The organism is Streptomyces sp. NPDC001393, from assembly GCF_053597455.1.
In genome coordinates, this window is record NZ_JBSFIH010000004.1 from 52,996 (window position 1) to 281,680 (window position 228,685).

The 228,685-nt window shown below is 70.9% G+C and carries 204 protein-coding genes, 1 tRNA gene, 1 pseudogene and 2 riboswitches (1 of these 208 cut by a window edge); of the genes and pseudogenes, 150 read left to right on the forward strand and 56 right to left on the reverse strand.

The window, feature by feature from the left end; genetic code table 11:
• The first annotated feature begins 25 nt into the window (after positions 1-25).
• The 11 genes from nusG (at position 26) to tuf (ending at position 16,864) form a co-directional block, all read left to right on the forward strand.
• Positions 26-877 (forward strand): transcription termination/antitermination protein NusG, encoded by an 852-nt coding sequence (gene nusG, locus ACWC2T_RS07020; RefSeq protein WP_450669410.1) that lies wholly within the window; start codon positions 26-28, stop codon positions 875-877.
• A 183-nt stretch (positions 878-1,060) separates the two neighbouring features.
• Positions 1,061-1,495 (forward strand): 50S ribosomal protein L11, encoded by a 435-nt coding sequence (rplK, locus tag ACWC2T_RS07025; protein WP_030345386.1) that lies wholly within the window; start codon positions 1,061-1,063, stop codon positions 1,493-1,495.
• A gap of 103 nt (positions 1,496-1,598) precedes the next feature.
• Positions 1,599-2,324, forward strand: coding sequence for a 50S ribosomal protein L1 (gene rplA / locus ACWC2T_RS07030; protein ID WP_388759411.1), 726 nt, complete (start codon positions 1,599-1,601; stop codon positions 2,322-2,324).
• A 431-nt stretch (positions 2,325-2,755) separates the two neighbouring features.
• Complete coding sequence (rplJ, locus tag ACWC2T_RS07035; RefSeq protein ID WP_208899324.1) at positions 2,756-3,286, forward strand: 50S ribosomal protein L10; 531 nt, start codon at positions 2,756-2,758, stop codon at positions 3,284-3,286.
• 111 nt (positions 3,287-3,397) lie between these two features.
• Positions 3,398-3,781, forward strand: a complete 384-nt coding sequence (gene rplL / locus ACWC2T_RS07040; RefSeq protein ID WP_450669411.1) for a 50S ribosomal protein L7/L12 — start codon at positions 3,398-3,400, stop codon at positions 3,779-3,781.
• 578 nt (positions 3,782-4,359) lie between these two features.
• On the forward strand, positions 4,360-7,845 hold the full coding sequence (gene rpoB / locus ACWC2T_RS07045; RefSeq protein WP_351214411.1) for a DNA-directed RNA polymerase subunit beta: 3,486 nt from the start codon (positions 4,360-4,362) through the stop codon (positions 7,843-7,845).
• A gap of 100 nt (positions 7,846-7,945) precedes the next feature.
• The gene (locus ACWC2T_RS07050; protein WP_450669412.1) at positions 7,946-11,845 is read left to right on the forward strand and encodes a DNA-directed RNA polymerase subunit beta'; all 3,900 of its coding nucleotides are present in this window, start codon (positions 7,946-7,948) and stop codon (positions 11,843-11,845) included.
• A 658-nt stretch (positions 11,846-12,503) separates the two neighbouring features.
• Entirely contained in the window at positions 12,504-12,875 is a 372-nt protein-coding gene (rpsL, locus tag ACWC2T_RS07055; RefSeq protein WP_003948652.1) for a 30S ribosomal protein S12, read from the forward strand.
• Positions 12,876-12,877: 2 nt separating this feature from the next.
• Complete coding sequence (rpsG, locus tag ACWC2T_RS07060; RefSeq protein WP_055706461.1) at positions 12,878-13,348, forward strand: 30S ribosomal protein S7; 471 nt, start codon at positions 12,878-12,880, stop codon at positions 13,346-13,348.
• A gap of 39 nt (positions 13,349-13,387) precedes the next feature.
• Complete coding sequence (fusA, locus tag ACWC2T_RS07065) at positions 13,388-15,514, forward strand: elongation factor G (RefSeq protein ID WP_450669413.1); 2,127 nt, start codon at positions 13,388-13,390, stop codon at positions 15,512-15,514.
• Between the two features lie 156 nt (positions 15,515-15,670).
• Positions 15,671-16,864 carry an elongation factor Tu gene (gene tuf, locus ACWC2T_RS07070; protein WP_362129702.1) on the forward strand — a complete coding sequence of 398 codons (1,194 nt, stop codon included), beginning with the start codon at positions 15,671-15,673 and terminating at the stop codon, positions 16,862-16,864.
• 166 nt (positions 16,865-17,030) lie between these two features.
• On the opposite strand, the gene ACWC2T_RS07075 is transcribed toward tuf, so the two are convergent.
• Complete coding sequence (locus ACWC2T_RS07075; RefSeq protein WP_450669414.1) at positions 17,031-19,076, reverse strand: glycosyltransferase family 4 protein; 2,046 nt, start codon at positions 19,074-19,076, stop codon at positions 17,031-17,033.
• A gap of 463 nt (positions 19,077-19,539) precedes the next feature.
• Between ACWC2T_RS07075 and ACWC2T_RS07080 the strand changes: the two genes are divergently transcribed.
• On the forward strand, positions 19,540-20,745 hold the full coding sequence (locus ACWC2T_RS07080; RefSeq protein ID WP_450669415.1) for a hypothetical protein: 1,206 nt from the start codon (positions 19,540-19,542) through the stop codon (positions 20,743-20,745).
• Positions 20,746-20,757: 12 nt separating this feature from the next.
• Here the strand turns inward: ACWC2T_RS07080 and ACWC2T_RS07085 are convergent, their stop codons facing one another.
• Entirely contained in the window at positions 20,758-21,993 is a 1,236-nt protein-coding gene (locus ACWC2T_RS07085) for an MFS transporter (protein ID WP_450669416.1), read from the reverse strand.
• 518 nt (positions 21,994-22,511) lie between these two features.
• Here ACWC2T_RS07085 and rpsJ point away from each other — a divergent pair.
• From rpsJ to truA, 31 genes are all read left to right on the forward strand, one after another.
• The gene (gene rpsJ, locus ACWC2T_RS07090) at positions 22,512-22,820 is read left to right on the forward strand and encodes a 30S ribosomal protein S10 (RefSeq protein WP_003948644.1); all 309 of its coding nucleotides are present in this window, start codon (positions 22,512-22,514) and stop codon (positions 22,818-22,820) included.
• A 16-nt stretch (positions 22,821-22,836) separates the two neighbouring features.
• Positions 22,837-23,481, forward strand: coding sequence for a 50S ribosomal protein L3 (rplC, locus tag ACWC2T_RS07095; RefSeq protein ID WP_014674369.1), 645 nt, complete (start codon positions 22,837-22,839; stop codon positions 23,479-23,481).
• Positions 23,482-23,489: 8 nt separating this feature from the next.
• Positions 23,490-24,140 carry a 50S ribosomal protein L4 gene (gene rplD, locus ACWC2T_RS07100; RefSeq protein WP_450669417.1) on the forward strand — a complete coding sequence of 217 codons (651 nt, stop codon included), beginning with the start codon at positions 23,490-23,492 and terminating at the stop codon, positions 24,138-24,140.
• A complete protein-coding gene (rplW, locus tag ACWC2T_RS07105) occupies positions 24,140-24,559 on the forward strand; it encodes a 50S ribosomal protein L23 (protein ID WP_055706469.1) in 420 nt (139 codons plus the stop codon). Before rplD ends, rplW begins: the two co-directional genes overlap by 1 nt.
• A 40-nt stretch (positions 24,560-24,599) precedes the next feature.
• Positions 24,600-25,436, forward strand: coding sequence for a 50S ribosomal protein L2 (rplB, locus tag ACWC2T_RS07110; RefSeq protein ID WP_030601203.1), 837 nt, complete (start codon positions 24,600-24,602; stop codon positions 25,434-25,436).
• A gap of 12 nt (positions 25,437-25,448) precedes the next feature.
• Positions 25,449-25,730 carry a 30S ribosomal protein S19 gene (gene rpsS, locus ACWC2T_RS07115; protein ID WP_009190133.1) on the forward strand — a complete coding sequence of 94 codons (282 nt, stop codon included), beginning with the start codon at positions 25,449-25,451 and terminating at the stop codon, positions 25,728-25,730.
• Between the two features lie 45 nt (positions 25,731-25,775).
• Complete coding sequence (gene rplV / locus ACWC2T_RS07120; protein ID WP_351143382.1) at positions 25,776-26,123, forward strand: 50S ribosomal protein L22; 348 nt, start codon at positions 25,776-25,778, stop codon at positions 26,121-26,123.
• On the forward strand, positions 26,123-26,941 hold the full coding sequence (rpsC, locus tag ACWC2T_RS07125; protein ID WP_055706471.1) for a 30S ribosomal protein S3: 819 nt from the start codon (positions 26,123-26,125) through the stop codon (positions 26,939-26,941). The genes rplV and rpsC overlap by 1 nt, the downstream gene beginning before the upstream one ends.
• 5 nt (positions 26,942-26,946) lie before the next feature.
• Positions 26,947-27,366, forward strand: coding sequence for a 50S ribosomal protein L16 (gene rplP, locus ACWC2T_RS07130; RefSeq protein WP_009190136.1), 420 nt, complete (start codon positions 26,947-26,949; stop codon positions 27,364-27,366).
• The gene (gene rpmC / locus ACWC2T_RS07135; RefSeq protein WP_007494763.1) at positions 27,366-27,590 is read left to right on the forward strand and encodes a 50S ribosomal protein L29; all 225 of its coding nucleotides are present in this window, start codon (positions 27,366-27,368) and stop codon (positions 27,588-27,590) included. Before rplP ends, rpmC begins: the two co-directional genes overlap by 1 nt.
• The gene (gene rpsQ, locus ACWC2T_RS07140; protein ID WP_055706472.1) at positions 27,590-27,877 is read left to right on the forward strand and encodes a 30S ribosomal protein S17; all 288 of its coding nucleotides are present in this window, start codon (positions 27,590-27,592) and stop codon (positions 27,875-27,877) included. The genes rpmC and rpsQ overlap by 1 nt, the downstream gene beginning before the upstream one ends.
• 100 nt (positions 27,878-27,977) lie before the next feature.
• Positions 27,978-28,346, forward strand: a complete 369-nt coding sequence (rplN, locus tag ACWC2T_RS07145; RefSeq protein WP_003998823.1) for a 50S ribosomal protein L14 — start codon at positions 27,978-27,980, stop codon at positions 28,344-28,346.
• Between the two features lie 2 nt (positions 28,347-28,348).
• The gene (rplX, locus tag ACWC2T_RS07150) at positions 28,349-28,672 is read left to right on the forward strand and encodes a 50S ribosomal protein L24 (protein ID WP_055706473.1); all 324 of its coding nucleotides are present in this window, start codon (positions 28,349-28,351) and stop codon (positions 28,670-28,672) included.
• Positions 28,672-29,229, forward strand: a complete 558-nt coding sequence (gene rplE, locus ACWC2T_RS07155) for a 50S ribosomal protein L5 (protein WP_014674377.1) — start codon at positions 28,672-28,674, stop codon at positions 29,227-29,229. Before rplX ends, rplE begins: the two co-directional genes overlap by 1 nt.
• Before the next feature lie 5 nt (positions 29,230-29,234).
• The gene (locus ACWC2T_RS07160) at positions 29,235-29,420 is read left to right on the forward strand and encodes a type Z 30S ribosomal protein S14 (RefSeq protein ID WP_003948630.1); all 186 of its coding nucleotides are present in this window, start codon (positions 29,235-29,237) and stop codon (positions 29,418-29,420) included.
• A 213-nt stretch (positions 29,421-29,633) separates the two neighbouring features.
• Positions 29,634-30,032, forward strand: coding sequence for a 30S ribosomal protein S8 (gene rpsH / locus ACWC2T_RS07165; protein WP_055706474.1), 399 nt, complete (start codon positions 29,634-29,636; stop codon positions 30,030-30,032).
• Between the two features lie 24 nt (positions 30,033-30,056).
• Positions 30,057-30,596, forward strand: a complete 540-nt coding sequence (rplF, locus tag ACWC2T_RS07170) for a 50S ribosomal protein L6 (protein WP_450669418.1) — start codon at positions 30,057-30,059, stop codon at positions 30,594-30,596.
• A 3-nt stretch (positions 30,597-30,599) separates the two neighbouring features.
• On the forward strand, positions 30,600-30,983 hold the full coding sequence (rplR, locus tag ACWC2T_RS07175) for a 50S ribosomal protein L18 (protein ID WP_030641198.1): 384 nt from the start codon (positions 30,600-30,602) through the stop codon (positions 30,981-30,983).
• A 43-nt stretch (positions 30,984-31,026) separates the two neighbouring features.
• Positions 31,027-31,632 carry a 30S ribosomal protein S5 gene (rpsE, locus tag ACWC2T_RS07180; RefSeq protein ID WP_009190144.1) on the forward strand — a complete coding sequence of 202 codons (606 nt, stop codon included), beginning with the start codon at positions 31,027-31,029 and terminating at the stop codon, positions 31,630-31,632.
• A gap of 2 nt (positions 31,633-31,634) precedes the next feature.
• Positions 31,635-31,817 (forward strand): 50S ribosomal protein L30, encoded by a 183-nt coding sequence (rpmD, locus tag ACWC2T_RS07185; protein ID WP_003998814.1) that lies wholly within the window; start codon positions 31,635-31,637, stop codon positions 31,815-31,817.
• 2 nt (positions 31,818-31,819) lie between these two features.
• Positions 31,820-32,275, forward strand: a complete 456-nt coding sequence (rplO, locus tag ACWC2T_RS07190; RefSeq protein ID WP_030745257.1) for a 50S ribosomal protein L15 — start codon at positions 31,820-31,822, stop codon at positions 32,273-32,275.
• A 243-nt stretch (positions 32,276-32,518) separates the two neighbouring features.
• Positions 32,519-33,832 carry a preprotein translocase subunit SecY gene (gene secY, locus ACWC2T_RS07195; protein WP_450669419.1) on the forward strand — a complete coding sequence of 438 codons (1,314 nt, stop codon included), beginning with the start codon at positions 32,519-32,521 and terminating at the stop codon, positions 33,830-33,832.
• Complete coding sequence (locus tag ACWC2T_RS07200) at positions 33,832-34,494, forward strand: adenylate kinase (RefSeq protein WP_450669420.1); 663 nt, start codon at positions 33,832-33,834, stop codon at positions 34,492-34,494. Before secY ends, ACWC2T_RS07200 begins: the two co-directional genes overlap by 1 nt.
• A 104-nt stretch (positions 34,495-34,598) precedes the next feature.
• On the forward strand, positions 34,599-35,435 hold the full coding sequence (gene map, locus ACWC2T_RS07205; RefSeq protein WP_450669421.1) for a type I methionyl aminopeptidase: 837 nt from the start codon (positions 34,599-34,601) through the stop codon (positions 35,433-35,435).
• Between the two features lie 259 nt (positions 35,436-35,694).
• Positions 35,695-35,916 (forward strand): translation initiation factor IF-1, encoded by a 222-nt coding sequence (gene infA / locus ACWC2T_RS07210; protein WP_003948620.1) that lies wholly within the window; start codon positions 35,695-35,697, stop codon positions 35,914-35,916.
• Positions 35,917-35,975: 59 nt separating this feature from the next.
• Positions 35,976-36,089, forward strand: a complete 114-nt coding sequence (rpmJ, locus tag ACWC2T_RS07215; protein WP_003998809.1) for a 50S ribosomal protein L36 — start codon at positions 35,976-35,978, stop codon at positions 36,087-36,089.
• 191 nt (positions 36,090-36,280) lie between these two features.
• Positions 36,281-36,661, forward strand: a complete 381-nt coding sequence (gene rpsM / locus ACWC2T_RS07220) for a 30S ribosomal protein S13 (RefSeq protein ID WP_009300593.1) — start codon at positions 36,281-36,283, stop codon at positions 36,659-36,661.
• Between the two features lie 65 nt (positions 36,662-36,726).
• Entirely contained in the window at positions 36,727-37,131 is a 405-nt protein-coding gene (rpsK, locus tag ACWC2T_RS07225) for a 30S ribosomal protein S11 (RefSeq protein ID WP_003956432.1), read from the forward strand.
• Between the two features lie 150 nt (positions 37,132-37,281).
• Positions 37,282-38,304 carry a DNA-directed RNA polymerase subunit alpha gene (locus tag ACWC2T_RS07230; RefSeq protein ID WP_003966937.1) on the forward strand — a complete coding sequence of 341 codons (1,023 nt, stop codon included), beginning with the start codon at positions 37,282-37,284 and terminating at the stop codon, positions 38,302-38,304.
• An 85-nt stretch (positions 38,305-38,389) separates the two neighbouring features.
• The gene (rplQ, locus tag ACWC2T_RS07235; RefSeq protein ID WP_069779206.1) at positions 38,390-38,884 is read left to right on the forward strand and encodes a 50S ribosomal protein L17; all 495 of its coding nucleotides are present in this window, start codon (positions 38,390-38,392) and stop codon (positions 38,882-38,884) included.
• Positions 38,885-38,957: 73 nt separating this feature from the next.
• On the forward strand, positions 38,958-39,809 hold the full coding sequence (truA, locus tag ACWC2T_RS07240) for a tRNA pseudouridine(38-40) synthase TruA (protein ID WP_450669422.1): 852 nt from the start codon (positions 38,958-38,960) through the stop codon (positions 39,807-39,809).
• Between the two features lie 225 nt (positions 39,810-40,034).
• Here truA and ACWC2T_RS07245 read toward each other — a convergent pair whose 3' ends face one another.
• Positions 40,035-40,913 (reverse strand): hypothetical protein, encoded by an 879-nt coding sequence (locus tag ACWC2T_RS07245; protein ID WP_450669423.1) that lies wholly within the window; start codon positions 40,911-40,913, stop codon positions 40,035-40,037.
• Positions 40,914-41,169: 256 nt separating this feature from the next.
• Between ACWC2T_RS07245 and rplM the strand changes: the two genes are divergently transcribed.
• The 4 genes from rplM to ACWC2T_RS07265 all read left to right on the forward strand — a co-directional run bounded on the left by rplM (position 41,170) and on the right by ACWC2T_RS07265 (position 44,384).
• Entirely contained in the window at positions 41,170-41,613 is a 444-nt protein-coding gene (gene rplM / locus ACWC2T_RS07250; protein WP_014674395.1) for a 50S ribosomal protein L13, read from the forward strand.
• A gap of 42 nt (positions 41,614-41,655) precedes the next feature.
• Entirely contained in the window at positions 41,656-42,171 is a 516-nt protein-coding gene (gene rpsI / locus ACWC2T_RS07255; RefSeq protein WP_158923790.1) for a 30S ribosomal protein S9, read from the forward strand.
• A gap of 138 nt (positions 42,172-42,309) precedes the next feature.
• Entirely contained in the window at positions 42,310-43,668 is a 1,359-nt protein-coding gene (gene glmM, locus ACWC2T_RS07260; RefSeq protein WP_450669424.1) for a phosphoglucosamine mutase, read from the forward strand.
• Between the two features lie 197 nt (positions 43,669-43,865).
• Positions 43,866-44,384 (forward strand): hypothetical protein, encoded by a 519-nt coding sequence (locus ACWC2T_RS07265; protein WP_450669425.1) that lies wholly within the window; start codon positions 43,866-43,868, stop codon positions 44,382-44,384.
• Positions 44,385-44,496: 112 nt separating this feature from the next.
• Here the strand turns inward: ACWC2T_RS07265 and coaA are convergent, their stop codons facing one another.
• Positions 44,497-45,465, reverse strand: coding sequence for a type I pantothenate kinase (gene coaA / locus ACWC2T_RS07270; RefSeq protein WP_450669594.1), 969 nt, complete (start codon positions 45,463-45,465; stop codon positions 44,497-44,499).
• Positions 45,466-45,642: 177 nt separating this feature from the next.
• Here coaA and glmS point away from each other — a divergent pair, with 177 nt between their 5' ends.
• Positions 45,643-47,490, forward strand: coding sequence for a glutamine--fructose-6-phosphate transaminase (isomerizing) (gene glmS, locus ACWC2T_RS07275; protein ID WP_450669426.1), 1,848 nt, complete (start codon positions 45,643-45,645; stop codon positions 47,488-47,490).
• Between the two features lie 39 nt (positions 47,491-47,529).
• Here glmS and ACWC2T_RS07280 read toward each other — a convergent pair whose 3' ends face one another.
• Positions 47,530-48,309 (reverse strand): SDR family NAD(P)-dependent oxidoreductase, encoded by a 780-nt coding sequence (locus tag ACWC2T_RS07280; protein WP_450669427.1) that lies wholly within the window; start codon positions 48,307-48,309, stop codon positions 47,530-47,532.
• Between the two features lie 92 nt (positions 48,310-48,401).
• Here ACWC2T_RS07280 and ACWC2T_RS07285 point away from each other — a divergent pair, with 92 nt between their 5' ends.
• The 6 genes from ACWC2T_RS07285 (at position 48,402) to tsaE (ending at position 54,439) form a co-directional block, all read left to right on the forward strand.
• Positions 48,402-48,773 (forward strand): holo-ACP synthase, encoded by a 372-nt coding sequence (locus ACWC2T_RS07285; protein WP_450669428.1) that lies wholly within the window; start codon positions 48,402-48,404, stop codon positions 48,771-48,773.
• Positions 48,774-48,825: 52 nt separating this feature from the next.
• Positions 48,826-50,259 (forward strand): NAD(P)H-hydrate dehydratase, encoded by a 1,434-nt coding sequence (locus ACWC2T_RS07290; protein WP_450669429.1) that lies wholly within the window; start codon positions 48,826-48,828, stop codon positions 50,257-50,259.
• A 100-nt stretch (positions 50,260-50,359) separates the two neighbouring features.
• Positions 50,360-51,262, forward strand: coding sequence for a L,D-transpeptidase (locus ACWC2T_RS07295; RefSeq protein ID WP_450669430.1), 903 nt, complete (start codon positions 50,360-50,362; stop codon positions 51,260-51,262).
• Positions 51,263-51,325: 63 nt separating this feature from the next.
• Positions 51,326-52,489, forward strand: coding sequence for an alanine racemase (alr, locus tag ACWC2T_RS07300; RefSeq protein WP_450669431.1), 1,164 nt, complete (start codon positions 51,326-51,328; stop codon positions 52,487-52,489).
• Positions 52,490-52,671: 182 nt separating this feature from the next.
• Positions 52,672-53,931 carry an alpha/beta fold hydrolase gene (locus ACWC2T_RS07305; protein WP_450669432.1) on the forward strand — a complete coding sequence of 420 codons (1,260 nt, stop codon included), beginning with the start codon at positions 52,672-52,674 and terminating at the stop codon, positions 53,929-53,931.
• Positions 53,897-54,439, forward strand: coding sequence for a tRNA (adenosine(37)-N6)-threonylcarbamoyltransferase complex ATPase subunit type 1 TsaE (gene tsaE / locus ACWC2T_RS07310; RefSeq protein ID WP_450669433.1), 543 nt, complete (start codon positions 53,897-53,899; stop codon positions 54,437-54,439). The genes ACWC2T_RS07305 and tsaE overlap by 35 nt, the downstream gene beginning before the upstream one ends.
• A 331-nt stretch (positions 54,440-54,770) precedes the next feature.
• Here tsaE and ACWC2T_RS07315 read toward each other — a convergent pair whose 3' ends face one another.
• Positions 54,771-55,319 (reverse strand): hypothetical protein, encoded by a 549-nt coding sequence (locus tag ACWC2T_RS07315; RefSeq protein WP_450669434.1) that lies wholly within the window; start codon positions 55,317-55,319, stop codon positions 54,771-54,773.
• Between the two features lie 135 nt (positions 55,320-55,454).
• Between ACWC2T_RS07315 and tsaB the strand changes: the two genes are divergently transcribed.
• From tsaB to ACWC2T_RS07340, 5 genes are all read left to right on the forward strand, one after another.
• Positions 55,455-56,111, forward strand: a complete 657-nt coding sequence (gene tsaB / locus ACWC2T_RS07320; RefSeq protein ID WP_450669435.1) for a tRNA (adenosine(37)-N6)-threonylcarbamoyltransferase complex dimerization subunit type 1 TsaB — start codon at positions 55,455-55,457, stop codon at positions 56,109-56,111.
• A 17-nt stretch (positions 56,112-56,128) separates the two neighbouring features.
• A complete protein-coding gene (gene rimI / locus ACWC2T_RS07325; RefSeq protein WP_450669595.1) occupies positions 56,129-56,602 on the forward strand; it encodes a ribosomal protein S18-alanine N-acetyltransferase in 474 nt (157 codons plus the stop codon).
• Positions 56,595-57,683, forward strand: coding sequence for a tRNA (adenosine(37)-N6)-threonylcarbamoyltransferase complex transferase subunit TsaD (tsaD, locus tag ACWC2T_RS07330; RefSeq protein ID WP_450669436.1), 1,089 nt, complete (start codon positions 56,595-56,597; stop codon positions 57,681-57,683). The genes rimI and tsaD overlap by 8 nt, the downstream gene beginning before the upstream one ends.
• Positions 57,680-57,937: a hypothetical protein gene (locus ACWC2T_RS07335; RefSeq protein ID WP_450669437.1), complete on the forward strand. Its 258-nt coding sequence runs from the start codon at positions 57,680-57,682 to the stop codon at positions 57,935-57,937. The genes tsaD and ACWC2T_RS07335 overlap by 4 nt, the downstream gene beginning before the upstream one ends.
• Positions 57,938-58,023: 86 nt before the next feature.
• Positions 58,024-58,096: transfer RNA gene (locus ACWC2T_RS07340), tRNA-Arg, on the forward strand.
• 45 nt (positions 58,097-58,141) lie between these two features.
• Here ACWC2T_RS07340 and ACWC2T_RS07345 read toward each other — a convergent pair.
• Both ACWC2T_RS07345 and ACWC2T_RS07350 read right to left on the reverse strand, forming a co-directional pair.
• Positions 58,142-59,011 (reverse strand): COG4705 family protein, encoded by an 870-nt coding sequence (locus ACWC2T_RS07345; RefSeq protein ID WP_450669438.1) that lies wholly within the window; start codon positions 59,009-59,011, stop codon positions 58,142-58,144.
• Positions 59,012-59,164: 153 nt separating this feature from the next.
• Positions 59,165-61,345, reverse strand: a complete 2,181-nt coding sequence (locus ACWC2T_RS07350; RefSeq protein WP_450669439.1) for a beta-xylosidase/alpha-l-arabinosidase — start codon at positions 61,343-61,345, stop codon at positions 59,165-59,167.
• Between the two features lie 154 nt (positions 61,346-61,499).
• On the opposite strand from ACWC2T_RS07350, the gene ACWC2T_RS07355 reads away from it, so the two are divergent.
• The 5 genes and pseudogenes from ACWC2T_RS07355 to ACWC2T_RS07375 all read left to right on the forward strand — a co-directional run bounded on the left by ACWC2T_RS07355 (position 61,500) and on the right by ACWC2T_RS07375 (position 66,452).
• Entirely contained in the window at positions 61,500-62,543 is a 1,044-nt protein-coding gene (locus tag ACWC2T_RS07355) for a LacI family DNA-binding transcriptional regulator (protein ID WP_450669440.1), read from the forward strand.
• Between the two features lie 102 nt (positions 62,544-62,645).
• A pseudogene (locus tag ACWC2T_RS07360) lies at positions 62,646-63,478 on the forward strand (endo-1,4-beta-xylanase); the annotation flags it as partial.
• Between the two features lie 94 nt (positions 63,479-63,572).
• On the forward strand, positions 63,573-64,616 hold the full coding sequence (locus ACWC2T_RS07365) for an LCP family protein (protein ID WP_450669596.1): 1,044 nt from the start codon (positions 63,573-63,575) through the stop codon (positions 64,614-64,616).
• A gap of 150 nt (positions 64,617-64,766) precedes the next feature.
• Positions 64,767-65,123, forward strand: coding sequence for a YciI family protein (locus tag ACWC2T_RS07370; RefSeq protein WP_351210458.1), 357 nt, complete (start codon positions 64,767-64,769; stop codon positions 65,121-65,123).
• A 45-nt stretch (positions 65,124-65,168) separates the two neighbouring features.
• Complete coding sequence (locus tag ACWC2T_RS07375; RefSeq protein WP_450669441.1) at positions 65,169-66,452, forward strand: RNA polymerase sigma factor; 1,284 nt, start codon at positions 65,169-65,171, stop codon at positions 66,450-66,452.
• Here ACWC2T_RS07375 and ACWC2T_RS07380 read toward each other — a convergent pair.
• Positions 66,446-67,669: a class I SAM-dependent methyltransferase gene (locus ACWC2T_RS07380; RefSeq protein ID WP_450669442.1), complete on the reverse strand. Its 1,224-nt coding sequence runs from the start codon at positions 67,667-67,669 to the stop codon at positions 66,446-66,448. The genes ACWC2T_RS07375 and ACWC2T_RS07380 overlap by 7 nt on opposite strands.
• A 91-nt stretch (positions 67,670-67,760) precedes the next feature.
• On the opposite strand from ACWC2T_RS07380, the gene ACWC2T_RS07385 reads away from it, so the two are divergent.
• From ACWC2T_RS07385 to groL, 4 genes are all read left to right on the forward strand, one after another.
• Entirely contained in the window at positions 67,761-68,675 is a 915-nt protein-coding gene (locus tag ACWC2T_RS07385) for a polysaccharide deacetylase family protein (protein WP_450669443.1), read from the forward strand.
• On the forward strand, positions 68,672-69,544 hold the full coding sequence (locus tag ACWC2T_RS07390; RefSeq protein ID WP_450669444.1) for a polysaccharide deacetylase family protein: 873 nt from the start codon (positions 68,672-68,674) through the stop codon (positions 69,542-69,544). Before ACWC2T_RS07385 ends, ACWC2T_RS07390 begins: the two co-directional genes overlap by 4 nt.
• 526 nt (positions 69,545-70,070) lie before the next feature.
• The gene (gene groES / locus ACWC2T_RS07395; protein WP_039652762.1) at positions 70,071-70,379 is read left to right on the forward strand and encodes a co-chaperone GroES; all 309 of its coding nucleotides are present in this window, start codon (positions 70,071-70,073) and stop codon (positions 70,377-70,379) included.
• A 115-nt stretch (positions 70,380-70,494) separates the two neighbouring features.
• On the forward strand, positions 70,495-72,120 hold the full coding sequence (gene groL, locus ACWC2T_RS07400) for a chaperonin GroEL (RefSeq protein WP_450669445.1): 1,626 nt from the start codon (positions 70,495-70,497) through the stop codon (positions 72,118-72,120).
• A gap of 135 nt (positions 72,121-72,255) precedes the next feature.
• On the opposite strand, the gene ACWC2T_RS07405 is transcribed toward groL, so the two are convergent.
• The 3 genes from ACWC2T_RS07405 to ACWC2T_RS07415 all read right to left on the reverse strand — a co-directional run bounded on the left by ACWC2T_RS07405 (position 72,256) and on the right by ACWC2T_RS07415 (position 74,694).
• On the reverse strand, positions 72,256-72,963 hold the full coding sequence (locus tag ACWC2T_RS07405) for an ester cyclase (protein WP_450669446.1): 708 nt from the start codon (positions 72,961-72,963) through the stop codon (positions 72,256-72,258).
• Between the two features lie 77 nt (positions 72,964-73,040).
• The gene (locus tag ACWC2T_RS07410; protein ID WP_450669447.1) at positions 73,041-73,814 is read right to left on the reverse strand and encodes an SDR family NAD(P)-dependent oxidoreductase; all 774 of its coding nucleotides are present in this window, start codon (positions 73,812-73,814) and stop codon (positions 73,041-73,043) included.
• Positions 73,815-74,025: 211 nt separating this feature from the next.
• Positions 74,026-74,694 (reverse strand): MOSC domain-containing protein, encoded by a 669-nt coding sequence (locus ACWC2T_RS07415; RefSeq protein WP_450669448.1) that lies wholly within the window; start codon positions 74,692-74,694, stop codon positions 74,026-74,028.
• A gap of 80 nt (positions 74,695-74,774) precedes the next feature.
• On the opposite strand from ACWC2T_RS07415, the gene ACWC2T_RS07420 reads away from it, so the two are divergent.
• Positions 74,775-75,674: a LysR family transcriptional regulator gene (locus tag ACWC2T_RS07420; RefSeq protein WP_450669449.1), complete on the forward strand. Its 900-nt coding sequence runs from the start codon at positions 74,775-74,777 to the stop codon at positions 75,672-75,674.
• 136 nt (positions 75,675-75,810) lie between these two features.
• Here the strand turns inward: ACWC2T_RS07420 and ACWC2T_RS07425 are convergent, their stop codons facing one another.
• Positions 75,811-76,140 (reverse strand): WhiB family transcriptional regulator, encoded by a 330-nt coding sequence (locus ACWC2T_RS07425; protein WP_450669450.1) that lies wholly within the window; start codon positions 76,138-76,140, stop codon positions 75,811-75,813.
• Positions 76,141-76,520: 380 nt separating this feature from the next.
• Here ACWC2T_RS07425 and ACWC2T_RS07430 point away from each other — a divergent pair, with 380 nt between their 5' ends.
• From ACWC2T_RS07430 to ACWC2T_RS07445, 4 genes are all read left to right on the forward strand, one after another.
• Positions 76,521-77,132: a response regulator transcription factor gene (locus ACWC2T_RS07430; RefSeq protein ID WP_003948568.1), complete on the forward strand. Its 612-nt coding sequence runs from the start codon at positions 76,521-76,523 to the stop codon at positions 77,130-77,132.
• Positions 77,133-77,878: 746 nt separating this feature from the next.
• The gene (locus ACWC2T_RS07435) at positions 77,879-78,466 is read left to right on the forward strand and encodes a sigma-70 family RNA polymerase sigma factor (RefSeq protein ID WP_030641278.1); all 588 of its coding nucleotides are present in this window, start codon (positions 77,879-77,881) and stop codon (positions 78,464-78,466) included.
• Positions 78,467-78,630: 164 nt separating this feature from the next.
• Entirely contained in the window at positions 78,631-80,136 is a 1,506-nt protein-coding gene (gene guaB / locus ACWC2T_RS07440; protein WP_450669451.1) for an IMP dehydrogenase, read from the forward strand.
• A 145-nt stretch (positions 80,137-80,281) separates the two neighbouring features.
• Positions 80,282-81,406: a GuaB3 family IMP dehydrogenase-related protein gene (locus ACWC2T_RS07445; RefSeq protein WP_351210481.1), complete on the forward strand. Its 1,125-nt coding sequence runs from the start codon at positions 80,282-80,284 to the stop codon at positions 81,404-81,406.
• Between the two features lie 65 nt (positions 81,407-81,471).
• Here the strand turns inward: ACWC2T_RS07445 and ACWC2T_RS07450 are convergent, their stop codons facing one another.
• Entirely contained in the window at positions 81,472-82,044 is a 573-nt protein-coding gene (locus ACWC2T_RS07450) for a hypothetical protein (protein ID WP_450669452.1), read from the reverse strand.
• 134 nt (positions 82,045-82,178) lie between these two features.
• Complete coding sequence (locus tag ACWC2T_RS07455; protein ID WP_450669453.1) at positions 82,179-83,387, reverse strand: nucleotide sugar dehydrogenase; 1,209 nt, start codon at positions 83,385-83,387, stop codon at positions 82,179-82,181.
• 277 nt (positions 83,388-83,664) lie between these two features.
• Between ACWC2T_RS07455 and ACWC2T_RS07460 the strand changes: the two genes are divergently transcribed.
• From ACWC2T_RS07460 to ACWC2T_RS07500, 9 genes are all read left to right on the forward strand, one after another.
• Positions 83,665-85,374, forward strand: a complete 1,710-nt coding sequence (locus ACWC2T_RS07460; RefSeq protein WP_450669454.1) for a glycerol-3-phosphate dehydrogenase/oxidase — start codon at positions 83,665-83,667, stop codon at positions 85,372-85,374.
• A 284-nt stretch (positions 85,375-85,658) separates the two neighbouring features.
• Entirely contained in the window at positions 85,659-87,767 is a 2,109-nt protein-coding gene (locus ACWC2T_RS07465) for a serine/threonine-protein kinase (protein ID WP_450669455.1), read from the forward strand.
• 163 nt (positions 87,768-87,930) lie between these two features.
• Positions 87,931-90,972 (forward strand): protein kinase, encoded by a 3,042-nt coding sequence (locus ACWC2T_RS07470; protein WP_450669456.1) that lies wholly within the window; start codon positions 87,931-87,933, stop codon positions 90,970-90,972.
• 149 nt (positions 90,973-91,121) lie between these two features.
• A complete protein-coding gene (locus ACWC2T_RS07475; RefSeq protein ID WP_450669457.1) occupies positions 91,122-92,939 on the forward strand; it encodes a protein kinase domain-containing protein in 1,818 nt (605 codons plus the stop codon).
• 86 nt (positions 92,940-93,025) lie between these two features.
• Positions 93,026-94,828 (forward strand): protein kinase domain-containing protein, encoded by a 1,803-nt coding sequence (locus tag ACWC2T_RS07480; RefSeq protein WP_450669458.1) that lies wholly within the window; start codon positions 93,026-93,028, stop codon positions 94,826-94,828.
• A gap of 53 nt (positions 94,829-94,881) precedes the next feature.
• Entirely contained in the window at positions 94,882-96,531 is a 1,650-nt protein-coding gene (locus tag ACWC2T_RS07485) for a serine/threonine-protein kinase (RefSeq protein ID WP_450669459.1), read from the forward strand.
• 288 nt (positions 96,532-96,819) lie between these two features.
• Positions 96,820-97,710, forward strand: coding sequence for a serine/threonine-protein kinase (locus ACWC2T_RS07490; protein WP_450669460.1), 891 nt, complete (start codon positions 96,820-96,822; stop codon positions 97,708-97,710).
• 136 nt (positions 97,711-97,846) lie between these two features.
• Complete coding sequence (locus tag ACWC2T_RS07495; protein ID WP_450669461.1) at positions 97,847-99,460, forward strand: succinic semialdehyde dehydrogenase; 1,614 nt, start codon at positions 97,847-97,849, stop codon at positions 99,458-99,460.
• Between the two features lie 67 nt (positions 99,461-99,527).
• Positions 99,528-101,333 (forward strand): GMC family oxidoreductase N-terminal domain-containing protein, encoded by a 1,806-nt coding sequence (locus ACWC2T_RS07500; RefSeq protein WP_450669462.1) that lies wholly within the window; start codon positions 99,528-99,530, stop codon positions 101,331-101,333.
• 107 nt (positions 101,334-101,440) lie between these two features.
• Here the strand turns inward: ACWC2T_RS07500 and ACWC2T_RS07505 are convergent, their stop codons facing one another.
• The gene (locus tag ACWC2T_RS07505; protein WP_450669463.1) at positions 101,441-102,478 is read right to left on the reverse strand and encodes an LAETG motif-containing sortase-dependent surface protein; all 1,038 of its coding nucleotides are present in this window, start codon (positions 102,476-102,478) and stop codon (positions 101,441-101,443) included.
• A 689-nt stretch (positions 102,479-103,167) separates the two neighbouring features.
• Positions 103,168-103,446, reverse strand: coding sequence for a chorismate mutase (locus tag ACWC2T_RS07510; RefSeq protein ID WP_450669464.1), 279 nt, complete (start codon positions 103,444-103,446; stop codon positions 103,168-103,170).
• Positions 103,447-103,726: 280 nt separating this feature from the next.
• Between ACWC2T_RS07510 and guaA the strand changes: the two genes are divergently transcribed.
• Positions 103,727-105,307, forward strand: a complete 1,581-nt coding sequence (gene guaA, locus ACWC2T_RS07515; protein ID WP_450669465.1) for a glutamine-hydrolyzing GMP synthase — start codon at positions 103,727-103,729, stop codon at positions 105,305-105,307.
• A gap of 21 nt (positions 105,308-105,328) precedes the next feature.
• Here the strand turns inward: guaA and ACWC2T_RS07520 are convergent, their stop codons facing one another.
• Entirely contained in the window at positions 105,329-105,793 is a 465-nt protein-coding gene (locus ACWC2T_RS07520) for a pyridoxamine 5'-phosphate oxidase family protein (RefSeq protein WP_450669597.1), read from the reverse strand.
• Between the two features lie 149 nt (positions 105,794-105,942).
• On the opposite strand from ACWC2T_RS07520, the gene ACWC2T_RS07525 reads away from it, so the two are divergent.
• Complete coding sequence (locus tag ACWC2T_RS07525) at positions 105,943-106,737, forward strand: class II aldolase/adducin family protein (RefSeq protein ID WP_450669466.1); 795 nt, start codon at positions 105,943-105,945, stop codon at positions 106,735-106,737.
• Positions 106,738-106,793: 56 nt separating this feature from the next.
• Here ACWC2T_RS07525 and ACWC2T_RS07530 read toward each other — a convergent pair whose 3' ends face one another.
• Positions 106,794-107,681: a DUF4429 domain-containing protein gene (locus ACWC2T_RS07530; protein WP_450669467.1), complete on the reverse strand. Its 888-nt coding sequence runs from the start codon at positions 107,679-107,681 to the stop codon at positions 106,794-106,796.
• Between the two features lie 190 nt (positions 107,682-107,871).
• Between ACWC2T_RS07530 and ACWC2T_RS07535 the strand changes: the two genes are divergently transcribed.
• From ACWC2T_RS07535 to ACWC2T_RS07545, 3 genes are all read left to right on the forward strand, one after another.
• Positions 107,872-109,146, forward strand: coding sequence for a hypothetical protein (locus ACWC2T_RS07535; RefSeq protein ID WP_450669468.1), 1,275 nt, complete (start codon positions 107,872-107,874; stop codon positions 109,144-109,146).
• 22 nt (positions 109,147-109,168) lie between these two features.
• Positions 109,169-109,648, forward strand: a complete 480-nt coding sequence (locus tag ACWC2T_RS07540) for a hypothetical protein (protein WP_450669469.1) — start codon at positions 109,169-109,171, stop codon at positions 109,646-109,648.
• Positions 109,649-109,794: 146 nt separating this feature from the next.
• Complete coding sequence (locus ACWC2T_RS07545; RefSeq protein WP_450669470.1) at positions 109,795-110,325, forward strand: DoxX family membrane protein; 531 nt, start codon at positions 109,795-109,797, stop codon at positions 110,323-110,325.
• A gap of 90 nt (positions 110,326-110,415) precedes the next feature.
• Here the strand turns inward: ACWC2T_RS07545 and ACWC2T_RS07550 are convergent, their stop codons facing one another.
• Together ACWC2T_RS07550 and ACWC2T_RS07555 are read right to left on the reverse strand one after the other, a co-directional pair.
• A complete protein-coding gene (locus ACWC2T_RS07550; RefSeq protein ID WP_450669471.1) occupies positions 110,416-110,625 on the reverse strand; it encodes a hypothetical protein in 210 nt (69 codons plus the stop codon).
• On the reverse strand, positions 110,612-112,066 hold the full coding sequence (locus ACWC2T_RS07555; RefSeq protein ID WP_450669472.1) for a PspC domain-containing protein: 1,455 nt from the start codon (positions 112,064-112,066) through the stop codon (positions 110,612-110,614). The genes ACWC2T_RS07550 and ACWC2T_RS07555 overlap by 14 nt, the downstream gene beginning before the upstream one ends.
• A 175-nt stretch (positions 112,067-112,241) precedes the next feature.
• Here ACWC2T_RS07555 and ACWC2T_RS07560 point away from each other — a divergent pair, with 175 nt between their 5' ends.
• From ACWC2T_RS07560 to ACWC2T_RS07585, 6 genes are all read left to right on the forward strand, one after another.
• Complete coding sequence (locus ACWC2T_RS07560) at positions 112,242-113,567, forward strand: ATP-binding protein (protein WP_450669473.1); 1,326 nt, start codon at positions 112,242-112,244, stop codon at positions 113,565-113,567.
• Positions 113,564-114,307, forward strand: coding sequence for a LuxR C-terminal-related transcriptional regulator (locus tag ACWC2T_RS07565; protein ID WP_450669474.1), 744 nt, complete (start codon positions 113,564-113,566; stop codon positions 114,305-114,307). Before ACWC2T_RS07560 ends, ACWC2T_RS07565 begins: the two co-directional genes overlap by 4 nt.
• A 62-nt stretch (positions 114,308-114,369) precedes the next feature.
• Entirely contained in the window at positions 114,370-115,629 is a 1,260-nt protein-coding gene (locus tag ACWC2T_RS07570) for an AAA family ATPase (protein ID WP_450669475.1), read from the forward strand.
• A complete protein-coding gene (locus tag ACWC2T_RS07575; protein WP_450669476.1) occupies positions 115,629-116,342 on the forward strand; it encodes an RloB family protein in 714 nt (237 codons plus the stop codon). The genes ACWC2T_RS07570 and ACWC2T_RS07575 overlap by 1 nt, the downstream gene beginning before the upstream one ends.
• A gap of 160 nt (positions 116,343-116,502) precedes the next feature.
• The gene (locus tag ACWC2T_RS07580) at positions 116,503-119,262 is read left to right on the forward strand and encodes an N-6 DNA methylase (RefSeq protein ID WP_450669477.1); all 2,760 of its coding nucleotides are present in this window, start codon (positions 116,503-116,505) and stop codon (positions 119,260-119,262) included.
• A complete protein-coding gene (locus tag ACWC2T_RS07585) occupies positions 119,252-120,502 on the forward strand; it encodes a restriction endonuclease subunit S (RefSeq protein WP_450669478.1) in 1,251 nt (416 codons plus the stop codon). The genes ACWC2T_RS07580 and ACWC2T_RS07585 overlap by 11 nt, the downstream gene beginning before the upstream one ends.
• On the opposite strand, the gene ACWC2T_RS07590 is transcribed toward ACWC2T_RS07585, so the two are convergent.
• A complete protein-coding gene (locus tag ACWC2T_RS07590) occupies positions 120,486-120,923 on the reverse strand; it encodes an ATP-binding protein (RefSeq protein ID WP_450669479.1) in 438 nt (145 codons plus the stop codon). The genes ACWC2T_RS07585 and ACWC2T_RS07590 overlap by 17 nt on opposite strands.
• Positions 120,924-121,054: 131 nt before the next feature.
• On the opposite strand from ACWC2T_RS07590, the gene ACWC2T_RS07595 reads away from it, so the two are divergent.
• The 5 genes from ACWC2T_RS07595 to ACWC2T_RS07615 all read left to right on the forward strand — a co-directional run bounded on the left by ACWC2T_RS07595 (position 121,055) and on the right by ACWC2T_RS07615 (position 127,964).
• Positions 121,055-121,873 carry a helix-turn-helix domain-containing protein gene (locus ACWC2T_RS07595; RefSeq protein ID WP_450669480.1) on the forward strand — a complete coding sequence of 273 codons (819 nt, stop codon included), beginning with the start codon at positions 121,055-121,057 and terminating at the stop codon, positions 121,871-121,873.
• Complete coding sequence (locus tag ACWC2T_RS07600) at positions 121,870-122,118, forward strand: DUF397 domain-containing protein (protein WP_450669481.1); 249 nt, start codon at positions 121,870-121,872, stop codon at positions 122,116-122,118. Before ACWC2T_RS07595 ends, ACWC2T_RS07600 begins: the two co-directional genes overlap by 4 nt.
• A 218-nt stretch (positions 122,119-122,336) precedes the next feature.
• Entirely contained in the window at positions 122,337-123,383 is a 1,047-nt protein-coding gene (locus tag ACWC2T_RS07605) for a MarR family transcriptional regulator (RefSeq protein ID WP_450669482.1), read from the forward strand.
• A gap of 115 nt (positions 123,384-123,498) precedes the next feature.
• Positions 123,499-127,164, forward strand: a complete 3,666-nt coding sequence (locus tag ACWC2T_RS07610; RefSeq protein ID WP_450669483.1) for a type I restriction endonuclease subunit R — start codon at positions 123,499-123,501, stop codon at positions 127,162-127,164.
• A 5-nt stretch (positions 127,165-127,169) separates the two neighbouring features.
• The gene (locus ACWC2T_RS07615; RefSeq protein ID WP_450669484.1) at positions 127,170-127,964 is read left to right on the forward strand and encodes a M48 family metallopeptidase; all 795 of its coding nucleotides are present in this window, start codon (positions 127,170-127,172) and stop codon (positions 127,962-127,964) included.
• A 27-nt stretch (positions 127,965-127,991) separates the two neighbouring features.
• Here the strand turns inward: ACWC2T_RS07615 and ACWC2T_RS07620 are convergent, their stop codons facing one another.
• Complete coding sequence (locus tag ACWC2T_RS07620) at positions 127,992-129,056, reverse strand: NlpC/P60 family protein (protein WP_450669598.1); 1,065 nt, start codon at positions 129,054-129,056, stop codon at positions 127,992-127,994.
• A 429-nt stretch (positions 129,057-129,485) separates the two neighbouring features.
• Between ACWC2T_RS07620 and ACWC2T_RS07625 the strand changes: the two genes are divergently transcribed.
• Complete coding sequence (locus ACWC2T_RS07625) at positions 129,486-129,839, forward strand: hypothetical protein (RefSeq protein WP_450669485.1); 354 nt, start codon at positions 129,486-129,488, stop codon at positions 129,837-129,839.
• 369 nt (positions 129,840-130,208) lie between these two features.
• On the opposite strand, the gene ACWC2T_RS07630 is transcribed toward ACWC2T_RS07625, so the two are convergent.
• Positions 130,209-131,384 (reverse strand): NlpC/P60 family protein, encoded by a 1,176-nt coding sequence (locus ACWC2T_RS07630; RefSeq protein WP_450669486.1) that lies wholly within the window; start codon positions 131,382-131,384, stop codon positions 130,209-130,211.
• Between the two features lie 7 nt (positions 131,385-131,391).
• Positions 131,392-131,561, reverse strand: a riboswitch (cyclic di-AMP (ydaO/yuaA leader).
• A 211-nt stretch (positions 131,562-131,772) separates the two neighbouring features.
• On the opposite strand from ACWC2T_RS07630, the gene pcrA reads away from it, so the two are divergent.
• Complete coding sequence (gene pcrA / locus ACWC2T_RS07635) at positions 131,773-134,265, forward strand: DNA helicase PcrA (protein ID WP_450669487.1); 2,493 nt, start codon at positions 131,773-131,775, stop codon at positions 134,263-134,265.
• A gap of 42 nt (positions 134,266-134,307) precedes the next feature.
• Here pcrA and ACWC2T_RS07640 read toward each other — a convergent pair whose 3' ends face one another.
• Both ACWC2T_RS07640 and ACWC2T_RS07645 read right to left on the reverse strand, forming a co-directional pair.
• Positions 134,308-135,819: a M23 family metallopeptidase gene (locus ACWC2T_RS07640; RefSeq protein WP_450669488.1), complete on the reverse strand. Its 1,512-nt coding sequence runs from the start codon at positions 135,817-135,819 to the stop codon at positions 134,308-134,310.
• 244 nt (positions 135,820-136,063) lie between these two features.
• Positions 136,064-136,915, reverse strand: coding sequence for an esterase/lipase family protein (locus ACWC2T_RS07645; RefSeq protein ID WP_450669489.1), 852 nt, complete (start codon positions 136,913-136,915; stop codon positions 136,064-136,066).
• A gap of 224 nt (positions 136,916-137,139) precedes the next feature.
• Here ACWC2T_RS07645 and ACWC2T_RS07650 point away from each other — a divergent pair, with 224 nt between their 5' ends.
• Positions 137,140-137,562 carry a cobalamin B12-binding domain-containing protein gene (locus tag ACWC2T_RS07650; RefSeq protein ID WP_450669599.1) on the forward strand — a complete coding sequence of 141 codons (423 nt, stop codon included), beginning with the start codon at positions 137,140-137,142 and terminating at the stop codon, positions 137,560-137,562.
• Here ACWC2T_RS07650 and ACWC2T_RS07655 read toward each other — a convergent pair.
• Positions 137,538-139,238, reverse strand: coding sequence for a DUF5691 domain-containing protein (locus ACWC2T_RS07655; protein ID WP_450669490.1), 1,701 nt, complete (start codon positions 139,236-139,238; stop codon positions 137,538-137,540). The two genes, ACWC2T_RS07650 and ACWC2T_RS07655, sit on opposite strands and share 25 nt — an antisense overlap.
• Before the next feature lie 295 nt (positions 139,239-139,533).
• The gene (locus tag ACWC2T_RS07660) at positions 139,534-140,889 is read right to left on the reverse strand and encodes an SWIM zinc finger family protein (RefSeq protein WP_450669491.1); all 1,356 of its coding nucleotides are present in this window, start codon (positions 140,887-140,889) and stop codon (positions 139,534-139,536) included.
• Positions 140,890-141,030: 141 nt separating this feature from the next.
• On the opposite strand from ACWC2T_RS07660, the gene ACWC2T_RS07665 reads away from it, so the two are divergent.
• From ACWC2T_RS07665 to sucD, 7 genes are all read left to right on the forward strand, one after another.
• Complete coding sequence (locus ACWC2T_RS07665) at positions 141,031-142,188, forward strand: ATP-binding protein (protein WP_450669492.1); 1,158 nt, start codon at positions 141,031-141,033, stop codon at positions 142,186-142,188.
• On the forward strand, positions 142,185-144,869 hold the full coding sequence (locus tag ACWC2T_RS07670; RefSeq protein WP_450669493.1) for a DUF5682 family protein: 2,685 nt from the start codon (positions 142,185-142,187) through the stop codon (positions 144,867-144,869). Before ACWC2T_RS07665 ends, ACWC2T_RS07670 begins: the two co-directional genes overlap by 4 nt.
• Positions 144,866-146,044, forward strand: a complete 1,179-nt coding sequence (locus ACWC2T_RS07675; RefSeq protein ID WP_450669494.1) for a vWA domain-containing protein — start codon at positions 144,866-144,868, stop codon at positions 146,042-146,044. The genes ACWC2T_RS07670 and ACWC2T_RS07675 overlap by 4 nt, the downstream gene beginning before the upstream one ends.
• A 130-nt stretch (positions 146,045-146,174) precedes the next feature.
• A complete protein-coding gene (locus tag ACWC2T_RS07680) occupies positions 146,175-147,053 on the forward strand; it encodes a hypothetical protein (RefSeq protein WP_450669495.1) in 879 nt (292 codons plus the stop codon).
• Positions 147,054-147,276: 223 nt separating this feature from the next.
• Complete coding sequence (locus ACWC2T_RS07685; protein ID WP_450669496.1) at positions 147,277-149,745, forward strand: beta strand repeat-containing protein; 2,469 nt, start codon at positions 147,277-147,279, stop codon at positions 149,743-149,745.
• 426 nt (positions 149,746-150,171) lie between these two features.
• Positions 150,172-151,350 carry an ADP-forming succinate--CoA ligase subunit beta gene (sucC, locus tag ACWC2T_RS07690; RefSeq protein ID WP_450669497.1) on the forward strand — a complete coding sequence of 393 codons (1,179 nt, stop codon included), beginning with the start codon at positions 150,172-150,174 and terminating at the stop codon, positions 151,348-151,350.
• A gap of 28 nt (positions 151,351-151,378) precedes the next feature.
• The gene (gene sucD, locus ACWC2T_RS07695; RefSeq protein ID WP_351210561.1) at positions 151,379-152,263 is read left to right on the forward strand and encodes a succinate--CoA ligase subunit alpha; all 885 of its coding nucleotides are present in this window, start codon (positions 151,379-151,381) and stop codon (positions 152,261-152,263) included.
• A gap of 107 nt (positions 152,264-152,370) precedes the next feature.
• Here the strand turns inward: sucD and ACWC2T_RS07700 are convergent, their stop codons facing one another.
• Positions 152,371-153,240, reverse strand: a complete 870-nt coding sequence (locus tag ACWC2T_RS07700) for an RNA polymerase sigma factor (protein ID WP_450669498.1) — start codon at positions 153,238-153,240, stop codon at positions 152,371-152,373.
• Between the two features lie 114 nt (positions 153,241-153,354).
• Between ACWC2T_RS07700 and ACWC2T_RS07705 the strand changes: the two genes are divergently transcribed.
• The gene (locus ACWC2T_RS07705) at positions 153,355-155,382 is read left to right on the forward strand and encodes a cell division protein PerM (RefSeq protein ID WP_450669499.1); all 2,028 of its coding nucleotides are present in this window, start codon (positions 153,355-153,357) and stop codon (positions 155,380-155,382) included.
• 45 nt (positions 155,383-155,427) lie between these two features.
• Here ACWC2T_RS07705 and ACWC2T_RS07710 read toward each other — a convergent pair whose 3' ends face one another.
• Entirely contained in the window at positions 155,428-156,261 is an 834-nt protein-coding gene (locus tag ACWC2T_RS07710; RefSeq protein WP_450669500.1) for a hypothetical protein, read from the reverse strand.
• Between the two features lie 315 nt (positions 156,262-156,576).
• Here ACWC2T_RS07710 and purN point away from each other — a divergent pair, with 315 nt between their 5' ends.
• Together purN and purH are read left to right on the forward strand one after the other, a co-directional pair.
• A complete protein-coding gene (gene purN, locus ACWC2T_RS07715; RefSeq protein ID WP_450669501.1) occupies positions 156,577-157,215 on the forward strand; it encodes a phosphoribosylglycinamide formyltransferase in 639 nt (212 codons plus the stop codon).
• Complete coding sequence (gene purH, locus ACWC2T_RS07720) at positions 157,212-158,792, forward strand: bifunctional phosphoribosylaminoimidazolecarboxamide formyltransferase/IMP cyclohydrolase (protein WP_450669502.1); 1,581 nt, start codon at positions 157,212-157,214, stop codon at positions 158,790-158,792. Before purN ends, purH begins: the two co-directional genes overlap by 4 nt.
• Before the next feature lie 87 nt (positions 158,793-158,879).
• On the opposite strand, the gene ACWC2T_RS07725 is transcribed toward purH, so the two are convergent.
• The 4 genes from ACWC2T_RS07725 to ACWC2T_RS07740 all read right to left on the reverse strand — a co-directional run bounded on the left by ACWC2T_RS07725 (position 158,880) and on the right by ACWC2T_RS07740 (position 162,485).
• The gene (locus tag ACWC2T_RS07725) at positions 158,880-159,350 is read right to left on the reverse strand and encodes a hypothetical protein (RefSeq protein ID WP_351210573.1); all 471 of its coding nucleotides are present in this window, start codon (positions 159,348-159,350) and stop codon (positions 158,880-158,882) included.
• Between the two features lie 82 nt (positions 159,351-159,432).
• On the reverse strand, positions 159,433-160,965 hold the full coding sequence (locus ACWC2T_RS07730; protein WP_450669503.1) for a protein kinase domain-containing protein: 1,533 nt from the start codon (positions 160,963-160,965) through the stop codon (positions 159,433-159,435).
• Positions 160,962-161,711, reverse strand: coding sequence for an FHA domain-containing protein (locus ACWC2T_RS07735; RefSeq protein ID WP_450669504.1), 750 nt, complete (start codon positions 161,709-161,711; stop codon positions 160,962-160,964). The genes ACWC2T_RS07730 and ACWC2T_RS07735 overlap by 4 nt, the downstream gene beginning before the upstream one ends.
• A 153-nt stretch (positions 161,712-161,864) precedes the next feature.
• Positions 161,865-162,485 carry a hypothetical protein gene (locus tag ACWC2T_RS07740; RefSeq protein ID WP_450669505.1) on the reverse strand — a complete coding sequence of 207 codons (621 nt, stop codon included), beginning with the start codon at positions 162,483-162,485 and terminating at the stop codon, positions 161,865-161,867.
• Between the two features lie 283 nt (positions 162,486-162,768).
• Between ACWC2T_RS07740 and ACWC2T_RS07745 the strand changes: the two genes are divergently transcribed.
• The 4 genes from ACWC2T_RS07745 to ACWC2T_RS07760 all read left to right on the forward strand — a co-directional run bounded on the left by ACWC2T_RS07745 (position 162,769) and on the right by ACWC2T_RS07760 (position 167,577).
• Positions 162,769-163,623 carry a bifunctional methylenetetrahydrofolate dehydrogenase/methenyltetrahydrofolate cyclohydrolase gene (locus tag ACWC2T_RS07745; protein ID WP_450669506.1) on the forward strand — a complete coding sequence of 285 codons (855 nt, stop codon included), beginning with the start codon at positions 162,769-162,771 and terminating at the stop codon, positions 163,621-163,623.
• Positions 163,613-164,107, forward strand: a complete 495-nt coding sequence (locus ACWC2T_RS07750; RefSeq protein WP_450669507.1) for a DUF3017 domain-containing protein — start codon at positions 163,613-163,615, stop codon at positions 164,105-164,107. The genes ACWC2T_RS07745 and ACWC2T_RS07750 overlap by 11 nt, the downstream gene beginning before the upstream one ends.
• Positions 164,108-164,381: 274 nt before the next feature.
• Positions 164,382-166,016 carry a DUF2690 domain-containing protein gene (locus ACWC2T_RS07755; RefSeq protein WP_450669508.1) on the forward strand — a complete coding sequence of 545 codons (1,635 nt, stop codon included), beginning with the start codon at positions 164,382-164,384 and terminating at the stop codon, positions 166,014-166,016.
• Positions 166,017-166,587: 571 nt separating this feature from the next.
• Entirely contained in the window at positions 166,588-167,577 is a 990-nt protein-coding gene (locus ACWC2T_RS07760) for a malate dehydrogenase (protein WP_208899197.1), read from the forward strand.
• Here the strand turns inward: ACWC2T_RS07760 and ACWC2T_RS07765 are convergent.
• Positions 167,574-169,055, reverse strand: coding sequence for an MFS transporter (locus ACWC2T_RS07765; RefSeq protein ID WP_450669509.1), 1,482 nt, complete (start codon positions 169,053-169,055; stop codon positions 167,574-167,576). The two genes, ACWC2T_RS07760 and ACWC2T_RS07765, sit on opposite strands and share 4 nt — an antisense overlap.
• A 102-nt stretch (positions 169,056-169,157) precedes the next feature.
• Between ACWC2T_RS07765 and ACWC2T_RS07770 the strand changes: the two genes are divergently transcribed.
• Positions 169,158-170,093, forward strand: coding sequence for a LysR family transcriptional regulator (locus tag ACWC2T_RS07770; RefSeq protein ID WP_450669510.1), 936 nt, complete (start codon positions 169,158-169,160; stop codon positions 170,091-170,093).
• 135 nt (positions 170,094-170,228) lie between these two features.
• Here the strand turns inward: ACWC2T_RS07770 and ACWC2T_RS07775 are convergent, their stop codons facing one another.
• Positions 170,229-170,840, reverse strand: a complete 612-nt coding sequence (locus tag ACWC2T_RS07775) for a DUF2637 domain-containing protein (RefSeq protein WP_450669511.1) — start codon at positions 170,838-170,840, stop codon at positions 170,229-170,231.
• 458 nt (positions 170,841-171,298) lie between these two features.
• Between ACWC2T_RS07775 and ACWC2T_RS07780 the strand changes: the two genes are divergently transcribed.
• Genes ACWC2T_RS07780 through ACWC2T_RS07800 form a run of 5 tightly spaced genes read left to right on the forward strand, consistent with a single transcriptional unit; the run spans position 171,299 to position 178,384 of the window.
• Entirely contained in the window at positions 171,299-172,819 is a 1,521-nt protein-coding gene (locus tag ACWC2T_RS07780) for an aldehyde dehydrogenase family protein (RefSeq protein WP_450669512.1), read from the forward strand.
• 46 nt (positions 172,820-172,865) lie between these two features.
• On the forward strand, positions 172,866-174,398 hold the full coding sequence (locus tag ACWC2T_RS07785; protein WP_450669513.1) for a GMC family oxidoreductase: 1,533 nt from the start codon (positions 172,866-172,868) through the stop codon (positions 174,396-174,398).
• Positions 174,395-175,495, forward strand: a complete 1,101-nt coding sequence (locus tag ACWC2T_RS07790; protein ID WP_450669514.1) for a quaternary amine ABC transporter ATP-binding protein — start codon at positions 174,395-174,397, stop codon at positions 175,493-175,495. The genes ACWC2T_RS07785 and ACWC2T_RS07790 overlap by 4 nt, the downstream gene beginning before the upstream one ends.
• Positions 175,495-177,423: an ABC transporter permease gene (locus ACWC2T_RS07795; RefSeq protein WP_450669515.1), complete on the forward strand. Its 1,929-nt coding sequence runs from the start codon at positions 175,495-175,497 to the stop codon at positions 177,421-177,423. The genes ACWC2T_RS07790 and ACWC2T_RS07795 overlap by 1 nt, the downstream gene beginning before the upstream one ends.
• Before the next feature lies 1 nt (position 177,424).
• Positions 177,425-178,384, forward strand: a complete 960-nt coding sequence (locus ACWC2T_RS07800) for an ABC transporter substrate-binding protein (RefSeq protein ID WP_450669516.1) — start codon at positions 177,425-177,427, stop codon at positions 178,382-178,384.
• A gap of 6 nt (positions 178,385-178,390) precedes the next feature.
• On the opposite strand, the gene ACWC2T_RS07805 is transcribed toward ACWC2T_RS07800, so the two are convergent.
• Together ACWC2T_RS07805 and ACWC2T_RS07810 are read right to left on the reverse strand one after the other, a co-directional pair.
• Complete coding sequence (locus ACWC2T_RS07805) at positions 178,391-179,143, reverse strand: isocitrate lyase/PEP mutase family protein (RefSeq protein ID WP_450669517.1); 753 nt, start codon at positions 179,141-179,143, stop codon at positions 178,391-178,393.
• The gene (locus ACWC2T_RS07810; protein WP_450669518.1) at positions 179,140-179,649 is read right to left on the reverse strand and encodes a carboxymuconolactone decarboxylase family protein; all 510 of its coding nucleotides are present in this window, start codon (positions 179,647-179,649) and stop codon (positions 179,140-179,142) included. Before ACWC2T_RS07810 ends, ACWC2T_RS07805 begins: the two co-directional genes overlap by 4 nt.
• 47 nt (positions 179,650-179,696) lie before the next feature.
• Between ACWC2T_RS07810 and pdxR the strand changes: the two genes are divergently transcribed.
• Positions 179,697-181,091, forward strand: a complete 1,395-nt coding sequence (pdxR, locus tag ACWC2T_RS07815) for a MocR-like pyridoxine biosynthesis transcription factor PdxR (RefSeq protein ID WP_450669519.1) — start codon at positions 179,697-179,699, stop codon at positions 181,089-181,091.
• Between the two features lie 93 nt (positions 181,092-181,184).
• Here pdxR and ACWC2T_RS07820 read toward each other — a convergent pair whose 3' ends face one another.
• On the reverse strand, positions 181,185-182,012 hold the full coding sequence (locus tag ACWC2T_RS07820; RefSeq protein WP_450669600.1) for a DMT family transporter: 828 nt from the start codon (positions 182,010-182,012) through the stop codon (positions 181,185-181,187).
• 119 nt (positions 182,013-182,131) lie between these two features.
• Here ACWC2T_RS07820 and ACWC2T_RS07825 point away from each other — a divergent pair, with 119 nt between their 5' ends.
• Together ACWC2T_RS07825 and ACWC2T_RS07830 are read left to right on the forward strand one after the other, a co-directional pair.
• Positions 182,132-182,476 carry a hypothetical protein gene (locus ACWC2T_RS07825; RefSeq protein ID WP_450669520.1) on the forward strand — a complete coding sequence of 115 codons (345 nt, stop codon included), beginning with the start codon at positions 182,132-182,134 and terminating at the stop codon, positions 182,474-182,476.
• 13 nt (positions 182,477-182,489) lie between these two features.
• Positions 182,490-183,674: a glutathionylspermidine synthase family protein gene (locus ACWC2T_RS07830; protein ID WP_450669521.1), complete on the forward strand. Its 1,185-nt coding sequence runs from the start codon at positions 182,490-182,492 to the stop codon at positions 183,672-183,674.
• A 7-nt stretch (positions 183,675-183,681) separates the two neighbouring features.
• Here ACWC2T_RS07830 and rocD read toward each other — a convergent pair whose 3' ends face one another.
• The gene (gene rocD / locus ACWC2T_RS07835; protein WP_450669522.1) at positions 183,682-184,887 is read right to left on the reverse strand and encodes an ornithine--oxo-acid transaminase; all 1,206 of its coding nucleotides are present in this window, start codon (positions 184,885-184,887) and stop codon (positions 183,682-183,684) included.
• A gap of 92 nt (positions 184,888-184,979) precedes the next feature.
• Positions 184,980-185,068: riboswitch (ZMP/ZTP riboswitch) on the forward strand.
• A 30-nt stretch (positions 185,069-185,098) separates the two neighbouring features.
• Between rocD and ACWC2T_RS07840 the strand changes: the two genes are divergently transcribed.
• From ACWC2T_RS07840 to ACWC2T_RS07850, 3 genes are all read left to right on the forward strand, one after another.
• Positions 185,099-186,550 carry a glycine hydroxymethyltransferase gene (locus ACWC2T_RS07840; RefSeq protein ID WP_450669523.1) on the forward strand — a complete coding sequence of 484 codons (1,452 nt, stop codon included), beginning with the start codon at positions 185,099-185,101 and terminating at the stop codon, positions 186,548-186,550.
• Between the two features lie 67 nt (positions 186,551-186,617).
• Complete coding sequence (gene trpS, locus ACWC2T_RS07845) at positions 186,618-187,631, forward strand: tryptophan--tRNA ligase (RefSeq protein WP_450669524.1); 1,014 nt, start codon at positions 186,618-186,620, stop codon at positions 187,629-187,631.
• Positions 187,632-187,814: 183 nt separating this feature from the next.
• On the forward strand, positions 187,815-188,396 hold the full coding sequence (locus ACWC2T_RS07850) for a 2'-5' RNA ligase family protein (RefSeq protein ID WP_450669525.1): 582 nt from the start codon (positions 187,815-187,817) through the stop codon (positions 188,394-188,396).
• 11 nt (positions 188,397-188,407) lie between these two features.
• Here ACWC2T_RS07850 and ACWC2T_RS07855 read toward each other — a convergent pair whose 3' ends face one another.
• Positions 188,408-189,142 (reverse strand): decaprenylphospho-beta-D-erythro-pentofuranosid-2-ulose 2-reductase, encoded by a 735-nt coding sequence (locus ACWC2T_RS07855; protein ID WP_450669601.1) that lies wholly within the window; start codon positions 189,140-189,142, stop codon positions 188,408-188,410.
• Between the two features lie 128 nt (positions 189,143-189,270).
• Here ACWC2T_RS07855 and ACWC2T_RS07860 point away from each other — a divergent pair, with 128 nt between their 5' ends.
• Positions 189,271-190,191 carry a YihY/virulence factor BrkB family protein gene (locus ACWC2T_RS07860; protein WP_450669526.1) on the forward strand — a complete coding sequence of 307 codons (921 nt, stop codon included), beginning with the start codon at positions 189,271-189,273 and terminating at the stop codon, positions 190,189-190,191.
• Here the strand turns inward: ACWC2T_RS07860 and ACWC2T_RS07865 are convergent.
• Entirely contained in the window at positions 190,139-191,362 is a 1,224-nt protein-coding gene (locus ACWC2T_RS07865) for a D-alanyl-D-alanine carboxypeptidase family protein (RefSeq protein WP_450669527.1), read from the reverse strand. The genes ACWC2T_RS07860 and ACWC2T_RS07865 overlap by 53 nt on opposite strands.
• A gap of 91 nt (positions 191,363-191,453) precedes the next feature.
• On the opposite strand from ACWC2T_RS07865, the gene ACWC2T_RS07870 reads away from it, so the two are divergent.
• Positions 191,454-191,693, forward strand: coding sequence for an SCO4848 family membrane protein (locus ACWC2T_RS07870; RefSeq protein ID WP_061920469.1), 240 nt, complete (start codon positions 191,454-191,456; stop codon positions 191,691-191,693).
• Between the two features lie 252 nt (positions 191,694-191,945).
• A complete protein-coding gene (locus ACWC2T_RS07875) occupies positions 191,946-193,490 on the forward strand; it encodes an ABC transporter substrate-binding protein (RefSeq protein WP_450669528.1) in 1,545 nt (514 codons plus the stop codon).
• On the opposite strand, the gene ACWC2T_RS07880 is transcribed toward ACWC2T_RS07875, so the two are convergent.
• The 7 genes from ACWC2T_RS07880 to ACWC2T_RS07910 form a co-directional block, all read right to left on the reverse strand.
• A complete protein-coding gene (locus ACWC2T_RS07880; RefSeq protein ID WP_450669529.1) occupies positions 193,491-194,279 on the reverse strand; it encodes a TetR family transcriptional regulator in 789 nt (262 codons plus the stop codon). It abuts the gene before it with no gap.
• A gap of 23 nt (positions 194,280-194,302) precedes the next feature.
• Positions 194,303-194,713, reverse strand: coding sequence for a VOC family protein (locus ACWC2T_RS07885; RefSeq protein ID WP_450669530.1), 411 nt, complete (start codon positions 194,711-194,713; stop codon positions 194,303-194,305).
• 124 nt (positions 194,714-194,837) lie between these two features.
• On the reverse strand, positions 194,838-195,617 hold the full coding sequence (locus tag ACWC2T_RS07890; protein WP_388759175.1) for a succinate dehydrogenase iron-sulfur subunit: 780 nt from the start codon (positions 195,615-195,617) through the stop codon (positions 194,838-194,840).
• Positions 195,617-197,371 carry a succinate dehydrogenase flavoprotein subunit gene (sdhA, locus tag ACWC2T_RS07895; protein WP_450669531.1) on the reverse strand — a complete coding sequence of 585 codons (1,755 nt, stop codon included), beginning with the start codon at positions 197,369-197,371 and terminating at the stop codon, positions 195,617-195,619. The genes ACWC2T_RS07890 and sdhA overlap by 1 nt, the downstream gene beginning before the upstream one ends.
• Positions 197,372-197,482: 111 nt before the next feature.
• Entirely contained in the window at positions 197,483-197,965 is a 483-nt protein-coding gene (locus ACWC2T_RS07900) for a succinate dehydrogenase hydrophobic membrane anchor subunit (protein ID WP_450669532.1), read from the reverse strand.
• A gap of 5 nt (positions 197,966-197,970) precedes the next feature.
• The gene (gene sdhC, locus ACWC2T_RS07905; RefSeq protein WP_450669533.1) at positions 197,971-198,351 is read right to left on the reverse strand and encodes a succinate dehydrogenase, cytochrome b556 subunit; all 381 of its coding nucleotides are present in this window, start codon (positions 198,349-198,351) and stop codon (positions 197,971-197,973) included.
• Positions 198,352-198,542: 191 nt separating this feature from the next.
• Positions 198,543-199,097 (reverse strand): 2-oxo-4-hydroxy-4-carboxy-5-ureidoimidazoline decarboxylase, encoded by a 555-nt coding sequence (locus ACWC2T_RS07910; protein ID WP_450669602.1) that lies wholly within the window; start codon positions 199,095-199,097, stop codon positions 198,543-198,545.
• A 172-nt stretch (positions 199,098-199,269) separates the two neighbouring features.
• Here ACWC2T_RS07910 and ACWC2T_RS07915 point away from each other — a divergent pair, with 172 nt between their 5' ends.
• The 7 genes from ACWC2T_RS07915 to ACWC2T_RS07945 all read left to right on the forward strand — a co-directional run bounded on the left by ACWC2T_RS07915 (position 199,270) and on the right by ACWC2T_RS07945 (position 205,810).
• Entirely contained in the window at positions 199,270-200,931 is a 1,662-nt protein-coding gene (locus tag ACWC2T_RS07915) for a beta-N-acetylhexosaminidase (RefSeq protein WP_450669534.1), read from the forward strand.
• A gap of 125 nt (positions 200,932-201,056) precedes the next feature.
• Positions 201,057-201,755, forward strand: a complete 699-nt coding sequence (locus ACWC2T_RS07920; RefSeq protein WP_450669535.1) for a DUF4328 domain-containing protein — start codon at positions 201,057-201,059, stop codon at positions 201,753-201,755.
• A gap of 92 nt (positions 201,756-201,847) precedes the next feature.
• On the forward strand, positions 201,848-202,417 hold the full coding sequence (locus tag ACWC2T_RS07925; protein ID WP_450669536.1) for a hypothetical protein: 570 nt from the start codon (positions 201,848-201,850) through the stop codon (positions 202,415-202,417).
• A 255-nt stretch (positions 202,418-202,672) separates the two neighbouring features.
• Positions 202,673-203,059 carry a hypothetical protein gene (locus tag ACWC2T_RS07930; protein WP_351210650.1) on the forward strand — a complete coding sequence of 129 codons (387 nt, stop codon included), beginning with the start codon at positions 202,673-202,675 and terminating at the stop codon, positions 203,057-203,059.
• 123 nt (positions 203,060-203,182) lie between these two features.
• Positions 203,183-203,758 carry an RNA polymerase sigma factor gene (locus tag ACWC2T_RS07935; RefSeq protein WP_450669537.1) on the forward strand — a complete coding sequence of 192 codons (576 nt, stop codon included), beginning with the start codon at positions 203,183-203,185 and terminating at the stop codon, positions 203,756-203,758.
• 280 nt (positions 203,759-204,038) lie between these two features.
• Positions 204,039-204,701 carry an RNA polymerase sigma factor gene (locus tag ACWC2T_RS07940; RefSeq protein WP_351210654.1) on the forward strand — a complete coding sequence of 221 codons (663 nt, stop codon included), beginning with the start codon at positions 204,039-204,041 and terminating at the stop codon, positions 204,699-204,701.
• Positions 204,701-205,810, forward strand: a complete 1,110-nt coding sequence (locus ACWC2T_RS07945; protein WP_450669538.1) for a hypothetical protein — start codon at positions 204,701-204,703, stop codon at positions 205,808-205,810. Before ACWC2T_RS07940 ends, ACWC2T_RS07945 begins: the two co-directional genes overlap by 1 nt.
• A gap of 210 nt (positions 205,811-206,020) precedes the next feature.
• On the opposite strand, the gene ACWC2T_RS07950 is transcribed toward ACWC2T_RS07945, so the two are convergent.
• A complete protein-coding gene (locus ACWC2T_RS07950; RefSeq protein WP_450669539.1) occupies positions 206,021-206,884 on the reverse strand; it encodes a L,D-transpeptidase family protein in 864 nt (287 codons plus the stop codon).
• 79 nt (positions 206,885-206,963) lie between these two features.
• Between ACWC2T_RS07950 and ACWC2T_RS07955 the strand changes: the two genes are divergently transcribed.
• Together ACWC2T_RS07955 and ACWC2T_RS07960 are read left to right on the forward strand one after the other, a co-directional pair.
• Entirely contained in the window at positions 206,964-208,544 is a 1,581-nt protein-coding gene (locus tag ACWC2T_RS07955; RefSeq protein ID WP_450669540.1) for an acyl-CoA mutase large subunit family protein, read from the forward strand.
• 90 nt (positions 208,545-208,634) lie between these two features.
• A complete protein-coding gene (locus ACWC2T_RS07960; RefSeq protein ID WP_450669541.1) occupies positions 208,635-209,216 on the forward strand; it encodes a Uma2 family endonuclease in 582 nt (193 codons plus the stop codon).
• A gap of 13 nt (positions 209,217-209,229) precedes the next feature.
• Here ACWC2T_RS07960 and ACWC2T_RS07965 read toward each other — a convergent pair whose 3' ends face one another.
• Positions 209,230-210,600, reverse strand: coding sequence for an FAD-dependent oxidoreductase (locus tag ACWC2T_RS07965; protein ID WP_450669542.1), 1,371 nt, complete (start codon positions 210,598-210,600; stop codon positions 209,230-209,232).
• Between the two features lie 71 nt (positions 210,601-210,671).
• Here ACWC2T_RS07965 and ACWC2T_RS07970 point away from each other — a divergent pair, with 71 nt between their 5' ends.
• Positions 210,672-211,322: a TetR/AcrR family transcriptional regulator C-terminal domain-containing protein gene (locus ACWC2T_RS07970; RefSeq protein WP_450669543.1), complete on the forward strand. Its 651-nt coding sequence runs from the start codon at positions 210,672-210,674 to the stop codon at positions 211,320-211,322.
• 4 nt (positions 211,323-211,326) lie between these two features.
• On the opposite strand, the gene ACWC2T_RS07975 is transcribed toward ACWC2T_RS07970, so the two are convergent.
• From ACWC2T_RS07975 to ACWC2T_RS07990, 4 genes are all read right to left on the reverse strand, one after another.
• Positions 211,327-212,259 carry a class I SAM-dependent methyltransferase gene (locus ACWC2T_RS07975; protein WP_450669544.1) on the reverse strand — a complete coding sequence of 311 codons (933 nt, stop codon included), beginning with the start codon at positions 212,257-212,259 and terminating at the stop codon, positions 211,327-211,329.
• A 27-nt stretch (positions 212,260-212,286) separates the two neighbouring features.
• Entirely contained in the window at positions 212,287-213,441 is a 1,155-nt protein-coding gene (locus tag ACWC2T_RS07980; RefSeq protein ID WP_450669545.1) for an acyltransferase family protein, read from the reverse strand.
• 81 nt (positions 213,442-213,522) lie between these two features.
• Positions 213,523-214,857, reverse strand: a complete 1,335-nt coding sequence (locus tag ACWC2T_RS07985; RefSeq protein ID WP_450669546.1) for an alpha-2,8-polysialyltransferase family protein — start codon at positions 214,855-214,857, stop codon at positions 213,523-213,525.
• Complete coding sequence (locus ACWC2T_RS07990) at positions 214,854-215,831, reverse strand: glycosyltransferase family 2 protein (protein WP_450669547.1); 978 nt, start codon at positions 215,829-215,831, stop codon at positions 214,854-214,856. Before ACWC2T_RS07990 ends, ACWC2T_RS07985 begins: the two co-directional genes overlap by 4 nt.
• Before the next feature lie 198 nt (positions 215,832-216,029).
• Between ACWC2T_RS07990 and ACWC2T_RS07995 the strand changes: the two genes are divergently transcribed.
• From ACWC2T_RS07995 to ACWC2T_RS08010, 4 genes are read left to right on the forward strand one after another with little or no spacing between them, the layout of a single operon-like run.
• Positions 216,030-217,367: a DUF6716 putative glycosyltransferase gene (locus ACWC2T_RS07995; RefSeq protein ID WP_450669548.1), complete on the forward strand. Its 1,338-nt coding sequence runs from the start codon at positions 216,030-216,032 to the stop codon at positions 217,365-217,367.
• 17 nt (positions 217,368-217,384) lie between these two features.
• Positions 217,385-218,866: a cytidylyltransferase domain-containing protein gene (locus ACWC2T_RS08000; protein WP_450669549.1), complete on the forward strand. Its 1,482-nt coding sequence runs from the start codon at positions 217,385-217,387 to the stop codon at positions 218,864-218,866.
• A gap of 13 nt (positions 218,867-218,879) precedes the next feature.
• Entirely contained in the window at positions 218,880-219,818 is a 939-nt protein-coding gene (locus tag ACWC2T_RS08005; RefSeq protein WP_450669550.1) for an N-acetylneuraminate synthase family protein, read from the forward strand.
• A 46-nt stretch (positions 219,819-219,864) separates the two neighbouring features.
• Positions 219,865-221,007 (forward strand): hypothetical protein, encoded by a 1,143-nt coding sequence (locus ACWC2T_RS08010; RefSeq protein WP_450669551.1) that lies wholly within the window; start codon positions 219,865-219,867, stop codon positions 221,005-221,007.
• 265 nt (positions 221,008-221,272) lie between these two features.
• On the opposite strand, the gene ACWC2T_RS08015 is transcribed toward ACWC2T_RS08010, so the two are convergent.
• On the reverse strand, positions 221,273-221,500 hold the full coding sequence (locus ACWC2T_RS08015) for a hypothetical protein (RefSeq protein WP_450669552.1): 228 nt from the start codon (positions 221,498-221,500) through the stop codon (positions 221,273-221,275).
• A 233-nt stretch (positions 221,501-221,733) separates the two neighbouring features.
• On the opposite strand from ACWC2T_RS08015, the gene ACWC2T_RS08020 reads away from it, so the two are divergent.
• From ACWC2T_RS08020 to ACWC2T_RS08045, 6 genes are all read left to right on the forward strand, one after another.
• Complete coding sequence (locus ACWC2T_RS08020) at positions 221,734-222,969, forward strand: amidohydrolase (protein WP_450669553.1); 1,236 nt, start codon at positions 221,734-221,736, stop codon at positions 222,967-222,969.
• A gap of 310 nt (positions 222,970-223,279) precedes the next feature.
• A complete protein-coding gene (locus ACWC2T_RS08025; protein WP_450669554.1) occupies positions 223,280-224,344 on the forward strand; it encodes a BMP family lipoprotein in 1,065 nt (354 codons plus the stop codon).
• A gap of 208 nt (positions 224,345-224,552) precedes the next feature.
• Positions 224,553-226,079, forward strand: a complete 1,527-nt coding sequence (locus tag ACWC2T_RS08030; protein WP_450669603.1) for an ABC transporter ATP-binding protein — start codon at positions 224,553-224,555, stop codon at positions 226,077-226,079.
• Complete coding sequence (locus ACWC2T_RS08035) at positions 226,076-227,203, forward strand: ABC transporter permease (protein ID WP_450669555.1); 1,128 nt, start codon at positions 226,076-226,078, stop codon at positions 227,201-227,203. The genes ACWC2T_RS08030 and ACWC2T_RS08035 overlap by 4 nt, the downstream gene beginning before the upstream one ends.
• Positions 227,203-228,489, forward strand: coding sequence for an ABC transporter permease (locus ACWC2T_RS08040; protein WP_450669556.1), 1,287 nt, complete (start codon positions 227,203-227,205; stop codon positions 228,487-228,489). The genes ACWC2T_RS08035 and ACWC2T_RS08040 overlap by 1 nt, the downstream gene beginning before the upstream one ends.
• On the forward strand, positions 228,486-228,685 hold the start of the coding sequence (locus tag ACWC2T_RS08045; RefSeq protein ID WP_450669557.1) for a cytidine deaminase. It continues 205 nt past the right edge of the window; only the first 200 of its 405 coding nucleotides appear in the window; its start codon is at positions 228,486-228,488; the stop codon falls past the right edge of the window. Before ACWC2T_RS08040 ends, ACWC2T_RS08045 begins: the two co-directional genes overlap by 4 nt.

Below are 228,685 nucleotides of genomic sequence, written 5' to 3' on the forward strand. Positions count from 1 at the left end.
ATGTATCCAGGAAGAAGCAGCCATCGTGTCTGACCCGAACCTGAACGACGACGCCATCGAGCCTCGCGGGACCGCTGCCGAGATGGTGGACGACGAGCTCGACATCGTCGAGGGCGCGGACGAGCAGGACGAGTTCGAGGCTGCCGAGGCCGAGGCGGGGGAGCCGGCCGAAGAGGCTGCCCTGAACGTCGAGGACGAGGACGAGGCCGCAGAGGCTGCCGCCGAGACCGAGGAGGCCGAGGAGGAGCCGGCCGCGCCCGTCGACCCCGTCGAGGCCCTGCGCGAGGAACTGCGCTCTCTGCCCGGCGAGTGGTACGTCATCCACACCTACGCCGGCTACGAGAACCGCGTGAAGACCAACCTGGAGCAGCGCGCCGTCTCGCTGAACGTCGAGGACTACATCTTCCAGGCCGAGGTGCCGCAGGAAGAGGTCGTCCAGATCAAGAACGGCGACCGCAAGACGATCAAGCAGAACAAGCTGCCCGGTTACGTCCTGGTCCGCATGGACCTGACCAACGAGTCCTGGGGCGTCGTCCGCAACACCCCGGGTGTCACCGGCTTCGTCGGCAACGCCTACGACCCGTACCCGCTGACCCTGGACGAGATCGTCAAGATGCTCGCTCCGGAGGCCGAGGAGAAGGCCGCCCGTGAGGCCGCCGAGGCCGAGGGCAAGCCCGCCCCGCAGCGCAAGGTCGAGGTCCAGGTGCTGGACTTCGAGGTCGGCGACTCGGTCACCGTCACCGACGGCCCGTTCGCCACGCTGCAGGCGACCATCAACGAGATCAACCCCGACTCGAAGAAGGTCAAGGGCCTGGTGGAGATCTTCGGCCGCGAAACGCCGGTCGAGCTGTCCTTCGACCAGATCCAGAAGAACTGATCCAGAAGTACTAGTCCATTTCTGGACGTCGCTCTTCCGCGCAGGTCAGGCGGGCTGCCTCAGCCGGTCTGACCTGCTCGGTTTTTGGCCGCGCATCTATACCCGTTATCGTTGTGCGGTATGCCTGCGTCAGGATCGCGATCTTGCGCAGGCATGGACCCGAATGAAAGGACCCGGAGAGCTATGCCTCCCAAGAAGAAGAAGGTCACGGGGCTCATCAAGCTCCAGATCCAGGCCGGTGCCGCCAACCCGGCTCCGCCGGTCGGCCCCGCGCTGGGTCAGCACGGTGTCAACATCATGGAGTTCTGCAAGGCCTACAACGCCGCGACCGAGTCGCAGCGCGGTTGGGTCATCCCGGTGGAGATCACGGTCTACGAGGACCGCTCCTTCACCTTCATCACCAAGACGCCGCCGGCCGCGAAGATGATCCTCAAGGCCGCGGGCATCGAGAAGGGCTCCGGCGAGCCGCACAAGACCAAGGTCGCCAAGATCACCGAGGCGCAGGTCCGCGAGATCGCCCAGACCAAGATGCCCGACCTGAACGCGAACGACCTGGACGCCGCGGCGAAGATCATCGCCGGCACCGCGCGCTCCATGGGCGTCACGGTCGAGGGCTGACCTCAACCCCCCTCAGCAGTCATGCGGCCGTGGTCGGTCGCACGTGGCAGGGCCTGCTCGGCCCAGGGACCACGACTCCTTTCAGAACACACAGGAGCAAGTTGTGAGCAAGCGCAGCAAGGCTCTCCGCGCTGCGGACGCCAAGGTCGACCGGGAGAAGCTGTACGCCCCGCTCGAGGCCGTCCGTCTCGCCAAGGAGACCTCCACGACCAAGTTCGACGCCACCGTCGAGGTCGCCTTCCGTCTGGGTGTCGACCCGCGCAAGGCCGACCAGATGGTCCGTGGCACCGTGAACCTTCCGCACGGCACCGGTAAGACCGCCCGGGTCCTGGTCTTCGCGACCGGCGACCGTGCCGAGGCCGCGCGTGCCGCGGGCGCCGACATCGTCGGTGCCGACGAGCTGATCGACGAGGTCGCGAAGGGCCGTCTGGACTTCGACGCCGTCGTCGCCACCCCGGACCTCATGGGCAAGGTCGGCCGCCTCGGCCGCGTCCTCGGCCCGCGTGGTCTGATGCCGAACCCGAAGACCGGCACCGTCACCCCCGACACCGCCAAGGCCGTCACCGACATCAAGGGCGGCAAGATCGAGTTCCGCGTCGACAAGCACTCGAACCTGCACTTCATCATCGGCAAGTCGTCCTTCGACGACGCCAAGCTGGTGGAGAACTACGGCGCCGCGCTGGAGGAGATCCTCCGTCTGAAGCCGTCCGCCGCCAAGGGTCGCTACATCAAGAAGGCCGCCATCACCACCACGATGGGCCCCGGCATCCCGGTCGACCCGAACCGCACCCGCAACCTCCTCGTCGAGGAGGACCCGGCCGCCGTCTGAGCTCTCCGCTCACCCCGGTAGCCGCGTCAGGTACGCGTGAGTGAGGGCGGGCCCCGCAACCCTGTGGTTGCGGGGCCCGCCCTTTCTGCACACCGCCGAGACACCACCGAGCAGGCTCCTGAGCACACCACGGGACCGTGGCGTCGTAGAGCCCGATTTGCTCTGTGGCACACCGGTCCCGTACTCTCCTACCGAAGCCAAAGACCGCTGGTCGTTGCCGTGCGCTCGAACGAGGGCGCGGTGGCCGAAGGATCCGCTGAAAAGTGGGCGACCCGCGCAGGTGACAGTGGAAGAACTCCCGGAGTGCGCGCGCCGAGCGCGTGTGCGGCCGGTCGAGTCCGCCCCGAGCGCCTGCGCCGGGGCGTTTCGTTTTCCCCAGTCCTCCTTCGGGTCCGCGCGGTCCGAATCACCCGGAAGGAGGCCGAGGCTCTATGGCGAGGCCCGACAAGGCTGCCGCGGTTGCCGAGCTGACGGACAAGTTCCGCAGCTCCAACGCCGCCGTGCTGACCGAGTACCGCGGTCTCACCGTGGCGCAGCTCAAGACGCTGCGCCGGTCGCTCGGTGAGAACGCCCAGTACGCCGTGGTGAAGAACACGCTGACCAAGATTGCGGCCAAGGAGGCCGGGATCACGCTGGAGGACCAGCTCTTCGCTGGCCCGACGGCCGTCGCCTTCGTCACCGGTGACCCGGTGGAGTCGGCGAAGGGTCTGCGTGACTTCGCCAAGGACAACCCCAATCTCGTCATCAAGGGCGGTGTCCTGGAGGGCAAGGCCCTCTCCGCCGACGAGATCAAGAAGCTTGCGGACCTCGAGTCCCGCGAGGTTCTGCTCGCCAAGCTGGCGGGCGCCATGAAGGGCAAGCAGTCCCAGGCTGCCGCGCTCTTCCAGGCGCTCCCGTCGAAGCTCGTCCGCACCGTGGACGCGCTGCGCGCCAAGCAGGCCGAGCAGGGCGGTGCCGAGTAATTCGGCTCGCATCATGACCGCCGCCGCCAGGCAGCGGTCGTAGCGGGCCGAACGTACGCCCGCCAGTCATGTACATCCGGCACCAGCCGATTTAGTGGAAGGAAAGCCATCATGGCTCTCACCCAGGACGAACTGCTCGCCGAGTTCGAGGGCATGACCCTGATCCAGCTCGCCGAGTTCGTGAAGGCGTTCGAGGAGAAGTTCGACGTCACCGCCGCCGCCCCCGTCGCGGTCGCCGCCGCTGGCGTCCCGGGTGCCCCGGCCGCCGAGGCCGTCGAGGAGAAGGACGAGTTCGACGTCATCCTCACCGGCGCCGGCGACAAGAAGATCCAGGTCATCAAGGTCGTGCGTGAGCTGACCTCCCTGGGTCTGAAGGAGGCCAAGGACCTCGTCGACGGCACCCCGAAGCCGGTCCTCGAGAAGGTCAACAAGGAGGCCGCCGACAAGGCCGCCGAGGCCCTCAAGGGCGCCGGCGCGTCCGTCGAGGTCAAGTAAGACCTTCGCGACCGCAGAAACGGCCTCCTAGGGCGGCGACCGTAAAGACGTCCCCCCTGGGGCTGTAACGCGAACGCACCGAAGGGCGATCATCCATCCGGGTGGTCGCCCTTCGGCGTTCCCCGGTGTCCGGCCCGGGCTGCCTTGCACCTGTGTTCGTGAGGGGTAAGGTGATCTTCGTCCTGTCTCAGGAGGGCGGGGTTCCGGCTGGAGGCCCTTGACGAACCGCACGCAGCGCGCAATTCTCAGGACGCGTCGTCACAAGGATCCGAATCCGAGGCATGGATCGACGACGAAGAGGGCAGTATCAACGTGCGTTGAGGGCGGCATGCCGAGGGCGTTGACAAGAGCGGTGAGTACAGCGAGGGTCCCGACAAACCCGCACTGGACATCAGTGTGCCAAGTGGCTACACTGACCCTTTGCGCTGCCTGTTAGCTGTCCCCTGCCCGTCACCAGGGGTCTGCCCTCACTCGAGCACTGACGACAAAAGCCACCTTGACCTGGGGTTTCTGTCTCTGTGTACGGGAGAGGGGCCGGCACGCGCGTAGTGAGTCCGAGCCCTCGGAAGGACCCCCTCTTGGCCGCCTCGCGCAATGCCTCGACCGCGAATATGAACAACGGCGCCAGCACCGCCCCGCTGCGCATCTCCTTTGCAAAGATCAAGGAGCCTCTCGAGGTTCCGAACCTGCTCGCGCTGCAGACCGAGAGCTTCGACTGGCTGCTCGGCAACACCGCCTGGCAGAGTCGGGTCGAGGAGGCTCTGGAGAACGGTCAGGACGTCCCCACCAAGTCCGGTCTGGAGGAGATCTTCGAGGAGATCTCCCCGATCGAGGACTTCTCCGGGTCGATGTCCCTGACGTTCCGGGACCACCGCTTCGAGCCGCCGAAGAACTCCATCGACGAGTGCAAGGAGCGCGACTTCACGTACGCCGCCCCGCTCTTCGTCACCGCGGAGTTCACCAACAACGAGACCGGTGAGATCAAGTCCCAGACGGTCTTCATGGGCGACTTCCCGCTCATGACGAACAAGGGCACCTTCGTCATCAACGGCACCGAGCGTGTCGTGGTGTCCCAGCTGGTCCGTTCCCCCGGTGTCTACTTCGACTCCACCATCGACAAGACGTCCGACAAGGACATCTTCTCCGCCAAGATCATCCCGTCCCGGGGCGCCTGGCTGGAGATGGAGATCGACAAGCGCGACATGGTCGGTGTCCGTATCGACCGCAAGCGCAAGCAGTCGGTCACCGTGCTGCTGAAGGCGCTCGGCTGGACGACCGAGCAGATCCTCGAGGAGTTCGGCGAGTACGAGTCCATGCGCGCCACCCTGGAGAAGGACCACACCCAGGGCCAGGACGACGCGCTGCTCGACATCTACCGCAAGCTGCGCCCGGGCGAGCCCCCCACGCGTGAGGCCGCGCAGACGCTGCTGGAGAACCTGTACTTCAACCCCAAGCGCTACGACCTCGCCAAGGTCGGCCGCTACAAGGTCAACAAGAAGCTCGGTGCGGACGAGCCGCTGGACGCCGGCGTGCTCACCACCGAGGACGTCATCGCCACCATCAAGTACCTGGTGAAGCTGCACGCCGGCGAGACCGAGACGGTGACCGAGTCCGGTCGCACGATCATGGTCGAGACCGACGACATCGACCACTTCGGCAACCGCCGTATCCGCAGCGTCGGTGAGCTGATCCAGAACCAGGTCCGTACGGGTCTCGCCCGTATGGAGCGTGTCGTGCGCGAGCGCATGACCACGCAGGACGTCGAGGCGATCACGCCGCAGACCCTGATCAACATCCGCCCGGTCGTGGCGTCGATCAAGGAGTTCTTCGGCACCTCGCAGCTGTCCCAGTTCATGGACCAGAACAACCCGCTGTCGGGGCTGACGCACAAGCGTCGTCTGAACGCCCTCGGCCCGGGTGGTCTCTCCCGTGAGCGGGCCGGCTTCGAGGTCCGTGACGTGCACCCCTCGCACTACGGCCGCATGTGCCCGATCGAGACGCCGGAAGGCCCGAACATCGGTCTGATCGGCTCGCTCGCCTCCTACGGCCGGGTCAACGCGTTCGGTTTCATCGAGACGCCGTACCGCAAGGTCGTCGACGGCCAGGTCAGCGACGAGGTCGACTACCTGACGGCCGACGAGGAGGACCGCTTCGTCATCGCGCAGGCCAACGCGCCGCTGAACGACGAGATGCGGTTCGCCGAGGCCCGCGTGCTGGTCCGCCGCCGTGGCGGCGAGGTCGACTACGTCGGCCCCGAGGACGTGGACTACATGGACGTCTCGCCGCGCCAGATGGTGTCGGTCGCGACCGCCATGATCCCCTTCCTCGAGCACGACGACGCCAACCGTGCCCTCATGGGCGCGAACATGATGCGTCAGGCCGTGCCGCTGATTAAGTCCGAGGCCCCGCTCGTCGGCACCGGCATGGAGTACCGCTCCGCGGTCGACGCCGGCGACGTGGTCAAGGCCGAGAAGGACGGTGTGGTCCAGGAGGTCTCCGCGGACTACATCACCACCGCCAACGACGACGGCACGTACATCACGTACCGCCTGGCCAAGTTCTCCCGGTCCAACCAGGGCACCTCGGTCAACCAGAAGGTCATCGTCAACGAGGGCGACCGCGTCGTCACCGGCCAGGTGCTGGCCGACGGCCCGGCCACCCAGAACGGCGAGATGGCCCTCGGCAAGAACCTGCTCGTGGCGTTCATGCCGTGGGAGGGTCACAACTACGAGGACGCGATCATCCTGTCGCAGCGCCTCGTACAGGACGACGTCCTCTCCTCGATCCACATCGAGGAGCACGAGGTCGACGCCCGTGACACCAAGCTCGGCCCCGAGGAGATCACCCGGGACATCCCGAACGTCTCCGAGGAGGTCCTCGCCGACCTCGACGAGCGCGGCATCATCCGCATCGGTGCCGAGGTCATCGCCGGTGACATCCTCGTCGGCAAGGTCACCCCGAAGGGTGAGACCGAGCTGACCCCCGAGGAGCGCCTGCTGCGCGCGATCTTCGGTGAGAAGGCCCGTGAGGTCCGTGACACCTCGCTGAAGGTGCCGCACGGCGAGACCGGCAAGGTCATCGGCGTGCGCGTCTTCGACCGCGAGGAGGGCGACGAGCTGCCGCCGGGCGTGAACCAGCTGGTCCGCGTCTACGTCGCGCAGAAGCGCAAGATCACCGACGGTGACAAGCTCGCCGGCCGGCACGGCAACAAGGGTGTCATCTCCAAGATCCTGCCGATCGAGGACATGCCGTTCCTGGAGGACGGCACCCCGGTCGACATCATCCTCAACCCGCTGGGTGTGCCGTCCCGAATGAACCCGGGACAGGTCCTGGAGATCCACCTCGGCTGGCTCGCCAGCCGCGGCTGGGACGTCTCCGGCCTCGCGGACGAGTGGGCCCAGCGCCTGCAGGCCATCGGCGCCGACCAGGTCGCCCCGCGCACCAACGTCGCGACCCCGGTCTTCGACGGTGCCCGCGAGGACGAGCTGGCGGGTCTGCTGCAGCACACCATCCCGAACCGCGACGGCGAGCGCATGGTCCTCCCGTCCGGCAAGGCGCGGCTGTTCGACGGCCGTAGCGGTGAGCCGTTCCCGGACCCGATCTCGGTCGGCTACATGTACATCCTGAAGCTGCACCACCTGGTCGACGACAAGCTGCACGCCCGCTCGACCGGTCCGTACTCGATGATCACCCAGCAGCCGCTGGGTGGTAAGGCCCAGTTCGGTGGCCAGCGCTTCGGTGAGATGGAGGTGTGGGCCCTCGAGGCCTACGGCGCCGCGTACGCCCTCCAGGAGCTGCTGACCATCAAGTCCGACGACGTCACCGGCCGCGTGAAGGTCTACGAGGCCATCGTCAAGGGCGAGAACATCCCCGAGCCCGGCATCCCCGAGTCCTTCAAGGTGCTCATCAAGGAGATGCAGTCGCTCTGCCTGAACGTGGAGGTGCTGTCCAGCGACGGTATGTCCATCGAGATGCGTGACACCGACGAGGACGTCTTCCGCGCTGCGGAGGAGCTCGGCATCGACCTGTCCCGGCGCGAGCCGAGCAGCGTCGAAGAGGTCTGACGGGAGTCCGGCAGGGGCCTCACCACCGTGAGGCCCCCGCCGACCCCCAGGCCCCCGTTTCAGACCACAGACTTACGACCCTGAGAGGGATTGACGCATAGTGCTCGACGTCAACTTCTTCGACGAGCTCCGGATCGGCCTGGCCACCGCTGACGACATCCGGCAGTGGAGCCACGGCGAGGTCAAGAAGCCCGAGACCATCAACTACCGCACCCTCAAGCCCGAGAAGGACGGCCTCTTCTGCGAGAAGATCTTCGGCCCCACCCGGGACTGGGAGTGCTACTGCGGCAAGTACAAGCGCGTCCGCTTCAAGGGCATCATCTGCGAGCGCTGTGGCGTCGAGGTCACGCGCGCCAAGGTGCGCCGTGAGCGGATGGGCCACATCGAGCTGGCCGCGCCCGTCACGCACATCTGGTACTTCAAGGGTGTCCCCTCGCGCCTCGGCTACCTGCTGGACCTGGCGCCGAAGGACCTCGAGAAGGTCATCTACTTCGCCGCGTACATGATCACGTACGTCGACGAGGAGCGCCGTACCCGCGACCTGCCCTCCCTGGAGGCGCACGTCTCGGTCGAGCGCCAGCAGATCGAGAACCGCCGCGACGCCGACCTGGAGGCCCGCGCCAAGAAGCTCGAGGCCGACCTGGCCGAGCTGGAGGCCGAGGGTGCCAAGGCCGACGTGCGCCGCAAGGTGCGCGAGGGTGCCGAGCGCGAGATGAAGCAGCTGCGCGACCGCGCGCAGCGCGAGATCGACCGCCTCGACGAGGTGTGGAACCGGTTCAAGAACCTCAAGGTCCAGGACCTGGAGGGCGACGAGCTGCTCTACCGCGAGCTGCGGGACCGCTTCGGCACGTACTTCGACGGCTCGATGGGTGCCGCGGCGCTGCAGAAGCGCCTGGAGTCCTTCGACCTCGAGGAGGAGGCCGAGAAGCTCCGCGAGATCATCCGCACCGGCAAGGGCCAGAAGAAGACCCGTGCCCTGAAGCGCCTGAAGGTCGTCTCCGCGTTCCTGCAGACGTCCAACAGCCCCAAGGGCATGGTCCTGGACTGCGTCCCGGTCATCCCGCCGGACCTGCGTCCGATGGTGCAGCTGGACGGTGGCCGCTTCGCGACCTCCGACCTGAACGACCTGTACCGCCGTGTCATCAACCGCAACAACCGTCTGAAGAGGCTCCTGGACCTCGGTGCCCCGGAGATCATCGTCAACAACGAGAAGCGCATGCTTCAGGAGGCCGTTGACGCCCTCTTCGACAACGGCCGTCGCGGCCGTCCGGTGACCGGTCCCGGCAACCGCCCGCTGAAGTCCCTCAGCGACATGCTGAAGGGCAAGCAGGGCCGCTTCCGTCAGAACCTGCTCGGCAAGCGTGTCGACTACTCGGCGCGTTCCGTGATCGTCGTCGGTCCGCAGCTGAAGCTGCACCAGTGCGGTCTGCCGAAGGCGATGGCGCTGGAGCTGTTCAAGCCGTTCGTGATGAAGCGCCTGGTCGACCTGAACCACGCGCAGAACATCAAGAGCGCCAAGCGCATGGTGGAGCGCGGCCGCACGGTCGTGTACGACGTCCTCGAAGAGGTCATCGCCGAGCACCCGGTCCTGCTGAACCGTGCTCCCACCCTGCACCGCCTCGGCATCCAGGCCTTCGAGCCGCAGCTGGTCGAGGGCAAGGCCATCCAGATCCACCCGCTCGTGTGCACCGCGTTCAACGCGGACTTCGACGGTGACCAGATGGCCGTGCACCTGCCGCTGTCCGCGGAGGCGCAGGCCGAGGCCCGCATCCTGATGCTGTCCTCGAACAACATCCTCAAGCCGGCCGACGGCCGTCCGGTGACGATGCCGACCCAGGACATGGTCCTCGGTCTGTTCTTCCTCACCACCGACGGCGAGATGCGTGACGTCAAGGGCGAGGGCCGCTCGTTCGCGTCCGTGGCCGAGGCGATCATGGCGTTCGACGCCGGCGAGCTCTCGCTGCAGTCGCGCGTGGACATCCGCTTCCCGGTGGGCACCATCCCGCCGCGCGGCTGGACCCCGCCGGCCCGCGAGGAGGGCGAGCCGGAGTGGCAGCAGGGTGACAGCTTCCGCCTGAACACCACGCTGGGCCGCGCGCTCTTCAACGAGCTGCTGCCCGAGGACTACCCGTTCGTCGACTACGAGGTCGGCAAGAAGCAGCTCTCCGAGATCGTCAACGACCTCGCCGAGCGCTACCCGAAGGTCATCGTGGCGGCGACGCTCGACAACCTGAAGGCGTCCGGCTTCTACTGGGCCACCCGTTCCGGCGTCACCGTCGCCATCTCCGACGTCGTCGTTCCCGAGGCGAAGAAGGAGATCGTCCGCGGCTACGAGGCGCAGGACGAGAAGGTCCAGAAGCAGTACGAGCGCGGTCTGATCACCAAGGACGAGCGCACGCAGGAGCTCATCGCGATCTGGACCAAGGCGACCAACGAGGTCGCCGAGGCGATGAACGAGAACTTCCCGAAGACCAACCCGATCTTCATGATGGTGAACTCGGGTGCACGAGGCAACATGATGCAGATGCGTCAGATTGCCGGTATGCGTGGTCTGGTGTCGAACGCGAAGAACGAGACGATCCCGCGTCCGATCAAGGCGAGCTTCCGCGAGGGCCTCTCCGTGCTGGAGTACTTCATCTCCACGCACGGTGCCCGTAAGGGTCTGGCGGACACCGCCCTGCGTACCGCCGACTCGGGTTACCTGACCCGTCGTCTGGTGGACGTCTCGCAGGACGTCATCATCCGCGAGGAGGACTGCGGCACCGAGCGTGGCCTCAAGCTCCACATCGCGGAGGTCGGCGCGGACGGCGTGCTGCGCAAGGCGGACAACGTCGAGACGTCCGTGTACGCGCGCTGCCTCGCCGAGGACATCGTGGTCGACGGCAAGGTGCTGGCCCCGGCCGGTACCGACCTCGGCGACGTGCTCATCGACGAGCTGGTCAAGAACGGTGTCGCGGAGGTCAAGACCCGCTCGGTCCTGACCTGCGAGTCCGCTGTCGGCACCTGCGCGATGTGCTACGGCCGTTCGCTGGCCACCGGCAAGCTGGTCGACATCGGCGAGGCGGTCGGCATCATCGCCGCCCAGTCCATCGGTGAGCCCGGTACCCAGCTGACGATGCGTACCTTCCACACCGGTGGTGTGGCCGGTGACGACATCACCCAGGGTCTGCCGCGTGTCGTCGAGCTCTTCGAGGCCCGTACCCCGAAGGGTGTCGCCCCGATCTCCGAGGCGAGCGGCCGTGTCCGCATCGAGGAGACCGAGAAGACCAAGAAGATCGTCGTCACCCCGGACGACGGCAGCGACGAGACGGCGTACCCGATCTCCAAGCGTGCCAAGGTCCTGGTCAGCGAGGGCGAGCACGTCGAGGTGGGCCAGCAGCTCACCGTGGGTGCCACCAACCCGCACGACGTGCTGCGCATCCTGGGCCAGCGTGCCGTCCAGGTCCACCTGGTCGGCGAGGTCCAGAAGGTCTACAACTCGCAGGGTGTGTCGATCCACGACAAGCACATCGAGATCATCATCCGGCAGATGCTCCGCCGTGTGACGATCATCGAGTCCGGCGACGCCGAGCTGCTGCCCGGCGAGCTGGTCGAGCGCTCGAAGTTCGAGACCGAGAACCGTCGTGTGGTCCAGGAGGGCGGTCACCCGGCCTCCGGTCGTCCGCAGCTGATGGGTATCACCAAGGCCTCGCTGGCGACGGAGTCCTGGCTGTCGGCCGCCTCCTTCCAGGAGACGACCCGAGTCCTGACGGACGCGGCGATCAACGCCAAGTCCGACAGCCTCATCGGCCTCAAGGAGAACGTCATCATCGGTAAGCTCATCCCGGCCGGTACGGGCCTGTCCCGCTACCGCAACATCCGGGTCGAGCCGACCGAGGAGGCCAAGGCCGCGATGTACTCGGCCGTCGGCTACGACGACATCGACTACTCGCCGTTCGGCACCGGCTCCGGCCAGGCCGTTCCGCTGGAGGACTACGACTACGGTCCGTACAACCAGTAAGCGAGCAGCTTGACGGGCGGTCACCCCTCGGGGTGGCCGCCCGTCGGCGTTTCACCGTTCGTGCTCCAGCCGGGCCTGGAGATGGTGCAGTCGGGTGTCGACGTCCGGATGAGAGTCCAGCAGCCGGGCGAGCAGGGATTCCCTGCCGGGCCCGGCTGCCGAGCACCGTGTCGACCCGCGTGGCGAGCCGCAGCAGGAGGCGCCGGGCGAGCCGGCCGGGCAGCGCGTACCAGAAGGCCGGCAGTGTGGCCCAGGCGTGCCCCAGCGGCGGTGAGCGGGGTGACGCGGTCCTCCTGCTCCAGCCGGGCGATCGGCGACAATCAGCCGCGTGGCCGAACCGGAAGCCTCGGCGGCCCGGATCGTCAAATCGAAGATCACGTAGCATACCCGGGCTTGACATCACTCGCCGTCCGAGGCGGGCGGGCCCCATTTGTTTTGACCACAGCCAATGAGGTAGGTACGCTCAGACCTTGTGCCTGGGGTGTGCCCTGGCTCTCGTGCGTGCCTTCAAACCGCATGGCGAGCCATGAGCGGCCACCGTAATCTGTGCTCTTTTCGCCTTGCGGCGGGAGTCCGCCGGATTCGACACACCCGACCGCGTGGGTCGGCGACGTTCCAGGTTAGCTGTACCCATCGGCACACAGAAACCGGAGAAGTAGTGCCTACGATCCAGCAGCTGGTCCGCAAGGGCCGGCAGGACAAGGTCGAGAAGAACAAGACGCCCGCACTCGAGGGTTCCCCTCAGCGTCGCGGCGTCTGCACGCGTGTGTTCACGACCACCCCGAAGAAGCCGAACTCGGCCCTCCGCAAGGTCGCGCGTGTGCGTCTGACCAGCGGCATCGAGGTCACCGCTTACATTCCGGGTGAGGGACACAACCTGCAGGAGCACTCCATCGTGCTCGTGCGCGGCGGCCGTGTGAAGGACCTGCCGGGTGTTCGCTACAAGATCATCCGCGGTTCCCTCGACACCCAGGGTGTCAAGAACCGCAAGCAGGCTCGCAGCCGTTACGGCGCCAAGAAGGAGAAGTAAGAATGCCTCGTAAGGGCCCCGCCCCGAAGCGCCCGGTCATCATCGACCCGGTCTACGGTTCTCCTCTGGTGACCTCCCTGATCAACAAGGTGCTGCTGAACGGCAAGCGCTCGACTGCCGAGCGGATCGTTTACGGCGCCATGGAGGGCCTGCGCGAGAAGACCGGCAACGACCCGGTCGTCACCCTCAAGCGCGCTCTCGAGAACATCAAGCCGACCCTCGAGGTCAAGTCCCGCCGTGTCGGTGGCGCCACCTACCAGGTCCCGGTCGAGGTCAAGCCCGGCCGTGCCAACACCCTGGCGCTGCGCTGGCTGGTCGGTTACTCCCGCGCCCGTCGCGAGAAGACCATGACCGAGCGTCTCCTCAACGAGCTTCTCGACGCCTCCAACGGCCTCGGTGCGGCCGTGAAGAAGCGCGAGGACACCCACAAGATGGCCGAGTCCAACAAGGCCTTCGCGCACTACCGCTGGTAGTCGCTACCCACATCGAGACCGAGAGAAGACTGAAGCCTTATGGCTACCACTTCACTTGACCTGGCCAAGGTGCGCAACATCGGCATCATGGCCCACATCGACGCGGGCAAGACGACCACCACCGAGCGGATCCTGTTCTACACCGGTGTGTCTTACAAGATCGGTGAGGTCCACGACGGCGCTGCCACCATGGACTGGATGGAGCAGGAGCAGGAGCGTGGCATCACGATCACCTCTGCTGCCACCACCTGCCACTGGCCGCTGGAGAACGTCGACCACACCATCAACATCATCGACACCCCGGGCCACGTCGACTTCACCGTCGAGGTGGAGCGCTCCCTGCGCGTCCTCGACGGTGCCGTGACGGTGTTCGACGGCGTCGCCGGCGTTGAGCCGCAGTCCGAGACGGTGTGGCGTCAGGCGGACCGCTACGGCGTTCCGCGTATCTGCTTCGTCAACAAGCTCGACCGCACGGGCGCCGAGTTCCACCGCTGCGTGGACATGATCTCGGACCGCCTGGGCGCGCAGCCGATCGTCATGCAGCTCCCGATCGGTGCCGAGGCCGACTTCAAGGGCGTCGTGGACCTGGTCCGCATGAAGGCGCTCGTGTGGTCCGCCGAGGCCACCAAGGGCGAGATGTACGACGTCGTCGACATCCCGGCCACGCACACCGAGGCGGCCGAGGAATGGCGCGGCAAGCTCCTGGAGGCCGTCGCCGAGAACGACGAGCAGCTGATGGAGCTGTACCTGGAGGGCGAGGAGCCCACCGAGGAGCAGCTCTACGCGGCGATCCGTCGTATCACCATCGCGTCCGGCAAGGGCAAGGGCACCACCGTCACCCCGGTGTTCTGTGGCACCGCGTTCAAGAACAAGGGCGTGCAGCCCCTGCTCGACGCGGTCGTGCGCTACCTGCCTTCCCCGGTTGACATCGAGGCCATCGAGGGCCACGCGGTCAACAACCCGGAGGAGGTCGTCAAGCGCAAGCCGTCCGAGGACGAGCCGCTGTCCGCGCTGGCGTTCAAGATCATGAGCGACCCGCACCTCGGCAAGCTCACCTTCGTCCGGGTCTACTCGGGCCGCCTGGAGTCCGGCACGCAGGTGCTGAACTCCGTCAAGGGCAAGAAGGAGCGCATCGGCAAGATCTACCGCATGCACGCCAACAAGCGTGAGGAGATCGAGTCGGTGGGCGCCGGCGACATCGTCGCCGTCATGGGCCTGAAGCAGACCACCACCGGTGAGACGCTGTCCGACGACAAGAACCCGGTCATCCTGGAGTCCATGGACTTCCCGGCGCCGGTCATCCAGGTCGCCATCGAGCCCAAGTCGAAGGGCGACCAGGAGAAGCTGGGCGTCGCGATCCAGCGCCTGGCCGAGGAGGACCCGTCCTTCCAGGTCCACTCGGACGAGGAGACCGGCCAGACCATCATCGGTGGTATGGGCGAGCTGCACCTCGAGGTGCTGGTCGACCGTATGCGCCGTGAGTTCAAGGTCGAGGCCAACGTCGGCAAGCCGCAGGTGGCGTACCGCGAGACGATCCGCAAGGCCGTCGAGCGCGTCGACTACACCCACAAGAAGCAGACCGGTGGTACCGGTCAGTTCGCGAAGGTGCAGATCGGCATCGAGCCGCTCGAGGGTGGCGACACCTCGTACGAGTTCGTGAACAAGGTGACCGGTGGCCGTATCCCGAAGGAGTACATCCCTTCGGTGGACGCCGGTGCGCAGGAGGCCATGCAGTTCGGCATCCTCGCCGGTTACGAGATGACCGGCGTGCGCGTCATCCTCCACGACGGTGCCTACCACGAGGTCGACTCCTCCGAGCTCGCCTTCAAGATCGCCGGTTCGCAGGCCTTCAAGGAGGCCGCGCGCAAGGCCAGCCCCGTGCTGCTCGAGCCGATGATGGCCGTCGAGGTCACCACGCCCGAGGACTACATGGGTGAGGTCATCGGCGACATCAACTCCCGCCGTGGCCAGATCCAGGCCATGGAGGAGCGGGCCGGTGCCCGCGTCGTGAAGGGCCTCGTGCCCCTTTCGGAGATGTTCGGTTACGTCGGCGACCTGCGCAGCAAGACGTCCGGCCGCGCCAGCTACTCCATGCAGTTCGACTCCTACGCCGAGGTTCCGCGGAACGTCGCCGAGGAGATCATCGCGAAGGCCAAGGGCGAGTAACGCACCGCGTTCACACGCCGTAGGCTTGACTCCGGAGCCTCAAGGGGCAAACAGCCGTAAACCCGGATGTTTGCCCCCGGTTCCGGGCCTTTACAGCAAAGATCACCTGGCGCCGATGAAGTAAGGCGTACAGAACCACTCCACAGGAGGACCCCAGTGGCGAAGGCGAAGTTCGAGCGGACTAAGCCGCACGTCAACATCGGCACCATCGGTCACATCGACCACGGTAAGACGACCCTCACGGCCGCCATTACCAAGGTGCTGCACGACGCGTACCCGGACCTGAACGAGGCCACCCCGTTCGACAACATCGACAAGGCGCCCGAGGAGCGCCAGCGCGGTATCACCATCTCCATCGCGCACGTCGAGTACCAGACCGAGGCGCGTCACTACGCCCACGTCGACTGCCCGGGTCACGCGGACTACATCAAGAACATGATCACCGGTGCCGCCCAGATGGACGGCGCGATCCTGGTGGTCGCCGCGACCGACGGCCCGATGCCGCAGACCAAGGAGCACGTGCTCCTGGCCCGCCAGGTCGGCGTTCCGTACATCGTCGTCGCCCTGAACAAGGCCGACATGGTGGACGACGAGGAGATCCTGGAGCTCGTCGAGCTCGAGGTCCGTGAGCTCCTCACCGAGTACGAGTTCCCCGGCGACGACGTTCCGGTCGTCAAGGTCTCCGCTCTCAAGGCCCTCGAGGGCGAGAAGGAGTGGGTGGACTCCGTCCTCAACCTGATGAACGCCGTCGACGAGTCGATCCCGCAGCCGGAGCGCGACGTCGACAAGCCGTTCCTCATGCCGATCGAGGACGTCTTCACCATCACCGGTCGCGGTACGGTCGTCACCGGCCGTATCGAGCGTGGTGTCCTCAAGGTCAACGAGACCGTCGACATCATCGGCATCAAGCCGGAGAAGACCTCCACCACGGTCACCGGCATCGAGATGTTCCGCAAGCTGCTCGACGAGGGCCAGGCCGGTGAGAACGTCGGTCTGCTCCTCCGTGGCATCAAGCGCGAGGACGTCGAGCGCGGCCAGGTCATCATCAAGCCGGGTTCGGTCACGCCGCACACCGACTTCGAGGCCCAGGCCTACATCCTGTCCAAGGACGAGGGTGGCCGCCACACGCCGTTCTTCAACAACTACCGTCCGCAGTTCTACTTCCGTACGACGGACGTGACCGGCGTGGTGACCCTCCCCGAGGGCACCGAGATGGTCATGCCGGGTGACAACACCGAGATGACGGTGCAGCTCATCCAGCCCGTCGCCATGGAAGAGGGCCTGAAGTTCGCCATCCGCGAGGGTGGCCGCACGGTGGGCGCCGGCCAGGTCACCAAGATCGTCAAGTAAGTTCCGCTTGCTTGAGGGTCACCTGACCTGAAGGTCTTCCGACCTACGGGGAGGCCCGTACGACTCCGGTCGTACGGGCCTCTTCGCGTTCTCCGGCAGTTCATACGGGGCCGGGTACTCGGTGACGGTCTCGGGGTGCACCGGCTGACGTTCCGGATGGTGGCCGCTACGGCAGGTCGACGGCGTTGACGGACAGGTCGTTGTCGACCGTGTAGTACGGCCGTACGCGGGCGCGTCCGCGCGGGGTGTCCTCGAACACCGTGACGGGGTACACGTACACCTTCTTGCGGTCCTTGACGTCGCCGAACCAGCCGCCGACGCGCACCGGTTCGGCCCGGTCGGCGACGCGGACCGACAGGTCCCACAGGTCCTGCTCGTCGTGGTGGTGCCGGGCGACGTCCGCGCAGCTGACGCGGGCGTGCAGCAGCCCGTCCCCGTCGCGGTGCCAGGACGGCTCCAGGACCGGGGCGTCGGCGCGGCCGCGGTGCCGCAACTCGACACCCTCGGCGTCGGCGTCGGTCCCGAACAGGCGCACCGTCACGCCGATCTCGCCGCCGTCGATGCCGATGTCCTGCACCTCGGCGTGCACGTCGGCCTCACGGGTGCTCAGCGCGACGAACCCGTCCACGGTCGTGTACGGCAGCAGGGCCCGCACCGGGGAGAGCCGCGGCTCGGGCCGGAAGTCCATCAGGCCCCGCAGGTCGAGCAGCGAGCTGCGCAGCCGCTTGCGCGGCCCCTTCGCCGGAGCGAGCCACAGGTCCCACACCGCGTTCCCCAGGGGCAGCGTGCGCTCGACGGGCGCCGAGAGCCGGCCGCTGTCGTCTCGGACGAGCGGCACGCGCAGGGTCGTACGGTCCTCGCCGCCACGCCTGATCAGCAGCAGCTCGCCCTCGTCGACCGGCGCGGTGGGCGCCGGCAGCACGCGCAGCGAGCCGTCCGCGTCGGCATGGACGGACCCGCTCATCGGAGCCGGCGCCGACGACGCGGACGGCTGCGACGCCGCCGCCGGCGTCTCGGCCGCCCGGCCGGCGCGGGTGCCCAGCAGACGGCTCCACAGCGAGGTGCGGACGGGCGCGGCGGTGGAGCGGCCGGCGCCGAGCTCACGGAACAACTCCTCGTAGCGCACGGCGATCGCGGCGGGGTCGAACCGCTCGGCGTTGCGGCGAGCGGCGGCACCCATCGCGGCCCGCGCGCTGTCGTCGTCGATCAACCACAGCAGGCCCTCGGCGATGGAGTCGACGTCTCCCGGCCTGACCAGCAGGCCGTCCTCGCCGTCACGGATGATCTCGCGCGGGCCGAGCGGGCAGTCGGTGCTCACGACCGGGACTCCGCAGCGCATCGCTTCCACGATGGTCATGCCGAAGGACTCGCTGTCCGAGGTCACCGCGGCGATCGAACCCTTGACCCACTCGGCCTCGATCGGCGAGGCGAGTCCCATGAGATGGACCTGGTCGTACAGACCGAGGTCATTGATCAGGGAGCGCAGCTTCCCGCGCTGGCCGCCGTCGCCGTAGATCCGCAGGCGCCAGTCGGGGTGCTTGGCGGCGACCTTCGCGAAGGCCTGCACGAGCAGGTCGTACCGCTTGATGACCGCGAGCCGCCCCGCGGCGACGACCGTCTTGGCGGCGGGGTCGGCCGGGGAGACCGACGGCGCGGGGACGCTGTTGGGTATGGAGACGATCGGCAGCCCCGGAATGGCCATGTCGCTGCGGTAGTTGGCCGCATCGGCCTCGGACACCGTGACGAACCCGTTCAGGCGCGCATAGGCCTTCTTCAGCTCCGGGCGCAGGGCCTGCGGGTGCGAGGCGAGCGTGATGTGTTCCTGGCCGATGCGCAGTGTCCGGTCGCCGCCGAAGCGCGCGACGTACACGTTCAGTCCGGGGCGCGTCCCGATGAGCACATCCGGGCTGTTCCGGCGGAAGTACGCGGCGGCCCGCTCGTCCGTCACCGTGCTGTACTGGTGGTAACGGGCCTCGGCGGCGGGGAAGACCCGGGCCGGTGTGGACCGGTCCTTCTCGGGCACCTCACGCGTGTCGATGAGGCTGGTCAGCCTGATCCGCGGGTCCACGGCGAACAGCGGTGTGTCGGTGTTCCGGAACACCGACACGATCTCCACCTCGTGGCGTTCGGCCAGGGCCGAGGCGAGATTGATCGTCGTCCGGTTTGTCCCACCCAGGCCATACACATTGTGGATGAGGAACGAGATCTTCACGCCAGTTCTCCTGCTTTGTGGCACGGGTGGGAGCCGCCGGCTCGTCGGGTACAGACCGACCGCAGGGCGGCCAAAGATTATTCACACACTTTCCACACCGTTTACAAGGAGTTGGAACTCACGAGAGGCGCGCAGAGGTGCCGGCGGCGCGGTCCTGGCAGACGATCCTGGAAGATGCAGTGCATCGCCTCGTGGGACGAGCTGACCATGGACTGGGGTTCCTTTCACCTGTGTCTTGCCGGGAAGGTCACCTCGACGAGTACGAGCCCCCGGCCCGATTCGCCCTCCCCCGCAGGGAGTTGGATCCGGGGCAGACGGCCACCGCGCATGTGCGCATGCTCTGACCTCGTCGTACCGGTTCCATCACGGATTGCGCACAATCCGGCGCACCTTCTGTGCACGGCCTGTGCCGGAGAAGAACACTGCCCCCGGCATGTGATCTTGTACGAGGGAAAGCGAACCCGTGAGCACCGTCCCACCCCCGGACCACTCCGACGAGTCCTCCATACCCGACGAGCAGTGGGAGGCGTTCCTGCGCGAGGCCGTGGAGGACGGCGGCAGGAACGCGCCGAAGGAGCCGTCCGCGCGGGCCCGGATGGTGACGAGTCGGCTGCGGGCGGTGGAAGGCCAGGGGAGCGGCCGAAGGCGCTGGTGGCGGCGGAAGCGGGCGCAGGCGCCACAGCCGTCGATGCCACCGGGATGGCGCACCGGTCCGGCCTGGCGGGAGATGAACGGGCGGAGCAGCCGGCGCCGTACCGTGGGCTCGGTGATCGGCGTGTTGCTGGCCGCGGCGCTCACCGTCGTAGCCGTACGGCCGTCGCTGCTGCTGGACCGGCTTCCCGGGCGCGGCCACGACTCGGCCGGCTCGGCCGCGCAGCTGCCTGCCGAGACGGCGCTGCCGTCCGGTGCCCCGGGCGGGGTCGACCAGGCCGGACTGCCCACCCGCAAGGACCCGTTCCGTGGCTCGCCGGCCCAGCGGTGGTCCGACGGGGCGGCCGCCATCGAGGTGCCGGCCGCGAAAGCCGCGGGCGGGATGAGCCAGGAGGACGTGGCCCTCGCCCTGCGCCGCACCAAGGAGTTCCTGGTCGGCACCAACCTGGACCCGGCCGTGCTGCGCGGCGGTCGGCCCGACGCGGCGCTGGCCCTGCTCGACCCGCACCAGCCCCACACACTGTCCGACCTGCGGCGCTCGCTGCGCACCCCGGACCGCGACCACGACCCCCTGCGACTGGTGACCCGCTTCGACCCGTCGCAGGTGGCCCTCGCCGGGGACGTGGTCAAGGTGCGCGGCCATATGACGTTCTCCGCCGGTGCCGCGGGCGAGGTGCGGGTGCACGCGGACTACACCTTCGTCTACCCGCTGGTGCGGGCCGGAGGAAAGGGTGACGGCGACGTCGTGGCGCGGACGATCATCCGCCGCGACCTGACCATGGTCCTGCTCGACCCGCACAAGTGGATCGCGACCGAGGGCAAGCTCGCCGTCCGGTCGTCCGACAGCCACTTCTACAACAGCGAGTGCGGCGTCTACGACGGCTACTACCACCCGATCTTCCCGGACGCCGCCCCCACCGGCGCCCCTGCCACGGGCCCCGCCGCAGACCCCTACGACCGCAGCAAGTCCCTGGCGGACGACCGTCACAAGGGCTGCGGCACGGTCACCCGCACCTGAGGCACGCCCTCGTCACCTGTGCCGCCGAAGGCTGACGGCCCACACCAGCAGGCCCAGCCCCAGCAGCGCCGCCCCCGTCGCCGGGACGGCATCCCACCCGCCGAAGCGGTACGCGGTGACGCCGAGGGCCGAGCCCGCGGCGCCGCCGAGGTAGTACGACGTCATGTAGACCGACGCGATCCGGGCCCGCGGGTGGTCCGGGAGGTCGTAGACCACGCTCATGTTGAGCAGGTGGACGGCATGGACGACGGCGTCCATCACCAGGGCCCCCGCCACCAGCCAGGCCAGGCTGCGGCCGCCCGGCCACGTCGCCGCGAACGCGATCACGCCCAGCACGAGCAGCACACCGGTGGCCAGGCGCTGGTGGCCGGTGTCGACGAGCCGGCCGGTCGCCTTGGCAGCGATCGCGCCCGCCGCGCCGACCAGCGCGAACAGCCCGATCGAGGACGGACCCCAGCCGTAGTGCGGGCCGGCCAGGAGGAACGCCGAGGTCACCCAGAAGACGCTGAACGCCGCGAAGCAGCAGGCCCCGATCAGTGAGCGACGACGCAGCACCGGTTCCTCGGCGACCAGGCGGAGCGTGGCGGCGAGCTGGGCGCCGTAGCCGAGGGACACGTCCGGCGGGGAAAGGGGCAGCAGCCGTACGAGAAGCAGGGCCACTGCCGCCAGTGTCCCGGCCGCGACCAGGAACACCGCCCGCCAGCCGAACGCCCCGCCGAGCAGCCCGGCCGCCGTACGGGAGAACAGGATGCCGAGCAGGACGCCGGTGAGCAGGGTGCCCATCGCCCGGCCGCGCTGCTCGGCGGGCACGACCGAGGCGGCGTAGGGGATGAGGATCTGCACGACGACCGCCCCGGCGCCCACGGCCAACCCTGCGGCGAGGAGTACCCACAGCGCAGGGGCCGCCCCCGACAGGAGCATTCCGGCGCCGGCGGTACCGAGCAGGATCCCGACCAGGCGGCGGCGCGCGACGATGTCGCCGAGCGGCACGATCAGCAGCAGGCCCAGGGTGTAACCGGCCTGGGTGGTGGTCACCAGCGGTCCGGTCGCGGACGGGGAGGCGCCGTACGAGGCAGCAATCCGGGGGAGCAGGGGCTGGCAGTAGTAGAGACAGGCGGCGATCAGGCCGCAGGCCGTTGCGAGGAGGCCGATCAGACGGGGGTGCGGCGGGGGAGGTGGCGTGGTGCGGGCCGTCGGCTCGGGCGATTGGTCGAGGTCTGTCTTCTCGGTCGGGGCGGGAACCGTCATGACAGGGACGCTATGCGGCTCCCGGACCCGCCCCAAGATCCAATGCCGTCCGTCGTGAGAGGCCCAATTCGGCGCTGCCCCTCTGACACGCGCCCACCGTTTGACTCACGTCACCCCCGGGGTATTCTCTCCGGCCCGATTGGCCAGCCCCCCGCCCCTTATGGCAGACTGTCGGAGTTGCTCGGTCGAGTGTTGATGCTGCGCGCCTCCCGCCGGGAGGACCGGAAGCGAGTCCCACAGTACTCGTCGTCCTAACTGCCCACGGGCAGCACTGGGGCGGACGTACGGGAATCTTCCGGGAAGCGTGGGCGCGGCACCGGCCAGGCGCCCGGTGGGCCCGAGGTCCCCGGTCCGCGGTTCCGGAAGGGCCGTCGTAATCCCCGCAGGGATGTTCGAACAAGGGACATCTGTGTCAGCGGGAGCGCGACACGCCCGACCGCGTGGGTCGGAGAAACGACGGCAGCAGAAGGAATCCGCCGGGTGTCAGAGCGTAAGAGAGACAGGACTACTGAGTAGCCATGGCGGGACAGAAGATCCGCATCCGGCTCAAGGCCTACGACCACGAGGTCATCGACTCCTCGGCGAAGAAGATCGTCGAGACGGTGACCCGCACTGGTGCGTCGGTCGCGGGCCCGGTGCCGCTGCCCACTGAGAAGAACGTGTACTGCGTCATCAAGTCGCCGCACAAGTACAAGGACTCGCGCGAGCACTTCGAGATGCGCACGCACAAGCGCCTGATCGACATTCTCGACCCGACCCCCAAGACCGTTGACTCTCTGATGCGACTCGACCTGCCGGCCGGTGTCGACATCGAGATCAAGCTCTGAGGCTGGTGGGCTGAGAATGGCTAAGCAGATCAAGGGCATCCTGGGCGAGAAGCTCGGCATGACGCAGGTGTGGGACGAGAACAACCGCGTTGTTCCGGTCACCGTCGTCAAGGCCGGCCCCAACGTCGTCACCCAGGTCCGTACGAACGACGTCGACGGCTACGAGTCGGTCCAGATCGCCTTCGGCGAGATCGACCCGCGCAAGGTGAACAAGCCCCTCAAGGGCCACTTCGCCAAGGCCGACGTCACCCCCCGTCGCCACCTCGTCGAGATCCGGACGGCCGACGCCTCCGAGTACACCCTCGGCCAGGAGATCACCGCCGAGGTGTTCGAGGCCGGTGTGAAGGTCGACGTGACCGGCAAGAGCAAGGGCAAGGGCTTCGCCGGTGTCATGAAGCGCCACAACTTCCGTGGCCTCGGCGCCGGACACGGCACCCAGCGCAAGCACCGCTCGCCCGGTTCCATCGGTGGCTGCGCCACCCCGGGCCGCGTGTTCAAGGGCCTCCGCATGGCGGGTCGCATGGGCAACGAGCGGGTCACCACCCAGAACCTGACCGTCCACGCCGTTGACGCGGAGAAGGGTCTGCTGCTCATCAAGGGCGCGGTTCCCGGTCCGAACGGCGGCCTCGTCCTGGTCCGCACCGCGGCCAAGGGGGCCTGAGGTAACCGATGAGCACTGTTGACATCCTTTCGCCGGCGGGCGAGAAGGCCGGTTCCGTCGAGCTCCCCGCGGAGATCTTCGACGCCAAGGTCAGCGTTCCGCTGATCCACCAGGTCGTCGTCGCGCAGCTGGCCGCTGCCCGCCAGGGCACGCACAAGACCAAGACCCGCGGTGAAGTCCGTGGTGGTGGCAAGAAGCCGTACCGCCAGAAGGGCACCGGTCGCGCCCGTCAGGGTTCGACCCGCGCGCCGCAGTTCGCCGGTGGTGGCGTCGTGCACGGTCCCGTGCCGCGCGACTACTCGCAGCGGACCCCGAAGAAGATGAAGGCCGCCGCCCTGCGCGGTGCCCTCACCGACCGGGCGCGTCACAACCGCATCCACGTCGTCTCCGGCGTGGTCGAGGGTGCGATCTCCACCAAGGCCGCCAAGAGCCTGTTCGGCAAGATCTCGGAGCGCAAGAACCTGCTCCTGGTCGCCGAGCGCTCCGACGAGGCCGCGTGGCTGTCCGCCCGCAACCTGCCCCAGGTCCACATCCTGGAGCCGGGCCAGCTGAACACGTACGACGTTCTCGTCTCGGACGACGTGGTCTTCACCCAGGCCGCTTTCGAGTCCTTCGTCGCCGGCCCGAAGGCCAACGACACCGAAGGGAGCGAGGTCTGATGGCCATCCGTCACCCCGCTATCGCCTCGAAGGCCGCCAAGGCCGCCAAGGCCGCGCGCGTCGCCAAGGCGCGCCGTCACGCCGCCGAGGGCAAGAACACCGTCGAGACCCCGCTGAGCAAGTCCTTCACGGACCCCCGTGACGTGCTGCTCAAGCCGGTTGTCTCCGAGAAGAGCTACGCGCTCCTCGACGAGAACAAGTACACGTTCGTCGTCGCCCCGGGCGCCAACAAGACCCAGATCAAGCAGGCCGTCCAGGCGGTCTTCGACGTCAAGGTCACCGGGGTCAACACGATCAACCGCCAGGGCAAGCGCAAGCGGACCCGCACCGGTTTCGGCCAGCGTGCCGCGACCAAGCGCGCGATCGTGACCCTCGCCGAGGGCGACCGTATCGACATCTTCGGCGGTCCGACCGCCTAAGGGCGGTCCGGATCGTCCGATATCGGACGAGGACTGAGAAATGGGAATCCGCAAGTACAAGCCGACTACGCCGGGCCGTCGTGGCGCCAGCGTTGCCGACTTCGTCGAGGTCACGCGGTCCACGCCGGAGAAGTCGCTGGTCCGCCCCCTGCACAGCAAGGGCGGCCGTAACAACGCCGGTCGTGTGACCGTTCGCCACCAGGGTGGCGGACACAAGCGCGCCTACCGAGTGATCGACTTCCGTCGTCACGACAAGGACGGCGTGCCGGCGAAGGTCGCGCACATCGAGTACGACCCCAACCGCACCGCGCGCATCGCGCTGCTGCACTACGCCGACGGCGAGAAGCGCTACATCCTCGCCCCGCGCAACCTGCAGCAGGGCGACACCGTGGAGAACGGTCCCGGGGCCGACATCAAGCCGGGCAACAACCTGGCCCTCCGCAACATCCCGGTCGGTACCACGATCCACGCGATCGAGCTCCGTCCCGGTGGCGGTGCCAAGTTCGCCCGCTCCGCCGGTGCCTCCGTGCAGCTGCTCGCGAAGGAGGGCGCCTACGCCCACCTGCGCATGCCGTCCGGCGAGATCCGCCTGGTCGACGTCCGCTGCCGCGCCACCGTCGGCGAGGTCGGCAACGCCGAGCAGAGCAACATCAACTGGGGTAAGGCCGGCCGTAAGCGGTGGCTGGGCGTCCGCCCGACCGTCCGTGGTGTCGTGATGAACCCGGTTGACCACCCGCACGGTGGTGGTGAGGGCCGGACCTCCGGTGGTCGCCACCCTGTGTCCCCGTGGGGCAAGAAGGAAGGCCGTACTCGTTCGCCCAAGAAGGCGTCGAACAAGTACATCGTCCGCCGCCGCAAGACGAACAAGAAGCGCTAAGGACGGGTTGAGATGCCTCGTAGCTTGAAGAAGGGACCCTTCGTCGACGACCACCTGATCAAGAAGGTGGACGTCCAGAACGAAGCCGGTACCAAGAACGTCATCAAGACCTGGTCCCGTCGCTCGATGATCGTCCCGGCCATGCTCGGCCACACGATCGCGGTGCACAACGGCAAGACCCACATCCCGGTGTTCGTCACCGAGTCGATGGTCGGCCACAAGCTCGGCGAGTTCTCGCCGACCCGCACCTTCCGGGGCCACGTCAAGGAAGACCGGAAGTCGAAGCGCCGCTAGTAGCGGATCGCATTCAGACACGTAAGTAACTCTGAAGGGACAACCATGGAAGCCAGGGCCCAGGCGCGGTACATCCGCGTCACGCCCATGAAGGCCCGCCGTGTGGTGGACCTCATCCGTGGCATGGACGCCACGGAGGCCCAGGCTGTTCTGCGATTCGCTCCGCAGGCAGCCTCGGTACCGGTCGGCAAGGTGCTCGACAGCGCCATTGCCAACGCCGCGCACAACTACGACCACACCGATGTCGACAGCCTCTTCGTTTCCGAGGCCTTCGTCGACGAGGGCCCGACCCTGAAGCGGTTCCGTCCGCGTGCCCAGGGCCGTGCCTACCGGATCCGCAAGCGGACCAGCCACATCACCGTGGTCGTCAGCAGCAAGGAAGGAACCCGGTAATGGGCCAGAAGGTTAACCCGCATGGGTTCCGGCTCGGTGTCACCACGGACTTCAAGTCCCGGTGGTACGCCGACAAGCTGTACAAGGACTACGTCAAGGAAGACGTCGCCATCCGTCGGATGATGACGTCCGGCATGGAGCGCGCCGGCATCTCCAAGGTCGAGATCGAGCGCACCCGTGACCGCGTGCGTGTGGACATCCACACCGCTCGTCCGGGCATCGTCATCGGCCGCCGTGGCGCCGAGGCCGACCGCATCCGCGGCGACCTCGAGAAGCTCACGGGCAAGCAGGTCCAGCTGAACATCCTCGAGGTCAAGAACCCCGAGACCGACGCTCAGCTGGTGGCCCAGGCCGTCGCCGAGCAGCTCTCCTCCCGCGTCTCCTTCCGTCGGGCCATGCGCAAGAGCATGCAGTCCGCCATGAAGGCCGGCGCCAAGGGCATCAAGATCCAGTGCGGTGGCCGCCTCGGCGGCGCCGAGATGTCCCGCTCGGAGTTCTACCGCGAGGGCCGCGTGCCCCTGCACACGCTCCGCGCGAACGTGGACTACGGCTTCTTCGAGGCCAAGACGACCTTCGGCCGCATCGGTGTGAAGGTCTGGATCTACAAGGGCGACGTCAAGAACATCGCCGAGGTCCGCGCCGAGAACGCTGCCGCCCGTGCGGGTAACCGCCCGGCCCGCGGTGGCGCCGACCGCCCGGCCCGTGGTGGCCGCGGTGGCGAGCGGCGCGGTCGCAAGCCGCAGCAGGCTGCCGGCGCCGAGGCCCCCAAGGCCGAGGCTCCCGCTGCTCCGGCTGAGAGCACCGGAACGGAGGCCTGACCGACATGCTGATCCCCCGTAGGGTCAAGCACCGCAAGCAGCACCACCCGAAGCGCAACGGTATGTCCAAGGGTGGCACGCAGGTTGCGTTCGGCGAGTACGGCATCCAGGCGCTGACCCCGGCCTACGTCACGAACCGCCAGATCGAGGCGGCTCGTATCGCGATGACCCGTCACATCAAGCGTGGCGGCAAGGTCTGGATCAACATCTACCCGGACCGTCCCCTCACCAAGAAGCCTGCCGAGACCCGCATGGGTTCCGGTAAGGGTTCTCCGGAGTGGTGGATCGCGAACGTCAAGCCCGGACGCGTGATGTTCGAGCTGTCGTACCCCAACGAGAAGATCGCCCGTGAGGCGCTGACCCGTGCGGCCCACAAGCTGCCGATGAAGTGCCGGATCGTCAAGCGCGAGGCAGGTGAAGCGTGATGTCGGCCGGTACCAAGGCGTCCGAGCTGCGCGAGCTGGGCAACGAGGAGCTTCTGGCGAAGCTCCGCGAGGCCAAGGAAGAGCTGTTCAACCTCCGCTTCCAGGCGGCGACGGGTCAGCTCGAGAACCACGGCCGTCTCAAGGCGGTCCGCAAGGACATCGCCCGGATCTACACCCTCATGCGTGAGCGTGAGCTCGGCATCGAGACGGTGGAGAACGCCTGATGAGCGAGAAGAACGTGACTGAGCAGAACACTGAGGCGCGCGGTTTCCGCAAGACCCGTGAGGGCCTCGTCGTCAGCGACAAGATGGACAAGACCGTCGTCGTCGCCGTCGAGGACCGCGTCAAGCACGCGCTGTACGGCAAGGTCATCCGCCGTACCAACAAGCTCAAGGCGCACGACGAGCAGAACGCCGCGGGTGTCGGCGACCGCGTCCTCCTGATGGAGACCCGGCCGCTGTCCGCGACGAAGCGCTGGCGCGTCGTCGAGATCCTCGAGAAGGCCAAGTAATTCTCCTGCGGGGCGCCCCTCGCAGGACAGTTCCGCCAGGCTCCGGTGGCCGCTCGGTTGAGCGGCCCCCGGGGAACCGGCAGACATTCAGGAGATAGACGTGATCCAGCAGGAGTCGCGACTGCGCGTCGCCGACAACACTGGTGCGAAGGAGATCCTTTGCATCCGTGTGCTCGGTGGCTCCGGTCGCCGCTACGCGGGCATCGGTGACGTCATCGTCGCCACCGTCAAGGACGCGATCCCCGGTGGCAACGTGAAGAAGGGTGACGTCGTCAAGGCGGTCATCGTTCGCACCGTCAAGGAGCGCCGCCGTCCGGACGGCTCGTACATCCGCTTCGACGAGAACGCCGCCGTCATTCTGAAGAACGACGGCGACCCTCGCGGCACCCGCATCTTCGGCCCGGTCGGCCGTGAGCTGCGCGAGAAGAAGTTCATGAAGATCATCTCGCTCGCGCCGGAGGTGCTGTAAGCATGAAGATCAAGAAGGGCGACCTGGTCCAGGTCATCACCGGTAAGGACAAGGGCAAGCAGGGCAAGGTCATTGCCGCTTACCCGCGCGAGGAGCGCGTCCTGGTCGAGGGTGTCAACCGGGTCAAGAAGCACACCAAGGCCGGTCCGACCGCTCGCGGTTCCCAGGCCGGCGGCATCGTGACCACCGAGGCCCCGATCCACGTGTCCAACGTTCAGCTGGTCGTGGAGAAGGACGGTCAGAAGGTCGTCACGCGTGTCGGTTACCGCTTCGACGAAGAGGGCAACAAGATCCGCGTTGCCAAGCGGACGGGTGAGGACATCTGATGGCTACCACCACCACTCCGCGTCTCAAGACGAAGTACCGCGAGGAGATCGCGGGCAAGCTGCGTGACGAGTTCAAGTACGAGAACGTCATGCAGGTTCCCGGCCTCGTCAAGATCGTGGTCAACATGGGTGTGGGCGACGCCGCCCGCGACTCCAAGCTGATCGAGGGCGCCATCCGCGACCTCACCACGATCACCGGTCAGAAGCCGGCCGTCACCAAGGCCCGCAAGTCCATCGCGCAGTTCAAGCTGCGTGAGGGCCAGCCGATCGGTGCCCACGTCACGCTCCGTGGCGACCGCATGTGGGAGTTCCTGGACCGCACCCTGTCGCTCGCGCTGCCGCGCATCCGCGACTTCCGCGGCCTGTCCCCCAAGCAGTTCGACGGCCGTGGCAACTACACCTTCGGTCTCACGGAGCAGGTCATGTTCCACGAGATCGACCAGGACAAGATCGACCGCGTCCGGGGTATGGACATCACCGTGGTGACCACGGCGACCAACGACGAAGAGGGCCGTGCCCTTCTCCGTCACCTCGGCTTCCCGTTCAAGGAGGCGTGAGCGAGATGGCGAAGAAGGCTCTCATCGCGAAGGCTGCTCGCAAGCCCAAGTTCGGTGTGCGTGGCTACACCCGCTGCCAGCGCTGCGGCCGTCCGCACTCCGTGTACCGCAAGTTCGGCCTCTGCCGCGTGTGCCTTCGTGAGATGGCTCACCGTGGCGAGCTGCCGGGCGTGACCAAGAGCTCCTGGTAGTCCCGGTAATTCGGGATCACCAAGGCTCTCGGTAAGTAGATAGGGCGGTCGGACGCCCAGCCCGCATGCCTTAGGCTTGTGGGGTTGGGCGTCTGTCGCCGCCCGTACGACTTACTACGCCGTAGGTCCACCGCGCCGCACCCGTCCCGTCTCGGATCGGGGAGAGGGATGGCGCACCAGGAAACCCCGGCGAGAGAGGCCGAAGGCCAATTCATGACCATGACTGATCCGATCGCAGACATGCTGACCCGTCTGCGGAACGCGAACTCGGCGTACCACGACTCGGTGTCGATGCCGCACTCCAAGATCAAGTCGCACATCGCGGAGATCCTCCAGCAGGAGGGCTTCATCACGGGCTGGCGCGTCGAGGACGCCGAGGTCGGCAAGAACCTCGTCCTCGAGCTGAAGTTCGGCCCGAACCGTGAGCGCTCCATCGCGGGCATCAAGCGGATCTCCAAGCCCGGTCTCCGGGTGTACGCGAAGTCCACCAACCTGCCGAAGGTGCTCGGCGGCCTCGGCGTGGCGATCATCTCCACGTCGCACGGGCTCCTCACCGACAAGCAGGCCGGCAAGAAGGGCGTGGGTGGGGAAGTCCTCGCCTACGTCTGGTAGCAGAAGGGAACGGAGGAAACAGCTATGTCGCGCATCGGCAAGCTCCCCATCGCGGTTCCCGCCGGCGTGGACGTCACCATCGACGGCCGTACGGTCTCGGTCAAGGGCCCCAAGGGCACGCTGACCCACACCGTTGCGGCTCCGATCGACATCGCTAAGGGCGAGGACGGCACCCTGCAGGTGACCCGCCCGAACGACGAGCGTCAGAGCAAGGCCCTGCACGGCCTCTCCCGCACGCTGGTGGCGAACATGATCACCGGCGTGACCCAGGGTTACGTGAAGAAGCTCGAGATCAGCGGTGTCGGTTACCGAGTGACCGCCAAGGGTTCGAACCTGGAGTTCGCTCTCGGTTACAGCCACCCGATCGTGGTCGAGGCCCCCGAGGGCATCACCTTCAAGGTGGAGACCCCGACCCGCTTCCAGGTCGAGGGCATCGACAAGCAGAAGGTCGGCGAGGTTGCGGCCAACATCCGCAAGCTGCGCAAGCCCGACCCGTACAAGGCCAAGGGCGTCAAGTACGAGGGCGAAGTCATCCGCCGCAAGGTCGGAAAGGCGGGTAAGTAAGCCATGGCATACGGGCAGAAGATCCTCAAGGGCGACGCCTACAAGCGCGCCGCGATCAAGCGCCGTCACATCCGGATCCGCAAGCGGATCGCCGGTACGGCGGAGCGCCCCCGTCTGGTCGTGACCCGCTCCAACCGTCACATCGTGGCGCAGGTGATCGACGACCTGAAGGGCCACACCCTGGCGTCGGCGTCCACCCTGGACGCGTCGATCCGCGGTGGCGAGGCCGACAAGTCCGCGCAGGCCAAGCAGGTCGGCGCCCTGGTCGCCGAGCGTGCCAAGGCCGCCGGTGTCGAGGCCGTCGTGTTCGACCGTGGTGGTAACCAGTACGCCGGCCGCATCGCGGCTCTGGCGGACGCCGCCCGCGAGGCCGGGCTCAAGTTCTGAGCCACGGTTCCGTAGCTAGCGGAAACAGAGAGAGGTAATTCCAATGGCTGGACCCCAGCGCCGCGGTGGCGGTGCCGGTGGCGGCGAGCGGCGGGACCGGAAGGGCCGTGACGGCGGCGCTGCTGCCGCCGAGAAGACCGCGTACGTTGAGCGCGTCGTCGCGATCAACCGCGTCGCCAAGGTTGTGAAGGGTGGTCGTCGCTTCAGCTTCACCGCGCTGGTCGTGGTGGGCGACGGTGACGGCACCGTGGGTGTCGGTTACGGCAAGGCCAAGGAGGTGCCGGCCGCCATCGCCAAGGGCGTTGAGGAGGCCAAGAAGCACTTCTTCAAGGTCCCCCGGATCCAGGGCACCATCCCGCACCCGATCCAGGGTGAGAAGGCTGCCGGCGTCGTGCTGCTCAAGCCCGCGTCCCCCGGTACCGGTGTTATCGCCGGTGGTCCGGTGCGTGCCGTGCTCGAGTGCGCCGGTATCCACGACGTGCTGTCGAAGTCGCTCGGCTCCGACAACGCGATCAACATCGTGCACGCGACCGTGGAGGCCCTGAAGGGTCTGCAGCGTCCCGAGGAGATCGCGGCCCGCCGTGGTCTGCCGCTCGAGGACGTCGCTCCCGCGGCTCTCCTGCGTGCGCGTGCCGGGGCGGGTGCGTAATCATGGCGCAGCTCAAGATCACGCAGGTCAAGTCCTACATCGGCAGCAAGCAGAACCACCGTGACACCCTTCGGTCGCTTGGTCTCAAGGGGATCAACACCGTGGTCGTCAAGGAGGACCGCCCCGAGTTCCGCGGCATGGTGCACACCGTCCGCCACCTCGTGACGGTCGAGGAGGTCGACTGATCATGGCGGAGCAGAACCCGCTCAAGATCCACAACCTCCGTCCCGCCCCGGGCGCCAAGACCGCCAAGACCCGTGTCGGTCGTGGTGAGGCGTCGAAGGGTAAGACGGCCGGTCGTGGTACCAAGGGCACCAAGGCCCGCTACCAGGTTCCGGAGCGCTTCGAGGGTGGCCAGATGCCGCTGCACATGCGCCTCCCGAAGCTGAAGGGCTTCAAGAACCCGTTCAAGACCGAGTACCAGGTCGTGAACCTCGACAAGCTGGCTGCGCTGTACCCGGAGGGTGGCGAGGTCACCGTCGAGGGTCTCGTCGCCAAGGGTGCCGTTCGCAAGAACAGCCTCGTCAAGGTCCTCGGCCAGGGCGAGGTCTCCGTGGCGCTGCAGGTGACGGTCGACGCCGTCTCCGGCTCCGCCAAGGAGAAGATCACCGCCGCCGGCGGTACGGTCACCGAGCTGGTCTGAGCCCCTCAGGTCCCTCGATGACATGAACGATCCCGACCGGGGATACCCACAAAAGGGGTATCCCCGGTCGGTCGTTCCTAGGGCGGTGCTCTCGCAGGTAAGGTGGCCAGCACTGCCTACTTTCAATGGATGCTTCCCATGGGGCACCCTGAGCGGCAGTTGACCGTTAGTAATTCGTCTGTATCCGTCGAACCTCAAGACCGTCACCCTTGACGCAGTTGCGCGGGGGTCGCAGGAGGCACCGTGCTCACCGCGTTCGCCCGGGCGTTCAGGACGCCCGACCTGCGCAAGAAGCTGCTCTTCACGCTGGGCATCATCGTGGTCTACCGGGTCGGTACCCACATTCCGATCCCCGGCGTCAACTACAAGGCCGTCCAGCAGTGTGTGACCGAGGCACAGGGCAACCAGGGCCTCTTCGGCCTCGTGAACATGTTCAGCGGCGGTGCGCTGCTGCAGATCACGGTCTTCGCGCTCGGCATCATGCCCTACATCACGGCCAGCATCATCCTTCAGCTGCTGACCGTGGTCATCCCGCGCCTGGAAGCCCTCAAGAAGGAGGGCCAGGCCGGTACGGCGAAGATCACGCAGTACACCCGCTACCTGACGGTGGCCCTCGCCATCCTGCAGGGCACCGGCCTGGTCGCCACCGCCCGCACCGGCCGGCTGTTCAACGGCTGCTCGGTCGCCACGAGCATCGTCCCGGACCAGGCGATCTTCACGACGATCACGATGGTCGTCTGCATGACCGCCGGTACGGCCGTCGTCATGTGGCTCGGTGAGCTGATCACCGACCGCGGCATCGGCAACGGCATGTCGATCCTGATGTTCATCTCGATCGCCGCGACGTTCCCGTCGGCGCTGTGGGCCATCAAGAAGCAGGGCACCCTGGCCGGTGGCTGGATCGAGTTCGGCACCGTCATCCTGGTCGGCCTGGTCATGGTCGCGCTCGTGGTCTTCGTCGAGCAGGCCCAGCGCCGCATCCCGGTGCAGTACGCCAAGCGCATGATCGGCCGCCGTTCCTACGGCGGTACGTCCACGTACATCCCGCTCAAGGTGAACCAGGCGGGTGTGATTCCCGTCATCTTCGCCTCCTCGCTGCTCTACATCCCGGCACTCGTGGCGCAGTTCGCGGGGGGCAAGTCGGGCTGGAAGACCTGGGTCGAGCAGAACCTGACCAAGGGCGACCACCCGATTTACATCACGGCGTACTTTTTGCTCATCGTGTTCTTCGCGTTCTTCTATGTGGCGATCTCCTTCAACCCCGAGGAAGTCGCCGACAACATGAAGAAGTATGGTGGCTTCATCCCGGGCATCCGGGCTGGCCGACCGACCGCTGAGTACCTCAGCTACGTGCTCAACCGGATCACCTGGCCGGGTTCGCTGTATCTGGGTCTGATCGCTCTCGTGCCGACAATGGCGTTGGTGGGCTTTGGGGCAAGCCAGAACTTCCCCTTCGGCGGGACCAGCATCCTGATCATCGTGGGTGTCGGTCTCGAGACGGTGAAGCAGATCGAGAGCCAGCTCCAGCAGCGCAATTACGAAGGGTTCCTCCGCTGATGCGTATCGTCCTCGTCGGGCCGCCGGGTGCCGGTAAGGGAACGCAAGCCGTCCGCCTCGCCGAGAAGCTGTCGATCCCGCACATCTCCACGGGCGACCTGTTCCGGGCCAACATCAGCCAGCAGACCGAGCTGGGCAAGCTCGCGAAGTCCTACATGGACGCCGGCAACCTCGTCCCGGACGAGGTGACCATCGCCATGGCCAAGGACCGCATGGAGCAGCCGGACGCCGAGAAGGGCTTCCTGCTGGACGGCTTCCCGCGCAACGTGTCGCAGGCCGAGGCGCTGGACGAGCTCCTGAAGACCGAGGGCATCAAACTGGACGCCGTCCTGGACCTGGAGGTCCCGGAGGACGAGGTCGTCAAGCGGATCGCCGGCCGGCGCATCTGCCGCAACGACTCCTCGCACGTCTTCCACGTGACCTACAGCCGGCCGAAGAAGGAAGGCGTCTGCGACGTCTGCGGCGGCGAGCTGTACCAGCGCGACGACGACTCCGAGGACACCGTCCGCAAGCGGCTCGAGGTCTACCACACGCAGACCGAGCCGATCATCGACTACTACAAGGCGCAGGGCCTGGTCGTGACGATCTCCTCCCTGGGCCCCGTGGACGAGATCACGCAGCGGGCGCTGGAAGCGCTCAAGCGCGAGAGGGCCGAGAGCTGACGAGCCCGGCTCCTTAGGCCGCGGCGCCCTTCCCGGGGCGCCGCGGCCGTACTGTTGTACAGATACCCCAGTCGATGTGAGTGACGGAGAGCGCAGGCCCCCCCATGGTGCAGATCAAGACGCCCGAGCAGATCGCGAAGATGCGTGCGGCGGGTCTGGTCGTCGCCGCCATCCACGCGGCCACCCGCGAGGCCGCGGTGCCCGGCGCCTCCACCAAGGACCTGGACGAGGTCGCCCGCAAGGTCCTCGCCGAGCACGGCGCCAAGTCGAACTTCCTGGGCTACGGCGGCTTCCCCGCGACCATCTGCACCTCCGTGAACGACGTGGTCGTCCACGGCATCCCCTCCGACGACGTCGTCCTCAAGGACGGCGACATCATCTCCATCGACTGCGGCGCGATCGTCGACGGCTGGCACGGCGACGCGGCCTACACGGCCTTCGTGGGCTCCGGTCACTCCCCGGAGCTGATCGAGCTCTCCCGGGTGACGGAGGAGTCGATGTGGGCCGGCATCGCGGCCATGAAGCAGGGCGCCCGGCTGGTCGACATCTCCCGGGCGATCGAGACGTACATCCGCCGCCAGCCCAAGCCCGGCGGCGGTCGCTACGGCATCATCGAGGACTACGGCGGCCACGGCATCGGCACCGAGATGCACATGGACCCGCATCTGCTGAACTACGTCGACCGGCGCCGCGGCAAGGGCCCCAAGCTGGTGCCCGGCTTCTGCCTCGCGATCGAGCCGATGGTCTCCCTGGGCACCCCGAAGACCGAGGTCCTCTCGGACGACTGGACGGTCATCACCACGGACGGCACCTGGTCCTCCCACTGGGAGCACTCGGTCGCCCTGACCGCGGACGGCCCCCTGGTCCTCACCGCGCCGGACGCAGGCAAGGCGAAGCTCGCCGAGTACGGCATCACGGCGGCGCCGGACCCGCTCGGATGACGACCGGGCCTGCCCACGACCGCCGGTCGGAGGCCGGCGTCAGGGAATGGGGCGCAGGCAAGGCGAAGCTCGCCGAGTACGGCATCACGGCCGCTCCCGATCCGCTCGGTTAGTGATCTCCCGGGTGGGGCAGACTGTCTCGATTCGCCTTTCCCGGTGGGCCGACGTAGACTGACTCGTCGGCTCTCGTGCACCCTCATGCCTGCGTGCTTGCGAGTGGGCGAAAGCCGGTCAAGGTAGTCGATTCGAAGGGCGAAGCGTGGCCAAGAAGCAAGGTGCCATCGAGATCGAGGGCACTGTCGTCGAGTCTCTTCCTAACGCGATGTTCAAGGTCGAGCTCCAGAACGGCCACCAGGTCCTGGCACACATCAGCGGCAAGATGCGTATGCACTACATCCGCATCCTCCCTGACGACCGGGTCGTGGTGGAGTTGTCTCCGTACGACCTGACGCGTGGCCGGATCGTCTACCGATACAAGTAGATCTTGCCCGCATCCCGCTCACGCGGGGTGGTGGCACTGACCCGGAGAACCTCAATCCAATGAAGGTCAAGCCGAGCGTCAAGAAGATCTGCGACAAGTGCAGGGTGATCCGCCGTCACGGTCGGGTCATGGTCATCTGCGAGAACCCGCGCCACAAGCAGCGCCAGGGCTGACGCACGACCACAACCCTCTGCACCTCTATCGCAGAGATTCGCGCGACGCGAGCTGAATATGTTCATACGCAGAACCCGAGCCCACCAGCTCGACACCCCCGGTTCGGAGGCCGGGGACCCGGTTCGTACCTCGTACGGCGGCCGGGAGCCGGTTCTGCGGAAGACCTCCGAAGATCACCAGGAGCCATTGAATGGCACGCGTTTCCGGTGTTGACATCCCGCGCGAAAAGCGCGTGGAGGTCGCCCTGACCTACGTGTTCGGCATCGGCCGGACCCTCTCGAAGGAGACGCTGGCTGCGACCGGCGTCGACCCGAACACCCGCGTTCGCGACCTCTCCGAGGAGCAGCTCGTCGCGATTCGTGAGTACGTCGACAACAACATCAAGACCGAGGGTGACCTCCGTCGCGAGATCCAGGCCGACATCCGCCGCAAGGTCGAGATCGGCTGCTACCAGGGTCTGCGTCACCGTCGCGGTCTGCCCGTCCGCGGTCAGCGCACCAGCACCAACGCCCGCACCCGCAAGGGCCCGCGTCGCGCCATCGCCGGCAAGAAGAAGCCGGGCAAGAAGTAGTCCGCAGCGGACACCTGTCCACGGTCTTCGCTGTAGGACCGACCACCTCCCGTAGGAGTTAGTAGATGCCCCCCAAGGGACGTCAGGGCGCTGCCAAGAAGGTGCGCCGCAAGGAAAAGAAGAACGTCGCTCACGGCCACGCGCACATCAAGAGCACGTTCAACAACACGATCGTCTCCATCACGGACCCGTCCGGCAACGTGATCTCCTGGGCCTCCGCCGGCCACGTCGGCTTCAAGGGCTCCCGGAAGTCCACGCCGTTCGCCGCGCAGATGGCCGCCGAGTCGGCCGCCCGCCGCGCCCAGGAGCACGGCATGCGCAAGGTCGACGTGTTCGTCAAGGGCCCGGGCTCCGGTCGTGAGACCGCGATCCGCTCCCTGCAGGCCACGGGCCTCGAGGTCGGCTCCATCCAGGACGTCACCCCGACCCCGCACAACGGCTGCCGTCCGCCGAAGCGCCGCCGCGTCTGACGCACGGCCTTCGTCTGGCTCAGGGTTCGGGCGGTACGGCTCCTTTCGGTCGTACCGCCCGTACCCTTGCAGTACCCGCGCTTTTCACGGGCGCGGTTTCCGTCGGACGTCAAATAGCGGGCGTCCACGAATGAAGGATCTGATCCACACATGCTGATCGCTCAGCGACCCTCGTTGACCGAAGAGGTCGTCGACGAGTTCCGCTCCCGGTTCGTGATCGAGCCGCTGGAGCCGGGCTTCGGCTACACCCTCGGCAACTCCCTCCGCCGCACCCTCCTGTCGTCGATCCCCGGCGCTGCTGTCACCAGCATCCGCATCGACGGCGTCCTGCACGAGTTCACCACCGTGCCGGGCGTCAAGGAGGACGTCACCGACCTGATCCTCAACATCAAGCAGCTGGTCGTCTCCTCGGAGCACGACGAGCCGGTCGTGATGTACCTGCGCAAGCAGGGCCCGGGTCTGGTCACCGCCGCCGACATCGCGCCCCCGGCCGGTGTCGAGGTGCACAACCCCGACCTCGTCCTCGCCACGCTCAACGGCAAGGGCAAGCTGGAGATGGAGCTGACGGTCGAGCGCGGCCGCGGCTACGTCTCCGCCGTGCAGAACAAGCAGGTGGGCCAGGAGATCGGCCGTATCCCGGTCGACTCCATCTACTCGCCGGTGCTCAAGGTCACGTACAAGGTCGAGGCCACGCGTGTCGAGCAGCGCACCGACTTCGACAAGCTGATCGTCGACGTCGAGACCAAGCAGGCGATGCGTCCCCGTGACGCCATGGCCTCCGCCGGTAAGACGCTGGTCGAGCTGTTCGGTCTCGCCCGCGAGCTGAACATCGACGCCGAGGGCATCGACATGGGCCCGTCCCCCACGGACGCCGCCCTGGCCGCCGACCTCGCGCTGCCGATCGAGGAGCTGGAGCTCACGGTCCGCTCCTACAACTGCCTCAAGCGCGAGGGCATCCACTCCGTGGGTGAGCTCGTCGCCCGCTCCGAGGCCGACCTGCTGGACATCCGCAACTTCGGTGCGAAGTCCATCGACGAGGTCAAGGCGAAGCTGGCCGGCATGGGCCTGGCCCTGAAGGACAGCCCGCCCGGATTCGACCCCACGGCCGCTGCCGACGCCTTCGGCGCCGACGACGACGCGGACGCGGGTTTCGTGGAGACCGAGCAGTACTGATCGGTCGCAGCCGGTGAGCATCCGCTCATCGGGTTCCTGACCCCGGTACCTGACACGGCCGGGGCAGACACACAGGAGAAGAACAATGCCGAAGCCCACCAAGGGTGCCCGTCTGGGCGGCAGCGCCGCGCACGAGAAGCTGCTCCTCGCGAACCTGGCGAAGAGCCTCTTCGAGCACGGCCGTATCACCACCACCGAGGCGAAGGCCCGCCGCCTGCGCCCGTACGCCGAGCGTCTGATCACCAAGGCGAAGAAGGGCGACCTTCACAACCGCCGTCAGGTGCTCCAGGTCATCACGGACAAGAGCGTCGTCCACACGCTCTTCACCGAGATCGGCCCGCGTTACGAGAACCGTCCGGGTGGCTACACCCGCATCACCAAGATCGGTAACCGCCGTGGCGACAACGCGCCCATGGCCGTCATCGAGCTGGTCGAGGCGCTGACGGTGCAGCAGAAGGCCGTGGGTGAGGCCGAGGCCGCCACCAAGCGTGCGGTCAAGGAGGCCGACGAGGCCAAGGCTGCGGAGACCACCGAGGCTCCGGCCGAGGAGGCCGCTGCCGAGGAGTCGACGGAGGCCTGAGGCTCTGCCTTGAGCTGAGCGGGTCCGCCCTTCACGGGCGGGCCCGCTTTTGCGTACCTGAGAGGATCTAAGGGTGAGTGAAGTACAGCCCGGTTACGTCCGTGTCCGCCTCGACCTCTCCTACGACGGCACCGACTTCCACGGCTGGGCCAAGCAGGCCGGTGGCAGGCGGACCGTGCAGGGGGAGATCGAGGACGCGCTGCGGACCGTCACCCGGTCCAGGGAGACGTACGAGCTGACCGTGGCCGGACGTACCGACGCCGGGGTGCATGCGCGGGGGCAGGTGGCGCACGTGGACCTGCCCGAGGGGGTCTGGCGGGAGCACCACGAGAAGCTGCTCAAGCGGCTCGCGGGGCGCCTGCCCAAGGACGTACGGGTGTGGGCCCTCCGGGACGCTCCCAGCGGCTTCGACGCCCGGTTCTCGGCGATCTGGCGGCGCTATGCCTACCGGGTGACGGACAACCCCGGGGGAGTGGACCCCCTGCTGCGGGGCCACGTCCTGTGGCACGACTGGCCCCTCGACGTGGACGCCATGAACGAGGCCGCCCGGGCGCTGCTCGGCGAGCACGACTTCGCCGCGTACTGCAAGAAGCGGGAAGGCGCCACGACCATCCGGACCCTTCAGGAGCTGAGCCTCGTGCGCGGGGCGGACGGGATCATCACGGCCACCGTGCGCGCCGACGCGTTCTGCCACAACATGGTGCGCTCGCTGATCGGCGCGCTGCTGTTCGTCGGCGACGGGCACCGCGGGCCCGAGTGGCCCGGGAAGGTGCTGGCCGCGGGGGTGCGGGACTCCGCCGTGCATGTCGTACGGCCGCACGGGCTGACCCTGGAGGAGGTCGGCTACCCCGCCGACGAGCTGCTGGCCGCACGCAGCAGGGAGGCGCGCAACAAGCGCTCGCTCCCGTCGGCGGGGTGCTGCTGAGCCCAGGGCCTGCCCGGCGGATCCAGTCGCGGACGCGGGGGCTGGCACGCCCATCTGCGGCGTTGTCGTCGGTTGCCGACTCCCCCACGCTCGGCTTCGCTCGCGCGGGGGGACCCCCATCGCGTCGACGCCCTGCTCCGCCTTGCAGCTGGACGCACCAGCCCCCGCTCACCTGCGCTTATGAGGCGCCGTCGCTTTCCCGCGACCTGATCCGCCGGACAGGCCCTACCGGTTCGCCGCCGCGGACGCCTGGGTCTGGCCGCGGCGGTAGATCTGGTTGAAGGTGAACTGCTGCAGGTCGTTGCCGGCGGAGAAGACCTTCGTGTCCTTGTTGGTGACGTTCTTGCCGTTGAGGAAGCCGCCGGTGGTGAAGTAGGCGTAGCGGCCGACGGAATTCGTGGTCGTCAGGCAGACCGCGGCGTCGCAGAAGTTCTTGACGCCCTTGCCGGGCAGGGAGCGCACCATGGCGTGCTTGGCGGCCTGCTGCCTGACCTTCGTGGCGGTCGCCTGGTCGTCGAAGACGGCGACGCCGACGGTGATCGCGATGCCGCCGTTGCTGTAGGTCACCCGGATCAGGCGGGTGCAGTGGTTCGCGCTGAGGATCTTCGGCAGGTTGGCGTCGGCGGCGGAGGCGCAGTTCGTGGTGTCGGCCGTGGCGCCCTTCTTGTACACGGTGTCACCCATGGTCAGCTGGGTGCCCGGGAAGAGGGTGTCGGCGCTGAGCGGGGCGGTGTCCTTCTTGGCGCTGGATATGAAGTCCTTCGGGTCCAGCGGCGGCGGGGCGCTGGTCGACGCGAAGGACGGTGTGGCCGAGCCGCTGGGCACGGAGGCGCTCGCGGGCAGGTTCGTGGGCGTGCCGTGGGCGTCGTTGCCGCTGTTCGCGGAGACGACGGCCATGGCGACGGCCGTGCCGACCGCGACGGTGGCGACCGCGCCGGCGCCGATGAACAGCAGTTTGCGGCGCTTGTTGCGGGTCTCCGAGGCCTCGGCGAGCGCCGCCCAGTCCGGGGTCCCGTCGTCACCCCCGCTGTTCCAGGAGGACTGCTGGGAATGCCGTTTCCAGGGATCCCACTGAGACTGGGGTCCCCCCTGCCCGTAACTCATGGGGCGCATCTTAGACGGGGGAGAAGGGTGAGCACGCCGGTCGCTCGTTTTGACCCTCACCGACGACCCCGGTATTCTGCTTGTTCGTTGTGTATTGGCTTGCTCATTCTCACGGGACGGGCCCTTACACCGGTCCACCGGGCCGATGACCAGCGACCCCACTACGCGGTATGCGTCGCCGCCGTGCGGTCCAGGCTGTCGTGATCGTTTCGGTGACCTGTTCAGGACCATTCACTCGAAGCGAAGGCTACGAACCGTGCGTACGTACAGCCCCAAGCCCGGCGATGTGACGCGCCAGTGGCACGTCATCGACGCTCAGGACGTTGTCCTGGGCCGTCTCGCCACCACCGCAGCGACCCTTCTCAGGGGCAAGCACAAGCCGATCTACGCGCCGCACGTCGACGCTGGTGACTTCGTCATCATCATCAACGCCGACAAGGTGCACCTCTCCGGCAACAAGCGGACCCAGAAGATGGCGTACCGCCACTCCGGCTACCCGGGTGGTCTGCGCTCCGTCCGCTACGACGAGCTCCTCGACAAGAACCCCGAGAAGGCCATCGAGAAGGCCGTCAAGGGCATGCTCCCCAAGAACTCCCTGGGCCGTCAGATGCTCTCGAAGCTGAAGGTCTACAAGGGTGACCAGCACCCGCACGCTGCCCAGCAGCCGGTGCCGTTCGAGATCACCCAGGTCGCGCAGTAAGTCCGGCCACCCCCTAAGACTGAAGAGAATCTGAGGAGAATCGTGGCCGAGACCACTGCCGAGCAGCCGATCGAAGAGATCGAAGACATCGAGAGCTACACCACCGAGTCCGAGGTTCCGGTGGAGGGTGAGTACACCTCCGAGTCCCTCGCCTCGCGCTTCGGTGAGCCCCAGCCCGCCGCCGGCCTGGGCCGCCGCAAGAACGCCATTGCCCGCGTCCGGATCGTTCCGGGCACCGGCAAGTGGAAGATCAACGGTCGCACCCTCGAGGACTACTTCCCGAACAAGGTGCACCAGCAGGAAGTCAACGAGCCCTTCAAGGTGCTCGAGCTCGAGGGCCGTTACGACGTCATCGCCCGCATCGCGGGTGGCGGTGTCTCCGGTCAGGCCGGTGCGCTCCGCCTCGGTGTCGCCCGTGCGCTGAACGAGGCCGACGTCGACAACAACCGCGGCCCGCTGAAGAAGGCCGGCTTCCTCAAGCGCGACGACCGTGCGGTCGAGCGCAAGAAGGCCGGTCTGAAGAAGGCCCGCAAGGCTCCGCAGTACAGCAAGCGCTAAGCGTCGCCTGCTCGTACTCCGAACGCCCCGGCGGCACGCCACGTGTGCCGTCGGGGCGTTCGTTTATCCCGGCCGAGGGCGTATAACGACACAAGACGCTCAGGTGCTCAAAGGCTTGTGCGATCGGATGGAGGAACAGTGGGACGACTCTTCGGGACGGACGGCGTGCGCGGGGTCGCCAACGCGGACCTGACGGCCGAGATGGCGCTCGGCCTGTCCGTTGCGGCGGCCCACGTGCTGGCCGAGGCGGGCACCTTCGAGGGCCACCGGCCGACGGCGGTGGTCGGCCGGGACCCGCGGGCGTCCGGGGAGTTCCTCCAGGCGGCCGTGGTCGCGGGCCTGGCCAGCGCCGGTGTGGACGTGCTGTGCGTCGGGGTGCTGCCGACGCCCGCGGTGGCCTATCTCACCGGCGCGCTCGGTGCCGACCTGGGCGTGATGCTCTCCGCCAGCCACAACGCCATGCCGGACAACGGCATCAAGTTCTTCGCCCGCGGCGGCCACAAGCTCGCCGACGAGCTGGAGGACCGGATCGAGGCGGTCTACGAGTCGCACCGGCACGGCGAGCCGTGGGAGCGGCCGACGGGCGCGGGCGTGGGCCGCGTGCGGTCGTACGACGAGGGCTTCGAGCAGTACGTCGCCCATCTCCTGTCGGTGCTCCCCAACCGGCTGGACGGCCTGAAGATCGTCCTGGACGAAGCGCACGGCGCGGCCTCGGGGGTCTCGCCGGAGGCGTTCTCCCGGGCGGGCGCCGAGGTCGTCACGATCGGCGCCGAGCCGGACGGGCTCAACATCAACGACGGCTGCGGCTCGACCCACCTCGAGAAGCTGAAGGCCGCGGTGGTCGACCACCGCGCGGACCTCGGCATCGCGCACGACGGCGACGCCGACCGGTGTCTGGCCGTGGACCACACCGGCGAGGAGGTCGACGGCGACCAGATCCTCTCCGTGCTGGCGCTGGCCCTGCGGGAGCGCTCCGAGCTGCGGGCCGACACGGTCGTCGCCACCGTGATGTCCAACCTGGGCTTCAAGCTGGCGATGGAGAAGGCCGGGATCCACCTGGTGCAGACCGCCGTCGGCGACCGGTATGTGCTGGAGGAGATGAAGGAGCACGGGTACGCGCTCGGCGGCGAGCAGTCCGGGCACGTGATCATCCTCGACCACGCCACGACCGGTGACGGCACGCTGACCGGCCTGCTGCTGGCGGCCCGGGTCGCCGAGACCGGCCGCGGCCTGCGTGAACTGGCGTCGGTGATGGAGCGGCTGCCGCAGGTCCTCGTCAACGTGCCGGACGTGGACAAGTCCCGGGTGAAGACCTCGGCCGATCTCGCGGCCGCCGTCGCCGAGGCGGAGCGGGAGCTGGGGGAGACCGGGCGGGTGCTGCTCCGGCCGTCGGGCACCGAGCCGTTGGTGCGGGTGATGGTCGAGGCGGCCGACATCGACCAGGCGCGGTCGGTGGCCGGGCGGCTGGCCGACGCGGTGAAGTCGGCGCTGGGTTAGGCCGACGGGATCCGGCCGGGGCGGGAGCGTCTCCTGCCCCGGAAGTCCCACAGGTGTGCGCCCTTTCGTGCGACGCGGATCACCCTATGAACGTAATAAAGGATGCGTAACCGATCGCTGTCGGTATCCCTTCCGTCGAGGCCGTCCCGTGTGGCGTGCCCCCATCGACGGAAGTGAGAAAACGCAGCATGAAGATCGTGAGCAGTACCTTGAAGCGAGCGGTCGGTTCGGCCCTGGTGGCGGGTGTTCTCGTCACCTCGGCCGCCACCCCGGCCGCCGCCCAGACACCGGGCTCCACGGCGTTCCGGCTCTTCGGCATGGCTTTGCTCCAGGCTCGCTCCGGCGTGGCGAACCACGTCACGGCCAGAGTCGACCCCATGACCCACCATCTGATCTTCACCGACACCACGGGCATCGCGGTCGGTCCGGGGTGCACCCGCGTGCCCAACGACCCCAACAGCGTCGACTGCGGCGTTGTCACCAGCATCGCGGTCCAACTCGGCGATGGGAACGACACCTTCGACGGTTCCCTGGCTCCGGTCAACTCCACCATCGACGCCGGTACGGGTGTCGACATGGTGACCACCAACGGCGGCAACGACACGATCAGTGTGCAGGACAACGCCGGTGGTGACGTCGTGAACTGCGGCGGTGGCACCGACACGGTGTTCCGCGACCCCGGTGACACGGTCATGAACTGCGAGAGAGTGTTCTAGAGGCCGCCGGCCCGCGCCGTACGCTCGCGCTGCCTCGCCCACAGCCACTTCGGGCCAGCAGCGTGAGCGTGCCGGCCGACACCACGCCCACCAGGGCATCCGACAGACTGCGTCACAGCTTGCGCAGCCTCAGCCGCTGCACCTTGTGGTCCGGGCCCTTGCGGACCACCAGGGTGGCCCGGCCGCGGGTCGGGGCGATGTTCTCCACCAGGTTGGGCTTGTTGATCGTCCGCCACTGCGTGCGGGCGTAGTCGAGGGCCTCCTCCTCGGACACCTGGGTGTACTTGCGGAAGTACGAGTTCGGGTCCTGGAAGGCGGTCTGGCGCAGCTTCTTGAAGCGGTTGAGGTACCAGCGCTCGACGTCCTCGGCGTTCGCGTCGACGTACACGCTGAAGTCGAAGTAGTCGGCGAGACCGACCCGGGTACGGCCGTCCTTGCCGGGCAGGGCGGGCTGCAGGACGTTGAGGCCCTCGACGATCAGGATGTCGGGCCGGCGGACGACGAGCTTCTCGTCCGGGACGATGTCGTAGATCAGGTGGGAGTAGACGGGCGCGGTGACCTCGTCCTTCCCCGCCTTGATGTCGGCGACGAAACGGGTCAGGGCCCGGCGGTCGTAGGACTCGGGGAAACCTTTCCGCGACATCAGGCCGCGGGCCTGGAGCTCCTTGGTCGGCAGCAGGAAACCGTCGGTGGTCACCCGCTCCACGCGCGGGTGCTCGGGCCAGCGGGAGAGGAGGGCCTGCAGGAGACGGGCGACGGTCGACTTGCCGCACGCCACGGATCCGGCGATCCCTATCACGAACGGGGTGCCGGACTGGGAGCCCTGCTCGCCGAGGAAGGTGTTCAGCGCGCCTCTGAGGCCGTCCGTGGCGCCGACGTAGAGATTGAGGAGCCGGGAGAGCGGGAGGTAGACGTCGCGCACCTCGTCCAGGTCGATCACATCGCCCAGACCGCGCAGCCTCTCCACCTCCTCGGCGGTGAGCGGCAGCGGCGTCTTGTCGCGCAGCGCGCTCCACTCGGCGCGGGTGAGGTCGACGTAGGGAGTCGCCTCCGGCCTGTGCCGGTGGGCGCTCCGGGGCATCGAGGAGACCGGTGAGATCACAGTCCATTGTTAACGGAGTTTGAACGGGACGGTGGGTGGGCTCCGTCACGCGGGGCCGGTTCCCGCCGGACCGGCCGCTCGTATGACGCTGGGAATTTCCGAATCCGGGCAGGCGCAAGCGGTTTCCGGCCTGAGGTGGCCCGTAGGCTGCGGCCCATGTGCGGAATCGTTGGATACGTAGGGTCACAGTCGGGGCTCGAGGTCGTGATGGCCGGGCTGAAGCGGCTGGAGTACCGGGGTTACGACTCGGCCGGTGTCGCCGTGCTGGCCGACGGCGGGCTGGCCGCGGCGAAGAAGGCCGGGAAACTGGTCAACCTGGAGAAGGAGCTGGTCGAACGGCCGCTGCCGACGGGCACGACGGCCATCGGACACACCCGATGGGCCACGCACGGCGGCCCCACCGACGCCAACGCCCACCCGCATCTCGACAACGCGGGCCGGGTCGCCGTCGTCCACAACGGCATCATCGAGAACTTCGCGGTCCTGCGGGCCGAACTCGCCGAGCGCGGCCACGAGCTGACGTCCGAGACGGACACCGAGGTCGTCGCCCACCTGCTGGCCGAGGAGTTCTCCGCCTGCGCGGACCTCGCGGAGGCCATGCGGCTGGTGTGCCGGCGGCTGGAGGGCGCGTTCACGCTGGTCGCGGTGCACGCCGACGAGCCCGACGTGGTCGTCGGCGCGCGGCGGAACTCGCCGCTCGTGGTGGGTGTCGGAGAGGGCGAGGCCTTCCTGGCCTCGGACGTCGCCGCGTTCATCGCCCACACGCGCTCCGCGATCGAGCTGGGGCAGGACCAGGTGGTGGAGCTGCGCCGGGACGGCGTGACGGTCACGGGCTTCGACGGCCGCCCGGCCGATGTGCGCAGCTACCACGTGGACTGGGACGCCTCCGCCGCGGAAAAGGGGGGGTATGACTACTTCATGCTCAAGGAGATCGCCGAGCAGCCCAAGGCAGTCGCCGACACGCTGCTCGGCCGCATCGACCCGTCGGGTTCGCTGACGCTGGACGAGGTCCGTATCTCCCCGTCCGAGCTGCGGGAGATCGACAAGGTCGTCATCGTCGCGTGCGGTACGGCCTTCCACGCCGGCCTGATCGCCAAGTACGCCATCGAGCACTGGACGCGCATCCCGTGCGAGGTGGAGCTCGCCAGCGAGTTCCGCTACCGGGACCCGATCCTGGACGGCCGCTCCCTGGTCATCGCCATCTCCCAGTCCGGCGAGACCATGGACACCCTGATGGCCCTCAGGCACGCCCGCGAGCAGGGTTCCAAGGTGCTGGCGATCTGCAACACCAACGGCTCGACGATCCCGCGCGAGTCGGACGCGGTGCTGTACACGCACGCCGGCCCGGAGGTCGCCGTCGCCTCCACCAAGGCGTTCCTGACCCAGCTGGTGGCCTGCTACCTGGTCGCGCTGTACCTGGGCCAGGTGCGCGGCACCAAGTGGGGCGACGAGATCCAGGCGGTCATCAAGGACCTGTCCCGGATCTCGGTGGAGGTCGAGCGGGTCCTGGAGACGATGGAGCCGGTGCGCGCGCTGGCCCGGAGCCTCGCCTCGAAGAACACGGTGCTGTTCCTCGGCCGGCACGTGGGCTATCCGGTCGCCCTCGAAGGCGCCCTGAAGCTCAAGGAACTCGCCTACATGCACGCCGAGGGCTTCGCGGCGGGCGAGCTCAAGCACGGCCCGATCGCGCTGATCGAGGAGGACGTGCCGGTCGTGGTCGTCGTCCCCTCCCCGCGCGGCCGCTCGGTGCTGCACGACAAGATCGTCTCCAACATCCAGGAGATCCGGGCCCGCGGGGCGCGCACGATCGTGATCGCGGAGGAGGGTGACGAGGCGGTGGTCCCCTTCGCCGACCACCTGATCCGGATCCCGGCCACCCCGACCCTGCTGCAGCCGCTGGTGGCGACGGTGCCGTTGCAGGTCTTCGCCTGCGAGTTGGCCACCGCCAGGGGGAACGAGGTGGATCAGCCGCGGAACCTGGCCAAGTCGGTGACGGTGGAGTAGCCGCTCGGCTGCCGGTGTCGGTGGTCAGTGGGTCGGTGGTCAGTGGACCGAGAAGCCGCCGTCCACGAAGATCGACTGGCCGGTGACGTAGGCGGAGGCGCGGCCGGCGAGGAAGACGGCCGCGCCTTCGAAGTCCTCGGCGAGGCCGTTGCGGCCGGTCATCGTGCGGGCGGCCAGGGCGGTCACCTTCTCCGGGTCGGACGACAGCCGCCGGTTGAGCGGCGTCATCACGAAGCCCGGCACCAGGGTGTTGACGGTGACGCCGTACGGTGACCAGGCCTCGGCCTGCGAGCGGGCCAGCGACTCCAGCGCGCCCTTGGAGACGCCGTAGGCCCCGCTCTGCACGAAGGCGCGGTGGGCCTGCTGGGAGGTGATGTGGATGATCCGGCCGAAGCCGCGCTCGGCCATGCCGGGCCCGAACCGCTGCCCCAGCAGGAAGGGCGCGTGAAGGTTCACGGCCAGCGTGGCGTCCCACACGTCCTCGCCCAGTTCGTCCATCGGCGGCCGCAGGTTGATCCCGGCGGAGTTGACGAGGATGTCCGGCTCACCGAAGACACCGGCCGCCTCCTCGGCCGCCGCGCGCACGCCGTCGCGGGTGCCCAGATCGGCCGCGACCCAGCCGGCCCGGCCGCCCTCGGCCGTCAACTCGCCGACGGTGTCCTGCAGTTGCTCCTTCCTGCGGGCCACGACCACCACGCTCGCACCGGCCCGCGCCAGCGCTCCGGCGATGGCCCGGCCGATGCCGGAACTGCCTCCGGTCACCACGGCGACACGGCCGTCCAGCGAGAAGAGTTCGGAGAGATAGGCCTGGGACGTCATGGGCGGAGCCTAGACGGCACGCGCCCTGACCGGCAGTCGGGTTTCGGCAGGTGGGCGGGTGCCGCTGGGGCCGCGACCGTAGGCTGCCCGGCATGAGCATCATCGGAGTGGGGATCGACGTCGCCGAGATCGACCGGTTTCGCGCCTCGCTGGAGCGGACGCCGGGGATGGCCGACCGGCTGTTCGTCGAGCGGGAGCTGTGGCTGCCCAGCGGGGAACGGCGCGGGATCGCCTCGCTCGCGGCCCGGTTCGCCGCCAAGGAGGCGCTGGCGAAGGCGCTGGGGGCACCGCCCGGGCTGCACTGGACCGATGCCGAGGTGTACGTCGTGGACAACGGGCAGCCCCGGCTGCGGGTGACGGGCACCGTGGCCGCGCGGGCCGCCGAGCTGGGCGTGCGGGCCTGGCATGTGTCGCTCAGTCATGACGCGGGCGTGGCCTCGGCCGTGGTGGTCGCCGAGGGTTAGGCCCTGGCGCCCCGGGTGTGGGCCAGGGCCGTTGCGGGGCAGACTCGGTGCCATGCGTAGTGCGTACAGCGTGGAGACGGTAAGGGCGGCCGAACGGGCGCTGATGGCGCGGCTGCCGGAGGGTGCGCTGATGCAGCGGGCCGCCGCGGGACTGGCCGCCGCCTGCGCCGAGTTGCTCGGACGGGTGTACGGCAGCCGGGTGGTGCTGCTCGTCGGCAGCGGCGACAACGGCGGGGACGCGCTGTACGCGGGGGCGCGGCTGGCCCGGCGCGGCGCCGGGGTCACCGCCGTACTCCTCACGCCCGAACGGGCGCACGCGGGCGGGCTGGCCGCGCTGCGGCGGGCGGGCGGCGCGGCCGCCGCGGCGGAGTCCGCCGCCGGGCTGATCGAGCGGGCCGACCTCGTGGTGGACGGGATCGTCGGGATCGGCGGCAAGGGCGGGCTGCGGCCCGATGCCGAGACTCTGGCCGCCGTCGCCGAGCGGTCCCGGGCGGCGGTGGTGGCCGTCGACCTGCCGAGCGGGGTCGAGGCGGACACCGGTCAGGTGCGGGGGGCCGCGGTCCGGGCCGATCTGACGGTGACCTTCGGGACGTACAAACCGGGGCTGCTGATCGATCCGGCGCGGGAGTACGCCGGGGTCGTCCGGCTCGTCGGCATCGGTCTCGAACTGCCCGCAGAGCCCGAGCTGCAGGCCCTCCAACACGCCGATGTGGCACGGCTGTTGCCGGTGCCCGGCGGGGAGAGCGACAAGTACCGGCGCGGGGTCGTCGGCATCGCCGCCGGGTCCGCGCGCTATCCCGGCGCCGCCGTGCTCGCCGTCTCCGGGGCGCTGCGCGGCGGGGCGGGGGCCGTCCGGTACGTCGGGCCCGCGGGGGATGCGGTCATCGCCCGTTTCCCGGAGACCCTGGTGTCCGACCGGGGACCGGCGAAGGCGGGGCGGGTACAGGCCTGGGTGGTCGGGCCGGGCGCCGGGGACGATGCCGCGGCCGTGGCCGAGGTGCTCGCGGCGGACGTGCCGGTGCTGCTCGACGCGGACGGGCTGCGGCTGGCCGAGCGGGACGCGGTGCGGGGGCGCACGGCACCGACGCTGATGACACCCCATGCCGGGGAGGCGGCCGCGCTGCTCGGCGTGCGGCGCGAGGAGGTCGAGGGGGCCCGGCTGGCCGCGGTGCGCGAGTTGGCGGCGGCGTACCGGGCGACGGTGCTGTTGAAGGGGTCCACGACCCTGGTCGCCGACGCCGGGGGCGGGGCCGTGCGGGTGAACGCCACGGGGACCTCCTGGCTGGCCACGGCGGGGAGCGGTGATGTGCTGTCGGGGCTCGGCGGGTCGTTGCTGGCGGCGGGCCTGTCGGCGCTGGACGCGGGCAGTGCGGCCGCGTATCTGCACGGCCTCGCCGGCCGTTTCGCGGCGGACGGGGCGCCGGTGGGGGCGCATGACGTGGCGGAGCACATTCCGCGGGCCTGGCGGGACGTACGCGTGCTGTAGCCGACGGACGGTGCCCCGAGCCGGCGGGCGTGCCATCCCCCGGGTGAACCCTCCCGCGCGGCACCGCTGATCCGGCGGAGCCGCACGCTTGGCTGATCTCATGATCAGCAGACGAATCGCCTCCAGAGGTGTCGCGGTGCTGCTGGCCACCGCGACGGCCCTCCCGGCGGCCGGCACCGCCGTGGCCTCCTCAGCGGTCAGCGCCCCCGTGCCCTCGGCTCCCGCCGCCCCCGAGCTGGTCCCCGGTGTCGCCCCCGGGCCCGGCCGGCCCTGGCAGATCGACACGCCCGACCAGGCGTTGCCGCCGAAGGTGTACACGCCGACCAGGGCGGAGGACGCCGTCGAGCCGAAGGACGCGGCGCCGGGGACGTACGACCTCATCGAGTACGTGCCGCTCTCCGACGCCGTGGGCAAGACGACGTGCAGCAAGCAGACCGGGCCCTATCAGCGGCAGGTGGAGAGCTGGCTGAAGCTGAAGGTCGACGGGAAGCAGTCCGCCGCCGACTGCAAGGCCATCCAGGCGTACCAGATCAAGAACAAGATCAAGCCCGCCATCGGCTTCGCCGGGCCCGTCACCTGGTCGACCATGATGCTCGCCTCGGCGAGGAAGAACCCGAACGCGGCCAGAAAGTGCCCGGTCCGGTCGTACAAGGTCGCCTGCGTCGATCTGGACCGTCAGCTCACCTGGGTGCAGCAGGGCTCCAAGGTGGTGTTCGGTCCGGTGCCCATGCGCAGCGGGCGCCAGGGGTATGTCACGCGCAAGGGCTGGCACACCGTCTACTGGCGGCACAAGAACCACGTGTCGACCCTCTACAACGAACCGATGCCGTACGCCCAGTTCTTCGACGGCGGCCAGGCCTTCCACGCCATCTACGGCAGCATTTACACCACCGTCGGCTCCATGGGCTGCGTCAATCTGAAGCTCTCCGACGCGCGCACGCTGTGGGACGTACTGAAGAAGGGCGACCACGTCTACGTGTGGGGGAGACGGCCGGGTACCTGAGCTTCCGGAAGACCGCGACCGGGGCCCCGACGGCCCTCTGCCCTCTGAGAGACTGGGGGCGCGATGAGTGAGACTGCGACTGTGCCGACCGCCCCCCTGCGCGCCCGCGCCGAGATCGACCTGGGCGCCCTGCGGGCCAATGTGCGTGCCCTGCGTGCCCGGACGCCGGGTGCGGCCCTGATGGCCGTGGTCAAGTCCGACGGCTACGGCCACGGGGCGCTGCCGTGCGCCCGCGAGGCCCTCGCGGCGGGCGCGACCTGGCTCGGCACGGCCACGCCCGAGGAGGCCCTCGCGCTGCGCGCGGCCGGGCTGCCGGGCCCGATCCTGTGCTGGCTGTGGGTGCCGGGCGGCCCCTGGCGGCAGGCGATCGAGGCCGGCATCGACGTGTCGCTGAGCGGCATGTGGGCGCTGCGGGAGGTCGTCGCGGCCGCCCGCGAGGCCGGGCGCGCCGCGCGCGTGCAGCTCAAGGCCGACACCGGGCTCGGCCGCAACGGCTGCCAGCCCGGCCCGGACTGGGCCGAGCTGGTCGCCGAGTCCCTGCGCGCCGAGGCCGAGGGGCTGGTGAAGGTCACCGGGCTGTGGTCGCACTTCGCCTGCGCCGACGAGCCCGGCCACCCCTCCATCGCCGCCCAGCTCGCCCGCTTCCGGGAGATGCTGGCGTACGCCGAGGAGCAGGGCGTGCGCCCCGAGGTGCGGCACATCGCCAACTCGCCCGCCGCCCTCACCCTGCCCGAGACCCACTTCGACCTGGTCCGCGCGGGCATCGCCCTGTACGGCATCTCGCCCAGCCCGGAGCTGGGCACCCCGGCCGACTTCGGGCTGCGCCCGGTGATGACGCTCGCCGCCTCGCTGGCCCTGGTCAAGCGCGTACCCGGCGGGCACGGCATCAGCTACGGCCACCACTACGTCACGCCCGGCGAAACCACCCTCGGCCTGGTGCCCGTGGGCTACGCGGACGGCATTCCCCGGCACGCCTCCGGCACCGGACCGGTGCTGGTCGACGGCAAGTGGCGCACGGTCGCCGGCCGGGTGGCCATGGACCAGTTCGTGGTGGACCTCGGGGGCGACGAGCCCGAGGCGGGCAGCGAGGCCGTGCTGTTCGGGCCCGGCGACCGCGGTGAGCCCACCGCCGAGGACTGGGCGCAGGCCTGCGGCACGATCGCGTACGAGATCGTCACGCGGATCGGAACCCGGGTTCCGCGCGTCTATGTGAATGCCTCCGTGTAAATGCGTCCTTGTAAAGGCGTCCGTGTGACCGAGTTCATGTGAACGGGGAAGGACTTCGGTAACCCGTTCGAGAGGCGCGACGGGGATCACGTGTAACTCCGGTCATACCTGTTACAGCGGCAGCACAGGCACCATCGTCGCACCCACCCAGTGAACTGCAGTACGGCGAAGAGGAGCGGTACGTGAGCGAGAGCAGTGCCGAGGCCATGGCGGACGTCGTCGCCTCCGCGGCCGCCGCCTCCGCCGCGGGGGCGGTCGGCAGCTGGCGCAAAGCGACCGGCATCGCCGGCGCCGCGATAGGCGTGATCGCCGCGGGCGCGGCGGCCGGCGTCGCCATAGAGCGGATGACGGTGGGGCGCGGGATGCGCAGGAAGGCCCGGCTCGCGCTGGACTCCGCGGGCCCCTACGGCACCTTGCGCGGCACCCCCGGCAAGGCGATCGCCGACGACGGCACCGAGCTGTACTACGAGGTCGACGAGGTCGAGCCCGACCCGGGGCCGAACGTCTCCCCGCGCCGGCGCCGCCTCTTCGGCCGCAAGGCCCCCGCGCCCGTGACCGTCGTCTTCTGCCACGGCTACTGCCTCAGCCAGGACTCCTGGCACTTCCAGCGCGCGGCCCTGCGCGGGGTCGTGCGGACCGTGCACTGGGACCAGCGCAGCCACGGCCGCTCCGGGCGGGGGGTGGCCCAGATGCGGGACCGGGTGCCGGTCACCATCGACCAGCTCGGCCGCGATCTGAAGGCGGTCCTCGACGCCGCCGTACCGGAGGGCCCGATCGTGCTGGTCGGCCATTCGATGGGCGGGATGACGGTCATGGCGCTCGCCGCCCAGTTCCCCGAACTGATCCAGGAGCGAGTGGTCGCCACCGCCCTCGTCGGTACGTCGTCCGGGCGGCTGGGCGAGGTCAACTTCGGGCTGCCGCTCGCCGGCGTCAACGCGGTGCGCCGGATCCTGCCCGGAGTGCTGAAGGCCCTCGGGCAGCAGGCGGAGCTGGTGGAGAAGGGGCGCCGGGCCACCGCCGACCTGTTCGCCGGGATCATCAAGCGCTACTCGTTCGCGGGTCGGGACGTCGACCCGGCCGTCGAGCGGTTCGCGGAGCGCATGATCGAGTCCACGCCGATCGACGTGGTCGCCGAGTTCTACCCGGCCTTCACCGACCACGACAAGACCGAGGCGCTCGCCTGCTTCCGGGACATGCCGGTGCTGGTGCTGGCCGGCGTCCGGGACCTGGTCACGCCCAGCGAGCACAGCGAGGCCATAGCCGACCTGCTGCCCGACGCCGAGCTGGTCCTCGTCCCGGACGCCGGGCACCTGGTGATGCTGGAACACCCGGAAGTGGTCACCGACCGCCTCGCCGACCTGCTCACCCGCGCGGGTGCGGTGCCCGCAGGGGCTACGGTTATGGGCTATGGAAGCACCAGCAGCACCGCAGGACCCCGCTGAGACCCGGCTGACGATCACCTCGCCCGAGCAGATGCGAGACCTGGGCCGCAGGCTGGCCAAGCTGCTGCGCGCGGGCGACCTGGTGATGCTCAGCGGTGAGCTCGGCGCGGGCAAGACCACGCTGACCCGCGGGCTCGGCGAGGGGCTCGGCGTGCGCGGCGCGGTCACCTCCCCGACCTTCGTGATCGCCCGGGTGCACCCCTCCCTGGGCGACGGCCCGCCCCTCGTCCACGTGGACGCCTACCGGCTCGGCGGCGGCCTGGACGAGATGGAGGACCTGGACCTCGACGTGAACCTGCCCGACTCGGTGATCGTCGTGGAGTGGGGCGAGGGCAAGGTCGAGGAGCTGACCGAGGACCGGCTGCAGGTGGTCATCCACCGCGCCGTCGGCACTGTGACATCGGGGGACACCCCCGAACCCCCGGGCACGGACGAGGTACGGCACGTCACCCTGACGGGGCTGGGGGAGCGCTGGGCGGACGCCGGCCTGGAGATGCTCACGGCCTGAGCGCCAGTATTCCGACAAGCCGTCGGCAACATGTTGCGCCGGGGGTCCCGCGCGTGGTCACATGGTATCCAGTTCGTGGTTAGGCCTGCCTATCTACGCCCGCCCCCGCACTTCAGGAGGCGTCCATGACCGAGCCTCGGCCCATCGGGGTGTCCATGCATGACCTGCTGGCGTCGTGCGAGGCGGCGAAAACGGTCTCCTGTCCACCCCGGGCCCCGGAAGCCCGCCCCGAAGGAGCGCGGGGCCCCGCCGAACATGCGGCTACCGCCGTGGGGACGCGCCCGGACACGACGGACCCGCAGCCGCCGGACGGCCTGTCGAGGCACGCCGCTTAGCGGATCACCACCACCTTGACCCCGATGGTCGCGAACATCCACATCGCCTCCCCATCGGCCCGCGTCTCCCGGATCCCCCCGGTCCGCACGCTCGGCCCGGCGGCAGCCGCTCGCGGAGCGGTGGCCGCGCTGAACCCGATCACCAGCCCCTGCACGCTGGTGAACCGGACCACGTGCTCGACGGGGACGCCGTCCGTGCCGGTGGTCGCGCTCGACCGGGACGTCACCCAGTACGTGCCCGGCGGGGGGTCGACCGTGCCGGGGGCGACCCTGAAGCTGCGCTCCATCCGGTTCCCCTGGTCGACCAGCCAGACCCGGTCGTCGTCCACCGAGTACACGACCCGTTCACCCGTACCGGACCCGCGTGGCACCGAGGACGGGCTGTGCCGGCCCCCGGGGGTCCTGCCCGAGCTCGCCGCGTTCGGGCCGGGGCTGCCGCTCAGGTGTGCCGGTGCGGTCTCCCGGGCCTGGTAGCCGAGGAAGCCGACGGCTCCGAGGGCCGCCGCGGTGAGGCCGGCCACGATCAGCGAGCTGGTCCCCGCCATGCTCACCTCTTCCTCAGGGTCCTGATGCGCTCATGTTCCTGATGCGATATGTCGTACTTCGTACAGACGGTAGCAGTCAGTGACCGTCCGCCCGGGACGGCCATGCACACGGCGCGGGCGCCGTAGGCTGTTCGCGTGCTCTTGCTCGCTCTGGATACCGCAACACCCGCCGTCACCGTCGCGCTGCACGACGGCACGGACGTCATCGCCTCGTCGAGTCAGGTGGACGCGCGCCGGCACGGAGAGCTGCTGCTGCCGGCCGTGGACCGTGTGCTCGCCGAGGCCGGACTCCGGCTGGACGCCGTCACCGGCATCGTCGTCGGCATCGGCCCCGGCCCCTACACCGGTCTGCGCGTCGGCCTCATGACCGCCGACACCTTCGGCCTGGCGCTCGGCGTCCCCGTCCACGGCGTGTGCACGCTGGACGGCCTCGCCTACGCCGCCGACATCGAGAAGGGCCCCTTCGTCGTGGCGACCGACGCCCGGCGCAAGGAGGTCTACTGGGCGAAGTACGCCGACTCCCGCACCCGGCTGACCGACCCGGCCGTGGACCGGCCGGCCGACATCGCCGAGCAGGTCGCGGGCCTGCCGGCGGTGGGCGCGGGCGCGCTGCTCTACCCGGACACGTTCCCGGGCGCCCACGAGCCCGAGCATGTCTCCGCCGCCGCCCTCGCCTCGTTCGCCGTCGAGAAGCTGGCCGCCGGCGAGGAGCTGCCGGCACCCCGGCCGCTGTATCTGCGCCGCCCGGACGCGCAGGTGCCCAAGAACTACAAGGTGGTCACCCCGAAGTGACCGTACGACTGCGCGAGATGCGCTGGTGGGACATCGACCCGGTCCTGGAGTTGGAGAAGGACCTGTTCCCCGAGGACGCCTGGTCCCGGGGCATGTTCTGGTCCGAGCTGGCGCACTCCCGGGGCGCCGAGGCGACCCGGCGCTATCTCGTGGCCGAGACCGATGGCCGCATCGTCGGCTACGCCGGACTGGTCGCCGCCGGTGAGCAGGGCGACGTCCAGACGATCGCCGTGGCGCGCGAGTTCCAGGGCACCGGCCTCGGCGCGCGGCTGCTGGCCGAGCTGCTGCGCGCGGCGACCGCGTTCGAGTGCCACGAGGTGATGCTCGAGTGCCGGGTCGACAACGTGCGCGCCCAGAAGCTCTACGAGCGCTTCGGCTTCGAACCCATCGGCTTCAGACGCGGCTACTACCAGCCGGGCAACGTGGACGCCCTGGTGATGCGCTTGACCGACCCCTCAGCTTCAGCACAAGGAACCGATATCAATGGCTGACGAACCTCTCGTCCTCGGCATCGAGACCTCCTGTGACGAGACCGGCGTCGGCATCGTCCACGGCACCACCCTGCTGGCGGACGCCGTCGCCTCCAGCGTGGACGAGCACGCCCGCTTCGGCGGTGTCGTACCGGAGGTGGCGTCGCGGGCGCACCTGGAGGCGATGGTCCCGACGATCGACCGGGCGCTGAAGCAGGCGGGCGTGAGCGCCAGGGACCTCGACGGCATCGCCGTCACCGCCGGTCCCGGTCTCGCGGGCGCCCTGCTCGTCGGCGTCTCGGCGGCCAAGGCGTACGCCTACGCCCTCGGCAAGCCCCTGTACGGCGTCAACCACCTCGCCTCGCACATCTGCGTCGACCAGCTGGAGCACGGCCCGCTGCCCGAGCCGACGATGGCCCTGCTGGTCAGCGGAGGGCACTCGTCGCTGCTGCTGTCCGAGGACATCACCTCCGACGTCCGCCCCATGGGCTCCACCATCGACGACGCGGCCGGCGAGGCCTTCGACAAGATCGCCCGGGTGCTGAATCTGGGCTTCCCCGGCGGCCCGGTCATCGACCGGTACGCGCGCGAGGGCGACCCGGAGGCGATCGCCTTCCCGCGCGGCCTGACCGGCCCCCGCGACCCCGTCTACGACTTCTCCTTCTCCGGGCTGAAGACGGCCGTGGCCCGCTGGATCGAGGCCAGGCGCGCAGCCGGCGAGGAGGTCCCGGTGCGTGACGTGGCCGCCTCCTTCCAGGAGGCCGTCGTGGACGTCCTGACCCGCAAGGCCGTCCGCGCCTGCAAGGACGAGGGCGTCGACCACCTGATGATCGGCGGCGGTGTCGCGGCCAACTCGCGGCTGCGGGCCCTCGCCCAGGAGCGCTGCGAGGCGGCCGGCATCCGGCTGCGCGTGCCGCGCCCCAAGCTGTGCACGGACAACGGCGCGATGGTGGCCGCGCTCGGCGCCGAGATGGTCGCCCGCAACCGGGCCGCCTCCGGCTGGGACCTGTCGGCCGACTCCTCCCTGCCGGTCACGGACCCGCACGTCCCGGCCGACCACGACCATGTGCACGAGATCAGCAGGGAGAACCTGTACTCGTGACCATCGCCCTGATGTGGGAGGCCCGGGCCGTCGAGGGCCTGGGTGAGGAACTGCTCGCCTGGGTGCGACAGCAGCCGCTGGACCCGGAGCCGCTGCGCCGCGAGACCCTCCGCGCGCCGCAGGACCGGGTGCTGGTCATCACCTGGTGGGATGCGCCGTACGACGCCGTGATCCCCGAACTTCCGGAGCCCGCAGAAGAGCTGGTGACGCGGCCGGTGCACCGCTGGCGGTTCGAGTCGGTGGCCGACGGCTGAGTTGCCAAGATCCCCCCGACCTGGGCTATGATCATCACACAGCGAACGGCCGGAACCCGGACATCGGAAACCGTCCCGGACGCAGTGCGTTGGTGGTCCAAGGAAAGACGTCCCGCTTCCTGCGGGGAGATGCAGGTGCAAGGCCTGCCCGGCGCTCCACACGAAACCCCGCCCCGGGACATCCGGGGCGGGGTTTCGCGTTGGTTACCGGCGCCCGGCCTCCTCGGGCTGGACCGCCTCCGCCCCGGGGCCCCCGAAGGCCGGGGCGGCGGCCCGCCGCTCCTTGACGTGGGCGTAGCCCATCAGGCCGAACAGCACCGCGAGCAGCACCGCCGAGGAACCGGCCGTACCCAGGTCCAGGCCTCCCTTGGCGACCGGCTTGGTCAGGAAGTCGCCGGCCGTGGCGCCCAGCGGGCGGGTCAGCACGAACGCGATCCAGAAGAGCAGGACGTTCGGCACCGCCGGGACCCTCATCAGGGCGACCAGGACCAGCAGCACGCCGGTCACCAGGGCCGCGCCGCCCAGATAGCCCAGACCCGAGCTGTCGGACAGGAAGTCGCCCATCGAGGTGCCGAGGGTGTTCGAGACGAGGATCGCCGACCAGAACAGGGCCTCGCCCCGGAAGGTGACGATCTCGGTGATCTGGAAGGTCATCCCGCTCAGCTTCCAGCCGAGGAAGATCAGCAGCAGGATCGAGATCAGGATCGCGGCGCCCTCCGGATAGCCGAGGCCCAGCCCCTGCGGGCCCCAGCCCAGCTTCGTCGCGCCGTTCGAGAGGTACCGGGCGCTGGCGTCGCGGTTCATGAAGTCGGACATGGTGGTGCCGGCCATGGAGGTCGACAGGATCACCGTCCAGTAGAAGAACGGGTTGTAGCGCGCGGAGCGCAGCTGCACCACCAGCGTCACCACGAAGACCAGGAACAGGGCGATGGTGGTGGGGAAGTAGCCGAGCTTGAGCGTCTGGGAGAACAGGTCTCCCGCGGTCTCGCCCAGGGTCGTTGCCGCGATCTTCATGATCCAGAACGCGAGGGTGACCTCGGGCAGTTTCTTCATGACGGATTTCGTCGTCGTCAAAACCGCTCCTGCCAGGTGGGGGGTGATCGTTTACGGCCCGACCCTGCCAGGGGCGACCTGAAAGCAACCTGAACGCCCGTGTCAGGGGTCTTGCGAAACTTGGTTCGATGTGGTTCCGCCGCAGCCCCATACGTTCCACCCGACCCCTGGCGTTCAATCGGTTCCCTCGGACACCTCCACCTCGCACCGCAGCCGCCGCTCGGCTCCCACCGTCCGCACCGGCCCGGTCAGCCGGATCCGTGCCGAGTGCCGTACGTCCGTGCTCGACGCGGCCAGCCGCAGCTCCAGCGCGCCCGGCTCCACCACCCGTGCCCCGGTGCGGTCCGTGAACGCGGACAGGTCGGCGTGGAAGCGGAAGGTCAGCCGGCGGGATCCGCCCGGGGTCAGCGCCACCCGCCGGTACCCGATCAGCCGTACGTCGGGCCGGGTCACGCTCGCCACCGGGTCGTGCAGATACAGCTGGACGACCTCGGCCCCGGCGCGGTCGCCGGTGTTGCGGACGGTGAGGGAGAGGTCGTACGAGCCGTCGGTCGGGATCTCGGTCCCGGTGCCGTGGACGTCCTCCCAGCTGAACGTCGTGTACGAGCGGCCGTGGCCGAACGGGTACAGCGGGGTCGGGTCCAGGCTGCTGACCTCGCCGGCCAGGCCCAGCGGGGGCTGGAGATGGGTCCAGGGCTGGCCGCCGGGCACGCGCGGCACGCTCACCGGGAGGCGCCCGGAGGGGTTCACCCGGCCGGACAGCACCCCGGCCACCGCCGGGCCTCCCTCCTCGCCGGGGAAGAAGGCCTGGACGACCGCGCCGAGCCGGCCGTGCCAGCGGCCCAGGGTGTACGGCCGCCCGGTGAGCAGCACCAGCACCACCGGGACCCCCGTCGCCACCAGCCGTTCCAGCAACTCCGCCTGCAATCCCGGCAGTTGGAGATCGGCGACGTCGCAGCCCTCGCCGGAGGTGCCCCGGCCGAACAGGCCCGCCCGGTCGCCGAGCACCGCCACGCACACGTCCGCCTCCGCCGCCCGGGCCACCGCCTCCTCGAAGCCGCCGGTGTCCGCATCCGAGACCCCGCAGCCCTCGTCGAAGGTCACCTTGGCATCGGGGAGTTCGGCGCGCAGCGCGTCCAGGACCGTGGGGACCTCGATGCCGAGCGGGACCTCGGGGTGCTGGGTGAGGACATGGGAGGGGAAGGAGTAGCAGCCGAGCAGGGCGAGCGCGTCCGCCGCGCGCGGGCCGACCACCGCGATCCGGGCGCCGGGGGCCAGCGGCAGCAGCCCGCCGGGGTTGTCCAGCAGCACCACCGACTCCTCGGCCAGCCGCCGGGCCACGGCCCGGTTCTCCGCCGAGTCCAGGTCCACCGGCCCCGCCGGCTCCGGCCGCCAGTCCACGTCCAGCAGGCCGAGCTCGCACTTCTGCAGCAGCACCCGCCGGGCCGCGCGGTCCACCAGCGCCTCAGGGATACGGCCCTCGGAGACGGCGGTGACGAGCGGGGTGCCGTAGCACTTCACGGCGGGCAGCTCCACGTCGATGCCCGCGGCCAGCGCCCGGTGCGCCGCCTCCGCCTCGTCCGCCGCGACCCGGTGCAGGGTCTGCAGGAACCCGATGCCGAAGTAGTCGGCGACCACCGTGCCGGTGAAGCCCCACTCCTCGCGCAGCAGTTCGGTCAGCGGGCGCGGGTCGGCGGAGGCGGGCACGCCGTCGGTCTCGGTGTAGGCCGCCATCACCGAGCGGGCCCCGCCCTCGCGCAGCGCCATCTCGAAGGGGGGAATGGTGACATCCGCGAACTCCCGCACGCCGGCCCGCACCGGCGCCAGGTTCCGGGCGCCCGCCGAGGACGCGTACCCGGCGAAGTGCTTCAGCGTGGCGACGACCCCGGCCGACTCCAGGCCGCGTACGTAGGCGGTGCCGATGGTGCCGACCAGGTACGGGTCCTCGCCGATCGTCTCCTCGACCCGTCCCCAGCGCGGGTCGCGGACCACGTCCAGGACGGGGGCGAGGCCCTGGTGGACACCGGATGCGCGCAGGTCGTCGCCGATGCGCCGGGCCATCTGCTCGACCAGCTCCGGGTCGAAGGCCGCGCCCCAGGCGAGCGGCACCGGGTACGCCGTGGCCCGCCAGGCCATGAAGCCGGCCAGGCACTCCTCGTGGGCGACGGCGGGGATGCCGAGGCGGCCGGCGGCCACGATCCGGCGCTGGGCGCGGGCCAGGGCCCGCGCGGCGAGATCCGGCTCCACGGGGGCGGTGCCGAAGGAGCGGGTCAGCTGGCCGAGGCCGTGGGTGATCAGCTCGTCCCAGTCGGCATCGGCGGTCAGGGCGGGGCCGCGCCAAGGAGCGGTGGTCATGGAACTCCCGTCACTCTGACTGTCGCTCATGAGGGATGCTGCCGATGCTGCGAACGAATGCTACGAATGTTTCGAAGAAGATACCGAATGTTCCGGGAACCTATGGCGCGTGCACGCCTTCGTCAAGGGGGCGGGCGGGGTTACGATCGCGGGCATGAAGCCTTCGAAGCCCGCAGGAACGGCCGGAGAAACGCAGACGGCGACCCTCGCCGACATCGCCCGTGAGGCCGGGGTGTCGGCTCCGACTGTTTCGAAGGTGCTCAATGGCCGCGCCGATGTCGCCCCCGCGACCCGCACCCGGGTCGAGGAGCTGCTGCGCACCCACGGCTACCGGCGCCGCCGCGCCGAGGCGTCCCGCTCGCCGCTGATCGACCTGGTCTTCCACGAGCTGGAGAGCGCCTGGGCGCTGGAGGTCATCCGGGGCGTGGAGAACGTGGCCCGGGACGCCGGGCTGAGCGTCGTGCTGTCCGAGTCGGCCGGCCGGCTCACCCCGGGCCGGACCTGGGCCGACCAGGTGGCCGCGCGCCGCCCGCACGGCGTGGTGCTGGTGCTGTCCGGGCTCGACGAGTCCCAGCGGGCGCTGCTGACCAGCCGCTCCATCCCGTTCGTGGTGATGGACCCGGCCGGCGACCCGGGCCCGGACGTGCCGTCCATCGGCGCCACCAACTGGCAGGGCGGACTCGCCGCCACCCGTCATCTGGTCGAGCTCGGCCACACCAGGATCGGCGCGATCAGCGGACCGTCCCGGATGATGTGCAGCCGCGCCCGCGTCGACGGCTACCGCGCCGCGCTGGAGACGGCCGGCCTGCCCGTCGACCCCTCGCTGATCGTGCCCGGCGACTTCCACCACGACTCCGGCTACCGCCTGGGCCTGGAGCTGCTGCGCCGCCCCGACCGGCCGACGGCCGTCTTCGCGGGCAACGACCTGCAGGCGCTCGGCCTGTACGAGGCCGCCCGTGAGCTGGGGCTGCGCATCCCGGAGGACCTGAGTGTGGTCGGCTTCGACGATCTGCCGGTGGCCCGCTGGGTCGGCCCGCCGCTGACGACCGTACGGCAGCCGCTGACCGAGATGGCCGAGGCCGCCGCCCGGCTGGTGCTGGAGCTGGGGCGCGAGCAGGAGGAGCGGGCGGCGACCCGGGTGGAACTGGCGACCAGCCTCGTCGTCCGCAGCAGTACCGCCGCGCCCGCTGCCGCGTGACGCCGTTGGCCGGAAGGTGACGTATTGACGGGTGGGGCGGGCGCCCTCACACTCCTCCGAAGTCAATCGGTTGTTCGACCGAAACTTTCGGAGGCACCCGCCATGAGAACGCTGAGACTCGGCTTACCGCTCGCGTCCCTGCTGACCGGCGTCGCGCTGCTGTTCACCGCGCCCGCCGCGCACGCCGCCGGCACCCCTCTGCGCGACCTCGCCGCCGCCAAGGGCAAGCTCATCGGCACCGCCGTCACCGGCTCCAGGCTCACCGGCACCTACGGTGACCTCGCCGGGGCCCAGTTCAGCTCGCTCACCCCCGGCAACGCCATGAAGTGGGGGACCGTCGAGCCGACCCGGGGCAGCTACGACTGGAGCGAGGCCGACCGGATCGTGGCCTTCGCCCAGGTCGCTCCACGATCTGGTACGACCGTCTCGGCCGCGGCTATGTCGCCAGCGCCCTGACCTGGGCGCACGCCGCCGACCCGGGCGCCAGGCTGTACATCAACGACTACAACGTCGAGGGCGTGAACGCGAAGTCCAACGCCCTGTACAACCTGGTCAGGTCCCTGAAGGCGCGGGGCGTCCCGATCGGCGGCGTCGGCCTGCAGGCCCATCTGATCCTCGGCCAGGTGCCGAGCACGCTGCGGCAGAACATCCAGCGCTTCGCCGACCTCGGCGTGGACGTGGCGATCACCGAGCTGGACGTACGCATGCAACTGCCCGCGGACAGCGCGAAACTCGCCCAGCAGAAGGCCGACTTCCACGCGGTCGTGGCCGCCTGCGCCGCCGTCACCCGCTGTGTGAACGTCACCGTGTGGGGCTTCACCGACGCCGACTCCTGGGTGCCGAGCACCTTCCCCGGCTACGGCGCGGCGACCCCGTACGACGAGAACTACCAGCCGAAACCGGCGTACCACGGCATCGCCCAGGCCTTGGGCGGCGCGGCATGAGAAATTCCGAAGAAAACCGATTCTCGCGGCTTGCGCTAACAGTCCCCTAATAATTCGGACTTACGTTCCTGCCGTGACGCGACACATGGAGCACCAAGAGGAGCAAGGCGAAGCAGGCAGACGGGTGGGCCGGCGATCGGGAGCGCTGAGGATCGTCGGCCTCACCCTGGCGGGCGCCCTGGTGCTGGGCACGGCCGCGGTGGGCTGGGCGTACTGGCACCTCGACCACAACATCAAAAGCGTCGACATCAACAGCGCACTGGGCGACGACCGCCCGGCCAAGGCGGTGGTCACCCCCTCGGCCGCCGCCTCCCCGCTGCCGACCGGCTCCCTGAACATCCTGGTCCTGGGCTCGGACTCGCGCAGCGGCAGGGCCAACCAGGAGCTCGGCGGCGGCGACAGCTCCGGCGCCCGCTCGGACACGGCGATGGTCGTGCACCTCGACGCGGGCCGCACGAAGGCCACCGTCGTCAGCATCCCGCGCGACACCCTCGTCACCCGCCCGTCCTGCCCGCTCGCCTCCGGCGGCTCGACGGCCGTGGCCCACGGCGCGATGTTCAACAGCGCCTACGCGGTGGGCGGGCCGGTGTGCGCGGTGAAGACCGCCGAGTCGATCACGAACGTGCGCATGGACCACTACGTCGAGATCGACTTCTCCGGCTTCGCCAAGCTGGTCGACGCGCTCGGCGGGGTCGACGTGACCACCCCGCAGAACATCGACGACGACCAGAGCCATCTGCACCTGAAGGCCGGCTCCCACCACCTCGACGGCAAGCAGGCGCTCGCGCTCGCCCGCACCCGGCACGGCATAGGCGACGGCAGCGACCTCGGCCGCATAGGGCTGCAGCAGATGCTGGTCAAGGACCTGCTGGAGCAGATGGCCGCCACGAACCTGCTCACCGACCCGGCCAGGCTGTACCGGGTCGCCGACGCGGTCACCGCGAGCCTCACCACGGACACCGGCCTGGACTCCCTGAGCGAGCTGATGCGGCTCGGGCAGAGCCTGAAGGGCCTGACCGCCGACCGGGTGAGAACGGTGATGATGCCGGTCGTCACCGCCCCCTCCGACCCCAACCGGGTGATCGCGAAGGAGCCGGCGGCGCGCGAGCTGTGGGCGTCCCTGCGCTGACAGAAACCGCCGACAGAAACCGCTGACAGAAAACCGCTGAGAGAAACCGGAGAAAAAAACTTCGGTGGGCGTGTCGATCCGGGTGTCTGCCGTTCGACGCATGGCTGAGTGGCGGGGACAGGCCCCGCCGCCCCGACCGAAGGAGCCACCATGCCCCGCTATCTCTCGCTGGTACGCGTCGACGAGTCCACCGCGCCGCCCGAGGGTCCCAGCCCCGAGCTGATGCAGCGGATGGGCGAGCTGATCGAGGAGATCACCAAGGCCGGCGTCATGCTCGACACCGCCGGACTCACCCCGCACAGCCAGGGGAAGCGGGTCCGCTGGGAGGGCGGCAGGCTCGCCGTCACGGACGGGCCGTTCACCGAGTCCAAGGAGGTCGTCGGCGGCTACGCGCTGATGCAGTGCAAGGACATGGACGAGGCGATCGAGTGGACCAAGCGGTTCCTGCAGACCCATGAGGAGTACTGGACCGTGACCTGTGAGGTCCGGGAGATCGCCGAGGGCTGAGCCGTCCCTGGCCTCGGGCCGCCCGGGGGTGTTGCATGGTGGGCTGTGGAACCACAGCCCACCCCAGCACGCCCCGCCCCCACCGCGGCCCACACCATCGAGACCGTCTTCCGTCTGGAGTCGCCCCGGGTCATCGCCGGCGTCGCCCGGATCGTCCGGGACGTCGGCATCGCCGAGGAACTGGCGCAGGACGCGCTGGTCGCCGCCCTGGAGCAGTGGCCCCGCGACGGCGTGCCCGCCAACCCCGGCGCCTGGCTCATGGCAACCGCCCGGCACCGCGCCGTCGACCTGATCCGGCGCCGCGAGACCTACGCCCGCAAGCTCGCCGAGATCGGCCGCGACCTGCAGACGGCCCCGCCCGCGTACGACGCGCCCGCCGACCCGGACGACATCGACGACGACCTGCTCCGGCTCGTCTTCACCGCCTGCCACCCGGTGCTGTCGCCCGAGGCCCGCACCGCGCTCACCCTGCGCCTGCTCGGCGGCCTGAGCACGGCCGAGATCGCCCGCGCCTACCTCGTCCCGGAGCCGACGGTCGCCCAGCGCATCGTCCGCGCCAAACGCACCCTGGCGAAGCAGAACGTCGCCTTCGAGGTGCCCTGCGGCCCCGACCGCGAGGCCCGACTCGGCTCCGTCCTGGACGTCATCTACCTGATCTTCAACGAGGGGTACGCGGCCACCACCGGCGACGACCTGCTCCGTCCGGGCCTGTGCGAGGACGCGCTGCGGCTGGCCCGCGTGCTGTCCGCGCTGATGCCCAAGGAGCCGGAGGTGCACGGCCTGACCGCGCTGCTGGAGTTCCAGGCGTCGCGCACGGCCGCCCGTACCGGTCCGGACGGCGAGCCGGTGCTGCTGCAGGACCAGAACCGCCGCCGCTGGAACCGCATGCTCATCGCCCGCGGCATCCGCGCCCTCGACCGGGCCGGTGCCACGGCGAGCGGGGCCCCGGGCCCGTACGCCCTCCAGGCGGCCATCGCCGCGTGTCACGCACACGCGTACACCTACGAGGAGACCGACTGGCGCACCATCGCCACCCTCTACGGCCTGCTGGCGGCTCGCGCCCCGTCCCCGGTGGTCGAGCTGAACCGCGCGGTCGCCGTGTCGATGGCCGACGGCCCGGCCGAGGGCCTGAAGCTGGTGGACGCCCTGACCGCCGAACCCGCCCTGCGCGACTACCACCTGCTGCCCAGCGTCCGCGGCGACCTGCTGGCCCGCCTCGGCCGTACGGCCGAGGCCCGCGCGGAGTTCGAACGAGCGGCGGCCCTCGCGCGCAACGACCGCGAGCGGCAGCTGCTGCTGTCGAGAATCGATTCCCTTCCCGGTCACTGAGGGGTGACGGGGGCCCCGATCAGCATGGCCGGTGCCCCCGCGACCCGGGTGAGGAAGACGGTCGCCGCGTTCGGACCGTGCGGCTTGACCTTCCTGCGCAGTTCCTCCGGCTCGACGGCCGAGCCGCGCTTCTTCACGGTCAGCGTGCCGACCTCGCGCTCCCGAAGAAAGGCCTTCAACTTCTTGACGTTGAAGGGGAGTTGGTCGGTGATCTCATAGGCGGAGGCGTACGCCGTGGGGCGCGGTTCGTCGGCGGTCACGTAGGCGATGGTGGGGTCGATCAGGCCGCCGCCCAGGTGCTCGGCCACCTCGGCGACCAGATGGGCGCGGATGACGGCACCGTCCGGCTCGTACAGATAGCGGCCCACCGGCCGGACCTCCGGGTCGGGCAGCCCCCTGCCGAGCAGCGTGCGCGGGCCGGGCAGCAGGGTGGCGCGCACCGCGCCCGGCTCGGTGCCGAACCACAGCACCGCCTCCTTGACGTCTCCGCCGTCCGAGATCCACTCGGCCTCGGCGTCGGCGGGCACGGCGTCGTGCGGGATGCCGGGCGCCACCTTCAGTGCCGCGCGGGGCGCCCTGCGGGCGGCCTCGACCGCCCGGGAGAGGGGCGGGGAATAGGCCTCGGGGTCGAAAATCCTCCCGCCCGTCGCCCGGCCGCCGCCCCTCACCGACGCGCTTCGCGCGGCCCTGCCCGATCGCCCGCCCCGCCGGGCAGGGTCGACGAACACGGCGTCGTATCCGCCCGTGTCCACCTCCGTGACATCCGCCTCCCGCACCTCGATCAGCTCGCCCAGCCCCAGCGCCTCGGCGTTCGCCCGCGCCACCGCGGCGGTCTCCGGATCCCGGTCCACGGCCAGCACCCGGATCCCCGCCCGGGCGAACGCGATCGCGTCCCCGCCGATCCCGCAGCACAGGTCGGCGACCGAGGTCACCCCGAGGTTCCTGAACCGCTCGGCCCGGTAGGTGGCGACGCTCGTCCGCGTCGACTGCTCGACCCCGTTCGGCGTGAAGAACATCCGCCCCGCGTCCGCCGCCCCGAACTTCGCCGCCGCCCGCTGCCGCAGCCTGGCCTGGCCGAGGGCGGCCGACACCAGCTCGGCGGGGTGCTCGCGGCGCAGCCGGGTGGCGACGGCGAGTTCGTCGGCCGGGTGGGTGTCGCGGACCTCGTCGAGGAGGGCACGGCCTTCGGGGGTGAGGAGGAGAGCGAGGTCGTTCACCGGGTCATTGTGGGCCAGTCGGTGGATCGTGCGCCTCCCGGCGGCGGTGTCGGCCCGGGCTCCGGGCTCCGGGCTGGGAGGATCCGACACCATGCGAGCAGTCGTACAAAATGACAAAAACCGGTCCGGTCGTGGGCGTCGGGTCCTCGGCTGCGCAGCCGCCGCGCTGGCTTGTTCCGCCCTTTTGTCCAGTTGTGCCGGCTCCTCCGACGCGGCCCGCCCCGCGCCCGGTCACGGCGCCCCGGTGCGCGTCCTGAGTCCCCAGGACCGCCAGGCCGCCGAACACGCCCGCCTGGTCGCCGCGGCCAGACGCTGGGGCCTGGCCGGGGTCCCGCTGACGCCACCCCCGCCGCCGAGGCAGAAACCGGAGATCACCGCCCGGGCCGGCTTCGAGGTGACCCACCAGGAGGACTGGGACCTGCCGCCCGTCTTCACCACGATCCCCACCAAGCAGAAGATCGTCTTCCTCACCATCGACGACGGCTCGGAGAAGGACCCGGAGTTCCTGCGGATGATGCAGGAGCTGAAGATCCCGTACACCGCCTTCCTCAGCAACTACCTGGTCAAGGACGACTACGGCTACTTCCGGAAGATGCAGTCCTACGGCCACACCCTCAACAACCACACCCTGCACCACCCCTATCTGCCCGGTCTGTCCTACGAGGACCAGAAGGCCGAGATCTGCGGCATGCAGGACATCATGGAGAAGCAGTTCGGCAGGCGCCCGACGGTCTTCCGGCCGCCGTACGGCAACTACAACCAGGACACCCTGCGCGCCGCCAAGGCCTGCGGCATCAAGTACGCGCCGATCTGGAACGAGGAGGTCTACGTCGACCACTGGGAGTACCGCGAGGACGACCAGAAGATGCGCCGCGGCGACATCGTCCTCACCCACTTCCGCGGCCGCTCCGACTGGAACGGCACGATGGTCGACGACATGCGCCGCTTCCTGAACAAGGTCACGCGCGAGGGCTACGCCGTGGCCCGCCTGGAGGACTACCTGTGAGGCCGGGGCCGGGGCCGCGGCCGTGGCACCGGGGAGCGGGTTCCAAGCGGCGTCAGCGGGGCCGGTGCCTCGTCGCGCTCCTCGCCTCGGCTCTCCTCCTCACCGGCTGCGCCCAGTCCGTCGACCCCATCGAACGCCTCGGCAAGAAGGCGGCCGAGGGAGTGCACCCGCACGGGCCGGCCCCCGACCAGACCTACCGCCGCTGGGGCCTGACCGAGCCCCTCGCCCGTCCGCCGCAGCCCGCCGCGCGCGCCCTGGCCCTGACTCCGGGCGCCGGCGGCCGCACCCTGCCCCGCGTCCTGGACCACGTCCCCACCCACGACCCGGTCGTCTTCCTCACCTACGACGACGGCGCCGACCACGACCCCCGCTTCGTCGACATGGTCCGCGAACTCCGGCTGCCGGTCAGCATGTTCCTCACCGACAGCGTCGCCGGCCCCGGCTACGGCCACTTCGCCCGCCTGCACCGGCTGGGTGCCGGCATCCAGAACCACACCCTCGACCATCGCGTGCTCGCCGGACTGCCGTACGCCGGTCAGCGCGCCGAGATCTGCGGCCAGCAGGACCGGCTCAGCTCCCGTCTCGGCCTGCGCCCCCGTCTCTTCCGCCCGCCGTACGGCTCGTACGACCCCACCACCCTCCGCGCGGCGGCCGACTGCGGCATCTCCACGGTCGTCCTCTGGCGCGCCGCGATGACCCCGACCGACCTCGTCTACGCGCACGGCGAACACCACCTGCGCCCCGGCGACATCATCCTGGTCGGCCCGGACGAATCGACGGGCCCGAGCCTCAGAGAACGCACGGCCAGGGTCCTGCGGAGGGTGCAGCAGCGGGGGCTGACGGTGGGGCGGCTGGAGGACTACCTGTAGAGCACTTCTCCAGTGCCGGTCGGCAAATTCAGCCCGTCCGGCGTTTGAGGACGAGGCCGTTCAGGCCGAAGCGGGGGTCTGGGGGCGGCAGCCCCCGGGGGCGGCGGGGCGAACGCCGGGCCTCCGGGCAACCGCGTGCACCGTCTTCCGTCGACGCGCGGCACGGCATTGAGGACTGCCTGTAGGGCACTTTTCCAGTGCCGGTCGGCGAAATTCAGCCTGTCCGTCGTTTGAGGACGAGGCCGTTCAGGCCGAAGCGGGGGTCCGGGGGCGGCAGCCCCCGGGACGGCGGGGCAACACCGGACCACCAGGAACCCGGCGCAGACAAGATTCCGCCGACGCGCCGCACGGCATTGGCACTCCGCTTGACCGAGTGCTAATCGCGGTCATAGTCTCGGCTCTGGCACTCCCCCCTGGAGAGTGCCAACAAAGCGACGGGCAGGTCCGGCACCCGCGACGACGGATCGACCTGGTCGCCACCTCAGACAGTTAACCCCGTGAGATCTCCGAAGGGGGAGGTCGGATCGTGACGACCGCCAGCTCCAAGGTTGCCATCAAGCCGCTCGAGGACCGCATCGTGGTCCAGCCGCTGGACGCCGAGCAGACCACGGCCTCTGGCCTGGTCATCCCGGACACCGCGAAGGAGAAGCCCCAGGAGGGCGCCGTCCTCGCCGTGGGCCCGGGCCGCTTCGAGAACGGCGAGCGCCTTCCGCTCGACGTCAAGGTCGGCGACGTCGTCCTCTACAGCAAGTACGGCGGCACCGAGGTGAAGTACAACGGCGAGGAGTACCTCGTCCTCTCGGCTCGCGACGTCCTCGCGATCATCGAGAAGTAACCCACCTCGAAGTTCCTTCAGCTGCGCCCCTGGCCCCCGCGACCGATAAGAAGCCGGGCGCCCGGGGCGCAGTTGTCTTACCACCCAATAGATTTCCGAGAGGGCTCCCGCTGTCATGGCGAAGATCCTGAAGTTCGACGAGGACGCCCGTCGCGCCCTCGAGCGCGGCGTCAACAAGCTGGCCGACACGGTGAAGGTGACGATCGGCCCCAAGGGCCGCAACGTCGTCATCGACAAGAAGTTCGGCGCCCCCACCATCACCAACGACGGTGTCACGATCGCCCGCGAGGTCGAGATCGAGGACCCGTACGAGAACCTCGGCGCGCAGCTGGTGAAGGAGGTGGCGACCAAGACCAACGACATCGCGGGTGACGGCACCACCACCGCCACCGTGCTCGCCCAGGCGCTCGTGCGCGAGGGCCTGAAGAACGTCGCCGCCGGCGCCTCCCCGGCCGCCCTGAAGAAGGGCATCGACGCCGCCGTCAAGGCCGTCTCCGACGAGCTGCTCGCCTCGGCCCGTCCGATCGACGAGAAGTCCGACATCGCCGCCGTCGCCGCGCTGTCCGCCCAGGACCAGCAGGTCGGCGAGCTCATCGCCGAGGCGATGGACAAGGTCGGCAAGGACGGTGTCATCACCGTCGAGGAGTCCAACACCTTCGGTCTGGAGCTGGACTTCACCGAGGGCATGGCCTTCGACAAGGGCTACCTGTCGCCGTACTTCGTGACGGACCAGGAGCGCATGGAGGCCGTCCTCGACGACCCGTACATCCTCATCAACCAGGGCAAGATCAGCTCCATCCAGGACCTGCTGCCGCTGCTGGAGAAGGTCATCCAGGCGGGCTCCTCCAAGCCGCTGCTGATCATCGCTGAGGACGTCGAGGGCGAGGCCCTGTCGACCCTGGTCGTCAACAAGATCCGCGGCACCTTCAACGCCGTCGCGGTGAAGGCCCCCGGCTTCGGCGACCGCCGCAAGGCGATGCTGCAGGACATGGCGATCCTCACCGGCGCCACCGTCATCTCCGAGGAGGTCGGCCTCAAGCTCGACCAGGTCGGCATCGACGTCCTCGGCTCCGCCCGCCGCGTCACCGTCACCAAGGACGACACCACGATCGTCGAGGGTGCCGGCAAGCAGGAGGACCTGACCGGCCGCGTCGCGCAGATCAAGGCCGAGATCGAGAACACCGACTCCGACTGGGACCGCGAGAAGCTCCAGGAGCGCCTCGCCAAGCTGGCCGGCGGCGTGTGCGTGATCAAGGTCGGCGCCGCCACCGAGGTGGAGCTGAAGGAGAAGAAGCACCGTCTGGAGGACGCCATCTCCGCGACCCGCGCCGCGGTCGAGGAGGGCATCGTCTCCGGTGGTGGCTCCGCCCTGGTCCACGCCTCCAAGGTCCTCGAGGGCAACCTCGACAAGGCCGGCGACGAGGCCACCGGTGTCGCGGTCGTCCGCAACGCCGTGGTCGAGCCGCTGCGCTGGATCGGCGAGAACGCCGGCCAGGAGGGCTACGTCATCGTCTCCAAGGTCAAGGACCTGGAGCAGGGGCAGGGCTACAACGCCGCCACCGGCGAGTACGGCGACCTGGTCAAGGCCGGCGTCATCGACCCGGTGAAGGTCACCCGCTCCGCCCTGGAGAACGCCGCCTCCATCGCCTCCCTGCTGCTCACGACCGAGACCCTGGTCGTCGAGAAGAAGGAAGAGGAAGAGCCGGCCGCCGCGGGCCACGGCCACGGCCACGCCCACTGAGGCACCGCAGAGCTGAAGCACTGCAGAGCTGAAGCACCGTAGAGCTGAGGCAGCGTAAAGCTGAGGCCCGGCGCCCTTCGGGGTGCCGGGCCTTCGCCCTGTCCGGACGGGCGACCGGACTGGCGAGAAGGGCCTCTACTGCTCCAACTCGTCCAGCGCACCCAGCTGTTGCATCAGCCCCAGCTGGTCGTGCTCCCACCACATCTCGGCGATCTTGCCGGCGTCCGTGAGGCGGAACAGCGTCATCCCGGTCATGGTGACCTGCCGTCCGGTGCCCGGGATGCCCAGGAAGTCGCCCTTGTGTGTGGCGTTCCAGGTCCACCGTGCGCAGGCCCGGTCGCCCTGGCCCAGCACATCCTCGACCGTGAACGCGAAGTCGAACCCCCCGCGCCACATCCGGAACTCGGCGCGGGCGTTGTCCAGCCCGATCGTGACCTGGGGATTCACCGGATCGTGGCTGTGAATGTCCTCGTCCAGCAGATCGTTGAGCGGCGGCAGTTCGCCCGGGGTCGCCAGCGCCGCGAAGAACCGCCGTACGGTGTCCTCGGCCAGCCGCTCGTCCCGTACGACGTCCAGATCGATGAACGTCGGCATCTCGTCGCACAGGGCGACCAGGTCGTGGAAGATCTTGTCGGTCTCCGGCAGGTTCGAGTTCCGCATCGCCTCCTCGTACGACGGGAACTCCACCACTTCGACGACGTGCGCCGCGTCGGAGCGGTCCTTGCCGACCAGCGCGTGCGTCGCCGTCCGCTTTCCCTTGGTCTGCTCGACCCAGTCGTCCATGAGCCGGTTCATCTCGTCCAGCCGGCTCGTCCTGCACTCGATGAGCTGTACGAAGGTCATGACGCCGCCTCCCGGCCCCCCTGGCCCGGTTTCCGTCACGCTCATTTTCGCACCGGGACGGCAGCGCCACCCCTCCGCTACTGGGGCCCGTACTTGCGCCCGGTCCGGGAGGAGATCCCGCTCATCAGCCCGCGCGGGGTGACCTTCACCAGGCCCATCAGCGCCTTGTAGCGCGGGTCCGGGATCGACAGGGACTTGCCGCGGGCCAGGTCGGACAGGGCCGCCGCGACCAGTTTGTCGGCGTCCAGCCACATCCAGCCGGGGATGTTGTCCGTCCCCATGCCGGCCCGCTGGTGGAACTCGGTGCGCACGAAGCCGGGGCACAGGGCCATCAGGCGGACGCCGCTGCCGGCGAGGTCCTTGGCGGCGCCCTGCGTGAACTGCACGACCCACGCCTTGGACGCGCCGTAGGTGCCCCGGGGGACGAAGGCGGCCACGGAGGCGACGTTGACGACGCCGCCCCGGCCCCGCTCCCGCATCGCCTCGGTCGCCGCCGAGGTCAGCCGCAGCACCGCCTCGCAGTGCACCTTGAGCATCTTCAGCTCGTCGGCCATGGGCACCTCGAGATAGCGGCCCTTGTTGCCGAAGCCGGCGTTGTTGATCAGCAGGTCGACCGGGTTCTTCCGGTCGCCGAGGCGGTCGGCCACCGTCTCGATGCCCTTGTCCTCGGACAGGTCCGCCGTCAGCACCTCCACCACGATGCCGTGCCGGTCGTGCAGTTCGGTCGCCTGTTCGCGCAGCCTCCTGGTGTCCCGCGCCACCAGGACGAGGCCGTGCCCGTCAGCCGCCAGCCGCCGCGCGAACGCGGCACCGATCCCCGCGGTCGATCCCGTAATCAGAGCCGTTGTCATGGCCCAAGGGTATTGACCCGGAGCGTGCGCGTCCGCTCCCCTCGGGCACGGGAGTTGGCCGGCACGGGTCCCGGGCGACGCCGTACGGCGGTGCGTGCGGGCCTCGTGGTGCGGACCTGAGCACCGGGAGCCCCCCGCCCTGCCCCGGGCCTGCCGGTCGGACCCGTCGGCTCGGCCGGACGGCTCGCCCCAGTTGCGGGCCGACGGCTCCTCAGCCCGCCTGTTCGGCCACGTACTTGCGGGCCTTCTCCAGCGTCTCCGGGTGCAGCGCCTCGCCCGCCGCGAGCAGCCCCGGCAGCAGTTCCCGCTCGGTGGTGACCGCGCGGAACTGCATCGCCGCCGTCACCCCGTGGTCCGGCCGGTACACGATCCCGATGGCATCTCCCGCCCGTATCTCACCCGGTTCGATCACCCGGAGGTAGGCACCCGTTGCGCCCTTCTGTGTGAACCTCTTGACCCAGGCGCGTTCGCCCAGATGGCCCTGGAACGTGCGGCACGGGATCCTGCCCGAGGTCACCTCCAGGACCACGCCGGAACCGATCCGCCAGCGCTCGCCGATCAGCGCCCCGGAGACGTCCACCCCGTCCGTCGTCAGGTTCTCCCCGAAGCAACCGTTGGCCAGCGATCGGCCGAGTTCGCGCTCCCAGTCGTCCAGGTCCTCGCGCGCGAAGGCGTACACCGCCTGGTCGTCCCCGCCGTGGTGCCGCAGGTCGCACACGGCGTCGCCGGCCAGCCCGCTCGCGCCGACGCCCTTGGGGCCCGGCGCCGCCACCCGCACCGGCCCGTCGGCCGGCTTCTTGTCGATGCCCGTCACGCCCTCCGCCTGGTCCGTGTACGGCACCGGCTGGGGGCGGCCCAGATTGACCGAGAGAAGCTTCATGAACGCACGGTACGGGATGTCACCTCAAAGCGTCGAGCGAATATCGCGCATCATCCCCAAGCTGCCCTTATGCTCTAGGGGTGATCGAGGCCCGTCATCTCCGCGTCCTGCGTGCCGTCGCCGCCACCGGCTCCTTCTCGGCGGCGGGGCGTGAACTGGGCTGCACCCAGCCCGCCGTCAGCCAGCAGATGAAGGCCCTGGAGACCTCGGTCGGCACCCCGCTGCTGGTTCGCAGCGGCCGCGAGATGCGACTGACCCAGGCCGGGGAGGCCCTGGTCAGGCACGCCTCCGGCATCCTCGCGGGGCTCACCGCGGCCGAGGAGGAGGTCGCCGCCATCGCGGGCCTTCGGGCCGGCCGGGTCCGGCTGGTCTCCTTCCCCAGCGGCAGCTCCACCCTGGTCCCCACCGCCCTGGCCGCCCTGCGCGCCGCCCACCCCGGCACCCGCGTCTCCCTGGAGGAGGCCGAGCCCCCGAAGTCGGTCGAGCTGCTGCGCGAGGGCGACTGCGACCTGGCCCTGGCCTTCCGGTACGCGGGGGCGGCGGTCGCCGAGGACTGGGACGACCTGGTCGTACGGCCCCTGCTGACGGACCGTCTGGTGGCGCTGGTGCCCGAGCGGCACCGGCTCGCGCGCGCGGAGAGCGTCGCCATCGGCGAGCTGGCCGAGGAGCCCTGGATCGCGGGCTGCCCGCGCTGCCGCGGCCAGCTGGTCGAGGCGTGCGAGGGGGCCGGTTTCACCCCGCGCATCGACTTCGCCACGGACGACTATCCCGCGGTGGTCGGCCTGGTCGGCGCGGGTCTGGGCGTCGCCGTGCTGCCCCAGCTGGCGGTGGAGTCGGTACGGCCCAGAGGTGTCCGCACGGTACGGCTGGAACCGGCGGTACGGCGCGAGATCGTCGCCCTCACCCTGCCCGACCTGGCTCAGGTGCCGGCCGTGGCGGCGACGCTGGAACAGCTGGCCCGGGCTGCGGGGCGCGGCTAGCGGAGCGACGGCAGAGTCAGCGGCTAGCCGGGCGACGGCAGAGTCAAGGGCACGCGCGCTGGTGTGGCGTGCCCTGGTGGAGGGGAAGCGGGCGCACCCGGTGGACCCGGTGGCCTCTGGATGCAGAAACGTTCCTTCAGTGATTCGGGGCGGTGTCCGTGCCGGCGGCCGAAGCCGTCACCAGGCGGTTGCGCGCGCGCCCCATCAACTCCTCACGCTCGTCCTCGGTCAGGCCGCCCCACACGCCGTACGGCTCGCGTACCGCCAGTGCGTGCGCCGCGCACTCCGCGCGGACAGGGCACCTCATGCAGACCTCCTTGGCCGAGTTCTCGCGAGCGCTCCGAGCCGCCCCGCGCTCGCCCTCGGGGTGGAAGAAGAGCGAGCTGTCCACGCCGCGGCAGGCAGCCAGCAGCTGCCAGTCCCACAGGTCCGCGTTCGGTCCGGGAAGGCGGGAGAAATCTGCCATTACGTGACCCCTTGTAGCCGTTCTGAGCGGATACGGTGCCATCGACCGTACATCTCCGGTCTAAGGAGATGAAAATATGACTCATTGCGAATCTAGCCGCGGACACCGCAAAACGGGAAGAAAAGGATCCAAACGGGGCATAGTTGTGATGAAAAGTTGAGGGTCTGCTGTCCATGTCTGCACCGTGTCGGGGCCCTCACGTAGAGTGCCGAAGACGGCACGTAGCCCCGTAACTCTTTCGAGTGACCGTCGTTGAGAGTGCGGAGGCGGTTGAAAACACAAGCGCTCGGGCAGGCGTCCGAGACGGTCGACCGCACAGGTGACGATTCCGTACCAGCCTGGAGGCTCAAGGTGACGCGCATCAGCTGCGGAGGGCGGTCATGACATCCGTCCTCGTCTGCGACGACTCCCCGCTTGCCCGAGAAGCGCTCCGCCGCGCGGTCGCGACCGTGCCCGGTGTCGAGCGTGTGACGACGGCGGCCAACGGCGAGGAAGTCCTCCGCCGCTGGGGCGCCGACCGCTCCGACCTCATCCTGATGGACGTGCGCATGCCCGGCCTGGGCGGCGTGGAAACCGTGCGCCGACTGCTGTCCGCCGACCCCGGCGCGCGCATCATCATGCTCACCGTCGCCGAGGACCTGGACGGCGTGGCCCTCGCGGTCGCCGCCGGCGCCCGGGGCTACCTGCACAAGGACGCCTCGCGCGCCGAACTGCGGGCCACCGTGACCCAGGCCCTCGCCGACCCGACCTGGCGGCTGGCCCCGCGCCGGCTCCGCTCGGCCGAGATGGGCGCCGCGCCCACGCTCACCGCGCGTGAGATCCAGGTCCTGGAGGGCATGAGCCACGGCCGGTCCAACGCCGAGATCGGCCGCGAGCTCTTCCTCTCCGAGGACACCGTCAAGACGCACGCGCGGCGCCTGTTCAAGAAGCTCGGCGCCTCGGACCGGGCCCACGCGGTGGCGCTCGGCTTCCGCTGGGGACTGGTCCGGTAGCCGGTGCCCGGCCCTGCGGGGCAGGCGGCTGCGCATCCCCCGGGCCGGACGAGCCCGCGCCTCGGCGACGCCGTCGGTCCCGGGGCCGCGGCTGTGGAGTTCGAGGTCGTGGCTGTCGGTCCCGAAGTCGTACCGCCGTACCGGTGTGTCCTGGCGACACGCGCGCGTGCGCGGAAGCGCCCTGCGGCTCCGCTGCCGTGCGGGTGCGCGCCCCTGCCTGGCGTGGGCGACCGTGCCCCTCGGCCCCGGTGCCGCGGGCCGCGGTGCCGCGCCGACGCGTCCCGGCCCGCTCGCGGAGGTGGGCGCCGGTGAACTGTCCTGACGGAGGTTCCGGTTGCCCGCGGACGCGGCCGTGACGTGCTCGCGCGGGGTGGACCCGGTCACACCCGGGGAGCCGCGCGGCGGGCGGTCGGCCGCGCGCGCGAACGGAGATCCACTCCGGCAACACCCGTGGTCGGCGCCGCCCGCCGAGGCACGGGACGTACAAGGCCGGGCTGCCGGCACCCCCTGCGTGCGACCCGACGGGGCGCCGCGGCGGGCGGTGCACACGTCGGCCCGCCGGGCGCGCGCTGCTCGTTTCGGCGCGGATGCCGCATCCTTGAGGTGTGGAGTCTCTCGGGGACGAGTCGGTCGAGCGGAAGGGGAGGGCGCAGGAGATGAGTGCCGGCGCGCCTGCTCATAACGCTTCGGTGCACAACCACGAGCACAGTGCGACGGACCGGACGGCCGCAAGGCACCATGGACCGATGCGCGACGACGAGGCGGGCACGGCCCACGGGGCGATCGGTGCGCTCGTCCATCGCGCCGTCGACGGTGACGAGCAGGCCACGCACGATCTGCTCGCCCATGTCCACCCGCTGGCGCTGCGCTACTGCCGCACCCGGCTGTCCCGGCTGCCCGGCGACGCGCGTCACTTCGTCGAGGACCTCGCCCAGGAGGTCTGCGTCGCGGTGCTGCTCGCGCTGCCCCGCTATCGCGACACCGGCCGCCCCTTCGAGGCGTTCGTCTTCGCCATCGCCTCCCACAAGGTCGCCGACCTGCAGCGCGCCGCGATGCGCCACCCGGGTTCCACGGCGGTGCCCTCCGACGAGATGCCGGAGCGGCCCGACGACTCCCTCGGCCCCGAGGAGCGCGCCCTGCTCAGCAGCGACGCCGAGTGGGCCAAGAAGCTGCTGGCCAACCTCCCCGAGAACCAGCGCGAACTGCTCCTGCTGCGGATTGCCGTGGGCTTGACCGCGGAGGAGACGGGGCAGATGTTGGGAATGTCACCCGGCGCGGTCCGGGTCGCCCAGCACCGGGCACTGAGCCGCCTGCGCGCGCTCGCCGAGCAGTAACACCCTGGTACGAAGCCCCTGCAGTTCCCTTTGTTGAACAGGCATGCTTCCGCTTCCGTACGAACATACGAAGCCTGAAGTCACCCCGTACCGTGGAATTTGCTAGCGATGCTTCCCGTTAGCATGGACATCCGCACCGATCAAGGCCATTTGGGGAAGGTGTCATGACTGCCAACGTCGACGGAGTGCCCGGTAAATTCGCGACACTCGGGCTGACCTACGACGACGTGCTGCTGCTGCCGGGCGCATCCGAGGTGCTCCCCAACGCGGTCGACACCTCGTCCCGCATCTCCCGCAACGTCCGGGTGAACATCCCGCTGCTGTCGGCGGCGATGGACAAGGTGACCGAGTCCCGTATGGCGATCGCGATGGCCCGGCTCGGCGGCGTCGGCGTGCTGCACCGCAACCTGTCCGTCGAGGACCAGGTCAACCAGGTCGACCTGGTGAAGCGGTCGGAGTCCGGCATGGTCACCGACCCGATCACGGTGCACCCGGAGGCCACGCTCGCCGAGGCCGACGCCCTGTGCGCGAAGTTCCGCATCAGCGGTGTCCCGGTCACCGACCCGGCCGGCAAGCTGCTCGGCATCGTGACCAACCGCGACATGGCCTTCGAGAGCGACCGCAGCCGCCGCGTGCACGAGGTCATGACCCCGATGCCGCTGGTCACCGGCAAGGTGGGCATCTCCGGCCCCGAGGCCATGGAGCTGCTGCGCAAGCACAAGATCGAGAAGCTGCCGCTGGTGGACGACGAAGGCGTCCTCAAGGGCCTGATCACCGTCAAGGACTTCGTCAAGGCCGAGAAGTACCCCAACGCCGCGAAGGACGCCGAGGGCCGGCTGCTGGTCGGTGCCGCGGTCGGCGCGAGCCCGGAGGCGCTGGAGCGCGCCCAGGCGCTCGCCGAGGCCGGCGTGGACTTCCTGGTCGTGGACACCTCGCACGGCCACAACAGCAACGCGCTCAGCTGGATGTCGAAGATCAAGTCGAGCGTGGGCGTCGACGTGGTCGGCGGCAACGTCGCCACCCGCGACGGCGCCCAGGCGCTGATCGACGCCGGTGTGGACGGCATCAAGGTGGGCGTGGGCCCGGGTTCCATCTGCACCACCCGTGTGGTCGCCGGCATCGGTGTCCCCCAGGTCACCGCCATCTACGAGGCCTCCCTCGCGGCCCGTCCGGCCGGCATCCCGCTGATCGGCGACGGCGGCCTGCAGTACTCCGGCGACATCGGCAAGGCGCTGGCCGCCGGCGCCGACACGGTGATGCTCGGCAGCCTCCTCGCCGGCTGCGAGGAGTCCCCGGGCGAGCTGCTCTTCATCAACGGCAAGCAGTTCAAGTCATACCGCGGCATGGGCTCGCTGGGCGCCATGCAGTCCCGCGGCCAGGGCAGGTCGTACTCGAAGGACCGCTACTTCCAGGCCGACGTCACCGCCGACGAGAAGCTCGTGCCCGAGGGCGTCGAGGGCCAGGTGCCCTACCGCGGCCCGCTCGCCAACGTCCTGCACCAGCTCGTCGGCGGCCTGCGCCAGACCATGGGCTACGTCGGCGCCGCCACCATCGACGAGATGGAGTCCAAGGGCCGGTTCGTACGGATCACCTCGGCGGGCCTGAAGGAGAGCCACCCGCACGACATCCAGATGACAGTCGAGGCGCCGAACTACAGCACCAAGGGCTGAAACGGCGTCCCCACGTGCGCGTGACGGACATCGACGGCGGCTCCGGAACCTCCGGGGCCGCCGTTGCCGTCCCCGCAGAGGGCTTCTGTCGTACCCGTCGGCGATACTGGAAGGCGCTGCAACGCATAGGGAAAGGCCTAGAGACGTGACTGAGATCGAGATCGGGCGCGGCAAGCGCGGCCGCCGGGCGTACGCCTTCGACGACATCGCCGTCGTCCCCAGCCGCCGTACGCGGGACCCGAAGGAGGTCTCGATCGCCTGGCAGATCGACGCCTACCGCTTCGAGCTGCCCTTCCTGGCCGCCCCCATGGACTCCGTCGTCTCCCCGGCCACCGCGATCCGCATCGGTGAGCTCGGCGGCCTGGGCGTGCTGAACCTCGAGGGCCTGTGGACGCGGTACGAGGACCCGCAGCCGCTGCTGGACGAGATCGCCGAGCTGGACGCGGACACGGCCACGCGCCGGCTGCAGGAGATCTACGCGGCCCCCATCAAGGAGGAGCTGATCGGCGCGCGCATCAAGGAGGTGCGCGACTCCGGCGTGGTCACGGCGGCCGCGCTCTCCCCGCAGCGCACCGCCCAGTTCTCCAAGGCGGTCGTGGACGCGGGCGTGGACATCTTCGTCATCCGCGGTACGACGGTCTCCGCGGAGCACGTCTCGTCCTCGCACGAGCCGCTGAACCTGAAGCAGTTCATCTACGAGCTGGACGTCCCGGTGATCGTCGGCGGCTGCGCCACCTACACCGCGGCCCTGCACCTGATGCGCACCGGCGCGGCCGGCGTCCTCGTCGGCTTCGGCGGCGGCGCCGCCCACACCACGCGCAACGTGCTGGGCATCCAGGTCCCGATGGCCACGGCCGTCGCCGACGTGGCCGCGGCCCGCCGTGACTACATGGACGAGTCCGGCGGCCGGTACGTGCACGTGATCGCGGACGGCGGCGTCGGCTGGTCCGGCGACCTGCCCAAGGCGATCGCCTGCGGCGCCGACGCGGTGATGATGGGCTCCCCGCTGGCCCGCGCCACGGACGCGCCCGGCAAGGGCCACCACTGGGGCATGGAGGCGGTCAACGAGGAGCTGCCCCGCGGCAAGAAGGTCGGCCTCGGCACGGTCGGTACCATCGAGGAGATCCTCACCGGCCCGTCCCACACGCCCGACGGTTCGATGAACTTCTTCGGCGCCCTGCGCCGCGCGATGGCCACGACCGGCTACAGCGAGCTGAAGGAGTTCCAGCGGGTCGAGGTGACCGTGGCGGACAGCCAGCACCGCCGCTGACACGCACGATGGAAGGGGCCCGGCCACCCGTGCGGTGGCCGGGCCCTCGTGCGTACGGGCGTGCGCTACGCGGCGGCCTTCTTGGCACCCGAGAACGCGGCGAACGCGGCGATGGCGAAGAAGACGAAGGTCAGCGGGTCGACGTCCTTCTTCCACACTTCCTGGACCACGTCGATGTGCTGGAAGAACAGCTCGTTGAAGCTCACCGGCAGCTGCTTGGTGATGATCATGGCCTCGCCCACCAGCTGGCCGAGGTACACCGCGCCGAGCGCGAGGAGGGCACTCACGACGGGCAGGGCCGGGTTGCGGCCGCCCGCCTTGCCGGCCGCCAGACCGATGACGAAGCCGACACCGACGGCCGCATAGCCGATCTCGTGCTTGGTGGCGCCGATGACGACGCCGTAGAGCGCCGCGGCGGCCACAGCGGCGACGACCGCGGCGAGCACCCCGAGGGCGACGTTGTTCCGGCCCGGCGCGGGCGCAACCGGCGGGGCGAAGGCGCCTGGCTGCGGCGGGTACGGCGCACCGGCCGGGGCCTGCGGCGGGTACGGCGCACCCGCCGGGGCCTGCTGCGCGTACGGGTTGCCGGCGACCGGGCCGGGCTGCGGCGGCTGCGGCGGCGGTGCTGACTGGCTCATGACAGAGATCCCCCGGGTGGAGCACAACTGAAGATCAGAAACGGAAGACGCTCGCTCATCTGTGCGGCGAGTCCGGGGGAGACTAACAGCCGGGGACGACAACGCCCCCGGCTGTTCTGTGTTCGTGACCGGGCTCAGAGCCGGTGCGCCGCCCCCGTGGGCGTGGCCCCGCGCGTGTCCAGCAGCAGCTGGGCCTTCACCGACAGCCCCTGCAGGTCGTACGTGCGGTGCTGCTGGAGCAGGATCGTCAGGTCGGCGTCGGCAGCGGTCTCGTAGAGCGAGTCGGCGCGCGGGACCGGGCGGTCGAGGACGTTCCAGGAGGCCACGAGCGGGTCGTGGTAGCTGATGGAGGCGCCCAGCTCCATCAGCCGGATCGCGATCTCCTGGGCCGGAGTGCCCTGCAGGTCGGCGAGGTCGGGCTTGTAGGTGACGCCGAGGAGCAGCACACGCGCGCCGCGGGCGGACTTGCCGTGCTCGTTGAGGAGTGTGGCGGCGCGCTGGACGACGTACCGGGGCATCCGGCTGTTGACCTGCTGGGCCAGCTCCACCATCCGCAGGGTGCGGGTGGCGTGGCCGGTCAGGTCGTGCGGGACGCCGTGCCCGCCGACGCCGGGTCCGGGGCGGAACGCCTGGAAGCCGAAGGGCTTGGTCTCGGCGCACCGGATCACGTCCCACAGGTCGACGCCCAGCTCGTGGCAGAGCACGGCCATTTCGTTGACGAGCGCGATGTTGACGTGCCGGAAGTTGGTCTCCAGCAGCTGCACCGTCTCCGCCTCGCGCAGCCCACGCGCGCGTACCACCTTGTCGGTGAGCCGGCCGTAGAAGGCGGCCGCCGACTCGGTGCAGGCGGGGGTGAGGCCGCCGATGACCTTGGGGGTGTTGGCGGGGACGTGGTCGCGGTTGCCGGGATCGACCCGGCTGGGCGCGTGGGCGAGGTGGAAGTCCCGGCCGGCGCGCAGCCCCGAGCCCTCCTCCAGCAGGGGGCGCAGGAACTCCTCGGTCGTGCCGGGCAGCACCGGCGACTCCAGGATGACGGTGGTGTGCGGGCGCAGCTGCTGGGCGAGGGCGCGGGCGGCCGCCTCCACCTGGCCGAGGTCGAGTCCGCCGTCGGCGCCGCGCGGGGTCGGCGCGCAGATCACCGCGGTGCGCACCCGGCCGAGCTGGGCCGGGTCGGTGCCGGGCCGGAAGCCCGCGGCGTGCATCCGGCGCAGCTCGGCGGCGCTGAGCGAGCCCACCTCGGGGCCCGTGGCGTACCCGACGGTGGGGATGCCTGCGGCGACGGCGGCCTGGGCGAGCGGCAAGCCGTAGGGGCCGAGTCCGATGACGGCGAGGTCTGCGGGCATGGCTGGGCGTCCTTCCCGATAGCCGAAGCGGGACAGGCACGCAACCGCTGAGACAGGATGAGCGCGTGCAATGTCAGACTAGGTACAGATATGACAGTTATCTGTGATTGTGTTCGTGTGTCTTACGAGGGTTGTGCGTGAGTTGTCCACAGGTTGGGAAGCCGTGGTGGCCGAAGTCGGGCAACCCGGTCAGAATTTGGGCATGAGCAGGGGGTGAACCGGGCTTCGCCCACCGGGTGCGGCCGACGCGAGCGAGTCTGCGACAGCGGGAGGCAGCGTGAGGACAGCGACTCTGGGGCCGACGCAGCGCGCCGAGGCACTGGCGGCGATGGCGGAGCGGGAGCTGGACGTGCTGGTGATCGGCGGCGGGGTCGTCGGTGCCGGCACCGCGCTGGACGCCGTCACGCGCGGCCTGTCCACCGGTCTGGTCGAGGCCCGCGACTGGGCGTCCGGCACCTCCAGCCGCTCCAGCAAGCTGATCCACGGCGGTCTGCGCTATCTGGAGATGCTCGACTTCGCGCTCGTGCGCGAGGCCCTGAAGGAGCGCGGACTGCTCCTGGAGCGCCTCGCCCCGCACCTGGTCAAACCGGTGCCCTTCCTGTACCCGCTGCAGCACAAGGGCTGGGAGCGGCTCTACGCGGGCTCGGGCGTCGCGCTCTACGACGCGATGTCCATGGCCCGCGGGCACGGCCGGGGCCTGCCCCTGCACCGTCACCTGAGCCACCGTCACGCCCTGCGCGTCGCCCCCTGCCTGAAGAAGGACGCACTGGTCGGCGCCCTTCAGTACTACGACGCCCAGATGGACGACGCCCGCTTCGTGGCCACGCTGGTGCGCACGGCGGCGGCGTACGGCGCCAAGGCGGCCAACCGCGCGCGCGTGACCGGGTTCCTGCGCGAGGGCGAGCGGGTGGTCGGGGCCCGGGTGCAGGACGTGGAAGGCGGCGGGGAGTACGAGATCCGCGCCAAACAGATCGTCAACGCGACCGGGGTGTGGACCGACGACACGCAGGCCATGGTGGGGGAGCGGGGCCAGTTCCACGTCCGCGCCTCCAAGGGCATCCACCTGGTCGTGCCCAAGGACCGCATCCACTCCAGCACCGGCCTGATCCTGCGCACCGAGAAGTCCGTCCTCTTCGTCATCCCCTGGGGCCGGCACTGGATCGTCGGCACCACCGACACCGACTGGAGCCTCGACAAGGCCCATCCGGCCGCGTCCAGCGCCGACATCGACTACCTGCTGGAGCACGTCAACTCGGTGCTCGCGGTGCCGCTCGGCCGCGACGACGTACAGGGCGTGTACGCCGGCCTGCGCCCGCTGCTGGCCGGCGAGTCCGACGCCACGAGCAAGCTGTCCCGCGAGCACACGGTCGCCCATCCGGTGCCGGGACTCGTGGTCGTGGCCGGCGGCAAGTACACCACCTACCGCGTGATGGCGAAGGACGCCGTCGACGCGGCGGTGCACGGCCTGGACATGCGGGTCGCCGACTGCGTGACGGAGGAGACCCCGCTGCTGGGCGCGGAGGGGTACCAGGCGCTGTGGAACGCGCGCGCCCGGATCGCCGTCCGCGCCGGACTGCACGTGGCCCGGGTGGAGCACCTCCTGAACCGCTACGGCTCCATGGCCGAGGAGGTCCTGGACCTCGTCACCGCCGACCCCGCTCTCGGCCGGCCCCTGCAGGGCGCCGACGACTATCTGCGCGCCGAGGTGGTGTACGCCGCCTCGCACGAGGGCGCCCGGCACCTGGACGACGTCCTCACCCGCCGCACCCGCATCTCCATCGAGACCTTCGACCGCGGCACCCGCAGCGCCCGTGAGGCGGCCGAGCTGATGGCACCGGTCCTCGGCTGGGACAAGGACCAGATCGAGCGCGAGGTCGAGCACTACGAGAAGCGGGTGGAGGCCGAGCGCGAGTCCCAGCTCCAGCCGGACGACCAGACGGCGGACGCGGCGAGACTGGGAGCGCCGGACATCGTTCCGCTCGGCTGAGGGGCCCCGCCCCTGGTCTGTCCCGTCCGGCTGGGTAGGGCGAGCGTCCTTGGTCTGTCCTGTCCGGCTGGGGAGGGCCCTTGGCCTGTCCTGTGCGGCCGGGCACGGGCCGTCCTCGGTGCCGTCGGCAGCCGAACGGCCGTCACTCCCGTGCGGAGAAGGCCTATTTCGCCCGGCTTCCGGCCTGTTGGCCCCGCCGTGGGTGAGGGGCACCCTGGGCGCTCGGCACTTGTCGGGTGAGAGACAATGGAGGCTCTGTCAGGGCGGGTTGTATGAGGGGACGCATGTCGGAGGCGGAGCGGGCGGGTACATCTCGTCAGGGGACTCGTCAGGACAAGAGCGAGCGTCGTCTCCTCGCCGGGCGGTACCGGCTGGGAGACGTACTGGGCCGGGGCGGCATGGGCACGGTCTGGCGCGCCGAGGACGAGACCCTGGGCCGGACGGTCGCCGTCAAGGAGCTGCGGTTCCCGTCGAACATCGACGAGGACGAGAAGCGACGCCTGATCACGCGCACCCTGCGCGAGGCCAAGGCGATCGCCCGGATCCGCAACAACAGCGCGGTGACGGTCTTCGACGTGGTCGACGAGGACGACCGGCCGTGGATCGTGATGGAGCTGGTGGAGGGCAAGTCCCTCGCCGAGGTCATCCGCGAGGACGGCCTGCTGGAGCCGAAGCGCGCCGCCGAGGTGGGACTCGCCGTCCTCGACGTGCTGCGCTCCGCGCACCGCGAGGGCATCCTGCACCGGGACGTGAAGCCGTCGAACGTGCTCATCGCCGAGGACGGCCGGGTCGTACTCACCGACTTCGGCATCGCGCAGGTCGAGGGCGACCCGTCCATCACCTCCACCGGCATGCTCGTCGGCGCCCCCTCCTACATCTCCCCCGAGCGTGCCCGCGGCCACAAGCCGGGACCGGCGGCCGACCTGTGGTCGCTCGGCGGCCTGCTGTACGCGGCGGTCGAGGGCGTGCCCCCGTACGACAAGGGCTCGGCGATCGCCACGCTCACCGCGGTGATGACCGAGCCCCTGGAGGAGCCCAAGAACGCGGGCCCGCTCAGGGACGTCATCCACGGCCTGCTCACCAAGGACCCGGCCAAGCGGCTCGACGACGCGGGCGCCCGGGTCATGCTCAACGCGGTGATCCACAAGCCCGATCCGGAGCCGATGGACGCCACGCGGGTGGTGCCGCTGCCGCCGCAGCCGGACCCGTCCGAGGGCAGGCGGGGCGAGGAGGCCGGGGAGAAGCTGCGCGGTGCGCTGCGTTCGGTCCGCAAGGCGGCCGGTGCGGCCACGGCAGCCGCGTCCGCCCGGACGAAGAGCGGCGGCGACACGCCCGCGCCGGGCACCGGTGACGCCCCGGGCGGGGGCGGTGCCGCCGCCGGCGGGGCGCGTCCCGCCGCACAGGGCGGGGCGCGACCGGCTTCCTCCGGTGGAGCCCGGCCGGCCTCCTCCGGCGTCTCCTCCGGTGGGACCGGAGCCCGGTCCGCGGGGAGACAGGCGGGGCCTGCCTCCGGCGGCTCCGGCGGCTCCGGCGCCTCCGGTGCCGCGGGTGTGCCGAACTCCAGCACGAACAAGCCGAGTTCGGGCTGGCCCGTGGTGCCGCCGCCGGACCTGGACCTGCCGCCGCGGCCGGTGCCGAGGGCGCCGCTGACCGACGTGGTGCCCAAGCGCACGCTGGTGATCATCGCGGTGGTCGTCTTCCTCGCCGTGCTCGGCACCGTCCTGGCCATCGCGCTGAGCGACAACGGCAAGGACGGCAAGAGCAGCGGGGCCAGGGCGGCGGCGAGCGCCAGTGCCTCCACCAAGCAGGACAAGGGCGACAAGAGCACCGGCAGCGGGGCGCGGGCGGGCGGGGCGAGCCCGTCGACGGGCGGCACCGGTTCCGCCTCGGGCTCCGCCGTCGACGCGAGCGCGTCCGCCGGTGACTCCGGCAAGTCCGGCGCCAACAACGGCGGGAGCGCGCCGGTGGTGTCGACCCGCAAGGGCGGTCAGGGCTACTCGATCGGGCTGCCCAAGGGCTGGTCGTACCAGTCCACCGACAGTGCGGGCGACCGCTACACCGGTCCCGACGGGCAGAAGCTGCTCATCGGCTGGACCGGCAGCCCCAAGAGCGACCCGGTGGCGGACTGGGAGAACCAGGAACGCGGGATGGTGCGCGATCAGTACCACCGGATCCGCATAGAGAAGGTCGGCTACCGCGGCTGGAACACGGCCGACTGGGAGTTCACCTATGTCGACGGCGGCACCGAGTACCGCACCATCGACCGTGGGTTCGTGGTCAACGGTCACCTCGGTTACGGACTGATGTACACCGCGAAGGCCGCGGACTGGAACAGCGCGCTGCGCAAGGACACGTGGAAGACGCTCACGGCCTCCTTCGAGCCCAAGTCGTAGGGGCCGGGCGCCGGTTTGGGGCGTGAGAATCCGTCATCCACTCAATGCGGGTTGCCTCCGGCACGTATCGTGAATGGTTGCGGACCGTACGCAGCCGGAGGTGTGTGCGAAACGGGTCGTGAGGCGAACGGATGTGACCAACCGGGCGGCCGGGGGAGGCAGTGTGGACGACTACGCGGGTCGGGTGCTCGCCGACCGCTACCGCCTGCCGTTGCCGCCCTCCGACGCGTACGAACTCACCGAGACCCGCGCCTTCGACACCTACAGCGGCCAGGAAGTGCTCGTCCGGCAGGTGCCGTTGCCGGAGGTCGTCGAGGCCGAGGTGCTCGATGCGGAGGGACTGCCCGAGGGCTTCACCGCGCGTGAGCGCGGGAGTCGGCGGACGCCCGCGGACGCCCGCACCGCCACCCGGCGGCCCGCCGACCCGGCGGTACGGCGTGCCGTCGAGGCGGTGCAGGCCGCGGCCCGCATCCCCGACCATCCGCGCCTCGACCAGGTCTTCGACGTGTTCGCCGAGGGCGGTTCGCTGTGGATCGTCAGCGAGTTGGTGGCCGCGCGTCCGCTGGCCGCGCTGCTCGCCGAGCAGCCGCTGTCGCCGTACCGGGCGGCCGAGGTCGCGGCCGACGTGCTCATGGCACTCCGGGTGCTGCACGCCCATGGCTGGGTGCACCGCAACATCACCGCCCGCACGGTGCTCGTCTGCGAGGACGGCCGCGTGATGCTGACCGGCCTTGCCGTCGGCGCCGCGGAGGAGGCCCTGTGCGGGTACGACCCCGTGCCGCTCCAGGAAGGACCCGAAGAGCAGACCGCCGGGCGCACGGAGCCCGGCTCGGCCGCGCCGGGCGCCGCTGCTGGAGCCGCGGCTCGGGCTGCGGGCGGCTTGGGCGCTTCTGCGGCGGCGAGCGGTGATCAGGGCGTGTCTGCGGGGCATGCGAGTGGTGCCCTGGAGGTGCCTGCGGGGCAGGGCGGTGGCCTGGAGGTGGCTCCGGGGCCGGGCGGGCCGGGAGCGGGACTTGGCCCGCGCGGGGCTTCCTTCGTCAGGGCCCCTGGGGATTCCTCCGGTTCCGGCGACCGGCCGGGGGGTGCCGCCGGAGCGGGCGGAGTGCCTTCCGCGGACGTCGACCCCGAGGCCGCGCGCCGGGCCGCGATCCAGGCAAGGGCGGCCGGAGGGCTGCCGGTGCCGGGGGCGAACGGGGTGTCCGGCGGGACCGGTGCGCCCGGCCCGGCGGGGCAACGGCCCCTGGAGAACGGCGCGGACATCCGTGCCGCCCGCGCCGGGGCCATCGCCGCGTACCGCGCGGGTGCCCGGGCCGCCGCCCGGGTGCAGGAGGCCCGGCAGAGCGGGGGCGCCGCCCTGCCCGGCGCCCGGCCGCCCGCCGGGGACGACGCCGGTGCCACCCGGGCCGACGGCGCGCCGCAGCCGCCGTACTCCGGCGGTCCGGGCACCGCGACCCCGCCCGGACGGATCGCCGACCCCTACGGAGTGCAGGGCGCCCCCTGGCACGGCGCCTCCCCCCGCCCCGCTGCCGACGGCGCCTCCTCGGCCCTGAGCGGCGGCCCCCAGCGCCCGGGGCTCCCCCTGGCGAGCCTGGGCCAGGGACACCCGTCCGTCCCGGGGCAGGCTCCTGGCCCGGACCCCGCCACCGCCCCCCAGCGCCCGGGGCTCCCCTCGGGGAACTCGCGTCAGGAGCACCCGTCCGTCCCGGGGCAGGGACACCCGTCCGTCCCGGGGCAGACCCCTGCCTCGCCTTCGCGCGCCATCGGACCCGCTTCGCACGCCATTGGACCCGCCCAGCAGCACGGGGCGTACGCCACCGACGGCGCCCCCGAGCTCCTCCCCCCGCAAGCCCCCCACGCCCCCGCCCACCCCGGCACGCCCCCGCCGTCGTATGCCGCCGGAACCGACCCGGCCCGCCGCCACTGGAACGGCCCCCGCGAGGCCGGTGGCCGGTGGGGGCCCGGGAGCGCTCTGGCGGTTGAGCGGGCGCGGCAGGTGCGGATGACCGTCGTGGGGCCGGTGACCGAGCGGTGGGCGCCGGAGCAGGCCTATCCCGTGCACGAGAACTGGCAGCTGGCGGCGCCGATCGGGCCGGCGACCGACCTGTGGGCGCTGGGCGCGTTGCTGTTCCGGGCCGTGCAGGGACACGCGCCGTACCCGGAGGAGTCGACGGCCGAGCTGGTGCAGCTGGTCTGCGCCGAGCCGCCCGCCTTCGCCGAGGAGTGCGGCCCGCTCCGGCCGGTCGTCGAGTCGCTGCTGCGCCAGGACCCCACCGAGCGGCTGGACTTCGAGGAGCTGAACGGCTGGCTGCGCTCGCTGGTGCGCTCCGCGCCCGAGCCGGACGCCGGCACCCATGTCGTACCCGTGCCGCCCGCCGACCCGAGCCGGCTGCCGGTCGTGCGGCGCCGCGGCGAGCTGGTGCGGATGCGACGACGGCGCGCCGGACTGCCCGAGGTTCATCCGCACGGCCGGCACAAGCGCGCGCGGGCCCCGGAGGAGCCGCGTTCGCCGCGCAGCCTCGGCCGGACGCTGCTGGTGCTGATCCTGCTCCTGCTGGCCGGCGCGATCGCGTACGCGATGCTGTTCATGCCCAAGCAGGGGCAGAGCGGGGCCGCGGGCAGCGACCGCACCGGCAGCGCAGGCGAGGCCGCCCCCGCACCCTCGGCCACCCGTCGGCCCTCCCCGGAGCAGGGCGGCGGCCCCGCCGCGTCCGCGCCCGCCACCGAGCCACAGACCGGCGGCGATGCGTCCGTCGCCGGCGGCTTCACCCTGCGCAAGGATCCGGAGGGGTTCCAGGTCGCCGTCGCCGAGGGCTGGGACCGCACCCCGAAGAACGGCAGCGGCCAGGTGGTCTACGCGCACGGCAACTTCGAGCTGATCGTCGTACCCGGACGGGACAGCGCCTCGGCCTACGGCAGCGACCCGATGACCTACCAGCGCGACCGGGAGAGCGAGCTCCAGCCCTACCGCGACTCCAGCTGGGCCACGGCCACCGGCCTGAGGACCATCGAGGTGGGCGGGCGGACCATGGCCGAGGGGCAGTTCACCTGGACCGACGGCCAGGGCCGCGACCTGTTCGTGCGCAACATGGCGATCCTGCTGAACGGCCGTTACCACATCATCCAGGTCCGCGGCCCCGAGGCCCAGCGCGATCAGGTGACACAGCTCTACGAGCAGGCCACGGCGACGTACCGCTACACGGGTTGAGCGCCCCGTATACCGGCTGACCGATCCTGACCGATTCCGGTGGCCACAACCGTCACAGTGCTGTCACCTTGGGACCCCGCCCGTTCCCTGTTGGTCGACCGGTCCTTAGTCTGACCCTGTCAAGAGCATTGCGGGGCAACGTGAATCAGATGCAGGGCCTGCTCATAGCGGGCCGCTACCGGCTCGCCGATTCCATCGGCAGCGGCGGCATGGGCCGGGTGTGGCGCGCCCACGACGAGGTGCTGCACCGGACGGTCGCCGTCAAGGAGTTGACCGCGGCGCTCTACGTCTCCGACAGCGACCGGGCGGTGCTGCTCGCCCGGACCCGGGCAGAGGCCCGCGCCGCCGCGCGCATCAACCACTCCGCCGTCGTCACCGTGCACGACGTCCTCGAACACGACGGCCGTCCCTGGATCGTCATGGAGCTGGTCGAGGGCAACTCGCTGGCCGACGCGGTCAAGGAGCGCGGACGGGTGGAGACCAGGGAGGCCGCCCGGATCGGGCTGTGGGTGCTGCGGGCGCTGCGCGCCGCGCACTCCGCCGGAGTGCTGCACCGGGACGTCAAGCCCGGCAACGTCCTGCTCGGCCGGGACGGCCGGGTGCTGCTCACCGACTTCGGCATCGCCCAGATCGAGGGCGACTCCACCATCACCCGCACCGGCGAGGTCGTCGGCTCGGTCGACTACCTCGCGCCCGAGCGGGTGCGTGGCAACGATCCCGGCCCGGCCTCGGACCTGTGGGCGCTCGGCGCCACCTTGTACACGGCGGTCGAGGGCCGTTCGCCGTTCCGCCGCACCTCACCGCTGAACACCATGCAGGCGGTCGTGGAGGAGGAGGCCGACGAGCCGCGCCACGCCGGCGCGCTCGGCCCCGTCATAGCCGCCCTGCTGCGCAAGGAACCCGAGCGCCGGCCGAGCGCGGAGGAGGCGGAGCAGATGCTCGCCGAGGCCGCGGAGGGCCGCCGCCCGCACACCGCCCAGGCGTTCATCCCGACCCAGGGCTCGGGCGTGCACACCGGTGGGCCGAGCACCTCGGGCCACGGCTCCGGCCCGACTCCATCCGGTTACGGCCCCACCGGAACCACCCCGGGCTACGACGGAACCCCGGGCTACGACGGAACCCCGGTCCACGGCGGAACCACCCCGGGCTACGACCCCACGGGAACCACGTCCGGCTTCGGCTCCACGGCAACCGCCCCCGGCGGCCACGGCGCCGGAGCACCGACGGCCCCGGGCCGTTCCATGACCGGGCCGACGGCCGTCGCGCCCACGCCGCAGGGCCCGGCGCCCGCACGGCCCCGCCCGCGCCGCCGACTGCGCACCCTCGCCCTCGTCGTCGCCGCCGCGGCCGTGCTCGGCGGTGGCGCCGCGGTGGCCTTCCAGCAGTGGCACGGCAGCGGGCAGAACACCGGCTCGAGCGGAGGCGCGGGCCCGGCCAAGGACTCGCCCTCCGCGAGCGACAGCGCCACGCCGGGCGGTGCCGGAACCGTGCCCGCCGACTGGCAGGTCCAGCACGACCCGCTCGGTTTCAGCCTCTCCCTGCCCAAGGGCTGGAAGCGGACGGTCTACGAGCTCAAGGGCGGCCTCAAGCAGATCGACTACAGCCCCGACGGCGGCCATCACTTCGTCCGCATCGCCATCAACAGCTCGCCCGACTTCGCCGACGCCTACCAGCACCAGGTGGATCTGGAACAGCAGTTGCAGCGACTGGTCGACTACAAGCGCGTGACCCTGAAGCAGAACATCTACCGCGACCGCAGCGGTTCGCTGTGGGAGTACACCTGGTACGCGCTGAAGAAGGACGCGCCGCACGTCCCCGGTCCGCGACATGCGATCGAGGAGACGTACTACGCGCGTTCCGGCACCGAGTACGCCATCTACATGTCCACGCCGGAGCAGGACTGGGCGAAGACCAGCAAGCAGTTCAAGTGGGTGCTCCAGGGCTGGCAGGAGCCCAACGGAGGCTGATACGGCCGAAAACCGCTGGTCGATCGGCCCGGCTTGGCCGATCGGCGCCCCGGAGCGTGCGGGTCCGGTGAGGCATGATGGGGCGCATGGGGACCGAGGGCGCCGACTTCCGGGTGATCGCGGGCCGTTACCGTCTGGAGGCACGCATCGGGCGCGGCGGCATGGGCGTCGTGTGGCGGGCCGTGGACCAGGTGCTGGGCCGGCGCGTCGCGGTCAAGGAACTCCTCCCGGACGACTCCCTCGCCGAGGGCGACGCGCGGCGCCGCCGGGACCGTACGTTCCGCGAGGCACGGGCGGTTGCCCAGCTGCGGCATCCGCACATCATCGTCGTGCACGACGTGGTGGAGCAGGACGAACGCCCCTACCTGGTCATGGAGTTGGTCGACGGCGGCTCGCTCGCCGACCGCATCTCCCGGCAGGGCCCGGTCGACGCCGTCGAGGCCGCGCGGATCGGCGTCGCCCTGCTCAGCGCGGTGCGCACCGCGCACGAGGCGGGCGTGCTGCACCGGGACATCAAGCCCGCGAACGTGCTGATCGAGTCGGACACCGGCAGGGTCGTGCTGACCGACTTCGGCATCGCGCAGGTCGCGGGCGCCACCACGCTCACCGAGACCGGTTCCTTCGTCGGCTCGCCCGAATACACCGCGCCGGAACGGATGTCGGGGCTGCGCACCGGCCCGGAGTCCGACCTGTGGTCGCTGGGCGCGCTGCTGTGCACGGTGCTCAGCGGCGAGTCCCCGTTCCGGCGCGACTCGCTCGGCGGCATCCTGCACGCCGTCGTCGCCGCCGAGATCCGGCCTCCCGCCGAGGCGGAGCCGCTGCTGCCGGTCGTACGGGGGCTGTTGGAACGGGATCCCGACCGGCGGCTCGGCGCGGCCGAGGCCGAGCAGATGCTGCGGACGTTCCTGGAGACGGGCCGGACCCCGGAGGCACCGGACGCCTCCTCCGGCCCCACCGCCACCGGCCGCGTGCACCGGATCGGCGTGGGCAGGCCACCGAGGCCGGGTGCGGCGAAGTCCGGTACGGCGGGGGGACGCCCGGCACGGTCCGGTGCGACCGGGGGGCGTACGGCGAAGTCCGCCGCGGCGGGGCGGAGTGCGCCGGGGGGCGCCGTGCCGTACACGCCGACCCAGCGGGACCTTCCGCACGGCGGGCCTCAGCCGTCCGCCGCGGCCGGTCCGCCGGCCGAGCCCCAGGCCCGGCCACCCTCCACGCGCGGGGTGCTGGTCGCGGCCCTGCTGATCGCCGCGCTGGCCGGGGCCGGCGTCTCAGCGGCGGCACTGCTGCTGCACCGGGACGGGGGCGGGGGAGGCGGCAGCCCCGGCGGTACGGCGACCTCCCCGGCGACCGGTGCCGGTACCGGCGCGACCTCGCCGCCGCCCCCCACTACCTCCCGCCCGACGGCCAGCGGCTCGGGCTCGGGCTCGGCCGGCCCGCGCACCGCGCCCTCCGGTTACCGCACGGCCCGGGACCCGGCCGGCTTCTCCCTTGCCGTACCGCAGGACTTCACCCGCAGCCAGCAGGACGAGCGCGTCTTCTACCTCTCGCCCGGCGACACCTTCCGCCTCGGCGTCAAGGTCGCCGATCCCCAACCGGGCGGCCCGCAGGCCGTGATGAACCGTTCGGCCGCCAAGGGCCCCTCCACCAACCCCGGTTACCACGACGGCCGGGTCACCGCCGCCACGCACGACGGACACCCGGCGGCGCTCTGGGAGTTCAGCTGGAACGGCTTCAGCGCGGCGGAGGGCCCGCGCCACACCTACGACCTGTGCTGGGAGGAGGCCGGGCGGATGTACGACGTGTGGGTGTCGGCGCCGGTCGGCAAGGTGCGGGAGGCGCGGGAGTACTTCGACGTGGCCGTGGACACCTTCTCGGTCACGGGTTCGTGACCGGTTCGCCCTCCCTGTGGCTGTGGGCGCGCAGGGCGCGGTATGGATGATGCATGAGCAGTGACGGGGGAGTCGGGCACGGGACCGACGACACGACGAGTTTTGTTCTGCAACCGCCGCAGCCGCAGCCGCAGCCGCAGCCGCACGCGCAGCCGCACGCGAACGCGCAGCCGCAGCCCGTCCCGCCCCGGCAGCCGGAGGCGGGCGCCGGGCGGCTCGTCGCCGGCCGGTACCGGCTGCTGGGCAGGCTGGGCCATGGCGGAATGGGGACCGTGTGGCGGGCCCAGGACGAGACGGTGGACCGGGAGGTCGCCGTCAAGGAGCCACGCGTACCGGACCACCTTCCCGAACGGGAACGCGCCAACGCCTTCGAACGCATGCGTCGCGAGGCCCGCGCGGCGGCCCGGCTGGACCACCCGGCGGTGGTGAACGTCCACGACGTCGCGCTCGTCGAGGGCAGGCCCTGGATCGTGATGGAGCTGGTGCGCGGCCGCAGCCTCGGCGACGTGCTGCGCGAGGGCACCCTGGACGCGCGCGAGGCCGCCCGGATCGGCCTGCAGGTGCTCGGCGCGCTGGAGGCGGCGCACGCGGCGGGCGTGCTGCACCGGGACGTCAAGCCCGACAACGTGCTGCTCGGCCGGTACGACCGGGTGGTCCTCACGGATTTCGGGATCGCGCAGATCGAGGGCGACACGCGGCTCACGGACACCGGCGGCTTCGTCGGCTCCCCCGAGTACATCGCGCCGGAGCGGGTGCTGGGGCAGCGGCCCGGCCCGGCGAGCGACCTGTGGTCCCTGGGCGTGCTGCTCTACACGGCCATCGAGGGTGTCTCGCCGTTCCGCCGCAGCAACACCCCGGCCACCCTCCAGTCGGTCCTCAACTCCACCCCGGCCGCCCCCGCGTCCGCCTCCGGCCCGCTGGCCGAGGTCATCGACGGGCTGCTCCACAAGGACCCCGCGCACCGGCCGCAGGCGGACCGGGTACGGGCGCTGCTGGAGGAGGCGGCCCGGCCCCCGGCGCCGCCGATACCCATCCAGACCACCCAGCCCGCCCAGGTGGTCGCCCCCGCCACGCCGGTCGGACGGCGCCTCGGCCGCAGGACCTGGCTCGGTGCGGGCGCGGCGCTGGCCGTGGCCGCGGTGGTGGCGTATCTGGTGCTCGCCGACCCGTTCGCCGGCCCGCTGCCCGACGGCTGGGCCCGGCGCGCGGCCCCGAAGCTGGGCGCCACCCTCGCCGCCCCGCAGAGCTACCAGGTGGTCAGGCCCGCCAAGGACGACGCCGACCAGAACTGGGTGACGTACGAGGACTGGAGCGGCGGCATCTGGATCACGCTGGACCTGGCCAGGAAGTCGCAGGACTCCCTGAACCAGATCAAGAACAGCGCGCGGTCCCAGATGTACGCCGACGACGAGAAGTTCCGCAGCGACGGCGACTTCAGCCTGCAGATGCCCGGCGGCGCGAGGACCCGCCCGGACGACACCGCGACCTACCACGGCAAGGAGGCCGCGAAGAACACCATCGTCTACACGACCAACGACAGCCAGAACCCCCGCCCCCGCGAACTCCAGGTCTTCTACTACCGGACGAGCGGCGGCGACCTGTACAAGCTCTCCGTCGGCTACCCGGGCAAGGGCGACTTCACGGTCCGCGGCCGGGACGTGGCCAGGGCGGCGATCGCGAACCTGGACATCAAGAACCTCTGACCCCTCCGCCCGCTCGGGCGCCGAGGTGGACCTGGTGGTACCGGCCCACTTCGCCGGGGCCGGCGCGCTGGAGGTACGGAAGGCGCGACACGGCTTCACCCTGCACCGATGGGCCGCCTGACCGACCTGACGCTCCGGCCGGACGCGGTGCTGGACGGCCTGGGTGCCGCCTCGGCCGACCTGGGCGTCTTCCTGGACCGGATCTGCCGTGTCCCGCCTCGGCCGGTGCCGGCTGGTCGGGCGGGCTCCGCTTCGACAAGGGTGTGGTGCTCGCGGTACTCATGTGACATGAGTGGAGACGGCGAACACCCGCCCGACGCACATCAGATCACCGGCGCACGTCTGATCGGTGGCCGCTACCGGCTGGCCGGACGCCTCGGTTCCGGGCCCTCCGGAACCGTCTGGCGGGCCCTGGACGAACAGGAGCCGGGCCGCCGGGTCGCCGTCAAGGAGCCGCTGCTGCCCCGCCATCCGGCCGACGACGAGGACAGCCGCCGTATCGCCCACCGGCTCCACCAGGAGGCCCGCGCGGCGGCCAGGGTGCGCCATCCCTCCGCCGTCACGGTGTACGACGTCGTCACCGAGGGCCAAGTCCCCTGGATCGTCATGGAGTTGGTGGCGGGCGAGTCGCTGCAGGAGGCGCTGCGGCGCGGCCCCCTCCCGCCCGGCGAGGCCGTCCGCATCGGGCTCGCCGTCCTCGGCGCCCTGCGTGCCGCCCACGCCGTCGGCATCGTGCACCGGGACCTCAAGCCGGCCAACGTCCTGCTGGAGTCCGGCACCGGGCGGGTGGTCGTCACCGACTTCGCGACCGGCGCCGGGCACCCCGAGGACGCGCCCGCCGGTTTCGTCGCCCCGGAGCGTGCCGCGGGCCCCGGGGCCGGCCCGGCCTCCGACCTGTGGTCCCTCGGCGCCCTGCTCCGCGCCGCCCTCGCGGACACGGACCCCGGCCCGCTGGCCCCGCTGCTGGACCGGCTGCACGCCGCCGAACCCGAGGCCCGCCCGGATGCGGAGGAGGTCACCGCGGCCCTGCAGGAGTACCTCGGGCTCACACCCGTACCGGAGACGGCGCCCGAAGCCGCACCCGAGCCCCCTTCGCCGCCCCCAGCCGTCGACCCCCCGCGCCGCACTCCGCGGACCGCGCTGGGACTCCTCCTCGCCAGAAAAGCCGGGTTCGAATGATCCTTCTGCCCGCCGCCCTGCCAACGCGCTGATCAGCACATTCGCTGCCAGTGAGCACTGGCGCTGTGCGAGCACTCGGTGAATCCCCGTTACCGACGGGTACACAAAGGCTGCGTCGCGGCATACCCTGCGCGTCATGACGGACACGCAGGCCCCGGACAGCACCGGCACCAACCCGCTCGCGCCCGCCCCCGAGGGCGCCCGCACCGCCGCCGACGTGGTCACCCCGGAACTGGTGGCCCAGCTCACCAAGGGCGTCGTCGGTTCCGGCCGTACCGCCAACCACACCCCGTTCACCGGCGAGAAGCTGGCCGACCTGCCCGAGTCCACCCCCGAGGACGTACAGCAGGCCTTCGAGGCCGCCCGCGCCGCACAGGCCGTGTGGGAGAAGAGCCCGGTACGGCAGCGGGCCGCCGTCCTGCTCCGCTTCCACGACCTGGTGCTGCAGCGGCAGGCCGAGGTGCTCGACCTGATCCAGCTGGAGACGGGCAAGGCCCGGCTGCACGCGCACGAGGAGGTGCAGGCCGTCGCCGTCGCGGCCCGCCACTACGGCCGCAAGGCCCCCGCCTACCTCAGGCCCAAGCGGCACACCGGCGCCGTCCCCACGCTCACGAAGGTCACCGAACTGCGCCACCCGCGCGGCGTCGTCGGCCAGATCGCCCCCTGGAACTACCCCCTGGAGCTGTCCGTCGGCGACGCGCTGCCCGCCTTCGTCGCCGGCAACGCCGTGGTGATGAAGCCGGACACCGAGACCTGCCTCACCGCCCTGTGGGCGCGTGACCTGCTCATCGAGGCCGGCCTGCCCGAGGGCGTCTTCCAGGTCGTCCTCGGCGAGGGCCCGGTCGTCGGCCCCGAGGTCGTCCGGAACGCCGACTACGTCTCCTTCACCGGCTCCACCCGCACAGGGCGCGAGGTCGCCCAGGGCGCCGCCGCCCGCCTGGTCGGCGTGTCCCTCGAACTCGGCGGCAAGAACGCCATGCTGGTCCTCGACGACGCCGACATCGAGAAGGCTGCCGCCGGCGCCGTACGGGCCTGCTTCTCCTCCGCCGGACAGCTCTGCATCTCCATCGAGCGGCTCTACGTCCATGAATCGGTCGCCGACGCCTTCCTGGAGCGCTTCGCCGCCCGCACCCGCGCCATGCGGCTCGGCAACTCCCTCGCCTATGGCGCCGACATGGGCTCGCTGGTCGGCGAACGCCAGCTCAAGACCGTCGAGCGGCATGTGGAGGAGGCCGTCGCCAAGGGCGCGAAGGTGCTCGCGGGCGGGGTCGCCCGCCCGGACATCGGCCCGTACTTCTTCGAGCCGACCATCCTCGACGGCGTCGAGGACTCCATGTCCGTGTGCGAGGAGGAGACCTTCGGCCCGGTCGTCTCGGTCTACCGTTTCCAGACCGACGACGAGGCGATCGAGCGCGCCAACGCCACGCCGTACGGCCTGAACTCCTCCGTCTGGACGAAGAACGCCGCGCGCGGCCGGGACGTCGCCGCCCGCCTGCGCACCGGCACGGTCAACGTCAACGAGGGCTACGCACCCGCCTACGGCAGCGTCCAGTCCCCGATGGGCGGCATGAAGGACTCCGGCCTCGGCCGCCGCCACGGCTCCGAGGGCATCCTCAAGTACACGGAGGCCCAGACGGTGGCCCAGCAGCGGTTGCTGCCGATGGCGCCCTCGCTGGGCATGACGGACGAGGCGTACGCCCGCTTCATGAGCACGAGTCTGCGCCTGATGAAGACATTCCGGTTCCGCTAGAAGCAGCTGGAAGTCCCGAGCCCGCCAACCCCGTTCGCAAAACCCCCGTTCTCGACGAGGAGAGCACGTGTCGCAGGAGAAGTCTGTCCAGACCCGGGACGAGGACGGGTACGACTACGACGTCATCGTGGTCGGATCGGGGTTCGGCGGCTCGGTGTCCGCCCTCCGTCTGACCGAGAAGGGATACCGGGTCGGTGTGCTGGAAGCCGGCCGCCGCTTCACCCGCGACGCGTTGCCCAGGAACTCCTGGGACCTGAAGAACTACCTCTGGGCCCCCAGGCTCGGCATGTTCGGCATCCAGCGCATCCACCTGCTCGGCAACGTCATGGTGCTGGCCGGCGCAGGTGTTGGCGGCGGCTCGCTCAACTACGCCAACACCCTCTACGTACCGCCGAAGCCCTTCTTCGACGACCCTCAGTGGCGGGACATCACCGACTGGCAGGAGGAGTTGAAGCCGTACTACGACCAGGCCCAGCGCATGCTCGGCGTGCGGCTCAACCCGACGATGACCCCCTCCGACGTCCATCTGAAGGCGGCGGCGCAGCGGATGGGCGTCGGCGACACCTTCCACCTCGCGCCGGTCGGCGTGTTCTTCGGCGACGGCAAGGACGCGGACGGCAAGGCGAAGGCGCGGCCCGGCGAGCAGGTGAACGACCCTTACTTCGGCGGCGCCGGTCCGTCCCGCAACGCCTGCACCGAGTGCGGCGAGTGCATGACCGGCTGCCGGCACGGCGCGAAGAACACCCTCAACGAGAACTACCTCTATCTCGCCGAGAAGGCCGGCGCGGTGGTCCACCCCATGACGACGGTCGTGTCCGTCACGGACGACTCACGGGGCGGGTACGCGGTGGCGACCCTGCCGACGGACCGGAAGAAGAAGGGCGAGGGCCGCCTCTTCACCGCGCGCCGGGTCGTCCTCGCGGCCGGCACCTACGGCACGCAGACCCTCCTGCACCGGATGAAGGCCGGCGGCCAGCTGCCGTACCTCTCCGCCCGGCTCGGCGACCTGACCCGCACCAACTCCGAGGCGCTGGTGGGCGCGCAGACCGACAACCGCCGCTATCGCCGGGCGACCGGCGAGCCGCGGGCCGACTTCACCCGGGGCGTGGCGATCACGTCCTCGATCCACCCCGACGAGAACACCCACATCGAGCCGGTCCGCTACGGCAAGGGCTCCAACTCGATGGGCGGCCTGTCCATCCTCCAGGTCCCCTACGCCGAGGGCTCCTCGCGCGCGCTGGCCTGGCTGGCGAACGCGGCCCGGCATCCGGTCCTGGTCCTGCGCTCCCTGTCCAACCGGCGCTGGTCCGAGCGGACCATCATCGGCCTGGTGATGCAGTCGCTGGACAACTCCCTGACGACGTACCTGAAACCGGACGGAGTCGGCAAGGGCCTGCTCACCGCCCGCCAGGGCCACGGGGCCCCCAACCCCAAGCAGATCAAGGCCGCCACGGAGGCCGCCTCCGCGCTCGCCGCCGAGATCAACGGCTTCGCGGGCAGCAACGTCGGCGAACTGATGGGCACCCCGCTCACCGCGCACTTCCTCGGCGGCTGTCCGATCGGCGACTCCGCGGAGACCGGCGTGCTCGACCCCTACCACCGCCTCTACGGCCATCCCGGCATCTCGGTCGTGGACGGCGCCGCGGTCTCGGCGAACCTGGGCGTGAACCCCTCGCTGACGATCACCGCGCAGGCCGAGCGCGCGATGTCCTTCTGGCCGAACAAGGGCGAGGAGGACCCGCGTCCGGCGCAGGGCGCGGGGTACGAGCGGCTGAAGCCGGTGGAGCCGCAGGCCCCGGCGGTTCCCGCGGAGGCGTTCGGCGCGCTGCGCCTGCCGTTCCTGGGGGTGCCGGCGGTACCGCCGAAGGAGTAGGGCGGTACCGCGCGAAGAAGCGGCGCGGGTATGCCGAAAGGGGCCTGCACCCCCCTCCTGGCGCAGGCCCCTTCGGTTGTGCGACCGCGCTGTGCGCGGCTGCCGCGCTACGCGGCTGCGTCCGAACCGGCGTCCTTGCGGCGGCGGACGGCGAACACCGCTCCGGCGCCGAGGACGACGGCGACACCGCCGACGAGACCGATGGTCGGCAGCATGGAGCTGGAACCGGTCTCGGCGAGCGAGCCGGTGACGTCCTGGGTGTTGCTCTTGCTCGGCTTCTGGGTGGGAACCGGGACCTGGCCGCCCTCCTGGGGCTTCGTCCCACCGGTGTCGGTACCGGCCTTGACGATCTTGATCAGGTACGCGGCCTGGTCCGAGCCGATGCAGTTCTTCTCGTCGTCGAAGTACATCCCGCCGCCGATGGTCAGGCCCTCGCCGACCGGCGCGTTGGCCTTGACGTTCAGCCGGAGCTGGTAGTCGACGGTCTGGCCGGCCTTGATGTCGCTGAGGTCGAGGTAGCCGTTGGAGTGTCCGGCGCCGTCCTCGACGTCGTACCAGGCTCCGTCGTACTTCACCTGGAGCTGGACCTGGCTGGTCTTGAAGGCGTACTGGGCGTTCGGGTCGCTCGGACCGACACCCGCGTAGAAGATGACGTCCTTGAGGTTGCTCGACGTCGGGTTCTTGACGCCGAGCGTGAAGGGGTGCCAGCCGCTGCCCACGGCGATCTCGCCGGGCAGGCCGCTGAGCGAGGCGTGGATCTTGGACTTGTAGCCGGCGTCGTCCTGCTCGCAGATGCCGGTCGGCGCGGTCGGCTCGCCGCTGGGCTCGGCGCTCTCGCTGGGCCCGGTGGACGCTGACGCGGACGCGGATGCCGACTCCGAGGCGGACGCCGACGTGCTCGCGCTCGCCGAACCGGAGGCCGAGTCGGAGGCGGACGGGCTGTCCGACGGCTTGTCGGCGGGCGAGCTCTGGTCGGAGGCGGGGCTGGTGCTCGGGTCGGCCGCAGGAGTCGTCTCGGTCGCGGCCGGGCTGCTCACCGAGGAGCTCGGGGAGTCGTCGGCGAACGCGGCGGGGGCACAGACGAGAGCGAGCGGCGCGAGGGCGGCCGTCGCGGCCGCGGTCATCATGGCGCGGCGAAGCTTCATCGAGGACCTCATGTGGGCTCGCGTGCTGCCGGGCGGCAGCACGTGGTCGGAGGCCTGCGTGTGTGGGGCACGGGCATGGCCGTTGGTTGCACAGGTGAGACCCGTGACCTGTGAGGAGGGTTGTGCGTCGGCCGACGGGAGGTTGCTGTGAAGTGGCTCACATTCGTCGGGGTATTTCGTCGGCGCATTTCGTCGGGGCATGACGAAGGGCCCCGCGGGACGGAGAGACCGCGGGGCCCTTCTTCTGGTCAGCACCGGCGTCAGGGCAGCGCCGGTGCCTGGGGCGGCGCCGGGGGGTTGCGCCGCTGGTTCATGGCCCCGGCCTCGGCCGTGTCATCGGCGGGCCGGGCCTGACGGTGTGCGGGAATGCCGTTTCCGTGCCGTTGTCTGCGCGGGGACCTGGGGCTTCTGCGTGCAATGTTTGTTCTTCGCATGCTTGCTTTCCGCCGGTCGGCTCCGGGCGTCCCCGGAGCCGACCGTTCTCTTGGGTGACCGGGCTGCTGTCCCCTGCCGTCCGGTCACTTCCCTGGGGCGAGGTCCCACGGCGTACGGCACGACCCGTACGCCTCATCGCCCCAGCGAGCCACGCGTGGTTCTGTCGGGCCCGCCCCTGGCTGGCACGGACACCCGGCTCAACGAAGCGCCGCGCGAGCCGGTCACGCGCCGTACGGGTGAGACGTCGTTCGAACTCAGATACGGCCCCGGCACAGTTCGAGCAGGGTCATGGCGAGGCCGGTGCCCGGCTTGCCGAGGGCCTCGCGGTAGCGGCCGAGGATCTCCATCTCACGGGAGAGGTGCACCCGGCGCCCGCCGGAGGCGATGCGAGTCTGCTGGACGACGGCGGAGACGGCCATCCGCTCCTGGATGAGACCGATGATCCGGTCGTCGAGCACGTCGATGCGCTCACGGGCGTCGGCGATGGTCTGCTCCGGGGCCGAGGTGGTCTCTTCCGGGGTGGTGGTGGTCATGTCGGGGCTCCTGGTGAGGTGACTGGACGCCCCGGAACGGCAGGACCCGAAAACGACAGACGCCCCGGGCCTTGTCGGCCCGGGGCGCCTGGGAAGTCGCTTGGCGTTCGCTCAAGCAGCACGACCATGGCAGCCGGCGGGCCGGTTGCCATAGGTAAAGAGGAAGGTCGAGTGCGTGAGCATGGGTGCAGTATGCCACGGCTCCTTCCGGAGAGGGTCCCCGGCCGCCCCCGTTAGAATCGGAACCACAGACCCCCGCCCCACCGCCGGAAGGCACATCGTGTCATCAGCGACCCCCGCTGCCGCCGCCCCCGACACCGTCCTGGTCGTCGACTTCGGCGCGCAGTACGCCCAGCTCATCGCCCGTCGCGTCCGCGAGGCCCGGGTCTACAGCGAGATCGTCCCGAGCACCATGCCGGTGGAGGAGATGCTCGCCAAGAACCCCGCGGCGATCATCCTGTCCGGAGGCCCGTCCTCGGTGTACGAGGCGGGTGCCCCGCGCCTCGACCGCGCGATCTTCGAGGCCGGCGTCCCCGTCTTCGGCATGTGCTACGGCTTCCAGCTGATGGCACAGTCCCTCGGCGGCACCGTCGACAACACCGGCGCCCGCGAGTACGGCCGTACCGACCTGCACGTCTCCAGGACGTCCTCCACCCTCTTCGAGGGCACCCCGGACGAGCAGCACGTGTGGATGTCGCACGGCGACGCCTGCTCCGCCGCCCCCGAGGGCTTCACGGTCACCGCGTCCACGGACGTCGTCCCGGTCGCCGCCTTCGAGAACGACGAGAAGAAGCTCTACGGCGTCCAGTACCACCCCGAGGTCATGCACTCCACGCACGGCCAGCAGGTACTGGAGCACTTCCTGTACCGCGGCGCCGGCCTGAAGCCGAACTGGACGACCGGCAACGTGATCGAGGAGCAGGTCGCCGCGATCCGCGAGCAGGTCGGCGACAAGCGTGCGATCTGCGGCCTGTCCGGCGGTGTGGACTCCGCCGTCGCCGCCGCCCTCGTCGCCCGCGCCATCGGCGACCAGCTGACCTGCGTGTACGTCGACCACGGCCTGATGCGCAAGGGCGAGACCGAGCAGGTCGAGAAGGACTTCGTGGCCGCGACCGGCGTCAAGCTGGTCGTCGTGGACGCCGAGGAGCGCTTCCTGACCGCGCTCAAGGGCGTCACCGACCCCGAGGAGAAGCGCAAGATCATCGGCCGCGAGTTCATCCGCGTCTTCGAGCAGGCGCAGGCCGACATCATCGCCGACGAGGGCCCGGCCGTGGAGTTCCTGGTCCAGGGCACCCTGTACCCGGACGTGGTCGAGTCCGGCGGCGGCACCGGCACCGCCAACATCAAGTCGCACCACAACGTCGGCGGCCTGCCCGAGGACCTTGAGTTCAAGCTGGTCGAGCCGCTGCGCAAGCTGTTCAAGGACGAGGTCCGCATGGTCGGCCAGGAGCTCGGCCTGCCGGACGAGATCGTCCAGCGCCAGCCGTTCCCGGGCCCCGGCCTCGGCATCCGGATCGTCGGTGAGGTGACGAAGGAGCGGCTCGACCTGCTCCGCGACGCCGACGCCATCGCCCGCGAGGAGCTGACCGCGGCCGGCCTCGACCGGGACATCTGGCAGTGCCCGGTGGTGCTGCTCGCCGACGTCCGCTCCGTCGGCGTCCAGGGCGACGGCCGCACCTACGGCCACCCGATCGTGCTGCGCCCGGTGTCCTCCGAGGACGCCATGACCGCCGACTGGTCCCGGCTGCCGTACGACGTCCTGGCCCGCATCTCGACCCGGATCACCAACGAGGTCCGGGACGTCAACCGCGTCGTCCTCGACGTGACCTCGAAGCCGCCGGGCACCATCGAGTGGGAGTGATCCCCACGGTCCCCACGGCCCCTATGTGCGCTTGATCGTGCGCACGGGCTCACCGGGCGTCCAGACCTGGACGACCAGATACCGGTCGTCCTCGACGTAGGTCCGTACGACCTCCGTCAGCTCGGTACGGAAGAGGTGGAACGGCTCCGGCGGTTCCACCTCTTTCGCGTAAGCCGCCTTCCCCTCGCCCCCGACCTCGTACGCCCGCCCCGCGATCCGTACGTCCCCGCCGCCCATCCCGGTGTCCTCGCCCGGGTTCGCCTGGAGCGCGAAGCGCGCATCGCGCCGCAGGTCGAGGGCCTTTCGCGAGCCCGCCATCATGCCGAGCCACAGCTCGCCGCCGCGGAAGTCGGCCTCCAGGCCACAGGTGCGCGGCGAGCCGTCCCGGCGGAGGGTGGCGAGGACATGGTGGCGGAAGGCCCGGAACCGCTGTTCGACGGTCGTCGCCAGCTCGGGCTCGGCGGAGACGAAGGCCGCCCAGTTCATCCGTGTCATACGCGCCAGTCTCACCGGCAAACCAGACACCTTCTGTCGGGTATCCGCCGCGTACGTCATCTTTACAAAACAGCTCTGCCCTTTTGCGCTGACCGGCGGTAACTTCCGGCTCGAAGAGCAATCCCAGCGCTGGAGGACCTATGCACGGGCCCACCCCGCCCCTGCCGCTGCCCACCGACCAGCTGCGCTTCGCCATGCCGCCGATGTTCGACTCGGTGGAGGACGAGCGCAGGCACCGCAAGGAGCGGCTCGCCGGCGCCCTGCGGATCTTCGGGCGGGCCGGGCTCGAGGACGGGGTCTCCGGGCACATCACCGCCCGCGACCCGGAGTTCTCCGACTGCTTCTGGGTCAACCCGTTCGGGATGCCGTTCAAGCACGTCACCGTCGGCGATCTCGTCCTCGTCAACCAGGACGGGCAGGTCGTCGAGGGCCGCTACCACGTCAACCAGGCCGCGTTCACCGTGCACGCCCAGGTCCACGCCGCCCGCCCCGACGTCGTCGCCGTCGCCCACTGCCACTCCGTGTACGGCCGCGCCCTCGCTGCGCTCGGCGAACTGATCGACCCCATCACCCAGGAGAGCTGCGCCTTCTACGAGGACGTGGCCCTGTACGACGCCTACACCGGCGTCACCGTCGACGTCGAGGAAGGCCGCCGGATCGCCGAGGCCCTCGGCTCCCGCAAGGCACTCGTACTGCGCAACCACGGCACGCTCACCGTCGGCGACTCGGTGGACGCCGCCGCCTGGTGGTTCCTGTCCATGGAGCGGTCCTGCCAGGTGCAGCTGACGGCGAAGGCGGCCGGCCGCCCGGTCCTCATCGACCACAAACTGGCCGTCGCCACCCGCGAACAGCTCGGCGGCGACCTGGTGGCCTGGATCAACTACCAGCCCCTGTGGCAGGACATCAGCCGCAGCGAGCCGGACCTGCTCAGCTGAACCCGCCGGACCTGCTCAGCTGAACCCGCCGGGCACGCTCAGCCGAACGGGCATGCTCAGCCGAAGCCCCTCAGCACGGCGGCCTTGGTCCTCGCGAACTCCTCGTCCGTGAGCACCCCGTCCCGGTGCAGTTCCCCCAACTCCCGCAGCCGGCGCAGCAGTACGTCATGGTGGTCGGCCCGCCCCGGTACGGCCGAGCGCTGCCGGCCCCGGTCGTCGAAGGCGCCGCCCGTGCGGGTGGAGGGATGCGGCAGGCGGGCGGTGACGGCCGTCGCGACCAGCGCGGTCAGCAGATCGCGCCGCACGCTGCCCCACAGGTCCAGGGTGTAGGGGTCCCGCTCGGGCGGCAGCTTGGAGAACACCGTCTCCGGGGTCACGAACCGCAGAAACCCGTCCTCGTACCCGGAGTTGGGCAGCCACTCCACCTGCACCAGGTCGCCGAGGGCGATGATCCGCGGGCCGGTCGCGCGTTTGACCCGGTCGGAGGTGTCGGCCCAGTCGATGCGCACCTGTGTGCCGTCGAAGGAGACCGTGCCGTCGGAGGACCGCACGGACACCGGCACCGGCGGGCCCGGCAGCAGATAGGCGGTCGTGGGCTCCTTGGGGATCCGGTCGAGGAGCAGGGCGTGCCGGATCTCCTCGGCGACGTACTCCGCGACCCCGCCGCGGTCCGCGTCCACCGTCAGCCGGTAGGGGTCGGCCGGGTCCGGCAGCCGCCCGCCCGTCGCCTGTAGCAGTGGGTCGGCGCCCTCGCGCAGCCGCATCCTCAGCCGGCCCCGCTTGCGCTCGGGTTCGTAGACCACGTCCGAGACCGCCGCCAGTGGCACGGAGACCTCCCCGTACGTCTGCCGGAACAGCGGAACGCAGCGGTGCAGTCCGGGGGTGATCCGGATCGTGCTGCCGTCGAACGCCCAGGACCCGTCCCGCTGGATGATCTCGGCCATACGGGAATTCTCGCAGCCGGGTCAACACGGCGGCTCGTACTTCACCCGCCGTGACCCGGTCCGAGGGTCCCGGACGGTCCGGCGTACGGCACAATTCGCTGTCGATGCAAGGGACTTGCGCGGCGGTGAGGCCTTCCCCGGGGGGCCCGCCGGCCGCGCCGGAAGGTCGTGGGGAAGGCGGGCGCCGGTCGTGGCGGTGCAGGAGGCGAGACAGGGCACTGGTGCCGGGCACGAGGGCGGCTGCGCCTGCGGGGACTGTCCGCACGGCGCCCGGGAGGGACACCGGCGGGCCGTCGCCGCGTTCCTGCGCCGGCGGGACGAGTTCGCGGCCGGGCAGGGCCTGCCGGTGGCCGTGGCCCACTCGGCCTCGGCCTCCCGCCAGTGGGTCTCCGAGGAACTGACCCAGAGGGCGGAGGCCGTCGCCGAACGCGGCCGCACCGAGGGCGAGGCCTGGCTGGCCCGGCTGTGGCTGCGCACGGTCTGCATCGTGTGGGGCGCGGTGCTCGCGCTGCTGCTCGGCGAGGCGCTCACCGCGGTCGGCGCGGGCTGGACCGGCGCCCGCACCGCGGCCCTGACCGCCGCGCTCGTCGTCGCCGGTGTGCTCAGCGCGGCCTCCTGGCTGCACCGGGCGCGCGGCGGGGCGCTGGCACCGGTGATCGGCGAGGACAACCGGATGTCCACCTCCCGTACGGTCGCCGCCTGCTGGGTGCTCTTCGTCGGCTACGCCGTCCTGCTGCTGGCCGCCCGGCTGGCCGCCGCCTCCGACCACACCGAACGCGACGCGCTGATCTCGGGCCTCGACCTCGAGCGTGGCGCTGGCGTGGTGACCGTCCTCGCCGTGGTGTGCGGCATCGCCGTCCTGGTCCGCCGGGTGGTGGGCCTGCGCATCCTGGCGCAGCGGCTGCAGAAGGTGCCGGCGCACCGGCCGCGCGCCGCCGACCTGCTCACCGACGACTCCGGCCGGGGCGCCTTCACCGACATCCAGTACGTCGCCATCAGCGCCGTCGCCCTGCTGTTCGCCGCCGTCCGGCTGGCCCGCCGCCCCGCCCAGCTGCCCGACCTGCCTTGGGGGCTGGGCATGGTCGTGCTGATCTCGGCCGTGACCTACCTCGCCGGCAAGTACGCCGAGGGCGGCCGCCCGGTCGTGCTCTCCGTCGTCCGCGCCCGGGAACCCGGCGACCTGGACGGGCCGATCCGCACTGGCGACGACATCGAGATCCGCGGCGCCGGTTTCGTACCGCCCGGCGCGCAGAGCGCCGACCGGCTCTCGCGCATGGTGGTCCGCATCGGCAGTGTCGACGTGCATGTCCCGCTGGTCCCCGTCACCGGCGGCTTCAGCAACCCCACCGACAGCGTCCTGACCGTGCCCGTACCCGCCGATGTCGAGCCCGGCGCGGTGGAGGTGCAGGTGGTCACCGCGGCCGGGGTGGCGACCAACCGCTGTATCGTCCAGGTGACGGAGTGAGCGGCGGGGGAGCGGCGGACCGATGAGCGAGAACGTCCTGTCGGTTATATCGACCGACCCGCACTGGCAGCCCCCACCGGACGCCGGGAACCATGCCGCGGCCCTCGTCCTGGAACTGGTCTCCGCCTCGACCGACGGCACCGAGGCCGATCCCGACGACGTCGAGCTGGACGTCGACCGGCACGATGCGATCGCCGCCGACGACGGCGGCCAGAACCTGATGCGCATCGGCTGCCCGCACTGCGGCGCCTCCGTGGACCGCGAGTGGTGCGCGGACCTGCTGGAGAAACACAAGGCCCTCCTGCCCACCCTCGACATCACCACCCCCTGCTGCACCACCGAAACCTCCCTGGACCGGCTGGACTACGACTGGCCGTGCGGGTTCGCCCGCTTCGAGATCGCCGCCTGGAATCCGCGGCGCCATCTGCTCACGCCCGAGGAACTGACCACCGCCGGCCGGGTACCCGGCCACCCGGTGCGACAGATCCTGGCCCGCATCTGAGCGGAGCCCGACGGCCCCGCCCGGCCTCCTCGCACGAGGGGCCGAAATCCGGAAAAACATCCGGGTTGGGATTGAACTGCTCCTCCTTGTCGTACGTATGGTCAAAGTGAGGGGGCGGCACTGCGGGCGAGAGGCGGTCGGCGACGATGACTCACGGCATGCGGACGGACACGCACATGAACCGGCTGAACGGCCCGGGCGGCTGGCGGGACACCGCCGCCCACTACGCCCTGCTGCCGCTGCGCGTCTTCCTCGGCGTCACCTTCATCTACGCCAGCCTGGACAAGCTCACCAGTAGTTCCTTCCTGAAGTCCGGCGGCGCCGGGTCCATCGGCGACACCATGCGCTCGGCCCGAGACTCCGCCGCCATCCCGGCCTTGGTCGACCTGGCCCTGAAGGCCCCGGTCGGCTTCGGCTACGCCATCGCCCTCGGTGAACTGGCCGTCGGCATCGGCACCCTGCTCGGTCTGCTCGCCCGGCTGGCGGCGCTCGGCGGCGCGCTGATCTCGTTCAGCCTGTGGATGACGGTCAGCTGGTCGACGACCCCCTACTACTACGGCAACGATCTCGCCTACTTCATGGCCTGGATCCCCCTGATCCTCGCCGGCGCCCCCTATCTCTCCGTGGACTCGGTCTGGCGAGCCCGCCGCCGACAGCGACTGGGCGGCTACCGCTAGCCGACACCGGACCCTACCGACGGCCGGACCCCCCGACGGCCGGGCACCCACCGCCGCCCGGACCCCCGGAGGCCCGCTGGACCTCGGCCGTCAGCCGCTCTCGGCGTCGCCCCGTCTCCGTATGCCCCGGGCAACAGCCGCCGTGGCACCGGCGAGGAACAGACCCCCCACGATCAGCGGCACGACCGCGAACCACGGCGTCTCCCACAGGCCGACCGCGTCTCCCGCGAAGACCGCACCGGTGGCGGTGAGGAAGAGACCGGCGACCAGCCTCCCGGGCTGGAACTCATGACGCAGCACGATCGACCTCCACCTGTCCCACACCGACCTTCAGCGTGAGGTCCAGCGTGCCCGTGTCCTTGGCGCCCTTGGCCGGCGCCAGCGTCACGTTCTTGAGCCTGCGCGGCTGCACGTCCACGTCCTTCCTGCTGTCCCCGGGCAACCGGATGTCTCCGACGCCCACCTCGATGTTCATCCGCACGGTCGCGTCCGCCGGCACGATCACCTTCAGCTGCCCCGCGCCCACGTGGGCGTCCGTCGCGACCGTCCGCCCCTTGCCCGGACGCACCTGGCTCAGGTCCAGCGTGCCGCGCCCGGTGCCGAGGTCGTATGCCGGCCGTACCTGGGCCGTCGCGGCGGGCGTCCAGGAGGTGTCTCTCCAGCGGGTGGTGATGTCCTTGGGCATGGCCGCCGCCCCGGCGAGCAGCGCCGCCGTGACGATCGCCAGGAAGACCGTCCCGGCTCCTGTGCGGCCCAGGAACGCGCTGATCGTGATACCCAGGCCGAAGACCGCCAAGGCGCATGCCAGACCGGTCTGCAGACTGGTGCCCAGCGGGTGGGTGTCCCAGGTGAGCCCTGTACCCAGGCCGCCCGCCACCAGGGCGAGCAGGAACACCCAGCCGCCGATCCAGCGGGGGCCGCGCGGTCTGGGGGGCGCGCTCGGCTGCGGCTGCTGCAGGGCACCGGGATGTGTCCAGGGAGTGGCGATGCCGACGTCGAGCACCGAGGTGAGGTCCCGATTGCGGGCGTCGCCGGGCCCCCACAGATAGCCGGTGCCGCCGACATGGCTGCCGTCCTTGACGATCGGGTCCCGCCACCACGAGGGGTAGATCGCGACGACCGGCGGTGCTTGTGCCTCCGGCGGCGCGTCGGCGGCGGCCTGGGCGGCGAGCGGGTCGGGGTCGGTGGCGCCGCGGCGCCGCGACCAGTACCCGGCGCCCGCCAGCAGCAGCGAGAGCACCACGGCGAAGGCCAGCACCCCGCCGTTTCTCAGCATGGTCAGGAAGACACCGCAGCCGACCAGGGCGAACAGCACGGCGGCGAGCGCCTGGCCGTCGACCCGGCCCGTCAGCAGCTTGCGGACCTCGTTCTCCTCCTCGTCCTCGTACGGCACCAGCAGCCAGGCGAAGCCGTAGAAGATGAGGCCGATGCCGCCGGTCGCGGACAGCACGGCGAGGGTGATCCGGAAGACCACCGGGTCCATGTCGGTGTGCCCGCCGAGGCCCGCGCACACGCCCGCGATCATCTTGTGCCCGCGGTCGCGCCGGAACCGCTCGGGGGCTCCGGCGACGGGCTGCTCCTGATCCTGCTGCTGTGCGCCGGCGTGCGTATCGGCGCCGGCTCCGGCCGCTCCCGTCTTCTGCGTCGCGGCGGGCGCGGCATCCGTCGGTCCGGTGCCCGGGGCCGGGCGCGGGCCGGTGCCGGGTCCCGGACCCGTCGCGGCGTGCTCGTGATCCGTCATGCGTCCATGGTGACGGCCCGGCCGCCGCCGCGGCAGTCGGGACGACCCTGGCCGAACCCTGAAATCGGCCCTGACACGAGGTGGGGAACCGTTCGAGCCGCCCGCGGCCGGCCCTGCCCGGTGCTCCCCGACCCGGCCCCGAGGAAGATCAGGGGCGTCTCGGGGGCCGACCCTGATGCCTGGCCCCGCCGGGCATGTGACCATCGTTGGCATGCCGGAAGCCGCAAGCCTGCCAGTCGACGACCCGCGGCCGCCGCGCAAGCTCTACCGCAGCAGCGACGGACGCTGGCTCGGCGGAGTGGCGCGGGGCCTCGCCGGGCATCTCGGGCTGCCCGTCATCTGGGTCCGGCTCGCGTTCGTCGGCCTGTTCATGGCCAACGGCCTCGGCGCGCTGCTGTACGCGGCGTTCTGGTTCTTCGTCCCGCTCGGCGTCGGTGGCGTGGGAGACCACAAGCCACCACTGGTGGCCACGGAGACCGGGCCGGGCGGCCGCCGCAGACTCGTGACCCGCAAGCCGGACCGCGGGCAGATCGTCGCCCTGCTCCTCATGGTCATCGTGTCCATGGTCTTCGTGGGCAGCGTCAATCCGACCAGCGCGGCCAAGGCGTACCTGCTGCCCGCCGTCCTCGTCGCGGCCGGTGTCGCGCTCGTCTGGCGCCAGGCGGACAACGCCCGCCGGGCCCGCTGGGTCGAGGTCGGCCGCCGGCGGCGCACCCTCACCCTGCTGCGCGCGGCCGGCGGTGTCCTGCTCGTCACGGCCGGTGTGTCCGCCATCTTCGTGCTGCAGGGCTCGGCCGCTCATCTCGGCGCGGTCCTGCAGGCGGCCCTCGCCGTCCTCGTCGGCATCACGCTTCTCGCCGGCCCGTATCTGGTCCGCATGACCCAGGACCTGTCCGAGGAACGCCTGATGCGCATCCGCGCCCAGGAGCGTGCCGAGGTCGCCGCGCACGTCCATGACTCCGTGCTGCACACCCTCACCCTGATCCAGCGCAACGCCGACAACGCGGGCGAGGTGCGCCGCCTCGCCCGCGCCCAGGAGCGCGACCTGCGCACCTGGCTGTACAAGCCGGAGGGCACCGGCAGGGACGAGGCGGACGAGCCGGACACGGTCGCCGAGGCGGTCCGGCGCAACGCCGCCGAGGTGGAGGACAAGCACGGGGTGCCCATCGAGGTCGTCGTCGTCGGCGACTGCCCGCTGGACGAGAGAACCGGCGCGCAGATGCAGGCCGCGCGTGAGGCAATGGTGAACGCCGCCAAGTACGGTGGCGAGGGCGGCGCCGTACAGGTCTATGCCGAAGTCGAGGGGGGGACGGTGTTCGTGTCCGTGCGCGACCGCGGGCCCGGCATCGACCTCGACTCGATACCCGCCGACCGCATGGGCGTCAGAGAATCGATCATCGGCCGCATGGAGCGCAACGGCGGCACGGCCCGGCTGCGGTCCGTGCCGGGCGGCGGCACGGAGGTCGAGCTGGAGATGGAGAGGGCGGAGAAGACGTCATGAGCGACGCGACCGAGGCGAACGGCACGGCGGGCACCCCCGAGGGGGCCGCGTCCGGGACCGCCGGCGGCGGCGCGGGCGGACGGCACGTACGGGTGGTGCTCGTGGACGACCACCGGATGTTCCGCACCGGCGTCCAGGCAGAGATCGGGCAGACCGCCCAGACCGGCGTGGAGGTGGTCGGCGAGGCCGCGGACGTCGACCAGGCGGTCACCGTCATCACCGCCACCCGGCCCGAGGTGGTCCTCCTCGATGTCCACCTGCCGGGCGGCGGCGGCGTCGAAGTGCTGCGCCGGTGCGCGCCGTTGATGGCGGACACCGAGCGGCCCGTCCGCTTTCTCGCGCTGTCCGTGTCGGACGCGGCGGAGGACGTGATCGGCGTGATCCGCGGCGGCGCCCGCGGCTATGTCACCAAGACCATCACCGGCACCGACCTGGTCGATTCCATCTTCCGGGTCCAGGAGGGCGACGCCGTCTTCTCCCCGCGACTGGCCGGGTTCGTCCTGGACGCCTTCGCCTCCACCGACGCCCCGCCCGTGGACGAGGACCTGGACCGCCTCACTCAGCGCGAGCGCGAGGTGCTCCGCCTGATCGCCCGTGGCTACGCCTACAAGGAGATCGCCAAGCAGCTGTTCATCTCGGTGAAGACGGTCGAGTCCCATGTCTCGGCGGTCCTGCGCAAGCTCCAGCTGTCCAACCGCCACGAGCTGACCCGCTGGGCGACGGCCCGCCGACTGGTCTGACCGTCTGCTAGGCGCGCCGACGATCACACCGTTACGCTGTGCCCGACGGGAGGAGGGCTCGCATGCTGCTGCGTTTCCGCACAGCGAATGTACGGTCACTGCGCGATGAGCAGGAGCTGTCCTTCGTCGTTCCGCCCCGTGAGGAATCCGACGCAGGGCGCGTGGTCCCGCTCTCAGACGGCAAGCAGCTGGAGATCTATCCGGTTCTCGGGGTCTTCGGCGCCAACGCGTCCGGTAAGTCCAACGTCATCACTGCCTTGAAGAAGATGAGAAGCGCGGTCCTGGACTCCTACGGGCTGTGGACCTCCTACACCGGTGTCCCCGACCGCGAGCCTTTCGCCCTCGACGCCGAGTCGCCGGGCGAGAGCACTTTCTACGAGGCGGACTTCGTCCTGGACGACGGGGTGCGTTGGACCTACGGGTTCGAGCTGGGGGACCGGCGAGTCGAGTCGGAGTGGCTCCACGCCTACCCCAAAGGCCGCCGACAGGTCTGGCTGGACAGGGATGCCACCAGGGACAACCCCTACGACTTTCCCGGCGACCGTGTTCATGATCGCGCCCGTCTGGCGCGCTCCACGCGCGCGAACGCCCTGCTCCTCAGCCGCGCCGCGAGCGACAACCATCCTCAACTGTCGCGCATCTACGACTGGTTCCGGTCGAACCTGTGGGACATCACCCCCGAGACCGAGCTGCGGGATCGGGAGAACTACACCGCCCAGCAACTTCTCGACGAGCGGAACGGAGAACGCGTCCGGGAGCTGCTGAGAGTGGCCGACCTCGGCATTCAGGGAGCCGAGGTCGAACGCCAGCCGGGGGGCAGGCCTCCCACTGTCAGACTCCTGCACGGAAGCGACCGAGACACCGCCGTGGCTCTCGACTGGGCGAAGGAATCCTTCGGCACCCGTTCTTGGTTCGCTCTGATCGGTCCGCTTCTGCTGGCCCTGGACAGCGGAGCGGTGTTGCTGATCGACGAGCTCGACGCGAGCCTGCACCCGAAGTTCGCGTCAGAGGTGGTCAGCCTGTTCCAGGCGCCCTGGTCCAACAAGAAGAACGCCCAGCTGCTGTTCACCTCCCACGATGCCTCTCTCCTGAAGAGCCCGAGAGGCGGCAGGCTGCTCGAGCCAGGCCAGATCTGGCTGACGGAGAAGGACAAGCGCGGAGCCACCGAGCTGTACCCGCTGAGCGACTTCGACCCCAAACCCGAAGAAGATCTCGAGGACTCGTACCTGGCCGGCGCCTATGGTGCCGTACCGAATGTCGACCAGGGCCAGATCGGGCGCAAGGTGCTCGCGGCGCTGGCAGGGGAGGCAGAGCGTTCCTGATGGCGAGGGACAAGGGGCGGGACAATCCGGCACGCGTCAAGCGACAGCGGAAGCTGCGTCGCGAGGTGTACGTCTTCACAGAGGGCGAGGTCACAGAACCCGGCTTCATCACCTTCGTGACGGAGAACGGCACTCGCAAGGAACCCGAGCACGAGATCGTCTGCAAGGTCGAGAACCGCCGGGCGCCGACCAAGCGCCGCAAACCGCTCCCCCTGGTGGAGGACGCCGTAACCAAGTGGCACGAGGTCCGGCGAGCCGCCAAGAAGGCGGGGATCGAGCCCGACGACTGGAACTGGCCACAGGTGTGGTGCCTCTTCGACCGTGACGAGCACGAGGACATCCCCACGGCGTTCGCCAGGGCCAGGAGGGAAGAGCTGCACGTCGCCTACTCCCACCCGTGCTTCGAGCTGTGGCGGCTGCTGCACTACCAGAACTACACGAGCACCTTCGGCGGAGTGTGCGACAGCGCGGCGAACCGGCTGAAGCAGCAGCCGGGATTTGCGCAGACCTACGGGCCCACGATCCGCTCCGTCTCCGAGGAGCAGGCCAAGCAGGTCATGCCCGGCCAACTGAGCGGCCGGTACAAGACGGCGCAGCGCTATGCGGAGGGCCTCGCCCGCCGTCACGCGGGCCGCGCAGACCAGAATGGCTGGGACCCCTACACCGATGTGTGGAGGTTCGTCGAGGAGGGCCTGGACGTCTCCGACTACTGACTGATCGGTCGAGGGCACCCGTGGTCTCGGGCCACTTTCGGTCACCGCGCGCGCACGGTGAAAGAGGCCCACGGGAAGACCGTAGGCTTCCCTCTGCAGCCTCGCGTCGCCATGCCGGGTTGCCAGCGGAAGCCGACCAGTCACCAGGGGAGTGCCGTACGTGGCCAAGCTCACGCTCGCGCAGTTGGAACGCCATCTCTTCGCGGCGGCCGACATCCTGCGCGGCACGATGGACGCCGCCGAGTACCGCGACTTCATCTTCGTGCTGCTGTTCCTCAAGCGGGTCAACGACGAGTTCGAGGCAGCTCGCGAGGCGATCATCAAGGAGCGCCTCGCGGAGGGTGACACCCAGGAGGAGGCGGAGGACGAGGCCGAGTCGTACCAGTGGTACGACGCGCACGGCGCGATCTTCGTCCCACCGGCCGCCCGCTGGGACCACCTGGCGGGCGCGGTCGACAACGTGGCCAGCGAGTATCTCCAGCCCGCCCTGGACGCCCTCGAACGCCAGCCGGGCAACAGCGAGCTGCGAGGCCTGTTCGCACACGTCAACTTCAACCGCATCGGAGGCGGCGGCAGCGCCCGCAAGTCGGCCGCCGAACTGGCCGACAAGCGCCTCGCCGCCCTCATCGACCACTTCGGTGGCATCCGGCTGCGCGGGGAGGACTTCGAGTTCCCGGACATGATCGGTGCCGCGTACGAGTACCTGATCAAGGACTTCGCGGACTCGGCGGGCAGCAAGGGCGGTGAGTTCTACACCCCGCGTGCAGTGGTCCGCATGATGGTGGAGCTGGCCCGTCCGCACGGCGACATGCGGGTGTACGACCCGTGCGTGGGCTCGGGCGGCATGCTCATCCACGCCATGGAGTACGTGGACGAGCACGGCGGCGACTCCCGCAACATGGGCCTCGCCGGCCAGGACGCCAACAGCGGCTCCTGGGTGATGGCCACGATGAACATGCTCTTCCATGGGGCGAAGAAGTTCTCCCTGCGCACGGGCGACACCCTCACCAACCCCCTGCACCCCGAGGGCGGCTTCGACCTGGTCCTCAGCAACCCGCCCTTCTCGATGGACTACAAGAAGGACGAGGTCCCGCGCCTGAAGGAGCGCATGCCGCACGGCGAGACGTCCGAGCGCGGCAAGGCGGACCTGATGTTCCTCCAGCACATGCTGGACATGGTCAAGCAGCGGTCGGGCGCGGTCTTCACGGTCATGCCGCACGGTGTGCTCTTCCGGGGCGGCGAGGAACAGAGGATCCGCGCGAAGCTCCTCATGGAGCACGACCTGATCGAGGCCGTCATCGGCCTGGCACCCAACCTGTTCTACGGCACCGGCATCCCTGCCTGCGTGCTGGTCCTGCGTCCGCCGAGCCGACGCCGCCCCGACCGCCGGGGCAAGGTCCTCTTCATCAATGCGGACCGGGAGTACCACGCCGAGCGCGCGCAGAACATCCTGCTCCCCGAGCACATCGAGAAGATCGTCTCCACGTTCCACTCCTGGCAGGACGACGAGGTCTTCGAGGACGTCCCCGGCTTCGCCCGCGCTGTGACGGCGGACGAGCTGGCGGACAACGACTTCAACTTCAACATCCGCCGCTACGTCGACAACACCCCGCCGCCGGAACCGCAGAATGTGCGGGCGCACCTGGTGGGTGGGGTGCCGGTGGCAGAGATCCAGGCGAAGAAGTCCCTTCTGGACGCCTACGACATCAAGGTGTCGGATCTGTTCGCCGTACGGGCCGACGACCCGGCCTACGTCGACTTCCCCGCACCGGAGCGCCGTCCGGACGCGGCTCGTCTTGCGGAGCTGGCGAGCGGTCGGGAGCAGAGGCTGTGGGACTCCTACGACGAGTGGTGGGCCGCGGAGGCGGAGCAGATCGCGGCGCTTGAGCCGGTGGCCGGCGACGACCGTACCGAGCAGGAGCGCAAGGCCCAGCTGGCGCGGCTGCGGAAGGACCTGATCGGCAGCTTCGGGGAGCGTCTGCTGAGTGTCGGCCTCCTCGACCGATACGCGCTCGCGGGCGCGGTGGCCGGCTGGTGGCACGAGGCGAAGAACGAACTGAAGGCGTTGTCGGTGAACGGCTTCGCCGGAGTGGTCGACGGCTGGGTCGAGACGGTCGAGACGATGCTGGCCCCCGAGCCCGACCCGCGCACTGGCGGTCGACGCGAGCGTACGGCGGCGGAGCGGCGGCAGGCCTACGACCACAAGGTGGTCGCCGCTATCGCGCCGAAGTTCCTGGCAGACCTGGCGGCGGCGGAGAAGACCCACGCCGACCTGGACGCGAAGGTGAAGGCGGCGCAGGAGGCGGAGGCCGCGTTGGCCGAGGCGCAGCAGGCGGCGCTGGACGGCGACTCGGATTCCGACTCCGCGTCTGGTTCTGTCGACCCGGCCTTGGCGGAAGCGGTTCTGAGCAAGACCGAGATGCGTGACCTGGTGAAGCGGCGCGCGGAGGCGAAGAGGCTGGTCGAGGACCTGGAGGACGGGCTCTGGCCGGTTGCGGCGATTCGCCGGAGGCGGGAGGCGGAGCGGGAGAAGGCCGCAAAGAAGAAGACGGCGCCTGGCAGGGGGAAGCGGGCGGTTCCGGCGGAGGACGGGACTGGGCAGGGGGCGCTGCTTGAACTGCCGGTCACCGCTGAGGCCGAGGCTCAGGCCGTCTTCCAGCCGTCGGAAGCAGGACTGACCAAGGCCCGCCGAGAGCTGGCCGAGCGGGGCGGCGAACGGGACGTGGTCCTCGACATTCTGCGGGCCGACCTTTCGGCGAAGCTCGGCGGGCATGTGGTTCGGCGTCGGCGGGAGCTGGCGGAGGTCTATCGGGTGTGGGAGCAGAAGTACGGGGTTTCGCTGAGGGAGATCGAGGGGCGGCGGGAAGCGGCTGCGGAGGCGCTGGAGGGGTTTTTGAGGGAGCTTGGGTATGTGGGCTGAAGAATGGGAAGTTGCCCCGCTGGGCTCTCGCTTGCTGCGGATCGAGACCGGACGCAGTCCCAGCCTGACGGATACCCCTGCCGCACCTGGACATTGGGGTGTGCTCAAAGTGAGCGCCATCAACTCCGCTGGCTATCGGCCTATGGAGAACAAGGCGGTTGACGATCCTACGCTGATCAATGAGCGGTTCGAGGTTCGCCCGGGTGACCTCTTGTTCTCGCGGGCCAACACGCCAGAGCTCGTCGGTGCTGCCTGCATCGCGACGGCAAGTCAAGAGAGACTGATGCTGTCGGACAAGACGCTTCGCCTTGTTGTTGACAAGAATCTCGCAGAGCCTGAATTCGTCCGACTGAGTCTGTCCAGCCCTGCGGTGCGCAAGCAAATTGCCATCTCCGCGTCGGGGAGTAGCCTCAGCATGCAGAACATCTCTCAAGCAGCGGTCGAGGCGCTTAAGATCCAATGGCCGAGCTTGGAGGAGCAGCGCCGCATCGTCGAAGTGCTTGAGGCGCTGGGCGAGCAGGAGCGGGCGATCGAGGCGGCGATTGCAAAGCTAAGAACTGTGCGTCGCAGCATGCTTGTCGAATCGATCGGGCGGCAGGTAAAAGTCGACCCTCGTGCGGGTTCGAGTGGCAGCTTCGCCGTGCGCGATGCAGGGGAAGTCCGTATGGGGAAGCAGCTCTCTCCCGGTAGTCGCCAGTTCGGCAAGCAGTCGCCCTATCTCCGAGTAGCCAACGTCCTAGACGGCTGGATTGACTATGCAGATGTCAAGACCATGGGGTTCTCAGAAATCGAACGGGAAATCTACCGTCTACTTCCTGGTGACGTTCTCCTCAATGAGGGTCAGAGCCTGGACCTCGTTGGTAGGAGTGCGATCTTCCGTGGCTACTCAGAGGATGTCTACTTCCAGAATACCTTGGTGCGCTTCCGCCCAGGTGAGGGATTGAGCTCTGACTATGTGCAAGCGGTCTTTTCCTACTGGTTGACGACCGGGGTTTTCGCAGGGATTGCGAAGCAGACCACGAGCATCGCCCACCTGGGTGGGGAGCGCTTTGCAAGTCTCCCCTTTCCCATGGCTACCGCAGAGGAGCAGGAGAGAATCGCGCGCATGCTCAACGCCTGGGATGAAAGGATTGCAGGAGAAAAGTCTACTCTGGAAAAGCTCCGCGTCCTTAAAGCTGGGCTGGTGGACGACTTGCTATCGGGCAGAGCCGACCGCGTTGGGGTTACGGCCGAGCTTTGACGGCGAGCTCGAACCACACCTCCTTGCCGATGCCGCAGTCTCTCCGCTCCGCGCCCCAGTCGTCCGCCAGCGCCGCAACCAGTGCGAGCCCCCGGCCCGACTCGTCCTCCAGAGATGCCGTGCCCGGAGTCGGGAGCGTGTCGTTCGCGTCGGTCACCGTCACGCGGACTCGGTCGTCCACGAGCGCGCAGCGGGCCCAGATCTCGCGGCCGGCCGGGGCCTTCGCGTGGCGGTACGCGTTGGTCATCAGCTCGTTCAGGAGCAGTTCCGCCGTGTCGGCCACGTCCTGCGGCAAGTCCCAGGACGCGGCCTGTTCGCGGAACAGCTCGCGTGCCCTCCCCACGCTTCGGGCGTGACGCGGCAGGCGCCACTCGATGTCCTTCGGGGCCGTCGTGGGCAGCGGGGGCCACGGGGTCTGCATGCGCTGTTCATCCCTTGCGTGGAAGATCTGACGATTAGCCAGATCACGGTCGCGGTTCGCGCGTAGCCTCACGAGTAACGGCGCAGGTACAGCAGGTGGTTGTACCCGGTGTGGACCCGGCGGAGGTGTGCGTGTCGACCGAGGTGAACTCCCAGCCGCCCATCGCCTGGCGGTACTGCGGCAGCCAGATCAAGATGTGGCGTACGGAAGCAGGGATCGGTCGGGAGGCGCTGGCCAAGGAGGCCGGTTACGACTACGAGTACGTCAAGTCGATGGAGAACGGGCGTCGTCGGCCGACGCTGCGGTTACTGCAAGTCGCGGATCAGGTGTGCGGGGCGGGTGGGAAGCTCGTCGCGGCTCAGGAGTACCTGAAGCCGGAGCCGTTCCCGGCGCGGTCGCAGGAGTTCATGGCCATCGAGGCCGAGGCCATCAGCTTCACCTGCTACGAGCCGTTGCTCATTCCGGGCTTGTTACAGACTGAGGAGTACGCGCGGGCGCTGATCGGGGGTAGCTGTCCTCCCTTGGACGACGAGACCGTTGCCGAGCGTGTTGCTGCGAGGCTGCGCCGTCAAGAAGCGCTGGCACGACGGATCGGCGTGCTGTACAGCTTCCTGATCTATGAAGCTGCGTTGCGGACGGGCATCGGCGGCAAGGACGTCATGAGGGCGCAGCTAATGCATCTTCTGAAGGTCGGCCAGATGCGGAACGTGTCAGTACAAGTGCTGCCCGTCGGCCGGTGCAACGGCGTTGCTCTCGCTGGACCAATCGTTCTTCTGGAATCACCGGAACATGACGCTTTCGCCTACGTTGAGGGCCCAGAGGTGAGCGTGCTGCACGCCAGTCCGGACAAGGTGAGTGCACTGAACCAAAGGCATGCCATGATCCGCATGCACGCCCTCAGTATTGAGGAGTCGGCCGAGTTCATCAGAGGGGTGGCGGAGGAGCCGTGAGCGACAGCCTGGTGTGGTTCAAGTCCAGCTACAGCGATGACCAAGGCGGCAACTGCCTCGAAGTCGCCCTTGACTGGCGCAAGTCAAGCTACAGCAGCGACTACACCGGCAACTGCGTCGAAGTCGCCCCCTGCCCCCACACCATCCACGTCCGGGACTCGAAGCTCGGCCCCCAGAGCCCCCGTTTCGCCGTCGCCGGGGCCGCCTGGACCGCGTTCGTCGCCTACGCCCGTACCGGCGCTTGAGCTTCGAGCCTCAAGGCCCAAGAGCCGAGCGCCGTTTGTGAGGAATGGGTGGTTGGTTTGACCCCACCACCCGCCCTCCCGGCCAGCCCACGTGACTTTTCGTGACCGGCTTGCAACACGCCGTCGTCACCCTCTAGCGTTCGCGACAAGAAACAACCCCGGTCGGGTGCTACCAACACCCGCCGGGGTCTCACCTCAAGATCGAACGGACCGATCTCGTGGCTTGCGAAAACTCTAACGCCGCCCTGCCCGCCCCCGCACACCCCACGGCGAACCCCGGCTACGGAAAGCGCACCGTCCCGGCCGAGCCCGGCGCCGCCTCCCGCGGCCCCGCCGACTTCTCGCATCTCCCCGCCCGCGAGGCCTACATCGCTGAGTTCATCGACCGGCTGCCCGACGGCGCCGCCATGGACATCAAGAGCCTCGCCAAGGTCCTGCCCCTGTACGGCCAGCAGGCGGTCGGCAGTGCCCTCAACGCCCTGTCCCGCGCCGGTCACCTGCATCGCGTCCGTGGGCTCGCCGCCACCGGCGAGAGTGGCACGCGCTGGGTCTTCCGGACGTACTGGTCCCGCACCGCGCGGGACGAGGCCTGGTGGGCCGCCTTCCTGGGAGCCGGTGAGGCCCCGGGCGGCTCAACCGTCGCGCCCGTCAACCCGACGCCCGACCACACCACCCCATTCACCGACGCCCCAGCCGCCCCCACACCAGCCGCGCCCCCGTCGGCCGCGCCCGCGCCCACCGAGCCCCACGCCGCCACCGCCTACCGCCTCCTCGCACGACTCGGCAGCCACGAACCCCGGCTCGCCCTGTCCGCCGCCGACTGCGAGGCGTTGGCCAGCCTCGTCATCCCCTGGCTGGAGCGCGGCGCGAGCACCGCTTCTCTCGTTCAGGCCCTCACCGCCGGTCTGCCCGACACCGTCCACGCCCCGCGTGGGTTCGTCGCCCGGCGGCTGCGGGACAAGCTGCCGCCCCAGGCCCCGCCCACCTCCGCACCGGTGGCATCCGAGGAGGCCGTTTCAAACCGGCCCCGCCGTCTCGTGCCGGAGTGCACCGAGTGCGGCGTCCCAGGACGTCCCGCTGCCTTCGTCGGTGGTCTGTGCCGGGGCTGTCGTACCTCCGAACACAGCACTCTCAAGGCAGAACCTCAGGCCTATTCACCACTGCACCGGGAGAGCGCGGTCACTCTCGCCCGGAAGGCTCTCGCCGACCGTGACCGTCGACAATCAGCCAAATCCGGTGCCATCACGGCAGGACAGCTGTCGTAGCTGCGCAGACTCGTGTCACCCACGCCCCACCCATCGCAGAATGAGGAAACGGTCAGCGGGTTGACGGTCGTTGGCCGAGCGGCAGCGTGGGGGCACAGGGAGGGGCGCGGAGTTCATGACGTGGGGCACGGCCGAGCGGGACGAGACGGAACTGCCGATCATCGACCAGTTGAAGGCGATGGGGTGGCGGCACGCCCACGGTCCCGACCTCGGTGAGCCGGACCCCGACGGGGACGAGCGGGCCTACAGCGATCTGCTCCTGCTGAAGCGGCTGCGCTCCGCCGTCCGGCGTGTCAACCGGCTGCCCGGCGGCAACGGCTCCTGGATGACGGACGCGGACGCCGACGCCGCCATCGACGACCTGCGCCGCACCGCCCGCAACGTCGCCACCACCTCGCTCGTCGCGGTCAACGGCGAAGTGACCAGCCGCCTGATCAAGGGGACGCCGGTCACCGGCGACGAGGAGCACCACCACGGCGCGACCGTGCACGCTCAGTTCATCGACTGGGACCTGGAGGGCCTGGATGACTCCGAGATCCTGAAGAGGAACGATTTCCTCGTCGTCGACCAGCTGCGCGTGCGGACCTTCGACGGGGCGGAGATCGTCCTCGACCTGGTGCTGTTCGTGAACGGCGTCCCCCTCGCCGTCATCGAGTGCAAGGGCCCGGATGTCAAGGACGCCATCGGCGAGGCCATCCGCGACCTGCGCGGATACGCGGGCGTGCCGCTCGACGACGACAGCGGACGCGACCGCCGTGACCCGCGCTCCCAGGTGCCCGAGTTCTTTGCCCCTGTTCAGCTGCTCATCGCCGCCGCCGGTGAGCACGCGGCGCTCGGCACCATCTCGTCCGACGAGAGCCACTTCGCGGCCTGGCGCAGCGTGACGCCGGACTACACGGACGACAAGGACTTCGCCCGCGCCTTGCAGGAGGCACGGCGGGCCGATGGGACGCGGCTGCTCGAACCGGGCGGGGCGCCCACCGACCTCCATCGTCTCGTCGGCATTGTGCTCAAGCCCCGCAACCTGTTGAACATCGTGCGGCACTACGTCTTCGAGATGCCGGTGAAGTCGAGGCCGGGGGAGCCGCCCGTCACCGTCAAAGCGGTCTGCCGCCACCAGCAGTACCGCGCTGTCGAGAAGATCGTCCGCAAGCTGCGTACCGGGCGGACCATCGACGATCCGGCCGCTGAGCACGACGAGCGTGGCGGTGTCGTCTGGCACACCCAGGGCTCCGGCAAGAGCCTCACGATGGCCTTCCTCGCCCGCAGGCTGCAGACCAGCCGCGATCCGGAGCTCAACCGCTTCACCCTGCTCGTCGTGACCGACCGTACGCAACTGGAACAGCAGCTGGCCGCCGCCGTCCGGGTCAGTGGAAGCGACGTACGGGTCGCCCGCTCCCGCTCCGACGTCGAGGGCATGCTGGAGCGCGCGGGCCGCCACGGAGGGCGTGCCGTCATCTTCACGATGATCCAGAAGTACCTCGGGCGGATCCCCGGCCTCATCGGCACGGGAGAGGGCGAGTCGAGCGACGACCGTGACCCGGTGGCCGAGTTCGAGGCCGTGCAGGAGCGCCTGGCCGAAGGTGTGTCGGCCGAGGAGGCGTCCGATCCCACGCCGGCCGACGCGGCTGTCGAGGAGGTGCGGCGGCGGTTCACCGAGTGCAGTGACTCCCCGTACGTCCTCGTACTCGTCGACGAGGCGCACCGGTCCCACACCTCCGTGCTGCACGCCTGCCTGCGCGACTCCGTGCCGAAGGCGGCCCGGGTCGGCTTCACGGGTACACCGATCATGAAGGGCCGGCGCGAGGACACCGGACGCATCTTCGGACTGGAGCCGGACGGGAAGTTCCTCGACTCCTACCTCATGGACGAGGCCGAACGGGACAAGGTCGTCGTGCCCGTCCGCTACGAGGGCCGTACGGGCCCGGCCGGGGTGCGCGACAAGGGCGAGCTGAACGGGAAGTTCGAGAACCTGATCGCCCATCTCCAGGGCGGTCAGCAGACGAAAATGCGCAAGCAGCTCAAGCCGACCAGCCGTACTGTCGCCGAGTCGCTCCCCGTGATCCGCGCCAAGGCCAAGGACATGCTGGAGCACTATGTCACCGGGCCGCTGACCGGGGGATTCAAGGCGCAGGTCGCGGCGGTGAGCCGCAGCGCGGCCGTGCTGTACCGGCACATGCTCAACGACGCCCGGGCCGAACTCTTGGCAAAGGTACGGGACTTTGATCCCGAGTCGCTGCGGCACAAGGACATCGCCGACTACACCTGGGACGAGTTGGTGCTGCTGCGGGCCTGGCACTACCAGGAGATCCTGCGCCGGATCGAGTTCGTGCCCGTCATCTCCGCCGGGAGCGAGAAGAAGCGCGGGCAATGGCGGGAGTGGACCGATCCGGTCGCGCAGCAGGAGCACGTCGAGCGCTTCCTGGAGCCGTTCCCGCAGCTTCCGCCGGACAACCCGTGGGTGACGCAGCACATCCCCGAGGACGACCCCGTACCGGCGGGCGGCATCGGCCGCAACCCTTGGAGCGGGATGGCCGCCCCGCAGGTGGAAGAGCCCAGGCCTGTCGCGTTCCTCATTGTGAAGTCCATGCTGCTCACCGGGTTCGACGCGCCCATCGAGCAGGCGCTGTACCTCGACCGTCCGATCCAGGACGCGGAACTGCTCCAGGCCATCGCCCGAGTGAACCGCCCTCGCCGGGCCAAGTACGAGGGCCGTGTCGTGGACTACTACGGTGTGCTGAGCGACCTGGCGGTCACCCTGCCCGCCTACAAGGGCGATGGACCCACGCTTCAGACCGTCCGCAGCCTCGACAGGGCCGAGGTGCCGGAGATGCAGAAGGCCGCGGACGAGTTGCGGGACTTCCTTGCGGACCTGGGCATCACCGGCCTCGACACCCCCGGCGGCATCGCCCAAGGCATGCTCACGCTCGGCGACGAGAGCGCGCGGTCGGAGTTCGACACCCTGATGAGCCGCTTCACCTCGGCGCTGGAGCGTGTCCTCCCGCACGAGGCGGCGCTGAAGCTGGTCCCCGAGGCCCGGAACTGGACGCTGTTGCAGAAGCGCGTACGGCGGCACTACCGGGACGCGGAGGGCGGGACCTTCTCCGTGCGGGCGTACGGACGCAAGGTCCGTGCCATGGTGGCCGATCACCTGGAGCTGCCCGAGATCGAGCAGGTCATCGCGCCTGTCTCCATCCTGGCCCCGGACTTCGACGAGGTGGTGGCGCGCATTCCGGACGTGCGGGAGTCGGCGGCGGAGCAGGTGCAGGCGCTGCGTTACCACTTGGAGGAGAGGCGGCGGTCGGAGGACCGACCGGTGCTGCGGACGCTCTCCGAGGAGTTGGAGGCGATCCTGGAGGAGTTCGCGGGACGCTGGGACGAGATCAAGGTGCGCATCGGCCCCCTGATCGACCGGGCCCGGAAGGCTGAGCAGGTTGATCCCGAGGTTGCCGACCTGACACCGGCCGAGCAGCAGCTCTACACGAAGCTCTCTGACAAGATGACCGAGGATCCGGCCTTCGACCTGCCCGATCCCGCCCTGCTCAAGAGCGTGACGGTCGAACTCGCCGCGATCATCGAACGCCACGTGTCGAGTGCCGCCTGGTCGGACAGCGAGGCGAGCATGGACTCGCTGCAGAGTGAGCTGTGGCGTGGACTGCGCCGCGCGGGCATCAAGCCGAGGGAGCGCGCCAGGGAACCCCTGGAGAACCTGTCGCAAGCACTGACCGGGCACGCCCAGCGGCACGCGGCGGCGTTCCGGGCGGCGGCTCGGGGACAATAGGCCGCGTGCCGACGACTGCCGACCCGCGAGACCCCTGCCGACCCGCCCTGGAAGACGGCCAGGTGATCGTCGTGGCGGGCAGGGAGTTCCGCGTGGTCGTCAGCGAACGCCGCCGGCGCCTCGGTCTCACAGTGGAGCGGGACGGCTCCCTCGTCCTCCGCGCGCCGCAGGGCTGTGACGCTGAGCGGGCGGAGACCTTCCTGAGGGAGGGGGAGACATGGCTGGCCGACAAGCTGCGACGGCGTGAGGAGCATCCGCCGGCACACCCCGAGCGTGGGTTTCGGGACGGCGAGACGTTCGCCTATCTCGGTCGCGCCTACCGGCTCCAGCTCAGCGACGAAGAACGGGCCGCCGTCCGACTCGTCGCTGGGCGGCTGGTGATCGGCAAGGGGATCGCGCGGGATCCGGTCGCTGCTCGGCGCGCCCTCATCGGCTGGTACCGGCGTAACGGACAGCGCTGGGCACAAGGAAGGCTTCAGCCATGGGCCGCACGCATGGAGGTCCGGGAGCCGGACGTCGTCGTACGTGATGTCGGCGGCCGGTGGGGGACCTACCGCCCTGGCGATGGCACTCGCGGAACCATGGCGCTGCACTGGGCGCTCTTCCAGTTGCCCGTGCACCTGGTTGACTACGTCATCGCCCATGAACTCGCCCACATCAGAATTCCAGGACACGGAGCGGACTACTGGTCGCTGCTCCGACAAGCCATCCCCGACTGTGAGGAACGCAAGGGGGAGCTGGATGACCTCGGGCGTCGGCTGTGGCTCGGAGACATCCGGCCCAGACATGCTGGGCCATGAGGCCGCAGCAGTTTACGGGCGAGCCCCTTACGCCACCCGGGTCGCCCCCGCGAACGGCATCAGGTCGAGGGGGGCCAGCCGGACCGGTGCCGAGGGGTTCGGGGCGTGGATGATCTGTCCGCCTCCCACGTAGATGCCGACGTGGCTGATCCCGGAGTAGAAGAACACCAGGTCACCGGGCTGAAGTTCGGAGCGGGAAACGCGTCGGCCTGCGTTGATCTGGGCGTAGGTGGTGCGGGGCAGGGAGATGCCGGCGGAGCGGTAGGCGGCCTGGACCAGTCCCGAGCAGTCGAACGCGTCCGGCCCGGCCGCGCCCCACACATAGGGGCTGCCGAGCTTGGCGTAGGCGTAGGCAAGGGCCGCCTCGGCGCGCGCGTTCGGGGCGTCGGCCGATCCGGCCTGCTCCAGTGCGTCCCGGGGGCCCGAGGCCGAGCGGGAGGCACGACCGGGCGCGCTGCCGTCACCGGTCACCTCGGCCCGCTGCTGCGGAGTGAGCTGCGCCAGCAGGTGCCGGGCCGCGTCCAGCTGGGCGGTGACGGCCTTCTTCTGCCGTCGCAGCTCGGCCTGCCGGGACCGCAGCGACTGCAGCTCGATGCGCGCCGCACCCCGCAACTGCTCGATCTCCCGCAGCTGTCCGCGCACCTGGGACACGGCGGCGGCCTGCCGGTCACCGGCCCGCTCCACGAACGCGGCGTCGTCCAGGTACCGGTCCGGGTCGCCGGACAGCGCCAGCTGCCAGGTCGGTGCGAAGCCGCCCTCGCGGTACTGCGCCGCCGCGAACGAACCCAGTGCGCCCCGGGCGGTGTTGAGCCGCTGCTGCTTGCGGGCGGTCTCGTCCCGCAGCGCGTTCAGCCGCCGCTGCGTCGCGTCCGCCTGCTCCTTGACGCCGTCGTACGTCTCGGTCGCGGCCTCGGCCTCCTGGTACAGCTTGTCCACCTTGGCCTTCACCTGCGCCGGCGTCAGCTGTGGCTCGGCGTGTCCCGTCCCGTCGAACCCCGTCGCGGTGGCGGCGCCCGCCAGGGCGAGGGTGGCGGCCGTGCGGGCCGTATGGCCGCCCATGGAACGTTGCCGGGGCTTGCGGTGCGCTGCCACCTGGACCGTCACGTCCTTCCGTACGACTCGCACGACCGAGAGGTCCGTGCGTCCGGCGGCGGCCCGCACAGGGGAAGCGGGCCACCGCCGGACCCTTCTCGGCGGTGGTGGCCGACGGCCGCCCCTGGCCCGGGCGGCGGTGGGGAGTCGGTCACCTGGGGGAGGACGCTAGGCCCGACTGTGACGACTGCGTAACGCAGTGTACGGAACTGGCCTCGACGGACCGGAATGTGACCGCAAGTGAGCGCAGGGCCGTTCCGGAGTCGTCGGCTTCACGCAGCGTGGTGACCGAAGCCCGGAAAGCGGGACGGACGCGAGGCGCCGGGTGCTATGGGGCGCATATATGCAAGATCGTCCGCGCTCTCACCGGCCGCTGTGCCCGGGGCCGGTGACAGGGGGCCGCTGGGCCTCTGGTTAGGCTCCGGGCCCATGGACGTACTCATCCATCTCTTCGTCGGCCTGCACATCATCGGCATCGCCGCGCTGCTCGGCGGTTTCCTCACCCAGATGAAGGCGATGGGCCAGGGCACGGCCCGGTTCGTGCCCGGGATGCTGCACGGCGCACTGACCATGCTGGTCACCGGCGTGGCCCTGGTCGGCCTCAACCAGGCCGACGACCACCACGTCAACACCATCAAGATCGGCGTCAAGCTGGCGCTGCTGGTCGTGATCCTCGGGCTGGTCTACGTGAAGCGTGACGAGGAGAAGATCGACAAGGGCCTGTTCGGCCTCGTCGGAACGCTGACCATGGCGAACATCTTCATCGCCGTTCTGTGGACCTGACGGTCATCCCCATCGGGAACACCGTCGCCCACCGCAGCACGTGGTAGCCGGGCCGGGGCCGCGCCGCCTCGGCGCCGGTCGCCATCACGGCGGCCCCGGCTGCGGGGGGCCGCCCGGCTCACCACGCGCGCGGACTCAAGATGCCGGGCATGCGCCCGATGCCAGGGAGCCGACAGGTCCCTGCCGGGAAGGGCACGCGCGCGTGAAGAGCGAAAACGCCGGTACGCGCGCGTGACGCGGGATGAGCGGGGGAAGCCAGGACCGCGCTCGGGGCGACAGCGGGAGCAAATGCCGCACGCGCGCGTGAGCCGAGTGACGGTCACGCGCGCGTGGACGGAGTAAGAAAGGGCGCCGCCCGGCGGCGGGTGGTCAGCCCGGTCGTACCACGCTGTGGATGATCGACTCGCCGCCGTAGTAGATCGACTCCTCGCGGACGTACGCGCCCGGCTTCGGGGCATGGATCATCATGCCGTTGCCTATGTAGACGCCGACGTGGCTGATGTCGTCGTAGAAGAAGATCAGATCGCCCGGCCGCGCGTCGGCGAGCGAGACCGTGGTGCCTGCGTTGACCTGGTCGTACGTCGTGCGCGGAAGCGTGACGCCGGCGGCCTTCCAGGCGGCCTGGGTGAGGCCCGAGCAGTCGTAGGAGTCCGGCCCGGTGGCGCCCCACACATACGGCTTTCCGATCTGCGCGCGGGCGAAGGCGATCGCCTTCTCGGCCTTCGTGTCGTACGAGCCGGATGTCGTGGACCCCGTCGAGCCGGACCCCGTCGAGCCGGATCCGGTGCCCGAGGACGAGGACGAGGACGACGAGGACGAGTCGGCCTGCTGCCGGGCCGCCTGTTGCTTCGCCAGCTCGGCCGCCTTGCGCGCCGCCTCCTGCTGCTTCTCCCGCTCGATGGCGGCCAGCCGTGCCTTCTGCTGGGCCGTCAGCTGCGACAGCAGCTCGCGGGCCGAGGCCAGCTTCTGCTGGACGGCGGACTTGGCGCTCTGCAGGTCGTGCTGTGAGTCGGTCAGCGTCTGCAGGCTCTGCGCGGCCTCCCGACGCTTCTTCATGGTCGCGGCCTGCTCGCCGATGTAGTCGTCGACCGCGCTCTTCTCCCGTGAGGTCAGCCGGTTCATCAGCTGGGTCTGGTCGAAGTAGTCCTGGGGGTCGTTCGCCAGCAGGAAGGTGGCCGTGTCGGGAGCGGCGGCACCGGTGCGGTACTGCGCCGCGGCGAAGGAACCCAGCTCCTCGCGGGCCTTGTTGAGGCGTGCCGTGCGCCGGGCGAGGTCGTCGCGCAAGGCGTCGACGCGGCCCCGCTGTCTGACGGACCGCTCCTTGGCCGCGTCGTACTTCTCGGTCGCCGACTCCGCCTGGCGGTAGAGGTCGTCGACCTTCTTCTCGACCTCCTCCAGGCTCGGCTTGGTGCGATCGGTGCTCGGGGCGGCCTCTGCGGTCTGCGAGAGCACGGCCATGGAGGTGAGGGCGGCAGTGGCGAGGGCGGGGGTGCGAAGGCCCGTTCCGATGGTCCCGCCGGGGCGCGGCTTGCGGTGCGACGCCAAGGGAGGCGACTCCTTCCAATGGGCCGCCTACCGGGTTAGCTGTCGGGTTCGGGCGGTGGTTCGGAAGGGTTGCCCTACGGCGGCGTCCCGGGTGGGAGCCGGCCGATTCACCCCAAAGTCGGTGGGTCCCCGGCTCCGGGCGCCCTGCGGACGCGCCGGACTCGGCGGAGGCCGCGCGCGCGGCCTGACGGCAACCTAGCCAACTGGTGTGACTAGTGTGAAGGTTGGTGCGTGATATGTCCGATACATTTTCGTGATCTGAGCCCGGAATCGCGTCTGCGTCATCGGGTGATTCCGCAGCGTAAGGGAGGTTTCCGCGTCGCCCGCGCCGGTCGTGTTTCCGGGACGGCGACCGGTTGTCGGTGGGGCGCCCTAGACTCGTAGAGCGATGAGCAGCCTCTTTGACGACAGCTTCCTGGCGGACCTCCAGCCCCCTCGCGGGCACGAGGAGGAACATCCGCCGCCGCCCGAGGACGATCACGCTCCGGAGCCGCTTCCGGACGATCTGTTCGGCGGGAAGTTCGACGCGCCGCCGGACCGGGACGCCTACTACCGCGACGGCGCCCCGCGCCCCGCGCTCGACGCGGCGGCCCTGCTGGAGGGGCTGAACGACAACCAGCGCGCCGCGGTCGTGCACGCCGGCTCCCCGTTGCTCATCGTCGCCGGCGCCGGCTCGGGCAAGACCCGCGTGCTCACCCACCGCATCGCCCACCTCCTCGCCGAGCGGCACGTGCACCCGGGTCAGATCCTCGCGATCACCTTCACCAACAAGGCCGCGGGCGAGATGAAGGAGCGCGTCGAGCACCTCGTCGGCCCGCGCGCGAACGCGATGTGGGTGATGACCTTCCACAGCGCGTGCGTACGCATCCTGCGCCGCGAGTCGAAGAAGCTCGGCTTCACGTCGTCGTTCTCGATCTACGACGCCGCCGACAGCAAGCGCCTGATGGCGCTGGTCTGCCGGGACCTGGACCTCGACCCCAAGCGCTTCCCGCCGAAGTCGTTCAGCGCGAAGATCAGCAACCTGAAGAACGAGTTGATCGACGAGGAGGACTTCGCCGCCCAGGCCACCGACGGCTTCGAGAAGACCCTCGCCCAGGCCTACGCGCTCTACCAGTCTCGGCTGCGCGAGGCCAACGCGCTCGACTTCGACGACCTGATCATGACGACGGTGAACCTGCTGCGCGCCTTCCCGGACGTGGCCGAGCACTACCGCCGCCGCTTCCGGCACGTCCTCGTCGACGAGTACCAGGACACCAACCACGCCCAGTACGCGCTGGTGAGGGAGCTCGTCGGCACCGGGGAACGCTCCGCCGAGGAGGGCAACACCCCGTCCGGCGAGTACGACCTCCCACCCGCCGAGCTGTGCGTCGTGGGTGACGCGGACCAGTCGATCTACGCCTTCCGGGGCGCGACGATCCGCAACATCCTGCAGTTCGAGGAGGACTACCCGAACGCGACGACGATCCTGCTGGAGCAGAACTACCGCTCCACGCAGACCATCCTGTCCGCCGCCAACGCGGTCATCGAGCGCAACGAGTCCCGCCGCCCGAAGAACCTGTGGACCAACGCCGGCCAGGGCGCACGGATCACCGGGTACGTCGCGGACACCGAGCACGACGAGGCCCAGTTCGTCGCCGACGAGATAGACCGCCTGGTCGACGCGGGCGAGGCCAAGGCGGGTGACGTCGCCGTCTTCTACCGCACCAACGCACAGTCCCGTGTCTTCGAAGAAGTCTTCATCCGCGTCGGCCTGCCCTACAAGGTCGTCGGCGGTGTCCGCTTCTACGAGCGCAAGGAGGTCCGGGACGTCCTGGCCTACCTGCGCGTCCTCGCCAACCCCGAGGACTCGGTGCCGCTGCGCCGCATCCTCAACGTGCCCAAGCGAGGCATCGGCGAGCGCGCGGAGGCGATGATCGACGCCCTCGCCCAGCGCGAGAAGATCAGCTTCCCGCAGGCGCTCAAGCGCGTGGACGAGGCGTACGGCATGGCCGCGCGCTCCACCAACGCCGTCAAGCGGTTCAACACGCTGATGGAGGACCTGCGCACGATCGTCGAGTCCGGCGCCGGCCCGGCGACCGTGCTGGAGGCCATACTCGAACGCACCGGCTATCTGGCCGAGTTGCAGGCCTCCACCGACCCGCAGGACGAGACCCGCATCGAGAACCTCCAGGAACTCGCCGCCGTGGCCCTGGAGTTCGAGCAGGCACGCGGCGAGGGCGAGCCGGTGGGACTGGCCGACTTCCTGGAGCAGGTCGCCCTGGTCGCCGACTCCGACCAGATCCCCGACGAGGACGAGGAAGGCTCCGGCGTCATCACCCTGATGACCCTGCACACCGCCAAGGGCCTGGAGTTCCCGGTCGTCTTCCTGACCGGCATGGAGGACGGCGTCTTCCCGCACATGCGCGCCCTCGGCCAGACCAAGGAACTGGAAGAGGAGCGGCGCCTGGCGTACGTCGGCATCACGCGCGCGCGGGAGCGCCTCTACCTCACGCGGTCGGCGATGCGCAGCGCCTGGGGCCAGCCGTCGTACAACCCGCCCTCCCGCTTCCTGGAGGAGATCCCGCCCACCCATGTGGACTGGAAGCGGACGGGCGCGACGGCACCGGTCTCGTCCGGCCCGGCCTCCGGGATCGCGGCCTCGCTGTCCTCGTCCCGCTCGCGTTCCTCGGCGTCGGGCGCGTCCGGGTTCGCCACCCGGCGCACCGCGGAGAAGCCGGTGGTCGCGCTGGCCGTCGGGGACCGGGTCACGCACGACCAGTTCGGGCTCGGCACGGTCGTCGGTGTGAAGGGCACGGGCGCGAACGCGGAGGCGACGATCGACTTCGGCGACACCAAGCCGAAGCGGCTGCTGCTGCGGTACGCGCCGGTGGAGAAGCTGTAGGTCCAAGGGCCCTCGCCGCTCGGCGAGGGCCCACGCGACGACTCAGGTGGGGTCGAGGCCGTGGCTGCGCAGCCACGGCAGCGGGTCTATGGCAGCCCCGCCTGCGGGCCGTACCTCGAAGTGCAGGTGCGGGCCGGTGGAGTTGCCGGAGTTGCCGGAGTACGCGATCGGGTCGCCGGCCTTGACGACCGTCCCGGAGGCGACGCGGTAGCTGGACAGGTGGCAGTACCAGGTCTGCGTGCCGTCCTTCGCCGTCACGATCATCATGTTGCCGTAGGCGCTGTTCCACTTGGTGGTGACGGTGCCGTCGGTGGCGGCCATCACCGTGGTGCCGTAGGCGACGGGGAAGTCGATGCCCGTGTGCACCGACATCCAGTTCACGCCCGCCTGGCCGAAGTAGGCGCTGAGCCCCTTCTGCGTGACCGGCAGCACGAACTTGGGGCGCAGCCGCTCCTTGAGCGCGGCCGCCGCGGCGGCCTTCTTCTTCTCCAGCTCCTGCTGGTTCTTGAGGTCGAGCCGCTCCTGCGTACGGCTCGCCCGGTCGGCGAAGTCGTGGGCGCCGGCGGACAGGGTGTTGAGCTGGGTGTCCAGCTTGCTGTTGGCGACCGAGGCCTTGACGGTGTGCTCGTCCGGGGCGGAGGCGGTGGTGTCCTGGCCGCCGTCGGTCAGCGCGCCGACCGAGGCGACGGCGATGCCGGCGACGCCCATCACACAGGCCGAGGGCACGGCGACGGTCAGCAGCGCCGAGCGCTTGGCCGGCGTACGACGGCGGGAGCGCGCGGCGCTTCGTGCGCCGACGCGCGTCGCAGGCGCGCTCTCCTCCTGGTCGTCCAGCAGGCCGGGCCCGGTGGGCGATTCGTCCGTGGCGCCCAACTCGTCGTCGCCGGCGTGCTGTTCGCCGAACGCGCTGCCCTCGTACGGCACCTCGTCCTCGTACGGCGTCGGGTCGTACGGCATCTGCGGGAAGGACGCCGTCGCCCGCGGGTCGCCGACCTGGTCGAAGACGGGGGCGGCCTGCTGGACGAACGGTTCGCCGGCCTGCTCGGTCTCCACCGGCAGGGCCTGGCCGGCGGAATTCCACTGCGTCGCGTCGAACGTGCCCGAATCGAAGGTCTGGGTGCCCCACGCCCACTGCTGGGTGGGGTCGGCGATGCCGGACTGGTCGGGCGGCAGCCAGGCGGTCGTGTCCCACTGGCCGCTGATGTCGTTGCCCGTCGCCTGGGCGGGGATCGTCCAGGCGGTGGAGTCGTAGGCGCCGGAGTCGTAGGCGGCGTGGTGCTGGGCCGCGTACGGGTCGTAGTTCAGGGTCTGGCCGGTCTGCCACTGTGTGCTGTCGTACGCGCCGCTGCTCTGCTGGCCTGGCAGGCTGCCGAAGAGCGGGTCCGCGGAGAAGGTGCCGGTGCCGTCCGGAAATCCGGTGGTGCCGTAGCCGCCGTACGTGGTGAAGTCACCGTAGTGGGCTTCATGCGTTCCGTACGGCGCGTAGTGCGCGGCGGAGGCGTCGGAAGCCGGGGCCGGGGTGGTCATGGTCCCCGACGGGTGACGGTCGTTCACCAACTTCTCTTTCGCCTCGACAACAGGGGCTGCCAGAGCAGTGCGGCGACTGTACCCGCCGGTACCTCGGCGCGACAATCTTCAACTGGTTTCGCGCCCGCCGTAAACGGGCAATCGGCGGCGTTTCGGGGGGCGCCGGGCACGAGTTTGGCCGAGAGTTCGATTGCTGTTCGATGTTCGGTGACCGTTCGTCACCTGTGCGTCACTCCGTCGCCGGATACTTCACGCCACCATCACAGCACCGTCACGCCACCGTCAGACCGCCGACGACCCGGTCCTCGGGGTGCGGGGAGTCGAGAGCCTCGCGTATCCCGGCCGCCACGGCGGGGTGCACGGGCAGGGCGAGATGCCCGATGCCGGTCACCCGGACGTTCTGCGCGTCGAGGTCGGGGTGTTCCAGGCGGGCCGTCTCCAGCGGCACCATCACGGAGTCCAGGTCGCTCCAGAAGCTGACGAACCGGGTACGGCAGCCGGGCGCGGGCCGATTGAGCTCCTCGATCACCCCCGAACCGGGCCGCATCTGGCGCACGATCGGGTGGGCGTTGGCCAGAGGTGCCGCGCGGGTCCCCGAATGCGGTGTACCCAGTGTGACAAGGGTGCGCACCCGCAGATCACCGCCCAGGCGCTGCACGTAGTAACGGGCGATGAGCCCGCCGAGGCTGTGCCCCACGATGTCGACCCGGTCGCTGCCGGTGCGCTCGCACAGCTCCTCGACGTGCCGGCCGAGCAGCTCGGCGGCGGTGCGGATGTCGCAGGTCAGCGGGGAGTAGTTGAGCGATGCGACGCGCTGCCTGCCATGCTGGGCGAGGTTGCGGCGCAGCAGCACGAACACCGAGCGGTTGTCGATGAAACCGTGCAGCAGCACCACCGGCGGGCCGGACCGGAGCGGGAGCTGGGTGGTGCCGTCCTGGGCGGGCAGGGCGGGGGTGCGGCGTTCCTGGGTGAGGCCGGTCGGATACAGCAGGAGATGACCGGCCAGGATCGCGGCCTCGAGGGCGGTCGCCTTGAGCAGCGCCACGGAGATTCCGGCGAGTCTGCCGGGCCACAGGCGCCGGCAGAACGGGAGAAAGAGCGGCAGTACTCCGGTGACCTTCATGGGCCGACCTCCTGTCGGCACGCCGGAGGACGGCTCGATCCCCCGTGTGCCCTCATGTCCCACCATGTGATTTCCCCCTCGCTGCGCACCGTAAAACTGCCGGTTGCGGGATGCTGGAGATAACGTTCGTTCACTTCGCGACGGTGGCGGAACGCGCCAAAAGTGCGGTACTTGTCATTAGGGACGGAAGCGATCGCTTCCGTGGTCGTTTGATGGAGGCAGTGATGGGTGTGGCAGCCGGTCCGATCCGCGTGGTGGTCGCCAAGCCAGGGCTCGACGGCCACGATCGGGGGGCCAAGGTCATCGCGCGTGCCCTGCGCGACGCCGGCATGGAAGTCATCTACACCGGGCTCCACCAGACGCCGGAACAGATCGTGGACACCGCCATCCAGGAGGATGCCGACGCGATCGGCCTGTCCATCCTCTCCGGCGCGCACAACACCCTGTTCGCCGCGGTGATCGACCTGCTCAAGGAGCGCGATGCCGAGGACATCCTCGTCTTCGGCGGCGGCATCGTCCCGGACGAGGACATCCCGCCGCTGAAGGAGAAGGGCGTCGCGGAGATCTTCACGCCGGGCGCGACGACCGCGTCGATCGTGGAGTGGGTGCGGCAGAACGTCCGTCAGTCGGCTGCCTCCGGCGGTTGAGCGGCCGCCTCCGGCGGCCGGGTCGACGGTTCGGTGAGTGGGGGCCGGTTCGGGGCGAGTTCCGCGGCCATGTCCGCGCGCAGCCGCAGTGTGGTCACCAGTCGCTGGAACGCCTCCGCCCAGTAGCCTCCGGCTCCCGGCGCCGCGTCCTCCCGTTCGTCGGGTATCGCCAGCAGTGCCTCGAGCCGGGTGGCCTGCGCAGGGTCCAGGCAGCGCTCGGCCAGCCCCATCACCCCACTGAAGCTCCAGGGATAACTGCCCGCGTCGCGCGCGATGTTGAGCGCGTCCACGACCGCCCGGCCCAGCGGCGCGGCCCAGGGCACCGCGCACACCCCCAGTAGCTGGAACGCCTCCGACAGTCCGTGCGTGGCGATGAACCCGGCCACCCATGCGGCCCGTTCCACCGGGTCCAGGGTGGCCAGCAGCTTCGCGCGTTCCGCCAGTGACAACGCGCCGGGCCCGCCGGCCTCCGGCGCCGACGGCGAGCCGAGCAGCGCCCTCGACCACTCGGCGTCTCGCTGCCGCACCGCCGCCCGGCACCAGGCCGCGTGCAGTTCGCCCTGCCAGTCGTCCGTCACCGGCAGGGCCACGATCTCCTGCGCCGTCCGCCCGCCGAGCCGCTCCGGCCACGTGCCCAGCGGGGCTGCCTCCACCAACTGCCCCAGCCACCATGAGCGTTCTCCTCTGCCTGCGGGCGGTGTGGCCACCACACCGTCGCGCTCCATGCCGGAGTCGCACTCGAGCGGCGCTTCCACCGCGATCGCCGGCGGATTCCCCGTGCGGTCGAGGGCCACGCACGCCGCGGCCCGTACGGCCATGCGCGCGGCGAGAGCCGAAGCGGGCAGCGCCGACAGCAGCTCCGCCGCCGTCGCCCGCACATTGCGGCTGCGGTCGCCCAGCGCCTGCTCCAGGAACGGCTCGTCCGCGGCGGACAGGCCCGCGCGCAGCGAGTCGAGGAACATCACCCGGTCCTCCGCCCGCTCCGTCGGCCAGGTCGACGCGAGCAGCTCGCGCGCGAGGGCAGGGGCGGCGGCGCGCAGCGCGCCCAGCAGGGCCACCCGCTCGGCGAACAGCCCCTCCCGCCACAGCTCGCGCACCGCCTCGGTGTCGCCGGGGCCGGGCAGCGTGGCACCGCCGCCGGGGACCGTGCGCAGCGCGAAGCGCCAGTCCGTGTTCAGCCGGGCCAGCCACAGGGCCCGGGGGCCCGCGAACGCCAGCGCCGCCGGGCGCAGGTCCGTACGGCCACGGGCCGCGTCCAACAGGGCGGGAAGCGTCTGCGGGGGTGCCCCGTATCCACGGGCGTTGGCCGCCGCGAGCCACTGCGGGAGCAGCTCCATGAGGTCCGGTGAGCTGCCCCGGCGGCCGCCGCTTCCGCCGCCGGAACGGTCGGCCAGCAGCGTGGCGAGTCTGCGGGCCGCCGCGGGGGGCAGGGCCGGGCGGCGATCCTCGGGCGCCGGGTCCGGCCGGGCCGCCGCCCGCGCGGGTCGCAGCCAGGCCCGCCGCCGTACGGTCGCCACGGCGGCCTGGTCGAGCAGCGCCAAGGGTGCCTCGCGGCCGGACCCGGCGTACGCCGCGGCGCGCCGGTCGGTGCCGAGGAGAGCGGCGGTGACCAGGTCTTCCCAGGAGACGGCCGGGGCAGTGGGGGCCGTGTCGGCCGAGGGCGTCGTCGCGTTCATCGCGTTCCCTTTCCTTCGTGTCTCCGACGGGTTCCGGCGGTTATGGGCAGGCCGACGGCCGACGGCCGGTGGCTGTGGCTCGGCGCCAGAGCCCGCCAGGGGCTCCGGCCCTGGACCCGCCGCGCCCGCCTACCACCGACTGGGGCGGCAGGAAGGTTGCCCGCCACGCCCCGGCAGCGCGGCGACACCACCTCGACCGGGTGTGTTCGAAGGCGCCACGCCGTCCTGGTGGACCAGCTGGCGGCCTGGCCGTGTCGGGCGTGTCTGAAGGTGCTGCGCTGTGCCGGCAGGGATGTCAGCACAGCGGTACCGCCTCGCCCGAGCCCTGCGGCCAGGCCGTGAGGGGGGTGAAGCCGCGGTGGCCGCACTCGCCGAAGACCGTGACCGGGGTGCCGCCGGACAGGGCGACCAGCCGCCACAGGCCGGGGCGGGAGCGGGCGGCCCGGGTCAGCGGGAGGGCGGAGTCCGTGTCCGCGTCGGCCAGCTGCCACTCGTCGCCGTCCGGAACCGGTATCACCCGGCCCAGGGTCACCGGGACCGACTCCAGCCAGGGGTCGTCGCGCAGCGCCTCGCCGTACCGGGCCGCCGCCTCGGCCGTGTTCGTGCCCGGTGGACGGAACGCGGCCGGTGCGGGCGGGGCGAACCGCTCGCCCAGGGCGGACCGGGACTGGCCCGCCCCCGGATAGGCGGACAGCTCCGCGTCCAGCATCAGCCCCACCGGCAGGGACAGCTCCGGGGCCCGGCCGGCCGCGCCGTAGGACAGCAGCAGCCGGGTGCACTCCGAGGCGGCGCCGTGCAGCCATATCCGGCGGGTCGTCAGTTTCGGGTCCACCGTGTCGTACTGGGCGAGGACCAGCCAGCGGTCGCGGAGCGGCGCGCCGTCCGCCGTGGCGGGCAGGCCCAGCCGGGAGCGGACCGTGGCCGCGAGGGCGCCCGGCAGCCGGTCGCGGCGCAGCCAGCCCTGGTCTAGCAGATGCAGCAGCGCGCACTCCTCCAGCAACCGGGCCGGCCAGCCCGCACCCGACGCCGGGATCGCCCCCAACTCCCGTACGCGCGAGGCCAGCCCGGGTGCCTGGGCGTCGACCATGCGGGCCGCCGTCTCGTCCCACAGGCCGTACCCCGCCTGCTCGGCCGCGGCCAGGCCGCCGCGCAGCAGGTCCGCGAGGCGCTGCTCCAGCTCCGTCGCACCCGTGGTGACCCGCTCGGCCCGGCGCTCGGCTCGCCGCCGAGCCGCCCCCGGGTCGGCGGACCCGCTCCCCGAACTCCCCTCGCTCCGGGTGCGCTTGCCCTCGGCGCGCCTGCGTCTGCCCGCGAGCCACTGCTCGGCCCAGTCCGGCGGCTCTGCGGACGCTCGGACCGAGCCGTCGTCCCCCGCCCACAGCAGAAGCAGTCCGAGCGCGTGCTTGCACGGGAACTTACGGCTCGGACAACTGCACTTGTACGCCGGTCCGGCCGGGTCGGCGAGATCGACCGCCGTCTGGTACGGCCTGCTGCCGCTGCCCTTGCACAGCCCCCACACTGTCCCCTCTCCGCTTCCCGCACCCGACCACGGACCGGCCGTGCCGAGCTTGCCTCCCGCCCTGCGTGACGCGGCGTCAGGCGCCAGTGACAGCACCTGGTCCGCGGTCCAGCGCACCCCCTGCTCAGTCATGCCTCCGACGGTAGGTCCCGCCACTGACAATCCGTTCGGCGCGGGCGTTTGTGCAGGTCGGAGCGATTGTCAGTGGCGTGGTGCACGGTGGATGCCAGATCCGAACCGGCCGAGCTGGAGGGGGCCTCAGCCATGTCAGCCATGTCTGCGTCTGCCACGTCTGCGTCCGTGCGACCGACCACCGCCGGACCGACCCGCGGCGAGGGAGCGTCCGAGCACGCACGGGCGCTGCGACCACACGCCGAGCACGCCTTCGCCGCAGAACTCGCCGCACTCGCCGCGCAGGACGACCGCCCGCGCCCGGCCCGCTGGAAGCTGTCGCCGTGGGCGGTGGCGACGTACCTGCTCGGCGGCACCCTGCCGGACGGCACCGTGATCACACCCAAGTACGTGGGCCCGCGCCGGATCATCGAGGTGGCCGTCACCACACTCGCCACCGATCGCGCCCTGCTCCTGCTCGGCGTGCCCGGCACCGCCAAGACCTGGGTGTCGGAGCACCTGGCGGCCGCCGTCAGCGGTGACTCCACCCTGCTGGTGCAGGGCACGGCCGGCACCCCGGAAGAGGCGATCCGGTACGGCTGGAACTACGCGCAGCTGCTCGCGCACGGCCCGAGCCGTGACGCCCTCGTGCCCAGCCCCGTCATGCGCGCCATGGCCGAGGGCATGACGGCCCGGGTGGAGGAACTGACCCGTATCCCGGCCGACGTGCAGGACACGCTGATCACGATCCTGTCCGAGAAGACCCTGCCCGTCCCGGAGCTGGGCCAGGAGGTACAGGCGGTCCGCGGGTTCAACCTCATCGCCACCGCCAACGACCGGGACAGAGGGGTCAACGACCTCTCGAGCGCGCTGCGCCGCCGCTTCAACACCGTGGTGCTGCCGCTGCCGGAGAGCGCAGACGCCGAGGTCGACATCGTCACCCGCCGGGTCGAGCAGATCGGCCGTTCCCTCGACCTGCCGGCCGCGCCCGACGGCATCGAGGAGATCCGCCGTGTCGTGACCGTCTTCCGCGAGCTGCGGGACGGCATCACCGCCGACGGCCGCACCAAGCTGAAATCGCCCAGCGGCACGCTGTCCACGGCCGAGGCGATCTCCGTGGTCACCGCCGGCCTCGCTCTGTCCGCGCACTTCGGGGACGGCGTGCTACGGCCGGGTGATGTCGCCGCCGGCATCCTCGGCGCCGTCGTGCGCGACCCGGCGGCCGACCGGGTCGTCTGGCGGGAGTACCTGGAGACGGTCGTCCGCGAGCGCGACGGCTGGACGGACTTCTACCGCGCGTGCCGGGAGGTGAGCGCATGACCGACGACAGCCGCTGGCCCAAGGCCCAAGGTCCCGGACCGCTGTTGCTGGGCGTGCGGCACCACGGCCCCGGCTCCGCCCGCGCGGTGCGCAGCGCCCTGGACGCCGCCCGGCCCGTCGCCGTTCTGATCGAGGGCCCGCCCGAGGCCGATGCGTTGATCCCCCTGGCCGGCGACCCGGACCTCCGGCCCCCGGTCGCCCTGCTCGCCCATGCCGTGGACGAGCCAGGCCGCTCGGCGTTCTGGCCGTTCGCCGAGTTCAGCCCCGAATGGGTGGCGATCCGCTGGGCCCTGGAACACGGCCTCCCGGCCCACTTCATCGACCTGCCGGCCGCGCACACGCTCGCGTGGGAGAAGAACGAGGAGAAGAAAGAGAAGGAGAAAGAGAAGGAGGAGGAGAAGAAGACCGCGGCGGACCCGCGGCACACCGATGCCGGCCCGGACAGCGGTGAACAGGTCCGGGTCGACCCGCTCGCCGTGCTCGCCGAGGCCGCCGGACACGACGATCCGGAGCGCTGGTGGGAGGACGTGGTCGAGCACCGGGGCCCGGGGGAGCTGGACCCCTTCGCGCCCTTCGCCGCGCTGGAGGAGGCGATGGCCGCGCTCCGCGAGCGGTACGGCACCGGCGGGCACTCCCGGGACCTGGTCCGTGAGGCGCACATGCGGCTCCGGCTGCGCGCCGCGCGCAAGGAGTTCGGCGACGAGGTGGCCGTGGTCTGCGGGGCCTGGCATGTCCCCGCGCTGCGTGTGAAGTCCACAGTCACCGCCGACCGGTCCCTGCTGAAGGGATTGCCCAAGGTCAGGACCGACCTGACCTGGGTTCCCTGGACGCACCGCAGGCTCGCCCGGTCCAGCGGCTACGGCGCGGGCATCGACTCGCCGGGCTGGTACGGCCATCTGTTCCACGCGCCCGACCGGCCGGTCGAGCGGTGGCTGACCAGCGTGGCGCGGCTGCTGCGGGAGGAGGACCGGATCGTGTCCTCGGCCCACGTCATCGAGGCCGTCCGGCTCGCGGAGACCCTGGCGGCACTGCGCGGGCGCCCGTTGCCGGGGCTCAGCGAAACCACCGACGCGGTACGCGCGGTGATGGGCGACGGCTCGGACGTGCCGCTGGCGCTGGTGCACGACCGGCTGGTGGTCGGGGACGTCCTCGGAGAAGTCCCGGAGTCGGCGCCCGCGGTCCCGTTGCAGCGCGACCTGGCTCGGCAACAGCGTTCGCTGCGGCTCAAACCCGAGGCGCTGGAGCGCGAACTGGAGCTGGACCTACGAGGCGACACCGACGCCGGCCGCAGCAGGCTGCTGCACCGGCTCCGGCTGCTCGGCGTCGGCTGGGGCGAGCCCACGCGGTCACGGGGGAGCACGGGCACGTTCCGGGAGACGTGGCGGCTGCGCTGGGAGCCGGAGTTGTCGGTGCGGGTCGCCGAGGCGGGGGTGTGGGGGACGACCGTACGGGGCGCGGCGCAGGCCAAGGCCGAGGCGGACGCGATGGCCGCGCGGACCCTCGCCGATGTCACCGCGCTCGCCGAACAGTGCCTGCTCGGCGGGGTTTCGGACGCCCTGCCCGTGGTCATGCGGGTCCTGGCCGACCGGGCCGCGCTCGACGCCGACGTGGGTCATCTCGCCCAGGCCCTGCCCGCTCTGGTCCGCTCCCTGCGCTACGGCGACGTGCGCGGCACCGACAGCGGCGCTCTGGCCGGTGTCGCCGTGGGCCTCGCCGAACGAATCTTCGTCGGCCTGCCTCCGGCCTGCGCCGCCCTCGACACGGATGCGGCGGACGAGATGCGCACCCATGTCGACGCCGTGCACACGGCGGTGGGGCTACTCGCGGAGACGCCGACCGCGGCGGGAGCCGGGGGCGGTGCGGGCGACTGTGCCGGCGAGCGCGCCGGTTCCGGGCCGGGTGCGGGTGCCGGTGGCGTCGGGGTCGGCGCTCCCGACGCGGGTGCCGGGGGCGGTGCGGAGGGCGGTGCCGTTCCCAGTGCCGGGATCGGTGACCTGCGCGACCGTTGGCGAGCGGTGCTGGGGACCTTGTCCTCGCGCGACAGTGTGCCCGGGGTTTTGCGGGGGCGGGCGGTGCGGTTGCTGTTGGACGACGGCGAGTTGGGGCCCGACGAGGCGGCGCGGCTGATGGGGCTCGCTCTGTCACGGGGGACACCGCCCGCCGACGCCGCCGCCTGGATCGAGGGCTTCGTCGGCGGCGGGGGCGGACTGCTGCTGGTGCACGACGAGCGGCTGCTCGGTCTGGTGGACAGTTGGCTGACCGGTGTCCCGGTGGAGGCGTTCACGGACGTACTGCCGCTGCTGCGCCGCACGTTCGCGGCGTATGAGCCGGGGGTTCGCAGAACGCTCGGTGAACTCGTCCGGCGTGGCTCCACAGGCGCGTCCGGCCGGGCGGCCCATGCGGCCCTGGCACCGGGCTTCGCCGCCGAACCGGACACCGAGCGCGCCGACGCCGTACTGCCGGTACTGAGCCTGCTGCTCGGCCTGACCGACCCGATCGGAAGCGATCCGACCGGAAGCGACCCGATCGGAAGCGACCTGGCCGCGCGTGAAACGGCCGCGCGTGAATCGGCAGCGCCCGAAACGGCCTGGCGGGAATCGGTCGAGCGCGCCCCGCTCCGGCGGGGCCCGACCGGGTGTGGCGCGGTCGAGGACAACAGCCTTGTGGGGGTGGGTGTATGACGGGCAGGTCGGGGCCGGTGGAGGTCGAGGACGCGGCGCGGGAGCGGTTGCGGCGCTGGCGGCTGGTGCTCGGTGGGGAGCAGGCGGACGGCACCGGGTGTGCGCTGTCCGGGCGGGACGCGGCGATCGACGGCACGCTCGCCGCGCTGTACGGCAAGGGTGACAAACCGCTGGCGGGACGGGACCGTTCGGCGGGGCTCGGTGCCTCGGCGCCGTCGGTGGCGCGCTGGCTCGGGGACATCCGCACGTACTTCCCGTCCTCCGTGGTCCAGGTCATGCAGCGCGACGCCATCGACCGGCTCGGCCTTGCCTCCCTGCTGCTGGAGCCGGAGATGCTGGAAGCGGTGGAGGCGGACGTGCACCTGGTCGGCACGCTGCTCTCGCTGAACAAGGCGATGCCGGAGACGACGAAGGAGTCGGCGCGCGCGGTCGTGCGCAAGGTTGTTGAGGACCTGGAGAAGCGGCTCGCGAACCGTACTCGGGCCACGCTCACCGGTGCCCTCGACCGGAGCGCGCGGATCAGCCGCCCGCGCCACCACGACATCGACTGGAACCGCACCATCGCGGCCAACCTCAAGCACTACCTGCCCGAGTACCGCACGGTGGTGCCGGAACGGCTCGTCGGATACGGGCGGGCCGCCCAGTCCGTGAAGAAGGAGGTCATCCTCTGCATCGACCAGTCCGGGTCGATGGCCGCGTCCGTGGTCTACGCGTCCGTGTTCGGGGCGGTCCTCGCCTCCATGCGGTCGATCAGCACCCGGCTGGTCGTCTTCGACACGGCCGTGGTCGACCTCACCGACCAGCTGGACGACCCGGTCGACGTCCTCTTCGGCACCCAGCTCGGCGGCGGCACGGACATCAACCGGGCGCTGGCCTACTGCCAGTCACAGATAACCCGGCCCGCCGAGACCGTGGTCGTGCTGATCAGCGACCTCTACGAGGGCGGCATCCGCGACGAGATGCTCAAACGGGTGGCGGCGATGAAGGCGTCCGGGGTGCAGTTCGTGACGCTGCTCGCGCTGTCGGACGAGGGCGCGCCCGCCTATGACCGGGAGCACGCGGCGTCGCTCGCCGCGCTCGGCGCACCGGCCTTCGCCTGCACGCCCGACCTGTTCCCCGAGGTCATGGCCGCCGCACTGGAGAAGCGGCCGTTGCCCATACCGGACACCGTGTGACGCGGGACACGAAAGGGGCGAGAAAAGGGACATGACTACCCATCGGTAACAGGGGGCTTGCGTGGTCTCCCGCGTGCCGTGCAAGGATCGACGGAGCCCGTGTCGTGCCGAGCCCAGGATGTCCAGCTCCTTGACCTTCCCAGCAGCCCTCCTTGGTACCACCGTGCGCGTACTGCGTACGGCGGCCGGGCGGCGTGCGCTCCAACTGGCGCTGCTGGTCGGCGGACTGTTCGCGCTGGGATTCCTCTGCGGCGAACAGGCACACGCGGCCGACGGGACCCCGGTACCGGCGCAAGCGGCATCGGCTGCACCGCCGGCATCGGCTGCACCGCCGGTAGCGGCTGCGCCGCCGGTGTCGGCTGCGCCGGCCGTGCAGACCGTCCGCATGGCCACCGAGCGGGCTGCCGCCCGGGTCCACACCGTCGGCGAACAGTCGGTCACTCCCGTACGCGACGTGCTCGCCACCGTTTCCCGGACCGTCGGGACCGCGGTCGTCCAGGCCGTGGTCGACAAGCCCCGGGCCTCGGCGCACTCCCTGCCGCTGCCCGACCTCGGTCACGTCACGGACTCACCCGTCCGGTTGACGCCGGGGCCGAAGTCCACGGCGCCCGGCGCACAGCGGCACAGCGGTACGGCGGCGCCCGGTCCGGCGAAGCGGGAGCAGGAGCCGCGGCACGCCCGCGCCCAGGTCCGTACCGCGGTCGGCGCACCCGCGCCGGTCGCCGTGTACGGCCCGCAGGCCGCCCCCGTGCCGCGGTCCGCGGCGCACAGCTTCGCGCACCACGCCGCCGCCCTGGGTGTCCCCGGCCGGCCCGCGCCGCCCCCCGGGGACTCCGACGGTGTGCTCGGCAAGCAGGCCGCCGACGGCAGTTCGTTCCGCCATGGTGACGCGCATGCCGTTACCCCCGACGACCGGGCGCCCCTGCGGCTCGCGCCTGGCGCCGCCGCGCGCGTCGACGCGCCCCGCACCCGGGACCGGCACCGGGACATCCCCGTCTTCCCCGGCTAGGCAGCAGGGTCGACCTCCCCGCCACGGACCTGTCGCGCGGGGGCGGAGCAGGTCTGCCCGTCCGTCCGGACCCTCCAGCGATCGGCGCTGTCGAGCGCGGTCGGCCGCCGAAGCGTTCACCGCGACCGGCGTTCAGCGGTCTCCGGACATCCCCTAGCCGATTCCCATCGACTTCAGTCGTTTCCGGCCACTTCAGGCCATTCCGAAGGACTTGACGCACGCAATGAACAAGAACATCCGTCGTTCGATCGTGATAGCCGCCGGTGTCACCGGTGCGTGGGCGCTCGGCTCGGCCGTCGCCAGCGCCGACGAGCTGTCCGGCACCTCCGTCGCCGTGCCGGACGCGGGCACCGACAGTGTCGCCGGGACGGTCGACGGCGTCCTTTCCGGCGTCCACGACACCGTCTCCGGTGTCCAGAACACTGTCACGGGCACCGTCTCCGGCGTCCAGAACACCGTCACGGGCACCGTCTCCGGCCTGACCGGCACGGCCGGCTCGGCCACCCCGGCCCCCTCCTCCACCTCGCTCACCTCGACGGCGTCCACCGCCGCCGGCACCACCACCGGCACGGCCGATCAGGCCCGCCGTTACGTCGACGCCAAGGTCCCGGCGGCCGCGAAGATCCGGGGCGCCGAGGCCGTCAGGGGCGCTCAGGCGGCCCGCAGGGCGCAGGCACACGTCCAGGCCGACGGCACGCACGTCGACAGCACGCGCCTCGACGGCCACATCGCTCATGTGGCCCATGCCTCCCACCCGGCCGCGCACGCCGCCGCGACCGCGACCCGGGCCATCGCCCATGGCACTGTCCAGGACGAGATCGACTACCTCTTCGGCCCGCTCTCCTCCTTCGCGCCCGAGGTGGAGGAGGCCCTGGCGGCCGCCCAGACCAAGCTCCAGGCCACCCAGGCGGCCACCCGCCTGAAGGCGCAGGGTGTCGAGGGCGCCGTACGGACGACGGCGCAGCAGACCGTCGCGGCGGCGCAGGGCCGGACCGCCGGTGCCGCGAGCGCCGTGAGCGGCACGGCAGCCGGGGCGACCGGCGCGGCCGAGACCTCCGTCGCCGGTGTGCCCGCCCATGTCACCGGTACGGCGACGGGTGCCGGACAGCGGGTCCTCGGCACGGTCCGGGCCGTGCCCGGCGCGGTCACTCCGATGGTGGACGAGACGACGGCCGCCGCCGTTCCGCCGGTGGCCTCCGCGGCGGTGCACGGCGCGGTGCCGCTCGCCGGCCGGGTCGTGCCGGGCGTACAGGGCACGGCCGGGCATGCGGCGGCGGGCGGGTACGGCACCGTCCAGCAGACCGTCTCCGCCGCGCGCGGGGTCGCCGGGGGCGCGGTCTCCGGGGCGCAGGGCGTCGCCGGGGGCGCGGTATCGAGCGTGTACGGGACCGCTGAGGCCGCCGTGTCGGGTGTGTACGGGACTGCGGAGGGCGCGGTTTCGGGGGTGCACGGAACCGTCGCGGGCATCGCCCCCGGTGCGTACGGGACGGTCGGGGACGCTGCATCCGGTGCGTCCGGGACCGCCCAGGGCGCCGCGTCCGGGGTGCACGGGGTCGCCGCGGGCGCCGTCGGTGATGTGCAGCTGGCGGCGGCAGACGCGACGGCGTACGCAGGCGGGACGGCTGGGCAGGTCGCGCAGGAGGCCACGGACGCGGTGCTGCCGCCGGTGGCCTCCGGGGCCGTGCACGGGGTCGTGCCGGTCGCCGGGCAGGCCATCGCGGACGCCGGCGCCCTCGGTCGCGGCGTGGCCGGTGACGTCCAGCCCTTCGCGGGCGGCGTCCTCGGTGCCGTACCCCCGCTCGCGCACGGTGTGAGCAGGCAGACCGGAGCCTTCGCCGAGGGCGTCACCGCCCAGGTGCCGTCCTTCGCGGCCGGGGTCACCGGCGCGACGACGCCGCTCACCGACACCGCCACGTCCACGGTCGCGGAGACCGCGGTCGCCTCCACGGGCGCCGTGTACCAGGCGACCGGGATCGCCACAGGGGCGGTGGATCGGGCGGCGGGGACGGCCACCGGTGTCGCGTATCAGGCGGCCGGAACGGCGACGAGCACCGTGCATCAGGCGGCAGGGACGGCCACCGGAGTCGCCTATCAGGCGACCGGTACCGCCACCGGTGCCGCGTACCGCGCGACCGGTACCGCCACCGGTGCCGCGTACCGCGCGACCGGTACCGCCACCGGTGCCGCGTACCGCGCGACCGGAACCGCCACCGGTGTCGCCTACCACGCGACCGGAACCGCCACTGGCGCCGTGAACCGCGCGACCGGTACGGCCACCGGTGCCGCGTACCACGCGACCGGTACCGCCACCGGGGCCGTGCACCACGCGAGCGGGACCGTGGCGCCCGTGGTCGGGCGGGTGAGCGGGGTCGTGCTGCCGGTGGGTGACGGCGTCGGTGGGAGCGCCGCCGGTCTGGCCCACGGCGTCGCAGGTGAGGCCGGGCTTTTCGCGGCCGGGGTCAGCGGTGCGGACGGGCCGGTCGTCCAGCAGGCCGGAGGGTTCGCCGGGAACGTCCACGGCACGGTCCGGGAGGCCGGGGGCTCGCTCGCCGGGCACGCCGTCGACGGGGGCCGAGGGGTCGCCCGTACGGCCGTACCGACGTACCTCCAGGACTCCCAGGACTCCCAGGACTTCCAGGACCACGGGTACGGCGTGCGGGACGCCGCACAGGGAATCCGGTACCAGGGCTGAGTGCCCCGAACGGCTCCGTGGGGTGTCCGGACCCGGACGGCCGAATGCCGTCGGCCCGTCCGGCCGGGGCCCCGCGGCCCGGGCGGGTGGTCCCCATTGGGGTGGGGATCAACCGCCCCGGCCCCGGCACCACCGGGGCCGTCCCAGAGGCCTCACCGGGTCAACCCCAGCCCGGTGAGGCCTCGCAGATCACTCCGATTGCGGCACGGCGTGTCAGGGAACCCGGCATCATGTGACAGGTATCACCGCTCGTGTGTGACCCTCGATTTAGGGAGCCCCCGCAAGCGGCGATAACCTGCGAGACGGACATGCCGCGCGCTCGGACACCGTGTGCGCCCCCCTTGTGACAAGCGGACGTCACGCTGCCCTTCGCGGCACGCCCACGCATCCAACGAACCGCGAGATCACTGATAGGGACGGAAGCGCGTGGACCTGTTCGAGTACCAGGCGAGGGACCTCTTCGCCAAGCACGATGTACCGGTGCTGGCCGGTGAAGTCATCGACACGCCTGAGGCGGCGCGCGAGATCACCGAGCGTCTGGGCGGCAAGTCCGTCGTCAAGGCGCAGGTGAAGGTCGGTGGTCGCGGCAAGGCCGGTGGCGTCAAGCTGGCCGCCTCCGCGGACGAGGCCGTCGCCCGCGCGACGGACATCCTCGGCATGGACATCAAGGGCCACACGGTCCACAAGGTCATGATCGCCGAGACCGCTCCGGAGATCCTCGAGGAGTACTACGTCTCCTTCCTCCTCGACCGTGCCAACCGCACCTTCCTCTCCATCGCCTCCGTCGAGGGCGGCATGGAGATCGAGGAGGTGGCGGCCACCCGTCCGGAGGCCGTCGCCAAGACGCCGATCGACCCGATCGACGGTGTGGACGAGGCCAAGGCCCGCGAGATCGTCGCGGCCGCCAAGTTCCCGGCCGAGGTCGCGGACAAGGTCGCGGACGTCCTCGTCAAGCTGTGGGACACCTTCATCAAGGAGGACGCCCTCCTGGTCGAGGTGAACCCGCTGGCCAAGGTCGCCTCCGGCGAGGTCATCGCCCTCGACGGCAAGGTGTCGCTCGACGACAACGCCGAGTTCCGGCACCCCGACTTCGAGGAGCTCCACGACAAGGCCGCGGCCAACCCGCTCGAGGCCGCCGCCAAGGAGAAGAACCTCAACTACGTCAAGCTCGACGGCGAGGTCGGCATCATCGGCAACGGCGCCGGTCTCGTCATGAGCACCCTGGACGTCGTCGCGTACGCCGGTGAGAAGCACGGTGGCGTCAAGCCCGCCAACTTCCTGGACATCGGCGGTGGCGCCTCCGCCCAGGTCATGGCGAACGGCCTGGAGATCATCCTGGGCGACCCGGACGTCAAGTCCGTCTTCGTCAACGTCTTCGGTGGCATCACCGCCTGTGACGAGGTCGCCAACGGCATCGTGCAGGCCCTGAAGCTCCTGGAGGACCGCGGCGAGAAGGTCGAGAAGCCGCTCGTCGTCCGCCTCGACGGCAACAACGCCGAGCTGGGCCGGAAGATCCTCACCGACGCCAACCACCCGCTGGTGCAGCGCGTCGACACCATGGACGGCGCGGCCGACAAGGCCGCCGAGCTGGCCGCCGCCAAGTAAGCACTCAGGACGAGGACACCAACACACCATGGCTATCTGGCTCAACAAGGACAGCAAGGTCATCGTCCAGGGCATGACCGGCGCCACCGGCATGAAGCACACCAAGCTCATGCTCGGTGACGGCACGAACGTCGTGGGCGGCGTGAACCCGCGCAAGGCCGGCACCACCGTGGACTTCGACGGCACCGAGGTACCCGTCTTCGGCACCGTCGAGGAGGCCATCAAGGCCACCGGCGCCAACGTCTCCGTCATCTTCGTGCCGGAGAAGTTCACCAAGGACGCGGTCGTCGAGGCCATCGACGCCGAGATCCCGCTGGCCGTCGTCATCACCGAGGGCATCGCCGTGCACGACACGGCGTCCTTCTGGGCGTACGCCGGCAAGAAGGGCAACAAGACCCGCATCATCGGCCCGAACTGCCCCGGCATCATCACCCCGGGCCAGTCGAACGTCGGCATCATCCCGGGCGACATCACCAAGCCGGGCCGCATCGGCCTGGTCTCGAAGTCCGGCACGCTGACCTACCAGATGATGTACGAGCTCCGTGACATCGGCTTCTCGACGGCCGTCGGCATCGGTGGCGACCCGATCATCGGCTCCACCCACATCGACGCCCTGGCCGCGTTCCAGGACGACCCGGAGACCGAGCTGATCGTGATGATCGGTGAGATCGGCGGCGACGCCGAGGAGCGCGCGGCCGCGTTCATCAAGGAGAACGTGACCAAGCCGGTCGTCGGTTACGTCGCGGGCTTCACGGCGCCCGAGGGCAAGACCATGGGTCACGCCGGCGCCATCGTCTCCGGCTCCTCCGGCACCGCACAGGCCAAGAAGGAGGCCCTGGAGGCCGCGGGCGTCAAGGTCGGCAAGACCCCGACCGAGACGGCGAAGCTGGCCCGCGAGGTTCTGGGCGGCTGAGCTTCCTGACGCCGCTCGGCTTCTGAGCCGAACGTTGGTGGGCCCGTTCCCGGGTGGGGGCGGGCCCACCGGCGTTTGCGCTCGCCACGCACGACCGACCGCGCCGCTCATCTCGCCAACGGAGCAAACCTCTCCGGCCCGCTCGCGGCAGCGCCTCGCAACTTCTCCCGCAGTGCCTGTTGTTCCCGCGACAGCGGCCCCATCACCCCCGCCGGCGGAACCCCCTGCACCGCCTGCGCCGGGGCGAGCGGCGCCTCGTAGTGCGTCGGGGCCGACCGCAGCGTGAGCGTCGTCGCGCCGATGATCGTGACCGTGAACGCGATCGCCGCCCGCGTCCAGAGCACGTTCCGCCGTTCGCCCTCCCGCCGCACCGGCTCCGGGCGGGCCGCGCGCAGCCGCTCCGCCGAGGCCAGCAGCAGCAGCCGGCGATGCAGTTCGGCGGGGTCGGCCAGCTCCGGCAGCCGCGCCGCCAGCGCCTCGCGGGCGTGGGTCAGCCGGTTCGCGGCGGCCGGTGTGCTCGCCTCCGTCTCCGCCGCCGTCTCCGGCAGGTCGAGGCCCACACCGTCGTACAGGACGAGCGTGCGCCGGTACGCCGGCGGCAGCTCGAGCAGGGCGCACAGCAGCGCCCGGTCGGCGGGATCGGCGGGCGGCGGCTCCGGGTGGCGGTACCGGGGCCGGAAGCGGTGCCACGGCGAGAGCGCGCAGTCGTACGCCGCCGCCCGCACCCAGCCGCCCGGATCCCGGTCCCGGGCCACTTCGGGCCAGCGCTGCCAGGCCAGCTGGAAGGCCCGCTCCACGGCCTCGCGGGCCAGTTCCCGGCGCCCGGTGAGCAGATAGGTCTGGCGTACGAGGGCGGCGGCGCAGAACTCGTACAGCTCGTCGAAGGCCTGAGCGGGCATCAGGGGATCGGCGGTGACGGCCGGGGGCGCCCCCCGGCTCCTCTCGACCGTCGGCGCCGCGGCGTTCTGCGGTGTCATGACGCACCCTTACGTACGAAAAAGCACATAAAAGTATCTTGAGCGACACTACGGATGTTTGCCTGTTACGACCGGAAAGCGGGTGTCGTTGGGAGCATGGCGTGCGTGATCCTGATGACCGTTCGCCGACCCTCGCTGACGCCCCTGCTGACCCGGATGCGGGACCGTGAACCCGGACTGGCCGCGAGCCTGCTGAGCGGCGCCGTCGCGGCCGGACTCGGCTTCGCCTCGTTCGCCGCGCTGCTGATGGTGCTGTGGGTCAGCTCGCCGTACCCCGACAGCGGTCCGGGCGGCGCGCTGCATGTCGCCGGTGCGCTGTGGCTGCTGGCCCACGGCGTCGAACTGGTGCGCACCGACACGCTCTCCGGCACACCCATGCCGGTGGGCGTGACGCCCTTGTTGCTGCTGGTGTTGCCCGTGTGGCTGGTGTACCGGGCGGCCAGGGACGCGGTGGACGCGCCCGCCGACGCCGACGGCCCGCCGCCGGTACCGGCGCGCACGGCGTGGACGGGGGTCGTCCTCGGCTACCTCGGCGTCGGCGGCGCGGTCGCGCTGTACTGCTCGGGCGGCGAACTGCGGCCCGCGTGGTTCTGGGTGACGGTCTGTCTGCCGCTGGTCGCGGCCACCTCGGCGGCGGCCGGGGTGTGGTCGGCGTACGGCCGCCCGAGCGAGCCGGTGCTCAAGGCGCTGGAGGTGTTGCCGGGACCGGTACGGCGGCTGGTGTTCGGCGAGGACGCACTCGCCCGGCTGGGTACGGCCGTACGGGCCACCGGTGCCGCCACCGCGGTGTTCCTCGGCGGCGGGGCGCTGGCGCTCGGGGTGTCGCTGGTGTGGCACGGCGGGGCGGCGCAGGCGTCCTTCCTCCAGCTGACGGAGGGGTGGACGGGCCGGTTCGCGGTGCTGCTGCTCGGCATCGCGCTGGTCCCCAACGCGGCGGTGTGGGCCGCGTCCTACGCCCTCGGCCCCGGCTTCCTGCTCGGCGCCGGGCATGTGGTGCAGCCCTTCGCCTCCGACCCGGCCCCGCTGCTGCCGCCGTTCCCCCTGCTGGCGGCCGTGCCGGACGCCGGCGCCGGAACGCTGCCGAACTGGGTGCCGGGGCTGGTGCCGGTGGTGGCCGGGATGACGGCGGGGTGGTTCGTGGCGCGCGGGGCTGTGCACCGGCCGGAGCCGGGCGCAGCGGCGTCGGCCCGCACCCGCTGGTCGGCCGTCCGCACCGCCGGGACGGTGCTGCTGACGGCTACGTTCTGCGCGGCGGCGCTCGCCCTGCTCGCCGACCTGGCGGGCGGCCCGCTGGGCGTGTCGGCGCTGGCCCGCTTCGGACCGGTGTGGTGGCAGACCGGGGGAGCGGCGGGGGCGTGGACGGCGCTGTCCGGCTTGCCGGTGGCGCTGGTCGTACGGGCCTGGCGGCTGTGGAGCGGGCGCGCGCGGGGCGGGGAGATCCCGGCGCAGGGGGCGGGGGCGGTGACGGGGAACTCCGGGAGCGGACAGGAACAGAAGAAGACACCGGACCCGGCGAAGGCGCAGGAGGAGACTGCCGCCAAGGGCAGGAGCGCGGAGCCGGACGACGGGGCGGACATGGGCGGGAAGGCGGGTCAGGGGAAGCAGACCACCGGCGCCCAGGGCGGGCTCGCGGGCGCCAAGGGCAAGGCCGGGGAGTCGGGCAAGGGCAGGACGACCGCACCTCGACCGGAGCCGGCCGTGCCCGACGAGGACGAGCGGTACGACGTCCTCCCGGCCGGCGACGCGTTCCCCCAGGACTGGCACGACGACCTCGCCCGGACCTCACGCTGGGCGGCCCTGCGCGAGGCAGCCGCCTCCCGCGACCTGCCCGGCCCCGCAGCCCCTTCCATGCCGCCCGTGGAGCCCGCGGCCCATGCGGAGTCGACGCCGGCTGAGGAGCCGACGCCCGCTGTGGAGTCCCTGCCACCTGCAGAACCGACGCCCTTCGCAGAGCCGACGCCCTCCGCAGAGTCATCGGCCCACGCCCAGTCGACGCCCCCTGCGGACGCGACGCCTCCGCCCGAGCCTCGGCCGGACCACGCCGGCCCGGCACCCACCGATCCGTCACTCACCGACCCGTCACCCGGCACCCCGAACCCCGGCACCCCGAACCCCGGCACCCCGAACCCCGGCACCCCCTGACGCCGCGCCGCCCACCGGCGCCACCGGCGTGCCCCGGGCGGGGCCTCAGCTGTTCCCGACGCCCAGAACGCCGCGCAGTTGCTGCGGCAGCAACTGGTCGCAGGACTGCTTCGCCTCGTGGGTGAGGGCGTCGTTCACGCAGGTGTAGTAGTCGCGGTAGACGAACTGGATCGTGAAGGTCGAGGCGACCAGGACCAGGGCCAGGGACGCGGTGATCAGGCCGCCGATGGCCGCCGTGACCTGGGGGCGGCCGGCACCCGGCGGAGGGGCCGGGGTGTCCGGGTCGGGCGTGCGCGGCTTGGCGCGCAGGGCGCTGCCGCCCCAGTACAGGGCCAGCGCGCCCAGCAGCAGGGCCACGTACGGCCAGCTGAACAGGGCGAAGAAGACCGCCCACATGCCCGACAGGAGTGCGTAACGGGCGCGGCGCTGCACCGGGTCCGTCGGGTCCCAGCGCATGCCGCCGGATCCGGCCGGTCCGCCCGGGCCCTGGGGCGCGCCCCCGGGCCGCTGGCCGAAGCCGCCGGGGGAGCGCCCGGGCTGGCGGTCGCTCCACTGGCTGCCCCACGGGGAGTCGCCCCCGGAGCCGGACCCGTGACCGGACCCCTGGGAGCCCTCGGGGTGCCGCGGCTGCCAGGGCCGGTCCGGCGCGCCCTCGGGCGGCGGCGCGAAGGGATTGTCGTCCTGCGGCCCGGCGCCCCGTGCGTCACCGCCTGTACTGCCCTGTCCGCGCTGCCCGCCGTGTCCGTCCTGTCCGTCCTGCCCGCCCCGGGAAGCCTCCGGCGGCGAGGCCGGCCGCTCTCGCAGCAGCACGGTGCCACGCTCGCCTCCCAGGGCCGGGCTCGGAGGGAACGTGAGGACTCGCAGGCTGCGATCGGGCATCAAAAGAGCGTCTTCCCCTAGGTGAATACGGCTGTGCGCACGGCTGTCCGATATGGGCTTCCACTCCGACAACGCACCGTACGACGACCGCGTTCCCGAGGCTGCCCTTCGTGATCCTTGCGTGATTCCCTGCGAACGCTACCTTCCGGCCACACACCCGTCCCGTGGGGGCCCTTCCCATGTGCCGGTATCGTTGCTGACGGTCGGCCGCTTCGTAGACTTCCCTGTATCGAGGGGCGCAACGCATTCGTACGAATGTACAAAGCGAGGCGAAGCGCAGACCGGAACCGTCGCCACCCGAGAAAGGGCCCCATCGTGGCCGCCACCCCCGCCGGCCGAGCGGCCAAGCGCCTCGTCGTGCTGGTCTCCGGATCCGGCACCAACCTGCAGGCGCTCCTGGACGAGATCGAGCGCACCGGAGCCGAGCGGTACGGCGCCCGGATCGTCGCCGTAGGGGCCGACCGAGACGGCATCGAGGGGCTCGCCCGCGCCGAGCGCGCCGGGCTGCCGACCTTCGTCTGCAAGGTCAAGGACCACGCGAGCCGCGAGGAGTGGGATGCCGCCCTCGCCGAGGCCGTGGCCGCCTACGAGCCGGACCTCGTGGTCTCCGCCGGGTTCATGAAGATCGTGGGGAAGGAGTTCCTCGCGCGCTTCGGCGGGCGGTTCGTGAACACGCACCCCGCCCTGCTGCCCAGTTTTCCCGGGGCCCACGGCGTCCGTGACGCGCTCGCGTACGGCGCCAAGGTCACCGGCTGCACCGTCCACTTCGTCGACGACGGCGTCGACACCGGCCCGATCATCGCCCAGGGCGTGGTCGAGGTCCGGGACGAGGACGACGAGAGCGCGCTGCACGAGCGCATCAAGGAAGTCGAGCGAAGGCTGCTCGTCGAGGTCGTGGGGCGGCTCGCCCGCAACGGCTATCGCATTGAGGGACGAAAGGTAGTAATCCAGTGACCGCCGAGAGCACTGTCACGGCCGAGAGCACCAAGCGGGCCATTCGCCGCGCGCTCGTCAGCGTCTACGACAAGACCGGGCTGGAAGACCTCGCGCGCGGGCTGCACGAGGCCGGTGTCGAGCTCGTCTCCACCGGGTCCACGGCCGGCCGTATCGCCGCCGCCGGCGTCCCCGTCACCAAGGTCGAGGAGCTGACCGGCTTCCCCGAGTGCCTGGACGGCCGGGTGAAGACCCTGCACCCTAGGGTGCACGCGGGCATCCTCGCCGACCTGCGGCTGGAGAGCCACCGCGAGCAGCTCGCCGAGCTCGGCGTGGAGCCGTTCGACCTTGTCGTCGTCAACCTCTACCCCTTCCGAGAGACCGTGGCCTCGGGCGCGAGCGACGACGAATGTGTGGAGCAGATCGACATCGGCGGCCCGTCCATGGTCCGTGCCGCCGCCAAGAACCACCCCTCCGTGGCCGTGGTCACCAGCCCCGAGCGGTACGCCGACGTGCTCGCGGCCGTCAAGGACGGCGGCTTCGACCTCGCCGCGCGCAGGCGCCTGGCCGCCGAGGCGTTCCAGCACACGGCCGCCTACGACGTGGCCGTCGCCTCCTGGTTCGCCTCCTCCTACGCGCCGGTCGACGACTCTCAGTTCCCCGACTTCCTCGGCGCCACCTACGAGCGCAAGAACACCCTGCGCTACGGCGAGAACCCGCACCAGCCGGCCGCCCTGTACGTCGACGGCAGCGGCGGGCTCGCGGACGCCGAGCAGCTGCACGGCAAGGAGATGTCGTACAACAACTACACGGACACGGACGCCGCCCGCCGTGCCGCGTACGACCACGACGAGCCGTGCGTCGCGATCATCAAGCACGCCAACCCCTGCGGCATCGCGGTGGGTTCGGACGTCGCCGAGGCGCACCGCAAGGCGCACGCCTGCGACCCGGTCTCCGCGTACGGCGGTGTCATCGCGGTCAACCGGCCGGTGAGCCGGCAGATGGCCGAGCAGGTCGCGGAGATCTTCACCGAGGTCATCGTCGCCCCGGACTACGAGCAGGGGGCCCTGGAGGCCCTCGCCCGGAAGAAGAACATCCGGGTCCTGAAGGCCCCGGGCGCGCCCTGCAACCGGGTCGAGGCCAGGCAGGTCGACGGCGGTGTCCTGCTCCAGGTCACCGACCGGCTCCAGGCCGAGGGCGACGACCCGGCGGGCTGGACGCTGGCGTCGGGCGAGGCGCTGAGCGCCGACGAGCTCAAGGAGCTCGCCTTCGCCTGGAAGGCCTGCCGCTCGGTGAAGTCCAACGCGATCCTGCTCGCCAAGGACGGCGCCTCGGTCGGTGTCGGCATGGGCCAGGTCAACCGCGTCGACTCCTGCAAGCTGGCCGTCGAGCGAGCCGGTGAGGAGCGGGCGCGCGGCTCCTACGCCGCCTCCGACGCGTTCTTCCCCTTCCCCGACGGGCCGGAGATCCTCATCGCCGCCGGCGTCCGGGCGATCGTCCAGCCGGGCGGCTCGATCCGCGACGAGCAGGTCGTCGAGGCCGCCAAGAAGGCGGGCGTGACCATGTACTTCACGGGCACGCGCCACTTCTTCCACTGAGCACCTGACATGTGAGCGCCAGACACGAGTGACGGCCTCCGGCCCTCCCCCGAGGGAGCCGGAGGCCGTCGGCCTTGCCGGGTCGGGTCAGCAGGGACGCAGGGAGTAGATCGGGTCCCAGTTCGCCGTGCCGGCCTCGTACGCCGTCGACGTCCAGCGGGTGCTGCCGTCCTGGTTGTAGAAGCTGGCGACCGTGCCCGGCGTCTGGTTGTTGGTGAACGGGCCGTCCCCGGTCCAGTTGTTCACGGTCCAGGTCTGGCACTTGTAGAAGTCGAACTTGGTGCCCTTGACGACCATGCACAGGTGGCCGTAGGCGCAGTCCAGGTCCTTGGCGGTGACCTTGCCCCGCGGCGCCTTGGTGAGGGTCAGGCCGTCGTACCTGACCTGGTCGGCGGAGGCGGAGAGGGCCTTCGGGTGGCCCGCGAGGACCTGGTCGGCGACCTGCTGGACGCCGGTGACCCGGGTGCCGTCCGGTGCGGCGGCGGTGGCCGCCACCGTGGAGCCGGCGAGCAGGGCGGTGGCCGCGACGAGCAGCGCGGCGGGCTTGACGATGTTCACTGTTCCCCCATGTGAACGAGTGGTTCGGTGGTTCCACCGTCCCAGCCGCGCCCCGTCCGCCGGTACCTCGGACGTCTGAGGGTCACTTCTTTCCCGGAGGCGCGTACTCCTTGAGGTAATGGGCGACACGGGTGCAGTAGTCGCGGTACTTCGGGGGAACTCCGCCCGTGTCGTTCACTTTCGAGTACGACGTCCGGTAGGCGGCGGCGAGCAGCACCCGCTTGTCGCCGGGCAGGCCGGACTTCAGGTTGGGCGCCATGAAGCAGAGGTAGCGGCCCATGGCCGGGATGGAGACGGAGGGCGTGAGGGGCGGGGTGGGCGTCGCCGACGCGGGGACGCCGTCGTCGCGCATGTACCAGCGCAGGACGGCGGGGGTCCAGCGGGCGATGCCGAACTCGTGCTTGGCCGGGTCGGAGAGGTTCGGGTCGAAATTGCTCTCGGCCTTCAGCATCGCCGCGACGAGCGCGGGGGTGACGTCGGATTCGGGGCAGGCGTGGGCGGAGTCGACGATGAGCTTTCGGTACTGCACCGGGACGCCCTTGTCCGTGCGGAGTTCGGAGGCGCCGTAGGTGGCCACGCCCTTGTCGTCGGTGCCGCCGGCAGCCGTCCAGGTGCTGATGCCGTACCCCAGGGCCGCCACGGCGACGGTGGCGGCCGCGGCGCCCGCGATGACCGTCCGCTGGCGTCTGCGCCGCGGCAGCAGCCGGGGCAGGCGCGGCGAGCGGCCCGAGCCGGCGGCCGCCTCGACGCGGCGCAGCAGCGCCTCGGTGGTGATGCGTGCCTCGTGCGTCCGGGCCAGGCAGTCCCGCACGATCTCCCGCCAGGCGTCCGGGAGTTCGGGCGACAGGCGCAGTTCGTCGGTGGCGCGCGCATAGGCGGCGGCCGCGTCGCGGCGGGCCGTCGGGGTGGCGCCGGACAGCGGGAAGGAGTCGGTGAGGACGAGATGGGCGAGCACACCGAAGGCCCAGACGTCGGCGGAGGGGCGGATGCGCCGGCCGCGCTCGCTGATCTCGGCCCACAGCAGCTCGGGCGGGGTGTAGTCGGGGGTGGAGAAGGCCGGGGTGTAGGCGTGGGTGCCCTCCAGTTCGGCGGCCATGTTGAAGTCGGCGAGCCGTGCCGAACCGTCCGCCATCAGCAGCACGTTGGCCGGTTTCAGATCCCCGTGCACCCAGCCCGCCCGGTGCAGCTGGGCCAGCCCCTCGCAGACCTGGGCGAGCAGGGCGGGCCCGGCGTCCGGGCGCGGCGCGGCGGCGAGCAGCGCGGACAGGGAGCCCTCGGCCCGCTCCAGGACGAGGACGGTGGCGCCGTCGAGTTCGGGGCGGCCGGGGTCGTCGACGACGAGCGACTCGTACATCCGGATCAGCCGCGGCCTTCTGAGCCGCCGGTGCAGGTCGATCTCGCGCTCGATGAGGTCGCGCAGATGGGCCAGTTGGCGCGGGGTACCGGTGCCGGTGGGCAGGAACTTCAGCGCGGCGGCGGTGGGCAGTTCCGCGGTGCCGCCGGTGCGCCGGCCCGCGTACACGCTGCCGAAGGCGCCCGTCGCGATCGGCTCGCGCACCTCCCAGGCGCCGACCCGGTAGCCCCTGGGCACCGGTACGGCGTACGGCTCGGTCACCGGGCCGTCCGGCCCGCGTCGGCGGCGGCCAGGACGACCAGGTCGTCCTCCCGTACAAGGTCGAAGCGGAGCGCCAGGGAGACCAGGGACTCCTTCTTGCCGTTGAGGCGGGGACCGGTGTCCGCCGTCTCCGGGCCCGGCTTGAGCCGCAGCTTCACCGCCAGGTAGTCGATGTTCCACTGCACCGAGGTGCGCGAGGCGGCCGGCCAGGCGGGGCGCAGCCGGTCGACGACCTGGTCGACCGTGGGCAGCGGGGCGTGCGGATCGCCGCGCAGCCGCGGTTCGCACAGGGCGGCCAGGACGGCGAAGTAGCGCTTGGTGCGGTCGACGGAGAAGGCGGGCGCGGTGGTGTCCCCGTCCGGCCCGGCCCCCTCCCGCAGATAGTCGTGGCGCGGCGCCCACACCTCGATCGTCAGCAGGTCCCCGGCGGCGGGCAGCACGATCCGTGAGAACTCGAACGGGATGGGCGCGTCGAGCCGCCCCGGGCCGACCTTGATGTGCTCGCCGGCGCCCTCCGGGTTCTCCACCACGTAGGTCTGGTGCGCGGACAGGTTGGTCAGTATCCAGAACGCGCCCTGGGCGCTGACTTCGCCGGCCCGGCGGGAGACCCCGTCGTGCGGGATCGTCAGATCGTTGCCGGACGCCCGCCCGAAGCTGAGGCGTTCGCCGGGTGCGAGCCGGATCTGGGTGTTGTGGTCCTGTCGGTCCTCCGGGGTCGGCGGAGGTACGACGATGATGCTGTACAAGGTGCGTCTCCCCGTGCCTGACGGCCACCCCCGGCCGGGTCTGGCCACCCCGGTCAGCCTAGGGGGACGCACCAGGGCCGTGCCTCCCCCTGGACGGGTGAGACACGGCCCTCGGCGTCGAATGGCGCGAACTGTTCTGTCGCGCGGGGTGGTTCAGTAGCGCGGTCGGTTGAACCAGGCCGCGCCGGACGGGGCGATCATCGCGGCGGCCATGATGCCGCCGAAGCCCATCCACAGCAGCGCCGAGATCAGTCCGGCGCTGGTGCCCTGGTTCGCCGCGCCGATCAGGATCAGGACGCCGACGAGGGCGCCGAGGATGCCGTAGACCATCGTGGTGATGCGGATGCCCTGGCCGCCGCGGGTGAACTTCACGCCCAGCGTGATCGACAGCCCGGAGAGCCCCAGGAAGATCAGCGCGAGGACGAGGACGATGCCGGCGCCGTCGTGACCGATGTTGGAGAAGGTGTTGTTGCCGAAGGTGTCCTCGCCCGCGTTGGACACGTCGTTGATCGTCGCAGCGACGTACAGCGCGAAGATACCGGCGATGATCTGCACGGCCGCCACGATGTAGAGCAGGACCCGCGCCGTGACCATCAGACCCGGCATCGTCTGCGGCATCATGTTGCCGCCCGGGTACCCGGGGTAGGCGGGCTGCTGCGGGTAGCCGTAGGCCTGCGGAGGGGCGGGCGGCTGCTGCGGGTAGCCGTAGCCGGGCGCGGTCGGCGGCTGCTGCGGCGGCGGGCCGTAGGGGTTGTTCGGGTCGCCAAAGCTCATGGCGGTCTTCCTCCGTTGGTCCAAGTGCGGGGACGACGCGCGGCACGGTTCGGAGGAGAGTTCTACAGATGCGGTCCGTCCCCCCGGCACTGTCCGCGGCACTGTCTGCTCATCGTTCTTTAGGTCGGTCTTACTTGTCCAGCCGGAAACGTGAGGTGTTGTGCAAGTGCAACATCGATGATCATGCTGTGACAGAGCGGGAGACAGCGGGAAGGAGGAGCGGCAGCGGACGGCGGGGTACCCGGATTGGAACCAGGGGCCGGTCATCCGCGAGGATGGGGGTATGACCGCCCAGATTCTCGATGGCAAGGCCACCGCAGCCGCGATCAAGTCCGATCTGACCGCCCGCGTGGCGGCGCTGAAGGAGAAGGGCGTCACGCCCGGCCTCGGCACGATCCTGGTCGGGGACGACCCCGGCAGCCAGAAGTACGTCGCCGGCAAGCACCGCGACTGCGCGCAGGTCGGCATCGCCTCCATCCAGCGCGAGCTGCCGGGCACCGCCACCCAGGAGGAGATCGAGGCGGTCGTACGGGAGCTGAACGAGGACCCGGCCTGCACCGGTTACATCGTCCAGTTGCCGTTGCCCAAGGGCATCGACGAGAACCGCATCCTGGAGCTGATGGATCCGGCCAAGGACGCGGACGGCCTGCACCCGATGAACCTGGGCCGCCTGGTCCTGAACGAGCCGGCCCCGCTGCCCTGCACCCCCAACGGCATCCTCTCCCTGCTGCGCGCGCACGGCGTGGAGATCAAGGGCGCCGAGGTCGTGGTCGTCGGCCGCGGTGTCACCATCGGCCGGCCCATGCCGCTGCTGCTCACCCGGCGCAGCGAGAACGCCACCGTGACCCAGTGCCACACCGGCACCCGCGATCTGGCCGCCCACCTGAAGCGGGCCGACATCATCATCGCCGCGGCCGGTGCCCCGCACCTGATCCGCGCCGAGGACGTCAAGCCGGGCGCCGCCGTCCTGGACGTCGGTGTCTCCCGCAACGCCGAGGGCAAGATCGTGGGGGACGTCCACCCGGACGTCGTCGAGGTGGCCGGCTGGATCTCTCCGAACCCCGGCGGCGTGGGCCCGATGACCCGGGCGCAGCTGCTGGTCAACGTGGTCGAGGCGGCGGAGCGCAGTGCCGGCTGAGGAGGCCCGCGCGGGGGCGGTCACCCGCGGAGCACAGAGCGCGGGGGCGGTCTCCCGCGCAGCGCACGGCGCCGAGGAGCGTCCGGAGCGGACCACCCGCCGCTTCCCGCGGATCACCCGGGACACCGCCCGGCCCGAGGGCGGCGGCCGGGCGGCGTCCGGTGACGCCCCCGCGCCGGCGCGGCAATGGCCCCTGCTGGTGGTGCTCGGCGGGGTCGCGTGCGGCCTGCTGCTGACCGCCCTCGACGTGTTCCGCGTCGGCACTCTGTTGATCGGCGCGGCCCTGCTGGCCGGCGCGGTCCTGCGCTGGATACTCCCGAGCGTCGGCATGCTCGCCGTACGCTCCCGCTTCACGGACATCGCCACCTACGGCGTCCTCGGCCTCGCGATCGTCCTGCTGGCGATGATGGCGCAGCCGCATCCGTGGCTGCAGATACCGTTCCTGAAGGATCTCCTGCACGTCACGCTCAGCAGCAACAGGTAGCCGAGTACGCAACGCGTGCCTCGACGGTACGGCGGTTCGCCCCCACCCCCGAAGAGGGGCGAACCGCCGTCCATCAACCACCCTTCCGCCCGTGAACTCCCTGTTCAACGGCTGTCCTTGCGCTGTGGCACGGAAGTGACCGTTCCGCTACGGCGCCGGCGCGCGCCGTCCATGCCCCCGCGCGCCCCCACTCCGGGAACTGGGATCCGTAGGCAGGGCATCCTTATGGGTAGCCAGGACGGGGAAGGCCGGGGGGAGAGCAGGGGGGGAAGCGATGCCTCGTTGGAAAGACCTGCCAGAGGAACTGGATCCGCAGATCAAGGAGTTCACCCAGCAGGTGCGGCGGCTCGTGGACCGCAGCGGCCTGAGCGTCGCCGCGCTCGCGGACCGCACGGGCTACAGCAAGACGTCCTGGGAGCGTTACCTGGGCGGTCGGCTCCTCGCGCCCAAGGGCGCGATCGTCGCGCTCGCCGAGGTCACCGGCACCAACCCGGTGCATCTGACCACGATGTGGGAGCTGGCCGAACGCGCCTGGAGCCGGGCCGAGATGCGGCACGACCGCACCATGGAGGCGATCCGCATCTCCCAGGCACGCGCCGCGCTGGGGGAGTTCGGCGCGGCGGAGGCGACCGGCGGCCCGTCCGGCGGGTCCGGCGGGTCCGGCCGCAAGGGTGCCGGCGCTGCCATGGGCATCGCCGGCCCGGCCGGCGTCTCCCCGACCATCCCCACCCAGCCGACGGCCCCCGACGCCGACGCACGGGAGGAGACGGGGCGCGACCGGGGTGCCGGGCGCGGTGGGGCCGACGGTCGTGATCGGGCCAACGGGTCCGGTGGCGGATCGGCCGACGGTTCTGGTCGTGGTTCGGCCGAGGGTTCTGGGCGTGGTTCGGTCGACGGTTCTGGGCGTGGTTCGGCCGAGGGTTCTGGGCGTGGTTCGGTCGACGGTTCTGGGCGTGGTTCGGCCGAGGGTTCTGGGCGTGGTTCGGCCGAGGGTTCCGGTCGTGGTTCGGTCGGGGGCTCGGGGCGCGATGCGGGCGCGGGCTCGGGGCGTGGCGCGGGCGACGGCGTGGGACCGGGTACGGCCGACCGCGCGGGCCGGGGGCCGGCCGATGCGGCTGGAGGAGGGCCGGCCGACGGCGCGGGGGCGGCCGAGCGGGACGGCGCCGGGAGCGGTGGGGCCTCGGGGGGCAACTCCTGGGGTCTGGCCGGGTATCAGGGCCCGTCCAGGGCGAGCGCCCGTCCCGGCACCGGGGTGCGCGCGGGGGACGGCGCCCCTGCCGCGAACGGTGCGCGTCCCGCCGGCACGCCCGGGGGTCCCGGCTGGACCCCGACCGTCCCGAACCCGTACGACGGCCGGCCACAGGAGCCCCGGCCCGCTGGGGGCACCCCCTCCGGCGGAGGCACCCCGGCCCCGGGGAACGCCGGCCGGCAGCGGGTGATCATGTTCCTGGCGGGGCTCGTCGGCGTGCTCGTCGTCATCGGCGCCGTCTTCTTCCTCACCGACCGGGGCGGTACGAAGCACGGGAACGCCAAGCCCCCGTCCCCGAGCGCCAGCACGCACGGGACGCCGCCGCCCGGGGTCAAGTGCACCGGCTCCGCCTGCGACGGCAAGGACGCCGAGGCCATGGGGTGCAGCGGCGACCTGGTGACCACCGCCAAGACCGCCACCATCGGCACCACCACCCTGGAGGTCCGCTACAGCAAGGCCTGCGGCACCGCCTGGGGCCGCATCACCGGCGCCGCCCAGGGCGACAGGGTCCAGGTCTCCGCCGGGACGGCCCGGCAGTCCGGTGAGACCTCCGGCGCCGGCGACACCATCGCCTACACCCCGATGGTCGCCGTGAAGAACGCGGCAGAGGCCAAGGCCTGCGCGACACTGGCGTCCGGGCGGACGGGGTGCACCAGGTAGGCCGGACGCGGAGCCGACGGCCGGTGCCGGCCGGTCCGCCGGCGCCCGGGGCACCCCGGGTGGTGGCGCGCGAGAGCTGCGGGCAGGACGGTCGGGGCGCGGTGATCCGGGCGACCGGGCGGACCGGGTGCCCGGAGGGAGCGCGGCACAACGCGCTTGCGGCGGCGCGTCGTACCGCTCCACCGACGGGGAAGCGGGGGTTGCGAACCGGGGCATACGGGGCGCAGGGCAGCGGGCGTGCGGCGTGCCGGGAATCGGTGGGATGAAAATCCGGAGCCGGGCGCATGGTGGGCCGGATTCTGGGCACGCGCCCAGTACCCCCCCACGGGAGTCCGGCGATCCGGTACCCCCACCTGGCGGCCGCCTCCGTCCTCTCCCCCCCTCTCCCGGACGGGCGGCCGCCCCTTCGTTCGACACACCTCCGACTTGTGGGGTGATCCACACGGCCCCGGACGTCTCGCATGCCGGATGCGCGATAGCCTGACCGCTGGATCGATCTCTTGACGCCAAGAGATCGATCATCCGCCCGGGGCCGGGACGCCCCACCGCCAGCTGTCATACGGAGAACGCCATGACCCGCACTCCCGTGAACGTCACCGTCACCGGCGCGGCCGGCCAGATCGGTTACGCCCTGCTCTTCCGCATCGCCTCCGGCCAGCTGCTCGGCGCGGACGTGCCGGTGAAGCTGCGCCTGCTGGAGATCACCCCGGCGCTCAAGGCCGCCGAGGGCACGGCCATGGAGCTGGACGACTGCGCCTTCCCGCTGCTCCAGGGCATCGACATCACGGACGACCCGAACGTCGCCTTCGACGGCGCCAACGTAGCCCTCCTGGTAGGTGCCCGCCCCCGCACCAAGGGCATGGAGCGCGGCGACCTGCTCGAGGCCAACGGCGGCATCTTCAAGCCCCAGGGCAAGGCCATCAACGACCACGCCGCGGACGACATCAAGGTCCTCGTCGTCGGCAACCCGGCCAACACCAACGCGCTCATCGCGCAGGCCGCCGCGCCGGACGTCCCGGCCGAGCGCTTCACCGCGATGACCCGCCTGGACCACAACCGCGCGCTGACCCAGCTCGCGAAGAAGACGGGCTCCACGGTCGCCGACATCAAGCGCCTGACCATCTGGGGCAACCACTCCGCCACCCAGTACCCGGACATCTTCCACGCCACCGTCGCCGGCAAGAACGCCGCCGAGGTCGTGAACGACGAGAAGTGGCTGGCCGAGGACTTCATCCCGACCGTCGCCAAGCGTGGTGCCGCGATCATCGAGGCCCGCGGTGCCTCGTCGGCCGCCTCCGCCGCCAACGCCGCGATCGACCACGTGTACACCTGGGTCAACGGCACGGCCGAGGGCGACTGGACGTCCATGGGCATCCCGTCGGACGGCTCCTACGGCGTCCCGGAGGGCCTGATCTCCTCCTTCCCGGTCACCACCAAGGACGGCAAGTACGAGATCGTCCAGGGCCTGGACATCAACGAGTTCTCTCGTGCCCGCATCGACGCGTCGGTGAAGGAGCTGGAGGAGGAGCGCGAGGCGGTTCGCTCGCTGGGCCTCATCTAAGAGTTCCGTAGATCTGACACACGCTCGGCATCCCGCCGTAGGGGGTGCCGAGCGTTGCCGTGTGCGGGTGCGTCGTGGCTGGTCGCGCCCGCGCGGCGGTAGCCGCATATCCGGCAGAGCCCCGCGCCCCTTTCGGGGCGCCTTCCGTACCCGGCGATCACCAGCGCCGTAGCCCCCAGCACCACCACCCCCACCGTCCGCAGCGCCGGCCCCATGCCGTGGAGCAGGTCCGCGTGGGCGGACAGGACCGTGCCGGTGACCGCGACACCCAGCGCCGCCCCCGTCTCCCGGGCGGTCGTGCCCAGGCCCGAGCCGAGGCCTGCCTGGTGGGGCGGGAGGGAGGTGACCACGCCGACGGTCAGGGCCGGCATGGACAGCCCGGCACCTGCCGAGATGACCAGGAGCCAGCAGACGAACACCGCGTACGGCGTGCCCGCGTCGGCCGTGGACGCGCCGAGCAGGCCGAGGCCGATGAGGGCGAGACCGGCGCCGATGACCGCGCGGGGGCGGCCGGCCCAGCGGGCGGCCAGCTTCTGGGCCACGGCCATCCCGAAGACCAGGGGCATGATCGCCACGCCCGTGACGGCGGCGCCGTAGCCCTTCACGCCCTGCAGGTACTGCGAGTTGACGAAGAACAGGGAGAACAGGCCGAAGAACGCGGTGGCCGTGCCGAGCGAGGCCGACCGCAGCCGCGGCGAGGCGAAGACGCGCGGGTCGAACAGCGGGGTGGCCGAGCGCAGGGCATGGCCGGTGAAGGCGGCGACCAGCAGCGCGCCCGCCGCGAAGGCGCCGAGGATGCGGGCGGACGTCCAGCCGTAGGACGGGCCCTCGATGATGCCGAACAGGGCCGCCACCAGGCCCGCGGTGAGCAGCAGGGTGCCGAGCGGGTCGGGGCGGGCGGCGCCGGAGCGTTCGGTGCGCGGGACGGTGACCGACGCGGCCACCGCGAGGACGACGGCGAGCGGCACCATCACCGCGAACAGGGCGCGCCAGGTCAGGAACTGCCCGGCCAGGCCGCCGCCCAGGTTGCCGGCCGCGCCGCCCAGACCGATCGACAGCGTCCAGGCGCCCATCGAACGGGCCCGGTGCTCCGGCGCGGACAGCTGCATGAGGATCGACAGGGTCGCCGGGGTGATCAGTGCGGCACCGGCGCCGGACAGGCCCCGCCCGGCTATCAGGACGGCCGGGCCGGTCGCGAGCGCGCTGGTGGCGGCGCCCGCCGCGAACAGGGCGAGCCCGGCGAGCAGGGCGCCCTTGCGGCCGTACCGGTCGCCGAGCGCGCCGGCCGGGATGAGCAGGCCCGCGAAGACGATGACGTAGGCGTCGACCGTCCACAGGATCTCGGTGTGCGAGGGGCGCAGCGACGACGAACTCAGCTGTGGGATGAGGAGGTTGATGGCGGCGACCATGCTCTGGGCGACCAGGACGCAGGCGCACAGCGCGATCAGGGTGGGGCGTTTCAGGGCGTGCGTGGGCACGACTCCTCCCGGGAGCTTCGGTGGGTGGTGTGGGATGCGCCCTCACCGTAGGCTCGCCGGTGACCTGCTTTCCAGTGCAACCTTCGCAAGGGATACCTGCACATGACGCAATCCGCCGGGCTGGACCTGAATCTGCTGGTCGCGCTGGACGTGCTGCTGGAGGAGCAGAGCGTGCAGGGCGCCGCCCGCCGGCTGCATCTGTCCGAGCCCGCCATGAGCCGCACCCTCGGCCGGATCCGCAAGGCGCTCGGCGATCCGATCCTGGTGCGGGCCGGGCGCCAGATGGTGCCCACCCCGCACGCGCTGGCCGTACGGGCCGAGGTGGGCGCGGTGGTGGAGCGGGCCCGGGCCCTGTTCGCGCCGGGCCGCGACACCGACCTGCGGACCGTCTCCCGCACCTTCACGATCGTCGGCCACGACGCGGTCTCCGCCACCCACGGCGCCGCCCTCTTCGCCCGCGCCGCCCGCGAGGCGCCCGGGGTCCGGCTGCGCTTCCTGTCCGAGAGCCACGTGGACCTGCCGTTCCTGCGCCAGGGCACCGCCGACCTGGAGATCGGGGTGATCGACACGGCCGCGCCCGAGGTGCACCGGGAGACGGTGTACGAGGAGCGCATGCTGGGCGTCGTACGGCCCGGACACCCGTTGCTCGACGGGGAGTTGACGCCCGAGCGGTTCGCCGGGGCGGCCGGTCACCTCAGCGTCTCCCGGCGCGGCAGGCAGCGCGGCCCGATCGACGACGCCCTGGCCGAACTCGGCCTGACCCGGCGGGTGGTGGGCAGCGTCGGCACCTATCCGGCCTCGCTGTTCGTGCTGCGCGAGACCGACCTGATCGGGCTGATCACCACCTACGGCCGCCCGATGGCCGACTCCCTCGGCCTGGTCAACTTCGAGATCCCCCTGCGACTCCCCTCGATCGAGGTGGGTTTCGCCTGGCACCCCCGGCACGACGCCGACCCCGCCCACGCCTGGCTGCGCGGCTGCGTGAGGGAGTTGATGACCGGTATCCGCATGCCCGGTACATCGCCTGCGCCTCAGTGAGCACGGGCACCATCCTCGGGGCGTACCAGGGCCGCCTCGTCATAGCCCACGGACCCGCCGGCCGGCTACCGGGCGTGGTGGCCGGACGGCGGGTCCTCGTTCACGGTGGGGACGGTGTGGAAGCGGTGAGCTCGTTCACGGGGTGGAATCCGGCGGATCGTTGTTCGTGGCGTGCCGGGGGCGGTTCCTGGTCGAGATCTGGCCGACGAGTTCCCAGAAACACACCAGAGCGGTGACCGGCGGAATCCCGAAGATGACTAACGAGAGCAGCGCATGCGAGGAGTGGCTCACACACAGCGCCACGGCCATCGCGGAAGCTGCCAGCACCACGCACCAGGAGCGCCGTGCGCTGCGGCGCTGAGCGGTGGCCCGCAGGACGGAAAGGGCGGCCACGAACCACGGCCCGTACACCGTCAGCGGCCAGCACTGCGCCAGTCTCGTCGGCAGCACCGAGGAGGCGATTCCGCGCAGCTGCCAGTAGGAATAGCAGACGGACCAGCCCAGCATGCACAGCGCGCACACCGTCACCGTCGCGATCAGCAAGGTGATGTGGGTGAGGCTCCGGCCGCCGTCGAGCAGATGGGACTCATGACGGACCCGTCGGCGGTTGCTCCGGCGCGGGGACGGCATGTCCAGGGGAGTGACCGGGCTGACGCTGGTCGGCGTGGACAGTATCTGGGCCAGTTCCTCGACCGGGTCCCAGTCGTTCGGCGCGATGTCCTGGTCCGGGACGTTCCAGGTTTCCAATCGTTTTACCTCCGTACCCCCGCCTCAGGACGCCCTGTACAGAGCCGCCATCGTCCGCCGGTATTCATTTTCCATCGTGTTGATTTTCGTAAGGAAATCATCGAGCAGGTCCGAGCACGACGTGACGTCCGTATCGCCGCTCCAGCGCAGCATGGTCGTCCTATGATCCTCGGCCGGGTGCCAGTCCAATCGCATCACGGTCACCTAACGACGGCCGGTGGAGGTGGGCTTTGGGGCATTCGGGGGAATTGTAAATACACAGGCAATTGTATTCCGTGAATACTGCAATTAAATGGTCGGCGTGTTGAGTGATCAGGTGCGGCGTGATGTGACGCCGCGCACTTTCCGCCATCGATTGCGCATGCGAGCCGCCGGACCTGGGCAGGCGGCGACGGTCCCCGAGCGTGGCACGCATGTGACACAGGGGCATCGATCAGGAACGGAAGGCAACACCGAACATGGCGGACAGAACGGCACGACAGGCCCAGGCGACCATCCACGCGGGCGGCGAGTGGCTGGCAGCGATCTCCGGCGCGACGCGCGAGATCCTCGACCCCGCGGACGCCCGGCCGTTCGCCGTGGTCGCCGAGGGTGACGAGAAGGATGCCGAGCGTGCGGTGGCCGCCGCGCGGCATGCCTTCGACCACGGCCCCTGGCCGCACACCCCGGTCGCCGAACGCGCCGCCCTGCTGCGCCGCGTCGCCGACCTCCTCGTACGCGACCGGGAGGAACTGGGCCGGCTGGAGAGCCGGGACGCGGGCAAGACCGTCGAGGAGGGCCGGATCGACATCGACTGTGTCGCCGACGCCTTCCGCTACTTCGCCGACCTGGTCGCCGCCGAGGCGCCGGGCCGGGTGGTGGACGCGGGCTCCCTCGACATCCACAGCGTCGTCGTGCACGAGCCGGTCGGTGTCTGCGCGCTGATCACCCCCTGGAACTACCCGCTCCTGCAGGCCAGTTGGAAGATCGCCCCGGCGCTCGCGGCCGGCAACACCTTCGTGATCAAGCCCAGCGAGATCACCCCGATGACCACCGTCGCGCTGATCGAGCTGCTGGCGGAGGCGGGCCTGCCCGCCGGGGTCGCGAACCTCGTCACCGGCCCCGGCCGCACCGTCGGCGCCCGGCTCGCCGAGCACCCCGACGTCGACCTGGTCTCCTTCACCGGCGGCCTGCTCAGCGGCACCAAGGTGGCCCAGGCCGCCGCCCCGACCGTGAAGAAGGTCGCCCTCGAACTCGGCGGCAAGAACCCCAACGTCGTCTTCGCCGACGCCTGCGCCACCGAGGAGGGCTTCGACACCGCCGTCGACCAGGCCCTCAACGCCGCCTTCATCCACAGCGGCCAGGTCTGCTCGGCCGGCTCCCGCCTCATCGTCGAGGAGTCCGTCCGCGAGCGCTTCGTCGCCGAACTCGCCCGCCGCGCCCAGCGGATCAGGCTCGGGCGCGGCACCGCCGAAGGCGTCGAGTGCGGGCCGCTGGTGAGCGAGCACCAGCGCGCCAAGGTCGAGGCGCACGTCGCCGCCGCGCTCGCCGAGGGCGCCGTACTGCGCTGCGGCGGCAAGCGGCCGGAGCCGTCGGCGGAGCGCCCCGAGGGCGGGTACTTCTACGAGCCGACCGTCCTCGACGCCTGCCACCGCGAGATGAGGATCGTCCGCGAGGAGGTCTTCGGCCCGGTCCTCACCGTCGAGACCTTCCGCACCGAGGAGGAGGCCGTCCGCCTCGCCAACGACACCGAGTACGGCCTCGCCGGCGCCGTCTGGACCGCCGACGCGGGCAGGGCCCGCCGCGTCGCCGGCCGGCTGCGCCACGGCACCGTCTGGATCAACGATTTCCACCCCTACCTGCCGCAGGCGGAGTGGGGAGGCTTCGGCAAGAGCGGCACCGGCCGCGAGCTGGGCCCGGCCGGACTCGCCGAGTACCGCGAGACCAAGCACGTCTACCAGAACCTCGCGCCCAAGCCGGTGCGCTGGTTCGCCGGCTGAGCCCCACGCCCGCCCTCACGGAAACACCCCCTGGAGAAGTACCCCCATGTCCCACACCCCCCACGTCTACGACTACGTCGTCATCGGCGGCGGTACCGCGGGCTCCGTCATCGCCTCCCGGCTCACCGAGAACCCGGACGTCACCGTCGCCGTCATCGAGGGCGGCCCGAGCGACGTCGGCCGCGACGACGTCCTCACCCTGCGCCGCTGGATGGGCCTGCTCGGCGGCGACCTCGACTACGACTACCCCACGGTGGAGCAGCCCCGCGGCAACTCCCACATCCGGCACAGCCGCGCCCGCGTCCTCGGCGGCTGCTCCTCCCACAACACCCTGATCTCCTTCAAGCCGCTGCCGTCCGACTGGGACGAGTGGGAGGCGGCCGGCGCCAAGGGGTGGGGCGCCGTCCCCATGGAGGCGTACTTCGCCCGCCTGAAGAACAACATCGTCTCCGTCGACGAGAAGGACCGCAACGCCATCGCCCGGGACTTCGTCGACGCCGCCCAGGCCGCGCTCGGCGTCCCCCGCGTGGAGGGCTTCAACAGGAAGCCGTTCACCGAGGGCGTCGGCTTCTTCGACCTCGCCTACCACCCCGAGAACAACAAGCGGTCCTCGGCGTCGGTGGCGTACCTGCACCCCGTGATGGACGAGCGCCCGAACCTGACGATCCTCCTGGAGACCTGGGCGTACCGGCTTCAGATCACCGGGGACCGGGCCGAGGGCGTCCACGTGCGCACCAAGGACGGCGAGGAACTGCTGATACGGGCCCGCAGCGAGGTCGTGCTGTGCGCGGGCGCCATCGACTCCCCGCGCCTGCTCCTCCACTCGGGCATCGGCCCCCGTGCGGACCTTCAGGCCCTCGGCATCCCCGTCGTCCACGATCTGCCGGGCGTCGGCGAGAACCTGCTGGACCACCCCGAGTCGGTCATCGTCTGGGAGACCCACGGCCCGATCCCGGAGAACTCCGCGATGGACTCCGACGCGGGCCTGTTCGTGCGTCGCGACCCCGGACACCCGGGCCCCGACCTGATGTTCCACTTCTACCAGATCCCGTTCACGGACAACCCGGAGCGCCTCGGCTACGAACGCCCCTCGTACGGCGTGTCGATGACCCCGAACATCCCCAAGCCGAAGAGCCGCGGCCGCCTCTGCCTCACCAGCGCCGACCCGTCCGTCAAACCCGCCCTCGACTTCCGCTACTTCACCGACGAGGACGACTACGACGGCCGGACCCTGGTCGACGGCATCCGCATCGCCCGTGAGATCGCCAAGACCGAGCCGCTCGCGGGCTGGCTCAAGCGCGAGGTGTGCCCCGGCCCCGAGGTCCAGGGCGACGCCGAACTGAGCGAGTACGCCCGCAAGGTCGCGCACACCGTCTACCACCCGGCCGGCACCTGCAGGATGGGCGCCGCCGACGACGAAATCGCCGTAGTGGACCCGGAGTTGAAGATCCGCGGCCTCGACGGCATCCGCATCGCCGACGCGTCCGTCTTCCCCACCATGACCGCCGTCAACCCGATGATCGGGGTGCTCATGGTCGGGGAGAAGGCCGTCGACCTGATCGGAGGTGACGCCCGATGACCCTCACCGTCCCCACGCGCAAGCCGCCCACCACCGACACGCCGGTCTTCTCGGTCTCCGGCCTGTGGAAGGTCTTCGGCCCCAAGCCGCAGCGGATCCCCGACGACCCCGAACTGGCCGCCCTCGAACCCGCCGACCTGCGCGCCCGCACGGGCTGCACGGCGGCCGTCCGCGACGTCTCCTTCGACGTCCGCAAGGGCGAGGTCTTCGTGGTCATGGGCCTGTCGGGCTCCGGTAAGTCCACGCTGGTCCGCTGCCTGACCCGGCTGATCGAGCCGACCGCGGGCACGATCTCCATCGACGGCGAGGACGTCCGCGCGATGGACAAGGCCCGCCTGCGCGAACTGCGCCGGCACCGGGCCGCCATGGTCTTCCAGCACTTCGGCCTGCTCCCGCACCGCACGGTCCTCGACAACGTGGCCTACGGCCTGGAGATCCAGGGCATGGGCAAGGCCGAGCGGCGCGAGCGGGCCGCCGAGGTCGTCGCCAAGGTCGGCCTCGACGGCATGGAGCACCGCCGCCCCGCCCAGCTCTCCGGCGGCCAGCGCCAGCGCGTGGGCCTCGCACGGGCGCTGGCGGTCGACCCCGAGGTGCTGCTGTTCGACGAGCCGTTCAGCGCCCTCGACCCGCTCATCCGGCGCGACATGCAGGACGAGGTGGCCCGCCTGCACCGCGAGGAGGGCCGCACCATGGTCTTCATCACCCACGACCTGTCCGAGGCCCTCAAGCTGGGCGACCGCATCGCCCTGATGCGCGACGGCCGGGTCGTCCAGCTCGGCACCCCGGAGGAGATCGTGGGCTCCCCGGCCGACGACTACGTCCGCGAGTTCGTCCGGGACGTCCCGCGCGAGCAGGTGATGACGGTGCGTACGGCGATGAAGCCGGGCGACTGCGGCGGTTCGGAGCACCCGGGTGCCCTCACCCCGGACGCGGTGGTCGCGGACGCCATCAGGACCGTGGCCGAGACCGGCACAGCGGCGTGCGTGGTGGAGGACGGCCACTGCGTCGGGACCGTGGACCACGAGCTCCTGCTGGACGTCGTGGCAGGCATCGACGTGGGCGTACCCGGCCCCCGCACCAGCCCGGAGGCCGTCTGATGGCAACGCTCAGTCTCCCGACCTCCAGTACCGCCACACCCCGCATCCTGAAGAGCCGTACCGCGGGCAAGCTCCTGCTGCTCGCGCTCGTCACCGCCGTACTGCTGCCCCTGCTCCACGGCGGCTCATGGCCCCAGCATCTGACCGTCAGCCTGGACAAGCCGCTCACCAGCGCCAGCAACTGGGTCATCGACAACCGCGACAGCCACCCGCTGTTCCTCTACTTCTTCGGCTACATCAGCAACGCGGTCGTCATGGCCGTACGCGCCGTGTACCTCACCCTGCTCGCCGCGGGCTGGGCCGGCGTCACGGCGTTCGGCGCCCTGCTCGCCTGGCGTTTCGCGGGCCCCCGGCTCGCCGCCTGCACCGCGACCGCCTTCCTGGCCTGCGGCGCACTGGGCATGTGGGTGCCGACCATGCAGACCCTCGCGCTGATGGTCGTGGCGGTCCTCGCCTCCGTGGTCGTCGGGGCACTCCTCGGCCTCGCCGCCGGCCTGTCCGACCGCCTGGACCGCGCGCTGCGCCCGGTCCTGGACACCATGCAGGTGCTCCCGGCCTTCGCCTACCTCCTCCCCGTCGTCCTGGTCTTCGGCATCGGCGTCCCCGCGGCCGTCCTCGCCACCGTCGTGTACGCCGCCCCGCCGATGGCCCGCCTCACCGCGCTCGGCCTGCGCGGCGCCGACCCCGAAGTCCTGGAGGCCGTGGAGTCGCTCGGCGCGACCCGCCGCCAGCGGCTGCTGACCGCCCGCATCCCGCTGGCCCGCGGCGAACTCCTCCTCGGCCTCAACCAGACGATCATGATGGCGCTGTCCATGGCCGTCATCGCCTCGGTCATCGGCGCCGGCGGCCTCGGTGACCGCGTCTACCAGGCGCTCGCCTCCGTCGACGTCGGCCAGGCCCTCGCCGCCGGCATCCCGATCGTGCTGCTGGCGATCGTGCTCGACCGGGTGACCGCGGCCGCGGGGGAGGACCGTACGACGCACCCGAGGACCATCGGCTGGCCGTACGCCCTCGCCGTCACCGTGGCCGCCGCCCTGGCCGCCCGGCTCCTCGGCCGCCTCGACTGGCCCTCCGGCTGGACCCTGGACATCGCCGAACCGGTCAACCGCGCCGTCGACTGGATGACCAACCACCTCTACTCCGGCGTCCCGGTCATCGGCGGCACGGCCGACTGGGCGGGCCACTTCACCACCTGGGTCCTGGACCCCGTCCGCGGCGGCCTGCAGTGGCTGCCCTGGTGGTCGGTGCTGCTGATCGTCGCCGCCCTGGCCTGGTCGATCGGCACCTGGCGCACCGCCCTGACCGCCGTCCTCGCCATGGCCGCCATCGGCGTGCTCGGCGTCTGGGAACCGGCCCTCGACACGCTCTCCCAGGTGCTCGCCGCCGTCGCCGTCACCCTGGTCCTCGGCTTCGCGACCGGCATCGCCGCCGCCCGCAGCGACCGCGTCGAACGCGCCCTGCGCCCCGTCCTGGACGTCTTCCAGACCATGCCGCAGTTCGTGTACCTGATCCCGGTCGTCGCCCTGTTCGGCGTCGGCCGCGCCCCCGCCGTCGCCGCGGCCGTCGTCTACGCCCTCCCGGCCGTCGTCCGGATCACCGCCCAGGGCCTGCGCCAGGTCGACCCGGCCGCGCTGGAGTCGGCGCGCTCGCTCGGCGCGACCGGCCGGCAGCAGCTGTGGCAGGTCCAACTCCCGCTCGCCAAGCGGTCCTTGCTGCTCGCCGTCAACCAGGGCGTGGTCCTGGTCCTCGCCGTCGTCATCATCGGCGGCCTGGTCGGCGGCGGCGCCCTCGGCTACAACGTGGCCTTCGGCCTCGCCCAGGGCGACCTGGCGACCGGTCTGGTGGCCGGTGCCGCGATCGTCTGCCTGGGCCTGATGCTGGACCGGGTGACCCAGCCGACCGAGCGACGCGCGAAGAAGGGAGCCTGACATGCGACGCCGTACGACCACTGCCGCCGTGCTGGGCTCGCTGGTGCTGCTGACCGCGACCGGCTGCGGCGCCGCCGACATGACCAAGCAGGCCTCGCCCTTCGCGAACGCCGGTGGCACGAAGTCCGTGACCCTGTCCGTGCAGTCCTGGGTCGGCGCCCAGTCCAACGTGGCCGTCGCCCAGTACCTGCTGGAGCACAAGCTCGGCTACCGCGTCGACACCGTGCAGGTCGACGAGGTGCCCGCCTGGGACGCGCTCAGCCAGGGCCGGGTCGACGCCATCCTGGAGGACTGGGGCCACCCGGACCAGGAGAAGCGGTACGTCGAGGACAAGAGGACGATTCGGCGGGGCGGCGGCCTCGGGGTGACCGGTCACATCGGCTGGTTCGTCCCGACGTACCTCGCCCAGCAGCACCCGGACATCACGAACTGGAAGAACCTCAACAAGTACGCCTCCCTCTTCCGCACCGCGGAGAGCGGCGGCAAGGGCCAGCTGATGGACGGCTCCCCGTCGTACGTCACCAACGACAAGGCCCTGGTGAAGAACCTGAAGCTGGACTACCAGGTCGTCTTCGCCGGCTCCGAGGCCGCCCAGATCACCCAGATGAAACAGTTCGCCAAGCAGAAGAAGCCCTTCCTGACCTACTGGTACGCCCCCCAGTGGCTGTTCAAGAAGGTCCCCATGACGGAGGTGAAGCTGCCGCCGTACAAGGAGGGCTGCGACGCGGACGCGGCGAAGGTGGCCTGCGCCTACCCGCACACCCCGCTGCAGAAGTACCTCAACGCCGGCTTCGCCAGGTCCGGCGGCAAGGCGGCGGCCTTCCTGAAGAAGTTCAGCTGGACGACCGAGGACCAGAACGAGGTCTCCCTGATGATCGCCGACCAGAAGCTGTCGCCCCAGGACGCGGCGAAGAAGTGGGTGGACAGCCACCCCGACGTGTGGAAGAAGTGGCTGTCCTGACCCCCCTCAGCCCCTGAGGGCGTCGGCAATGTCCCGGAGCGCCGCGGCGGCCCGCCGCTGGAGCCCCGGGCCGAACGTGACGCGGGTGGCCCCGAGTTCGCCGAGTCCGGCGGGCGAGGGGCCCTCCCTGTCCAGGCGGGCCAGCGCGTTCAGCGGACCCTGGATCCCGGCCCGCAGCAGGGGCAGTACGCCGGCGGGGGCGAGGATCGGGTAGATACAGTCGGCGCCCGCCGCGACGTACAACGCGGCGCGCTCGATGGCCCGCTCGGGATCCTTGTCGCCGTGCACGAAGACGTCGACGCGGGCGTTGACGAACAGCCGGTCGGCGGCGGCCGAGCGGACCTCGGCGAGGAACTCGGCGTGCTCGTACGGGTCCTTGAGGACACCCCCGTCGGTGTCCTCGAGGTTGCAGCCGACGGCGCCGGCCTCCAGCAGCCGCTCCACGATCTCCTTCGGCGCGAGCCCGTACCCGCTCTCGATGTCCGCCGACACCGGCACGTCCACCGCCCGCGCGATCCGGGCGACGGCGGCGAACATCTCGTCGGCCGGGGTCGCCCCGTCCGCGTACCCGAGCGAGGCGGCCACCCCGGCGCTCGGCGTGGCCAGCGCCGGGAACCCGGCCTCTTCGAGGACGCGCGCACTGGCCGCGTCCCAGGGACCGGGCAGGACCAGCGGGTCGCCCGGGGGGCGGTTGCGGTGCAGCGCCCGGAACACGTCCACCTTGCGCTCCGCGGCCCGCTCGCGCTCGCTGGGGCTCACCTGTGCTGTCCGGGCTCGTAGTGGCCCGGGGCCATCCGGGTGGTCACACCGAACCGGTTCCAGGTGTTGATCACCGTGATCGCGGCGATCAGCCGGGCCAGCTCGGCCTCCTCGAAGTGCCCCGCGGCCTTCTCGTACACCTCGTCCGGCACGAAACCGTCCGTCAGCACGGTGACCGCCTCGGTCAGCTCGATCGCCGCCAGCTCCTTCTCCGTGTAGAAGTGCCGCGACTCCTCCCACGCGCTGAGCTGCACGATCCGCTGGACGCTCTCGCCGGCCGCCAGCGCGTCCTTGGTGTGCATGTCCAGGCAGAACGCGCAGTGGTTGAGCTGGGAGGCGCGGATCTTCACCAGCTCGTACAGCGCGGGGTCCAGGCCCTGCCGGGCCGCCGCGTCGAGCCGGACCATCGCCTTGTAGACCTCGGGGGCGTGCTCGGTCCAGCGCATGCGCGGGGTGTGCTCGGGGGCGTACTCGACGGTCTTCTCGGTGCTGGTCTGTGTGCTCATGCCCTCGACCCTAGGAGCGAGGCAGCCCAGGAGTATGGTCCATTCCCATGGCGAAACCCTGGGCCACTCTGGGCGTCGACCTGCACCTCGAACCGGCCGGCTCCGGCGGGCTGCGCCGGGGCCTGACCGACGCCCTGCGCGAGGCCGTCCGCACCGGCCGCCTCGCCCCCGGCACCCGGCTGCCCTCCTCCCGCTCCCTCGCCGCCGACCTCGGCATCGCCCGCAACACCGTCGCCGAGGCCTACGCGGACCTGGTGGCGGAGGGGTGGCTGACCGCCCGGCAGGGCTCGGGCACACGGGTCGCGGAACTGGCGGCGACTGTGCCCTCCGGCAGGGGCGCGGAACCCCGCCACCGGGAGCCCGACCGGCCGGCGTACAGCCTCCTCCCCGGCGCCCCCGACCTCGCCGCCTTCCCGCGCACCGAGTGGCTCAGGGCCGCCCGCCGGGCCCTCACCACCGCCCCCTACGACGCCCTCGGCTACGGCGACCCGCGGGGCAGGCCCGAACTCCGCACCGCCCTCGCCGGGTACCTCGCACGGGTGCGCGGCGTCCGCGCCGACCCGGAGTCGGTGCTGATCACCTCCGGCTTCGCCCACGCCCTGCGGATCGCCGGCACGCTGCTCGCGGGGCGCGGGGTGCGCACGGTGGCGGTCGAGTCCTACGGCCTCGACGCCTACTGGAACCTGCTCCAGCACTCCGGCCTCGCCACACCCGCCCTCCCCTACGACCGGCTCGGCACGGACACCGGCGGGCTGGGCGACGCCGGCGCGGTGCTGCTGACCCCCGCCCACCAGTTCCCCATGGGCACGCCCCTGCACCCGGAACGACGGGCCGCGGTGATCGACTGGGCGCGGCGCACCGGCGGCCTGATCCTGGAGGACGACTACGACGGCGAGTTCCGCTACGACCGCCAGCCCGTCGGCGCCCTCCAGGGCCTCGACCCCGACCGCGTGATCTACTTCGGCACCGCCAGCAAGTCCCTGGCCCCCGGACTGCGACTGGGCTGGATGGTGCTGCCGCCGTCCCTGGCCCAGGAGGCGGCCTCGGCCAAGGGCGGCGCCGAGACCGTGGGGGTGCTGGAGCAGCTCACCCTCGCCGAGTTCATCACCTCCGGCGCGTACGACCGCCACGTCCGCTCCTCACGCCTGCGCTACCGGCGCCGCCGCGACGCCCTCGCCGCCGCCGTCTCCACCCGCGCTCCCGAGGTGACGGTCACCGGCATCGCCGCCGGCCTGCACGCGGTGCTGCGCCTGCCGGCCGGCCTGGAACAGCCGGTGATCCAGGCCGCGACCTGGCAGGGCCTGGCCCTCCACGGCCTCTCCTTCCACCGCCACCCCCAGGCCCTCGCCGAGCCGCTGGACGCCCTGGTCGTGGGCTATGCGACACCACCGGACAGCGCCTGGGCGGGGGCGCTGGAGGCGTTGTGCAGGGTGTTGCCGTAGCAACCGGGCCGGAAATCCACTCAGCGGTGAGCCGGTATGGAGATCGCCGTTTCCGGAGGTCGGTCCTGCCTCAGTGCTCCGACTCGAATCGGCTCACGCGGGCTGCTCCTCCGCGGGTGCCTCTCCGAATCGGGCCAGCAGCAGCGCGCCCGCCACGGCCACGGCGAAGCCGAGGACCGCCAGCCAGGTCAGCCCCTCGCGCGTGCGGTCTCCCAGCCAGACGACGCCCACCGCGGCGGGCCCGATCGTCTCGCCGATCACCATCCCCGCGGTGGCGGTGGTCACCGACCCGCGTTGCAGGGCGGAGGTCAGCAGCATGAAGGCGGCGGCTCCGCCGATCAGCAGCGCGTAGGCCGCCGGGTTGGTGAGCACGTCCGCCGGTGCCAGGCTGTCGATCAGGCGGACCGTCACCTCGACCACCCCGAAACCGAACCCGGCCCCGAGTCCGAGCACCAGCCCCCGCGCCGGCCCGGTGAGCCGGCCGCCCGCGAGGGCGAGCAGCAGCATCCCGACCGCCACGGCGAGCATCACGTACCGCAGGGTGTCCGAGCCGGCCCGGCCGCCCTCCGGCCCCGACGCCAGCCCCAGCATCGCCAGCCCGGCGCACACCACGGCCACCGCGCCCCACTCCGTGCCGCTCAGCCGGACCCGCAGCAAGCGCGCCGCCACCACCGCGGTCACCGCCAGACTCGCCGCCAGGGCGGCGCTGACCGCATAGATGGGAAGGGACCGCAGCGCCGCGATCTGGAACAGGAAGCCGAGCCCGTCCAGCGCCAGTCCGGCGATGTACCGCCACTGCCGCAGCGCCCGCAGCAGCAGCGCCGCCTCGCCGCCCCCGCCCGTACCGGCCTCACGCGCCGCGACCGCCTGCAATACCGTCGCGGTGCCGAAGCAGACCGCCGCGCCAAGGGCGCACACCATTCCAAAGAGCACACAGGGACTTTAGGAGAGGGCCGGTCCGGGCCCCCACTGCGGTCTGCGCTCTTACCGTTCTCTAGTCTGTACCGACAGTCCGACGAACACACGGCGGAGACACCACGATGGACACCACGCGCCGTCGGCTGCGCTCCGGCAAGGTCGTGCTCGGCGGCATGGGCCTGCTGGCCGCCGCCCTCACCGCCTGCTCCTCCGACCCGGACAAGCGCTGCGTCGACCGCGACAGCTACACCTACGCCAAGGGCTACAAGGTCGTCTCCGACAAGAACTGCCGGACGACCAAGGCGGCCGTGAACGCCGACTGGTACTACGGCGGCGACCGGAAGGGCTCCTGGGTGAGCGACGGCTCCTTCACCAGGCCCAGGTCGTCGGGTTCGGGCGGCAGCCACAGCGGCGGCGGGGTCCACCGAGGCGGCTTCGGCGGCGGCCACCACAGCTCCGGCGGCTGACCGGCACCGGCTCATGGAACGCCGTACCACCACCCCCCGGCCCGGCTGGCAGCGGACCGTGGAGGAGCAGGGGCTCGTCTACCCCCTCACCCGGCACCCCGACGGCTCCCTGCGCCCTTACTGGGACGAGAGCGCCTACTACGTCTTCTCCCTGGAGGAGGTCGAGGCGCTTCAGGACACCGTCGGGGAACTGCACCGCATGTGCCTCGCGGCCGCCGAGCACATCGTGGCGAAGGACCGCCTCGCCGACCTCGGCATCACCGACCCGGTCGTGGCCGCCGCCGTCACCGAGGCCTGGCGGCGCCGCGCCGAACTCCCCTCCGTCTACGGCCGGTTCGACCTGCGCTACGACGGCACCGGCCCGGCCAGGCTGCTGGAGTACAACGCCGACACCCCGACCTCCCTGGTGGAGGCCGCCTCGGCCCAGTGGTTCTGGATGGAGGACCGCTTCCCCGGCGCCGACCAGTGGAACTCCCTGCACGAACGCCTCGTCGAGGCCTGGCGGACGCAGGCCGCGCTCCTCCCGCCCGGCAGCCCGCTGCACTTCGCCCACTCCTCGGCCGACGAGCTCGGCGAGGACCTGATGACGGTCGCCTATCTGAAGGAGACCGCCGAACAGGCCGGCCTCGACACCGACTGGCTGTCCATGGAGGAGATCGGCCGGGACACCCTCTCCGGCCGCTTCGTCGACCACCAACTCCGGTTCATCCGCAGCATCTTCAAGCTCTACCCCTGGGAGTGGCTCACCACCGACGCCTTCGGCGGGCACGTCCTCGCCACCCTCGACAACGGTGGCGGCACCGGCAGCACCCTGTGGATCGAACCCGCCTGGAAGATGCTGCTCAGCAACAAGGCCCTGCTGGCGATCCTCTGGGAGCTGTACCCCGGCCACCCCAACCTCCTCCCCGCCTACCTCGACGGTCCCCGCGAACTGGCCGCCGGACCGGGCTGTGTCTCCAAGCCCCTGCTCGGCCGCGAGGGGGAGGGCGTCCTCGTGCACCCGCCCGGCGCACCCGTCGCACCGCGCGGCGAGCCCTGCTGCTACCAGCAGTTGGCGCCCCTGCCCGCCTTCGACGGCAACCACGTCGTCCTCGGCGCCTGGGTCGTCCAGGACGAGCCGGCCGGCCTCGGCATCCGCGAGTCCTCCGGCCTGATCACCGACGCGTACGCCCGCTTCCTGCCCCATGTGATCCTCTGACCCGCGCTCAGCCGCTCAGCACCGCCCGGAACTGCTCCAGCCCCCAGTCCAGGTCCGCCTCGGAAATGATCAGCGGCGGAGCGATCCGCACGGTGGCGCGGTGGGTGTCCTTCACCAGCACGCCGCGGTCCATCAGCCGCTCCGCGACCTCCCTCGCCGTGCCCGCCTTCGGCGCGATGTCCACGCCCGCCCACAGCCCACGCCCGCGCACCGCCGTCACCGCGCCCGCATCCAGCAGCGCGCCCAGCGCCCGGTGCAGCCGCTCGCCCAGCTCGGCCGCCCGGGCCTGGAACTCGCCCGTGCGCAGCATCGCGATCACCTCCAGCGCCACCGCGCAGGCCAGCGGATTCCCGCCGAACGTCGACCCGTGCTCGCCCGGCCGGAACACCCCGAGCACCTCCGCGCTCGACACCACCGCCGACACCGGCACGATCCCGCCGCCCAGCGCCTTGCCCAGCACATACATGTCCGGGACCACCCCCTCGTGCTCACACGCGAAGGTCCGCCCGGTGCGGCCGAGACCCGACTGGACCTCGTCGGCGACGAAGAGCACGTTCCGCTCGCGGGTCAGCTCCCGGACCGCCGGGAGATAACCGGCCGGCGGCACGATCACCCCGCTCTCGCCCTGGATCGGCTCCAGCAGCACGGCCACGGTGTTCTCCGTCAGCGCCTGACGCATCGCCGTCAGATCGCCGTAGGGCACGATCTCGAACCCCGGCGTGTACGGCCCGAAGTCCGCCCGGGCCTCCGGGTCGGTGGAGAAGCTGATGATCGTCGTCGTACGGCCGTGGAAGTTGCCGCCCGCGACCACGATCTTCGCCATCTCCGCGGGCACCCCCTTGACCCGGTACCCCCACTTCCGGGCCGTCTTCACCGCGCTCTCCACGGCCTCCGCGCCGGTGTTCACCGGGAGCACCATCTCCATCCCGCACAGCTCGGCCAGCTCCGTGCAGAACGCCGCGAACCGGTCGTGCAGGAAGGCGCGGGAGGTCAGCGTCACCCGCTCCAGCTGGGCCTTGGCCGCCTCGATCAGCCGCCGGTTGCCGTGCCCGAAGTTCAGCGCCGAGTAGCCCGCCAGCAGATCCAGATAGCGCCGCCCCTCCACATCGGTCATCCAGGCGCCGTCCGCCGTGGCCACGACGACCGGCAGCGGATGGTAGGTGGGCGCACAGTGGGCTTCGGCGGCGGCGACGAGGTCTTCTGCAGCGGTCATGGCCTCTCCCGGAAAGGACGGTGACCCCCTTCCTATCGTCGCTCGCATGGTGGACGCGGGACCTGCGCCGTCCGGCTCGCCCGGTAGGCTGATCAGCGGGCCGTGACTGGCGCGCTGGGATGGGAAGGACCATCGGGGAGCGGTCCGGCGGGAAACAGTGCCGTGCGCCTGGGCCGAACGTGAACGCTGTACGCACCGTCCGGAGGTCCTCATGCCAGAGCAGCACCCCCTCTCCACCGAGTCCACCGCCTTCCGCGCCGCCCTCGACGTCATCCGCGCCGTCGAACCGCGCGTCGCCGACGCGATCGGCCAGGAGGTCACCGACCAGCGCGCGATGCTCAAGCTGATCGCCTCCGAGAACTACGCCTCCCCGGCCACCCTGCTGGCGATGGGCAACTGGTTCAGCGACAAGTACGCCGAGGGCACCGTCGGCCGCCGCTTCTACGCCGGCTGCCGCAACGTCGACACCGTGGAGGCCCTGGCCGCCGAGCACGCCCGCGAGCTCTTCGGTGCCCGCCACGCCTACGTCCAGCCGCACTCCGGCATCGACGCCAACCTCGTCGCCTTCTGGGCCGTCCTCGCCGACCGGATCGAGGCACCCTTCCTGGAGAAGACCGGCGCCCGCCAGGTCAACGACCTGACCGAGGCCGACTGGGCCGAGCTGCGCCAGGCCTTCGGCAACCAGCGCATGCTCGGCATGTCCCTGGACGCCGGCGGCCACCTCACCCACGGCTTCCGCCCGAACATCTCCGGCAAGATGTTCGACCAGCGCTCCTACGGCACCGACCCGGCCACCGGTCTCATCGACTACGACGCCCTGCGCGCCCAGGCCCGTGACTTCAAGCCGCTGATCATCGTCGCGGGCTACTCGGCGTACCCCCGTCTGGTGAACTTCCGGATCATGCGCGAGATCGCCGACGAGGTCGGCGCGACCCTCATGGTCGACATGGCCCACTTCGCGGGCCTGGTCGCGGGCAAGGTCCTGACCGGCGACTTCGACCCGGTCCCGCACGCCCAGATCGTCACCACCACCACCCACAAGTCGCTGCGCGGCCCGCGCGGCGGCATGGTCCTGTGCGACGACTCCCTGAAGGACCAGGTCGACCGCGGCTGCCCGATGGTCCTCGGCGGCCCGCTCCCGCACGTCATGGCCGCCAAGGCCGTCGCCCTCGCCGAGGCGCGGCAGCCCGCCTTCCAGGACTACGCCCAGCGCATCGTCGACAACTCCCGCGCCCTGGCCGAGGGCCTGATGCGGCGCGGTGCCACCCTGGTGACCGGCGGCACGGACAACCACCTCAACCTGATCGACGTGGCCACCTCCTACGGCCTCACCGGCCGCCAGGCGGAAGCGGCCCTCCTGGACTCGGGCATCGTCACCAACCGCAACGCCATCCCGGCCGACCCCAACGGCGCCTGGTACACCTCCGGCATCCGCATCGGCACCCCCGCCCTCACGACGCGTGGCCTGGGTACGGCGGAGATGGACGAGGTGGCGGGCCTGATCGACCGCGTCCTCACCGCCACCGAACCGGGCACCACCAAGTCCGGCGCCCCCTCCAAGGCGGCCCACGTCCTGGACGAGAAGGTGTCCCAGGAGATCGCCCAGCGGGCGACGGACCTGGTGGCGGGCTTCCCGCTGTACCCGGAGATCGATCTGGGCTGAAGCTGATCCGGAGCGCGGGGTCGTATCGGTGCCGTCACCACTCCTCACACCTGAGAGAATGATGAACATGGCCAACGACCGACCCCGCGTGCTCTCCGGCATCCAGCCCACCGCCGGCTCGTTCCACCTCGGCAACTACCTCGGCGCCGTCCGCCAGTGGGTGGCCCTGCAGGAGTCCCACGACGCGTTCTACATGGTCGTCGACCTGCACGCGATCACGGTCCCGCAGGACCCGAAGGAGCTGCGGGACAACACCCGGCTCGCCGCCGCGCAGCTGCTGGCCGCCGGTCTGGACCCGGACCGCTGCACCCTCTTCGTCCAGAGCCACGTCCCCGAGCACGCCCAGCTCGCCTGGATCATGAACTGCCTCACCGGTTTCGGCGAGGCCAGCCGCATGACCCAGTTCAAGGACAAGTCCGCCAAGCAGGGCGCCGACCGCGCCTCCGTCGGTCTGTTCACGTACCCGATCCTCCAGGTCGCCGACATCCTCCTCTACCAGGCCAACGAGGTGCCGGTGGGCGAGGACCAGCGCCAGCACATCGAGCTGACCCGTGACCTGGCCGAGCGTTTCAACGGCCGCTTCGGCGACACCTTCGTGATCCCGTCGCCGTACATCCTCAAGGAGACGGCGAAGATCTACGACCTGCAGGACCCGTCGATCAAGATGAGCAAGTCGGCGTCCACGCCGAAGGGCCTGATCAACCTGCTCGACGAGCCGAAGACCACCGCCAAGAAGGTCAAGAGCGCCGTCACCGACACCGACACCGTGATCCGCTACGACGCGGAGAACAAGCCGGGCGTGTCGAACCTGCTCACCATCTACTCCACGCTCACCGGCACCTCGATCGCCGAGCTGGAGCGGGAGTACGAGGGCAAGATGTACGGCGCCCTCAAGACCGACCTCGCCGAGGTCATGGTCGAGTTCGTGACGCCGTTCCGGGAGCGCACCCAGCAGTACCTGGACGACTCCGAGACGCTCGACTCGATCCTCGCCAAGGGCGCGGAGAAGGCGCGCGCGGTCGCCGCGGAGACGCTGGCGCAGGCGTACGAGCGGGTCGGATTCCTGCCGGCGAAGCACTGAGCCGCACGGCCCGGCGCTGGGGCGCACGGCCGTACGCACGTCCGAGTGGGCGGAGCGCTGCACATCACTTCCGCTGCGCCTGCCCACAGGACTTCCATGGCCGTACAGTCGGTAGCCCACGGCCCCGTTCGTGACGAACGGGACGGCCTGCACAAGACGACAGACGCGACGACAGGAGACGACGTGGGGACCGTAACGATCGGCGTGTCGATCGCGGTCCCGGAGCCTCACGGCAGCCTGCTCCAGGAGCGGCGCGCGGGCTTCGGCGACCCCGCGGCTCACGGCATCCCCACGCATGTCACGCTGCTGCCGCCGACCGAGGTCGACGAGAGCGAGCTGCCGGCCGTCGAGGCGCACCTCACCGAGGTCGCCGCGGGCGGGCGGCCGTTCCCGATGCGGCTGTCCGGCACCGGCACGTTCCGTCCGCTGTCCCCCGTGGTCTACGTCCGCGTCGTCCAGGGCGCCGAGGACTGCACCCTGCTCCAGCAGCGGGTGCGGGACGCCTCGGGGCCGGTGGCCCGCGAGCTGCAGTTCCCGTACCACCCGCACGTCACCGTCGCGCACGGCATCGACGAGGCGGCGATGGACCGCGCGTTCGAGGAACTGGCCGGCTTCGACGCGCAGTGGCCGTGCACGGGCTTCGCCCTGTACGAGCAGGGCCCGGACGGGGTGTGGCGCAAGCTGCGGGAGTACACGTTCGGGGGAACGGTGGTGCCGCCGCAGGCCGGTGCGCTGCGTGAGGTGGGCCGCAGCGCGGTGTCGTAGTGCCGGGACCGCTACAGGGGCAGCCGTCGGAACAGTGCCCTCGGTGCGTGCCGTAGCGCCGACATCACCAGCCGCAGCGCTCCCGGCACCCACACCACCTCCGAACGGCGGCGCACCCCCAGTTCGATGGCCGTGGCGACCGCCTCCGGGGTCGTCGAGAGCGGCCCCTCGCCCCGGACGTAGCCCGGCCGTACGACCATGACGTGCACGCCCGTGCCGTGCAGCGCGTCGCCGAGGCCCTGGGCGAAGGTGTCGAGGCCGGCCTTGCTGGAGCCGTAGATGAAGTCCGCGCGGCGGGCCCGCTCGCCGGCGACGGAGGACAGGACCACGAGGGTGCCGTGCCCCTGGGTCTGCAGGGCGCGGCCGGCGACCAGGCCGGCGGAGACGGCCCCGGTGTAGTTGGTCTGGGCGACCTGGACGGCGCGTACCGGGTCCCGCTCGTCGTGGGCCTGGTCGCCGAGGATGCCGAAGGCGAGCAGCACCAGGTCGATGTCGCCCTCGGCGAACACCTTGCCGAGGACGGTCTCGTGGGACTCGGGGTCGAGGGCGTCGAAGGCGACGGTACGGGTGTCCGCGCCGAGTGCGCGCAGGCTCTCGGCGGCCTGTTCCAGGGCCGGTGAGGGGCGGCCCGCCAGCCATACCGTGCGGGTGCGGCGGGCGATCAGCCGACGCGCGGTGGCCAGCGCGATCTCGGACGTGCCGCCGAGGACGAGCAGAGAATGAGGAAGACCGAAGGCGTGCTTCACATCAGCAGGCATGTCGGTGACCGTATCGTCCCTATATGAGGGATTAGTTACTGAACATTCGCCCGCTCCACACAATGGGTGATTAGTGGGATGTCTTACGAGCGTGTGGTCGGGGGCAGGAACGGATCATGGACTGGCTGAAGAGACTCCCCGGCATCGGGCCGATCGTGGCCCGGCTGATGGAGACGCACGCGTGGCACTGCTACGAACGGCTGGACCGGGTGAAGTGGACGCGGCTGGCCGCCGCGATGACGTTCATCGGCTTCGTGGCGCTGTTCCCGCTGCTGACCCTGGTCGCCGCGGTCAGCGCCGCCACGCTCAGCCCGGCCCGGCAGAAGACCGTCGAGCACAAGATCGCCGAGCAGTTCCCGGGCGTTCTCTCCAGCCAGTTGGACCTCACCTCGCTCGTCCACAACGCCGGCACCGTCGGCGTCATCGCGGGCGCCGTGCTGCTGTTCACCGGCATCGGCTGGGTCGGCCAGACCCGGGACTGCCTGCGCGCGGTGTGGGAACTGCCGGAGCAGCAGCAGAATCCGGTGGTGGCCAAGGCCAAGGACGCCGGCATCCTCTTCGGCCTCGGCGGGGCCCTGCTGGTCACGCTCGCCGCGTCCACGCTCGCCTCGGCCGCCGTCGGACTGGTATCGAGCCACCTGGGCCTGGCCGAGCACGGCTGGGGCACCGTGCTGCTGCGGATCGCCGCGTTCGCCGTCGCCGTGCTCGGCGACTTCCTGGTCCTCCTCTACGTCCTGACCCTGCTGCCCGGTGTCGAGCCGCCGCGCCGCCGCCTGGTGGTGGCCGCACTGCTCGGCGCGGTCGGCTTCGAACTGCTGAAACTGCTGCTGAGCAGCTATATCCAGGGAGTCGCGGCGAAGAGCATGTACGGCGCGTTCGGCGTCCCGGTGGCGCTGCTGCTGTGGATCAACTTCACCGCGAAACTCGTGCTGTTCTGCGCCTCCTGGACGGCGACGCAGACCGTGAAGCCCGAGCCCGCCGAGGTCACGGACGGGACCGACGGCGCATCAGGTCCGGCAGCGGCCACCGGCGGTTGACCAGGAACGCCGCGCCCGCGAGCAGCACCAGCACCCCGCCGGTGACGGCCGCGGCGATGCCGATGCCGGAGCCCGAGCCGGCGGTGGCACCGGCCACCGGCCTGGTGCCGGATCCGCTGCGCCCCGCGGACGTCCCGGTGGAGCCGCTGGGCCCCGGGCTCGGCAGGGCGCTCTTCGGCGGTACCAGCTCGCCCACCGGATTGACCTTGCCGGCCGCCTGGAAGCCCCAGTCGAACAGCCTGGCCGTCTCCTTGTAGACCTCGTTGTGCTCGGCCTTCTCCGGATGCATCACCGTGACCAGCAGCACCCGGCCGTTCCGCTCGGCGACCCCGGTGAAGGTGGCGCCCGCGTTGGTGGTGTTGCCGTTCTTCACGCCCGCGATGCCCTGGTAGACGGGCACGTCGGGGTCACCGCTCAGCAGCCGGTTGGTGTTGCGGATCTCGCGCGACTCGAACCTGGCGCTGACGGTCGAGCAGTAGTCGCGGAAGTCCTTCTTCTGCAGCCCGGACCGGGCGATCAGCGTCAGGTCGTACGCCGACGACAACTGCCCCGGCTCGTCATAGCCGTCGGGCGAGACCACGTGCGTGTCCTGGGCCTGCAGCTCGTCGGCGTGATCCTGCATGTCCTTGACGGTCTGCGCGACGCCCTGGTTCATCGAGGACAGCACGTGCACGGCGTCGTTGCCCGAGCGCAGGAAGACCCCGAGCCACAGGTCGTGGACGGAGTAGGTGTGCCCCTCCTTTATGCCGACCACGCTGGAGCCGTCGCCCATGCCCGCGAGGTCGGACGGCACCACCTTGTGCGTCTCCTCCTTCGGGAAGCGGGGCAGCAGGGTGTCCGCGAACAGCATCTTCAGCGTGCTCGCCGGGGGCAGCCGCCAGTGCGCGTTGTGCGCGGCGAGCACCTCGCCGGACTCGGCGTCGGTGACGATCCAGGAGCGCGCGGTGATGTCCTTGGGCAGCGCCGGGACACCGGGCGCGAGATTGACCTGCGTGCCGGGCTGGCCCAGCCGGACGCCGCCCACGGTCGACATGCGGACCGGGGGCGTGGCCGTCTGGCTGGTGGAGGGGGTCGGGGCGGCGAGGGCGGCGGGCGCGGTGGCGGACAGGGACAGCAGGGTCGCGGAGGTGACCAGCAGGGAGCGCCGGCTGGTCTTCTTCGGTGCAGGCACGGTCGAAAAAGTACCTTTTGTCGGCTGTGATGTTCCATGACCCACCTCACCCCCGACACGGAACCCGACGCCGAACGGCGATACTGGTCGCATGAAGCTCAGCCGCCCCGTCTCCTGGTTCCTGCTCGCCTTCGGGGTGTGGAGCTGGGTCATCTGGGTCACTTTCGTCAAGAACCTGGTCAAGGACAGCAGCGGGCTCGCCTTCGACCACGGCCATCCCACCGCGTACTTCTGGGTGCACCTGCTGCTGGCGGTCGTTTCCTTCGTATTGGGGACGGTCATCGGGGTCATCGGGTTGCGCGGGCTGCGCGCACTGCGCCGTACGTCATAGCCGTCCGGGGGTCCAGGGGGGCGGAGTCCCTGGTACGGCACCGAAACCGCTCCCACCCCTGTGAAGGCGCTGTGAAACACGGGGAAAACAACGCCTCGGTATCTTCTTCCCTCATCTGGTCAGAAAGCCCTTCCCCCAGGTGAAACCCGTGTGATTAGGTGAGCCGCGCCACTAGGGGGTGGCGGAAATGTGCTGGCCAGGGGTAGGGCCTTTGAAGGGCCTGGGGAGGGCACCACCATGCGATCTGTTCGCATGCGCGTTCTCGTGGCACTGCTCGTGCTCGCGATCGTGGGAATCGGCGGCTGGCAGCTGCTGCCGTCGCAGGACAACCAGAACAAGACCATCGCGGTCGGTACGACGGACGCCGTCACGGACCTCGACCCGGCCGGCGCCTACGACGCCGGTTCCTGGGCGTTGTTCAGCAACGTCTTCCAGTCGCTGCTGACGTTCGAGCCGGGCGGCGTGCAGCCGGTCCCGGACGCGGCGAAGAGCTGCGCCTTCCAGGGCAGCGGCCTGCGGACGTACCAGTGCACGCTGCGCTCCGACATCACTTTCCCGAGCGGGCGCACGATGACGGCCGAGGACGTGAAGTACTCGTTCGACCGGGTCAAGAAGATCAACTCGGATGTCGGCCCGGCCTCGCTGTTCTCCACGCTCGCCTCGGTGACCGCCGACAACGCGACGACCGTCACCTTCCATCTGTCGTCCGCCGACGCCACCTTCCCGCTGAAGGTCGCCACCGGCGCCGGGTCGATCGTGGACAAGGAGAAGTACCCGGCCGGCTCCCTGCGCGGCGGCACCGCCGTCGACGGCACCGGCCCGTACACCCTGACGTCGTACACCAAGAACGAGAAGGCCGTCCTGCAGCCGAACGGCTCCTACAAGGGCTACCTCACCGGTACCGGCCGCCCGATCGAGCTGCGCTACTACGCCGACTCCGCGAAGCTCGACACCGCCTGGAAGGCGGGGCAGGTCGACGTCGCCACCCGGGAGCTGCCGCCGAGCGTGCTGTCCGGGCTCAACCCGAGCGACCCCAACAAGCGGGTCACCGAGTCCGACAGCGCCGAGACCCGCAACCTGTACCTCAACACGCGCGCCGACTCGCCCCTGCACGACGTGCGGGTGCGCCGCGCGATGGCCTGGCTGGTCAACCGCGAGCAGCTCGCCTCGACGGTCTACGAGGGCACGGTCGACCCGCTGTACTCGCTGATCCCGACCGGCATCCCCGGCCACACCACCTCGTTCTTCGACGACTACCCGACGCAGAGCGTGCGGAAGGCGCGGGCGCTGCTCACCGAGGCCGGGGTGTCCCTGCCCGTCCGGTTCACCTTCGGCTACGGCAGGAACCGGGGCGTGGGTGAGCAGGAGGCCGCGGCGCTGAAGCAGCAGTTGGAGGCCGGCGGCCTGTTCAAGGTGGACGTCCAGGGGTACGAGTGGACCGACTTCCAGAAGCGCTGGGCCACCGGGAAGATCGACGCGTGGGCGGTCGGCTGGGTGCCCGACTATCCCGACCCGGACACCTTCGGTGCCGCGCTCGTCGGCACCGGCTCCACGATGAGCACCGGGTACAGCAACAAGCTGGTCGACCATCTGATCCTGGACAGCCAGCAGTACGCCGACCGCAGCCGGGCTGCGAACGACTTCCGGGACATCCAGGCGGACGTCGCCCAGGACGTCCCGCTGATCCCGCTGTGGCAGCGCAAGGAGTACGTGGTCAGCACCGAGGCCGTGGGCGGCAGCCAGTACCTGGACGACGGCACGGGCGTCTTCCGCCTGTGGCGTCTGCAGTGGATCTGATCAGCCGGCCTTCTCCTCGCGCCCCTCGCGCCCCTCGGGCCGCTCGGGTCGCTCGGTTCCCCTGGTCCGTGGATCCGGCAGTGCCCTGGTCATGCCGGGCAGGAAGTCCGTGAACAGCTCATGGATCTCCAGGACCAGGGGGCGCAGCACGCGGAAGCGGGCGAGCGCCACCCCGCGGGCGGTCAGTCGGGCGCCGCGCCGGGCCAGGCGGTAACTGCGCTCGCGCCCCTCCGTCCGGTCGAAGACCCAGTGCAGGACCAGTCCCATCTGGGCGAGCCACATCAACTCCGGGAGCACCTCCCGGAGTTCGGCCGGAACCTTCGACCTGGAGCCGGCCAGTACCTCGCGGTGGACGGCGATCGCCTGCTCGCGGGCGTGCTCGCTCTCCGGGGAGAAGGGGCTGAGCGGGCTGTCGGGGTCGGCGGCGTTCTTGAAGAACTGCACGGCGAACTCGTGGTACGGCCGGGCGATGTCGAGCCAGACGGTCAGCACGCCGGCGAGCCGCGCCTCCAGGTCGGTCTCCCGCTCCAGGACCTCGCGGACCGCCGCCTGGTGCTCGGCGGCGATCCGGTCGTAGAAGCCCTGGATCAGGTGTTCCTTGCCCTCGAAGTAGTAGTAGGCGTTGCCGACGGAGACCCCGGCCTCCTTGGCGATGGCCCGCATGGTGGTCTTGTCGTACCCGCGCTCCTGGAACAGCCGCATCGCGGTCTGAAGGATCAGCGCGCGGGTCTGCTCGGACTTGCTGCTGGGGGAGCCGGCCGTCTCCAGGCCGTCGTTCTTCGCGGGCACACGAAAAGACTACGGGGTGCCGATCAGCCCCTCCGGCCCAGTTGCGGGCGCTTTGTGTAGTCCGTGAAGCCGAGGATGTTGCCCCACGGGTCGGCGATCTCCACCGTCCACCCGGTGGCCCCCTGGAACACCTCGTCCAGCGGCCGGATCCCGGCCGCGGCCAGCTCCCGTGCGGCCGTCCGCGCGTCCGGCACCTCCAGCCAGACCCGCGCCGAGGGCCAGGGCGGCGACCGGTGCCCCAGCTGCTCCTCGACGCACAGCAGGATCCCGGGCGTCTCCCCGCCGACCTTCAGCAGGGCGAGCCCACCCTCGTCGAACCGGAACCCGAGACTGAACCCGGCCCGCTCGTAGAACCCGACGGCCTCCCCGAGGTCTCCGACGGGAAGCAACACGTTGTCGAAACCGAGCAGCTCGTAGGACTCTTCGTCTGACATGTCGTCACATTAGAACCACCGGGTGGGGAAATCCGACAAAAACGCCCGAGGGCCCTGCTTCCGGAGGATCGGAAGACAGGGCCCTCGGGCCGGATCGGCGGCGCCGGTGAGACCGGCGGACGGATCAGTAGCGACGCGTGATCAGCGCGCGCTTGACCTCCTGGATCGCCTTGGTGACCTCGATGCCGCGCGGGCAGGCGTCCGTGCAGTTGAAGGTCGTACGGCAACGCCACACGCCGTCACGGTCGTTGAGGATCTCCAGGCGCTGCTCGCCCGCCTCGTCACGGCTGTCGAAGATGAAGCGGTGGGCGTTCACGATCGCGGCCGGACCGAAGTACTGGCCGTCGTTCCAGAACACCGGGCAGGACGACGTGCACGCGGCGCACAGGATGCACTTGGTGGTGTCGTCGAAGCGCTCGCGGTCCTCGGCGGACTGCAGCCGCTCCCGGGTCGGCTCGTTCGTGTCCTTGGTGACCAGGAACGGCATGACGTCCCGGTACGCCTGGAAGAACGGCTCCATGTCCACGACCAGGTCCTTCAGGACCGTCAGGCCCTTGATGGGCTCGATCGTGATCGGCTTCTCGGGGTTGATGTCCTTGATCAGCGTCTTGCAGGCAAGGCGGTTCTTGCCGTTGATCCGCATCGCGTCCGAGCCGCAGATGCCGTGCGCGCACGAGCGGCGGAAGGTGAGGGTGCCGTCGAGGTCCCACTTGATCTTGTGGAGGCCGTCGAGGACACGCTCCTTCGGGTCGATCTCCAGCTGGAAGTCTTCCCAGGCCGCCTCCGCCGAGACCTCCGGGTTGAACCGGCGGACCCGGAAGGTGACCGTGATGTAGGGGGAGTCGGCGAAACCGGGCTCGGGCTTGCCGGCCGCCTCTTCCTTGTCCAGAACAGGGGTAGCCATCAGTACTTACGCTCCATCGGCTGGTAGCGGGTCTGGACGACCGGCTTGTAGTCGAGTCGGACGGTTTCCGAGCCGTCGGCGCCGACCTCGCGGTACGCCATGGTGTGGCGCATGAAGTTGACGTCGTCGCGGTTCGGGTAGTCCTCGCGGTAGTGACCGCCGCGGGACTCCTTGCGGGCCAGCGCCGAGACGGCCATGACCTCGGCGAGGTCGAGCAGGTTGCCCAGCTCGATGGCTTCCAGCAGGTCCGTGTTGAACCGCTTGCCCTTGTCCTGGATCGCCACGTTCTTGTAGCGCTCCCTGAGCTCGGCGATCTTCTCGACGGCCGTCTTGATCGTCTGCTCGGTGCGGAACACCATGACGTTGGCGTCCATGGTCTCCTGCAGCTCGCGGCGGAGCGTGGCCACCCGCTCGTTGCCGGTGGAGTTCCGCAGCCGCTCGATCTGCTCGACGACGAGGGACTCCGGGCTCTCCGGCAGCTCGACGAAGTCCGTCGTGTGCGCGTACTCGGCGGCGGCGATGCCCGCGCGGCGGCCGAACACGTTGATGTCCAGCAGCGAGTTGGTGCCGAGGCGGTTGGCGCCGTGCACGGAGACACAGGCGACCTCGCCGGCCGCGTACAGACCCGGGACGACGGTGGTGTTGTCCGCCAGGACCTCACCCTCGACGTTCGTCGGGATGCCGCCCATCGCGTAGTGCGCGGTCGGCTGGATCGGGATCGGGTCGGTGTACGGCTCGATGCCGAGGTAGGTCCGCGCGAACTCGGTGATGTCCGGGAGCTTGGCGTCCAGCTGCTCCGGCGGAAGGTGCGTCAGGTCGAGGTAGACGTGGTCGCCCTCGGGACCACAGCCGCGGCCCTCGCGGATCTCGGTGTAGATGGAGCGGGACACGACGTCACGGGACGCCAGGTCCTTCATGACGGGAGCGTACTTCTCCATGAAGCGCTCGCCGTCCTTGTTGCGCAGGATGCCGCCCTCACCACGCGCACCCTCGGTGAGCAGGATGCCCATGCGCCAGATGCCGGTCGGGTGGAACTGGAAGAACTCCATGTCCTCCAGCGGCAGACCCCGGCGGTAGACGGCGGCCTGGCCGTCACCGGTGAGGGTGTGCGCGTTGGAGGTCACCTTGAAGAACTTGCCGCAGCCGCCGGAGGCGTAGATGACGGCCTTCGCCTGGAAGACGTGGATCTCACCGGTCGCCAGCTCGTAGGCGACCACACCGGCGGAGCGCTTGACTCCGTCGACCTCGGTGATCAGCTGGTCCAGGACGTAGAACTCGTTGAAGAACTCCACGCCCTCCTTGACGCAGTTCTGGTACAGCGTCTGGAGGATCATGTGGCCGGTGCGGTCCGCGGCGTAGCAGGACCGGCGGACCGGCGCCTCGCCGTGGTTGCGGGAGTGACCGCCGAAGCGGCGCTGGTCGATGGTGCCGTTCGGCGTCCGGTTGAACGGCAGGCCCATCTTCTCCAGGTCGAGGACGGCGTCGATGGCCTCCTTCGCCAGGATCTCGGCGGCGTCCTGGTCGACCAGGTAGTCACCGCCCTTGACCGTGTCGAAGGTGTGCCACTCCCAGTTGTCCTCCTCCACGTTGGCGAGCGCGGCGGCCATACCGCCCTGCGCGGCGCCCGTGTGGGAGCGGGTGGGGTAGAGCTTGGTCAGCACGGCGGTGCGGCTGCGCTTCGTCGCCTCGATGGCGGCACGCATGCCCGCGCCACCGGCGCCGACGATCACTGTGTCGTACTTGTGAATCTTCACTGGGTCTCGCCTCACTGCGGGGCTTTGTCGGAGACCGGGAGGTGCGAGCATCGGCCGGGGGTCCGGGGGTTGTCCCCCGGGAAATGCAGCATGATTCTCGCAGCCCCGTGCCTAGCGGATGTTCGGGTCGAAGGTGAAGATCACCAGCGTGCCCAGCAGGATGGTCCACACCGTGGCGGTGTACAGCAGGGCCTTCAGCCACATGCGGGAGCTCGCGCGCTCCGCGTAGTCGTTGATGACCGTGCGCAGGCCGTTGGCGCCGTGCAGCATCGCGAGCCACAGCATCAGCAGGTCCCAGACCTGCCACCACGGGGACGCCCAGCGGCCGGCCACGAAGGCGAAGCCGATCTTGGACACACCGCCGTCCAGCACGAGCTGGATCAGCAGGTGGCCGAGGACCAGGACGACCAGGACGATGCCGGACAGGCGCATGAACAGCCAGGCCGCCAGCTCGAAGTTGCCCCGGGTCGACTTGGGGGTCTTCTTGGTGCGCTTGCGCGGCGCCTCGATCAGCGGGGCCGGGTTGTCGGCGGTGTAGACGGGGGCGCCCTCGACGGGGCCGACTCCGGACGCGGCGGTTTCAGTGGCGGACATCGGCGTCAGCTCCCAAAGAGAACGCGGGCGGCGTGACCGAGGACCGGGTAGATCGCCCCGAGCATCAGCACGATCCAGACACCCATCACGGTCCAGAACATCTGCTTCTGGTAGCGCGGGCCCTTCGACCAGAAGTCGACGGCGATGACGCGCAGGCCGTTGAGCGCGTGGAACAGGATGGCGGCGACGAGGCCGTATTCCAGCACTGCGACGATCGGCGTCTTGTACGTGGCTACGACCTTGTCGTAGTCCTCGGGGGAGACACGCACGAGAGCGGTGTCCAGCACGTGAACGAACAGGAAGAAGAAAATGAGGACGCCGGTGACTCGGTGAGCCACCCAGGACCACATTCCTTCCCGGCCGCGGTACAGCGTTCCAGCCGGCACGGAAGTCCCTCCGGGAGCGGGGATTGGGGCCGCGCCGGCTTCGGTGTCGGGCGGGCCCGGCCGGGTACGGTCCACCGGCCCCCAGCATCGTAGCGATGCGCTGCGCTGTGCTTTACGGGGGGCCTACCGGTGTGATCAAACTGGCACCGGATGGGTTAGGGGCCGTGCGGCTACTGGGGTGGTGTGTCCGGTTATTTGCCGCGTGCGGGTGCCTTGTGGCTGGTCGCGCCCCGCGGCGGAGCCGCTGATGGATACGGCCCCGCGCCCCTGAGCAGGGACAGGAGTCGTCCTCTTGCTACGCGCCGGAGTTCGTCCGCCGCTATGACGCGTTCCTCCTCGGGATCGTTTGCCAATCGTGATCGGATCGCCTCAAGGATGCGGTCGAGGGATTCGTCCGGGTGGGTGTCGCCCAGGTAGATGACGAACGCGTGCCCGAACCTGGCCTCGTAGGCCGCGTGGGCCGCGCTCAGGGCCATATGGGCGGCCGAGTAGGTGTCTTCCGGCAGCTCGGGGAGGGACTCTCCGGCCAGGGCTTCCGCCAGATCCGTCGGCGACAGGTCGTACGCCGCCTCGTCCGCAGCGGCCAGGAGGGAGTCCAGGTCGGGGTAGGGGCGGTGGTCCGCGACGCGGTGGGACCAGCGCAGGCTGTGCAGACAGTGCAGCAGAAGGGCGCGTGCCTCGTCGGCGGGTGCCGCGTTGAAGGCGTCGAGTGGCTTCGGGAGATACGGGAGGCGGTGGGCGGCCAGCGTGGGTCCTCGCGTCGCATGTGGCGTGGCAGGGGATGCTGTGAAAGGTGTGTCGTCAGGTTATCGAGAGTGGTCACTGTGTGTGCGTGTGATGCCTGAAATTCACTCGAACGGCAGAGTTTCGGAACAGCTGGATGACGGGTGAAGCCGCGAACGGTCGTACGTTGGCAGAGTGACCCAGCACAAGCGCCGTGCTCAGGTGCGGCAGGTGATACGTAAGCGGGCGGTGGTGGCCGCCGCGGTCGTCGGGACCGTCGCGCTCGGTACGGGGGTCGGCGTGTGGGCCTCGGCGGGCGGGGGCGGCGGGAAACCGGAGGGGGGTGCGCGGCAGTCGTCGTCCGGCCGGGTGGCCGGCAGCGCCCCCGGCGGGGCGGTCAGGCCATCGGCGAGTCCGACGCCCGGCCGGTCCTATCCCCTGTCCCAGGCGCCGCGCACGATACCCGCGGTGCGCTCCCACACTCCGGCGCGCGGGCCCGGCTGGAAGCCTCAGAAGGCGGACCGGGTGGTGATCAGCGACGGGGAACTGGCCGACGAGGGACGGCTGATAGCCGGGGAGCTGGGGCTGACCTACGCGGGGGAGAAGGACGACGTGCGGGCGGGGGACGTCCGGCTGGCGCTCGGTGGCGGGGGCGGGAACCAGGAGTCGTACACCATGACCGTCCGTGGGGGGCGGGTCGACATCAGCGGCCCCGGCGCGGCCGGTGTCTTCTACGGCACCCGCACCCTCAAGCAGGAGGTCCACGGCGGCGGTACGGCCCCGGAGGGGGTCGTCCGGGACGAGCCGGCCAAGCCGGTGCGCGGGTTCAACCTGGACATCGCCCGCAAACCGTTCTCCGAGTCCTGGATAGAGGACCGGATACGGGAGCTGGGGGACCTGAAGTTCAACGAGCTGGGGCTGCACTTCTCCGACGACCAGGCGTTCCGGATCGAGTCCAGCACCCACCCCGAGATCGTCTCCCCGGTTCACCTGACCAAGGCGCAGGTCAAGCGCATCGTGGACCTGGCGAACAGCCGGCACATCACCGTCGTGCCCGAGATCGACTCGCCGGGTCACCTGGGTGCCGTCCTCGCCGCCCACCCCGACCTGAAGCTGCGCAACGCGAGCGGGGTCGTCACCAAGGGCGCCATCGACATCTCCAAGCCCGCCTCCGCGAAGCTCGTGGACGATCTGCTGAACGAGTACGCGGGGCTGTTCACCGGCAACCAGTGGCACCTCGGCGGCGACGAGTACCAGGCGCTGACCGTGAAGAACCCGCAGACCTCCTATCCGCAGCTCGCGGCCGCCGCCCGGCAGAAGTACGGCTCCGGCGGCACGGTCGCCGACCTCGCCACCGGCTGGCTCAACGACCGCGCCGCCACCGTCCGGGCGCACGGCAGGACCATGCGGGCCTGGAACGACGGCTTCTACCGCGGTACGTCCGTGCAGGCGGCGGGGGACCTCCAGGTCGCCTACTGGACCGGCAAGGAGCTCGGCGCCCGGCAGCCCGTCGACTATCTGAGCGCGGGCCGCAAGGTCATCAACTACAACGACGAGTTCCTCTACTACGTCCTCGGCCAGCCGCAGACCTTCGTCTACCCGACCGGGCAGCGGATCTACGAGCAGTGGAACCCGCGGGTGCTGCGCGGCACGACCGCCGTGCCGGCGAGCTACGACGGCCAGATCCTCGGCGGCTCGTTCGCGGTCTGGTGCGACTTCCCGAACGCGCAGACCGAGGGCCAGGTCGCGGCCGGCATCCGGATGCCGCTGCGGGCCACGATCCAGAAGCTGTGGGACCCGGGCAGGCCCGCGTTGTCCTGGGCCGACTTCCGGAACCTCGCGAACCGGCTGGGCTGACGGAACCGGGCTGATCGCAACCGGGTGGACGTGCGGTGCCGTGCGGTCATATGTTCGGGTGCTCACGCGTGCGGCCAGGGGAAGGCCGCGCGCGGTCGTCATCGTCATCTCGGGGGAATCTCTTCATGACCTCGCCCATGCCCGCACCACCGTTCGTGCCCGGTGCCGTGCTCCGCTCGCCCGTGACGCTCGGCCGGGCCACCGCCGTGCTGCTCGGAGTCGTCATCGCCTCCGACGTGTTCGGCGCTTACGCGGACCTGCTGGAGAGGAACGTCGCCGGTGACCTCGCCGACGGCGCCGCGGGCTCCGACGTGCTGCACCGGGCCGATCACGCCGACGCCGTCTACCACTGGGCCGGCCTCATCCAGGCTGGTGCGCTGATCGCGGCGGCCGTCGTCTACCTGTGCTGGCTGTGGCGGGTGCGGGTGAACGCCGAGGCGTTCGACCAGTCCGCGCACGGCCTGGGACGCGGCTGGACGATCGGCGGCTGGTTCTGCCCGATCGTCAACCTGTGGTTTCCGCGCCGGATCGTGCTGAACGTCTGGGACGCGAGCGTGCCCTGGGGTGCACGGGCCCGGCACGGGACGGTCAACGCCTGGTGGTCGCTGTGGATCATCAGCATCCTCACCGGCCGGCTGGCGTCCATGAGGTGGGGGCGGGCCGACACGCCGGGACTGCTGCGCAGCGCCGCCGGCCAGATGCTGTTCGCGGACGTGGTCGACGCCGCGGCCGCCGTCCTCGCGATCGTGGTCGTCGTCCGGCTGACCCGGATGCAGGACCGCAAGGCCCTCACGGGTCCGCTGCCGGCCCCGGTCCTTGGCTGAAAACCTCTGCTGTGACACTCCCGCGCCGTATCACGCAGTAAAGGGAAGTGCGGGCTCCGTAACGGTCGGCGCCCCGGCGAGGGAGACATTTCATGAGCCTGGTGGAACGGATCGCACAGGCCGACGAACGCGGACTGGCCGCCAGCGGGCTGGCTTGTTTGGATCGGTGCCTGCCGCTGCTCGGCGCCGACGACGAGCTGCTGCGGCCCCTGTGGGCGAGTCTCGCCGACGGCTCCGACTGGGGCGCGAGCCTTAGGAAGGCCCGGGAGGCCCTCGGCGACGGGGGCCCGGACGAGGCCGGCGACGAGGCCGCGCGGCTGGCCCGCCGCATGCTGGACGCGGCCCCGGCCGAGCGCACCGCCGACGCGGTACGGCCCTGGGCCGACGCCTGTTCGGTCGCCTCCCTGCGCATCCACCGGCTGCTCGACCCCGCGGCGGACGGCACGTCGGCGACCGAGGGGCTCGACGCGGGGCGGGCGGGGGAGACGGCGGATCTGCCTCCGCTGGTCGCCGCGGAGCTGCGCCGGCAGACGGCGGTACTGGACGTCCTCGCCGAGCACGGCCCCAACGGCCTGCGCCGCGCGCTGGACCTGTCGATCGAGGGACGGCGGGTCCTGCGCGCCGTGGTGTCACGCCGAGCCCGCAGCGAGTCCGGCGCCTGAGAGGTGCAGGGCACCCCGTGAGGGGCGCGGGGCGGTGTCGATGGGCGGCTCCGCCGCGTGGGCGCGAGGGGTCACCATGGGCCCGCGGTCGTGCACGGTCCGACGTGGGTGGGCGCTCAAACGCCCTGGCTGGGCGGGTCCTGTAAGCATCCTGCGGTGGGCCTGGGCCGGTCCTGCGAGGGTTGGCGAAACGCCTCGTGACCCGGTGACGCCGAAGGCGGGCGGATCGCTCTTCCCTATGTGACAGCCCAGTACGTGACAGCACAGCAGGAGACCAGGCCGCACGCCGCGGCGAAGCCCGTGCGGTGGGCCGCGGACGCCGTGGCGACCATGCGCGAGGGCGCCCGGGTGCGGCTCGACTACTCGGCCCAGAGCCTGTGGCGGGTGGACCGGATGATCGAGGAGATCCGGCGCGAGGGGCCGCCGTACGCCGCCGTCGAGAGCGTGCTGCGCGGGTTCGGCGCCTACGCCGGTGAGGTGATCGTCCGCCAGGCCGGCGCCGAGTGGTGGGCGTCGGGAGGCGACCACTGGGTGCGCACGCCGGACGGGCGGCTCTGGGACCCCATCGAGGAGGCCCGGCGCGTCTACGGCGGCAACGGCTCGCTGCGCCTGCTCTGCCGGGACGCGACCGGCTCCCACTGACCGGCCGATGTCAGAACCCCCTTCCGTCCAGCGGCTGCGCGAGGCTGTGACACTTCTGTGAGCCGTGACGCTGATGTCCCTGGGAAGCGGTACGCGCAGAGTCGGTACGGACGAGGACGGTTCTTGGGCCAGGGAGGGGAACGCCGTCGCCCGCAACCGCGGGACGGGGAGCTGGGCGCGGCCGTCGCGCGGGCCCAGGACGGCGACGAGACCGCCTTCGCGGTGGCCTACCGGATCGTGCAGCCCGGCCTGCTCGGCTATCTGCGGGGCCTGGTCGGCGAGGACGCCGAGGACGTGGCCGCCGAGGCCTGGCTGGAGATCGCCCGCGACCTGGGCCGGTTCAAGGGCGACGGCGCCGGCTTCCGCGGCTGGACCGCGACCATCGCCCGGCACCGCGCCCTGGACCTGCTGCGCCGCCGGCGGGTACGACCCCAGGCCGCGCCGCTGGAGCAGGACGCCCTGGAGCTGCCCGGCCGGCTCGACACCCACGACCAGGCCCTGGAGTCACTGTCCACCGCACGGGCACTGGAGCTGGTGCGCACCCTGCCGCGCGACCAGGCCGAGGCCGTCCTGCTCCGCGTGGTCGTCGGTCTCGACGGCCCGGCCGCCGCACGCGTCCTCGGCAAGCGCCCCGGCGCCGTCCGCACGGCCGCCCACCGCGGGCTGAAACGCCTCGCTCGGCAACTGGGCGTCCTGTAATCCTCGTCACCCGGGTCCCACCGTGAAAGGCAACGGCCGGGGCCGCCACCCCCCACAGGAGAGGCCCCGGCCGTCGCGCTGACGAGCCGCTCGCGGCCCGTACTTCCTACAGCGCCGTGCGTGCTGTTTCTGTCACACCCGGCCACCGTCGATCCTCACCCTGCGCACATCCGTACCTGGTCACGAGTTAGTTGCATCTTCTACGGACATGGACGGGGAGCGGTTTCACGCCGTAACGTGCCTTTCGCGCCGACCGGGAAACAGGCGTAAAGGGAGTCAGGTGCTGGGGGACGACGCGGAGCTGACCGCCGCGGTGCGATCGGCGCAGGACGGAGACGAGACCGCGTTCCGTACTGTGTACCGCGCGGTGCATCCACGATTGCTCGGATACGTGCGGACGTTGGTCGGCGATCCGGACGCCGAGGACGTGGCGTCCGAGGCGTGGCTGCAGATCGCCCGCGACCTCGACCGGTTCAGCGGGGACGCCGACCGCTTCCGCGGCTGGGCCGCCCGGATCGCCCGCAACCGCGCGCTGGACCACATACGCATGCGCGGCCGCCGCCCCGCCATAGGCGGCGACGAGACGGAACTCACCGGCCGGGCCGCCGAGTCCGACACGGCCGGCGAGGCCATCGAGGCCCTGGCCACCGGCAGCACCCTCTCCCTCATCGCGCGGCTTCCGCAGGACCAGGCCGAGGCGGTCGTCCTGCGTGTCGTGGTCGGCCTGGACGCCAAGAGCGCCGCCGAGACCCTCGGCAAACGCGCCGGTGCCGTACGCACCGCGGCGCACCGCGGTCTGAAGCGGCTCGCGGAGCTGCTCGGCGACGATCCGGAATCGGCGGGCGTGCTCGACGCGCTCCCGCCCCAGCGAGAACCGCGCGGCCGCGCGGTGTCGTCCGCGACTGTGACGGATACGCGTGCGCGGACGCAGAAGGACATGTGATGGCCGACGAGCAGTACAAGTGGCTGAACCGTGAGACGGCGGAACGCCTGCTGCGCGGCGAGCCGCTGGAAGCCGTCGACGCCTCCGCCCGTGACCAGGCCGAACGTCTCTCCCGGGCGCTCGGCGCGCTGACCTCGCAGACGGACCCCGCCACCGGTGAACTCCCCGGCGAGCAGGCCGCCCTGGCCGCGTTCCGCAAGGCCCGCGAGGCCGCCGACACCGAACGCAGTGCCGTCGGCCGGGCCGACGGCACCTCCGGCGTTCCCGCGCCCGGCGCCGACGCGGGCCTGGTCCGCATCGGTGCCCCGGCCCGTACCGGAATCCCGGACCGCGGCCCCCGCTGGGGCCGCCCGCTGCGCCTGGCGCTGGCCGCCGCGCTGGCCGTGGGCACGGTCGGCGGGGTCGCCATGGCCGCCGGGACCGGGATGCTGCCCACGCCGTTCGGGCCCGAGCAGCCCGCCACCTCCGTCTCCGCCGACCCGACCGCCACAACTCCGTCCGCCTCCGTCCCGCAGGGCACCCCGGGCGCGACGTCGGGGCCCGGCGTGCCGAGCGGCGGCGCGGGCACGAACCGCGGTGGCGGCTCCGGCGCGGCGGTCGCACCGGGCGACGGCACCGGCCAGAGCACCGCGCCGAGCACGGGCGAGCCCTCCGGCACTCCCGGCGGCCGCTGGTGGGACGCGGCCTCGGCCTGCCGTGACATCCGGGACGGCAAGGATCTGGACGCCGGCCGCCGGCGCGCCCTGGAGAACCTGGCGGGCGGCACCGCCCGGGTGAACCGGTACTGCAAGGTCGTCCTGGACACCCTCGGCTCGGTCGACGGCAAGGGCGACGAGAACGGCGACAAGGGCAAGGACAAGGGCAAGGGCGGCGGCCAGGGGGACGACGAGGGCAACCCCGGCCAGGGCGGCGACGGTCACCCCGGCTGGGGCGGCAACCCCGGCAACGGCGGCGGCAACGGAAACGGCGACGGCGGCCAGGGCGACGGCGGCGGCAACGGCCGGCACCGTGACGCCGCCGCGCCCACGGTGTTCGCCCCGACCCGCCCCGCCCGCACCACCGGCACCGTACTCGGCCCCACGCCGACTCCGACGTACACCGCGCTCTGATCCTTCTGCCCCTCTGACCTGCGATTTCGTGGGCGGCGAAAAATTTTCCGCGCAGGGTGTGACGTTTTTCGAGCCCGGTACGCAGTACTGAGTGAGCCGACTGGTCATCGGCCGTCGCACTGAGCCGGGGTTCCCCCCGTACCCACGGCTCGTGCACCTGGCGCGGGCGGGACACGTTCCCCCGGTCCCGCCCGCGCCCCGCATCCCGCCTCACCAGTGGACGACGACTTTGTCGCCCACCCGCACCTGAGCGAAGAGCTGCTGGATCGCCGCCTCGTCCCGGACGTTCACGCACCCGTGCGAGGCTCCCGCGTATCCGCGCGCCGCGAAGTCGGACGAATAGTGCACGGCCTCACCGCCGCTGAAGAACATCGCGTACGGCATCGGCGAGTGGTAGAGCGTCGACACCCAGTCCCGCTCCTTCCGGTAGATGTGGAAGACACCTTCCCGGGTCGGCGTGTACTGCGCCCCGAACCGCACCGCCGCCGTCGACAGCGTCCGGCCGTCCACCATCCAGCGCAGTGTCCGCGTCGTCTTGTCGATGCACAGCACGCGTCCGGTCATGCAGCGCGGGTCGGGCGCGCCGGCCGGCTGACCGCCCATCAGGTACAGCTCCCATGTGCCGGGCGGGTGGGTGATCCCCACCAGCCGCTGCCAGGTGACGGTGTCCGTCTGCCCGGTCCGCGGCAGCCCGTGCTTGCCCTGGAAGCCCCGGACGGCCTGCTCGGTCAGCGCGCCGTACGACCCCGACGGCCCGTCGAACAGCCAGGCCGCCTGGCGCAGCCGCGCCTGCAGCTCCCGTACGCCCGGACCGCTGTCCCCGCGCGCGTACAGCACCCGGGGAGCGGGCGCGGCCGGCGACGGCTGCTCCGTCCGGGTGGGCTGCGCCGGGCGGCTTCCGGTGGGCTCCGCCGGGCGGCTTCCCGGGATCCGTGCCGGGCTCTGGACGTACACCGGGGCCCGGGGTTTGCCGTCGGCGTCCGTGGGCTGCGTGGTGCAGCCGCACAGGACGGTGAGGGCGGCGACGGCGGTGGCCGAGGTGACTACGGCGGCGGGTCTTCGCGTGATCGTCATGCCGGGATGCTTCCCCGCGTGACCGCCGCCGAACGACGGGGCATGGTGAGGGGTGACAAGACGTACTCCGGAGGCACCCATGACGCGTGAGTCCGAGTCGGGACTGTCCATCGAGCCGGTCTACGGGCCGCAGGACCTGCAGGGCTGGGACCCGGCCGGGAAACTGGGCGAACCGGGCAGGTACCCCTTCACCCGCGGGGTGTATCCGACCATGTACACCGGCCGCCCCTGGACCATGCGCCAGTACGCCGGCTTCGGCACGGCCGCCGAATCCAACGCGCGCTACCGGCGGCTGATCGCCCACGGCACCACGGGCCTCTCGGTCGCCTTCGACCTGCCCACCCAGATGGGCCACGACTCCGACGCGCCCCTCGCGCACGGCGAGGTCGGCAGGGTGGGCGTGGCGATCGACTCGATCGAGGACATGCGGCTGCTGTTCGACGGCATCCCGCTCGACCAGGTGTCGACCTCGATGACGATCAACGCCCCGGCCGCCCTGCTGCTGCTCCTCTACCAGCTGGTGGCTGAGGAGCAGGGCGCCCGCGCCGACCAGCTGACCGGCACGATCCAGAACGACGTGCTGAAGGAGTACATCGCGCGGGGGACGTACATCTTCCCGCCGAAACCCTCGTTGCGCCTGACGGCGGACATCTTCAAGTACTGCACCGCCGAGATCCCGCGGTGGAACACGATCTCGATCTCCGGCTACCACATGGCCGAGGCCGGCGCCTCGCCCGTGCAGGAGATCGCTTTCACCCTGGCGGACGGTATCGAGTACGTCCGTACGGCGGTGGCGGCGGGGATGAACGTGGACGACTTCGCGCCCCGCCTGTCCTTCTTCTTCGTGGCCCGGACGACGCTGCTGGAGGAGGTCGCCAAGTTCCGCGCCGCCCGCAGGATCTGGGCCCGGGTGATGCGCGAGGAGTTCGGCGCACGCGACCCGAAGTCCCTGATGCTCCGCTTCCACACCCAGACGGCGGGCGTCCAGCTGACGGCCCAGCAGCCGGAGGTGAACCTGGTCCGGGTCGCCGTACAGGCCCTGGCCGCGGTGCTGGGCGGCACCCAGTCCCTGCACACCAACTCCTTCGACGAGGCGATCGCCCTGCCGACCGACAAGTCCGCCCGGCTGGCTCTGCGCACCCAGCAGGTGCTGGCGCACGAGACGGACGTGACGGCGACGGTGGATCCGTTCGCGGGCTCCTATGCGGTCGAGCGGATGACGGACGACGTGGAGGAGGCGGCCGTCGCCCTGATGCGCAGGGTCGAGGACCTGGGCGGTGCGGTCGCGGCGATCGAGCAGGGTTTCCAGAAGGCCGAGATCGAGCGGAACGCGTACCGGATCGCCCAGGAGACGGACTCCGGGGAGCGTGTGGTGGTCGGGGTGAACCGCTTCCAGCTGGACGAGGAGGAACCGTACGAGCCGCTGCGCGTCGATCCGGCCATCGAGGCCCGCCAGGCCGAACGCCTGGAGAAACTCCGGGCCGAGCGGGACCAGCGGGCGGTGGATGCGGCCCTGGACGCACTGCGGAAGGCGGCCGAGGGGGAGGAGAATGTCCTGTACCCGATGAGGGAGGCGCTGCGGGGGCGGGCGACGGTGGGGGAGGTCTGCAATGCGTTGCGGGGGGTTTGGGGGGCCTACGAGCCGTCGGAGGTGTTCTGAGCTGGGTGGTTACTCCGTATGGGTGATCATGGGCGGAAGTGGCCCGATCCGGGCTACGCTCGTGAAGGGTGTTCCCGAAAGGAGGGTGCCGTGGCTGTGATACTGCACGAGTCGTCGCTTGCCGATGCTGCCGACCGGCTCTGGGAGGAGCTGCCCGGGCACCGGGTGGAGATCCTCAACGGGAGCATTGTCGTGACACCGCCGCCAGACGGAGCCCATCAACTGACGTGTACCGAGGTCACCTATGAGTTCCGGCAGGCGGGGGGCTGGGACGCCGGGCTGAGAGCCGTGCCCGGTATCGGCCTGTGGCTCCCCACTGGTGCGGATGATTACGCGGTTCCCGACGTGTCCATCGTGGAGGCCGACTTCCGTGACGCACTGGTGGAGAAGAACTGCTACGCGCCGCACGTATTCCGCTTGGTCCTGGAGGTGACGTCCACGAACTGGGCGATCGACCTCGTCATCAAATCGGAGACATACGCCAAGGCCGGCATTCCGGCGTACGTCGTCGTGGACCGCAAGCACGACGAGGTCCTGCTCTACGCGGACCCGGTCGATGGTAAGTATCCGGACCCCGTCCATTACAAGCGGGGCGAGGTCGTCCCCCTCCCTGAATCCGTCGGCCTCACCCTCGACCTCCCCGTGGACACCCTCCTCGACGGCGACGACTGACCACCGCCCGGCGTCAGATGCCCACCTCGGCCAGGTAGGCCTCGACCCCGTCCGTCGAGTCGCCCGCCCAGCCCACATAACCGTCCGGGCGGATCAGGAAGATACCCGGGCCGTATGACTCGGGGGCCATGGGGACGGAACGGACGCTGGTGATCGAGGTCTCCGCGCCCAGCAGCGTCCAGTGCGGACCCCGGAACGTGTCGAAGAGGCGGACGCCGGACACCGTGCCGTCCGGGGCGCGGTCGCCCGCTCGTATGCCGGTCGGGTTCTCCCGGGTGTCCACGCTCAGCGACGACTCCCGGTAGCCCAGCCCCAGTTGCATCGTCGCCCTTCCGCGCCGTACCTCGCCGCGGTGCACGCCCGTCGAGAGGTCCAGCATGGCCGCGGCGTTTGCCCGGCGCTCGTCCTCGTAGGTGTCGAGAAGGGCGTCCGGGGCGCCGGCCCGCAGTACCGCGCCCAGCTTCCAGCCCAGGTTGTAGGCGTCCTGGACGCTGGTGTTCAGGCCCTGGCCGCCGGCCGGGGAGTGGACGTGGGCCGCGTCGCCCGCGAGGAACACCCGGCCGGCCCGGAAGCGGTCCGCGAGGGCGGCGCGTGGACGGAAGTCGGACGCCCAGCGCAGCTCCGTCACGTCCATGGCGTCCAGGTGGGTGTACCCGGCGACGATCTTGCGGAGGCCGTCGAGGGACAGGTCGAGGTCCGTGCCCTCCGGGAAGCGCCCCGTCAGCTGGAAGTCCTGGATGGCGGGCAGCGGGCACAGCGTGACCCCGCTGCCGTCGGAGCCCGGGAACGTGTGCCAGTGGTCCCGGTCCAGGCCGCGCAGCCGTACGTCCGCCACCAGGTACGGTGCCGGGTCGACCGTGTCGCCGGTCATGCCCACGCCCACCGCACGCCGGACCACCGAGCGGCCGCCGTCGGCCGCCACGACATAGCGGGCGCGGATCGTCGTACCGTCGGCGAAGCGCGCGGTCACACCCTTCGGGTCCTGTTCCAGGCCCGTCACCTCGCGCCCGAAGTCGACGCGGCCGCCCAGTTCGGTCAGCCGGGCGTACAGGACCTCCTGCGTCCGCCACTGCGGGACCATCCACGGCTCGGCGTACGGCGTGCCCTGCTCCGCCTCGACCTTCTCGAACACCGGCTGCTCGCCGACCCGCTCGCCGTCCTTCCAGATCATCCGGGCCGGGTACGGGCCGCCCGCCGCCCGGATCGCCTCCAGTACGCCCAGGTCGTCGAAGACCTCCAGGGTGCGCGGCTGGAGCCCCTTGCCGCGCGAGCCGGGGAACAACCCCTCCGCCCGCTCCACGACCAGTGCCCTCACACCGCGCCGGGCGAGGTCGATGCCGAGAGTCAGACCCGTCGGACCCGCCCCCACGATCAGGACATCCATCACGTATCTCCTTAACGTCGTTAAGTTCCGTTGCCCGAGAGCCTGCCCTTAACGCTGTTAAGCTGTCAAGTGTGAGCCCCGAGAAACGCGCGCCCCTGGACCGCCGACGCGTCGCCGACACCGCCCTGCGGCTGCTGAACGAGGTCGGTCTGGACGGTCTGACCCTGCGCGCCATCGCGAAGGAACTGGACGTCAAGGCGCCCGCGCTGTACTGGCACTTCAAGGACAAGCAGGCGCTGCTGGACGAGATGGCGACGGAGATGTACCGGCGGATGGTCGCCGGCACGGCGCTCGATCCCGCCGACACCTGGCAGGAGCGGCTGCTGAACCAAGGCCGGGGACTGCGGACCGCGTTGCTCGGCTACCGCGACGGCGCCAAGGTGTTCAGTGGTTCACGCTTCACGAGCACGGACCACGCCCCCCAGATGGAGGCCGGTCTGCGGCTGCTGACCGACGCCGGGTTCACCCTCGCCCAGGCGGTTCACGCAGGCCGCACGGTCAACGCCTACACCGTCGGTTTCGTCACCGAGGAGCAGGGCGTCGAGCCCCTCCCGGGCGAGCGCCGGGAGGGGTACGACGTCGAGGAACGCGCCCGGCGCATGGCCGGCCACCCGCTCGCCGCCGAGGCCGGGAAGCTGCTCTTCGACGGTTACGACGAGCAGTACGAGGAGGGGCTGGCGATCGTGATCGCGGGCATCGGGGCGCGGTACGGGATCGGCTGAGCCGTCACCCGCGGGCGGCGCGGCGGGCCCGGCGGATCGCCCGGGTGACCACCGGCGGCAGCAGGTCGACGGCGACCCGCCGGACCCGGCTGGTGCCCCGGCGGAGCGCGGGCACCGGTGCCTCCCGCGGTCCAGGTACGGGCGACGGCTCCGTCTCCGCGACCGAATCCCCGTGTTCCGCGTGCCTGGACGGCGGGAACTCGGGCGCCCGCATGCCCTTGGACTTCAGCCGGACGATCCGGTGCCCGGCGGCCTCCTGGACGCTCAGGTGGCAGTCGGACCGCTCCCGCACCATGGCCAGCAGCTCCTCCTGCACCGGCTCCGGGTCGCCCCAGGTGCCGTAGAGCTTCTGGGTGCTCAGACAGACGGGACGCAGCCCGCGGTTGAGCACCGCCTCCCAGGTGGCTATGGAGACGCCCGGGGTGTGCTCGGAGCGGAAGTCGTCCAGGACGACGATCCCGTCCGGGAGCAGCAGTTCGCGGGCGGCGCCGATGTCGCCGTGCACATGCTCGTACAGATGCGAGGCGTCGATGTGCACGAACCGGCAGGAACGCGGCTCGACCTCGCCGGGCACCAGCGAGCTGGGGCCCTGCAGCACGCGGGGGAGTTCGTCGTGGAAGGAGAGGTAGTTGTCCTCGAAGACGCGCCGGGTCAGCGCGCCGTACGACTTCGCCGACTCGGCCTGGTTGGCGTCGTCCGGCGCCTCGCCCTCGAAGAGGTCGCACACGGTGTACCGCTCGCCCGGCTGCTGGTGCCGGCCGGTGAAGATCGCGCTCTTGCCCATGTAGACCCCGACTTCCAGCAGGTCACCCCGCATCCCTGTGGTCTCCTGCCGGGTCAGGAACCAGTCGAAGAGCAGCTGGTCGAGCACCGGGAACCAGCCGGGGACGTCGTCCAGACGGCGGGGTGGTCGGGTCGTTTCCTGGATGGTGGCCATGAGACGGTGCCTGCCCGGCGGTCCGGTTCAAAACCCAAGACCAGGTGAACGGCTGTCCAACTTCCGCATCTTCAGCGCCCTCTTCAGCCGCGGGCCGAACGGCCTCTCCACGAACCGGTGGATCAGCCATGCCAGCACCAGCATGCCCAGCACGGTCACCACGAGCGTTGGCCACGCGGGCAGGCCGAGCCCCCGGTGCAGCACCCGGATGACGAACCAGCCGAGGTGCTCGTGGACCAGGTAGAACGGGTACGTCAGCGCGCCGGCCGTGACCAGCCAGGGCCAGGAGGCCCACCGCGTCCAGCCCAGCGCCACCACGGCGACGGCCGCGAAGGCGAGGGTCACGATCAGGATGACGACGTACGGATCGCGGTGCGGGTGCGGGCCCCACAGGCCGAGGGTGGCCTCCCGCTGCGCGAGCAGCCAGGACATCGCGACGATGCCCCACGCGAGCAGGTCGCCGCCGAAGCGGTGGATCAGGTACAGCGCCAGGCCGCCGATGAAGAAGGGGGCGTACTCGGGCATGACCACCTGGTTCAGCAGCGCGTTGCCCGACGAGTGGCACAGCACGGCCGCCGACGTCCAGAGGCAGGCGAACAGCACCACCCGGCGGTAGGTCACCCCGCGCAGGACGACGAGCAGGGCGAAGAGAACGTAGAAGCGGACCTCGACCCAGAGCGTCCAGCACACGCCCAGGACGCGGGTCGCGCCCATCGGCTGCTGGAGCATCGTCAGATTGACCAGGAACTCGTCCAGCCGGACCGGGTGGACCACGGCGGGCAGGGCGAGGGACGCCCCGGTGACCAGGACCAGGGCCACCCAGTAGGCGGGGTAGAGGCGCGCGACGCGGGAGCGGAAGAAGTCACCGAGGGTGCGGCCCCAGCTGCTCATGCAGATCACGAAACCGCTGATGACGAAGAAGAGCTCGACGCCGAAATTGCCGTACACGGCCGCCCGGGACAGGCCCGGGAAGAGGTGGCCCGGACTGCCGTGCCAGGACGTGGCGACCGTGCCGCCGCGGCCGGTGTAGTGGTAGAGGCAGACCATCAGAGCGGCGACGAGCCGCAGGCCGTCCAGGGCCGGCAGACGGCTCCCGCGCCCGGCGGGCGGGACCGGGGCGGCGGCCGTCCCCGGTATCAGCGTGCCGGGGGCGGCGGTGACGCCGGTGGATGAAGCAGCCATGTGCGGTTCCCTTCCTGATTCGCTTGTACGACCGGCTGCCGACGGCTCACAGGCCGCGTGCGGCCCGCTGCCCGGCCCGTGTCAACCGCGTGCGCCCCGGCGCAGACTGCGCGCCTTCTTCGCGACCCGGCGGACCGTCGCGTTGCGCGGGATGAACGCCAGCTGGGCCGGCACCCCGCCGGGCAGCGCCAGCGAGGTCAGGCGCCGGCGCTTGAAGTAGCGCACCGTCGAAGCGTTCAGGTTCTTCGCGAGCCAGCCCTCGGCCTCGGCGCGCAGCCCGGGGTAGATCTTCGGCTGCATCGCGAAACCCACCGCGCGGATCAGCGCGCCGAGCGCCGCCACGTCCATGCCGGTGCGCTGCTCGGTGACCGCGGCACGGTCGCCGAGGGCGGGCACCAGCGCGTCCACGATCGTCACCGGGACGCGGTTGCTGTTCTCGTACGGCGTCAGCTGCTCCAGCAGCACCTCGGTGCCGATGCGGGCGACCGGCAGGCCGTACAGGGCCTTGGCCGTGAGCAGGGCGGTGGAGAAGCAACCGACGACCAGCGCCGGACGCATCCGCTGGTACAGCACCTCGGCGAGGACCGGGGTGTCGAGCACGGTCAGCTCGACCTTCAGCCGCTCCGCCTCCTGCTCCAGCAGACGGGTGAAGCGGGCCGGGGCGGACGGGTGCGGCTTGAACACCACCCTGGTGTGCCCGAGCGCGGCGGCGCCCTTCAGCATCCGCACATGCAGGTTCTCCTCCTGCTCGGCGGTGAGGATGTCCAACGCCGAGAGGTACTGGCCGAGCAGCAGCGCGGGCTCCTCGATCTCCGGCAACTCCACGTCGACCGGTGCGAGTTCGGCGAGGACCTTGGTGAAGGCGGCCGTCTGCACGAGCTCGCCGGGCACGTCGAACTCGGTGAGCAGCAGCGGCGTCAGGCCCGGCACCAGGTCCAGGTGTAGCACCCGGTCCACGCGGGTGCCGACCAGCGGGTCGATCTTGTTGCGGGTGGGGCCGTAGGACATCAGGCCGTCGGCGTAGACGGTCACCGGGGCGCCGTTGAAGATCTGCGCGAGCGACAGGGACGGGTTGACCTGGATCGACTCCACCGCCAACTCGACTTCCTCGTCGCCCAGTTGCCACTCGTGGCGCAAGAAGCGCTCCCAGAGGGGCATGTCGTCCACGCGCGGCGCCCAGCCGCCCGGATGGAACGGGAAGATCGTCTCGTTGTACGAGATCACGTCGTCGAAGCGGTCGCGCAGCTTCTCGAAACCGGGCGCGACCTCCAGGCCGGGCGTGGTCTCGGGGGCGGCCGCGTTGTTGCACACCAGCAGGATCCGCCGGTCGGCCGGGCGGAAGCAGCCGGAGTCCAGGGCGGCGGCGAGCGTGGCCGTGCCGTACAGCGTCGACGCCTGGAAGATCTGGGTGGTCACGCGGCGGCCCCCGCGGGGGCGGGACGGCGGCGCAGCCGGCGCAGCTTGACGGCGCGCTGGAGGTCCATGGAGTCCAGCGCCTCGTCCAGCACGTCCTGCGGCATGCGCCGCAGGGCCGCGGCACTCATGGATTTCAGTTTCTTCGCCACCGCGGGCTCGAACCTTTCGATGGATCCCAGATGATGGGAAATGATGGCGCAATAGGTGCGGACGGCCTTCGGCAGCAACTGATCGGCGTCCCGGTCCTGGGCGGTTTCCGCAATTACCTGATCGAACGCCCGAATGAAATCGAGTTGCCGGACATCGCCGATCTGGGTGAGCGAGGAAGCGACCCCGCGCCGGTAGAACACCCCGAGCATGCTCACCGCGGCGAACGATTCCGCCTCGCGGTGCAGCTTCCAGATCCAGGGCCGGTCCTCGGCCGTGCGCAGCCCGTCGGTGAAGTGCAGCAGGCCCTGGTCCACCAGCCGGCGGTGGTAGACGCCCGCCCACGCGAACGCGTAGTCCACCGACGTGGACCGGTCGGCGGGCAGGATCGCCTCGCGCGGGCTCAGCACCACGTTCCGCCGGCCCACGGGCACCCGGTTCACGGTGCGCGCCCGCGCGGTGCACTGCACATGGTCGGTGCGGATGAAGTCGCAGCCCAGTTCCTCCATGGCCGCGACGAGCTGGGCGAAGTAGCCGGGCGCCAGCCAGTCGTCGCCGTCCAGGAAGGTCAGGTACTCGCCGCGCGCCCGGTCGATACCGGTGTTGCGGGCGGTAGCCAGCCCCCCGTTCTGCTCGTGCCGGACCAGGACGGCGCCGGGCAGCTCGCGCTCCGCGCGCGCGAGAATCTCTGGTGTCCCGTCGCGTGAGCAGTCGTCGACGAGAATGAATTCGAAGTCCTCACGCGCGTTCGCCTTCAGACTCACGAGCGTGTCGGGCGCGTATTGCTGCACGTTGTAGAACGGCACGATGACGGAGAGCTTGACCACGGCTTGAACGTTAGGACGAAGCCCGTCATTCGTCTTGACGGTCCGCTTGATGCTGAGTGAACGGCACGTGGCGAAGCTGTGAACCAGGCTTTTTTCGCGCGCCTTCACGACCCGATTCGCCATTCGGCGATGTGCTGTTAACCGTTTGTTGCATTCGGGTTGGGCCGAACCTCGGAATGGCTTCCTAGCGTCTTCGGCGTGCCAGCAAGTGCTACGAAGTCCCTGCGGGTCGCCGTCCTCGCCGATTCCGACACCCGGTGGAAGTGGGGCGCGCTCACCGCGCAGCGCCTCGCCCCCGCGGTCGCCGAGATCCGGCTCGACGGCTACCTCCTGCGGGGGCGCGCCACCCCGACGGCCCGCCAGCTGAAGGAGGTCGGCGTCCGGGCGGACTCCCTCCGCGAGGTCACCGGCGTCGAGTTCCTGCGTGCGATGACCGAGTCGGCCTACGACGTCCTCATCCTCGCGCTCGTCGGCGGCGGCGTCCAGGCCATGCTGCACGGGCTGCGCGCCACCTGGGCGGGCGTCGCCCAGCGTCCTGTCGTCGTCACCGGGTACGTCGGCGTCGTCTACGAGAAGCTCGCCGACGGCCTGCTGCTGCGGCACGGCGCGGACCTCGTCCTCGCCAACTCCCGCCACGACGCGGACCGGTTCCGGGCCGTGTACGAGGGTGTGGGCGCCGACGCCTCCTCGGTCACCGAGGTCGCGCTGCCCTTCCTCGGCGGGGCGCCGTACACCGGTGAACACGAGCCGTCCGCGGAGCAAGGGCGCAGGCCCTACACGGTCGTCTTCGCGGCCCAGCCGTCCGTCCCGGACAGCCGCAAGGACCGTACGTACCTGCTGAACCGGCTGATCGAGCACGCCCGCAGGCACCCCGAGCGCGAGGTGCTGCTGAAGCTGCGCTCCAGGCCGGGCGAACACACCACCCACATCGAGGAGTTGCCGTACCAGAAGCTGGCGCAGGGCAAGAACCTGCCCGCCAACTTCTCTCTGGTGTACGGGCACATGGGCGAGGTGCTGGACCGCACCGACCTGCTGGTCACGGTCAGCTCCACGGCCGCCCTGGAGGCCCTGCACCGCCGCATCCCCACGGTGATCCTGACCGACCTGGGCGTGCGCGAGGTGCTCGGCAACCACCACTTCACCGGCTCCGGCTGCCTCGCCTCCTGGGACCAGCTCGACGCCGGACACCGGCCGGTGGCCGACGAGGAGTGGGTGTCCCGGCAGGGCGTGGCCGCCGACGGCACGTACGCCACGGCCTTCGACACGGCCCGCGAGCGCATCGCCAAGCTGCTCGACCGCCCCGGCGGCCTGCCGCCCCTGAACCCCTACTACACCCCCGAGACCGCGCCCGGCTATCTGCCCGGCATCCTCGCCCGGCACCACCTCGGCCCCGACGGCGTCCCGCTGCCCGGCGCGCCCGCCGCCGACAAGGAGCCCGGACCGGTCCGCCAGATCGTGCGCCGCGCCGCGCGTGGCGCCTACCGCCACGGCGTGCAGCGGGTCGCCCCGGTGATCCGCCGGATGGGGGAGCTGTGACCTCTCAAGGAGATCGGATGTCCAACTCGGAAGCGGGACAGGGCGCGACGGTGCGCCGGGTGCTCGCGGTGATCCCCGCGCGCGGCGGCTCCAAGGGCGTGCCCGCGAAGAACCTCGCCCCCGTCGGCGGGGTCCCGCTGGTGGCCCGCGCGGTGCGCGAGTGCCGCGCGAGCCGGCTGGTGACCGACGTGGTCGTCTCCACCGACGACCAGGCCATCGCGGCCGCCGCCCGGGAGGCCGGCGCCGAGGTCGTGCTGCGCCCGGCCGCCATCGCTGGGGACACGGCGACCTCCGAGGCCGCGGTCCTGCACGCCATGGACGCCCACGAGGCGCTGCACGGCGCGCCGGTCGACGCGGTCCTGCTCGTGCAGTGCACCAGCCCCTTCCTCGTCCGCGAGGACATAGACGGGGTGGCGTCGGCGGTGATCGAGGACGGCGCGGACAGCGCGCTGACGGTCGCGCCGTTCCATGGTTTCGTCTGGCGGGAGGCGGCCGACGAACTCGCCGCGCACAGCGAGCCGCCGGCCGACGGCCCGGTGACGGAAGGTTCTTCGGCAGCGTCGGCAGCGGCGGCACTGGCGGTCCCGGCGCAGCCGGCAGCCGCGACCGGCAGGGCTTCGGTGGCGGCAGCGCGGGGCATGGCCTCGGCGGCGGTCGACGGCCATGCTGTTCCCGCGGCGGCGACCGGGGGTTACGGCGGTGGCCACGTTGTTCCCGCGCCGGCGGACGGCAGCCGCGCCGTCTCCGCGCGGGCCGCCGGAGGCCACGGCGTCAACCACGACAAGTCCTACCGCCCACGCCGCCAGGACCGCCCCCAGGACTTCCTGGAGACCGGCGCCGCCTACGCGATGGACGCGGCCGGCTTCCGCAAGCACCAGCACCGCTTCTTCGGCCGTACGGAACTCGTCCGCACGGACCCCGCGCGCGTGCTGGAGATCGACGACCCGCACGACCTCGCCCGGGCCCGCGCCCTGGCCCCCCTCTTCGACGCGGACCGCCCCGGTTCGCTCCCCACTTACGACGACATCGACGCCGTAGTCCTCGACTTCGACGGCACCCAGACCGACGACCGGGTGCTGATCGACTCCGAAGGACGGGAGTTCGTCTCCGTGCACCGCGGCGACGGACTCGGCATCGCGGCCCTGCGCAAGAGCGGCCTGAAGATGCTGGTCCTGTCCACGGAACAGAACCCTGTGGTCGCCGCCCGCGCCCGGAAGCTGAAGCTTCCCGTGCTGCACGGCATCGACCGCAAGGACCTCGCGCTGAAGCAGTGGTGCGAGGAGCAGGGCATCGCGCCGGAGCGCGTGCTCTACGTCGGCAACGACGTCAACGACCTGCCGTGCTTCGCCCTCGTCGGCTGGCCCGTGGCGGTCGCGAGCGCCCACGACGTCGTACGCGGCGCCGCACGCGCGGTCACCACGGTCCCCGGCGGTGACGGCGCGATCCGAGAGATCGCCAGCTGGATCCTCGGCCCCTCTCTCGATTCCCTCCCCAAGTAAGGACATCCCCCTGATGAGCACCAACTCCCGTCTGCGTACGTTCGGTTCCCGCGAGGTCGGCCCCGGCAAGCCCGTCTACATCTGCGGCGAGATCGGCATCAACCACAACGGTGAGCTGGAGAACGCCTTCAAGCTGATCGACGTGGCCGCCGACGCCGGCTGCGACGCCGTCAAGTTCCAGAAGCGCACGCCCGAGATCTGCACCCCGCGCGACCAGTGGGACATCGAGCGCGACACGCCCTGGGGCCGGATGACCTACATCGACTACCGCCACCGCGTGGAGTTCGGTGAGGACGAGTACCGCCAGATCGACGAGTACTGCAAGGAGAAGGGGATCGACTGGTTCGCCTCCCCGTGGGACACCGAGGCCGTCGCCTTCCTGGAGAAGTTCGACGTCCCCGCCCACAAGGTGGCGAGCGCGTCCCTGACCGACGACGAGCTGCTGCGCGCGCTGCGCGCGACGGGCCGCTCGGTCATCCTCTCCACCGGCATGTCGACGCCGAAGCAGATCCGCCACGCGGTCGAGGTCCTCGGCTCCGACAACATCCTGATGTGCCACGCCACGTCGACCTACCCGGCGAAGGCCGAGGAGCTGAACCTCCGCGTGATCAACACGCTGGAGAAGGAGTACCCGAACGTCCCGATCGGCTACTCCGGCCACGAGACCGGCCTGCAGACCACCCTCGCCGCGGTCGCGCTCGGGGCGACCTTCGTCGAGCGTCACATCACCCTCGACCGCGCCATGTGGGGCTCCGACCAGGCCGCGTCGGTGGAGCCGCAGGGCCTGACGCGCCTGGTCCGCGACATCCGCACCATCGAGGCCTCCCTCGGTGACGGCGTCAAGAAGGTCTACGACTCCGAGCTCGGCCCGATGAAGAAGCTGCGCCGGGTCACCGGTGTGGTCGCCGAGGCGGAGATCGCGGCGGCGGCGGGCGAGCCGGTCACCGTCTGAGCGCCTTGACGCCTTGATTCCCTTAGGACGGGACGGTCGTACGCCGATGAGCCCCCGCGCCGGTCACGCCGGCCACCCTCCCCGCACGCTCGCCTTCGTGGAGAGCCCGGTCCAGCTGCTGAACGTACTGGAATGGGCGCATCTGCACGGACTGCGCGGCGCGGACCCGCTTCCGTCCGTGCCCGCGCAGGTGCGGCGGACGGTGGCCGGCGACCCGCCTCGGAACGGCGCGGACCTCACGGTCGTCGTCCTGTCCCCGACCGACCCCATGACCCGGGGCCAGCTGCGCCGCATGGCGGACCTGGCGCGGGACGAGGGGTACCGGGTGCGCTGGGAGGAGGCGCGGGGCGGCCCGGCGGCCCCGTTCCAGACGATCGCCGGCCTGGCGGGCTCGTTGCGGAGGGCCGACCGGATCGTCATGGGAGACCCCTTCTCCCGGTATGTGCAGTTGCTGTTGACGATCACCCGGGCGAAGGACCTGGTCGTGGTCGACGACGGCACGGCGACGATGGAGTTCGTCGCCCAGCTGGCCCGGGGTGAGCGGCTGGTCCGCTGGCACCGCAAGGGCGGCCGCCCCGGGGCGAGGGATCTGCTGTTCGCCCCGGTGTCGTCCTCGGCCCGCCGCCGCCTGACCCCGAGCGCCCGCCGCCGGGTCGAGGTCTTCTCCTCCATGCCGGTGACGGAGACCCCTCAGGGCGTCACGGTCACCGCGAACGACTTCTCCTGGACCCGCGCCCGCTTCGGGCCGCCGCGCATCACCAAGGGCGCGGACATGGTGGGAACCTCCCTGGTGGAAACGGGAGTTGTGGACGGCGAGGCGTACCTGGAGGCGGTCCGTCACCTGTCCAAGACGCACGGTGCGACGCGGTACTTCGCCCACCGCCGGGAGAGCGCGGGAAAACTCCACCGCCTGGCCGCCGAGACCGGCCTGCAGATAGTCCGTCCGGACCTCCCCCTGGAGGTGATCGCCCGCCGGGGCCCGATCGGCCGTACGATCCTCAGCTTCCCGTCGACGGTCGTCCACACCCTGCCGCTGGCGCTGGCGGGCACGGGGGTGCGGGTGGCGGTGTTCGACATCGACCCCACCTGGCTGACCGAGTCCGCGTCCCCACGGGCGCAGGGCTTCCTGTCGGGGGTCACGGGGACCGCACGGGACGTGCACAGGCTGGCGGCGGTAAGCCCGGCGTAGCCGGCCCGGCCGGCGTGGCAGGCCGGTTCCCCGTCGGCTTCCGCGGTCCAGCCCGGCCGCCGTCAGCGCCGCCGTGATCTGCTCCGGGGTGCGCCAGTGGCAGTCGAGGTCGATCTGGTGGCCGTAGCGCTCCTGCAGGTGCAGGTGGCCGGACTCGGGGCCGGTCTGGAAGGTGAGGACGCCGCCCACGATGGCGTCCGGCAGGTCCAGGGAGGTCATCGAACCGATGCGGAAGCGCAGTTCGGGGTAGGTGTGCGGGCCGGCGTCACCATGGCGGGGAATAGGTCCACACCGAAGGCCGGGACGCCCAGCTCGCGCAGCAGTGCGGTGACGTGTCCGGGGCCGCTGCCCAGGTCGGCCACGGGGGCCGTGCCCAGATCGGCGACCAGCTCGGCGAAGGGGTGATCACGGTGCGGTCCAGGGGATGCCGGCCGCCGGCCGGGAACCGGGCGGCGTAGTCCTCGGCGATCGCGTTCTCCGTCGCGTCGGTCATGCGTGCGGGCTCCAGCGGGGCGCGGGTCGCGCCGTAGTCCGGTTCGTGGACATCGCGAGCGTGACCGTGGCGAGGCATGGTATCCGTGGAAGGAGAAAGATGGGTTCTACCCATCACAGTCCGCCGCCATGCGTCCGCCGGTCAGATTTTCTTCCCCTAACGGGCTGAAGTTTTGTTGATCGAGGGGTAGTTGACCAGCCGGGCGTCCTACCCTTCAGAGGGTGAAGCAATTGATGTCCCTAGAGTCCGAGGCCGGCCTCGCGGGGGATGTGCTCCCCGGCGTGCTGAGCGAAGCCCTGCACGCCGAACTCGTCGCCTTCCGTCGCGACTTGCACATGCACCCTGAGCTGGGCAATCAGGAGTTCCGTACGACCGCCGCGATCAAGGAGCGGCTGGAGCTGGCCGGGCTTCGGCCCCGGGTGCTCGCCAAGGGAACCGGACTCGTGTGTGACATCGGCCTCGCGGAGGGTGAGCGGCCGGCCATGCCGCTGCTGGCCCTGCGCGCGGACATCGACGCCCTGCCCATCCCGGACACCAAGAACGACTGCCCGTACCGGTCGACCGTGCCCGATCGGGCGCATGCCTGCGGCCATGACGTGCATACGACCGTCGTGCTCGGAACGGGCCTGGTCCTCGCCGACCTGCACACCAAGGGCCTGCTGCCCCGGCCGGTGCGGCTGATCTTCCAGCCCGCCGAGGAGGTGCTGCCCGGCGGCGCGCTGGACGCCATCGAGGACGGCGTGCTGAAGGGGGTCGAGCGGATCCTCGCCGTGCACTGCGACCCCCGCGTCGACGCCGGGAAGATCGGGCTGCGGCACGGCGCGATCACCAGCGCCTGCGACCGGCTGGACATCGCCCTGGACGGGCCCGGCGGGCACACCGCCCGGCCGCACCTGACCACGGACCTCGTCACCGCCGCCGCCCGCGTCGCCGTGGACGTGCCCGCGCTGATCGCCCGCCGCGTCGACACCCGGGCCGGGCTGGCGCTGACCTGGGGCCGGATCGAGTCGGGGCACGCCCCGAACGTGATCCCGCAGCACGCCGAGCTGTCCGGAACCGTGCGCTGCCTGGACCTGGACGCCTGGCGGCAGGCCCCCGACATCGTGCACGCGGCCATCGACGAGGTCGCCACCCTGCACCGGGCCAAGTCCGAGATCACCTACGTGCGCGGGGTACCGCCCGTCGTCAACGACCGGGAGTCCACCGATCTGCTGCGCCGGGCGATGGCGGCGCGCCGCGGCCGGGACTCCGTCGAGAGCACCGAGCAGAGCCTTGGCGGCGAGGACTTCTCCTGGTACCAGGAGCACGTCCCCGGCGCCATGGCCCGGCTCGGTGTCCGGCGGCCCGGCGAGCGCACCGTACGCGATCTCCACCAGGGCGACTTCGACGCCGACGAGCACGCGATCACGGTCGGCGTGGAGATGTTCACGGCGGCCGCCTTCCTGGAGCCGAACGGCGTACAGGGCTGAGCGTGCGGGCCCTCGGGGACGCCCTTCGAGGCGTGATCCCGGGGGCCCGCGAGCCGTTCCCCTGACCGGCGCAACACACTCGTAAGCCATTCGTGCACGCTGTGCAACACGGCCGTGCGAGCCCCCGAGATCCAAGTTCAGATGCTGTTTGCCTCGAATCGATAACGGCTTCGAGAGGGGGTTTTTTGCGACATCTACGCGCGTTACGATGCCGCGAAGCCGACGCCGCCGGGGCGTTTCGGCTCGAGCACTGGCAAGGTGCTCACATCAAGCGCCGATTCGGCGCTCAGGTCAGGTGAAGGAGCCTCCCGTGCGCCGGGTAGCCAAGCTTTCCGCCGCGTGTATCGCCACCGCGGCACTCGCCATGACTGCCACCGCGTGTGGCAGCACGTCCTCCGACAACAACGCCGGCTCGTCCTCCTCCTCGGGTGGCGGCAAGGGCATCAAGATCGGTCTCGCCTACGACGTCGGCGGCCGTGGCGACCGTTCGTTCAACGACTCCGCCGCGCGCGGTGCCGACAAGGCCGTGAAGGAGTTCAACGGTTCCATCAAGGAGCTGACCGCCAAGACCTCCGACACCGAGGCCGACCGCGAGCAGCGGCTGCAGGACCTGGCGGACGCGGGCTACAACCCGATCGTCGCCGTCGGTTACACCTACGCCCCCGCCGTGCAGAAGATCGCCGCGAAGTACCCGAAGACCAGCTTCGGCATCGTCGACTCGGTCGTGCAGGGCGCGAACGTCAACAGCATCACCTTCACCGAGGAGCAGGGCTCCTACCTGGCCGGTGTCGCCGCCGCGCTGAAGACCAAGAAGGACTCCGTCGGCTTCATCGGCGGTGTCGACAACCCCCTGATCAAGAAGTTCGAGGCGGGTTACGTCCAGGGCGTGCACGACACCAACCCGAAGGTGAAGGTCGCCGTCCAGTACCTGACCCACGGCCAGGACACCTCCGGCTTCTCCAGCCCCGACAAGGGCCAGCAGGCCGCGCAGGGCATGCTGGACAAGGGCGCCGACGTCATCTACACCGCGGCCGGCTCCTCCGGTAACGGCGCGATCGAGGCCGTGCACGGCGTCAAGGGTGCCTGGGGCATCGGCGTGGACTCCGACCAGTACAACATCCCGGGTCTGGCCCAGTACAAGAGCTCGTTCCTGACCTCGATGGTGAAGAACGTCGACGTCGGTGTGTACGACTTCGTCAAGTCCGTCAAGGACGGCAAGCCGCTGACCGGCAACAACGTCTACTCGCTCGCCAAGGGCGGCGTCTCGCTCGCCACCAGCGGCGGCTTCATCCAGGACATCCAGCCCAAGCTGGACGCCGCGAAGCAGAAGATCATCTCCGGCCAGATCAAGGTCAACACCAGCCCCGCGAGCTGACGGCTCCCCGTCGGTCCGTCGGACCCCGGCTCGGCGAGGTGGCGCCGTATCCACGGCCCCTCGCCGAGCCATAACAATGTGTCAACTCTACGCGTGTAGCACGGAGTTGTCGCGCTAGCGTCGCCGACGCCCGCCACCTCCCCCCAGCAGCCCCTTTCCCCGAGGAGAGTGCGCCATCAACGCGTCCAGCCCTCCCGCTGCCGTCGAACTGCGCGGCATCACCAAGCGCTTCCCCGGCGTCGTCGCCAACCGCGACATCGACATCACGGTCCGCACGGGCACCGTCCACGCCCTGTGCGGTGAGAACGGCGCCGGCAAGTCCACCCTGATGAAGATCCTCTACGGCATGCAGCAGCCGGACGAGGGCACCATCACGGTGGGCGGCGAACAGGTCACCTTCGACAACCCCGGCGATGCCATCGCCCGCGGCATCGGCATGGTGCACCAGCACTTCATGCTCGCCGACAACCTCACCGTGCTGGAGAACGTCGTCCTCGGCGCGGAGAAGCTGTACGGCATCGGGAACAGGGCCCGTACCAAGATCAAGGAGATCTCGGACGCCTACGGCCTGAACGTCCGCCCGGACGTGCTGGTGGAGGAGCTGGGCGTCGCCGACCGCCAGCGCGTGGAGATCCTCAAGGTCCTCTACCGTGGCGCCAAGACCCTCATCCTCGATGAGCCGACGGCCGTGCTCGTGCCGCAGGAGGTCGACGCGCTCTTCGACAACCTGCGCGAGCTGAAGTCCGAGGGCCTCACCGTCATCTTCATCTCCCACAAGCTGGGCGAGGTGCTCTCCGTCGCCGACGAGATCACCGTCATCCGGCGCGGCACCACCGTCGGCACGGTCTCGCCGCAGGGCACCACGCCCAAGCAGCTCGCCGAGCTGATGGTCGGCAGCGAACTGCCCACGCCGGAGACCGCGGAGTCCACCGTCACAGACGTCCCGATGCTGAAGGTGGAGGGGCTGCACCTCGCGCAGACCGACCTCGAGGGCATCGAGCGGATCATCCTGGACCAGATCTCCTTCACCATCCACAAGGGCGAGGTCCTCGGCATCGCCGGTGTGGAGGGCAACGGCCAGTCCGAGCTGGTCGAGGCGATCATGGGCATGCGCCACCCGGACGCCGGCGTCGTCACCCTCGACGGCACCGACATCTCCCACGCCCCGACCCGCGACCGCCGCGAGGCCGGCATCGGCTACATCCCCGAGGACCGCCACCGCCACGGCCTGCTGCTGGAAGCGCCGCTGTGGGAGAACCGCATCCTCGGCCACGTCAGCGAGAGGCCCAACTCCCGCGGCCCGCTGCTCGACATCAAGGCCGCCCGCGCCGACACCGAGCGGATCGTCGAGGCCTACGACGTCCGCACCCCCGGCATCGACGTGACCGCGGCCTCGCTGTCCGGCGGCAACCAGCAGAAGCTGATCGTCGGCCGCGAGATGAGCCACGACCCCAAGCTGCTCATCGCCGCCCACCCCACCCGAGGCGTGGACGTCGGCGCGCAGGCCGCGATCTGGGACTACATCCGCGAGGCCCGCCGCGAGGGTCTGGCCGTCCTGCTGATCTCCGCGGACCTGGACGAGCTGATCGGGCTCTCCGACACCCTGCGGGTGATGTACCGCGGCCGCCTGGTCGCCGACGCCGACCCCGCCACCATCACCCCCGAAGAGCTGGGCTCCGCCATGACGGGTGCGGCCACCGGCCACCTGGAGCACACAGAGGACGACGAGCGATGAACAAGCTGACCTCACGGATCGACAAGGAGCGGCTGCTCCTCGGCCTCGCCGCGCCGCTGCTGGCGGTCGTCGCCGCGCTCGTCGTCACCGCCCTGGTGATCCTCTCGACCGGCAAGAACCCCGGTCCCGCCTTCAACGACATGCTGACCTACGGCTTCGCCAGCGACAGCCAGGTCTACATCCTCAACAAGGCGACCACGTACTACCTCGCGGGCGTCTCGGTGGCCATCGGCTTCCGGATGAACCTGTTCAACATCGGCGTGGACGGCCAGTACCGGCTCGCCGCGTTCTTCGCCGCCGTCCTCGGCGGCGCGCTGACCCTGCCGGGCTGGCTCTCCATCCTGCTGATTCTCATCTGCGCCATGGCGACCGGCGCCGTGTGGGCGGCCATCGCCGGTGTCCTGAAGGTGACCCGCGGCGTCAGCGAGGTCATCTCGACGATCATGCTGAACTCGATCGCCACCGCGATCATCGCCTACCTGCTGCAGCCCGGAAAGCTGGCCCAGCTCCAGCAGGGCGGCACCGTCGTCGCCACCAAGCCGCTGCCGTCGGCCTCGCACTTCTTCACCATCAACACCGGCCCGGCCGGTGACCTGTGGGGCTTCATCTTCATCGCCGTGATCGTCGGCATCGCGTACTGGTTCGTCCTCGGCCGCACCCGGTTCGGCTACGACCTGCGCACCGTCGGCCAGTCCGAGAGCGCGGCCACCGCGAGCGGTGTGTCGGTGAAGAAGATGATCGTCACCAGCATGATCATCTCGGGTGCGGTGGCCGGTCTGATCGGCATGCCGACCCTGCTCAACGACAGCTACCAGTTCAGCAGCGACTTCCCGACCGGCATCGGCTTCACCGGCATCGCCATCGCGCTGCTCGGCCGTAACAACCCGGTCGGTATCGCGCTCGGCGCCCTGCTGTGGGGCTTCCTGGAGCGCACCACCAACCACCTGGAATTCCAGGGCTACGACAAGGAAATCCTCGGCGTCATCCAGGGCGTCATCGTGCTGTGTGTCGTCATCGCCTACGAGGTCGTACGCCGCTACGGCCTCAAGCGCCAGCAGCAGAAGGTCGGCGCCGAACTCGCCGCCCAGGCCGCCGCCCAGACGAAGAAGCAGGAGGTGGCGTGATGACTGCCACGATGACCGACGCGCCGCCGCCCGCGGCGCCCAAGGCGGCCGGCGCGCCGCAGCGCACGGGCCGCTCCTTCGGCCAGATCCTGCTGCTCGTCGCCGGTGGGCTGCTGCTCCTGGCCGCCGTCCGTATGATCACCGGCTCGCAGGACCTCGACTCCACCGGACAGGTCAGCGCCGCCCTCGGCCTCGCCGTGCCGATCGGCCTCGCCGGTCTCGCCGGCCTGTGGTCCGAGCGCGCCGGTGTGGTCAACATCGGCCTCGAGGGCATGATGATCCTCGGCACCTTCGGCGCGGGCTGGGTCGGCTGGCAGTCCAGCCCCTGGCTCGGCCTGCTGGCCGGTATCGGCTTCGGCGTCCTCGGCGGCCTGCTGCACGCCGTCGCCACCGTCACCTTCGGAGTCGACCACATCGTCTCCGGTGTCGCGATCAACCTGCTCGCGCTCGGCGCCACGCAGTACCTCGCCAAGCTGTTCTTCTCCGGCGGCGCCGCGGCCAACGCGGGCGGCAACCCCAAGCAGTCCCCGCCGGTCGCGAACCTGCCCGACGTCACCGTGCCCGGCCTCTCCGACAGCCTGCACTCGATCGAGAACCACCACTGGTTCCTGATCTCCGACCTCGCCGGCATCCTCGGCGGCCTGGTCACGCACCTGTCCGTGGTCACGGTCCTGGCCGCCGTTCTCTTCGTCGCCACCTGGTGGATCCTGTGGCGCACCCCGTTCGGTCTGCGGCTGCGCTCCTGCGGCGAGAACCCGACCGCCGCGGAGTCCCTCGGCGTCAACGTCTACTCGTACAAGTACGCGGCCGTGGCCGTCTCCGGCGGCCTCGCCGGCCTCGGCGGCGCCTTCCTGGCACTGGTCACCTCGCACACGTACCTGGAAGGCCAGACCGCCGGCCGCGGTTACATCGGCCTCGCGGCGATGATCTTCGGCAACTGGCGTCCGGGCGGCCTCGCGATGGGCGCGGGCCTGTTCGGCTACTCCGACGCCCTCCAGCTGCGCAACGGCGGTCCGACCGTCCACGCGCTGCTGCTCCTGCTGGTCGTTCTGCTGGTCGCCCTGGCAGGCTGGAAGCTGTACCGCAAGGCCCTGTGGCAGGGCGGGGTCAGCCTCCTCGTGGGCGCGCTGGTCCTGCTCTGGTACCTGGTCACCGACGAGGTCCCGAGCGACTTCGTGGGTGCCACGCCGTACGTCGTCACCCTGCTGGTGCTGTCCCTGTCGGCGCAGCGCCTGCGGATGCCGAAGGCGGACGGCATGCGCTACCGGAAGGGTCAGGGCAAGTGACGCAGGAAGCCGCCGGATTCGACTGGGAGGCGCTGCGGGAGGTGGCGCGGGAGGCGATGACCCACGCGTACGCCCCCTACTCCGGCTTCCCGGTCGGCGTGGCGGCCCGGGTCGACGACGGCCGCACGGTCACCGGCTGCAACGTGGAGAACGCCTCCTACGGCATCGGCCTGTGCGCCGAGTGCGGCCTGGTGTC

Coding starts and splice junctions, on each gene's coding strand:
- ACWC2T_RS07560 (WP_450669473.1), top strand. CDS start 112,242: ATGCCTGGCCCCGCCGGGCATGTGACCATCGTTGGCATGCCGGAAGCC.
- rplV (WP_351143382.1), top strand. CDS start 25,776: ATGGAAGCCAGGGCCCAGGCGCGGTACATCCGCGTCACGCCCATGAAG.
- ACWC2T_RS07530 (WP_450669467.1), bottom strand. CDS start 107,681: ATGGCCGAGATCATCCAGCGGGACGGGTCCTGGGCGTTCGACGGCAGC.
- rpsJ (WP_003948644.1), top strand. CDS start 22,512: ATGGCGGGACAGAAGATCCGCATCCGGCTCAAGGCCTACGACCACGAG.
- ACWC2T_RS08040 (WP_450669556.1), top strand. CDS start 227,203: ATGACTGCCACGATGACCGACGCGCCGCCGCCCGCGGCGCCCAAGGCG.
- ACWC2T_RS07925 (WP_450669536.1), top strand. CDS start 201,848: ATGAGCCTGGTGGAACGGATCGCACAGGCCGACGAACGCGGACTGGCC.
- ACWC2T_RS07920 (WP_450669535.1), top strand. CDS start 201,057: ATGACCTCGCCCATGCCCGCACCACCGTTCGTGCCCGGTGCCGTGCTC.
- ACWC2T_RS07875 (WP_450669528.1), top strand. CDS start 191,946: ATGCGCGTTCTCGTGGCACTGCTCGTGCTCGCGATCGTGGGAATCGGC.
- rplD (WP_450669417.1), top strand. CDS start 23,490: ATGAGCACTGTTGACATCCTTTCGCCGGCGGGCGAGAAGGCCGGTTCC.
- ACWC2T_RS07675 (WP_450669494.1), top strand. CDS start 144,866: ATGACGGGCAGGTCGGGGCCGGTGGAGGTCGAGGACGCGGCGCGGGAG.
- ACWC2T_RS07790 (WP_450669514.1), top strand. CDS start 174,395: ATGACCCTCACCGTCCCCACGCGCAAGCCGCCCACCACCGACACGCCG.
- ACWC2T_RS07350 (WP_450669439.1), bottom strand. CDS start 61,345: ATGACCACCGCTCCTTGGCGCGGCCCCGCCCTGACCGCCGATGCCGAC.
- rpmJ (WP_003998809.1), top strand. CDS start 35,976: ATGAAGGTCAAGCCGAGCGTCAAGAAGATCTGCGACAAGTGCAGGGTG.
- groL (WP_450669445.1), top strand. CDS start 70,495: ATGGCGAAGATCCTGAAGTTCGACGAGGACGCCCGTCGCGCCCTCGAG.
- ACWC2T_RS07455 (WP_450669453.1), bottom strand. CDS start 83,387: ATGCCCGCAGACCTCGCCGTCATCGGACTCGGCCCCTACGGCTTGCCG.
- rpsC (WP_055706471.1), top strand. CDS start 26,123: ATGGGCCAGAAGGTTAACCCGCATGGGTTCCGGCTCGGTGTCACCACG.
- ACWC2T_RS07490 (WP_450669460.1), top strand. CDS start 96,820: ATGAGTGGAGACGGCGAACACCCGCCCGACGCACATCAGATCACCGGC.
- rpmC (WP_007494763.1), top strand. CDS start 27,366: ATGTCGGCCGGTACCAAGGCGTCCGAGCTGCGCGAGCTGGGCAACGAG.
- ACWC2T_RS07810 (WP_450669518.1), bottom strand. CDS start 179,649: ATGAGCACACAGACCAGCACCGAGAAGACCGTCGAGTACGCCCCCGAG.
- ACWC2T_RS07710 (WP_450669500.1), bottom strand. CDS start 156,261: ATGCCCGATCGCAGCCTGCGAGTCCTCACGTTCCCTCCGAGCCCGGCC.
- rimI (WP_450669595.1), top strand. CDS start 56,129: ATGCGCTGGTGGGACATCGACCCGGTCCTGGAGTTGGAGAAGGACCTG.
- ACWC2T_RS07655 (WP_450669490.1), bottom strand. CDS start 139,238: ATGAACGCGACGACGCCCTCGGCCGACACGGCCCCCACTGCCCCGGCC.
- ACWC2T_RS07385 (WP_450669443.1), top strand. CDS start 67,761: ATGCGAGCAGTCGTACAAAATGACAAAAACCGGTCCGGTCGTGGGCGT.
- ACWC2T_RS08035 (WP_450669555.1), top strand. CDS start 226,076: ATGAACAAGCTGACCTCACGGATCGACAAGGAGCGGCTGCTCCTCGGC.
- ACWC2T_RS07480 (WP_450669458.1), top strand. CDS start 93,026: ATGGGGACCGAGGGCGCCGACTTCCGGGTGATCGCGGGCCGTTACCGT.
- rocD (WP_450669522.1), bottom strand. CDS start 184,887: ATGACCGCTGCAGAAGACCTCGTCGCCGCCGCCGAAGCCCACTGTGCG.
- ACWC2T_RS07405 (WP_450669446.1), bottom strand. CDS start 72,963: ATGACCTTCGTACAGCTCATCGAGTGCAGGACGAGCCGGCTGGACGAG.
- rplE (WP_014674377.1), top strand. CDS start 28,672: ATGGCTACCACCACCACTCCGCGTCTCAAGACGAAGTACCGCGAGGAG.
- ACWC2T_RS07900 (WP_450669532.1), bottom strand. CDS start 197,965: ATGTCCGCCACTGAAACCGCCGCGTCCGGAGTCGGCCCCGTCGAGGGC.
- ACWC2T_RS07425 (WP_450669450.1), bottom strand. CDS start 76,140: ATGGCAGATTTCTCCCGCCTTCCCGGACCGAACGCGGACCTGTGGGAC.
- coaA (WP_450669594.1), bottom strand. CDS start 45,465: ATGCCCCGGAGCGCCCACCGGCACAGGCCGGAGGCGACTCCCTACGTC.
- ACWC2T_RS07485 (WP_450669459.1), top strand. CDS start 94,882: ATGAGCAGTGACGGGGGAGTCGGGCACGGGACCGACGACACGACGAGT.
- ACWC2T_RS07650 (WP_450669599.1), top strand. CDS start 137,140: ATGGGTGTGGCAGCCGGTCCGATCCGCGTGGTGGTCGCCAAGCCAGGG.
- ACWC2T_RS07160 (WP_003948630.1), top strand. CDS start 29,235: ATGGCGAAGAAGGCTCTCATCGCGAAGGCTGCTCGCAAGCCCAAGTTC.
- ACWC2T_RS07830 (WP_450669521.1), top strand. CDS start 182,490: ATGGAACGCCGTACCACCACCCCCCGGCCCGGCTGGCAGCGGACCGTG.
- rpsH (WP_055706474.1), top strand. CDS start 29,634: ATGACCATGACTGATCCGATCGCAGACATGCTGACCCGTCTGCGGAAC.
- ACWC2T_RS07495 (WP_450669461.1), top strand. CDS start 97,847: ATGACGGACACGCAGGCCCCGGACAGCACCGGCACCAACCCGCTCGCG.
- ACWC2T_RS07370 (WP_351210458.1), top strand. CDS start 64,767: ATGCCCCGCTATCTCTCGCTGGTACGCGTCGACGAGTCCACCGCGCCG.
- rpsS (WP_009190133.1), top strand. CDS start 25,449: ATGCCTCGTAGCTTGAAGAAGGGACCCTTCGTCGACGACCACCTGATC.
- ACWC2T_RS07785 (WP_450669513.1), top strand. CDS start 172,866: ATGTCCCACACCCCCCACGTCTACGACTACGTCGTCATCGGCGGCGGT.
- rplX (WP_055706473.1), top strand. CDS start 28,349: ATGAAGATCAAGAAGGGCGACCTGGTCCAGGTCATCACCGGTAAGGAC.
- ACWC2T_RS07430 (WP_003948568.1), top strand. CDS start 76,521: ATGACATCCGTCCTCGTCTGCGACGACTCCCCGCTTGCCCGAGAAGCG.
- ACWC2T_RS07280 (WP_450669427.1), bottom strand. CDS start 48,309: ATGACGTCCCAGGCCTATCTCTCCGAACTCTTCTCGCTGGACGGCCGT.
- ACWC2T_RS08020 (WP_450669553.1), top strand. CDS start 221,734: ATGTCCCTAGAGTCCGAGGCCGGCCTCGCGGGGGATGTGCTCCCCGGC.
- rplL (WP_450669411.1), top strand. CDS start 3,398: ATGGCTCTCACCCAGGACGAACTGCTCGCCGAGTTCGAGGGCATGACC.
- ACWC2T_RS07570 (WP_450669475.1), top strand. CDS start 114,370: ATGCTGCTGCGTTTCCGCACAGCGAATGTACGGTCACTGCGCGATGAG.
- tsaD (WP_450669436.1), top strand. CDS start 56,595: ATGGCTGACGAACCTCTCGTCCTCGGCATCGAGACCTCCTGTGACGAG.
- tsaE (WP_450669433.1), top strand. CDS start 53,897: ATGGAAGCACCAGCAGCACCGCAGGACCCCGCTGAGACCCGGCTGACG.
- rplQ (WP_069779206.1), top strand. CDS start 38,390: ATGCCGAAGCCCACCAAGGGTGCCCGTCTGGGCGGCAGCGCCGCGCAC.
- ACWC2T_RS07555 (WP_450669472.1), bottom strand. CDS start 112,066: ATGACGGATCACGAGCACGCCGCGACGGGTCCGGGACCCGGCACCGGC.
- rpsQ (WP_055706472.1), top strand. CDS start 27,590: ATGAGCGAGAAGAACGTGACTGAGCAGAACACTGAGGCGCGCGGTTTC.
- ACWC2T_RS07565 (WP_450669474.1), top strand. CDS start 113,564: ATGAGCGACGCGACCGAGGCGAACGGCACGGCGGGCACCCCCGAGGGG.
- ACWC2T_RS07760 (WP_208899197.1), top strand. CDS start 166,588: ATGACCCGCACTCCCGTGAACGTCACCGTCACCGGCGCGGCCGGCCAG.
- rpsE (WP_009190144.1), top strand. CDS start 31,027: ATGGCTGGACCCCAGCGCCGCGGTGGCGGTGCCGGTGGCGGCGAGCGG.
- ACWC2T_RS07870 (WP_061920469.1), top strand. CDS start 191,454: ATGAAGCTCAGCCGCCCCGTCTCCTGGTTCCTGCTCGCCTTCGGGGTG.
- ACWC2T_RS07980 (WP_450669545.1), bottom strand. CDS start 213,441: ATGGCTGCTTCATCCACCGGCGTCACCGCCGCCCCCGGCACGCTGATA.
- ACWC2T_RS07660 (WP_450669491.1), bottom strand. CDS start 140,889: ATGACTGAGCAGGGGGTGCGCTGGACCGCGGACCAGGTGCTGTCACTG.
- ACWC2T_RS07355 (WP_450669440.1), top strand. CDS start 61,500: ATGAAGCCTTCGAAGCCCGCAGGAACGGCCGGAGAAACGCAGACGGCG.
- ACWC2T_RS07945 (WP_450669538.1), top strand. CDS start 204,701: ATGGCCGACGAGCAGTACAAGTGGCTGAACCGTGAGACGGCGGAACGC.
- ACWC2T_RS07230 (WP_003966937.1), top strand. CDS start 37,282: ATGCTGATCGCTCAGCGACCCTCGTTGACCGAAGAGGTCGTCGACGAG.
- ACWC2T_RS07950 (WP_450669539.1), bottom strand. CDS start 206,884: ATGACGATCACGCGAAGACCCGCCGCCGTAGTCACCTCGGCCACCGCC.
- ACWC2T_RS07085 (WP_450669416.1), bottom strand. CDS start 21,993: ATGACGGTTCCCGCCCCGACCGAGAAGACAGACCTCGACCAATCGCCC.
- ACWC2T_RS07465 (WP_450669455.1), top strand. CDS start 85,659: ATGTCGGAGGCGGAGCGGGCGGGTACATCTCGTCAGGGGACTCGTCAG.
- fusA (WP_450669413.1), top strand. CDS start 13,388: ATGGCTACCACTTCACTTGACCTGGCCAAGGTGCGCAACATCGGCATC.
- ACWC2T_RS07290 (WP_450669429.1), top strand. CDS start 48,826: ATGCGTAGTGCGTACAGCGTGGAGACGGTAAGGGCGGCCGAACGGGCG.
- rplB (WP_030601203.1), top strand. CDS start 24,600: ATGGGAATCCGCAAGTACAAGCCGACTACGCCGGGCCGTCGTGGCGCC.
- ACWC2T_RS07520 (WP_450669597.1), bottom strand. CDS start 105,793: ATGAACTGGGCGGCCTTCGTCTCCGCCGAGCCCGAGCTGGCGACGACC.
- ACWC2T_RS07955 (WP_450669540.1), top strand. CDS start 206,964: ATGACGCGTGAGTCCGAGTCGGGACTGTCCATCGAGCCGGTCTACGGG.
- ACWC2T_RS07575 (WP_450669476.1), top strand. CDS start 115,629: ATGGCGAGGGACAAGGGGCGGGACAATCCGGCACGCGTCAAGCGACAG.
- ACWC2T_RS07365 (WP_450669596.1), top strand. CDS start 63,573: ATGGAGCACCAAGAGGAGCAAGGCGAAGCAGGCAGACGGGTGGGCCGG.
- ACWC2T_RS07670 (WP_450669493.1), top strand. CDS start 142,185: ATGACCGACGACAGCCGCTGGCCCAAGGCCCAAGGTCCCGGACCGCTG.
- ACWC2T_RS07545 (WP_450669470.1), top strand. CDS start 109,795: ATGACTCACGGCATGCGGACGGACACGCACATGAACCGGCTGAACGGC.
- ACWC2T_RS07625 (WP_450669485.1), top strand. CDS start 129,486: ATGGACGTACTCATCCATCTCTTCGTCGGCCTGCACATCATCGGCATC.
- ACWC2T_RS07685 (WP_450669496.1), top strand. CDS start 147,277: ATGAACAAGAACATCCGTCGTTCGATCGTGATAGCCGCCGGTGTCACC.
- ACWC2T_RS07410 (WP_450669447.1), bottom strand. CDS start 73,814: ATGACAACGGCTCTGATTACGGGATCGACCGCGGGGATCGGTGCCGCG.
- ACWC2T_RS07800 (WP_450669516.1), top strand. CDS start 177,425: ATGCGACGCCGTACGACCACTGCCGCCGTGCTGGGCTCGCTGGTGCTG.
- ACWC2T_RS07540 (WP_450669469.1), top strand. CDS start 109,169: ATGAGCGAGAACGTCCTGTCGGTTATATCGACCGACCCGCACTGGCAG.
- ACWC2T_RS07645 (WP_450669489.1), bottom strand. CDS start 136,915: ATGAAGGTCACCGGAGTACTGCCGCTCTTTCTCCCGTTCTGCCGGCGC.
- ACWC2T_RS07505 (WP_450669463.1), bottom strand. CDS start 102,478: ATGAAGCTTCGCCGCGCCATGATGACCGCGGCCGCGACGGCCGCCCTC.
- ACWC2T_RS07700 (WP_450669498.1), bottom strand. CDS start 153,240: ATGACACCGCAGAACGCCGCGGCGCCGACGGTCGAGAGGAGCCGGGGG.
- ACWC2T_RS08005 (WP_450669550.1), top strand. CDS start 218,880: ATGAGCACCAACTCCCGTCTGCGTACGTTCGGTTCCCGCGAGGTCGGC.
- ACWC2T_RS07755 (WP_450669508.1), top strand. CDS start 164,382: ATGCCTCGTTGGAAAGACCTGCCAGAGGAACTGGATCCGCAGATCAAG.
- ACWC2T_RS07510 (WP_450669464.1), bottom strand. CDS start 103,446: ATGACCACCACCACCCCGGAAGAGACCACCTCGGCCCCGGAGCAGACC.
- pcrA (WP_450669487.1), top strand. CDS start 131,773: ATGAGCAGCCTCTTTGACGACAGCTTCCTGGCGGACCTCCAGCCCCCT.
- ACWC2T_RS07295 (WP_450669430.1), top strand. CDS start 50,360: ATGATCAGCAGACGAATCGCCTCCAGAGGTGTCGCGGTGCTGCTGGCC.
- ACWC2T_RS07965 (WP_450669542.1), bottom strand. CDS start 210,600: ATGGATGTCCTGATCGTGGGGGCGGGTCCGACGGGTCTGACTCTCGGC.
- rpsG (WP_055706461.1), top strand. CDS start 12,878: ATGCCTCGTAAGGGCCCCGCCCCGAAGCGCCCGGTCATCATCGACCCG.
- map (WP_450669421.1), top strand. CDS start 34,599: ATGGTGCAGATCAAGACGCCCGAGCAGATCGCGAAGATGCGTGCGGCG.
- ACWC2T_RS08015 (WP_450669552.1), bottom strand. CDS start 221,500: ATGACCGACGCGACGGAGAACGCGATCGCCGAGGACTACGCCGCCCGG.
- ACWC2T_RS08000 (WP_450669549.1), top strand. CDS start 217,385: ATGTCCAACTCGGAAGCGGGACAGGGCGCGACGGTGCGCCGGGTGCTC.
- ACWC2T_RS07585 (WP_450669478.1), top strand. CDS start 119,252: ATGTGGGCTGAAGAATGGGAAGTTGCCCCGCTGGGCTCTCGCTTGCTG.
- ACWC2T_RS07860 (WP_450669526.1), top strand. CDS start 189,271: ATGGACTGGCTGAAGAGACTCCCCGGCATCGGGCCGATCGTGGCCCGG.
- ACWC2T_RS07890 (WP_388759175.1), bottom strand. CDS start 195,617: ATGGCTACCCCTGTTCTGGACAAGGAAGAGGCGGCCGGCAAGCCCGAG.
- ACWC2T_RS07770 (WP_450669510.1), top strand. CDS start 169,158: ATGACGCAATCCGCCGGGCTGGACCTGAATCTGCTGGTCGCGCTGGAC.
- pdxR (WP_450669519.1), top strand. CDS start 179,697: ATGGCGAAACCCTGGGCCACTCTGGGCGTCGACCTGCACCTCGAACCG.
- rplW (WP_055706469.1), top strand. CDS start 24,140: ATGGCCATCCGTCACCCCGCTATCGCCTCGAAGGCCGCCAAGGCCGCC.
- ACWC2T_RS07590 (WP_450669479.1), bottom strand. CDS start 120,923: ATGCAGACCCCGTGGCCCCCGCTGCCCACGACGGCCCCGAAGGACATC.
- rplO (WP_030745257.1), top strand. CDS start 31,820: ATGGCGGAGCAGAACCCGCTCAAGATCCACAACCTCCGTCCCGCCCCG.
- glmS (WP_450669426.1), top strand. CDS start 45,643: ATGTGCGGAATCGTTGGATACGTAGGGTCACAGTCGGGGCTCGAGGTC.
- rpsM (WP_009300593.1), top strand. CDS start 36,281: ATGGCACGCGTTTCCGGTGTTGACATCCCGCGCGAAAAGCGCGTGGAG.
- ACWC2T_RS07975 (WP_450669544.1), bottom strand. CDS start 212,259: ATGGCCACCATCCAGGAAACGACCCGACCACCCCGCCGTCTGGACGAC.
- ACWC2T_RS07475 (WP_450669457.1), top strand. CDS start 91,122: ATGCAGGGCCTGCTCATAGCGGGCCGCTACCGGCTCGCCGATTCCATC.
- rplF (WP_450669418.1), top strand. CDS start 30,057: ATGTCGCGCATCGGCAAGCTCCCCATCGCGGTTCCCGCCGGCGTGGAC.
- ACWC2T_RS07820 (WP_450669600.1), bottom strand. CDS start 182,012: ATGGTGTGCGCCCTTGGCGCGGCGGTCTGCTTCGGCACCGCGACGGTA.
- sucD (WP_351210561.1), top strand. CDS start 151,379: ATGGCTATCTGGCTCAACAAGGACAGCAAGGTCATCGTCCAGGGCATG.
- ACWC2T_RS07200 (WP_450669420.1), top strand. CDS start 33,832: ATGCGTATCGTCCTCGTCGGGCCGCCGGGTGCCGGTAAGGGAACGCAA.
- rplJ (WP_208899324.1), top strand. CDS start 2,756: ATGGCGAGGCCCGACAAGGCTGCCGCGGTTGCCGAGCTGACGGACAAG.
- ACWC2T_RS07825 (WP_450669520.1), top strand. CDS start 182,132: ATGGACACCACGCGCCGTCGGCTGCGCTCCGGCAAGGTCGTGCTCGGC.
- ACWC2T_RS07740 (WP_450669505.1), bottom strand. CDS start 162,485: ATGAGCTTTGGCGACCCGAACAACCCCTACGGCCCGCCGCCGCAGCAG.
- rplR (WP_030641198.1), top strand. CDS start 30,600: ATGGCATACGGGCAGAAGATCCTCAAGGGCGACGCCTACAAGCGCGCC.
- ACWC2T_RS07245 (WP_450669423.1), bottom strand. CDS start 40,913: ATGAGTTACGGGCAGGGGGGACCCCAGTCTCAGTGGGATCCCTGGAAA.
- trpS (WP_450669524.1), top strand. CDS start 186,618: ATGGCCAACGACCGACCCCGCGTGCTCTCCGGCATCCAGCCCACCGCC.
- ACWC2T_RS07780 (WP_450669512.1), top strand. CDS start 171,299: ATGGCGGACAGAACGGCACGACAGGCCCAGGCGACCATCCACGCGGGC.
- rplK (WP_030345386.1), top strand. CDS start 1,061: ATGCCTCCCAAGAAGAAGAAGGTCACGGGGCTCATCAAGCTCCAGATC.
- ACWC2T_RS07315 (WP_450669434.1), bottom strand. CDS start 55,319: ATGGCGGGGACCAGCTCGCTGATCGTGGCCGGCCTCACCGCGGCGGCC.
- alr (WP_450669431.1), top strand. CDS start 51,326: ATGAGTGAGACTGCGACTGTGCCGACCGCCCCCCTGCGCGCCCGCGCC.
- ACWC2T_RS07795 (WP_450669515.1), top strand. CDS start 175,495: ATGGCAACGCTCAGTCTCCCGACCTCCAGTACCGCCACACCCCGCATC.
- ACWC2T_RS07285 (WP_450669428.1), top strand. CDS start 48,402: ATGAGCATCATCGGAGTGGGGATCGACGTCGCCGAGATCGACCGGTTT.
- ACWC2T_RS07705 (WP_450669499.1), top strand. CDS start 153,355: ATGACCGTTCGCCGACCCTCGCTGACGCCCCTGCTGACCCGGATGCGG.
- ACWC2T_RS07885 (WP_450669530.1), bottom strand. CDS start 194,713: ATGTCAGACGAAGAGTCCTACGAGCTGCTCGGTTTCGACAACGTGTTG.
- ACWC2T_RS07665 (WP_450669492.1), top strand. CDS start 141,031: ATGTCTGCGTCTGCCACGTCTGCGTCCGTGCGACCGACCACCGCCGGA.
- rplP (WP_009190136.1), top strand. CDS start 26,947: ATGCTGATCCCCCGTAGGGTCAAGCACCGCAAGCAGCACCACCCGAAG.
- ACWC2T_RS07525 (WP_450669466.1), top strand. CDS start 105,943: ATGCACGGGCCCACCCCGCCCCTGCCGCTGCCCACCGACCAGCTGCGC.
- ACWC2T_RS07745 (WP_450669506.1), top strand. CDS start 162,769: ATGACCGCCCAGATTCTCGATGGCAAGGCCACCGCAGCCGCGATCAAG.
- ACWC2T_RS07450 (WP_450669452.1), bottom strand. CDS start 82,044: ATGAGCCAGTCAGCACCGCCGCCGCAGCCGCCGCAGCCCGGCCCGGTC.
- ACWC2T_RS07610 (WP_450669483.1), top strand. CDS start 123,499: ATGACGTGGGGCACGGCCGAGCGGGACGAGACGGAACTGCCGATCATC.
- ACWC2T_RS07415 (WP_450669448.1), bottom strand. CDS start 74,694: ATGAAGCTTCTCTCGGTCAATCTGGGCCGCCCCCAGCCGGTGCCGTAC.
- ACWC2T_RS07435 (WP_030641278.1), top strand. CDS start 77,879: ATGCGCGACGACGAGGCGGGCACGGCCCACGGGGCGATCGGTGCGCTC.
- rpsK (WP_003956432.1), top strand. CDS start 36,727: ATGCCCCCCAAGGGACGTCAGGGCGCTGCCAAGAAGGTGCGCCGCAAG.
- rpmD (WP_003998814.1), top strand. CDS start 31,635: ATGGCGCAGCTCAAGATCACGCAGGTCAAGTCCTACATCGGCAGCAAG.
- ACWC2T_RS07840 (WP_450669523.1), top strand. CDS start 185,099: ATGCCAGAGCAGCACCCCCTCTCCACCGAGTCCACCGCCTTCCGCGCC.
- guaB (WP_450669451.1), top strand. CDS start 78,631: ATGACTGCCAACGTCGACGGAGTGCCCGGTAAATTCGCGACACTCGGG.
- rplC (WP_014674369.1), top strand. CDS start 22,837: ATGGCTAAGCAGATCAAGGGCATCCTGGGCGAGAAGCTCGGCATGACG.
- ACWC2T_RS08010 (WP_450669551.1), top strand. CDS start 219,865: ATGAGCCCCCGCGCCGGTCACGCCGGCCACCCTCCCCGCACGCTCGCC.